The sequence below is a fragment of the Streptomyces sp. NPDC085946 genome (assembly GCF_044540485.1).
Classification (GTDB): Bacteria; Actinomycetota; Actinomycetes; order Streptomycetales; family Streptomycetaceae; genus Streptomyces.
The window spans coordinates 1-228,434 of the sequence record NZ_JBITSF010000008.1 but is presented as its reverse complement, the minus strand read 5'-3'; the positions used below and the strand labels follow the sequence as shown (position 1 = coordinate 228,434).

Annotated in this window: 197 protein-coding genes, 2 pseudogenes and 2 riboswitches; of the genes and pseudogenes, 129 read left to right on the top strand and 70 right to left on the bottom strand. The window is 74.0% G+C overall.

The window, feature by feature from the left end; all coding sequences use genetic code 11:
• Positions 1–82: 82 nt before the first annotated feature.
• The 3 genes from ACIF8T_RS18435 to truA all read left to right on the top strand — a co-directional run bounded on the left by ACIF8T_RS18435 (position 83) and on the right by truA (position 2,786).
• Positions 83–1,105, top strand: a complete 1,023-nt coding sequence (locus ACIF8T_RS18435) for a DNA-directed RNA polymerase subunit alpha (protein ID WP_003966937.1) — start codon at positions 83–85, stop codon at positions 1,103–1,105.
• Between the two features lie 168 nt (positions 1,106–1,273).
• On the top strand, positions 1,274–1,789 hold the full coding sequence (rplQ, locus tag ACIF8T_RS18430) for a 50S ribosomal protein L17 (protein WP_400036226.1): 516 nt from the start codon (positions 1,274–1,276) through the stop codon (positions 1,787–1,789).
• A gap of 139 nt (positions 1,790–1,928) precedes the next feature.
• On the top strand, positions 1,929–2,786 hold the full coding sequence (gene truA / locus ACIF8T_RS18425) for a tRNA pseudouridine(38-40) synthase TruA (RefSeq protein WP_400036224.1): 858 nt from the start codon (positions 1,929–1,931) through the stop codon (positions 2,784–2,786).
• Between the two features lie 21 nt (positions 2,787–2,807).
• Here truA and ACIF8T_RS18420 read toward each other — a convergent pair whose 3' ends face one another.
• Positions 2,808–3,617: a hypothetical protein gene (locus ACIF8T_RS18420; RefSeq protein WP_400036222.1), complete on the bottom strand. Its 810-nt coding sequence runs from the start codon at positions 3,615–3,617 to the stop codon at positions 2,808–2,810.
• A 191-nt stretch (positions 3,618–3,808) separates the two neighbouring features.
• Here ACIF8T_RS18420 and ACIF8T_RS18415 point away from each other — a divergent pair, with 191 nt between their 5' ends.
• From ACIF8T_RS18415 to ACIF8T_RS18395, 5 genes are all read left to right on the top strand, one after another.
• Positions 3,809–4,990, top strand: a complete 1,182-nt coding sequence (locus ACIF8T_RS18415) for a CapA family protein (RefSeq protein WP_400036220.1) — start codon at positions 3,809–3,811, stop codon at positions 4,988–4,990.
• Between the two features lie 203 nt (positions 4,991–5,193).
• Positions 5,194–7,440 (top strand): HAMP domain-containing protein, encoded by a 2,247-nt coding sequence (locus ACIF8T_RS18410; protein ID WP_400036425.1) that lies wholly within the window; start codon positions 5,194–5,196, stop codon positions 7,438–7,440.
• Between the two features lie 6 nt (positions 7,441–7,446).
• Positions 7,447–8,973 carry a poly-gamma-glutamate synthase PgsB gene (pgsB, locus tag ACIF8T_RS18405; RefSeq protein ID WP_400036218.1) on the top strand — a complete coding sequence of 509 codons (1,527 nt, stop codon included), beginning with the start codon at positions 7,447–7,449 and terminating at the stop codon, positions 8,971–8,973.
• A gap of 86 nt (positions 8,974–9,059) precedes the next feature.
• Positions 9,060–9,542: a poly-gamma-glutamate biosynthesis protein PgsC/CapC gene (locus ACIF8T_RS18400; protein ID WP_400036216.1), complete on the top strand. Its 483-nt coding sequence runs from the start codon at positions 9,060–9,062 to the stop codon at positions 9,540–9,542.
• Positions 9,543–9,559: 17 nt separating this feature from the next.
• On the top strand, positions 9,560–10,630 hold the full coding sequence (locus ACIF8T_RS18395; protein ID WP_400036214.1) for an NlpC/P60 family protein: 1,071 nt from the start codon (positions 9,560–9,562) through the stop codon (positions 10,628–10,630).
• A 54-nt stretch (positions 10,631–10,684) separates the two neighbouring features.
• Here the strand turns inward: ACIF8T_RS18395 and ACIF8T_RS18390 are convergent, their stop codons facing one another.
• Positions 10,685–11,560: a hypothetical protein gene (locus tag ACIF8T_RS18390; protein ID WP_400036212.1), complete on the bottom strand. Its 876-nt coding sequence runs from the start codon at positions 11,558–11,560 to the stop codon at positions 10,685–10,687.
• Positions 11,561–11,634: 74 nt separating this feature from the next.
• Between ACIF8T_RS18390 and ACIF8T_RS18385 the strand changes: the two genes are divergently transcribed.
• From ACIF8T_RS18385 to glmM, 4 genes are all read left to right on the top strand, one after another.
• The gene (locus ACIF8T_RS18385; RefSeq protein ID WP_400036210.1) at positions 11,635–12,867 is read left to right on the top strand and encodes a glycosyltransferase 87 family protein; all 1,233 of its coding nucleotides are present in this window, start codon (positions 11,635–11,637) and stop codon (positions 12,865–12,867) included.
• 171 nt (positions 12,868–13,038) lie between these two features.
• Complete coding sequence (rplM, locus tag ACIF8T_RS18380) at positions 13,039–13,482, top strand: 50S ribosomal protein L13 (RefSeq protein ID WP_019754543.1); 444 nt, start codon at positions 13,039–13,041, stop codon at positions 13,480–13,482.
• 42 nt (positions 13,483–13,524) lie between these two features.
• Positions 13,525–14,037 carry a 30S ribosomal protein S9 gene (gene rpsI, locus ACIF8T_RS18375; protein WP_365828312.1) on the top strand — a complete coding sequence of 171 codons (513 nt, stop codon included), beginning with the start codon at positions 13,525–13,527 and terminating at the stop codon, positions 14,035–14,037.
• Between the two features lie 233 nt (positions 14,038–14,270).
• The gene (glmM, locus tag ACIF8T_RS18370; RefSeq protein ID WP_400036208.1) at positions 14,271–15,629 is read left to right on the top strand and encodes a phosphoglucosamine mutase; all 1,359 of its coding nucleotides are present in this window, start codon (positions 14,271–14,273) and stop codon (positions 15,627–15,629) included.
• On the opposite strand, the gene ACIF8T_RS18365 is transcribed toward glmM, so the two are convergent.
• Positions 15,626–16,567 carry a DUF389 domain-containing protein gene (locus ACIF8T_RS18365; protein WP_400036206.1) on the bottom strand — a complete coding sequence of 314 codons (942 nt, stop codon included), beginning with the start codon at positions 16,565–16,567 and terminating at the stop codon, positions 15,626–15,628. The two genes, glmM and ACIF8T_RS18365, sit on opposite strands and share 4 nt — an antisense overlap.
• Positions 16,568–16,601: 34 nt before the next feature.
• A complete protein-coding gene (gene coaA / locus ACIF8T_RS18360; RefSeq protein WP_400036423.1) occupies positions 16,602–17,570 on the bottom strand; it encodes a type I pantothenate kinase in 969 nt (322 codons plus the stop codon).
• Between the two features lie 169 nt (positions 17,571–17,739).
• On the opposite strand from coaA, the gene glmS reads away from it, so the two are divergent.
• The 4 genes from glmS to ACIF8T_RS18340 all read left to right on the top strand — a co-directional run bounded on the left by glmS (position 17,740) and on the right by ACIF8T_RS18340 (position 21,783).
• Positions 17,740–19,587: a glutamine--fructose-6-phosphate transaminase (isomerizing) gene (glmS, locus tag ACIF8T_RS18355; protein ID WP_400036204.1), complete on the top strand. Its 1,848-nt coding sequence runs from the start codon at positions 17,740–17,742 to the stop codon at positions 19,585–19,587.
• Positions 19,588–19,713: 126 nt separating this feature from the next.
• Positions 19,714–19,884 (top strand): hydrophobic protein, encoded by a 171-nt coding sequence (locus ACIF8T_RS18350; protein ID WP_400036202.1) that lies wholly within the window; start codon positions 19,714–19,716, stop codon positions 19,882–19,884.
• Between the two features lie 310 nt (positions 19,885–20,194).
• Positions 20,195–20,566, top strand: a complete 372-nt coding sequence (locus ACIF8T_RS18345; protein WP_400036200.1) for a holo-ACP synthase — start codon at positions 20,195–20,197, stop codon at positions 20,564–20,566.
• Positions 20,567–20,946: 380 nt separating this feature from the next.
• Positions 20,947–21,783: an RNA polymerase sigma factor SigF gene (locus ACIF8T_RS18340; protein ID WP_400036421.1), complete on the top strand. Its 837-nt coding sequence runs from the start codon at positions 20,947–20,949 to the stop codon at positions 21,781–21,783.
• Positions 21,784–21,914: 131 nt separating this feature from the next.
• Here ACIF8T_RS18340 and ACIF8T_RS18335 read toward each other — a convergent pair whose 3' ends face one another.
• The gene (locus ACIF8T_RS18335) at positions 21,915–23,114 is read right to left on the bottom strand and encodes a hypothetical protein (protein WP_400036198.1); all 1,200 of its coding nucleotides are present in this window, start codon (positions 23,112–23,114) and stop codon (positions 21,915–21,917) included.
• Positions 23,115–23,240: 126 nt separating this feature from the next.
• On the opposite strand from ACIF8T_RS18335, the gene ACIF8T_RS18330 reads away from it, so the two are divergent.
• The 5 genes from ACIF8T_RS18330 to ACIF8T_RS18310 all read left to right on the top strand — a co-directional run bounded on the left by ACIF8T_RS18330 (position 23,241) and on the right by ACIF8T_RS18310 (position 28,690).
• Positions 23,241–24,671: an NAD(P)H-hydrate dehydratase gene (locus tag ACIF8T_RS18330; RefSeq protein WP_400036196.1), complete on the top strand. Its 1,431-nt coding sequence runs from the start codon at positions 23,241–23,243 to the stop codon at positions 24,669–24,671.
• Positions 24,672–25,317: 646 nt separating this feature from the next.
• The gene (alr, locus tag ACIF8T_RS18325) at positions 25,318–26,496 is read left to right on the top strand and encodes an alanine racemase (protein ID WP_400036194.1); all 1,179 of its coding nucleotides are present in this window, start codon (positions 25,318–25,320) and stop codon (positions 26,494–26,496) included.
• Positions 26,497–26,646: 150 nt separating this feature from the next.
• Entirely contained in the window at positions 26,647–27,897 is a 1,251-nt protein-coding gene (locus tag ACIF8T_RS18320; protein ID WP_400036192.1) for an alpha/beta fold hydrolase, read from the top strand.
• A complete protein-coding gene (gene tsaE / locus ACIF8T_RS18315) occupies positions 27,863–28,384 on the top strand; it encodes a tRNA (adenosine(37)-N6)-threonylcarbamoyltransferase complex ATPase subunit type 1 TsaE (RefSeq protein WP_400036190.1) in 522 nt (173 codons plus the stop codon). Before ACIF8T_RS18320 ends, tsaE begins: the two co-directional genes overlap by 35 nt.
• Before the next feature lie 138 nt (positions 28,385–28,522).
• Positions 28,523–28,690 (top strand): hypothetical protein, encoded by a 168-nt coding sequence (locus ACIF8T_RS18310; protein WP_400036188.1) that lies wholly within the window; start codon positions 28,523–28,525, stop codon positions 28,688–28,690.
• A 236-nt stretch (positions 28,691–28,926) separates the two neighbouring features.
• Here the strand turns inward: ACIF8T_RS18310 and ACIF8T_RS18305 are convergent, their stop codons facing one another.
• On the bottom strand, positions 28,927–29,481 hold the full coding sequence (locus ACIF8T_RS18305) for a hypothetical protein (protein ID WP_400036186.1): 555 nt from the start codon (positions 29,479–29,481) through the stop codon (positions 28,927–28,929).
• 126 nt (positions 29,482–29,607) lie between these two features.
• Between ACIF8T_RS18305 and tsaB the strand changes: the two genes are divergently transcribed.
• The 4 genes from tsaB to ACIF8T_RS18285 are packed head-to-tail and all read left to right on the top strand — an operon-like array spanning position 29,608 to position 32,114.
• A complete protein-coding gene (tsaB, locus tag ACIF8T_RS18300; RefSeq protein ID WP_400036184.1) occupies positions 29,608–30,261 on the top strand; it encodes a tRNA (adenosine(37)-N6)-threonylcarbamoyltransferase complex dimerization subunit type 1 TsaB in 654 nt (217 codons plus the stop codon).
• Positions 30,258–30,776 (top strand): ribosomal protein S18-alanine N-acetyltransferase, encoded by a 519-nt coding sequence (rimI, locus tag ACIF8T_RS18295; RefSeq protein WP_400036182.1) that lies wholly within the window; start codon positions 30,258–30,260, stop codon positions 30,774–30,776. The genes tsaB and rimI overlap by 4 nt, the downstream gene beginning before the upstream one ends.
• Complete coding sequence (gene tsaD / locus ACIF8T_RS18290; protein ID WP_400036180.1) at positions 30,769–31,860, top strand: tRNA (adenosine(37)-N6)-threonylcarbamoyltransferase complex transferase subunit TsaD; 1,092 nt, start codon at positions 30,769–30,771, stop codon at positions 31,858–31,860. Before rimI ends, tsaD begins: the two co-directional genes overlap by 8 nt.
• Positions 31,857–32,114: a hypothetical protein gene (locus ACIF8T_RS18285; RefSeq protein WP_400036178.1), complete on the top strand. Its 258-nt coding sequence runs from the start codon at positions 31,857–31,859 to the stop codon at positions 32,112–32,114. The genes tsaD and ACIF8T_RS18285 overlap by 4 nt, the downstream gene beginning before the upstream one ends.
• Here ACIF8T_RS18285 and ACIF8T_RS18280 read toward each other — a convergent pair.
• The gene (locus tag ACIF8T_RS18280) at positions 32,065–32,583 is read right to left on the bottom strand and encodes a hypothetical protein (RefSeq protein ID WP_400036175.1); all 519 of its coding nucleotides are present in this window, start codon (positions 32,581–32,583) and stop codon (positions 32,065–32,067) included. The genes ACIF8T_RS18285 and ACIF8T_RS18280 overlap by 50 nt on opposite strands.
• Before the next feature lie 259 nt (positions 32,584–32,842).
• Between ACIF8T_RS18280 and ACIF8T_RS18275 the strand changes: the two genes are divergently transcribed.
• From ACIF8T_RS18275 to ACIF8T_RS18255, 5 genes are all read left to right on the top strand, one after another.
• A complete protein-coding gene (locus ACIF8T_RS18275; protein WP_400036173.1) occupies positions 32,843–33,892 on the top strand; it encodes a LacI family DNA-binding transcriptional regulator in 1,050 nt (349 codons plus the stop codon).
• A gap of 187 nt (positions 33,893–34,079) precedes the next feature.
• Positions 34,080–35,426, top strand: a complete 1,347-nt coding sequence (locus ACIF8T_RS18270) for an endo-1,4-beta-xylanase (RefSeq protein ID WP_400036171.1) — start codon at positions 34,080–34,082, stop codon at positions 35,424–35,426.
• 72 nt (positions 35,427–35,498) lie between these two features.
• Positions 35,499–36,620, top strand: coding sequence for an LCP family protein (locus tag ACIF8T_RS18265; protein WP_400036169.1), 1,122 nt, complete (start codon positions 35,499–35,501; stop codon positions 36,618–36,620).
• Between the two features lie 109 nt (positions 36,621–36,729).
• Positions 36,730–37,086, top strand: a complete 357-nt coding sequence (locus ACIF8T_RS18260) for a YciI family protein (RefSeq protein ID WP_400036167.1) — start codon at positions 36,730–36,732, stop codon at positions 37,084–37,086.
• Positions 37,087–37,136: 50 nt separating this feature from the next.
• The gene (locus tag ACIF8T_RS18255) at positions 37,137–38,396 is read left to right on the top strand and encodes an RNA polymerase sigma factor (RefSeq protein ID WP_400036165.1); all 1,260 of its coding nucleotides are present in this window, start codon (positions 37,137–37,139) and stop codon (positions 38,394–38,396) included.
• 7 nt (positions 38,397–38,403) lie between these two features.
• Here ACIF8T_RS18255 and ACIF8T_RS18250 read toward each other — a convergent pair whose 3' ends face one another.
• Positions 38,404–39,570, bottom strand: coding sequence for a methyltransferase domain-containing protein (locus ACIF8T_RS18250; protein ID WP_400036163.1), 1,167 nt, complete (start codon positions 39,568–39,570; stop codon positions 38,404–38,406).
• 181 nt (positions 39,571–39,751) lie between these two features.
• On the opposite strand from ACIF8T_RS18250, the gene ACIF8T_RS18245 reads away from it, so the two are divergent.
• The 4 genes from ACIF8T_RS18245 to groL all read left to right on the top strand — a co-directional run bounded on the left by ACIF8T_RS18245 (position 39,752) and on the right by groL (position 43,919).
• A complete protein-coding gene (locus ACIF8T_RS18245; protein WP_400036161.1) occupies positions 39,752–40,675 on the top strand; it encodes a polysaccharide deacetylase family protein in 924 nt (307 codons plus the stop codon).
• Positions 40,672–41,400, top strand: coding sequence for a polysaccharide deacetylase family protein (locus tag ACIF8T_RS18240; protein WP_400036159.1), 729 nt, complete (start codon positions 40,672–40,674; stop codon positions 41,398–41,400). Before ACIF8T_RS18245 ends, ACIF8T_RS18240 begins: the two co-directional genes overlap by 4 nt.
• Positions 41,401–41,856: 456 nt before the next feature.
• A complete protein-coding gene (gene groES, locus ACIF8T_RS18235) occupies positions 41,857–42,165 on the top strand; it encodes a co-chaperone GroES (protein ID WP_014178834.1) in 309 nt (102 codons plus the stop codon).
• Between the two features lie 128 nt (positions 42,166–42,293).
• Complete coding sequence (groL, locus tag ACIF8T_RS18230) at positions 42,294–43,919, top strand: chaperonin GroEL (protein WP_400036156.1); 1,626 nt, start codon at positions 42,294–42,296, stop codon at positions 43,917–43,919.
• Between the two features lie 69 nt (positions 43,920–43,988).
• On the opposite strand, the gene ACIF8T_RS18225 is transcribed toward groL, so the two are convergent.
• The 3 genes from ACIF8T_RS18225 to ACIF8T_RS18215 form a co-directional block, all read right to left on the bottom strand.
• Complete coding sequence (locus ACIF8T_RS18225; RefSeq protein WP_400036154.1) at positions 43,989–44,576, bottom strand: ATP-binding protein; 588 nt, start codon at positions 44,574–44,576, stop codon at positions 43,989–43,991.
• A 186-nt stretch (positions 44,577–44,762) separates the two neighbouring features.
• A complete protein-coding gene (locus ACIF8T_RS18220) occupies positions 44,763–45,710 on the bottom strand; it encodes a hypothetical protein (RefSeq protein WP_400036152.1) in 948 nt (315 codons plus the stop codon).
• Between the two features lie 151 nt (positions 45,711–45,861).
• Positions 45,862–46,329, bottom strand: coding sequence for a hypothetical protein (locus ACIF8T_RS18215; protein ID WP_400036150.1), 468 nt, complete (start codon positions 46,327–46,329; stop codon positions 45,862–45,864).
• Between the two features lie 194 nt (positions 46,330–46,523).
• Between ACIF8T_RS18215 and ACIF8T_RS18210 the strand changes: the two genes are divergently transcribed.
• From ACIF8T_RS18210 to ACIF8T_RS18190, 5 genes are all read left to right on the top strand, one after another.
• On the top strand, positions 46,524–47,372 hold the full coding sequence (locus ACIF8T_RS18210; protein ID WP_400036148.1) for a Scr1 family TA system antitoxin-like transcriptional regulator: 849 nt from the start codon (positions 46,524–46,526) through the stop codon (positions 47,370–47,372).
• Positions 47,369–47,575, top strand: a complete 207-nt coding sequence (locus tag ACIF8T_RS18205) for a DUF397 domain-containing protein (RefSeq protein WP_400036146.1) — start codon at positions 47,369–47,371, stop codon at positions 47,573–47,575. The genes ACIF8T_RS18210 and ACIF8T_RS18205 overlap by 4 nt, the downstream gene beginning before the upstream one ends.
• Before the next feature lie 275 nt (positions 47,576–47,850).
• Positions 47,851–48,315, top strand: a complete 465-nt coding sequence (locus ACIF8T_RS18200; protein ID WP_400036145.1) for a hypothetical protein — start codon at positions 47,851–47,853, stop codon at positions 48,313–48,315.
• A 9-nt stretch (positions 48,316–48,324) separates the two neighbouring features.
• Positions 48,325–50,166: an alpha/beta hydrolase gene (locus tag ACIF8T_RS18195; RefSeq protein WP_400036143.1), complete on the top strand. Its 1,842-nt coding sequence runs from the start codon at positions 48,325–48,327 to the stop codon at positions 50,164–50,166.
• A gap of 11 nt (positions 50,167–50,177) precedes the next feature.
• Positions 50,178–50,735 (top strand): hypothetical protein, encoded by a 558-nt coding sequence (locus ACIF8T_RS18190; protein ID WP_400036141.1) that lies wholly within the window; start codon positions 50,178–50,180, stop codon positions 50,733–50,735.
• A gap of 175 nt (positions 50,736–50,910) precedes the next feature.
• Here the strand turns inward: ACIF8T_RS18190 and ACIF8T_RS18185 are convergent.
• The 3 genes and pseudogenes from ACIF8T_RS18185 to ACIF8T_RS18175 form a co-directional block, all read right to left on the bottom strand.
• Positions 50,911–51,204, bottom strand: a pseudogene (locus ACIF8T_RS18185) (ester cyclase); the annotation flags it as partial.
• Positions 51,205–51,347: 143 nt separating this feature from the next.
• Positions 51,348–52,121, bottom strand: a complete 774-nt coding sequence (locus tag ACIF8T_RS18180) for an SDR family NAD(P)-dependent oxidoreductase (protein ID WP_400036139.1) — start codon at positions 52,119–52,121, stop codon at positions 51,348–51,350.
• Positions 52,122–52,260: 139 nt separating this feature from the next.
• Positions 52,261–52,929 (bottom strand): MOSC domain-containing protein, encoded by a 669-nt coding sequence (locus ACIF8T_RS18175; protein ID WP_400036137.1) that lies wholly within the window; start codon positions 52,927–52,929, stop codon positions 52,261–52,263.
• A gap of 80 nt (positions 52,930–53,009) precedes the next feature.
• Between ACIF8T_RS18175 and ACIF8T_RS18170 the strand changes: the two genes are divergently transcribed.
• The gene (locus ACIF8T_RS18170; protein WP_400036135.1) at positions 53,010–53,906 is read left to right on the top strand and encodes a LysR family transcriptional regulator; all 897 of its coding nucleotides are present in this window, start codon (positions 53,010–53,012) and stop codon (positions 53,904–53,906) included.
• 111 nt (positions 53,907–54,017) lie between these two features.
• On the opposite strand, the gene ACIF8T_RS18165 is transcribed toward ACIF8T_RS18170, so the two are convergent.
• A complete protein-coding gene (locus tag ACIF8T_RS18165) occupies positions 54,018–54,347 on the bottom strand; it encodes a WhiB family transcriptional regulator (protein WP_400036133.1) in 330 nt (109 codons plus the stop codon).
• A gap of 381 nt (positions 54,348–54,728) precedes the next feature.
• On the opposite strand from ACIF8T_RS18165, the gene ACIF8T_RS18160 reads away from it, so the two are divergent.
• The 4 genes from ACIF8T_RS18160 to ACIF8T_RS18145 all read left to right on the top strand — a co-directional run bounded on the left by ACIF8T_RS18160 (position 54,729) and on the right by ACIF8T_RS18145 (position 59,348).
• Positions 54,729–55,340 carry a response regulator transcription factor gene (locus ACIF8T_RS18160; RefSeq protein ID WP_003948568.1) on the top strand — a complete coding sequence of 204 codons (612 nt, stop codon included), beginning with the start codon at positions 54,729–54,731 and terminating at the stop codon, positions 55,338–55,340.
• Between the two features lie 489 nt (positions 55,341–55,829).
• A complete protein-coding gene (locus ACIF8T_RS18155; RefSeq protein WP_400036131.1) occupies positions 55,830–56,417 on the top strand; it encodes a sigma-70 family RNA polymerase sigma factor in 588 nt (195 codons plus the stop codon).
• Between the two features lie 152 nt (positions 56,418–56,569).
• Positions 56,570–58,075, top strand: a complete 1,506-nt coding sequence (gene guaB / locus ACIF8T_RS18150) for an IMP dehydrogenase (protein WP_400036129.1) — start codon at positions 56,570–56,572, stop codon at positions 58,073–58,075.
• Positions 58,076–58,223: 148 nt separating this feature from the next.
• A complete protein-coding gene (locus tag ACIF8T_RS18145; protein WP_400036127.1) occupies positions 58,224–59,348 on the top strand; it encodes a GuaB3 family IMP dehydrogenase-related protein in 1,125 nt (374 codons plus the stop codon).
• 210 nt (positions 59,349–59,558) lie between these two features.
• Here ACIF8T_RS18145 and ACIF8T_RS18140 read toward each other — a convergent pair whose 3' ends face one another.
• A complete protein-coding gene (locus tag ACIF8T_RS18140) occupies positions 59,559–59,933 on the bottom strand; it encodes a hypothetical protein (protein ID WP_400036125.1) in 375 nt (124 codons plus the stop codon).
• 245 nt (positions 59,934–60,178) lie between these two features.
• Positions 60,179–61,387: a nucleotide sugar dehydrogenase gene (locus tag ACIF8T_RS18135; protein WP_400036123.1), complete on the bottom strand. Its 1,209-nt coding sequence runs from the start codon at positions 61,385–61,387 to the stop codon at positions 60,179–60,181.
• A 277-nt stretch (positions 61,388–61,664) separates the two neighbouring features.
• Here ACIF8T_RS18135 and ACIF8T_RS18130 point away from each other — a divergent pair, with 277 nt between their 5' ends.
• On the top strand, positions 61,665–63,371 hold the full coding sequence (locus tag ACIF8T_RS18130; protein ID WP_400036121.1) for a glycerol-3-phosphate dehydrogenase/oxidase: 1,707 nt from the start codon (positions 61,665–61,667) through the stop codon (positions 63,369–63,371).
• A gap of 193 nt (positions 63,372–63,564) precedes the next feature.
• Here the strand turns inward: ACIF8T_RS18130 and ACIF8T_RS18125 are convergent, their stop codons facing one another.
• Positions 63,565–64,608 (bottom strand): serine hydrolase domain-containing protein, encoded by a 1,044-nt coding sequence (locus tag ACIF8T_RS18125; RefSeq protein WP_400036119.1) that lies wholly within the window; start codon positions 64,606–64,608, stop codon positions 63,565–63,567.
• Positions 64,609–64,776: 168 nt separating this feature from the next.
• Between ACIF8T_RS18125 and ACIF8T_RS18120 the strand changes: the two genes are divergently transcribed.
• The 7 genes and pseudogenes from ACIF8T_RS18120 (at position 64,777) to ACIF8T_RS18090 (ending at position 79,121) form a co-directional block, all read left to right on the top strand.
• The gene (locus ACIF8T_RS18120; protein WP_400036117.1) at positions 64,777–66,807 is read left to right on the top strand and encodes a serine/threonine-protein kinase; all 2,031 of its coding nucleotides are present in this window, start codon (positions 64,777–64,779) and stop codon (positions 66,805–66,807) included.
• 153 nt (positions 66,808–66,960) lie between these two features.
• Entirely contained in the window at positions 66,961–69,630 is a 2,670-nt protein-coding gene (locus ACIF8T_RS18115) for a protein kinase (RefSeq protein ID WP_400036115.1), read from the top strand.
• A gap of 156 nt (positions 69,631–69,786) precedes the next feature.
• Positions 69,787–71,706 carry a serine/threonine-protein kinase gene (locus tag ACIF8T_RS18110; RefSeq protein ID WP_400036113.1) on the top strand — a complete coding sequence of 640 codons (1,920 nt, stop codon included), beginning with the start codon at positions 69,787–69,789 and terminating at the stop codon, positions 71,704–71,706.
• Positions 71,707–71,820: 114 nt separating this feature from the next.
• A pseudogene (locus ACIF8T_RS18105) lies at positions 71,821–73,167 on the top strand (protein kinase); the annotation flags it as partial.
• Between the two features lie 213 nt (positions 73,168–73,380).
• Positions 73,381–75,120, top strand: a complete 1,740-nt coding sequence (locus ACIF8T_RS18100) for a protein kinase (protein WP_400036111.1) — start codon at positions 73,381–73,383, stop codon at positions 75,118–75,120.
• Positions 75,121–75,640: 520 nt separating this feature from the next.
• A complete protein-coding gene (locus tag ACIF8T_RS18095; protein ID WP_400036109.1) occupies positions 75,641–77,254 on the top strand; it encodes a succinic semialdehyde dehydrogenase in 1,614 nt (537 codons plus the stop codon).
• Between the two features lie 28 nt (positions 77,255–77,282).
• Positions 77,283–79,121, top strand: a complete 1,839-nt coding sequence (locus ACIF8T_RS18090; RefSeq protein WP_400036107.1) for a GMC family oxidoreductase N-terminal domain-containing protein — start codon at positions 77,283–77,285, stop codon at positions 79,119–79,121.
• Between the two features lie 81 nt (positions 79,122–79,202).
• On the opposite strand, the gene ACIF8T_RS18085 is transcribed toward ACIF8T_RS18090, so the two are convergent.
• The 5 genes from ACIF8T_RS18085 to ACIF8T_RS18065 all read right to left on the bottom strand — a co-directional run bounded on the left by ACIF8T_RS18085 (position 79,203) and on the right by ACIF8T_RS18065 (position 84,436).
• The gene (locus ACIF8T_RS18085; protein WP_400036105.1) at positions 79,203–80,225 is read right to left on the bottom strand and encodes an LAETG motif-containing sortase-dependent surface protein; all 1,023 of its coding nucleotides are present in this window, start codon (positions 80,223–80,225) and stop codon (positions 79,203–79,205) included.
• A gap of 201 nt (positions 80,226–80,426) precedes the next feature.
• Positions 80,427–81,458, bottom strand: coding sequence for a hypothetical protein (locus tag ACIF8T_RS18080; RefSeq protein WP_400036104.1), 1,032 nt, complete (start codon positions 81,456–81,458; stop codon positions 80,427–80,429).
• 160 nt (positions 81,459–81,618) lie between these two features.
• Positions 81,619–82,668, bottom strand: coding sequence for a hypothetical protein (locus tag ACIF8T_RS18075; protein ID WP_400036102.1), 1,050 nt, complete (start codon positions 82,666–82,668; stop codon positions 81,619–81,621).
• A gap of 21 nt (positions 82,669–82,689) precedes the next feature.
• Entirely contained in the window at positions 82,690–83,307 is a 618-nt protein-coding gene (locus ACIF8T_RS18070; RefSeq protein ID WP_400036100.1) for a hypothetical protein, read from the bottom strand.
• Between the two features lie 718 nt (positions 83,308–84,025).
• Positions 84,026–84,436 carry a chorismate mutase gene (locus tag ACIF8T_RS18065; RefSeq protein WP_400036098.1) on the bottom strand — a complete coding sequence of 137 codons (411 nt, stop codon included), beginning with the start codon at positions 84,434–84,436 and terminating at the stop codon, positions 84,026–84,028.
• Positions 84,437–84,661: 225 nt separating this feature from the next.
• Here ACIF8T_RS18065 and guaA point away from each other — a divergent pair, with 225 nt between their 5' ends.
• Positions 84,662–86,242, top strand: coding sequence for a glutamine-hydrolyzing GMP synthase (gene guaA / locus ACIF8T_RS18060; RefSeq protein ID WP_400036096.1), 1,581 nt, complete (start codon positions 84,662–84,664; stop codon positions 86,240–86,242).
• Between the two features lie 9 nt (positions 86,243–86,251).
• Here the strand turns inward: guaA and ACIF8T_RS18055 are convergent, their stop codons facing one another.
• Entirely contained in the window at positions 86,252–86,725 is a 474-nt protein-coding gene (locus ACIF8T_RS18055) for a pyridoxamine 5'-phosphate oxidase family protein (protein ID WP_400036094.1), read from the bottom strand.
• A 260-nt stretch (positions 86,726–86,985) separates the two neighbouring features.
• Between ACIF8T_RS18055 and ACIF8T_RS18050 the strand changes: the two genes are divergently transcribed.
• The 3 genes from ACIF8T_RS18050 to ACIF8T_RS18040 all read left to right on the top strand — a co-directional run bounded on the left by ACIF8T_RS18050 (position 86,986) and on the right by ACIF8T_RS18040 (position 90,185).
• On the top strand, positions 86,986–87,780 hold the full coding sequence (locus tag ACIF8T_RS18050) for a class II aldolase/adducin family protein (RefSeq protein ID WP_400036092.1): 795 nt from the start codon (positions 86,986–86,988) through the stop codon (positions 87,778–87,780).
• A gap of 273 nt (positions 87,781–88,053) precedes the next feature.
• Positions 88,054–89,436 carry a hypothetical protein gene (locus tag ACIF8T_RS18045; RefSeq protein ID WP_400036090.1) on the top strand — a complete coding sequence of 461 codons (1,383 nt, stop codon included), beginning with the start codon at positions 88,054–88,056 and terminating at the stop codon, positions 89,434–89,436.
• 218 nt (positions 89,437–89,654) lie between these two features.
• Positions 89,655–90,185, top strand: coding sequence for a DoxX family membrane protein (locus tag ACIF8T_RS18040; protein ID WP_400036088.1), 531 nt, complete (start codon positions 89,655–89,657; stop codon positions 90,183–90,185).
• A gap of 192 nt (positions 90,186–90,377) precedes the next feature.
• Here the strand turns inward: ACIF8T_RS18040 and ACIF8T_RS18035 are convergent, their stop codons facing one another.
• Together ACIF8T_RS18035 and ACIF8T_RS18030 are read right to left on the bottom strand one after the other, a co-directional pair.
• Positions 90,378–90,620, bottom strand: a complete 243-nt coding sequence (locus ACIF8T_RS18035) for a hypothetical protein (RefSeq protein ID WP_400036086.1) — start codon at positions 90,618–90,620, stop codon at positions 90,378–90,380.
• Positions 90,607–92,049, bottom strand: a complete 1,443-nt coding sequence (locus ACIF8T_RS18030) for a PspC domain-containing protein (protein WP_400036084.1) — start codon at positions 92,047–92,049, stop codon at positions 90,607–90,609. The genes ACIF8T_RS18035 and ACIF8T_RS18030 overlap by 14 nt, the downstream gene beginning before the upstream one ends.
• 180 nt (positions 92,050–92,229) lie before the next feature.
• On the opposite strand from ACIF8T_RS18030, the gene ACIF8T_RS18025 reads away from it, so the two are divergent.
• The 3 genes from ACIF8T_RS18025 (at position 92,230) to ACIF8T_RS18015 (ending at position 94,677) form a co-directional block, all read left to right on the top strand.
• A complete protein-coding gene (locus tag ACIF8T_RS18025; RefSeq protein ID WP_400036082.1) occupies positions 92,230–93,522 on the top strand; it encodes a PspC domain-containing protein in 1,293 nt (430 codons plus the stop codon).
• Positions 93,519–94,250 (top strand): LuxR C-terminal-related transcriptional regulator, encoded by a 732-nt coding sequence (locus tag ACIF8T_RS18020; RefSeq protein ID WP_400036080.1) that lies wholly within the window; start codon positions 93,519–93,521, stop codon positions 94,248–94,250. Before ACIF8T_RS18025 ends, ACIF8T_RS18020 begins: the two co-directional genes overlap by 4 nt.
• A 73-nt stretch (positions 94,251–94,323) precedes the next feature.
• The gene (locus ACIF8T_RS18015; protein WP_400036078.1) at positions 94,324–94,677 is read left to right on the top strand and encodes a hypothetical protein; all 354 of its coding nucleotides are present in this window, start codon (positions 94,324–94,326) and stop codon (positions 94,675–94,677) included.
• Between the two features lie 219 nt (positions 94,678–94,896).
• On the opposite strand, the gene ACIF8T_RS18010 is transcribed toward ACIF8T_RS18015, so the two are convergent.
• The gene (locus ACIF8T_RS18010) at positions 94,897–96,036 is read right to left on the bottom strand and encodes an NlpC/P60 family protein (RefSeq protein ID WP_400036420.1); all 1,140 of its coding nucleotides are present in this window, start codon (positions 96,034–96,036) and stop codon (positions 94,897–94,899) included.
• Between the two features lie 59 nt (positions 96,037–96,095).
• Positions 96,096–96,267: riboswitch (cyclic di-AMP (ydaO/yuaA leader) on the bottom strand.
• A 270-nt stretch (positions 96,268–96,537) separates the two neighbouring features.
• Here ACIF8T_RS18010 and pcrA point away from each other — a divergent pair.
• Positions 96,538–99,042 (top strand): DNA helicase PcrA, encoded by a 2,505-nt coding sequence (gene pcrA, locus ACIF8T_RS18005; protein WP_400036076.1) that lies wholly within the window; start codon positions 96,538–96,540, stop codon positions 99,040–99,042.
• 225 nt (positions 99,043–99,267) lie between these two features.
• Here pcrA and ACIF8T_RS18000 read toward each other — a convergent pair whose 3' ends face one another.
• Both ACIF8T_RS18000 and ACIF8T_RS17995 read right to left on the bottom strand, forming a co-directional pair.
• Positions 99,268–100,749 carry a M23 family metallopeptidase gene (locus ACIF8T_RS18000; RefSeq protein WP_400036074.1) on the bottom strand — a complete coding sequence of 494 codons (1,482 nt, stop codon included), beginning with the start codon at positions 100,747–100,749 and terminating at the stop codon, positions 99,268–99,270.
• Between the two features lie 287 nt (positions 100,750–101,036).
• Positions 101,037–101,900, bottom strand: a complete 864-nt coding sequence (locus ACIF8T_RS17995; protein ID WP_400036072.1) for an esterase/lipase family protein — start codon at positions 101,898–101,900, stop codon at positions 101,037–101,039.
• A 500-nt stretch (positions 101,901–102,400) separates the two neighbouring features.
• On the opposite strand from ACIF8T_RS17995, the gene ACIF8T_RS17990 reads away from it, so the two are divergent.
• The gene (locus tag ACIF8T_RS17990; protein WP_400036070.1) at positions 102,401–102,817 is read left to right on the top strand and encodes a cobalamin B12-binding domain-containing protein; all 417 of its coding nucleotides are present in this window, start codon (positions 102,401–102,403) and stop codon (positions 102,815–102,817) included.
• A gap of 89 nt (positions 102,818–102,906) precedes the next feature.
• Here ACIF8T_RS17990 and ACIF8T_RS17985 read toward each other — a convergent pair whose 3' ends face one another.
• A complete protein-coding gene (locus tag ACIF8T_RS17985) occupies positions 102,907–104,526 on the bottom strand; it encodes a DUF5691 domain-containing protein (protein ID WP_400036068.1) in 1,620 nt (539 codons plus the stop codon).
• Between the two features lie 618 nt (positions 104,527–105,144).
• Positions 105,145–106,500, bottom strand: a complete 1,356-nt coding sequence (locus ACIF8T_RS17980) for an SWIM zinc finger family protein (RefSeq protein ID WP_400036066.1) — start codon at positions 106,498–106,500, stop codon at positions 105,145–105,147.
• A gap of 133 nt (positions 106,501–106,633) precedes the next feature.
• Here ACIF8T_RS17980 and ACIF8T_RS17975 point away from each other — a divergent pair, with 133 nt between their 5' ends.
• The 7 genes from ACIF8T_RS17975 to sucD all read left to right on the top strand — a co-directional run bounded on the left by ACIF8T_RS17975 (position 106,634) and on the right by sucD (position 118,343).
• Positions 106,634–107,821, top strand: coding sequence for an AAA family ATPase (locus tag ACIF8T_RS17975; protein WP_400036064.1), 1,188 nt, complete (start codon positions 106,634–106,636; stop codon positions 107,819–107,821).
• Positions 107,822–107,959: 138 nt separating this feature from the next.
• On the top strand, positions 107,960–110,572 hold the full coding sequence (locus ACIF8T_RS17970) for a DUF5682 family protein (protein WP_400036062.1): 2,613 nt from the start codon (positions 107,960–107,962) through the stop codon (positions 110,570–110,572).
• 145 nt (positions 110,573–110,717) lie between these two features.
• A complete protein-coding gene (locus ACIF8T_RS17965) occupies positions 110,718–111,881 on the top strand; it encodes a VWA domain-containing protein (protein ID WP_400036060.1) in 1,164 nt (387 codons plus the stop codon).
• A 162-nt stretch (positions 111,882–112,043) separates the two neighbouring features.
• Complete coding sequence (locus ACIF8T_RS17960) at positions 112,044–113,291, top strand: hypothetical protein (RefSeq protein ID WP_400036058.1); 1,248 nt, start codon at positions 112,044–112,046, stop codon at positions 113,289–113,291.
• 437 nt (positions 113,292–113,728) lie between these two features.
• Positions 113,729–115,651 (top strand): hypothetical protein, encoded by a 1,923-nt coding sequence (locus tag ACIF8T_RS17955; protein ID WP_400036056.1) that lies wholly within the window; start codon positions 113,729–113,731, stop codon positions 115,649–115,651.
• 598 nt (positions 115,652–116,249) lie between these two features.
• Positions 116,250–117,431, top strand: coding sequence for an ADP-forming succinate--CoA ligase subunit beta (sucC, locus tag ACIF8T_RS17950; RefSeq protein WP_400036054.1), 1,182 nt, complete (start codon positions 116,250–116,252; stop codon positions 117,429–117,431).
• A 27-nt stretch (positions 117,432–117,458) separates the two neighbouring features.
• Complete coding sequence (gene sucD, locus ACIF8T_RS17945; protein ID WP_400036052.1) at positions 117,459–118,343, top strand: succinate--CoA ligase subunit alpha; 885 nt, start codon at positions 117,459–117,461, stop codon at positions 118,341–118,343.
• Positions 118,344–118,474: 131 nt separating this feature from the next.
• On the opposite strand, the gene ACIF8T_RS17940 is transcribed toward sucD, so the two are convergent.
• A complete protein-coding gene (locus ACIF8T_RS17940; RefSeq protein WP_400036418.1) occupies positions 118,475–119,635 on the bottom strand; it encodes a helix-turn-helix domain-containing protein in 1,161 nt (386 codons plus the stop codon).
• 99 nt (positions 119,636–119,734) lie between these two features.
• Here ACIF8T_RS17940 and ACIF8T_RS17935 point away from each other — a divergent pair, with 99 nt between their 5' ends.
• The gene (locus ACIF8T_RS17935; protein WP_400036050.1) at positions 119,735–121,408 is read left to right on the top strand and encodes a DUF6350 family protein; all 1,674 of its coding nucleotides are present in this window, start codon (positions 119,735–119,737) and stop codon (positions 121,406–121,408) included.
• 143 nt (positions 121,409–121,551) lie between these two features.
• Here ACIF8T_RS17935 and ACIF8T_RS17930 read toward each other — a convergent pair whose 3' ends face one another.
• Entirely contained in the window at positions 121,552–122,325 is a 774-nt protein-coding gene (locus tag ACIF8T_RS17930; RefSeq protein WP_400036048.1) for a hypothetical protein, read from the bottom strand.
• Between the two features lie 370 nt (positions 122,326–122,695).
• Here ACIF8T_RS17930 and purN point away from each other — a divergent pair, with 370 nt between their 5' ends.
• Both purN and purH read left to right on the top strand, forming a co-directional pair.
• Positions 122,696–123,334 carry a phosphoribosylglycinamide formyltransferase gene (gene purN, locus ACIF8T_RS17925; RefSeq protein WP_400036046.1) on the top strand — a complete coding sequence of 213 codons (639 nt, stop codon included), beginning with the start codon at positions 122,696–122,698 and terminating at the stop codon, positions 123,332–123,334.
• Positions 123,331–124,893: a bifunctional phosphoribosylaminoimidazolecarboxamide formyltransferase/IMP cyclohydrolase gene (gene purH, locus ACIF8T_RS17920; protein WP_400036044.1), complete on the top strand. Its 1,563-nt coding sequence runs from the start codon at positions 123,331–123,333 to the stop codon at positions 124,891–124,893. Before purN ends, purH begins: the two co-directional genes overlap by 4 nt.
• Before the next feature lie 206 nt (positions 124,894–125,099).
• On the opposite strand, the gene ACIF8T_RS17915 is transcribed toward purH, so the two are convergent.
• Positions 125,100–125,687 (bottom strand): hypothetical protein, encoded by a 588-nt coding sequence (locus ACIF8T_RS17915; RefSeq protein WP_400036042.1) that lies wholly within the window; start codon positions 125,685–125,687, stop codon positions 125,100–125,102.
• Positions 125,688–125,982: 295 nt separating this feature from the next.
• On the opposite strand from ACIF8T_RS17915, the gene ACIF8T_RS17910 reads away from it, so the two are divergent.
• From ACIF8T_RS17910 to ACIF8T_RS17855, 12 genes are all read left to right on the top strand, one after another.
• Positions 125,983–126,837: a bifunctional methylenetetrahydrofolate dehydrogenase/methenyltetrahydrofolate cyclohydrolase gene (locus ACIF8T_RS17910; RefSeq protein ID WP_400036040.1), complete on the top strand. Its 855-nt coding sequence runs from the start codon at positions 125,983–125,985 to the stop codon at positions 126,835–126,837.
• A 700-nt stretch (positions 126,838–127,537) separates the two neighbouring features.
• Entirely contained in the window at positions 127,538–128,005 is a 468-nt protein-coding gene (locus ACIF8T_RS17905; protein WP_400036416.1) for a DUF3017 domain-containing protein, read from the top strand.
• Between the two features lie 606 nt (positions 128,006–128,611).
• Positions 128,612–129,805, top strand: a complete 1,194-nt coding sequence (locus ACIF8T_RS17900) for a DUF2690 domain-containing protein (RefSeq protein ID WP_400036038.1) — start codon at positions 128,612–128,614, stop codon at positions 129,803–129,805.
• A 346-nt stretch (positions 129,806–130,151) separates the two neighbouring features.
• Entirely contained in the window at positions 130,152–131,141 is a 990-nt protein-coding gene (locus ACIF8T_RS17895) for a malate dehydrogenase (protein ID WP_400036036.1), read from the top strand.
• A gap of 193 nt (positions 131,142–131,334) precedes the next feature.
• Complete coding sequence (locus tag ACIF8T_RS17890; protein WP_400036034.1) at positions 131,335–133,074, top strand: hypothetical protein; 1,740 nt, start codon at positions 131,335–131,337, stop codon at positions 133,072–133,074.
• Between the two features lie 2 nt (positions 133,075–133,076).
• Positions 133,077–133,430 (top strand): hypothetical protein, encoded by a 354-nt coding sequence (locus ACIF8T_RS17885; protein ID WP_400036033.1) that lies wholly within the window; start codon positions 133,077–133,079, stop codon positions 133,428–133,430.
• A gap of 10 nt (positions 133,431–133,440) precedes the next feature.
• Positions 133,441–134,412: a hypothetical protein gene (locus ACIF8T_RS17880; RefSeq protein ID WP_400036031.1), complete on the top strand. Its 972-nt coding sequence runs from the start codon at positions 133,441–133,443 to the stop codon at positions 134,410–134,412.
• Between the two features lie 481 nt (positions 134,413–134,893).
• Positions 134,894–136,414 (top strand): aldehyde dehydrogenase family protein, encoded by a 1,521-nt coding sequence (locus ACIF8T_RS17875; RefSeq protein ID WP_400036029.1) that lies wholly within the window; start codon positions 134,894–134,896, stop codon positions 136,412–136,414.
• 115 nt (positions 136,415–136,529) lie between these two features.
• Entirely contained in the window at positions 136,530–138,059 is a 1,530-nt protein-coding gene (locus ACIF8T_RS17870; RefSeq protein WP_400036027.1) for a GMC family oxidoreductase, read from the top strand.
• Positions 138,059–139,354, top strand: a complete 1,296-nt coding sequence (locus ACIF8T_RS17865) for a glycine betaine/L-proline ABC transporter ATP-binding protein (protein WP_400036025.1) — start codon at positions 138,059–138,061, stop codon at positions 139,352–139,354. Before ACIF8T_RS17870 ends, ACIF8T_RS17865 begins: the two co-directional genes overlap by 1 nt.
• Complete coding sequence (locus tag ACIF8T_RS17860) at positions 139,354–141,303, top strand: ABC transporter permease (protein ID WP_400036023.1); 1,950 nt, start codon at positions 139,354–139,356, stop codon at positions 141,301–141,303. The genes ACIF8T_RS17865 and ACIF8T_RS17860 overlap by 1 nt, the downstream gene beginning before the upstream one ends.
• Position 141,304: 1 nt before the next feature.
• Positions 141,305–142,255: an ABC transporter substrate-binding protein gene (locus tag ACIF8T_RS17855; protein WP_400036021.1), complete on the top strand. Its 951-nt coding sequence runs from the start codon at positions 141,305–141,307 to the stop codon at positions 142,253–142,255.
• A 712-nt stretch (positions 142,256–142,967) separates the two neighbouring features.
• Here the strand turns inward: ACIF8T_RS17855 and ACIF8T_RS17850 are convergent.
• Both ACIF8T_RS17850 and ACIF8T_RS17845 read right to left on the bottom strand, forming a co-directional pair.
• Positions 142,968–143,414, bottom strand: coding sequence for a carboxymuconolactone decarboxylase family protein (locus tag ACIF8T_RS17850; RefSeq protein ID WP_400036019.1), 447 nt, complete (start codon positions 143,412–143,414; stop codon positions 142,968–142,970).
• A complete protein-coding gene (locus tag ACIF8T_RS17845) occupies positions 143,411–143,920 on the bottom strand; it encodes a carboxymuconolactone decarboxylase family protein (RefSeq protein ID WP_400036017.1) in 510 nt (169 codons plus the stop codon). Before ACIF8T_RS17845 ends, ACIF8T_RS17850 begins: the two co-directional genes overlap by 4 nt.
• 47 nt (positions 143,921–143,967) lie before the next feature.
• Between ACIF8T_RS17845 and ACIF8T_RS17840 the strand changes: the two genes are divergently transcribed.
• The 7 genes from ACIF8T_RS17840 to ACIF8T_RS17810 all read left to right on the top strand — a co-directional run bounded on the left by ACIF8T_RS17840 (position 143,968) and on the right by ACIF8T_RS17810 (position 151,551).
• Positions 143,968–145,353 (top strand): PLP-dependent aminotransferase family protein, encoded by a 1,386-nt coding sequence (locus ACIF8T_RS17840; RefSeq protein ID WP_400036015.1) that lies wholly within the window; start codon positions 143,968–143,970, stop codon positions 145,351–145,353.
• A 152-nt stretch (positions 145,354–145,505) separates the two neighbouring features.
• Complete coding sequence (locus tag ACIF8T_RS17835; RefSeq protein WP_400036013.1) at positions 145,506–145,844, top strand: hypothetical protein; 339 nt, start codon at positions 145,506–145,508, stop codon at positions 145,842–145,844.
• Between the two features lie 39 nt (positions 145,845–145,883).
• A complete protein-coding gene (locus ACIF8T_RS17830) occupies positions 145,884–147,068 on the top strand; it encodes a glutathionylspermidine synthase family protein (RefSeq protein WP_400036011.1) in 1,185 nt (394 codons plus the stop codon).
• Between the two features lie 88 nt (positions 147,069–147,156).
• Complete coding sequence (locus ACIF8T_RS17825) at positions 147,157–148,029, top strand: alpha/beta fold hydrolase (protein WP_400036009.1); 873 nt, start codon at positions 147,157–147,159, stop codon at positions 148,027–148,029.
• A 66-nt stretch (positions 148,030–148,095) separates the two neighbouring features.
• Positions 148,096–148,194, top strand: a riboswitch (ZMP/ZTP riboswitch).
• A 31-nt stretch (positions 148,195–148,225) separates the two neighbouring features.
• Positions 148,226–149,674, top strand: a complete 1,449-nt coding sequence (locus ACIF8T_RS17820) for a glycine hydroxymethyltransferase (RefSeq protein WP_400036007.1) — start codon at positions 148,226–148,228, stop codon at positions 149,672–149,674.
• A gap of 99 nt (positions 149,675–149,773) precedes the next feature.
• Positions 149,774–150,787 (top strand): tryptophan--tRNA ligase, encoded by a 1,014-nt coding sequence (gene trpS / locus ACIF8T_RS17815; protein WP_400036005.1) that lies wholly within the window; start codon positions 149,774–149,776, stop codon positions 150,785–150,787.
• A gap of 182 nt (positions 150,788–150,969) precedes the next feature.
• Positions 150,970–151,551: a 2'-5' RNA ligase family protein gene (locus tag ACIF8T_RS17810; RefSeq protein ID WP_400036003.1), complete on the top strand. Its 582-nt coding sequence runs from the start codon at positions 150,970–150,972 to the stop codon at positions 151,549–151,551.
• Between the two features lie 12 nt (positions 151,552–151,563).
• Here ACIF8T_RS17810 and ACIF8T_RS17805 read toward each other — a convergent pair whose 3' ends face one another.
• Both ACIF8T_RS17805 and ACIF8T_RS17800 read right to left on the bottom strand, forming a co-directional pair.
• The gene (locus tag ACIF8T_RS17805; RefSeq protein ID WP_400036001.1) at positions 151,564–152,319 is read right to left on the bottom strand and encodes a decaprenylphospho-beta-D-erythro-pentofuranosid-2-ulose 2-reductase; all 756 of its coding nucleotides are present in this window, start codon (positions 152,317–152,319) and stop codon (positions 151,564–151,566) included.
• A gap of 19 nt (positions 152,320–152,338) precedes the next feature.
• The gene (locus ACIF8T_RS17800) at positions 152,339–153,688 is read right to left on the bottom strand and encodes an FAD-binding protein (RefSeq protein WP_400035999.1); all 1,350 of its coding nucleotides are present in this window, start codon (positions 153,686–153,688) and stop codon (positions 152,339–152,341) included.
• 151 nt (positions 153,689–153,839) lie between these two features.
• Between ACIF8T_RS17800 and ACIF8T_RS17795 the strand changes: the two genes are divergently transcribed.
• From ACIF8T_RS17795 to ACIF8T_RS17780, 4 genes are read left to right on the top strand one after another with little or no spacing between them, the layout of a single operon-like run.
• Entirely contained in the window at positions 153,840–154,385 is a 546-nt protein-coding gene (locus tag ACIF8T_RS17795) for a phosphatase PAP2 family protein (RefSeq protein ID WP_400036414.1), read from the top strand.
• Positions 154,386–154,399: 14 nt separating this feature from the next.
• Complete coding sequence (locus tag ACIF8T_RS17790) at positions 154,400–155,356, top strand: decaprenyl-phosphate phosphoribosyltransferase (protein WP_400036412.1); 957 nt, start codon at positions 154,400–154,402, stop codon at positions 155,354–155,356.
• Complete coding sequence (locus tag ACIF8T_RS17785) at positions 155,353–155,826, top strand: GtrA family protein (RefSeq protein WP_400035997.1); 474 nt, start codon at positions 155,353–155,355, stop codon at positions 155,824–155,826. The genes ACIF8T_RS17790 and ACIF8T_RS17785 overlap by 4 nt, the downstream gene beginning before the upstream one ends.
• The gene (locus tag ACIF8T_RS17780; RefSeq protein WP_400035995.1) at positions 155,814–156,731 is read left to right on the top strand and encodes a YihY/virulence factor BrkB family protein; all 918 of its coding nucleotides are present in this window, start codon (positions 155,814–155,816) and stop codon (positions 156,729–156,731) included. The genes ACIF8T_RS17785 and ACIF8T_RS17780 overlap by 13 nt, the downstream gene beginning before the upstream one ends.
• Here the strand turns inward: ACIF8T_RS17780 and ACIF8T_RS17775 are convergent.
• Positions 156,679–158,025, bottom strand: coding sequence for a D-alanyl-D-alanine carboxypeptidase family protein (locus ACIF8T_RS17775; protein WP_400035993.1), 1,347 nt, complete (start codon positions 158,023–158,025; stop codon positions 156,679–156,681). The genes ACIF8T_RS17780 and ACIF8T_RS17775 overlap by 53 nt on opposite strands.
• A gap of 91 nt (positions 158,026–158,116) precedes the next feature.
• Between ACIF8T_RS17775 and ACIF8T_RS17770 the strand changes: the two genes are divergently transcribed.
• The gene (locus ACIF8T_RS17770; RefSeq protein WP_400035991.1) at positions 158,117–158,356 is read left to right on the top strand and encodes an SCO4848 family membrane protein; all 240 of its coding nucleotides are present in this window, start codon (positions 158,117–158,119) and stop codon (positions 158,354–158,356) included.
• A 115-nt stretch (positions 158,357–158,471) separates the two neighbouring features.
• Positions 158,472–159,905 carry a metallophosphoesterase gene (locus ACIF8T_RS17765; RefSeq protein WP_400035989.1) on the top strand — a complete coding sequence of 478 codons (1,434 nt, stop codon included), beginning with the start codon at positions 158,472–158,474 and terminating at the stop codon, positions 159,903–159,905.
• Here ACIF8T_RS17765 and ACIF8T_RS17760 read toward each other — a convergent pair.
• Together ACIF8T_RS17760 and ACIF8T_RS17755 are read right to left on the bottom strand one after the other, a co-directional pair.
• Complete coding sequence (locus tag ACIF8T_RS17760; RefSeq protein WP_400035987.1) at positions 159,896–160,642, bottom strand: TetR family transcriptional regulator; 747 nt, start codon at positions 160,640–160,642, stop codon at positions 159,896–159,898. The two genes, ACIF8T_RS17765 and ACIF8T_RS17760, sit on opposite strands and share 10 nt — an antisense overlap.
• Positions 160,643–160,723: 81 nt before the next feature.
• Positions 160,724–161,134 (bottom strand): VOC family protein, encoded by a 411-nt coding sequence (locus ACIF8T_RS17755; RefSeq protein ID WP_400035986.1) that lies wholly within the window; start codon positions 161,132–161,134, stop codon positions 160,724–160,726.
• 220 nt (positions 161,135–161,354) lie between these two features.
• Here ACIF8T_RS17755 and ACIF8T_RS17750 point away from each other — a divergent pair, with 220 nt between their 5' ends.
• Positions 161,355–163,454: a DUF4132 domain-containing protein gene (locus ACIF8T_RS17750; RefSeq protein WP_400035984.1), complete on the top strand. Its 2,100-nt coding sequence runs from the start codon at positions 161,355–161,357 to the stop codon at positions 163,452–163,454.
• A gap of 163 nt (positions 163,455–163,617) precedes the next feature.
• On the opposite strand, the gene ACIF8T_RS17745 is transcribed toward ACIF8T_RS17750, so the two are convergent.
• The 5 genes from ACIF8T_RS17745 to ACIF8T_RS17725 form a co-directional block, all read right to left on the bottom strand.
• Positions 163,618–164,379, bottom strand: a complete 762-nt coding sequence (locus tag ACIF8T_RS17745) for a succinate dehydrogenase iron-sulfur subunit (RefSeq protein ID WP_400035982.1) — start codon at positions 164,377–164,379, stop codon at positions 163,618–163,620.
• Positions 164,379–166,133, bottom strand: coding sequence for a succinate dehydrogenase flavoprotein subunit (gene sdhA / locus ACIF8T_RS17740; protein WP_400035980.1), 1,755 nt, complete (start codon positions 166,131–166,133; stop codon positions 164,379–164,381). The genes ACIF8T_RS17745 and sdhA overlap by 1 nt, the downstream gene beginning before the upstream one ends.
• Before the next feature lie 19 nt (positions 166,134–166,152).
• Positions 166,153–166,635 (bottom strand): succinate dehydrogenase hydrophobic membrane anchor subunit, encoded by a 483-nt coding sequence (locus ACIF8T_RS17735; RefSeq protein ID WP_400035978.1) that lies wholly within the window; start codon positions 166,633–166,635, stop codon positions 166,153–166,155.
• A 5-nt stretch (positions 166,636–166,640) separates the two neighbouring features.
• The gene (gene sdhC / locus ACIF8T_RS17730; protein WP_400035976.1) at positions 166,641–167,021 is read right to left on the bottom strand and encodes a succinate dehydrogenase, cytochrome b556 subunit; all 381 of its coding nucleotides are present in this window, start codon (positions 167,019–167,021) and stop codon (positions 166,641–166,643) included.
• A 221-nt stretch (positions 167,022–167,242) separates the two neighbouring features.
• On the bottom strand, positions 167,243–167,758 hold the full coding sequence (locus ACIF8T_RS17725) for a 2-oxo-4-hydroxy-4-carboxy-5-ureidoimidazoline decarboxylase (protein WP_400035974.1): 516 nt from the start codon (positions 167,756–167,758) through the stop codon (positions 167,243–167,245).
• Positions 167,759–168,008: 250 nt separating this feature from the next.
• Between ACIF8T_RS17725 and ACIF8T_RS17720 the strand changes: the two genes are divergently transcribed.
• From ACIF8T_RS17720 to ACIF8T_RS17705, 4 genes are all read left to right on the top strand, one after another.
• Entirely contained in the window at positions 168,009–169,607 is a 1,599-nt protein-coding gene (locus tag ACIF8T_RS17720; RefSeq protein ID WP_400036410.1) for a glycoside hydrolase family 20 protein, read from the top strand.
• Between the two features lie 111 nt (positions 169,608–169,718).
• On the top strand, positions 169,719–170,231 hold the full coding sequence (locus ACIF8T_RS17715; protein WP_400035972.1) for a hypothetical protein: 513 nt from the start codon (positions 169,719–169,721) through the stop codon (positions 170,229–170,231).
• 96 nt (positions 170,232–170,327) lie between these two features.
• Positions 170,328–170,909 (top strand): hypothetical protein, encoded by a 582-nt coding sequence (locus ACIF8T_RS17710; RefSeq protein WP_400035970.1) that lies wholly within the window; start codon positions 170,328–170,330, stop codon positions 170,907–170,909.
• 241 nt (positions 170,910–171,150) lie between these two features.
• Positions 171,151–171,546, top strand: a complete 396-nt coding sequence (locus ACIF8T_RS17705) for a hypothetical protein (RefSeq protein WP_400035968.1) — start codon at positions 171,151–171,153, stop codon at positions 171,544–171,546.
• 36 nt (positions 171,547–171,582) lie between these two features.
• Here the strand turns inward: ACIF8T_RS17705 and ACIF8T_RS17700 are convergent, their stop codons facing one another.
• Positions 171,583–172,830 carry an N-acetylmuramoyl-L-alanine amidase gene (locus tag ACIF8T_RS17700; protein ID WP_400035966.1) on the bottom strand — a complete coding sequence of 416 codons (1,248 nt, stop codon included), beginning with the start codon at positions 172,828–172,830 and terminating at the stop codon, positions 171,583–171,585.
• Between the two features lie 510 nt (positions 172,831–173,340).
• Here ACIF8T_RS17700 and ACIF8T_RS17695 point away from each other — a divergent pair.
• The 5 genes from ACIF8T_RS17695 (at position 173,341) to ACIF8T_RS17675 (ending at position 178,136) form a co-directional block, all read left to right on the top strand.
• Entirely contained in the window at positions 173,341–173,772 is a 432-nt protein-coding gene (locus ACIF8T_RS17695; RefSeq protein ID WP_400035964.1) for a hypothetical protein, read from the top strand.
• 116 nt (positions 173,773–173,888) lie between these two features.
• Positions 173,889–174,506: an RNA polymerase sigma factor gene (locus tag ACIF8T_RS17690; protein ID WP_400035962.1), complete on the top strand. Its 618-nt coding sequence runs from the start codon at positions 173,889–173,891 to the stop codon at positions 174,504–174,506.
• A 360-nt stretch (positions 174,507–174,866) separates the two neighbouring features.
• The gene (locus tag ACIF8T_RS17685) at positions 174,867–175,739 is read left to right on the top strand and encodes a hypothetical protein (RefSeq protein WP_400035960.1); all 873 of its coding nucleotides are present in this window, start codon (positions 174,867–174,869) and stop codon (positions 175,737–175,739) included.
• A 571-nt stretch (positions 175,740–176,310) separates the two neighbouring features.
• Complete coding sequence (locus ACIF8T_RS17680) at positions 176,311–176,985, top strand: RNA polymerase sigma factor (protein ID WP_400036408.1); 675 nt, start codon at positions 176,311–176,313, stop codon at positions 176,983–176,985.
• Positions 176,985–178,136, top strand: coding sequence for a hypothetical protein (locus tag ACIF8T_RS17675; RefSeq protein ID WP_400035958.1), 1,152 nt, complete (start codon positions 176,985–176,987; stop codon positions 178,134–178,136). Before ACIF8T_RS17680 ends, ACIF8T_RS17675 begins: the two co-directional genes overlap by 1 nt.
• A 206-nt stretch (positions 178,137–178,342) precedes the next feature.
• On the opposite strand, the gene ACIF8T_RS17670 is transcribed toward ACIF8T_RS17675, so the two are convergent.
• Positions 178,343–179,188: a L,D-transpeptidase family protein gene (locus ACIF8T_RS17670; protein WP_400035957.1), complete on the bottom strand. Its 846-nt coding sequence runs from the start codon at positions 179,186–179,188 to the stop codon at positions 178,343–178,345.
• A gap of 282 nt (positions 179,189–179,470) precedes the next feature.
• Between ACIF8T_RS17670 and ACIF8T_RS17665 the strand changes: the two genes are divergently transcribed.
• Both ACIF8T_RS17665 and leuE read left to right on the top strand, forming a co-directional pair.
• Positions 179,471–181,051 (top strand): methylmalonyl-CoA mutase, encoded by a 1,581-nt coding sequence (locus ACIF8T_RS17665; protein WP_400035955.1) that lies wholly within the window; start codon positions 179,471–179,473, stop codon positions 181,049–181,051.
• Between the two features lie 49 nt (positions 181,052–181,100).
• On the top strand, positions 181,101–181,751 hold the full coding sequence (leuE, locus tag ACIF8T_RS17660; RefSeq protein ID WP_400035953.1) for a leucine efflux protein LeuE: 651 nt from the start codon (positions 181,101–181,103) through the stop codon (positions 181,749–181,751).
• Positions 181,752–181,872: 121 nt separating this feature from the next.
• Here leuE and ACIF8T_RS17655 read toward each other — a convergent pair whose 3' ends face one another.
• From ACIF8T_RS17655 to ACIF8T_RS17640, 4 genes are all read right to left on the bottom strand, one after another.
• A complete protein-coding gene (locus ACIF8T_RS17655; RefSeq protein ID WP_400035951.1) occupies positions 181,873–182,781 on the bottom strand; it encodes a class I SAM-dependent methyltransferase in 909 nt (302 codons plus the stop codon).
• An 80-nt stretch (positions 182,782–182,861) separates the two neighbouring features.
• Positions 182,862–184,016, bottom strand: a complete 1,155-nt coding sequence (locus ACIF8T_RS17650) for an acyltransferase family protein (protein WP_400035949.1) — start codon at positions 184,014–184,016, stop codon at positions 182,862–182,864.
• A 127-nt stretch (positions 184,017–184,143) separates the two neighbouring features.
• On the bottom strand, positions 184,144–185,502 hold the full coding sequence (locus ACIF8T_RS17645; RefSeq protein ID WP_400035947.1) for a polysialyltransferase family glycosyltransferase: 1,359 nt from the start codon (positions 185,500–185,502) through the stop codon (positions 184,144–184,146).
• Positions 185,499–186,476, bottom strand: a complete 978-nt coding sequence (locus ACIF8T_RS17640; protein WP_400035945.1) for a glycosyltransferase family 2 protein — start codon at positions 186,474–186,476, stop codon at positions 185,499–185,501. The genes ACIF8T_RS17645 and ACIF8T_RS17640 overlap by 4 nt, the downstream gene beginning before the upstream one ends.
• Positions 186,477–186,674: 198 nt before the next feature.
• On the opposite strand from ACIF8T_RS17640, the gene ACIF8T_RS17635 reads away from it, so the two are divergent.
• The 12 genes from ACIF8T_RS17635 to ACIF8T_RS17580 all read left to right on the top strand — a co-directional run bounded on the left by ACIF8T_RS17635 (position 186,675) and on the right by ACIF8T_RS17580 (position 202,008).
• Positions 186,675–187,997 carry a DUF6716 putative glycosyltransferase gene (locus ACIF8T_RS17635; RefSeq protein ID WP_400035943.1) on the top strand — a complete coding sequence of 441 codons (1,323 nt, stop codon included), beginning with the start codon at positions 186,675–186,677 and terminating at the stop codon, positions 187,995–187,997.
• A 38-nt stretch (positions 187,998–188,035) separates the two neighbouring features.
• A complete protein-coding gene (locus tag ACIF8T_RS17630; RefSeq protein ID WP_400035941.1) occupies positions 188,036–189,310 on the top strand; it encodes a cytidylyltransferase domain-containing protein in 1,275 nt (424 codons plus the stop codon).
• A 14-nt stretch (positions 189,311–189,324) separates the two neighbouring features.
• A complete protein-coding gene (locus ACIF8T_RS17625) occupies positions 189,325–190,263 on the top strand; it encodes an N-acetylneuraminate synthase family protein (RefSeq protein WP_400035939.1) in 939 nt (312 codons plus the stop codon).
• 47 nt (positions 190,264–190,310) lie between these two features.
• Positions 190,311–191,384: a hypothetical protein gene (locus tag ACIF8T_RS17620; RefSeq protein ID WP_400035938.1), complete on the top strand. Its 1,074-nt coding sequence runs from the start codon at positions 190,311–190,313 to the stop codon at positions 191,382–191,384.
• A 487-nt stretch (positions 191,385–191,871) separates the two neighbouring features.
• Entirely contained in the window at positions 191,872–193,104 is a 1,233-nt protein-coding gene (locus ACIF8T_RS17615) for a M20 family metallopeptidase (RefSeq protein WP_400036406.1), read from the top strand.
• 350 nt (positions 193,105–193,454) lie between these two features.
• Positions 193,455–194,507, top strand: a complete 1,053-nt coding sequence (locus tag ACIF8T_RS17610; RefSeq protein WP_400035936.1) for a BMP family protein — start codon at positions 193,455–193,457, stop codon at positions 194,505–194,507.
• 551 nt (positions 194,508–195,058) lie between these two features.
• Positions 195,059–196,108 carry a BMP family protein gene (locus ACIF8T_RS17605; protein WP_400035934.1) on the top strand — a complete coding sequence of 350 codons (1,050 nt, stop codon included), beginning with the start codon at positions 195,059–195,061 and terminating at the stop codon, positions 196,106–196,108.
• Positions 196,109–196,315: 207 nt separating this feature from the next.
• The gene (locus tag ACIF8T_RS17600) at positions 196,316–197,872 is read left to right on the top strand and encodes an ABC transporter ATP-binding protein (RefSeq protein WP_400035932.1); all 1,557 of its coding nucleotides are present in this window, start codon (positions 196,316–196,318) and stop codon (positions 197,870–197,872) included.
• The gene (locus ACIF8T_RS17595) at positions 197,872–198,996 is read left to right on the top strand and encodes an ABC transporter permease (RefSeq protein WP_400035930.1); all 1,125 of its coding nucleotides are present in this window, start codon (positions 197,872–197,874) and stop codon (positions 198,994–198,996) included. Before ACIF8T_RS17600 ends, ACIF8T_RS17595 begins: the two co-directional genes overlap by 1 nt.
• Complete coding sequence (locus ACIF8T_RS17590; RefSeq protein ID WP_400035928.1) at positions 198,993–200,270, top strand: ABC transporter permease; 1,278 nt, start codon at positions 198,993–198,995, stop codon at positions 200,268–200,270. Before ACIF8T_RS17595 ends, ACIF8T_RS17590 begins: the two co-directional genes overlap by 4 nt.
• On the top strand, positions 200,267–200,656 hold the full coding sequence (locus ACIF8T_RS17585; RefSeq protein ID WP_400035927.1) for a cytidine deaminase: 390 nt from the start codon (positions 200,267–200,269) through the stop codon (positions 200,654–200,656). Before ACIF8T_RS17590 ends, ACIF8T_RS17585 begins: the two co-directional genes overlap by 4 nt.
• A 74-nt stretch (positions 200,657–200,730) precedes the next feature.
• Positions 200,731–202,008, top strand: coding sequence for a thymidine phosphorylase (locus ACIF8T_RS17580; protein ID WP_400035925.1), 1,278 nt, complete (start codon positions 200,731–200,733; stop codon positions 202,006–202,008).
• A gap of 101 nt (positions 202,009–202,109) precedes the next feature.
• Here the strand turns inward: ACIF8T_RS17580 and ACIF8T_RS17575 are convergent, their stop codons facing one another.
• Positions 202,110–203,030, bottom strand: a complete 921-nt coding sequence (locus tag ACIF8T_RS17575) for an AEC family transporter (RefSeq protein WP_400035923.1) — start codon at positions 203,028–203,030, stop codon at positions 202,110–202,112.
• A gap of 134 nt (positions 203,031–203,164) precedes the next feature.
• On the opposite strand from ACIF8T_RS17575, the gene ACIF8T_RS17570 reads away from it, so the two are divergent.
• Entirely contained in the window at positions 203,165–203,551 is a 387-nt protein-coding gene (locus ACIF8T_RS17570) for an STAS domain-containing protein (protein ID WP_400036404.1), read from the top strand.
• On the opposite strand, the gene ACIF8T_RS17565 is transcribed toward ACIF8T_RS17570, so the two are convergent.
• On the bottom strand, positions 203,435–204,451 hold the full coding sequence (locus tag ACIF8T_RS17565; protein WP_400035921.1) for a sigma-70 family RNA polymerase sigma factor: 1,017 nt from the start codon (positions 204,449–204,451) through the stop codon (positions 203,435–203,437). The two genes, ACIF8T_RS17570 and ACIF8T_RS17565, sit on opposite strands and share 117 nt — an antisense overlap.
• 153 nt (positions 204,452–204,604) lie before the next feature.
• Positions 204,605–205,909 (bottom strand): MFS transporter, encoded by a 1,305-nt coding sequence (locus ACIF8T_RS17560; RefSeq protein ID WP_400035919.1) that lies wholly within the window; start codon positions 205,907–205,909, stop codon positions 204,605–204,607.
• A 63-nt stretch (positions 205,910–205,972) separates the two neighbouring features.
• Here ACIF8T_RS17560 and ACIF8T_RS17555 point away from each other — a divergent pair, with 63 nt between their 5' ends.
• Positions 205,973–206,935, top strand: a complete 963-nt coding sequence (locus tag ACIF8T_RS17555; RefSeq protein WP_400035918.1) for a LysR family transcriptional regulator — start codon at positions 205,973–205,975, stop codon at positions 206,933–206,935.
• Positions 206,936–207,051: 116 nt separating this feature from the next.
• On the opposite strand, the gene ACIF8T_RS17550 is transcribed toward ACIF8T_RS17555, so the two are convergent.
• On the bottom strand, positions 207,052–207,813 hold the full coding sequence (locus ACIF8T_RS17550) for an alpha/beta hydrolase (RefSeq protein WP_400035916.1): 762 nt from the start codon (positions 207,811–207,813) through the stop codon (positions 207,052–207,054).
• Positions 207,814–207,961: 148 nt separating this feature from the next.
• On the opposite strand from ACIF8T_RS17550, the gene ACIF8T_RS17545 reads away from it, so the two are divergent.
• Positions 207,962–209,119, top strand: a complete 1,158-nt coding sequence (locus tag ACIF8T_RS17545; protein ID WP_400035914.1) for an adenosine deaminase — start codon at positions 207,962–207,964, stop codon at positions 209,117–209,119.
• A 132-nt stretch (positions 209,120–209,251) separates the two neighbouring features.
• Entirely contained in the window at positions 209,252–209,614 is a 363-nt protein-coding gene (locus tag ACIF8T_RS17540; protein ID WP_400035912.1) for an ATP-binding protein, read from the top strand.
• Between the two features lie 85 nt (positions 209,615–209,699).
• Here ACIF8T_RS17540 and ACIF8T_RS17535 read toward each other — a convergent pair whose 3' ends face one another.
• The 5 genes from ACIF8T_RS17535 to afsQ1 all read right to left on the bottom strand — a co-directional run bounded on the left by ACIF8T_RS17535 (position 209,700) and on the right by afsQ1 (position 213,527).
• Positions 209,700–209,900, bottom strand: coding sequence for a PspC domain-containing protein (locus ACIF8T_RS17535; protein ID WP_400035910.1), 201 nt, complete (start codon positions 209,898–209,900; stop codon positions 209,700–209,702).
• A gap of 63 nt (positions 209,901–209,963) precedes the next feature.
• The gene (locus tag ACIF8T_RS17530; RefSeq protein ID WP_400035908.1) at positions 209,964–210,545 is read right to left on the bottom strand and encodes a VanZ family protein; all 582 of its coding nucleotides are present in this window, start codon (positions 210,543–210,545) and stop codon (positions 209,964–209,966) included.
• A 92-nt stretch (positions 210,546–210,637) separates the two neighbouring features.
• Entirely contained in the window at positions 210,638–211,249 is a 612-nt protein-coding gene (locus ACIF8T_RS17525) for a hypothetical protein (protein WP_400035906.1), read from the bottom strand.
• Positions 211,249–212,853 (bottom strand): ATP-binding protein, encoded by a 1,605-nt coding sequence (locus ACIF8T_RS17520; protein ID WP_400035904.1) that lies wholly within the window; start codon positions 212,851–212,853, stop codon positions 211,249–211,251. Before ACIF8T_RS17520 ends, ACIF8T_RS17525 begins: the two co-directional genes overlap by 1 nt.
• A complete protein-coding gene (gene afsQ1, locus ACIF8T_RS17515; protein ID WP_189908514.1) occupies positions 212,850–213,527 on the bottom strand; it encodes a two-component system response regulator AfsQ1 in 678 nt (225 codons plus the stop codon). The genes ACIF8T_RS17520 and afsQ1 overlap by 4 nt, the downstream gene beginning before the upstream one ends.
• Positions 213,528–213,788: 261 nt before the next feature.
• Between afsQ1 and ACIF8T_RS17510 the strand changes: the two genes are divergently transcribed.
• Entirely contained in the window at positions 213,789–214,526 is a 738-nt protein-coding gene (locus ACIF8T_RS17510; RefSeq protein WP_400035902.1) for a SigE family RNA polymerase sigma factor, read from the top strand.
• A 208-nt stretch (positions 214,527–214,734) separates the two neighbouring features.
• Here the strand turns inward: ACIF8T_RS17510 and ACIF8T_RS17505 are convergent, their stop codons facing one another.
• Positions 214,735–215,439: a uridine kinase gene (locus ACIF8T_RS17505; RefSeq protein ID WP_400035900.1), complete on the bottom strand. Its 705-nt coding sequence runs from the start codon at positions 215,437–215,439 to the stop codon at positions 214,735–214,737.
• A 59-nt stretch (positions 215,440–215,498) separates the two neighbouring features.
• On the opposite strand from ACIF8T_RS17505, the gene ACIF8T_RS17500 reads away from it, so the two are divergent.
• Positions 215,499–215,903 carry a hypothetical protein gene (locus tag ACIF8T_RS17500; RefSeq protein WP_400035898.1) on the top strand — a complete coding sequence of 135 codons (405 nt, stop codon included), beginning with the start codon at positions 215,499–215,501 and terminating at the stop codon, positions 215,901–215,903.
• An 80-nt stretch (positions 215,904–215,983) separates the two neighbouring features.
• On the opposite strand, the gene ACIF8T_RS17495 is transcribed toward ACIF8T_RS17500, so the two are convergent.
• From ACIF8T_RS17495 to deoC, 3 genes are read right to left on the bottom strand one after another with little or no spacing between them, the layout of a single operon-like run.
• Positions 215,984–216,871 carry an aldehyde dehydrogenase family protein gene (locus ACIF8T_RS17495; protein ID WP_400035896.1) on the bottom strand — a complete coding sequence of 296 codons (888 nt, stop codon included), beginning with the start codon at positions 216,869–216,871 and terminating at the stop codon, positions 215,984–215,986.
• Positions 216,864–218,300 carry an aldehyde dehydrogenase family protein gene (locus ACIF8T_RS17490; protein ID WP_400035894.1) on the bottom strand — a complete coding sequence of 479 codons (1,437 nt, stop codon included), beginning with the start codon at positions 218,298–218,300 and terminating at the stop codon, positions 216,864–216,866. Before ACIF8T_RS17490 ends, ACIF8T_RS17495 begins: the two co-directional genes overlap by 8 nt.
• A gap of 5 nt (positions 218,301–218,305) precedes the next feature.
• Positions 218,306–219,298: a deoxyribose-phosphate aldolase gene (gene deoC / locus ACIF8T_RS17485; protein WP_400036402.1), complete on the bottom strand. Its 993-nt coding sequence runs from the start codon at positions 219,296–219,298 to the stop codon at positions 218,306–218,308.
• A gap of 113 nt (positions 219,299–219,411) precedes the next feature.
• On the opposite strand from deoC, the gene ACIF8T_RS17480 reads away from it, so the two are divergent.
• Positions 219,412–220,104 carry a PH domain-containing protein gene (locus ACIF8T_RS17480; RefSeq protein WP_400035892.1) on the top strand — a complete coding sequence of 231 codons (693 nt, stop codon included), beginning with the start codon at positions 219,412–219,414 and terminating at the stop codon, positions 220,102–220,104.
• Between the two features lie 686 nt (positions 220,105–220,790).
• On the opposite strand, the gene ACIF8T_RS17475 is transcribed toward ACIF8T_RS17480, so the two are convergent.
• From ACIF8T_RS17475 to ACIF8T_RS17460, 4 genes are all read right to left on the bottom strand, one after another.
• Positions 220,791–222,041 (bottom strand): hypothetical protein, encoded by a 1,251-nt coding sequence (locus ACIF8T_RS17475; RefSeq protein WP_400035890.1) that lies wholly within the window; start codon positions 222,039–222,041, stop codon positions 220,791–220,793.
• Positions 222,042–222,247: 206 nt separating this feature from the next.
• Positions 222,248–223,891 carry a phospho-sugar mutase gene (locus tag ACIF8T_RS17470; RefSeq protein ID WP_400035889.1) on the bottom strand — a complete coding sequence of 548 codons (1,644 nt, stop codon included), beginning with the start codon at positions 223,889–223,891 and terminating at the stop codon, positions 222,248–222,250.
• A 184-nt stretch (positions 223,892–224,075) separates the two neighbouring features.
• On the bottom strand, positions 224,076–224,900 hold the full coding sequence (locus ACIF8T_RS17465) for a purine-nucleoside phosphorylase (protein WP_400035887.1): 825 nt from the start codon (positions 224,898–224,900) through the stop codon (positions 224,076–224,078).
• Between the two features lie 113 nt (positions 224,901–225,013).
• The gene (locus ACIF8T_RS17460) at positions 225,014–225,451 is read right to left on the bottom strand and encodes a gamma-glutamylcyclotransferase (protein ID WP_400035885.1); all 438 of its coding nucleotides are present in this window, start codon (positions 225,449–225,451) and stop codon (positions 225,014–225,016) included.
• A gap of 96 nt (positions 225,452–225,547) precedes the next feature.
• Between ACIF8T_RS17460 and ACIF8T_RS17455 the strand changes: the two genes are divergently transcribed.
• Positions 225,548–226,996 carry an NAD(P)H-quinone dehydrogenase gene (locus tag ACIF8T_RS17455; RefSeq protein ID WP_400035883.1) on the top strand — a complete coding sequence of 483 codons (1,449 nt, stop codon included), beginning with the start codon at positions 225,548–225,550 and terminating at the stop codon, positions 226,994–226,996.
• 173 nt (positions 226,997–227,169) lie between these two features.
• Positions 227,170–228,147, top strand: coding sequence for a DeoR/GlpR family DNA-binding transcription regulator (locus ACIF8T_RS17450; RefSeq protein WP_400035881.1), 978 nt, complete (start codon positions 227,170–227,172; stop codon positions 228,145–228,147).
• Between the two features lie 140 nt (positions 228,148–228,287).
• Here ACIF8T_RS17450 and ACIF8T_RS17445 read toward each other — a convergent pair.
• The coding region (locus ACIF8T_RS17445; protein WP_400036400.1) for an acetyl-CoA carboxylase biotin carboxyl carrier protein subunit at positions 228,288–228,434 on the bottom strand (147 nt) is incomplete at its 5' end.

Genomic DNA, 228,434 nt, shown 5'->3' with positions numbered 1-228,434 from the left:
AGTACCCGTCCCTTCCTTTCGGGGACGGCTTGAGTCGGGCGTCATATAGCGGGCGCCCACGACTGAAGGATCTGATCCACACATGCTGATCGCTCAGCGTCCCTCGTTGACCGAAGAGGTCGTCGACGAATTCCGCTCCCGGTTCGTGATCGAGCCGCTGGAGCCGGGCTTCGGCTACACCCTCGGCAACTCCCTGCGCCGTACCCTCCTCTCCTCGATCCCGGGTGCGGCGGTCACGTCCATCCGCATCGACGGTGTCCTGCACGAGTTCACCACCGTGCCGGGCGTCAAGGAGGACGTCACCGACCTGATCCTCAACATCAAGCAGTTGGTCGTCTCCTCGGAGCACGACGAGCCGGTCGTGATGTACCTGCGCAAGCAGGGCCCGGGTCTGGTCACCGCCGCCGACATCGCGCCCCCGGCCGGTGTCGAGGTGCACAACCCCGACCTCGTCCTCGCCACGCTCAACGGCAAGGGCAAGCTGGAGATGGAGCTGACCGTCGAGCGCGGTCGCGGCTACGTCTCCGCCGTGCAGAACAAGCAGGTGGGCCAGGAGATCGGCCGCATCCCGGTCGACTCCATCTACTCGCCGGTCCTCAAGGTCACCTACAAGGTCGAGGCGACCCGTGTCGAGCAGCGCACCGACTTCGACAAGCTGATCGTCGACGTCGAGACCAAGCAGGCCATGCGTCCGCGTGACGCCATGGCGTCGGCCGGCAAGACCCTGGTCGAGCTGTTCGGTCTGGCCCGCGAGCTCAACATCGACGCCGAGGGCATCGACATGGGCCCGTCCCCGACGGACGCCGCCCTGGCCGCCGACCTGGCGCTGCCGATCGAGGAGCTGGAGCTCACCGTTCGGTCGTACAACTGCCTCAAGCGCGAGGGCATCCACTCCGTGGGTGAGCTCGTCGCCCGCTCCGAGGCGGACCTGCTCGACATCCGCAACTTCGGTGCGAAGTCGATCGACGAGGTCAAGGCGAAGCTGGCCGGCATGGGCCTGGCCCTGAAGGACAGCCCGCCCGGATTCGACCCGACCGCCGCCGCTGACGCGTTCGGTGCCGATGACGACGCTGACGCCGGTTTCGTGGAGACCGAGCAGTACTGATTCGGCTGCCGGTCCGTTGCGGCCGGTCGCGCAGTTCCCCGCGCCCCTGCCGGGGCGCGGACCCTCCGGGGCGTCGCAAGGCGCCCCGGATCTCCGACAGGCGACCGCCTGCTCGGATACTGACTCCGGTACCTGATACGGCCGGGGCAGACACACAGGAGAAGAACCATGCCGAAGCCCACCAAGGGTGCCCGTCTGGGCGGCAGCGCCGCGCACGAGAAGCTGCTCCTCGCGAACCTCGCGAAGTCGCTGTTCGAGCACGGCAAGATCACCACCACCGAGGCGAAGGCCCGCCGTCTGCGGCCGTACGCCGAGCGCCTGATCACCAAGGCGAAGAAGGGCGACCTTCACAACCGCCGCCAGGTGCTCCAGGTCATCACGGACAAGGGCGTCGTCCACACGCTCTTCACCGAGATCGGCCCGCGCTACGAGAACCGTCCGGGTGGCTACACCCGCATCACCAAGATCGGTAACCGCCGTGGCGACAACGCGCCCATGGCCGTCATCGAGCTGGTCGAGGCGCTGACGGTGGCGCAGCAGGCGACCGGTGAGGCCGAGGCCGCCACCAAGCGCGCGGTCAAGGAGGCCGACGAGGCCAAGGCGGAGGAGACCAAGGCCGACGAGGCCCCGGTCGAGGACGCCAAGGCCGACGAGGCTCCCGCCGAGGAGTCCAAGGACGCGTAAGCGTTCCGCCGGGGACCGTGCCTCCGGCCGCGGCCTCGTCGTGGCCGGTCGTGCGGTTCCCCGCGCCCCTTCGGCGCATTCGCGGGCCTGCTCCCTCCCGGGAGCGGGCCCGCTTCCGTGTTCCTGAGAGGATCTGTGCGTGAGTGAAGAAGCGGCCCCCGGTCACGTCCGTATCCGCCTCGACCTGTCCTACGACGGCAGCGCCTTCCACGGCTGGGCCAAGCAGGCGGGCGGGAAGCGGACCGTGCAGGGGGAGATCGAGGACGCCCTGCGGACCGTGACGCGGTCGGGGAGCACGACGTACGAGCTGACCGTGGCGGGGCGGACCGACGCGGGCGTGCACGCGCGGGGGCAGGTGGCGCACGTGGACCTGCCGCGCGAGGTGTGGGCGGAGCAGAGCGGGAAGCTGCTCAAGCGGCTCGCCGGCCGGCTGCCCAAGGACGTGCGGGTCTGGGCGCTGCGGGAGGCGCCGCCCGGCTTCGACGCGCGGTTCTCCGCGATCTGGCGGCGCTACGCCTACCGCGTCACCGACAACCCGGGCGGCGTGGACCCGCTGCTGCGCGGGCACGTGCTGTGGCACGACTGGCCGCTGGACGTCGACGCGATGAACGAGGCCGCGCGCGGGCTGCTCGGGGAGCACGACTTCGCCGCGTACTGCAAGAAGCGCGAGGGGGCGACGACCATCCGGACGCTCCAGGAGCTGAGCCTGGTGCGCGGCGAGGACGGGATCGTCACCGCCACCGTCCGGGCCGACGCCTTCTGCCACAACATGGTGCGCTCGCTCATCGGGGCGCTGCTGTTCGTGGGGGACGGGCACCGTCCGGCGGACTGGCCCGCGAAGGTGCTGGCGGCGGGCGTGCGGGACTCCGCCGTGCACGTGGTGCGGCCGCACGGGCTGACGCTGGAGGAGGTCGGCTACCCGGCGGACGAGCTGCTGGCGGCGCGGAGCCGGGAGGCGCGGAACCGGCGCACGCTGCCGGCGGGCGGCTGCTGCTGACCCGCCCGGAGCGCGCGCCGGTCAGCCGTCCGCCCAGGTCGTGAGGAGACCGGCCAGGGCCGAGGCGGCGGCGTCGCCCTTCGTGCCGTCGCGCCGCGCGGCCGGGGCGAGCTCCACGTGCAGGAACGTGGCGTGCTGCCGCTGTGCCGCCCGGCCCTGGACGTTCGTGGTGCCCTCCAGCGGACACCGCGCCGACCAGCCGCGGCACACCCGCAGGCCGTCCGCCTCCATGCGGTCGGCCAGGGCGGTGGCCCCGTCCGCCGTGTGCTGCGCCGCTCCGGTGGAGAGCACGGCGTCGTAGGAGCGCCGGTCGGTCCGGGCGAAGCCGTGCAGCTGGAGGCCGGGCACGTCGCGCTTGTGCAGTTCGAGGACGATGGCGTGGAAGGCGCTGTCCTCCCGGTGCGCGACGTCCGCCGCGTCGCCCCGGCCGGCGCGGCGGTGCGCGCCGGCCACCACCAGGGCCCCGCCGGGGGTGCCCTCCAGGAGCCGTACGCCGAGCCGTTCGGTGTCCCGGTCCGCCACCGGGTGGGGCACCTGGACGCTCCAGCGGACGCCGGTGTCGGCGGAGACGTAGAGCCGGCCCCAGTGCTCGCCCTCGCCCCGGCGGGTGGCCGCCACCTCGTCGTACCGCCGGCCGGACGCGGTGTCCACGAGCCGGGTCACGCCGAAGCCGGCCCGCGCGAGGACCTGGTCGGCGCCCGCGGTGTCGCCTTCCAGGAGCCGTCCGACGCCCCGGGCCAGCCGCTCCCGGTCCTGGGGGCCGGGCGGGGTGTAGTCGCCGTCGGGCCGCAGGCCGGACGTGTACGTGAGGATGCGGTCGCGCAGGTCCACGAGCTCCCGGGTACCCGGTCCGGGGTCGTCCGCGGCCCGGTGCGACGGCGACTGGCAGCCGAACAGCGCCACTATCAGACCGACATGGGCAGCGATCCGAACGAAATGTGATCGTCTTGTGATGCCGATGTCGGTTTGTGTGCAGCGGGTCATGTGAGCATGACGCGGTGACATTTCGTAAGTCTCTCCGTATGGGGCGTTCGCTGGGGGTTGCGGCGGCCGTGGCGGGGCTGCTCGCCGGGTGCGGCACGCAGTCCTCCGATCCGCGGGCCGGTGCGGGCGGCCGCTCGTTCACCGTGGCGGCCGCGGGCGACGTGCTCATCCACCCCGAGCTGGTCGAACAGGCCGCCAAGGACGCCGAGGCGACCGGCGCGGGAGAGGCCGGCCTGGACTTCGGGCCGCTGCTCGCCGGGGTGAAGCCTGTCATCAGCAGCGCCGATCTGGCCATCTGCCACATGGAGACGCCGGTCGGCGGGCCGGAGGGACCCTTCGAGGGGTACCCCGAGTTCCTGGTCCCGCCCCAGGTGCTGTCGTCCCTGAAGGACGTGGGGTACGACACCTGCTCGACCGCGTCGAACCACACCTACGACCACGGCCTCAAGGCGGTGAAGCGCACGCTCGACGCCATGGACAAGGCGGGGCTCGGGCACACCGGGTCCGCGCGCACGCCCGAGGAGGCGCGGCGGATCAACATCCGCGACGTCAACGGGGTCAAGGTCGCCCACCTGTCGTACTCCTGGGAGTCCTTCCTCAACCCGACGCCCGAGAAGGAGCGCTGGGCGTTCAACCGGGTCAGCGCGGACGAGGTCGGGAAGGCCGAGGCGCGGGCCCGCGAGCAGGGCGCCGAGGTCGTGATCCTCTCGGTGCACTGGGGCCTGGAGCACTACAACGAGCCGAGCGACCCCCAGCTGCGGCTGGCGGAGCGGCTCACCGAGGAGACCGGCATCGACCTGGTCATCGGGCACCACTCCCACGTGGTGCAGCCGATCCAGAAGCTGAACGGCACCTGGGTGGCCTACAGCCTCGGCAACCAGGTGGCCCGCCACTCCTCGCCCACCGGGCTCACCGAGGAGGGGGCCATCGGCTGGTTCGAGTTCCGGGAGACGGCCGACGGCTGGGACGTCGACGCGCGCTACCGCACCACGCTGGTGGACATCCCGCCCGAGGTGGAGCCCGGTCAGAAGCTCCCCCGGGGCGCGGTCACCGATCACCGGGTGGTCGACGTCCGACGGGCGATCGACGCCCCGGGCGAGCTGTCCGAGGACCGCGTCGCCCGTTACCGGCTGGCGGCGGAGCGCACCCGCGGGTTCCTCTTCAACCGGGGGGCTCCGGGCGGTGACGGCCTCGAGGAGCTCGTCCTGGAGCGTGATTAGGGACACAGCATGACAGGGTGCCCCGGGCCACAACCCTGGCGCCCCCGAAGAGTCTGTTAAGTGACGGCGTCTCACGCCCGCGTCAGCGGTGCCTCCCTTCCGGCGCTGTGCATCCGTGGAGGTCGGAGGGAAGACCACCCATGACATCAACCCGAGCCGCACGCGCCCCCCGGGGCAGGCGGCGCAGCCGCCGCAGAGCGGACATGCCGCTGCTGGGCGGCATCCGTCCGCCGATCGCGGTGCTGTGCGTGCTGATCCTGGCACTGGCCGGTCTCACGGCCAGGGTGCTCGGCCCCGCGGGGGAGCCGGCCGTGCCCCGGGCGGTGCTGTCCTCGCAGCAGCACTTCGCCCAGGACGGGGCCATCGCGCTGCGCGCGTCGATCGACGAGCGGGTCACCGACCTCACCCGCACCGCGGCGGCGCTGAACGCGGGGTCCCCGGTGCGGCCGGAGCGCGTCCTGTCGGACCTGGGCCGCACGTACCAGAAGTGGACCGGCACGACCGTGCTGGACCTGGAGAGCGGAGAGGTGCTCGCCGCGCGAGGGGAAACGATTCCCCTCGGCTGGCTGGACGAGGACGTCCTCACCGGTGACCAGGCCCTGACCCCGCGCATGGTGCGGCTGGAGACCGGCGACGTCCGCCTGATGACCATGGCGGTGCTGGACTGGAAGGACCGTCCGCAGCAGCTGCTGATCGCCTCCAACAGCCTGTCCGTGCCCGCCATCAACCTGGGCCCGTTCCGCTCGATGGCGGTGGTCGCGCGCGGCGGCGAGATCCTCGCCACGGCCGGCTTCGAGCAGTCCGAGGCGCTCAACTCGGACGCGGAGCGCAAGGAACTGAGCTTCCTGCGCAAGCAGATGAGCCGGCTGTCCGGCGAGGCCGCCGAGGCGGCCGAGCAGGACCCCATCAGCGCCCGGGAGCCCGGCGCCCGGGGCTACCCCGGTGTCAGCGGGACCCTGGTGGGCGACGGCTACAACGGCCGCGTCGCCACCGCCGGCTACGCCTCCCTCGCCTCCTCGGACCCCGAGGACGAGGAGAGCGTCGGCGCGGGCCTGGGACTGACCGTGGTGGCCATGCTGCCGGTCGTCGAGCACCAGGCGTCCGAAGCGGGCCGGGAGCTGTACGGCCTGGTCGCGGCGGGCGCGCTGGTGGTCCTCGGACTGCTGGCGGCGGCCGTGCTGTGGCTGACCGTGCAGCGCCCCCTGCTGCGGCTCTTCCTGGAGTCGCGCAGGCTCGCCCGGGGCGACCTGACCCGGCCCGTCGCGGTGCCCAGCCGCGGCGAGGCCGCGCGGATCGGGCAGGCCCTGGAGCGGCTGCGCGAGCAGCTGCTCGACGGGCCGGGGACCGGCGGCACCGGCCACGGCCGCGGGACCCGCTTCGGGGTGCGCGGGCCGCTCGCCCTGACGGCCGTGCTGCTGTTGCTGTGGTGCGTGCCGGTCGGCCTGCTGCTGAACCGCACGGACGGCTCGGTGAGCGTGCCGGCCACCCTGGTCAACGACCAGCGCGACCGCGTCGACCTGATCGCCGACCGGGTCCGCAGGGCCCTCAACGAGGCCCAGGCCGACCTCGTCTCCACCGCCCGCCTCATCGACCCCGCCGACACCGGCGCCACGACCGGCCTGCTCCGGGACGCGCTGCGCGAGCACACCCGGTACGCCTCCCTGTACGTCGTCGACGACGGCGGTGACGTCGTCGCCCGGGCCGGGGACGAGCCGCGCGCCGGCTGGGACCCGGACGCGAAGGGCGAGCAGATCCGGGTGTCGGGCAAGGGCGGCAAGAAGCCCGTGATCCAGGCCGGCGCCGTCGTGCCCGAGCACAAGGGGATCACCCTGGTCGGCGAGGTGCGGGTGGAGTTCCTCAACTCGCTGCTGGCCCGGCCCGGCCTCGGCGAGGTGCGGGTGGTGGACTCCGACGCGCTCACGCTCGCCGCCAACCGCGGCTTCCTGGCCTTCGAGAAGCTGCCCGGCGACACCCTGCCCGACCTGGTGCGCGCCGCCAACGTTCAGGTGGGCGCGGGTCCGCAGGAGAACGGGCTGCTCGTCCGCGAGGGCCGGAGCATCACCGTGGCCGCGGCGGCCCCCTTCTCCGGCGGCGGCGTCGCGGCCGAGATCGGCTGGACGGTCGTCGGCTGGCAGGACGCCAGGCACCTGCAGATCGCCGCCTACGAGCGCGAGGACCGCAGCGTGCTCGCCGGCATGCTCGGGCTGGCCGCGATCGTCGTCTGCCTCGGCTGGGTGCACCTGGTCGTGGCCCGTCCGCTGCGGGCCCTGGCGGCCGGCGCCGAGAAGCTGGCCGACGGCGACCTCAAGACCGTGCTGTACCCGCGCTACCAGGACGAGGTGGGTGCCGTGGTGCGCAGCCTCGAACTGATCCGACAGCAGTTGCAGGCCCGCCGGCAGAACCAGGCGCGCCGGCAGGCCGAGCCCCGGCTCGGCGCCCGAGGAAGGTGACCCGCTGTGCTCTATCTCTACTTCGTCCTGCTCACCGGCGGGGTGTTCCTGCTCGTGGCGGGCATCGTGGAGCAGCGCCGGCACTACGCGGCCCTGCACAGCATCCCGGCGCGGGTCCTCGTCAACGGCATCCGCGGCAAGTCGTCGATCACCCGGCTGTGCGCGGGCGCCCTGCGCGGCGGCGACATGGTCACCGTGGCCAAGACCACGGGGACGGCCGCGCGGTTCATCCACCCCGACGCCACCGAGGAGCCGGTCTACCGCAAGTTCGGGATCGCCAACGTGGTGGAGCAGATCGGCATCGTCCGCCGGGCCGCCACCTACCGCCCCGACGCCCTGGTCATCGAGTGCATGGCGGTGATGCCGGCGCTCCAGGAGGTCAACCAGAGCAAGCTGATCCGGTCGACGATCGGGGTGCTGTGCAACGTGCGCGAGGACCACCTCGCCGAGATGGGCCCCACGCTCGACGACGTGGCGCGCTCGCTGTGCCGTTCGATGCCGGAGAACGGCATCTGCGTCACCGCGGAGAAGGAGCGCTTCCACATCCTCCAGGAGGAGGCGGACGCCCGTAACTGCCGGCTGGTCTACGCCGACCCCGAGACCGTGACGGACGAGGAGCTGCGCGGCTTCAGCTGGTTCACCTTCAAGGAGAACGTCGCGATCGCCCTGGTCGTCGCGGAACTCCTCGGGGTGGAGCGCGCGGTCGCCCTGCAGGGCATGTACGACGCCCCGCCGGACCCGGGCGTGCTGTCCGTGGAGCGCTACCTCACCCCGGAGGGCAAGCGCCTCGCCTTCGCCAACGTCTTCGCGGCGAACGACCCCGAGTCCACCCTGATGAACATCAACCAGCTGCTGGACCTGGGGGCCGTCCACCGCCCCCTCAACGTGGTGATCAACTGCCGCCCGGACCGCGTCGAGCGCAACGGCCAGATGGGCGAGATCATCCCCGACCTGAAGCCGGACAACGTGTTCGTCATCGGCCACCCCGCCAGGAGCGCCATCGACGCCATCCCGGCGCAGTGGCGCGACCGCGCGGTCGACCTGGGCGGTGAACGCCGCTCCGCCGACGACTTCATGCCGGCGCTGCTCGACCGCCTGGCCGCCGACTCCTCCCTGGTCGCCATCGGCAACATCCACGGCCAGGGCGAGGAACTCCTGGAGTACCTCGCCGAACTCCCGGTGGACGACGGCGCCCCGGCGGACGACGCGCAGCACCCCGCCGCACCGGTGTCCTCCCCGGCGGCGCGCCTGGACCCGTTCGCCCCGTACCCCATGGCGTACGAGGAGCGCTACCAGGCCACGCGGACCCAGGAGATCCCGGTCGTCAGCATGCCGGTCCAGCGGTCGGCGCCGTACGGCGACGCCGCGCCCGGGCCGTACGCCGGTCCCGGCCGGACGCCGGGGCGCCACCCGGAACCCGCCGGGCCCCCGCAGCCGTACGCCCCCCACCAGGAGGCGTGGCCCCACGACGATCCCCACGGCCGGCCCCGGTATCCGGCGGCCGACGGCGGCGGGCTGCCCCCGCAGCCCTGACGCCCCCAGGCCCCGGCGGAGCCCCCGCCCCGCCGGCCGCCGCCGCCCGTCCCGCCCCCTACCCGCACCCCTGCCCGGAGATCCCGTTGACCACCGTCCCCCTCAGCCCCGAGATGGCCGCCCTGGGCATCGCCATAGGCCTGCTCTTCTCGCTGCTGTGCTACCTCACCACCAACCTCTCGCCCGGCGGGATGATCACCCCGGGCTGGATCGCCCTCACGCTCATCGAGGACCTGCAGCGGGCGGCCATGGTGGTGGGCGTCACCGCCCTGACCTACGCGGGCACCAAGGTCATGCAGCGGCTGGTGATCCTGTACGGCAAGCGGCTGTTCGCCGCGGTGGTGCTGCTGGGCGTGCTGCTCCAGGCCACGGTGATGATCGTGCTCTCGCTGGAGTTCCCCCTGCTGTACGGCAACCAGACCCTGGGCTTCATCGTCCCCGGCCTGATCGCCTACCAGATGGTGCGCCAGCCCAAGGGCGCCACCCTGCTGGCCACGGCCACCGTCTCCCTGATGGCCTACATCGTCGTCGCCGCCGGCCTGCTGCTCGGCGTCATGCCCACCGTCTGAGATCCCAGGAGTCAACGATGGCAGGAAAGAAGAAGTCGCGGCCGGTCCTGTCGGGCCTGGTGGTGCTGGGGCTCGTGGCGACCTCGGGGTACCTCACCGTGGAGCTGCGCAAGGACCAGCAGCCGGGCGTCACCGAGGTGCGCAACGTCGGCGTGCTGCAGGGCTCCGGCAAGGCCTCGCAGGACCGCGGGCAGGAGACCTGGTCCCGCCTGGAGAACCCGGCGCGGTCCGTGCTGCGCGGCGCCAACGGCAAGATCGAGGCCGTCTTCACCGACGGGGCGCGCACGGCGACCCTGACCGGCCCGGCCCGCACCTTCCAGGAGCCCAGCGCGACCAGGTCCAAGGTCTCCACCACGGACTGGGTGCGGCTCATGCCCGAGCCGTGGTCCGAGGGCGCCGAGAAGGAGAAGTGGTTCAAGGAGTGGTACGCCGAGTACGCGGACAGCAAGGAGGACGACATCTTCGCGTTCGCCTCCCAGTACCTGGCGGGCGCACCGGAGAAGAAGGACGAGCAGGGCGTCGTCTACGCCGGGGACGCCAACTTCGGCCCCCTCAACACCGGTGGGGCCGAGGGCGGTGACCTGCGCCTGGAGCAGTCCGACTTCTACGACTACCTGGGCATCGCCTACCCCTTCCGGGACGGCGTCGTCGGGCAGCCGGAGGCCGTGCGGGCCCGGTCGATCGACTGCTCCGGCTACATGCGCATGGTCCTGGGCTACCGCGCCCGCTACCCGCTGATGTCCTCCGACGCGTCCGGCGACGGCCTGCCGCGCACCGCCAACGGCATGGCCCGCTCCAAGGCGGGCGTCGACATCCTGCCGCTGACCGGTGTCGCGGCGGAGGACCGGCCGTCCGCCATCGACCAGCTCCAGCCCGGGGACCTGGTCTTCTTCAAGCTCGACCAGCGGACGGGGCAGCGGCTGGACCACGTGGGCATGGTGCTCGGCTACGACACCGAGGGCCACCTGGTCTTCATCTCCAGCCGCGAGGAGATCAACGGACCGACCATCGGCGACATCGGCGGTGTCTCCCGGCTGGACGGCAACGGCTACTACGCCAAGACGCTGCGCAGCGCCAAGCGCCTGTGACGCACGCGCCCCGGGGCCCCGGGGACGCCCGTCCCCGGGAGACCGGTGCGGCCGCTACCCGGCCGCCGCCGACGCCTGGGCCTCGCCGCGCCGGCGGATCTGGCGGAAGGTGAACTCCGCGAGGTCGTCGCCGGTGGAGAACACCGCCGTGTCCTTCGTCGTGACGTCCTTGCCGCTGGTGAAGCCGGTGATGGTGAAGTAGGCGTAGCGGCCCAGGGAGTTGGTCGTCGTGCGGCAGACCGCGCCGGCGCAGAAGTCCTTCACGCCGCCGCCGGACAGCGACTTGATGATGCTCCTGGTGTCGGCCTGCTGCTTGGCCTTCACCGCCTGCGCCTCGGTGTCGAAGACGGCCACGCCGACCGTCACCGCGATGCCGTCGCGGGTGTAGGTGACGCGCATCAGGCGCGTGCAGTCGTTGGCGTCGAGGACCTTGGGGAGGGTCTGCCGGGCGGCCGAGGCGCAGTTCCTCGTGTCGGCCGTCGGGCCCTTCTCGTAGACCGTCCGACCCATCGTCAACTGGGTGCCGGGGAAGAGGATCTCCGGGCTCAGCGGGGCCTTGTCCTTGGCCGCGCTGGCGATGAAGTCCCGCGGGTCCAGCGGGGGCGGCGCGCTGGTCGGCGCGAAGGACGGCGCCGAGGCGCTGGCGCTCGGGAGGTCGGCGGTGGAGGGCAGCTGGGCGGCCGGGCTGTTCGACGCCTGGCCGCTGCCGTTGGCCGAGACCACCGCCACGGCGACGGCCGCCGCGATCCCGATGGTGGCCAGCGCGCCGCCGCCGACGAACAGCAGCCGGCGCCGCTTGTTGCGGGCCTCGGACGCCTCGGCGAGCGCCGCCCAGTCCGGCGACTGGCCCCCGCCGCTGTTCCAGGGCTGCTGAGAATGCGGTTTCCAGGGATCCCACTGGGACTGCGGATCCCCCTGCCCATAACTCATGGGGCGCATCTTAGACGGGCCAAGGGGCGTGCTGTTCCGCCTCTTTGGGCCGCGCAGCGCCTAGCGTTCCTCCCATGGCGACGGGCAAAAGCGACATCTCCGGGTGGTTGGTGCGGCCGGCGACCTGGCACCTGTGGGCGGGTCTCGCCGCGGTGCTGGGAGCCCTGGCGGCCGGCACCGCACGGGCGGCCCCGGACGGCGGCATGGACAACGCGATCGTCGTCCGGGCCGCCCGCACCTGGCTGGCCGGCGGCTCGCCGTACGACGACCCGCACTTCCTCTACCTGCCCGGCGCGGTCCTGGCCGCGGTGCCGCAGGCGCTGCTGCCGCAGGGCGTGCTGCGGGTGCTGGTGCCCGTCGCGGTGACGGCCTGCCTGGCGCTCGGCTGGGCCTGCGCCCTGCGCCTGTACGGCCTGCCGCTGCGCAGCCGCTTCGCCGCCCTGGGCCTGACCGCCCTCGCGGCGGGCTTCGCGCCGTTCGGGCACCTGGTGCGGCTGGGCAACTGGACGGCGACGGCGGCGCTGGCCCTGCCGCTGTGCCTGCTGCTGGCCGGGCGGGGCCGCTGGGTGGCGGCGGGCGCGGCCGTCGGCGCGGCGGTGGCGCTCAAACCGCTGCTCGCCCCGGTGGCGCTGCTGTTCGTCTTCGCCCGCCGCTGGCGCGCGCTGGGCGTGCTGGTCCTGGTGCCGGCGCTCGCCTCCGGCGCGGCTGCCCTGCTGCTGCCCGACCCCGCGGGCTTCCTCACCCGCACCCTGCCCTTCCTGCTGCACGGCGACGACGGCTTCGTCCGGCTCTACGAGGCCTCCCCGGCGGCGGTGCTGCCGCGGCTCGGGGTGCCCCGCCCGCCCGCCGAGGCGCTCGCGTCGACGGCGGCCGCGGCCGGGGTGCTGTGCGCGTACCGCCGCTGGCGCCGGGCCGACCCCGGCCCGCTCCGGCTCGTCGAGACCTCCGCGGGCCTGATGCTCTCGGCGTTCCTCGTCTCGCGCCCGTCCTACGACCACTACCTGCTGGTCGTCCTGCCGCTGCTGCTCGCCGGGCTGCCGTTCCCGGGCTCTGCGGCCCGGCGGCCCTGGTTCTGGCTCGCCCTGGTCCCGCAGGTGCCCGGCCTGGCCTGGCCGTACCTGGAGTCGCCGCGCCGACGGGCGTTCCGGGACGCGGTGACGCTGTGCGCGCTGGCGGTGACGGTGGCCCGGCAGTCGCGCCGCCCGGCCGGAGCGGCCGTCCCGGACGGGGGGCGGCACCCCGTACACTCGGAGGAGGCAGTGATCCCGCGTTTTGACCCACCTCGGGCGCCCCGGTATCCTGCCTAGTCGTTGTGTATTGGCTTGCTCATTCTCACGGGACGGGCCCTTACACCGGTCCACCGGGCCGATGACCAGCGACCAGCACGCGGTTTGCGTCACCGCTGTGCGGTCAAGGCTGTCGTGATCGTTTCGGTGACCTTGTCTAGGACCATTCACTCGAAGCGAAGGCTACGAACCGTGCGTACGTACAGCCCCAAGCCCGGCGATGTGACGCGCCAGTGGCACGTCATCGACGCTCAGGACGTTGTCCTGGGCCGTCTCGCCAGCACTGCCGCCACCCTTCTGCGGGGCAAGCACAAGCCGATCTACGCGCCGCACGTCGACGCTGGTGACTTCGTCATCATCATCAACGCCGACAAGGTGCACCTGTCCGGCAACAAGCGGACCCAGAAGATGGCCTACCGCCACTCCGGCTACCCGGGCGGTCTGCGCTCGGTCCGCTACGACGAGCTGCTCGACAAGAACCCCGAGAAGGCCATCGAGAAGGCCGTCAAGGGCATGCTCCCCAAGAACACTCTGGGCCGTCAGATGCTCTCGAAGCTGAAGGTCTACAAGGGTGACCAGCACCCGCACGGCGCGCAGCAGCCGCAGCCGTACGAGATCACCCAGGTCGCGCAGTAAGTCCGGCCACCCCCTAAGACTGAAGAGAATCTGAGGAGAATCGTGGCCGAGACCACTGCCGAGCAGCCGCTCGAAGAGCTTGACATCGACAGCTACACCACCGAGTCCGAGGTCCCCGTCGAGGGCGAGTACACCTCGGAGTCCCTGGCCTCCCGCTTCGGCGAGCCCCAGCCGGCCGCCGGCCTGGGCCGCCGCAAGGAGGCCATCGCCCGCGTCCGGATCGTTCCGGGCACCGGCAAGTGGAAGATCAACGGTCGCACCCTCGAGGACTACTTCCCGAACAAGGTGCACCAGCAGGAAGTGAACGAGCCCTTCAAGGTGCTCGAGCTCGAGGGCCGCTACGACGTCGTCGCCCGCATCTCCGGCGGCGGTGTCTCCGGTCAGGCCGGTGCGCTCCGTCTCGGTGTCGCCCGTGCGCTGAACGAGGCGGACGTCGACAACAACCGCGGTCCGCTGAAGAAGGCCGGCTTCCTGCGCCGCGACGACCGCGCGGTCGAGCGGAAGAAGGCCGGTCTGAAGAAGGCCCGCAAGGCTCCGCAGTACAGCAAGCGCTAAGCACGCCTGCCTGCTCGTACTCCGAACGCCCCGGCGGCACGCCACTGTGCCGCCGGGGCGTTCGTTTATCACAGCCAAGGGCGTATAACGGCACAAGGCGCTCAAAGGCTGGTGTGCTGGTGTGATGGGATGGCCGGGCATCGCATGTCATCGCATGCCTGGGATGCGGAAGCAGCGTGCGCGGGCCGCACCGGCGCACCGCTTCCGGAACTGACGCTTCCTCAGGAGGACAAGTGGGACGACTCTTCGGCACGGACGGCGTGCGCGGTGTCGCGAACGCGGACCTGACGGCCGAGATGGCCCTCGGCCTCTCCGTCGCTGCGGCGCACGTGCTGGCCGAGGCGGGCACGTTCGAAGGACACCGGCCGACCGCGGTGGTCGGGCGTGACCCGCGCGCCTCCGGGGAGTTCCTGGAGGCCGCCGTGGTCGCGGGCCTGGCCAGCGCCGGCGTCGACGTGCTGCGGGTCGGCGTGCTGCCGACGCCCGCCGTGGCGTACCTCACCGGCGCGCTCGGCGCCGACCTCGGTGTGATGCTCTCCGCCAGCCACAACGCCATGCCCGACAACGGCGTCAAGTTCTTCGCGCGCGGCGGCCACAAGCTCGCCGACGAGCTGGAGGACCGCATCGAGTCCGTCTACCAGGAGCACCGCCGCGGCGAGCCGTGGGAGCGGCCCACCGGCGCGGGCGTGGGCCGGGTCCGGGAGTACGGGGAGGGCGCCGAGCGGTACGTCTCGCACCTGGTGAGCGTGCTGCCGAACCGGCTCGACGGGCTGAGGATCGTCCTGGACGAGGCGCACGGCGCCGCCGCCCGGGTCTCGCCGGAGGCGTTCCGGCGGGCCGGCGCCGAGGTCGTGACCATCGGCGCCGAGCCGGACGGCCTCAACATCAACGACGGGTGCGGCTCCACCCACCTCGACCAGCTCAAGGCCGCCGTCGTCGCGCACGGCGCCGACCTCGGCATCGCGCACGACGGCGACGCCGACCGCTGCCTGGCCGTGGACCACACCGGCGAGGAGGTGGACGGCGACCAGATCCTCGCCGTGCTCGCCCTCGCCATGCGGGAACGCGGCACGCTGCGGTCCGACACGGTCGTGGCGACCGTCATGTCCAACCTGGGCTTCAAGCTCGCCATGGAGCGCGAGGGCATCCGCCTCGTCCAGACCGCGGTCGGCGACCGCTACGTCCTGGAGGAGATGAAGGAGCACGGCTACGCGCTCGGCGGCGAGCAGTCCGGGCACGTGATCATCCTCGACCACGCGACCACCGGCGACGGCACGCTGACCGGCCTGCTGCTCGCGGCCCGGGTGGCGCACAGCGGCCGTACGCTGCGGGACCTGGCGTCCGTCATGGAGCGGCTGCCGCAGGTGCTGATCAACGTGCCGGACGTCGACAAGGCGCGGGTCCGCACCTCCGGGGAGCTCGCGGCCGCCGTCGGCGACGCCGAGCGGGAGCTCGGCGAGACCGGGCGGGTGCTGCTGCGGCCGTCCGGCACCGAGCCGCTGGTGCGGGTCATGGTCGAGGCCGCGGACATCGAGCAGGCCCGGTCCGTGGCCGGGCGGCTCGCGGACGCGGTGAAGTCGGCGCTCGGCTAGCCGGCCTTGTGCATCCGGCCGCGCTGCCTGGCCCAGAACCACTTCTGGGCCAGCAGCGTGAGGGTGCCGGCCACGATGATGCCGAGCAGGTTCAGCAGGAGCTGCTCCGTCGATCCCCAGGTCTGCTCGGTGTCGCCGTAGCTCAGCGCCACGGCCGCGTTGGCGGCGGCCGGGACGGTCGTCACGGAGATGGCGACGCCGACGAGGGCGCCGGACTTCGCGGAGGTCAGGGACAGGGTGCCGGCGGCGCCGGCCAGGACCGCCACGACGAAGGAGAACCAGTCGGGGGCGTAGACGAAGCCCGTCTGCGGCCGGTCGCCCTCCAGCTGCTCCTCGGTGAACAGCCCCACGGCGTCCATGAACAGGCTGAAGCCCACCGTCACCGCCATCGCCGCGGCGAAGCCCGCCAGGAGGGCGAGCAGCGAGCGCAGCGCGAGCCGCGGCATGCGCTGCACCGCAGCCGTGCAGATGCCGGCGAGCGGCCCGAACTCCGGGCCCACCGCCATCGCGCCCACGATCAGGATCGCGTTGTCGAGCACCACACCGCAGGCCGCGATCATGGTGGCCAGCGTGATGAACGCGAGGTAGGTCACCGACAGGCTCGACTCCTCGTGCGTGGCGTCGGTCAGGTGCTCCCACAGCACCGCGTCCGCGCTCTCGCCCGGGGCGTCCTCCTCCGCGCGGTCGGCGCGCCGGGACAGCGACAGGTCGATGTTCTCCACCGCGATCGACCCCGACCGGTCCAGGCCCAGCCCCTGCAGCTCGCTCAGCAGCTCGTCGCCCGCCTCGCGCGCCACGTCGCACAGCACGACGTCCCCGGCCGGGTTGCGCGCGGCGCCCGGCAGCACCACGAGGTGGGTGGTGCCGACGGTCGTCTCGATCAGACGGACCACGTCGTCGGTCCGTTCGGCCGGCGTGATCAGGCGAAGATGCAGCATGGCGCCCTTTGTAGCAGGCCGGTGCCGGGGCGGTTCACAGCTTGCGCAGGCTCAGGCGCTGGACCGTGTGGTCGGGGCCCTTGCGCAGCACCAGGGTGGCGCGGCCCCGGGTGGGGGCGATGTTCTCGACGAGGTTCGGCTTGTTGATGGTCCGCCACATCGTGCGGGCGTAGTCGAGGGCCTCCTCCTCGGAGACCTGGGTGTACCTGCGGAAGTACGAGGACGGGTCCTGGAAGGCGGTCTCGCGCAGCTTCTTGAAGCGGTTGAGGTACCAGCGCTCGATGTCCTCGGTGCGGGCGTCGACGTAGACGCTGAAGTCGAAGTAGTCGGCGAGGCCGACCCGGGTGCGGCCGTCCTTGCCGGGCAGGGCGGGCTGGAGGACGTTGAGCCCCTCGACGATCAGGATGTCGGGCCGCCGTACGACGAGCTGCTCGCCGGGGACGATGTCGTAGATCAGGTGGGAGTAGACGGGCGCGCTGACCTCGCCCTTGCCGGCCTTGATGTCGGCGACGAACCGGGTGAGGGCGCGGCGGTCGTAGGACTCGGGGAAACCCTTCCGCGACATCAGGCCGCGGGCCTGGAGCTCGGCGGTGGGCAGCAGGAAGCCGTCCGTCGTCACCAGCTCGACGCGCGGGTGCTCGGGCCAGCGGCGCAGCAGCGCCTGGAGGAGGCGGGCGACGGTGGACTTGCCGACGGCGACGGAACCGGCGACCCCTATGACGAAGGGCGTGCCGGCCTGGGAGCCCTGTTCGCCGAGGAAGGTGTTCAGTGCCCCCCGGAGCCCGTCCGTGGCGCCGACGTAGAGGTTGAGCAGCCGCGACAGCGGCAGGTAGATGTCCCGCACCTCGTCGAGGTCGATGACGTCACCGAGGCCGCGCAGCCTCTCGACCTCCTCGGCCGACAGCGGCAAGGGCGTCTTGTCCCGCAGCGCACTCCACTCCGCGCGGGTGAGATCGACGTAGGGAGTCGCCTCCGGCCGCTGCCGGTGGGCGCTCCGGGGCATCGAGGGGACCGGAGAGATCACAGTCCATTGTTAACGGAGTTTGAACGGACCGGTGGGTGGGGTCGGTCACGTCCGGCGGGGGCGGGGGCGCGCGGCCGGCCGTGGGTATTTCCGAATCCGGGCAGGAGCCGCCGGGTGCGCGGGGGGCACGGGTCGTAGGCTGCGGCTCATGTGCGGAATCGTGGGATACGTGGGGCCGCAGTCGGCGCTCGAGGTCGTGATGGCCGGGCTGAAGCGGCTGGAGTACCGGGGATACGACTCGGCGGGTGTGGCCGTCCTCGCGGACGGCGGCCTGGCGACGGCGAAGCGGGCCGGGAAGCTGGTCAACCTGGAGAAGGAGCTGGTCGACCGGCCGCTGCCGACCGGTGCGACCGGCATCGGGCACACCCGGTGGGCCACGCACGGCGGGCCGACCGACGCCAACGCCCACCCGCACATCGACAACGCGGGACGCGTCGCCGTGGTGCACAACGGCATCATCGAGAACTTCGCCGTGCTGCGGGCCGAGCTCGCCGAGCGGGGCCACGAGCTGGCCTCCGAGACCGACACCGAGGTGGTCGCCCACCTGCTCGCCGAGGAGTTCTCCTCCTGCGCGGACCTCGCCGAGGCGATGCGGCTGGTGTGCCGGCGGCTGGAGGGCGCGTTCACGCTGGTCGCGGTGCACGCGGACGAGCCGGACGTGGTGGTCGGCGCGCGGCGGAACTCGCCGCTGGTGGTGGGCGTCGGGGAGGGCGAGGCCTTCCTCGCCTCGGACGTCGCCGCGTTCATCGCGCACACCCGGTCCGCGATCGAGCTGGGCCAGGACCAGGTGGTGGAGCTGCGCCGGGACGGCGTGACGGTCACCGGTTTCGACGGCAGCCCGGCCGAGGTCCGCTCGTACCACGTCGACTGGGACGCCTCGGCCGCCGAGAAGGGCGGCTACGACTACTTCATGCTCAAGGAGATCGCCGAGCAGCCCAAGGCGGTCGCCGACACGCTCCTCGGACGCATCGACGCGTCCGGCTCGCTGAGCCTGGACGAGGTGCGGATCCCCCCGGGGGTGCTGCGGGAGGTCGACAAGGTCGTCATCATCGCGTGCGGGACGGCCTTCCACGCGGGGATGATCGCCAAGTACGCCATCGAGCACTGGACGCGGATCCCCTGCGAGGTGGAGCTGGCCAGCGAGTTCCGCTACCGCGACCCGATCCTCGACCCGCAGACGCTGGTCATCGCCATCTCCCAGTCCGGCGAGACCATGGACACCCTGATGGCGCTGCGGCACGCCCGCGAGCAGGGCTCCCGGGTCCTCGCCATCTGCAACACCAACGGGTCGACGATCCCGCGCGAGTCGGACGCCGTGCTGTACACGCACGCCGGTCCGGAGGTGGCCGTCGCCTCGACCAAGGCGTTCCTGACGCAGCTGGTCGCCTGCTACCTCGTCGCCCTGTACCTCGGGCAGGTGCGCGGCACGAAGTGGGGGGACGAGATCCGGGCCGTGATCCGGGACCTGTCGCAGATCTCCGGGGAGGTCGAGCGGGTGCTGGAGACCATGGAGCCGGTGCGGGAGCTGGCGCGCGGCCTCGCCCACAAGAACACCGTGCTGTTCCTGGGGCGGCACGTCGGCTATCCCGTGGCCCTGGAGGGCGCGCTCAAGCTGAAGGAGCTCGCGTACATGCACGCCGAGGGCTTCGCGGCGGGCGAGCTGAAGCACGGGCCGATCGCCCTGATCGAGGAGGACCTGCCGGTGGTGGTGGTCGTGCCGTCGCCGCGCGGGCGTTCGGTCCTGCACGACAAGATCGTCTCCAACATCCAGGAGATCCGGGCGCGCGGGGCGCGCACGATCGTCATCGCCGAGGAGGGCGACGACGCGGTCGTCCCGTACGCCGACCACCTGATCCGGATCCCGGCCACCCCGACCCTGCTCCAGCCGCTCGTCGCGACGGTGCCGTTGCAGGTGTTCGCCTGTGAACTGGCCACGGCCCGGGGCAACGAGGTGGACCAGCCGCGCAACCTCGCGAAGTCCGTGACGGTGGAGTAGACGGTGGAGCAGCGGCGCCGGGTGCCGAACTCGTGCGGATTCCCCGTGACTTGGTGAAAAAACCGTGAAGTCGGCATGCGTGTTCGGTGATTGAGGGGGAACTCGAAAGACCGGAGGTTGATACGAATGGTTCCCCTTCTTCTGGTTCTGCTGCTGGCCGTGATCCTTTTCGGTGCGGGATTCGCGGTGAAGGCGCTGTGGTGGATCGCGGTGTTCGTGCTCGTCCTGTGGCTGCTGGGCTTCCTCGTCCGCCCGGCGGGGACGGGCGGCCGGCGTGGCCGGTGGTACCGCTGGTAGGGCCTTCGGGCTGACGTCCGAGCGGGGTTCCGGCCTGAGGGCCGGGACCCCGCTCTTTTCATGCGTGCGGTTACGCGCGCGGGGAAAGGATTTCGCTGCTCGAAAAGGTACGTGCGCGCTGATTAATGGAATTGCGCCCTCGCGGGAAACCGGTTTGCCGGTCCTATTGCGTCGTCCGGCCGCAGGTGAGGTGAAGGGCAAGGGCGAAGGCGTCCCGCGCGTTCCCGGGGCGCCCGGCCCGGCCTCCCCGGGGAGGCGCAGGAGCCGCTCTCCGGGGAGGCCGGGCAGCCCTCGCCGTAAGGTGCTCGGCATGAGCATCATCGGGGTCGGGATCGACGTGGCGGAGATCGAGCGGTTCGCCGTGTCGCTGGAGCGGACGCCCGGGCTGGCGCAGCGGCTCTTCCGGGAGAGCGAGTTGCTGCTGCCCAGCGGCGAGCGCCGGGGCGTGGCCTCGCTCGCCGCCCGCTTCGCGGCGAAGGAGGCGGTCGCCAAGGCGCTCGGCGCGCCGGCGGGGCTGCACTGGACGGACGCCGAGGTCTACGTCGAGGACAGCGGGCAGCCCCGGCTGCGGGTGTCGGGGACGGTGGCGGCCCGGGCGGCGCAGCTGGGCGTGCGGACCTGGCACGTGTCGCTGAGCCACGACGCGGGGGTGGCGTCGGCGGTGGTGGTCGCGGAGGGCTGACCTCCGGCCGGCCGGGCGGCACGGCACGGGATCGGTCTCCCGGCCGCGGGTGTCCGGTACGTCGTGACACCGGGGGACGGGTGCCGCCGGGCGGCGCCGCCGCGGCCGGAGGCGAGGGGGCCCGCCGGAGCGGGCCGCCACCTCGTCACGGCCGTGCCGCTCCCGCCTCGCGAGCCGGCGCCCGTTGTGACCCCGCCCACACCGCGACCGCGCCGCGACCCGCAACTCCTTGCCCCGTACGGCAGTTGACCACCGGACGGAAATGGAACGCCGGCCATGGCATGCGCGATGCATGTCCCGCGGATCCCGGGGTAAGCGCGGTTCTGCCAGTTCGAATCGAAGGCGCCGGCCTGACAGGAGGAGACAACGTGACGGCGATCATGCCGCAGACGGACCGCAGGCAAGGTGTGGCCGAGCTCCCGGAGGTCGCCGACCCGGCCGCAGTCGCGCCGCAGGACGCCCGGGAGCTGTCCCGGCTGTTCTTCGAACAGCTGGCGGTCCTGGAGGAGGGCACCCCCGAGCACCAGTACGCGCGCAACACGCTGATCGAGATGAACATGTCCCTCGTCCGCTTCGCGGCCGGCCGGTTCCGCAGCCGGGGCGCGGAGGAGCGCGAGGACATCGTCCAGGTCGGCACGATCGGGCTGATCAAGGCGATCGACCGGTTCGAGCTCTCCCGCGAGGTGGAGTTCACCTCCTTCGCCATCCCGTACATCGTCGGCGAGATCAAGCGCTTCTTCCGCGACACCTCCTGGTCCGTGCACGTGCCGCGCCGCCTCCAGGAGGCCCGCGTCCAGCTCGCCAGGGCCACCGAGGAGCTGTGCAGCCGCCTGGGCCGCACCCCCACGGTCAAGGAGCTCGCGCAGCTGATGAGCCTGACCGAGGAAGAGGTCATCGAGGCCCGTATCGCCGCCAACGGGTACAACTCCGCCTCCCTGGACGCCGCCATCGGCGGCGAGCCGGACGGCGAGTCGGTCCTGGCGGACTTCGTCGGCTCCGAGGACGCCGCGCTCGGGCTGGTGGAGGACTTCCACGCGCTGGCCCCGCTGATCGCCGGGCTCGACGAGCGGGAGCGGCAGATCATCCACTGGCGCTTCGTCGAGGAGCTCACCCAGGCCCGGATCGCCGAGCTGCTCGGCTGCTCGCAGATGCACGTGTCGCGCCTGCTCGCCCGCACCCTGAAGCGGCTGCGGGAAGGGATGCTGACCACCGACTGAACCGACTGAACCGACTGAACCGACTGAACCGGCCGCACCGGCCGATTCACGGCGCCGTACGCATACGGGCCGGGGACCCGAGGGTCCCCGGCCCGCGTCGTGCCGTCACGACGGACGGCGGGCGGGCGGTGTCAGCAGACCGACTGGGTACTGTTGACGAGGGTGTTGTTGCGGAACGTGGTGTTCTCGCCGCAAGGGCTCTCCCGGATCGCCGAGTTCGTCACCGTCAGGTTCTGCACGGTGATGTCCTTGTTGTTCGGGAACTCGGAGCGGGCCGCCAGGCGGATCTCGCCGCCGCCGGTGACGCTGCCGCTCCGGGCGGCGAGGAGCACGTTGGAGCAGTTCTCGATCAGGACGGCGTTGTTGCCGGTGTTCGACAGGGTCAGCCGGTCGATCGTCGCGCCGCCGCTCTCCGAGACGCAGAACACCCCGCGTCCGCCGCCGCGCGCGACCACCTCGCCCACGCGGATGTTGACCGGGTACGAACTCCCGACCCGCCCGTTGCGGTTGGCCATGCGGAAGGCCGCGTAACCGGTGCCCGTGCCCGCGTTCTCGGCGTCCACCTTCGTCACGGTGGCGTTGACGGTCTGGTTGAGCAGCAGGCCCGACTCGCCGACGTTGCGGGCGGTCACCGTGCCGACGGTGAGCCCGTCGACCCCGTACGTCTCCACCGCGTGGCTGGAGGCGCCGGAGACGTAGACGCTGTCGATGCGCACGTTGCGCGTCCACTGGGTGGTGTCGCCCCGGTTGTCGACGCGCACCCCGAGGCCGGACGACAGTCGCATGTCGATCTGGCCGAGCGTCACGTTCTGCACGTTGCGCAGGAAGATGCCGTACAGCGGGGTGCCGGTGACGTTCAGGTGCTGGACCTCGACGTCCCTGGTGCCCCGGGAGTAGACCGGCGCCTGGTCGCCCGTGCCGCTGCCGGTGACGTTGATGGTGCCGCAGACGTCGAGCACGGTGTAGCTGGGCAGGGAGATACGGGAACCGGCGGACATCGCGCCCGAGCCGCGCACCACGACCCGTTCCTTCGCCGTGCGGCCCGCCGTCAGGCTGTTCACCGCCGCCTGGACGGCGGCCCGCAGGTCGGTGCCGGTGTGGACGGTGGTGCCGCCGCGCCGGACGGTCCAGGTGCCGCCGCTGAGCACGGCCTCGGCCTGGTAGGTGCCCTCGCCGCAGGCGGCGGCCGCGCGGGCGGGAGTCGCCGGGGCGGCCGGTGACGCGGGGGCGGGGGCAGTGGCGGCGGCGGTGGCGGGTGCGGTCAGGGTGCCGGCGGCGGTGAGGAGCGCGGTGGCGCCGGCGGCGGCGAGGAGGGCGGCTCTGCGTCCCATGGGGGTCCTCTCGTCGAACCGATTCGACTGAATCGATTCATCGTGTGGGGGCTCGCGAGTTTGACAAAGGCATGGCAAAGCGTCAATGGATGCGACGGAACCGGCCGGTGGGGAACACTCGACCGCATGCGTACTGCGTACAGCGTGGAGAGGGTCAGGACGGCCGAGCGGGAGCTGATGGCGCGGCTGCCGGAGGGGGCGCTGATGCAACGCGCCGCCGCCGGGCTCGCCGCGGCCTGCGCGGAGATGCTGGGGCGGGTGTACGGCAGCCGGGTCGTCCTGCTGGTCGGCAGCGGGGACAACGGCGGCGACGCCCTGTACGCCGGTGCCCGGCTGGCCCGGCGCGGCGCGGGCGTCACGGCGGTGCTGCTCGCGCCGGAGCGGGCCCACGCCGCGGGGCTCGCGGCGCTGCGCCGGGCGGGCGGCGGGGCGGTGGGCGCCGGCGGGGCCGAGGAACTGATCGAGCGGGCCGACCTGGTCGTGGACGGCATCGTCGGGATCGGCGGGCGGGGCGGGCTGCGGCCGGAGGCGGTGCCGCTGGCCGCGGCCGCCGGCCGGTCACGGGCCGCCGTGGTCGCCGTCGACCTGCCGAGCGGCGTCGACGCCGACACCGGCGAGGTGCGCGGTGCGGCGGTACGGGCCGACCTGACGGTGACGTTCGGGGCGCACAAGCCGGGGCTGCTGATCGACCCGGCCCGGGAGCACGCCGGGACCGTGCGGCTCGTCGACATCGGGCTGGACCTGCCCGCCGGGCCCGAGCTGGAGGCGCTGCAGCACGCGGAGGCGGCGCGGCTGCTGCCGGTGCCGGCCGCGGAGAGCGACAAGTACCGGCGCGGTGTGGTCGGGATCGCCGCGGGCTCCGTGCGGTACCCGGGGGCCGCTGTCCTCGCCGTGGCGGGCGCGCTGCGCGGCGGGGCCGGAGCGGTGCGGTACGTCGGACCGGCCGGGGACGCCGTGATCGCCCGCTTCCCCGAGACGCTCGTGTCCGACCGGGGGCCGCGCGGGGCGGGACGGGTGCAGGCCTGGGTCGTCGGGCCGGGCGCGGGGGACGACGCCGGCACGGTCGCCGAGGTGCTGGAGGCGGACGTGCCCGTGCTGATCGACGCGGACGGGCTGCGGCTGGCCGACCCGGAGGCCGTGCGCGGCCGTACGGCGCCCACGCTCATGACCCCGCACGCCGGGGAGGCCGCGGCGCTGCTCGGCGTGGAGCGGGGGGCCGTCGAGGGGGCGCGGCTGCACGCGGTGCGGGAGCTGGCGCGGCGCTACGGGGCGACCGTCCTGCTGAAGGGGTCGACGACCCTGGTGGCCGACGCCGGGGGAGGGGCCGTGCGGGTGAACGCGACGGGAACGTCCTGGCTGGCCACGGCCGGGAGCGGGGACGTGCTGTCGGGGCTGGCGGGCTCGCTGCTGGCGGCGGGGCTCGACGCGCGGGACGCGGGGAGCGTGGCGGCGTACCTGCACGGACTGGCCGGGCGGATCGCGGCGGACGGGGCGCCCGTGGGGGCGCACGATGTGGCGGCGGCGCTTCCGGAGGCCTGGCGGAACGTGATCGGGTAGGCGGGGCGGGGTGGTCGCCGACGTGGTCGGTCCGCCGGGGCGGGGTGGTCACCGACGTGGTCGGTCCGCCGGGGCGGGCGGCCGGTGGCCGGGGCCGGGGGAGACCCGGAGGCCCCGCCCTCTGACCGGTGGTGCCCGGAGGTCGAGTCCTCCTCGGCGGGTGGTGTCCGCGGGCCGAGTCCTCCCCGGCTGGCGGTGCTCGCGGGCCGAGTCCTCTTCGGCGGGTGGTGTCCGGAGGCCGAGTGCTCTTCGGCGGGTGGTGCCCGGAGGTCGAGTCCTCCCCGGCTGGCGGTGCTCGCGGGCCGAGCCCGCTTCGGCAGGTGGTGCCCGGAGGTCGAGTCCTCCCCGGCCGGTGGTGCCCGCGGGCCGAGTCCTCCCCGGCTGGCGGTGCTCGCGGGCCGAGCCCGCTTCGGCAGGTGGTGCCCGGAGGCCGAGTGCTCTTCGGCCGGTGGTGCCCGCGGGCCGAGCCCTCCCCGGCCGACGGTGCCCGCGGGCCGAGCCCTCGGGCGTCCCCGTGCGCGGTGCCGGAGGCACGCCCGGCTCCGCCCCGCGGACCTCCGGCCGGACACGCCGGGGTTCCGCCGGCGGGGCTTCTCCCGGGCCGGTGACGTGGGGCGCCGGGGGGCCTCTGAGAGACTGGGCGGCGATGAACGAGACAGCTGCCCTGCGGAGCGCGCCCCTGCGGGCCCGTGCCGAGATCGACCTGGCCGCCCTGCGGGCCAACGTGCGGACCCTGCGCGCTCACGCGCCGGGCGCGGCCCTCATGGCCGTGGTCAAGTCGGACGCGTACGGCCACGGAGCGGCCCGGTGCGCCCGCGCGGCCGTCGCGGCGGGCGCCACCTGGCTCGGCACCGCCACGCCCGAGGAGGCCCTCGTGCTGCGCGCCGGGGCGGGGCTGCCGGCGGACGTCCGGATCATGTGCTGGCTGTGGACCCCCGGCGGGCCCTGGCGGGAGGCGATCGAGGCCGACCTCGACGTGTCCGTCAGCGCGATGTGGGCGCTGGAGGAGGTCACCCGGGCGGCGCGCTCGGCCGGGCGCCCCGCGCGCGTGCAGCTCAAGGCCGACACCGGGCTCGGCCGCGGCGGCTGCCAGCCGGGGGAGGACTGGGCCGTACTGGTCGCCGCGGCCCTGCGCGCCGAGGCCGGGGGCCTGGTGCGGATCACCGGGCTGTGGTCGCACTTCGCCTGCGCCGACGAGCCCGGCCACCCCTCCATCGCCGCCCAGCTCGCGCGCTTCCGGGAGATGACGGCGTACGCCGAGGCGCAGGGCGTGCGTCCCGAGGTGCGGCACATCGCCAACTCGCCCGCCACCCTCACCGTCCCCGAGAGCCACTTCGACCTCGTCCGGACCGGGATCGCCCTGTACGGCGTCTCGCCCAGCCCCGAGCTGGGCGCCCCGGCGGACTTCGGGCTGCGCCCGGTGATGACGCTGTCGGCCTCCCTGGCCCTGGTCAAGCGGGTCCCGGCCGGGCACGGCGTCAGCTACGGCCACCACTACGTCACCCCCGGCGAGACCACCCTTGGCCTGGTGCCCCTCGGCTACGCGGACGGCGTCCCGCGGCACGCCTCCTCGGCCGGCCCGGTACTGGTCGACGGCAAGTGGCGCACGGTCGCGGGCCGAGTCGCGATGGACCAGTTCGTCGTCGACCTGGGCGGCGACGAGCCCGAGCCGGGCGCGGAGGCGGTCCTCTTCGGGCCGGGCGACCGCGGCGAGCCGACCGCCGAGGACTGGGCGCAGGCCGCGGGCACCATCGCGTACGAGATCGTCACCCGGATCGGAACGCGTGTTCCCCGCGTCTACGTGAATGAGGAACAGGACGGGTAACCCGCAGGGAGACCCGTCCGACGATCACCCGACCCGGCCCCCGACGGAACGACCCGGCGCCCCACGGCCGGCGTCACCGTCCCGGGCCACCCGACCAGCGGCCCCGACGGCAACCCGAGCGCGGACAAGCCCGGTGAAGAGGAGCGGTACGTGAGCGAGAGCAGCGCGGAGGCCGTCGCGGAAGCCGCCACGGCGGCCGTCGCCTCCGCCGCGACGGGCGGCTGGCGCCGGGCGACCGGCATCGCCGGCGTCGCGATAGGCGTGGTCGCCGCCGGGGCGGCCGCCGGTGTCGCCGTCGAACGGCTCACCGTCGGCCGCGGCATGCGGCAGAAGGCGCGGATCGCCCTGGACTCGGCGGGACCGTACGGCTCCCTGCGCGGCACGCCCGGCAAGGCGCACGCCGACGACGGCACCGAGCTGTACTACGAGGTCGACGACGTCGACCCGGACGCCGCCCCGACGCTCACCCCGCGCCGCCGCCGGCTCTTCGGCCGCAAGGCGCCCGCTCCCGTCACCGTCGTCTTCAGCCACGGCTACTGCCTCAGCCAGGACTCCTGGCACTTCCAGCGGGCCGCCCTGCGGGGCGTGGTGCGCACGGTGCACTGGGACCAGCGCAGCCACGGCCGGTCCGCGCGGGGCGTGTCCCAGGTGGAGCGCGGCGAACCGGTCACCATCGAGCAGCTGGGCCGCGACCTGAAGGCCGTCATCGACGCCGCCGTCCCCGACGGGCCGATCGTGCTGGTCGGGCACTCGATGGGTGGCATGACCGTGATGGCGCTGGCCGACCAGTACCCGGAGCTGATCCGCGAGCGGGTGGTCGGCGTCGCCCTGGTCGGCACCTCGTCGGGGCGGCTCGGCGAGTGGAACTTCGGACTGCCCGTCGCCGGGGTGAACGTGGTGCGGCGGGTGCTGCCCGGGGTGCTCAAGGCGCTGGGGCAGCGGGCCGAGCTGGTGGAGAAGGGGCGCCGGGCCACCGCCGACCTGTTCGCCGGGATCATCAAGCGGTACTCGTTCGCCTCCCGGGACGTCGACCCGGCGATCGAGCGGTTCGCCGAGCGGATGATCGAGAGCACGCCGATCGACGTGGTCGCCGAGTACTACCCGGCGTTCGACAACCACGACAAGACCGCGGCCCTCGCCCACTTCGCGGACATACCGGTCCTCGTGCTGGCCGGCGTGCAGGACATGGTCACGCCCAGCGAGCACAGCGAGGCCATCGCCGACCTGCTCCCGGAGGCCGAGCTGGTGCTGGTCCCGGACGCGGGCCACCTGGTGATCCTGGAGCACCCGGAAGTGGTCACCGACCGCCTCGCCGACCTGCTCACCCGCACGGGTGCCGTCCCGGCAGGGGCTACCGTGGGTGGCTATGGAAGCACCAGCGGCACCGCACGACCCGGCTGAGTCCGGCTCCGTACAGATCACCGTCACCTCGCCCGAGCAGATGAGGGAGCTGGGCCGCCGGCTGGCCAAACTGCTGCGCGCCGGCGACCTCGTGATGCTCACCGGGGAGCTCGGCGCGGGCAAGACGACGCTCACCCGCGGCCTCGGCGAAGGGCTCGGCGTGCGCGGCGCGGTCACCTCCCCGACGTTCGTGATCGCCCGTGTGCACCCCTCGCTCGGCGACGGCCCGCCGCTCGTCCACGTGGACGCCTACCGGCTGTCCGGCGGTCTGGACGAGATGGAGGACCTCGACCTCGACGTCTCGCTGCCCGACTCCGTGATCGTCGTGGAGTGGGGCGAGGGCAAGGTCGAGGAGCTGACCGACGACCGGCTCCAGGTCCTGATCCACCGCGCCGTCGGGGACACCGCCGACGAGGTGCGGCACGTGACGCTCACCGGACTGGGCGAACGCTGGACGGGAACCGACCTGAGCGCCCTGTCGGCGTAACGGCGCGGAGGAACGGTCCGACATTCCGACAAGACGTCGGCAAGATGTTGCGCCGGGTGTCCCGGGCGTGGTCACATGGTATCCCGTACGTAGTTAGGTCTACCTAACTACGTCCGCCCCCGGCCTCAGGAGGCGTCCATGTCGGCTACAGAGAGCACGGCGAAGCCGCAGCCGTACGCGGTGCCCGGCGTGTCCATGCGGGAGCTGCTGGCGGCCTGCGCGGCCGCGAAAACGATCTCCACGGCGCCCCGGGAGCCCGACCCGGAGGTGCCCGGGCGGGCCGTGGACCACCGCGAGGCGGCGTAGCGGCACACCGGCGGACACGTACGGCCGCAGGGCGTCGCCGCGGGCTCCGGGCGGGTGCGCCCCTGGGGTCTGTCCGACAGTTCCCGCCTGTCTCGCGACGTCATCACGCATTCTCGCCGCGCCGGGCGCAGAGCCGAGTGCGTCCCGTACGAGGCTCTGCGCCCGGCTCGCCGGGAGCACGCACCTGACGCCGCGAGACCGGCCTCCGGGCGACGACGGGAATGGTCGGACAGCCCCTAGCGGACGACCACGACCCTGCGGCCGATCGTCGCGAAGGACCACATCGCGTCGCCGTCCGGGCGGGTCTCGCGGATGCCGCCGGTGCGCACGCCCGGGTCCGGCCGGGGCGTCGAGCCGTCCACGGCCGCGCTGAAGCCGACGGAGACGCCGTCCACGCTGGTGAAGCGGACGACGTGCTCGACGGGTGTGCCGTCGGAGCCGGTGACGGCCTTGGAGCGGGACGTGACGGTGTAGCGGCCCGGCGCCGGGTCCACCGCGCTCGGGTAGACCACGAACGTGCGCCGGACCCGCTCCCCGGCGCCGACCAGCCACACCCGGTCGTCGCCCAGCGCGTACACCACGCGTGCGCCGCTGCCGGACCCGGCGGGCGGCGTGGCCGGGTCCGCGCGGTGCCGGGGCGCCGGCGGGGCCACGGCCGACGGCGAGGAGCCCGCCCGGGGCTCGCCGGGACCGGCCGGGGCGCTCGCCGCCGCCTGGCAGGCGAGGTGACCGACCGTGCCGAGGGCCGCCGCGGTGAGCGCGGCCACGATCCCCGAACTGCTGCCTGCCACCGGCGCCCACCTCCGCGTCGTACGTGCCGTTCCGTCGTCGTCCCGTGACGGAAGGTGACGGTAGCAGCAGGTGGCCGTCCGACCGGGGCGGCCGTGCCGGGGCCCCGGGAGCCGTAGGCTGTTCGCGTGCTCTTGCTCGCTCTGGATACCGCCACACCCGCCGTCACCGTCGCGCTGCACGACGGCAGGGACGTCATCGCCTCGTCGAGCCAGGTGGACGCGCGCCGCCACGGGGAGCTGCTGCTGCCGGCGGTCGACCGGGTGCTCGCCGAGGCCGGACTGAAGCTGGACGCCGTCACGGGCGTCGTGGTCGGCGTGGGCCCCGGCCCGTACACCGGACTGCGCGTCGGCCTGATGACCGCGGACACCTTCGGCCTGGTGCTCGGCGTGCCCGTGCACGGCGTGTGCACGCTGGACGGCCTCGCCTACGCCGCCGACCTGGAGGGCCCCTTCGTCGTGGCGACCGACGCCCGCCGCAAGGAGGTCTACTGGGCGCGGTACGCCGACTCCCGCACCCGCGTCACCGATCCGGCCGTCGACCGGCCCGCCGACATCGCCGGGCAGGTCGCGGGCCTGCCCGCGGTCGGCGCCGGCGCGCTGCTGTACCCGGACACGTTCCCGCAGGCGCACGAGCCCGAGCACGTGTCCGCCGCCGCCCTCGCCCGGCTGGCCGCCGAGAAGCTCGCCCGGGGCGAGGAGCTCGCCGCGCCCCGGCCGCTGTACCTGCGCCGCCCCGACGCCCAGGTCCCCAAGAACTACAAGGTGGTCACCCCCAAGTGACCGGACCCGTGACTCCCGTGCTGCGCGAGATGCGCTGGTGGGACATCGACCCCGTCCTGGCCCTGGAACGGGAGCTGTTCCCCGAGGACGCCTGGTCGCGGGGCATGTTCTGGTCCGAGCTGGCCCACGCGCGCGGGCCGGGGGCGACCCGCCGGTACGTCGTCGCGGAACTCCCGCAGGACGGCGGCGGCCGGATCGTCGGGTACGCCGGGCTCGCCTCCTCGGGCGAGCAGGCCGACGTCCAGACCATCGCCGTCGCCCATGACCACTGGGGCACCGGCCTCGGCGGACGGCTGCTGACCGAGCTGCTGCGGGCGGCGACCGCCTTCGAGTGCGCCGAGGTCATGCTGGAGTGCCGGGTCGACAACGTCCGGGCCCAGAAGCTGTACGAGCGCTTCGGCTTCGAGCCCGTCGGCGTGCGGCGCGGCTACTACCAGCCCGGGAACGTGGACGCCCTGGTGATGCGCCTGACCGTCCCTGAGAACTCCGTACAAGGAACCGACATCCATGGCTGACGAACCCCTGGTGCTGGGGATTGAGACCTCCTGCGACGAGACCGGCGTGGGTGTCGTGCGCGGCACCACCCTGCTGGCCGACGCCGTCGCCTCCAGCGTCGACGAGCACGCCCGCTTCGGCGGGGTGGTGCCCGAGGTCGCCTCGCGGGCGCACCTGGAGGCGATGGTGCCGACCATCGACCGGGCGCTGAAGGAGGCGGGGGTGAGCGCGCGGGACCTGGACGGCGTCGCGGTGACCGCGGGCCCGGGCCTGGCCGGCGCCCTGCTGGTCGGCGTCTCCGCCGCCAAGGCGTACGCCTACGCCCTCGGCAAGCCGCTGTACGGCGTCAACCACCTGGCCTCCCACATCTGCGTGGACCAGCTGGAGCACGGCGCCCTGCCGGAGCCCACGATGGCGCTGCTGGTGAGCGGCGGCCACTCGTCGCTGCTGCTGTCCTCCGACATCACCTCGGACGTGCGCCCCCTGGGCGCGACCATCGACGACGCGGCCGGCGAGGCCTTCGACAAGATCGCCCGGGTGCTGGACCTCGGCTTCCCCGGCGGCCCGGTCATCGACCGGTACGCGCGCGAGGGCGACCCGCAGGCCATCGCCTTCCCGCGCGGCCTGACCGGCCCGCGCGACCCGGCGTACGACTTCTCCTTCTCCGGGCTGAAGACGGCCGTGGCCCGCTGGATCGAGGCGAAGCGGGCGGCGGGCGAGGAGGTGCCGGTGCGGGACGTGGCGGCCTCCTTCCAGGAGGCGGTCGTCGACGTGCTGACCCGCAAGGCGGTGCGCGCCTGCAAGGACGAGGGCGTCGACCACCTGATGATCGGCGGCGGGGTCGCCGCCAACTCCCGGCTGCGGGCCCTGGCCGAGGAGCGCTGCGAGGCCGCCGGGATCCGGCTGCGCGTGCCGCGCCCCAAGCTGTGCACGGACAACGGGGCGATGGTGGCCGCGCTCGGCGCGGAGATGGTCGCCCGCAACCGGCCGCCGTCCGACTGGGACCTGTCGGCGGACTCCTCCCTGCCGGTGACCGACCCGCACGTCCCGGGCCGGGCGCACGACCACGCGCACGAGACCGGCGGGGAGAACCTGTACCCGTGACGGTCGCGCTGATGTGGGAGGCCCGGGCGGTGCCCGGGCGGGGCGGGGAGCTGCTGGCCTGGGCCCGGGCGCAGGAGCTCCCCGGCGCGCCGCTGCGCCGGGAGACCTTCCGGGCCCCGCAGGACCGGGTCCTGGTCATCACCTGGTGGGACGCGCCCTACGACGCCGACCTGCCGGAACTGCCCGAGCCGGACGGGGAGCTGGTCACCCGGGCGGTGCACCGCTGGCGGTTCGAGCCGGTGGACGGCGGCTGACCGGGGAGGTCGCGTACGACGCGCCGCTCAGGGGGACGTCGCGCCACACCAGGCGGCCGTTGCGGCGCTCCCAGAAGCGGACGACCGACGCGTCCGCCGCCCAGGAGGCGGCCATGGCCAAGGGCAGCAGGGCGAACCGCGGTTCCCAGGCCAGTGCCGGCACCAGCGTGACCAGGACCAGCACGGGCAGCGCGTTCGGACTGACCAGGCGCCGGTGCAGCGGTTCGTCCGGCGGCAGCTCCGTGTCCTCGGCCAGCGGGATGGCCGCCCGGTAGTCCCGGGTCACGAAGACCAGCTCGAAGACCACGGTGAGGGCCATGACGCCGAGCAGCGTCAGGAGACCGCGCCCGGCCTCCTCGACGGAGACCGGCGGCAGTCCGCGCACGGCACTCGTCACCGCCGTGTCGACGGCGGCGGCCGCGAGGGCCGTCCCCGCGGCTTTGACCTCATGGTGCGACTGCCTGTACACGGTGACGCTCCCCCCGGCGCGCACGACCCGGCGGCCCCCGCCGCCCCACGCACCGTCACGGTAGGCCCGGGGCACCGGCCCCGGCCACCCGCCCGCCCGAACGGCCGGTGAACAAGGGAAGGCCGTGCGGAACGGGCGGACGTGCGACGACGCGCGAACACGGCACGCCGAATGTTTCGGCTCTGTTAACGAATGTCCCGGACGTCCGTCGTGGCGCGAGAACTACGTCACGGGCCACCACAGGGATACGATCGCCGCCATGACATCCCCGCAGCCCGCAGAAACCCGGACGCAAGGGCGGTCCGCGCAGACCGCGACGCTTGCCGAGATCGCCCGCGAGGCAGGCGTGTCGGCGCCGACTGTTTCGAAAGTCCTCAACGGCCGCGCCGACGTCGCCCCGGCCACGCGGGCCCGCGTCGAGGACCTGCTGCGTACCCACGGCTACCGGCGCCGCCGGACCGAGGCGACCCGCTCCCCGCTGATCGACCTGGTCTTCCACGAACTGGAGAGCGCCTGGGCGATGGAGGTCATCCGGGGCGTGGAGAACGTGGCCCGCGACGCCGGGCTGAGCGTCGTGCTCTCGGAGAGCGCGGGACGGCTCACCCCCGGGCGGACCTGGGCCGACCAGGTCGCCGCGCGCCGCCCGCACGGCGTGATCCTCGTGCTGTCCGGCCTCGACGACTCCCAGCGGGCCCTGCTCACCAGCCGCTCCATCCCGTTCGTGGTGATGGACCCGGCCGGCGACCCCGGCGCCGACGTGCCGTCGATCGGGGCGACCAACTGGCAGGGCGGCCTCGCGGCCACCCGGCACCTGGTCGACCTCGGGCACCGCCGGATCGGCGCGATCAGCGGGCCGTCGCGGATGATGTGCAGCCGGGCCCGCGTGGACGGCTACCGGGCCGCGCTGGAGACCGCCGGGCTGCCGGTCGACCCGGGCCTGATCATGCCCGGCGACTTCCATCACGAGGCCGGCTACCGGCAGGGCCTCGAACTGCTGCGCCGCCCGGACCGGCCGACCGCCGTCTTCACCGGCAACGACCTCCAGGCGCTCGGGCTGTACGAGGCCGCGCGCGAGCTGGGGCTGCGCGTCCCGGAGGACCTGAGCGTGGTCGGCTTCGACGACCTGCCGGTGGCCCGCTGGGTCGGCCCGCCGCTGACGACCGTACGGCAGCCGCTGACGGAGATGGCCGAGGCGGCGGCCAAGCTGGTCCTGGACCTCGGGCGCGAGGAGGACATGGCGGCGACGCGGGTGGAGCTGGCGACCAGCCTGGTGGTGCGCAGCAGCACGGCGGCGCCCGCGGCGGTCTAGCTCCGTCGCCCGGAGTGCCGCCGGCGCGGCCGGGAGGCGGGCGGCCGACGGGCCGGCCGACGGGCCCGCCCGGCCGGGAACGGCGGGCCGCCGGGACGGGCCGCCGTATTGACGGGTGGTCCCAGCCGCCCCACACTGCACCGAAGTCAATCGGTTGCACGACCGAAACTTTCGGAGGCTCCCCGTCATGAGATCCCGAAGGCCCGGCTTACTCGTCTCGCTGCTGGCCGGTGCCGCCACGGTGGGCGCCCTGCTGACCGCGGCCCCCGCCCACGCGGCCGACCCCCCGCTGCGCGACCTCGCCGACGCCCGGGGCAAGGTCGTCGGCACCGCGGTCACCGGCTCCAAGCTGACCGGCACCTACGGCGAGGTCGCCGGACGCGAGTTCAACTCGCTCACCCCCGGAAACGCCATGAAGTGGGGCTCGGTGGAGCCCGTCCGGGGCCGTCACGACTGGGCCGAGGCGGACCGGATCGTCGCCTTCGCCGAAGCCCACGGCCAGCAGGTGCGCGGCCACACCCTGGTCTGGCACAGCCAGAACCCCGGCTGGCTGACCGACGGCACCTGGACCCGGGACGAGCTGAGCGCCGTCCTGAACGACCACATCGACACCGAGGTCGGCCGCTACAAGGGCCGCCTCGCCGCCTGGGACGTGGTCAACGAGCCCTTCGAGGAGGACGGCACCTACCGCCGCACCCTCTGGTACGACACCCTCGGCCCGGACTACATCGCCCAGGCCCTGACCCGGGCGCGCGCAGCGGACCCGGGCGCCGACCTCTACATCAACGACTACAACGTCGAGGGCGTGAACGCGAAGAGCACCGCCCTGTACGACCTCGTCAAGTCCCTGAAGGAGCGCGGCGTCCCCGTCGACGGGGTGGGCCTCCAGGCGCACCTGATCGTCGGTCAGGTGCCGTCCACCGTGCGGCAGAACATCCAGCGCTTCGCCGACCTGGGCGTCGACGTGGCGATCACCGAGCTGGACATCCGGATGCAACTCCCGGCGACGGAGGCCAAGCTGGCGCAGCAGGCGGCCGACTACCGCAGCGTGGTCTCCGCCTGCGCCGCGGTGGACCGGTGCACCGGCGTCACCGTCTGGGGCTTCACCGACTCCGACTCCTGGATCCCCGACACCTTCCCCGGCGAGGGTGCGGCGACCCCGTACGACGAGAACTACGCGCCCAAACCGGCCTACCACGCCATCGCGCAGGCGCTGGGCGGCGGGGGCGGACAGCCGGCCGACGGCTGCACGGCGACGTACGGCGTCACCGGCCAGTGGAACACGGGCTTCACCGGACAGGTGCGGATCAGCTGCGCCGGTGCCTCGCTGGCGTCGTGGAAGGTGAGCTGGACGTACGGCGAGGGCCAGCGCGTCTCCCAGGCGTGGAACGCGACCTGCGCCCAGTCCGGCGCGGTGGTGACGTGCGGCAACGCCGCGTGGAACGGGACGGTGCCGGACGGGGGTTCGGTGACGTTCGGGTTCAACGCCTCGTGGAGCGGGAGCAACGGGGTGCCGGTGGTGACACTGGGATGAGACCGGGCCCGGAAGTCTGAGAATTCCCGAAGAAAGTCGCCCCGGGGCCCCTGCCCGAAATAATTCGGACTTATGTTCCTGCTCGTGACGGGACACGACGGGAACGCCGGGGGCGGCGGGCACGGGGACGGCGGGCACGGGAGCGGCGGCGCGGCCGGGGACGGGAACGCCGCCGGCGCGCGAGCGGGCCGGCGGCCGGCCGTGCTGAAGGCCGCCGGCCTCACCCTGGCGGCCCTGCTGGTGCTGGGCGCCGCGGGGGCGGGCTGGGCCTACTGGCGCCTCAGCGACAACATCACCGGCGTCGACATCAACAGCGCGCTCGGCGACAACCGCCCCGCGCGGGCGACGACCGCCCCGGACCCCTCGGCGTCCGCCGCCGCGCTGCCCGGCGGCGCCCTGAACATCCTCGTCCTGGGCTCGGACTCGCGCAGCGGCGCGGAGAACCAGGAGCTCGGCGGCGGCGACAGCTCCGGCGCCCGCTCCGACACGGCCATGGTCGTCCACCTCGACGCGGGCCGGACGAGCGCGACGGTGGTGAGCATCCCGCGCGACACCCTGGTCGCCCGCCCGTCCTGCCCGCTGCCGTCCGGCGGGACCGCGCCCGCCGCCTCCGCCGCGATGTTCAACAGCGCGTACGCGGTGGGCGGGCCGGTGTGCGCGGTGAAGACGGTCGAGGCGCTGACGGACGTCCGCATGGACCACTACGTCGAGATCGACTTCGCCGGCTTCCGGAAGCTGGTCGACGCGCTCGGCGGGGTCACCGTCACCACGCGGGAGGACATCGACGACGACCGGAGCCACCTGACCCTGGCGGCGGGCACCCACCACCTGGACGGCACCCGGGCCCTGGCGCTGGCCCGCACCCGGCACGGCGTCGGTGACGGCAGCGACCTGAGCCGCATAGCCCTCCAGCAGACGCTGGTGACGGCGCTGCTGGAGCGGATCGCCGCCACCGACCTGCTCACCGACCCCGCCCGGCTGTACCGGGTCGCCGACGCGGTGACCGGCAGCCTGACCACGGACACCGGCCTGGACTCGCTCGCGGAGCTGACGCGGCTCGGGCAGAGCCTGCGGGGCCTGTCGGCGGACGCGGTGCGGACCGTGACGATGCCGGTGGTGCCGGCGCCGTGGGACGGCAACCGGGTGGTGGCCGACGAACCGGAGGCGGCGGAGCTGTGGGCCTCGCTGCGGTGAGGAAAAAGTCCTGAGGAAATCCCGGCGGGCGTGTCGATCCCCGGCGGTCCCGTTCGACGCAGGGGTGACGGCCGGGAACGACCCGGCCCGCACGACACGAGGAGTCCCCATGCCCCGCTACCTCTCCCTCATCCGGATCGACGAGCGGAACACCCCCGACGGGGGCCCCAGCCAGGAGCTCATGCAGCGGATGGGCGAGCTGATGGAGGAGATGACGAAGGCCGGCGTCCTGCTCGACACCGCCGGGCTCACCCCGGCCGCGCAGGGCACCCGGGTGCACTACGAGGGCGGGCAGCTGTCCGTCACCGACGGCCCCTTCACCGAGTCCAAGGAGGTCATCGGCGGCTACGCCCTCATGCAGGCCAAGGACCGGGCCGAGGCGATCGAGTGGACCAAGCGGTTCCTGAAGGTCCACGAGGAGCACTGGACGGTGACCTGCGAGGTGCGGGAGGTCGCCGAGGGCTGAGCCCCGCGCCCGTTTGGACCGGCCGCCGCACGGGTGTCTGATGGTGGGCTGTGACCCCGCAGCCCGCCGCCGACCCGCGCGGCACCGTCGAGACCGTGTTCCGCATGGAGTCCCCGCGCGTGATCGCCGGCGTCGCCCGGATCGTCCGGGACGTCGGCATCGCCGAGGAACTCGCCCAGGACGCCCTGGTCGCGGCCCTGGAGCAGTGGCCGAGGGACGGCGTGCCCGACAACCCGGGCGCCTGGCTCATGGCGATCGCCCGCCGCCGCGCCGTCGACCTGGTCCGCCGCCGGGAGACCTACGCCCGCAAGCTCGCGGAGATCGGCCGGGACCTGCCGGACGCCGCCCCGCCCGAGGAGCCCGCCGACCCCGACGGCATCGACGACGACCTGCTCCGCCTGGTCTTCACCGCCTGCCACCCGGTGCTGTCGCCGCAGGCCCGCATCGCCCTCACCCTGCGCCTGCTCGGCGGGCTCACCACGCCCGAGATCGCCCGGGCCTTCCTCGTGCCCGAGCCGACGGTCGCGCAGCGGATCGTCCGGGCCAAGCGGACGCTGGCGGCGAAGCAGGTGGACTTCGAGGTGCCGTACGGCCCCGACCGCGAGGCACGGCTCGGCTCGGTCCTCGACGTGATCTACCTGATCTTCAACGAGGGGTACGCCGCCACGGCCGGCGACGACTGGCTGCGCCCCGGCCTGTGCGAGGACGCCCTGCGGCTGGCCCGCGTCCTGACCGGGCTGATGCCCGAGGAGCCCGAGGTGCACGGCCTGACCGCGCTGCTGGAGTTCCAGGCGTCCCGGGCCGCCGCGCGCACGGGCCCGGACGGCGCGCCGGTCCTGCTGAAGGACCAGAACCGGGCGCGCTGGAACCGCCTGCTCATCGCCCGCGGGGCCGCCGCCCTCGCCCGCGCCGACGCGCACGCGACCGGCGCCCCCGGCCCGTACGTCCTCCAGGCCGCCATCGCCGCCTGCCACGCGCTCGCCCCCGCCTACGAGGAGACCGACTGGGCCCGCATCGCCACCCTGTACGGGCTGCTCGCGGCCCGCTCGCCCTCCCCGGTCGTCGAGCTGAACCGGGCGGTGGCCGTGTCGATGGCGCACGGACCGGAACCGGCCCTGGCCCTGGTCGACGCCCTGGCCGCCGAACCCGCCCTGCGCGCCTACCACCTGCTGCCCAGCGTCCGCGGCGACCTGCTGGCCCGGCTGGGGCGCGCGGCGGAGGCCCGGGCGGAGTTCACCCGGGCCGCGTCGCTGACCCGCAACGCACGCGAGCGGGACCTGCTGCTGCGCCGGGCGGCGGAGACCTCCTGACGGTGCCTCAGAGGGCCGGGCGGCCGATCAGCATGGCCGGCGCCCCCGCGACCCGTGTCAGGAACACGGTGGCGGAGTGCGGGCCCTGCGGCCGGACCTTCCTGCGCAGCTCCTCGGGCTCCACGGCCGACCCGCGCTTCTTCACCGTGAGCACCCCCACCTGCCGCTCGCGCAGCAGGGCCTTCAGCTTCTTGACGTTGAAGGGGAGGTGGTCGGTGATCTCGTAGGCGGTGGCGTACGGCGTCGGGCGCAGCTCGTCCGCGGTGACGTACGCGATGGTCGCGTCCAGGAGGCCGCCGTCGAGCTGCTGCGCGACCTCGGCGACCAGGTGGGCGCGGACGACGGCGCCGTCCGGCTCGTACAGGTACCGGCCGGGCGGGCGCACGGCGGGGTCGGGCAGGCCCCGCGAGAGCAGGGTGCGCGGCCCGGGCAGCAGGGTCGCGCGGACCGCCCCCGGCGCGGTGCCGAACCACAGCACCGCCTCCTTCACGTCACCGCCGTCGGAGACCCACTCGGCCTCGGCGTCCGCCGGGACCGCCTCGTGCGGGATGCCGGGCGCGACCTTCAGGGCCGCGGCGCGCGGCGCCCGGCGGGCCGCCCCGACCGCCCACGACAGCGGCGGCGCGTACGCCTCCGGGTCGAAGATCCGGCCGCGCCCGCCGCGCCGGGCCGGGTCGACGAAGACGGCGTCGAAGCCGGCCGTGTCCACCTCGGTGACGTCGGCCTCGCGCACCTCGATCAGGCCGGCCAGCCCCAGCGCGTCGGCGTTCGCCCGGGCCGCCGCCGCCGTGAGCGGGTCCCGGTCCACCGCCAGCACCCGGATCCCGGCCCGGGCCAGCGCGATCGCGTCACCGCCGATCCCGCAGCACAGGTCGGCGACGGAGGTCACGCCGAGCTCCGCCAGCCGGCGGGCCCGGTACGCCGCCACGCTCGCCCGGGTCGACTGCTCGACCCCGTGCGGCGTGAAGAACATCCGCTGCGCGTCCTCGGCGCCGAACTTCGCCACCGCCCGCTGCCGCAGCCGCGCCTGGCCGAGCGCCGCCGACACCAGCTCGGCGGGGTGCGCGCGGCGCAGCCGGGTGGCGACGGCGAGCTCCTGCGCCGGGTCGGTGCCGCGCACCTCGTCGAGGAGGGCGCGGCCTTCGGGCGTGAGGAGGGGGGCGAGGTCGTTCACCGGATCATTGTCGGCCAGCCGGGGACCGGGCGGGCGCGCCGGGGCGGGCGGCGTGCGGCGTGCGGTCCGGCGGGTCGCCCGGCGGCCGGCGGCCCGGTCTGTGGGCCAGTCGGTGGACGGTGCCGCGGCGGCCGCGGTGTCGGGCCGGGTTCGGGGCGGGGCCCTGCGAGGATCCGGCTCCATGCGAGCAGTAGTACAAAATGACAAAAGTCGGGCCCGGGGGCGTGCACGGATCGGCCTCGCCGTGCTCGCCGCCGCGGCCATCGCCTCGGGCTGCGGGCAGGACCCCGACGCGGGCCTGCGCCCGGCCGCCGGCCAGCAGCCCCTGGAGGCGCCTCCGGCCCGCGCGCTGGACTCCTACGCCACGAAGCTGCGCTCGGCCCACGCCGCCCGGGTGGCCGCCGCCCGGCGCTGGGGGCTGCGGGAGGTCCCGCTGCCGACCCCGGCGCCTCCCGCGCGCAAGCCGCGGATCACCACCCGGGAGGGCTTCGAGGTCGACGGCCACCGGGAGCTGGGCCTGCCCCCGGTCTTCACCACCGTCCCGACCGAGGACCGGGTCGTCTTCCTCACCATCGACGACGGCGCCGAGAAGGACCCGGCGTTCCTGCGCATGATGAGCGACCTGCGGATCCCGTACACCGCCTTCCTCAGCGACTACCTGATCAAAGAGGACTACGGCTACTTCCGGCGGATGCGGGACGGGGGAGTGGGCCTGCACAACCACACGCTGCACCACCCCTACCTGCCCGCGCTGTCGTACGCCCGCCAGCGGCAGGAGATCTGCGGCATGCAGGACGTCATCGAGGAGCGCTACGGCACACGCCCCGTCCTGTTCCGCCCGCCCTTCGGCAACTACAACCGGGACACCCTGCGCGCCGCGAAGTCCTGCGGCATCGCGTACGCCCCCCTGTGGAGCGAGGAGGTCTTCGTCGACCGCTGGGAGTACCGCGAGTGGGACCGCGACCTGCACCCCGGGGACATCGTCCTCAGCCACTTCCGCGGCCGGGCCGACTGGGCGGGCACGATGCCCGACATGATCCGCCGCTTCCTCGACAAGGTCACCGCCAAGGGCTACGCGGTGGCGCGGCTGGAGGACTACCTGTGAGGCCGCGCGGCTGGGCCGCCGCGGCGCTGGCCGCCGCCGTCCTGCTCGGCGGCTGCGCCGGCCCGGCGCGGTCGGACGGCCGGGCGCGCGCCGGGCAGCAGGCCGCCGGGACCCCCGGGCGGCAGGCGCGCCCCGGCCTGCCGCCCGTCGTCGACCGCGTCGCGACCCGCGACCGGGTGGTGTTCCTGACGTACGACGACGACGCCGAGCGCGACCCGCGCTTCGTCGACCTGGTGCGGGCCCGGCGGCTGCCGGTCAGCCTGTTCCTCACGGACCGCGTCGTGGGACCCGCCTACGGCCACTTCGCGCGCCTGCGCGCGGTCGGCGCCGGCCTCCAGAACCACACCCTCGACCACCCCGCCCTGCGCGGCCTGCCGTACGCCGGCCAGCGCGCCGAGATCTGCGGCCAGCAGGACAAGCTCCGGGCCCGCTTCGGCGTCCGCCCCCGCCTGCTGCGCCCGCCCCACGGCGTGTACGACACGACGACCCTGCGCGCCGCCGCGGACTGCGGCATCGCGGCGGTCGTGCTGTGGCGGGTGTCGGTGGGCGGGGACGGCGCCCTGCTCTACACCCGGGGCGAGCACCGGCTGGGCCCCGGCGACATCGTGGCCGTCGACCCGGACGCCGGCACGACGGGCCTGCCCCTGGTGGAACGGACCCGGCGCCTGCTGCGCGAGATCGAGGCACGGGGCCTGCGGGTGGGACGCCTGGAGGACCACCTGTAGGACCACCTGTAGGACCACCTGGCGGACGTCATCTGCAGGACCGGCCCTTCCCCGCGCCCGGCGGCCGCCCGGCCGGGCCCCGCCCCGTCCCGCCGCACCGGCCCGTCACCTCGCGCGCGGCCCTTCCGGTCCGTCCCGCGGGGTCCTCAGGAGCCGCCGCGCATGCCGCCGCGACAGCCGGGCATGCATGACCCCGGCGCGCGGACCGGGGCGCCGCGCACCCGCGCCGCCCGTCCCCGCACCCCGCCCGGCCGGGCCCCGGAGGCCGACGCGCCGTCGGTAATTGGCACTCCGCTTGACCGAGTGCTAATCGCGGTCATAGTCTCAGGTCTGGCACTCCCCCCTGGAGAGTGCCAACAACGCGACGGGCAGGTCCGGCACCCGCGACGACGGATCGACCTGGTCGCCACCTCAGACAGTTAACCCCGTGAGATCTCCGAAGGGGGAGGTCGGATCGTGACGACCGCCAGCTCCAAGGTTGCCATCAAGCCGCTCGAGGACCGCATCGTGGTCCAGCCGCTGGACGCCGAGCAGACCACGGCCTCTGGCCTGGTCATCCCGGACACCGCCAAGGAGAAGCCCCAGGAGGGCGTCGTCCTGGCCGTGGGCCCGGGCCGCTTCGAGGACGGCAACCGCCTTCCGCTCGACGTTTCCGTCGGTGACGTCGTGCTCTACAGCAAGTACGGCGGCACCGAGGTGAAGTACAACGGCGAGGAGTACCTCGTCCTCTCGGCCCGCGACGTCCTCGCGATCATCGAGAAGTAGTTCACCCGGCTTCACCCGAGGCACTTTTGCTTCCAGCTGCGCCCCTGGCCCCCCGCGACCCCTAAGAAGCCGGGCGCCCGGGGCGCAGTTTCTTTACCCCCTGACTTTCCGAGAGGGCTCCCGCTGCCATGGCGAAGATCCTGAAGTTCGACGAGGACGCCCGTCGCGCCCTCGAGCGCGGCGTCAACAAGCTTGCCGACACGGTCAAGGTGACGATCGGCCCCAAGGGCCGCAACGTCGTCATCGACAAGAAGTTCGGCGCCCCCACCATCACCAACGACGGTGTCACGATCGCCCGCGAGGTCGAGATCGAGGACCCGTACGAGAACCTCGGCGCGCAGCTGGTCAAGGAGGTGGCGACCAAGACCAACGACATCGCGGGTGACGGTACGACCACCGCGACCGTGCTGGCCCAGGCGCTGGTGCGCGAGGGCCTGAAGAACGTCGCCGCCGGCGCCTCCCCGGCCCTGCTCAAGAAGGGCATCGACGCCGCGGTCAAGGCCGTCTCGGACGACCTGCTCGCCTCGGCCCGCCCGATCGACGAGAAGTCCGACATCGCCGCCGTCGCCGCGCTGTCCGCCCAGGACAGCCAGGTCGGCGAGCTCATCGCCGAGGCGATGGACAAGGTCGGCAAGGACGGTGTCATCACCGTCGAGGAGTCCAACACCTTCGGTCTGGAGCTGGACTTCACCGAGGGCATGGCCTTCGACAAGGGCTACCTGTCCCCGTACTTCGTGACGGACCAGGAGCGCATGGAGGCCGTCCTCGACGAGCCGTACATCCTCATCCACCAGGGCAAGATCTCCGCCATCGCGGACCTCCTGCCGCTGCTGGAGAAGATCATCCAGGCGAACTCCTCCAAGCCGCTGCTGATCATCGCCGAGGACGTCGAGGGCGAGGCCCTCTCCACCCTCGTCGTGAACAAGATCCGCGGCACCTTCAACGCCACCGCCGTGAAGGCCCCCGGCTTCGGCGACCGCCGCAAGGCGATGCTGCAGGACATGGCGGTCCTCACCGGCGCCACGGTCATCTCCGAGGAGGTCGGCCTCAAGCTCGACCAGGTCGGCCTGGACGTGCTCGGCACCGCCCGCCGCGTCACCGTCACCAAGGACGACACCACCATCGTCGACGGCGCCGGCAACTCCGAGGACGTGCAGGGCCGCGTCGCGCAGATCAAGGCCGAGATCGAGAACACCGACTCCGACTGGGACCGCGAGAAGCTCCAGGAGCGCCTCGCGAAGCTGGCCGGCGGCGTGTGCGTGATCAAGGTCGGCGCCGCCACCGAGGTGGAGCTGAAGGAGAAGAAGCACCGTCTGGAGGACGCCATCTCCGCGACCCGCGCCGCGGTCGAGGAGGGCATCGTCTCCGGTGGTGGCTCCGCGCTCGTCCACGCCGTCAAGGTCCTGGAGGGCAACCTCGACAAGACCGGCGACGAGGCCACCGGTGTCTCCGTGGTCCGCAAGGCCGCCGTCGAGCCGCTGCGCTGGATCGCCGAGAACGCCGGCCTGGAGGGCTACGTCATCGTCTCCAAGGTCGCCGAGCTGGAGAAGGGCAACGGCTACAACGCCGCCACCGGCGAGTACGGCGACCTGGTCAAGGCCGGCGTCATCGATCCGGTCAAGGTCACCCGCTCCGCCCTGGAGAACGCCGCCTCCATCGCCTCCCTGCTTCTGACGACCGAGACCCTGGTCGTCGAGAAGAAGGAGGAGGAGGAGCCGGCCGCCGCGGGCCACGGCCACGGCCACGCCCACTGAGCGAACCGCTCCCGCGAAGCCCCGGTCCCCGCAGGGACCGGGGCTTCGCCCTGTCCGGACCGGACAGCGTCACCTGCCCTTGCGCACCGGGGACCGCCCGGCCTCCGCTCCGGCCGGACCGGCGTCGTCGTCGGCGTACGTCCCGCGGGAACCCGCCCTCCGCGCCGGGGCCACTCCGTCGAGGGGCGCGCCGCCCGCCGGGACGCCGACCACGGCCCACACCGTCTTGCCCGGCCCGCCGGCCCGTTCGCCGACTCCCCAGGCGTCGGCGAGCGCGGTCACCAACAGCAGGCCCCGGCCCCCGTCCGCCTCCGGGTCGCCGCTCCCCGCGTGCGGCCCGAGCTCCCCGCGGGTGTCGCTCACCTCCACCCGTACGAGCCTGCCGCCGCGGTCGGCCGTCAGCCGCAGCTCGGCGTCCCGGCCCGGCACCCGCCCGTGGGTCACGGCGTTGTTCGCCAGCTCGGCGGCGATCAGCTCCACGGCGTCGTGCGCGGGAGTGCCGTGGTGCCAGCCCCAGGCGTCCATCTGGCAGGAGGCGAGCCGGCGGGCGAGCCGGGCGCCGCGCGGCGAGGAGGTGAAGCGGAACGAGAACACCGTCTGATCGGCGAGGGGAAGCGGGAGCGAGGCCCGTCGCTCCCGGCGGGGGGAAGTGGTCATGCCCCGAAGATCCCGCGCCGCAACCGCCGTTCACCAGGCACGACACCCCCACGGCGGCGCTCTGTCGGGGTGCCGGACAGGCGGTGTCGGGCCTGTCGGGGCGAGCGCCTGCCGTCCCCTCACCGCGGCGGCGCGGATGCGGTCACGCCGACAGCCGGCGCACCCCGTCGTCGTCCGTCACCCGGATCAGGGACAGAGGGCCGGGTCCCGTACGGGCGCCGGGGAGCCGAGGCAGCGGCGGCACAGCGTCTCGTCGCCGGCCGGCCGGAAGAGGGTCGCCTGGACGTGGTCGCCCTCGCACTCCCGCAGGGCGGCCAGCCGGCCGGGCGGGCGGACAGGGCCGGGCCGGTCGGGAGCGGGCGTGACGGCGGTGCCGTCCGTGCCGGACACGGGCGGGACCTCGCGGAGCAGGTAGCGCAGCAGGCCGCCGGGGCGGTGGACCGGGGTGCCGTCGTCGGGGAGGCCGCGCAGGACGTGGGTGCGGACGGCGGCGGGGGTGTGGCCCGCCGCGAGCCAGCGGGAGACCAGCCGGGCCAGCTCGTCGTGCATGCCTAGGGGGACGCGGCGGAGGTCCGGGGAGAGGCGGGGGAGGGCGGCGACGAGGGCGCGGGCGGCTTCGGTGACCTCGGCTGTCTCCGGGGCGGTGACGGCGGCGTCCGGCTCGGCGGGACGGTGGGAGGTGTTTCCTCCGGGGTCTTTCTCTGGATGACCGTCGGTGGGCGGAGGGGTCGGAGCGCCGACGGCCGGAACGCGGGCACCCGGTGCGAGCTGGGGTGATGCGGGGGTGCCGGGTACGTGCACGGGCATCCGGCCGAGGAGCTTGGCGGCCTCGGCGGCGCTCAACGGGACATTGGAGACGAGCTGTTGGGTGATCCAGTGACCGCCGGGCCCCTGGACCCGCCGCTCGTGTACGAAGCCCTCCTCCTTGAGCTGCCGCTTGGCCCGCGTGAAGGCGCACGCCCCGATGCGGGCGCGCTCGGCGGTGCGCGACAACGATTCGCGCGCCCCCTCCGGGAGGGAGAGCTGCCAGGTCAGCAGCCGCACGGCGTCGGAGGACAACCGGGGATGCCGGATGAGCTCGTGGGAGAACTGCGTGAAGGCGCGCGGGGGCGCGATATGGTGCCGGTAAATCACGGTGGAGTCGCTTTCCACTGGTGGTCCAGGCCCTCGCGGACGGTTGCAGCCGTCGCGGGGGCCGATTTGCTGTGACGGTACCGCACGGAAAGTGCGCGCGCGTGCGCGTTGAGTAAAGAGGCCGGGGCCTGCCTCTCGGTGCGCTCACTCCTTATGTGTGGGCCGGCCAGAACCGGATGAGGTAGCGCTCCACCCCGTGACCGGTGCCCTCGCCCTCCGACAGGGCGGCGGCCTCGGCCCGGCCCGCGCAACCGACCCGGACCCGCCGCGAACCGCCGGATTCTCCCAGCACGATCACGTCGTCCGCCCGGCCCGTGTGCAGGGACCACACGGCGACCTGACCGCTCGTCGACTCGAAGTCGGCCTCGGCCTGCTCGTCCCACTCCGCCGGGTCCTCCTGCGGCGGCGGCCCGTCCCACACCTCGACGGTGACCGTGGCGGTGTGCGTGTGACCGCCGCTGGTGATGTCCAGATGACCGGGATGGGTGCCGAGGAAGGCGCTGTGGTCGAAGTCGTCGGGGAACGGGACCGGCAGGTCCGCGTCGTCGGACTCCTGCAACCCGAACGCGTGATGACCCACGTACGCGTCCACGCGCCGCTGCCGGACAAGCCGTGCCACGAACACCCCTTCGGGATTCCGATGCCGGAGGACGGTCCTTGCCGGAATGGTAGGCCGGTGCGGTGGGTCGGCTGCCGCGAGGCGGTTCACCCGTAAGCCGCAACTTGTCCCGCGGCGGGCATGGTTGACGTCCGCCTGTCCTACGGTGCGAGCGCGGGTGACCGGTGGACGGATGTGCCGAGGGGACGAGTGCGATGGAGTCGGGAGCGGACTCGGGTGCGGGCGTGGACGGCGCGGGGGCGGACTCGAACGGGGAGTTCCTGCGCTGCTTCGGGCGGCAGATGAAGCTGCTGCGGGAAGTCGCGGGGCTGACCCAGGCGCAGTTGGGCGAGCGGGTCGGCTACGGCGAGGCGCAGATCGCGGCGGTGGAGCAGGGGCGGCGGATCCCCCGGCCGGAACTGGTGGACGCGGTGGACCGGGAGGTGGGGGCGCGGGGGGTGCTGGTGGCCATGAAGGGGGAGGTGGCGAAGGCGCGGTATCCGGGGTTCTTCCGGCGGTACGCGCAGTTGGAGCCCGAGGCGGTCGAGCTGCACTCCTACTCCGACCACGTGGTCAAGGGGATCTTGCAGACGGAGGAGTACGCACGCGCGGTCTTCCGCATGTGGCGCCCGCTGCTGGACGAGGAGACGATCGAGCAGGGTGTGGCGGCGCGGATGGAGCGCCGGAAGCTGTTCGCGCGTCGGCCTGCTCCGTTGCTGAGCTTCGTCATCGAGGAACATGTGCTGCGGCGCCCTCTCGGAGGCCCGGAGGTACTGCGGGGCCAACTGGAACAGCTGCTGTCGTACGGGCACGAACGCAATGTGGAGATGCAGGTCATGCCGACGCGGTGCGACGAGCACGCAGGACTGGCCGGACCCTTCACATTGATCCATCTCTCCGATCAGCGCAGGATGGCCTACATGGAGGTGCAGGACACAAGTGCCCTGTACTCGGACCCGAAGAAGGTCGGTCCGCTGGAGGCGACGTACAGAGTCCTCTCGGCACAGGCGTTGACTCCCAGGGAGTCGCTGGCCTTCATCGAGAAGCTGTTGGGAGAGCTATGAAGACAGGCAGCCCCGCGCCTGCCGCTGGCGAACTGCGCTGGTTCAAGAGCAGCTACAGCGCGGGCAACGGCGGAGATTGCGTCGAGGTCGCGGACGCCGGTACGGCCGTACTGGTCCGCGACTCCAAGCGCCCGGACGTGGCGATCCTCAACGTGCCGTCTGCCCAGTGGACGGCGTTCGTGCGGATGGCCGCACGCAGCTGAGACGAACGAGGGGCGGCGGAGGGCCGATCGTGCTCCCCGCCGCCCCTCCCTCATGCCCGGAGGACGGCAGCGGCCCGGGGTCCGGCGTGCCGCCTCACCGGTACTCCGCTTCCGGCCGTCACCGGCATCTGAGTACGGATACTCAGTGATCATGATGACCGAAACGGATGGGGCGGGCGGTGCACCAGCCGTAGCGTGCTTCTCCGTCGGCGTGACGTTGCGGTCGCACGGGCACGACGACTCGGCGGCACGAGCACGGAGAAGGAGAACCACGCGTGGCGTGGGAGGAGTGGGAGCAACTCAAGAGCGCGGCGGTCGAACGGCACCGCGCACGGATGCAGCTCAACCAACTGCCCGCCGGCCAGGGGAGTACCGGCCCGGGCGGCGGCGGAGCTCACGGCAGGCTGAGGTCCGACAAGAAGGCGTGGTCCGCCGCCGGCGAGGGTGTCGCCGGCTTGCGGGACGACATCGGCAAGGCGCTGACGAAGCTGGAGGACGGCCAGACAGGACTCGGCGGGAGTCCCGGCTGTCTGACCGCGGCGGCCCAGAAGAAGGCGTACGACTCCTGGGTGCGCCGCGTGAAGGACATCAGCGGGCTGTGCGACGGACTGGCCGGCGTGCTGGAGAAGGCGGGGAACGACCAGCTGAGAACCGACCAGGCCATCAGGGACGCGATCGCCGGGCTGAGGGTCCACTCCGATCAGGCGTCCGCCGCCGGCGGCTCGGGCAAGGGCCGGTGATCCGGAAGCGTGGACCTCAAGACCCTCAAGAGCATCGACCCGTCCTCATACGCGGAAGCGGCGGACGGGTACCGCGCACTCAGTGGCATGGCCGACGCGGCCAGGGACCGTATCGACAAGCAGATCACCAGGGCCATGGAGAAGGCCAACGAGGGTGAGGCAGCGGATGCGGCGCTCAAGCAACTCCACAAGCTGTCGGAGAACTTCCACTACACCCAGGTGGAATGCGGCCTGATCAGCGGAGCGCTCAACGGTTTCTCGTCCGAGATCACCGCCCCGAGGCGCCGCCTGCTCGAAGCACTGGAGGACGCGAAGGGCCTGTCGTACACCGTGGACGCGGACGGCGGCGTCGGGTACCCCGCCGGTGGCGAGAACGCGCTGACCGGTGACGAGATCCCCGGCGGGACGATCAAGGGCAACACCGGTCTGTACGCTCCCGGCCTCGGCCCGGACACCTCCGGCCTGCACAGCCCCAACCCCCACCGCGCCAAAGCCCAGGACATCGCCGACCGCGTCGCCCACGCCGTGCGGGAGGCCACGGAGATCGACGAGCGGTACAGCAAGGCGCTGGGGGAGCTGAAGGCGGCCCCGGGGCTGACCGTCGACACCAGGACATGGGCGGATGTGGCGTCCGATGCCGGCGCCGTCGGCTCGGCCGCGAGTGCGTACCTACGGGACAACATCCCGCTGGACAAGTCGCCCGCCGACCGCAAGGAATGGTGGGACAGTCTCAGCGACGAGGAGCGTGACGAGTACAAGAGGGCTTTCCCGGAGGTCATCGGTAACCTGGACGGTATTCCGGCCATGGTTAGGGATGAGGTGAACCGTGAAAATCTTCCCCTGCTCATCGCGTCCCTGGAAGGGAAGAGCGACGAGGATTCCCAGACCAAGCTGGGCGGCCTCAAGGCCATCCAGGAGAGGTTGAGCAAGGTCAGTGTCCCGCCGATGTACCTCCTCGGTGTCGGCGACGAGGGAAATGGTCGGGCGATCATCTCCTTCGGTGATCCGGACACGTCCAAGAACGTCTCGGCATATGTGCCCGGTCTTGACACGAAGCTCGACGAGGAATTCGCCGACGGCACTGTGAACCGCGCTTTCTACACCGCCGAGCTGGGCCGGAAGATGGATCCCTCCACGGCCTCGATCGTCTGGCTCGGGTACGACGCGCCGCAGATGAAACCCCTAGAGCTGTTTTCCGGCTCCAGTGTCGCACTGACGAGCAACGCCGAGCACGGGGCCCCGGCCTACAACAGCTTCATGAGCGGTATCGCCGCCACCAATGAGAGCGCCGACCCGCACATTACAGCGATCGGCCATTCGTATGGCTCGCTGACGGTGGGGACCGCCGCGAAACAGGCCGGCGGTATTCCCGGTGTCGACGACATCATCCTGGTCGGCAGTCCAGGTGTCGGTGTGGACAGAGCAAGCGATCTGGGCGTCGGCAAGGATCACGTGTGGGTGGGATCCGCAGAGAACGACGTCGTGACCAAGCTTCCGTCCCCGAAGGAAAATGGCGGCGCACTCCTGGGCGGTGGCGTCGGGGCCATCGCGGGCGGCCCGGCCGGAGCGCTGATCGGCGCTACCGCCGGTGGTAGCGTGAGCGACTCCGACAACAACGACCTGTGGTTCGGCAAGGATCCGGCCAGCGCGGAGTTCGGGGCCAACAGATTCAAAACGATGCCAGGTCCGACGCTCGTTTCTGTGCCGGAAGTCTGGAATTCCGATCTGACGATCGATGCGCATTCGAATTACTTCAACCCGGAACGAGGGAAAGACCAGGTGTCAGCGAGGAATATCGCCGCAATCGTCGCCGGCGAACCCGGTTTCGTGTCGAGGGAGAAGCCGCGATGAGGAACAGGGTGGTGGCGGCCGCCGCGCTGGTCCTGCTGCTCGCCGGATGCGGGCCGGCCGAATCCGAATCTTCCTCCGACCACCAGGGCTCGAAAATGAACATGCAAGAGGCGGCCGATCGCGCGGACGCCATCCTCGACGGAACGTTCGCGGCCATCAAGCCCGCCGTCCAGTGGACACCCGCATACACCACGCCGGCCGAGTGCTACGTGGACCGCGACCGGACGGTCATGACGATCATCTCGGAGCAGCGGCGTGCGGCATTCCTCGGAGTGGTGGAGCGCTACTGGAAGAGCCGGGGATACGAACTGATCGACGTCAGCGCGAACGGGCTGGCGGCCAATTTCAAGACTCAGGACGGGTTCCAGCTGCAAGTGCTCATCGGCGCTCATGGTCAAGCCCACTTCAGTGTGACCACGCCTTGCGTGGAGGAATCCGAAGTGTCCGCCCCGAGCAGTCCGCCCGCTGGTCCCGACTATTCACAGCAGGAGGTTCCCGCACCAAATGTCCATTCGGACTTCTGGTCCTCCGATGATCCCCTCCCTTCTTCCTCGCCGAACGGGACGTGACCAAAGGGCCGCGCGTCGCGTTCCTGCGCTCCACTTGGAGAGGGCCGGCTGAGCCACCGGCCCGGTCGGTCGAACCCGGCCGCCTCAGACCGCCGGCTGCTGCGTCAACGTGCCCGGCAGCCGGGGAGCCGGACCGCCCCGGCCCTCCGGAGGAACGCCGTGGGCCGCCCCCCTACAACCGCTCCTCCCGCACCACATCCAGGTCGATGAACCTGGGCTCCTCCTCGCAGAGGGCCACCATCTCCTGGAAGATCCGGTCGGTCTCCGGCAGCTTGGAGTTCTGCATCGCCTCCTCGTACGAGGGGAACTCCACGATCTCGACGATGTGCGACGCGTCCGAGCGGTCCTTGCCGACCACCGCGTGCGTCGCCGTCCGCTTCCCCTTGGTCTGCTCGACCCAGGTGTCCATCAGGCGGTTCACCTCGTCGAACCGCTCGGTCCTGCACTCGATGAGCTGTACGAAGGTCATGGCACCTGCCTCCGGCCCCTCTGATCCGGTGATCCGGTCGGACAGCACCATTCTCCGCCGGGCCCCCGTCGCGCGCCTCTCCTGCCCGCCGCCCCGCCCCGCCCCGCCACGAACCGCCGGCCGGCTCACGCGCCCCGCGCCCGCTACCGCGGCCCGTACTTCCGCCCCGTCTTCGACGTGATCCCGCCGAGCATCCCGCGCGGCACCAGCTTCGCCGCCCCCATCAGCGCCTTGTAGCGCGGGTCCGGGATCGACAGCGTCTTGCCGCGGGCCAGGTCGCCGAGCGCCGCCGCGACCAGCTTGTCCGCGTCGAGCCACAGCCAGCCCGGGATGTTGTCCGTGCCCATCCCGGCCCGCGCGTGGAACTCCGTACGCACGAACCCGGGGCACAGCGCCATCAGCCGGACGCCGCTGCCGGCCAGGTCCCGCGCCGCGCCCTGCGTGAACTGAACGACCCACGCCTTCGACGCCCCGTACGTGCCCCGGGGCAAGAAGGCCGCCACCGACGCCACGTTGACGACACCCCCGCGGCCCCGCTCCCGCATCGCCTCCGTCGCCGCCGACGTCAGCCGCAGCACCGCCTCGCAGTGCACCTTGAGCATCCTCAGCTCGTCGGCCATGGACACTTCGAGGTAGCGGCCCTTGTTGCCGAACCCGGCGTTGTTGATCAGCAGGTCGACGGGGTTCTTGCGGTCGCCCAGCCGGGCGGCCACCGCCTCGATGCCCCGGTCCTCCGCCAGGTCGGCCGTCAGCACCTCCGCCTCGATGCCGTGCCGGTCGTGCAGCTCGGTCGCCTGTTCGCGCAGCCGCTGGGTGTCGCGGGCCACCAGCACCAGGTCGTGCCCGTCGGCCGCCAGTCGCCGCGCGAACGCGGCCCCGATGCCTGCCGTCGATCCCGTAATCAGAGCCGTTGTCATGGCCCAAGAGTAGTTACCCGTACCGCGCGCGTCCGCTCCCGTCGGGCCCCGTCGCCAACCCCCTTGAGCACCGCGGGGATTGGGGGAGGTGACGCATCGTCACCTCCCCGCCGGGCCGGTTTCCGCCGCGCCGCGCCCCTCAGCCGGCGTACTTCTCCGCGTACGTCCGGGCCGCCTCCAGCACCTCCGGATGCAGCGCCCCGCCCGCCGCGAGCAGCCGCGGCAGCAGGGTCCGTTCGGTGGTGGCGGCCCGGAACTGCAGCGCCACGGTCACGTCGTGGTCCGGCCGGTGCACGATCTCCACCGGGTCGCCCGCCCGGATCTCCCCGGGCTCGATCACCCGCAGGTACGCCCCGGGCGCGCCCCGCTCCGTGAAGCGCCGCACCCACCCCTTCTCGCCCAGGTGGCCCTGGAAGGTGCGGCAGGGGATCCGCCCCGAGGTGACCTCCAGCACCACCCGGGACCCGATGCGCCAGCGTTCGCCGATCAGCGCGCCGGAGACGTCCAGCCCCTGCGTGGTGAGGTTCTCGCCGAACGCGCCGTCGGCCAGCTCACGGCCCAGTTCGCGTTCCCATTCCCGCAGGTCCTCGCGCGCCATGGCGTACACCGCCTGGTCGTCGCCGCCGTGGTGCCGGGTGTGGCACACCGCGTCCCCGGCCAGTCCGCTCGCGCCGACGCCCTTCGGGCCGGGCGCCGCCACCCGGACGGGCCCGTCCACCGGCCGCTTGTCTATGCCGGTCACGCCGTCCGGGTGATCCGTGTAGGGCACGGCCTTCGCCCGGCCCAGATTCACTGACAGAAGCTTCATGGCCGCACGGTAGGAGACGGAACCCCAAAGCGTCGACGCATTATTCGGTTTTACGTCAAAGCCTCGCTTATCCTCGACGTGTGATCGAAGCCCGCCATCTCCGTGTCCTGCGCGCCGTGGCCACCACCGGCTCCTTCTCCGCGGCCGGACGCGAACTCGGCTGCACCCAGCCCGCCGTCAGCCAGCAGATGAAGGCCCTGGAGGCCTCCGTCGGCACCCCGCTGCTGGTCCGCACCGGACGCGAGATGCGCCTGACGCAGGCCGGCGAGGCGCTGGTGCGGCACGCCGCCGGGATCCTCGCCGGGCTCACGGCCGCCGAGGAGGAGGTCGCCGCCATCGCCGGGCTGCGCGCCGGCCGGGTGCGGCTGGTGTCCTTCCCCAGCGGCAGTTCCACGCTCGTCCCGACGGCCCTCGCCGCGCTGCGCGAGGCGCACCCCGGCACCCGGGTCTCCCTGGTGGAGGCCGAGCCGCCCCGCTCCGTGGGCCTCCTGCGCGACGGCGACTGCGACGTGGCCCTCGCCTTCCGGTACGAGGGCGCGGCGGGCGCCGAGGAGTGGGACGACCTCGTCGTGCGGCCGCTGCTGAAGGACCGGCTGGTCGCGCTCGTCCCCGAGACCCACCGGCTCGCGGGCGCGCGGTCCGTCGCCATCGGCGAACTCGCGCACGAGCCGTGGATCGCGGGCTGCCCGCGCTGCCGCGGCCAGCTGGTCGAGGTGTGCGAGAAGGCCGGCTTCACCCCCCGCATCGACTTCGCGACCGACGACTACCCGGCGGTCGTCGGCCTGGTCGGCGCCGGCCTCGGGGTCGCCGTCCTGCCGCAGCTGGCCGTGGAGTCCGTACGGCCCCGGGGGGTGCGGACCGTGACGCTGGAACCGGCGGTGCGGCGGGAGATCGTCGCGCTCACGCTGCCCGACCTCGCACAGGTGCCGGCCGTGGCGGCCACGCTGGACCGGCTCGCCCGGGCGGCGGCGCGCTAGGCCCGCACCGCCCCCGGACCTGCCCGGACCCGCCCGGGCCACCGGGGCGGAAAAAGCTGAGGGCACGCGCACGCGTGCCCTGGGTGCAGAAACGTTCCTTTAAGTGTTCGACTAAGTGTTCGACGTGGCGTGCCCGGTGGTCGTCGAAGCCGACACCAGCCTGTTGCGCGCCCGTCCCATCAGTTCTTCGCGCTCGTCCTCGGTCAGTCCGCCCCACACCCCGTACGGTTCGCGCACCGCCAGTGCGTGGGCGGCGCACTCGGCGCGCACCGGGCACCTCATGCAGACCTCTTTGGCCGAGTTCTCGCGGGCACTTCGAGCCGCACCGCGCTCACCCTCCGGATGGAAGAAGAGCGAGCTGTCCACCCCGCGACAGGCAGCGAGCAGCTGCCAGTCCCACAGGTCCGCGTTCGGTCCGGGAAGGCGGGAGAAATCTGCCATTGCGTGACCCCTTGTAGCCGTTCTGGGCGGATCCGGTGTCCACGACCGTACAACTACGATCTAAGGAGATGAAAATATGACTCATTGCGAATCTAGTCGCAGACACCAGCGAAGGGGAAGAAAAGGGTCTAAATGGGGCATAGGTTGTGATGAAAGGTTGAGGGTCTGTTGCGCATGTCTGCACCGTGTCCGTCCCCTCACGTAGAGTGCCGAAGAGGGCGGACGGCCCCGTAACTCTTTCGAGTGACCGTCGTTGAGAGTGCCGAGGCGGTTGAAAGAACAAGCGCTCGGGCGGGCGTCCGAGACGGTCGACCGCACAGGTGACGATTTCGTACCAGCCTGGAGGCTCTAGGTGACGCGCATCAGCTGCGGAGGGCGGCCATGACTTCCGTCCTCGTCTGCGACGACTCCCCGCTTGCCCGAGAGGCGCTCCGCCGCGCGGTCGCGACCGTGCCCGGCGTCGAGCGCGTGACGACGGCGGCCAACGGCGAGGAAGTCCTCCGCCGCTGGGGCGCCGACCGCTCGGACCTGATTCTGATGGACGTGCGCATGCCCGGTCTGGGCGGCGTGGAGACCGTCCGGCGGCTGCTGTCCGCGGACCCCGGCGCGCGCATCATCATGCTCACGGTCGCCGAGGACCTGGACGGCGTGGCGCTCGCGGTGGCCGCCGGTGCCCGCGGGTACCTGCACAAGGACGCCTCGCGCGCCGAGCTGCGCGCGACGGTGACCCAGGCGCTCGCCGACCCGACCTGGCGGCTCGCCCCGCGCCGGCTGCGCTCGGCCGAGATGGGCGCCGCGCCCACGCTCACCGCGCGTGAGATCCAGGTGCTCGAAGGCATGAGCCACGGCCGCTCCAACGCCGAGATCGGCCGCGAGCTGTTCCTCTCCGAGGACACCGTCAAGACCCACGCCCGGCGCCTCTTCAAGAAGCTCGGCGCGTCGGACCGGGCCCACGCCGTGGCGCTCGGCTTCCGGTGGGGCCTGGTGCGCTAGGGCCTGTCCCTCGGATCGGGCCGGCCTCCACGCGCGGTACCCGGCGGACGCCGGCGGGCGGGGGCACGCGGATGCCCCCGCGCGGGCCGCACGCGCGCGGGACCGCGTCGGCCGCCGCCGACCGCGCCGGTGCGGGCCCGTCCCCGCCCGGACGGGGCCGAGAGCCCGGGAGGACCCCCGCCGGGTCCCGCGCGCCCGGGGCGATCCGCGAGACAGGTCCCGCAGACCACCGCGTACGTCGTGCCGGGGGCACGGGCGTCCCGGACAACCAGCAGGCGGGCAGGGGTGCGCACCGGACCCGTCGGATGCCCGCTGCTCGTTTCGCCGCGGATGCCGCATCCTTGAGGTGTGGAGTCTCTCGGGGACGAGTCGGTCGAGCGGAAGGGGAGGGCGCAGGGGATGAGTTCCGGCGCACCTGCTCATAACGCTTCGGTGCACAACAACGGACGCGGTGCCGCGGACCGTGCGGCCGCAGGGCACCATGGACCGATGCGCGACGAGGAGGCGACGGCTGCCCACGGGGCGATCGGTGAGCTCGTCCACCGCGCCGTCGACGGGGACGCGCAGGCCACGCACGACCTGCTCGCCCACGTCCACCCCCTCGCGCTGCGGTACTGCCGCACCCGCCTGTCGCGGCTCCCGGGCGACGCCCGGCACTTCGTCGAGGACCTCGCCCAGGAGGTCTGCGTGGCGGTGCTCCTCGCGCTGCCCCGCTACAAGGACACCGGCCGGCCCTTCGAGGCGTTCGTCTTCGCCATCGCCGCGCACAAGGTCGCCGACCTCCAGCGCGCCGCGATGCGCCACCCCGGCTCGACGGCCGTGCCCTCGGACGAGATGCCCGAGCGCCCCGACGACTCCCTGGGGCCCGAGGAGCGGGCCCTGCTGAGCAGCGACGCCGAATGGGCCAAGAAGCTCCTGGCCAACCTCCCGGAGAGCCAGCGGGAGCTGCTGCTGCTGCGCATCGCGGTGGGCCTCACGGCCGAGGAGACGGGCCGGATGTTGGGAATGTCACCCGGCGCGGTCCGGGTGGCGCAGCACCGGGCGCTGAGCAGGCTGAGGGCACTGGCCGAGCAGTAAGACCGCGTCCCCGGCTCCTAAATGAACAGGCGGCCCCCCGTTTCCGTACGAACATACGAAGCCCGGGGCCGCTCCGAACCGTGGAATGAGACGGCCATGCTTCCCGTTAGCATGGACATCCGCACCGATCAAGGCCATTTGGGGAAGGTGTCATGACTGCCAACGTCGACGGAGTGCCCGAGAAATTCGCGACACTCGGGCTGACCTACGACGACGTGCTGCTGCTGCCGGGCGCATCCGAGGTGCTCCCCAACGCGGTCGACACCTCGTCCCGCGTCTCCCGCAACGTCCGGGTGAACATCCCGCTGCTCTCCGCGGCGATGGACAAGGTCACCGAGTCCCGCATGGCGATCGCCATGGCCCGTCAGGGCGGCGTCGGCGTGCTGCACCGCAACCTCTCCATCGAGGACCAGGTCAACCAGGTCGACCTGGTGAAGCGCTCCGAGTCCGGCATGGTCACCGACCCCATCACGGTGCACCCCGACGCGACGCTGGGCGAGGCCGACGCCCTGTGCGCCAAGTTCCGCATCAGCGGCGTCCCGGTCACCGACCCGGCCGGCAAGCTGCTCGGCATCGTCACCAACCGCGACATGGCCTTCGAGACCGACCGCTCCCGGCAGGTGCGCGAGGTCATGACCCCGATGCCGCTGGTCACCGGCAGGGTCGGCATCTCCGGCGCCGACGCCATGGAGCTGCTGCGCCGCCACAAGATCGAGAAGCTTCCCCTGGTCGACGAGGCGGGCGTCCTCAAGGGCCTCATCACGGTCAAGGACTTCGTCAAGGCCGAGCAGTACCCCAACGCCGCGAAGGACGCCGAGGGCCGCCTGATCGTCGGTGCCGCCGTGGGCGCCAGCCCCGAGGCGCTGGAGCGGGCCCAGGCGCTGGCCGAGGCCGGTGTGGACTTCCTGGTCGTCGACACCTCGCACGGCCACAACAGCAACGCCCTGAGCTGGATGGCGAAGATCAAGTCGAGCGTCCGCGTCGACGTGATCGGCGGCAACGTCGCCACCCGTGACGGCGCCCAGGCGCTCATCGACGCCGGTGTCGACGGCATCAAGGTGGGCGTGGGCCCCGGCTCGATCTGCACCACCCGCGTGGTCGCCGGCATCGGCGTCCCCCAGGTCACCGCCATCTACGAGGCGTCCCTCGCGGCCCGCCCGGCGGGCGTCCCGCTGATCGGCGACGGCGGTCTGCAGTACTCCGGCGACATCGGCAAGGCGCTCGCCGCCGGCGCCGACACGGTGATGCTCGGCAGCCTCCTCGCCGGCTGCGAGGAGTCGCCCGGCGAGCTCCAGTTCATCAACGGCAAGCAGTTCAAGTCCTACCGCGGGATGGGCTCGCTCGGCGCGATGCAGTCCCGGGGCCAGGGCCGGTCGTACTCCAAGGACCGCTACTTCCAGGCCGAGGTGGCCTCCGACGACAAGCTCGTGCCCGAGGGCATCGAGGGCCAGGTGCCCTACCGCGGCCCGCTGGCCAACGTGCTGCACCAGCTCGTCGGCGGTCTGCGCCAGACCATGGGCTACGTGGGGGCCGCCACCATCGAGGAGATGGAGACCAAGGGCCGCTTCGTCCGCATCACCTCGGCGGGCCTCAAGGAGAGCCACCCGCACGACATCCAGATGACCGTCGAGGCGCCGAACTACAGCGCCAAGCGGTGACACGCGCGCGCGTGGCGCGTGCCCCCGGCGTCCGAAGGGCGGCCCCGGAGCTTCCGGGGCCGCCCTCGCCGTACCTGCGGCGGGCCGCTGCCGTACCCGTCGGCGATACTGGAAGACGCTGAAACGCATCAGGGAAAGGCCACACATCGTGACTGAGATCGAGATCGGGCGCGGCAAGCGCGGCCGCCGGGCGTACGCCTTCGACGACATCGCCGTCGTCCCCAGCCGCCGTACCCGGGACCCGAAGGAGGTCTCGATCGCCTGGCAGATCGACGCCTACCGCTTCGAGCTGCCGTTCCTGGCCGCCCCCATGGACTCGGTCGTCTCCCCGGCCACCGCGATCCGCATCGGCGAGCTCGGCGGCCTGGGCGTGCTGAACCTCGAGGGCCTGTGGACGCGGTACGAGGACCCGCAGCCGCTGCTGGACGAGATCGCGGAGCTGCCCGCCGGGGCGGCCACCCGCCGCCTGCAGGAGATCTACGCGGCTCCCATCAAGGAGGAGCTGATCGGCGCGCGCATCAAGGAGGTGCGCGACGCCGGCGTCGTCACCGCCGCCGCGCTGTCCCCGCAGCGCACGGCCCAGTTCTCCAAGGCCGTGGTGGACGCGGGCGTGGACATCTTCGTCATCCGCGGCACCACGGTGTCGGCGGAGCACGTCTCCCACTCGCACGAGCCGCTGAACCTGAAGCAGTTCATCTACGAGCTCGACGTCCCGGTGATCGTCGGCGGCTGTGCCACCTACACCGCCGCCCTGCACCTCATGCGCACCGGCGCGGCCGGCGTGCTGGTCGGCTTCGGCGGCGGCGCCGCGCACACCACGCGCAACGTGCTGGGCATCCAGGTCCCCATGGCGACCGCGGTCGCCGACGTGGCCGCGGCCCGCCGCGACTACATGGACGAGTCCGGCGGCCGGTACGTGCACGTCATCGCGGACGGCGGCGTCGGCTGGTCCGGCGACCTGCCCAAGGCGATCGCCTGCGGCGCCGACGCGGTCATGATGGGCTCCCCGCTGGCCCGCGCGACCGACGGCCCGGGCAAGGGCAACCACTGGGGCATGGAGGCGGTCAACGAGGAGCTGCCGCGCGGCCAGAAGGTCGACCTCGGCACCGTCGGCACCATCGAGGAGATCCTCACCGGCCCGTCCCACATCCCGGACGGTTCGATGAACTTCTTCGGCGCCCTGCGCCGTGCCATGGCCACCACCGGCTACAGCGAGCTGAAGGAGTTCCAGCGCGTCGAGGTGACGGTGGCGGAGTCGCAGCACCGCCGCTGACCCGTACCGGACGGATCCGTACCGGACGGACCCGTCGCGGAGGGCCGTACGACGCCGGAGGGCCCGCTCACCGTGGGGTGAGCGGGCCCTCCACGTCCGGCCCGCAGGCCCCTCGGAGCGCGGCCTTCCTGGCGCCGGAGAACGCGGCGAACGCGGCGATCGTGAAGAACAGGCAGGTCATCGCGTCGGCGGTCTCCTTCCAGCCCTCGGTCAGCAGGCCGAAGTGCTCGGTGAGGAGGGTGGTCGCCGAGACGCCGAGACGCCGAGTTCGTCGGCGCCGGTCGTCGCGATGCCGACGAGCCGGCCGAGGTGGACCGCGCCCAGGGACAGCACGGCGCTCGCCACGGGCAGCACCGGGTCGGCGCCGCCGGCCTTGCCGACGGCGAAACCGACCAGGAAGCCGACGCCGGCCGCGGCGTAGCCGATCCCGTACTCGGTGGCGCCAGCGACGGCGCCGTGGAGACCGGCCGTGACCAGGGCCGCGACGACGGCGGCCGGCAGGCCGAGCACGAGGTTGCCGCGCGCGGGCGGCACGGCGCCCGGCTGGTGGGCGAACGGGTTGCCGTCGGCGGGCTGCGGCGGCATTGGCTGGGTCGTGACAGGTATCCCCCCACGGGCCAGGCGGCGAAGCGGTGTGGTGTGTGCGCACGAGGGTGCGGCGAGTCGCCGAAGGGCAACAGGCGGGCCGAGCGCCCGCACCGGCGATTTCGCAGCTCTCCGGCGTGGTCGCGCGCTGTCCCCGGCCGGCCGGGCCGCGTCCGCCTCGGAGCGGCTGCGGCGCACCGGATGCCGGGCTCACCGGCATCCGGCGCGTACCGGCCGCCTCGCGGTCAGAGCCGGTGCGCGGCCCCCGTCGGCGCGGCGCCCCGGGTGTCCAGGAGCAGCTGTGCCTTCACCGACAGCCCTTGCAGGTCGTACGTGCGGTGCTGCTGGAGCAGGATCGTCAGGTCCGCGTCGGCCACCGCCTCGTAGAGGGAGTCCACGCGCGGGATGGGGCGGTCGAGGACGCTCCAGGCGGGCACGAGCGGGTCGTGGTAGCTGACCGACGCGCCCAGCTCCATCAGGCGCAGCGCGATCTCCCGGGCGGGTGTGCCCCGCTGGTCGGCGAGGTCGGGCTTGTAGGTGACGCCGAGGAGCAGCACCCGCGCGCCGCGCGCCGACTTGCCGTGCTCGTTGAGGAGGGTGGCGGCGCGCTGGACGACGTACCGGGGCATCCGGCTGTTGACCTCCTGGGCCAGCTCCACCATGCGCAGGGGGCGGCCCGCGCGGGCGGTCAGGTCCTGGGGGACGGCGTGGCCGCCGACGCCCGGGCCGGGGCGGAACGCCTGGAAGCCGAACGGCTTGGTCTCCGCGCAGCGGATGACGTCCCACAGGTCGACGCCCAGGTCGTGGCAGAGGACGGCCATCTCGTTGACGAGGGCGATGTTGACGTGCCGGTAGTTGGTCTCCAGCACCTGCACGGTCTCGGCCTCGCGCGGCCCGCGCGCGCGTACCACCTTGTCGGTGAGCCGTCCGTAGAAGGCGGCGGCCGACTCGGTGCAGGCGGGGGTGAGGCCGCCGATGACCTTGGGGGTGTTGGCGGGGCTGAAGTCGCGGTTGCCGGGGTCCACGCGGCTGGGGGAGTAGGCGAGGTGGAAGTCGCGGCCGGCCCGCAGCCCCGACCCCTTCTCCAGCAGCGGGCGCAGGACGTCCTCCGTGGTGCCCGGGTGCACGGGCGACTCCAGGATCACCGTGGTGTGCGGGCGCATGTGCCCGGCCAGGGTGCGCGCGGCCGCCTCCACCTGGGTGAGGTCCAGCCCGCCGTCCGCGCCCCGCGGGGTCGGCGCGCAGATGACCGCGGTGCGCACCCGCCCGAGCGCGGCCGGGTCGGTGGCCTGCCGGAAGCCCCCCGAGAGCATCCGGCGCAGTTCGGCGGGGCTGAGCGAACCGGCCTCCTGCCCCGTCCGGTACCCGAGGGTGGGGATGCCGGCGGCGACGGCGGCCTGGGCCAGGGGCAGGCCGTACGAGCCGAGTCCGATGACGGCGAGGTCTGCGGGCATGAGCCGTCCTTCCCGGTAGCCGAAGTGGGACAGACGCGCAAGCCCTGTGGACAGGACGAGCGAGCGCAATGTCAGACTAGGAGTAAATATGACCGTTATGCGGGATTGATGGCTTGCGTCGCGCGTCTTTCGGCGGGTGCTTCCGTGGCCGTCGTCCACAGGCTGGGGGCGCGTGGTGGCTGAAGCCGGCCGGCCCGGTCAGAATTTGGGCACGGGGGTACGGATCGGGCTTCGCCCGACGGGTGCGGCCGACGCGACCGATGAGCGGGAGGCAGCAGTGAGGACAGCGACACTGGGGCCGGCGCAGCGTGCCGAGGACCTCGCGGCGATGGCCGAGCGCGAGCTGGACATGCTGGTCGTGGGCGCAGGCGTGGTCGGCGCGGGCACCGCCCTCGACGCCGTCACCCGGGGCCTGTCCACGGGCCTGGTCGAGGCGCGGGACTGGGCGTCGGGCACCTCCAGCCGTTCCAGCAAACTGATCCACGGCGGGCTGCGCTACCTGGAGATGCTGGACTTCGCGCTCGTGCGGGAGGCGCTGAAGGAGCGCGGCCTGCTGCTGGAGCGGCTCGCCCCGCACCTGGTCAAGCCGGTGCCGTTCCTGTACCCGTTGCAGCACAGGGGCTGGGAGCGGCTGTACGCCGGGTCGGGCGTCGCGCTCTACGACGCCATGTCGACGGCCCGCGGGCACGGCCGGGGCCTGCCCGTGCACCGGCACCTGAGCCGCCGCCGCGCCCTGCGGGTGGCCCCGTGCCTGCGCAGGGACGCGCTGGTCGGAGCGTTGCAGTACTACGACGCGCAGATGGACGACGCCCGCTTCGTGACCACGCTCGTGCGCACGGCGGCGGCGTACGGGGCGAAGACCGCCAACCGCGCGCGGGTGACCGGCTTCCTGCGCGAGGGGGAGCGCGTGGTCGGCGCCCGGGTGCAGGACCTGGAGGGCGGCGGGGAGTACGAGGTCCACGCCAGGCAGGTCGTCAACGCGACCGGCGTCTGGACGGACGACACCCAGGCGATGGTGGGGCAGCGCGGCCGGTTCCACGTACGGGCCTCCAAGGGCATCCACCTGGTCGTGCCCAAGGACCGCATCCACTCCACGACCGGACTGATCCTGCGCACCGAGAAGTCCGTGCTGTTCGTCATCCCCTGGGGCCGGCACTGGATCGTCGGCACCACCGACACCGACTGGGACCTGGACAAGGCGCACCCGGCCGCCTCCAGCGCGGACATCGACTACCTGCTGGAGCACGTGAACTCGGTCCTCGCGGTGCCGCTGACCAGGGACGACGTCGAGGGCGTGTACGCGGGCCTGCGGCCGCTGCTGGCCGGCGAGTCCGACGCGACCAGCAAGCTGTCGCGCGAGCACACCGTGGCGCATCCGGTGCCCGGGCTCGTCGTGGTGGCGGGCGGCAAGTACACGACGTACCGGGTCATGGCCAAGGACGCGGTGGACGAGGCGGTGCACGGGCTGGACGTGCGCGTCGCCGACTGCGTCACCGAGGACGTCCCGCTGCTGGGCGCCGAGGGGTACCGGGCGCTGTGGAACGCGCGGGCGCGGACCGCCGCCCGGACCGGTCTGCACGTGGTGCGGGTGGAGCACCTGCTGAACCGGTACGGGTCGCTGGCCGAGGAGGTCCTGGAGCTCATAGCCGCGGACGCCTCGCTGGGGGAGCCCCTGCAGGCCGCCGACGACTATCTGCGCGCCGAGATCGTGTACGCCGCCTCCCACGAGGGGGCACGGCATCTGGACGACGTGCTGACCCGGCGCACCCGCATCTCCATCGAGACCTTCGACCGGGGTACGCGCAGCGCGCGCGAGGCCGCCGAACTGATGGCGCCGGTGCTCGGCTGGGACGCCGAGCGGATCGAACGCGAGGTGCAGCACTACGAGAAGCGGGTGGAGGCCGAGCGGGAGTCGCAGCGGCAGCCGGACGACCTGACGGCGGACGCGGCGCGGCTCGGGGCGCCGGACATCGTGCCGCTGTAGGGGTATTCGGGGTGGGCCGGGCCGGGCCGGCGGGACCGCGGGGATCGGCGGTCACGGGCGCGTGGGCGCGCGGAGGCCCGGAGGCCGGTGGGCGCAGTGAGCGCCGGGCCGCTCACGGACCGCCCCGGCCACGCCCCGACGTTCACTCGAACGAGTGTCGCGAACCGGGATCTTCGTTCGGAACCCGGCCGTTCTACGGGGTGCGAGGGCAGAACTCGGCGGCGAGCAGCGCGGGTTCGAGACCGGGATCTGCGATCGCGTCCGTGTTCACCCGGAAGGTGAGGACCCGTCGGCCGTCGGCCGTGGCCGCGGTGCGCACGTAGCTGCCGGGGATCCGTCCGTTGTGTCCCCACACCGTGGTGCCGCACGGCAGCTTCGAGGGGAACAGGCCCATGCCGTACGCGCCGTGTGCGGCACGGGTGTCGAGCATCTCGCGCAGCCGGCGCGGGGGCAGCAGTTCACCGCCGAGCAGGGCCGTGTAGAAGCGGTTCAGGTCGGCGAGGGTGGTCACCATCTCGCCCGCGGCCCCGGCCACCCGGGGGTCGAGAGCGGTGACGTCGGTTCCGCCGGCGGTGTAGGCGCGACCGTGCGGCAAGGGCAGAGAGGTGCGCGCACCGGGGAAGGAGGTGCCCGTCAGACCCAGTGGAGCGATGATGCGGCGCTCGGCCTCGGCGGCGTACGGCCGACCGGTCACCCGGTCGACGACCAGGCCGAGCAGGACGTAGTTGGTGTTCGAGTAGGAGAAGCGGCCGCGGTCGGCCGGGGGGTGGGTGAGTGCGATGCGCACGGCCTGACGGGGCGTCACGGGGACGGTGCCCCGGGTGTCCGCGGCGAAGTCGTACAGGCCGCTGGTGTGGGTGAGCAGGTGACGCAGGGTCAGCGCGCGGCCGTCGTTGCCCGCGCCCCGCACCAGGCCGGGCAGGTGCTCCTCCACGGTGTCGGACAGCGACAGCCGGTGCTCGGCGGCCAGTTGCAGCACGACCGTCGCGAGGAACGTCTTGGTGATGCTGCCGGCACGGAAGTGGTCGGACCGGGCGATACCCGCGCCGGTACGGGCATAGCGGATGTCGCCCCCCTCCCGGGCCAGGAGGGCGGCGGCGGGCGCGCCGCCCCGGCCGACCAGCAGCGCCAGGGCCGCGTCCGCGGGCGGGACCGACGGCGCCGACGAAGCCGCCGGGGTGAGGGCGAGGAACGCCAGGGACAGGGGCAGGACCATGAGTCCCCGAAACGGCGGCATCCGGCCTCCTCCCTTGTCCCGGCCATCATGCAGGGCGGCGGAACGGGCGGTTCACCCGGTGCCCGTCCGCGGGACCCCCGGGTGCGGCGAGTGCCCCCCTGGGCGTCGGGCACTTGTCGGGTGAGAGACAATGGAGGCTCTGTCAGGGCGGGTTGTATGAGGGGACGCATGTCGGAGGCGGAGCGGGCGGGGACATCCCGTCAGGAGACTCGTCAGGACAACCGTGAGCGTCTCCTCGCGGGGCGGTACCGGCTGGGCGACGTGCTGGGCCGGGGCGGCATGGGCACCGTGTGGCGCGCCCAGGACGAGACCCTGGGCCGGACGGTCGCCGTCAAGGAGCTGCGGTTCCCGTCGAACATCGACGAGGAGGAGAAGCGGCGGCTGATCACGCGGACGCTGCGCGAGGCCAAGGCGATCGCGCGGATCCGCAACAACAGCGCCGTGACGGTCTTCGACGTGGTCCAGGAGGACGACCGGCCCTGGATCGTGATGGAGCTCGTCGAGGGCAAGTCGCTCGCCGAGGTCATCCGGGAGGACGGCCTGCTGGAGCCGAGGCGCGCTGCGGAGGTCGGCCTCGCCGTCCTCGACGTGCTGCGGTCGGCGCACCGCGAGGGCATCCTGCACCGCGACGTGAAGCCGTCCAACGTGCTGATCGCCGAGGACGGCCGGGTCGTGCTCACCGACTTCGGCATCGCCCAGGTCGAGGGCGACCCGTCCATCACCTCGACCGGCATGCTCGTCGGCGCGCCCTCCTACATCTCCCCGGAGCGGGCCCGCGGGCACAAGCCGGGCCCGGCGGCCGACCTGTGGTCGCTCGGCGGTCTGCTGTACGCGGCGGTGGAGGGCGTACCGCCCTATGACAAGGGGTCGGCGATAGCGACGCTGACCGCGGTGATGACCGAGCCGCTGGAGGAGCCGAAGAACGCCGGACCGCTCAGGGACGTCATCTACGGCCTGCTGAACAAGGACCCCGCCCAGCGGCTCGACGACGCCGGTGCGCGGGCGATGCTCAACGCGGTCATCCACGCGCCGGAGCCCGGTCCCGGTCCGGGGGCGATGGACGAGACGAAGGTCGTGCCGCTGCCGGCGCAGCCGGACGGGCGGTCGGGCAAGGGCGGTCCGGCCGGTGCCGGGGAGGCGGCCGAGCGGCTGCGCGGGGCGCTGCGCTCGGTGCGCAAGGCGGCCGTCGGGTCGGCGGCGGCCGGGACCGCGGCCGGCGGCGCGTCCGCCGCGGGCCCGGGCACCGGCGGGGTGGCCGAGACCCGAGTGTCGGGGGCGCCCGCGCCGTCGGCGACGCCGTCGGCCTCCGGCGCCGCGTCGTCGGGCAACGTGTCGTCGAGTAACGCCTCGACGGGCAACGCGTCGTCGGGGGGCCGGAGTTCGGGGTGGCCCGTGATGCCGCCGCCGGATCTGCCGCAGCGGCCGGTGCCGAGGGCGCCGCTGACCGACGTCGTCCCGCGGCGGACGCTCGTCGTCATCGCGGTCGCCGTGGTCCTCGCCGTGATCGGCACGGTGCTCGCGCTCACCCTGGGCGGTGACGACGAGGGCTCGCAGGGCGCCGAGGGCGACGGGGGCAGGACCGTGTCCAGCGCGCCGGCCGACACGGACACCAAGCAGGACGAGAGCGGCGGCGCCACCCCCGACGGTTCGGCGTCGAAGTCCGCGGACTCCACGACGACGCCGGAGGGCACGCCCGGTGCGGCGAGCCCGTCCGGCGGCGCCGGTGCCGGACCGGACGCGTCCGCCGGGGACACAGGGGACGGGACGGCCGCGAAGAACACGTACAAGGGCGGCCAGGGCTACTCGATCGGACTGCCCGAGGGGTGGAAGTACCGGTCGTCGGACGCCGCGGGCGACCGCTTCACCGGCCCCGACGGCCAGAAGCTGCTCGTCGCCTGGACGTCCACGCCGAAGGGCGACCCGGTGGCGGACTGGAAGAACCAGGAGCGCGCCATGGTGCGCTCGCAGTACCGGAGGATACGCATAGAGGCGGTGGAGTACCGGGGCTGGAACACGGCCGACTGGGAGTTCACCTACGTGGACGGCGGGACCAAGTACCGGACCATCGACCGCGGGTTCGTCGTCGGCGACCGGCTCGGGTACGCGCTGATGTACACGGCGCGAGCGGCCGACTGGGACGGTGACCTGCGCAAGTCGACGTGGCGGACGCTGACGAAGACGTTCGAACCGAAGTCCTGAGCATGAGCGGTCCCCGGATTGGGGAGTGAGATCTGGCGTCCCCTCTCTGCGAGTTGCCTCCGGCACGTATCGTGAATGCCTGCGGACCGTATGCAGCCGGAACGGGACGCGGGGCGAACGGAATTGACCGACCGGGCTGCCGGGGGAGGCATCGTGGACGACTATGCGGGACGGGTACTCGCCGACCGCTACCGCCTGCCCCTGCCCCCGTCGGACGAGTACGAACTCACCGAGACCCGGGCCTTCGACACCTACAGCGGCCAGGAAGTCCTGGTCAGACAGGTGCCGTTGCCCGAGGTGGTCGAGGCGGAGGTGCTCGACGCGGAAGGGCTGCCCGACGGTTTCACGGCGCGGGACGGCGGCGCGCGGCGCGGCGGGCGCTCGGGAGGACGCGCGGGCGGGCGCGGCGCCGGCACGCGGCGGCCCACCGACCCGGTCGTCCGGCGGGCCGTCGAGGCCGCGCAGGCCGCGGCCGCGATCCCCGACCACCCGCGGCTGGACCAGGTCTTCGACGTGTTCGCCGAGGGCGGTTCGCTGTGGATCGTCAGTGAGCTGGTCGCCGCCCGGCCGCTGGCCGCGCTGCTCGCCGAGAAGCCGCTGACGCCGTACCGGGCGGCCGAGGTCGCCTCCGACGTCCTCATGGCCCTGCGGGTGCTGCACGCCCACGGCTGGGTGCACCGCAACATCACCGCGCGCACGGTGCTCGTCTGCGACGACGGCCGCGTGATGCTGACCGGCCTGGCGGTCGGGGCGGCGGAGGAGGCGCTGTGCGGGTACGACCCGGTGCCGGCGCCGGAGGACCCGGGGCAGCCCGGAGCGGCGATCGAGGCCGGTGACCCCGCCGGGCACGGCGGTCCTGGCGACCCCGGCGGTTCCGCGTACGGCGGTCCTGGCGGTTCGCGTGGTGGTGAGGGGTTCGGACGGCCGGGCGGAGCCGGCGGGTCGGCCGATCCCGAGGCGGCGCGGCGGGCCGCCATCGAGGCGCGTGCGACCCGGGGCCTGCCCGCGGCGGGCCCGGACACGGCCGGCGGAGCCCCGGCGGCACCGCCCCGCGGGGGCACGGACCCCGGCGACGACATCCGCGCGGCGCGCGCCGGGGCGATCGCCGCCTACCGCGCGGGGGCGCGGGCGGCGGCCCGGGTCCAGGAGGCCCAGCAGAGCGGGCGGGCGGCCCTGCCCGGCGCCCGGTCCGCCCCCGACGGCGGCCCGCACGACGACGGTCCCGGCCGGACCCCGTTCGTCCCCGGCCAGGGCACGGCGCCCGGTGCCGTCCCGCCGGGGCAGATCGCCGACCCGTACGGCGTGGGCGGTGCCGCCTGGCACGGCGCCGGACCCCGCAGAGGACCCGCCGGGCCGGACCGTACGGCGCTGCCGCCCGCCGGCGGGGGCGCGCCCGCGACGCCGCCCGGCGCCACGGGCCCCGCCGGAACGGCGTACGGCCTGCCGGGCCCCGGTCCGGCCGCCCCGCCCGGTGGACCGGCTCCGGGTTCCGGCGGGCCGGCCGCCGAGGGCGCGGTCCCCGCCCGCTGGGACGACCTCGTCGCCCACACCCCCGTCCGGCGCGGTCCGGCCACGGCCCTGGCGGCCGAGCGGGCGCGGCAGGCGCGGATGGCCGTGGTGGGGCCCGTCACCGAGCGGTGGGCCCCGGAGCAGGCCGGCCCCGTGCACGAGAACTGGCAGCTGGCCGCGCCGATCGGGCCCGCGACCGACCTGTGGGCGCTCGGCGCCCTGCTCTTCCGGGCCGTGCAGGGGCACGCGCCCTACCCGGAGGACTCGACGGCCGAGCTGGTGCAGATGGTGTGCGCGGAGCCGCCCGCGTACGCCGAGGAGTGCGGGCCGCTCCGGCCCGTCGTGGAGTCGCTGCTGCGCCAGGACCCCACCGAGCGGCCCGACTTCGAGGAGCTCCGCGGCTGGCTGCGCTCCCTGGTGCGGTCGGCGCCCGAGCCGGAGGCCGGGGTGCACGTCGTCCCGGCGCCGCCCGTCGACGCGACCCGGCTGCCGGTCGTGCGCCGCCGGGGCGAGCTGGTGCGCCGGCGGCGCGCCGGGCTGCCCGCGCACCACGGGCGGCACAAGCGGGCCCGGGAGGAGAACCGTTCGCCGCGCAGCCTGGGACGCACCCTGCTGGTGCTGGTGTTCCTCGCGATGGCCGCGGCGATCGCGTACGCCGTGCTCTTCATGCCGAAGGCCGGGGAGACCGGCGGGGCGGGTGCGGCGGACCGGACGGGCGCGGCCGGCGAGGCGAGCCGGGCGCCCGAGGCGGACGCCAGCAGCGAGCCCCGGACGGACCAGACCTCACCGCGGCCGCAGGACGGCGCGTCCGCCGGGGACGCGACCGGTTCGACCGAGACGCAGACCACCGGGCCGGAGGCCGCCGAGGGCTTCACGCTGCGCGAGGACCCGGCCGGGTTCCAGGTCGCCGTCGCCCAGGGCTGGGACCGCACCCCGCGCAACAGCCTGGGGCAAGTCGTCTACTCCAAGGGCGACTTCGAGCTGATCGTCGTGGCGGGCCGGGACAGCGCGGCGGAGTACGGCAGCGACCCGATGGCGTACCAGCGGGAACGGGAGCGGGAGTTGCAGCCGTACCGGGACTCCAGCTGGGCCACCTCCACCGGGCTGAAGACGATCGAGGTGGGCGGCCGGTCCATGGCCGAGGGGCAGTTCACCTGGACCGGCGACGACGGTGGAGAGCTGTACGTGCGCAACCTCGCGATGCTGGTGGACGGCGCGTACCACGTGGTCCAGGTGCGGGGGCCGGAGGCCGAACGGGACCAGGTGTCACGGCTGTTCGAGCAGGCCGCGGCGACCTACCGGGCGACGGGGTGAGCCGGGCGGGGTGACCCGTTCACCTCGTGGTTCCCTCCGGGCCCCGATCGCGACAACCGTCACAGTGCGGTCTCCTTGGCACCCCGCCGGTTCCCGGGACGCGCACGGGTCCTTACCCTGACCCTGTCAAGACCATTGCGGGGCAACGTGAATCAGATGCAGGGCCTGCTCGTGGCGGGCCGCTACCGGCTCGGCGACGCCATCGGCAGCGGCGGCATGGGCCGTGTGTGGCGTGCGCACGACGAGGTGCTGCACCGGGCCGTCGCGATCAAGGAGCTGACCGCCGCGCTCTACGTGTCCGAGAGCGAGCAGGCCGTCCTGCTGGCCCGCACCCGGGCCGAGGCGCGCGCGGCCGCGCGGATCAACCACTCGGCGGTCGTCACCGTCCACGACGTGCTCGAACACGACGGCCGGCCCTGGATCGTCATGGAGCTGGTCGAGGGCCGCTCGCTGGCGGACCAGGTCAGGGAGCAGGGCCGCGTGGCGCCGCGCGAGGCGGCACGGGTCGGCCTGTGGGTGCTGCGCGCCCTGCGCGCCGCGCACACCGCCGGTGTCCTGCACCGTGACGTCAAGCCCGGCAACGTCCTCCTCGGCCGCGACGGCCGCGTCCTGCTCACCGACTTCGGCATCGCGCAGATCGACGGCGACACCACCATCACGCGCACGGGAGAGGTCGTCGGCTCCGTCGACTACCTGGCCCCCGAGCGGGTCCGCGGCCAGGACCCCGGCCCCGCCTCCGACCTGTGGGCGCTCGGCGCGACGCTGTACACGGCGGTGGAGGGCAGGTCGCCGTTCCGCCGTACCACTCCGCTGGCCACCATGCAGGCGGTGGTCGAGGAGGAGGCCGGACGGCTGGAGCACGCGGGCCCGCTCGGCCCCGTCATCACCGCACTGCTGCGCAAGGATCCGGCCGCCCGGCCGGGCGCGGCCGAGGCGGAGCGGATGCTCGCCGGGGCGGCGGAGGGACGGCGGCCGGACGCGGCGGGGGCGTACGCGCCGACGACGCGGTACGGGAGCGACCACCACCGGGACGCTCCCGGGGGCCCCGCCCGTCCGGGGCCGGGCGCGGGCGCCGCGTACCCGGCGGCGTATGCGGCGGGCGCCTCCGCCAACGACGGGCCCGCTTCCGGCGGTTCGTTCTCCGGCAGTTCGTTCTCCAGTGGTTCGGTCCCCGGCGGTGCGGTCCCCGGCGGTGCGACGTCCGGCCGCCCGACGGCCGGTTCCACGGCGACCGGGCCCGGCGCTTCCCGGTTCACCGCGCCCACGGCGACGGGGCCCGGTGCGACGGGGCATCGCCCGGCGGGACCGTCGGCGACCGGTCCCACCGCCATCGGCCCCACGGCGATGGGACCGGCGGCGATGGGAACGGCGGCGGCGACGGCACCCGCGGCGATGGGCCCGGCCCACCCCGCGGCCGGTGGCGGGTCGGTGCGGCGCCGGCTGCGCACGCTCGCCCTCGTCGTCGTGCTCGCCGCGCTCGTCGGCGGGGGGACCGCCGTGGCGCTGCTGAAGTGGGACGAGGGGCGGCGCCAGGACAGTCACGTCGACGGGTCGTCCGCCCCGACGCCCACCCCCACGGCCTCGCGGAGCCGGGGCGGGGCCGTGCCGGACGGCTGGGTCCGGCACGACGACCCCGTGGGTTTCAGCCTCTCCCTGCCCAAGGGCTGGGAACGCCGGGTCCACGACATCCAGGACGACCTCCGGCAGATCGACTACACCCCCGACGGCGGCGAGCACTTCGTCCGCATCGCCGTCGACACCTCGCCGGACTTCGCCGACCCGTACGCCCACCAGCTCGACCTGGAGCAGCAGCTCCAGCGGCTCGTCGACTACCGGCGGGTGACACTGGAACGGACCGTCTACCGCGACCGCGACAGCGCCCGGTGGGAGTACACCTGGACCGCGCAGGCGAAGGACACCGCCTTCCCCGGTCCGCGCCGGGCCGTCGACGAGACGTACGTCGCCCGCGACGGCACCGAGTACGCGATCTACATGTCCTCGCCCGCGGCCGACTGGCCGACGGCCCGCGAGCAGTTCGCGTCCGTTCTGCGCAGCTGGCAGGAGAAGACGCCCTGACGGACGGCCCCCGGCCCGCGGGGGCACGGGCCTCCCGGCGGGCGGGCCGACGGTTTCGGCCACCCGCCCGCCGGCCGACCGGAGCCGATCCGTCCGGTGGGGCATGATGGCCGCATGGGGACCGAGGGGGACAGCGTCCGTGTGGTGGCGGGCCGTTACCGGCTGGAGGCGAGACTCGGGCGCGGCGGGATGGGCGTGGTGTGGCGGGCGACCGACCAGCTCCTCGGCCGCCGGGTGGCCGTCAAGGAACTCCCCGTCGACGAGACGCTCTCCGCGGCCGACGCCCGGCGGCAGCGGGACCGCACGCTGCGCGAGGCCCGTGCCGTCGCCCAGGTGCGCCATCCGCACATCATCGTCGTCCATGACGTCGTCGTGGACGAGGGGAACGGCGAACGACCGTACATCGTCATGGAGTTGGTCGACGGCGGTTCGCTCGCCGACCGGATCGCCGCCCGCGGTCCGGTGGACGCCGCCGAGGCCGCCCGCATCGGCATCGCGCTGCTCCGCGCGCTGCGCACCGCGCACGCGGCCGGTGTCCTGCACCGCGACCTCAAACCGGCGAACGTGCTGCTGGAGGAGGGGACCGGCCGGGTCGTCCTGACCGACTTCGGCATCGCCCAGGTGCCGGGCGCCACCACGCTCACAGAGACCGGCTCCTTCGTCGGGTCGCCCGAGTACACCGCGCCCGAGCGGATGTCGGGCGCCCGGACCGGCCCCGAGGCCGACCTGTGGTCGCTGGGCGCGCTGCTGTGCGCCGCGCTGAGCGGCGCGTCGCCCTTCCACCGCGACTCGCTGGGCGGGGTGCTGCACGCGGTGGTGTCCGACGAGATCCGGCCGCCGGCGCAGGCCGGTCCGCTGCTGCCCGTCGTACGGGGCCTGCTGGAGCGCGATCCGGACCGGCGGCTGGACGCGGACGCGGCGGAGCGGATGCTGCTGGCCTTCCGCGACACGGGCCGCACGCCGCCGGTGCCGCCGCCCGCGTACGCGCCGACGGGACGGGACGCGTCCCGCCGGTGGCCGGCCGCCCCGCGGGACGCCGACGGGCAGCGGCCCGCGGACGCCGTCCGGTCGCCGGCCGGAGCGGAGGCCGCGGGGCGGCCGGTGCGGGACGCGCCCGGCCCGCGGCAGGAGCTGTCCGTGTGGCGGTCGCCGGGAGGGCCGGACACCGCCGGGGCGCCCGCCCGGCCCTCCCCGCGCGGCGTGCTCGTGGCGGGGCTGCTGGTCGCGGCCATGGCGGGGGCGGGTGTCTCGGCCGCGGCGCTGCTCATGGACCGGGGCGGCGGCGACGGGGGCGGTACGCCGACGACGTCCGCGCCGAGGACGCCCCCGGCCGCGACGGCGACCGTGACCGTCCCGGCCCCCTCCGCTCCCGGTGGCCCGCTCCCCTCCGGGGCCGTCCCCACCGCGTCGGCGTCGAGCCGCCCGGACCCGGGCTCCCCGGTCCCGACCGTCACGGTCACCCGTACGCCGACGCCGCCCCGCACGCCGACCGCGACTCGTACACCGACCGCGACCCGTACGCCGACCGTGCGGCCCGGCAGCGGGACGGCGGGACCGGAGCCCGTGGTCCGCTCGCACCGAAACGGGAGATAAGCCCCGGAGCGCGTCACGGGTCTGTGACCGCGCCGCCGCCGAAGTGGATCCCCGAGCGGCCGGCGCGATATGGATGGAGCCATGAGCAGCGACGGGGGAGCCCGCCACGGGGCCGACGAGCCGACGAGTTTCGTTCTGCAACCGCCGAATCCGCAGTCGGCCGTACCGCGGTCGGCGGCACCGCATCCGGACAACCCCTACGCGGCACCGGACACCCCCCGCACGGCGTCGGACGCCCCCCACGCGGCACCGGACGGCAACCCGTACGCGACGCCCACCCAGGTCGTCCCGCCGCAGGGAACGGCCCGGACGCAGGACGCCGGGGACCCCGGTGCCGGGCGGCTCGTCGCCGGCCGGTACCGGCTGATCGCCAAGCTGGGGCACGGCGGCATGGGCACGGTGTGGCGCGCCCACGACGAGACGGTGGACCGCGAGGTCGCCGTGAAGGAGCCCCGCGTACCGGACCACCTTCCCGAGCGCGAACGCGCCAACGCCTTCGAGCGGATGCGGCGCGAGGCGCGCGCCGCGGCCCGGCTCGACCACCCCTCGGTGGTCGGCGTGCACGACGTCGCCGTCGTGGACGGCCGGCCGTGGATCGTCATGGAGCTGGTGCGGGGACGGTCGCTCGGCGACGTGCTCCAGGAGGGCACGCTCGGCGCGCGCGAGGCGGCCCGCGTCGGCCTGGAGGTGCTCGGAGCGCTGGAGGCGGCGCACGCGGCGGGCGTCCTGCACCGGGACGTGAAGCCGGACAACGTGCTGCTCGGCCGCCACGACCGGGTCGTCCTCACCGACTTCGGCATCGCCCGGATCGAGGGCGAGACGAACCTGACCGACACCGGTCACTTCGTCGGCTCGCCCGAGTACATCGCGCCGGAGCGCGTGCTGGGCCAGCGGCCCGGTCCGGCCAGCGACCTGTGGTCGCTCGGGGTGGTGCTGTACGCGGCGACGGAGGGCGTGTCGCCGTTCCGCCGCTCCCACACGCCCGCCACGCTCCAGGCCGTCCTCAACGCCACCCCCGCCCCGCCCGCGTCCGCCACGGGCCCGCTCGCCGAGGCCATCACCGGTCTGCTGCACAAGGACCCGGCGCGCCGCCCGGACGCCGCCCGGGTCCGCGCCCTGCTGGAGGCGGCCGCCGCCCCGCCCGTCCCGCAGCCCACCCAGGTCGTCCGGGCGCCCGACGGCGGCGGCGGACGCGTCCGGCCGGGCCGCGCGGCCTGGCTCGGCCTCGGCGCGGCGGTGGTCGCGGCGGCGGTGACGGCGTACCTGGTGATCGCCGACCCGTTCGCGGGGCCGCTGCCGGAGGGCTGGGAGAAGCACCGGGAGAAGGACGTCGCCGCCACGGTGGCGGTGCCCGACGGCTATGTGCGGAGCGTGCCCGACCGGAAGACGGACCAGGGGCACTGGGTCACGTACACCGACTGGAGCGGCAGCATCTGGATCGGCCTGCGGCTCGACAGGAAGGGCGAGGACACCACCGGTGCGATCGCCGACTCCGCCGCCGCCGAGATGTACGAGGACGACGCGCAGTTCAAGCGGAGCGGCGACTACGCCCTCGACATGCCCGACGGCCCGGACACCCGGACCCGCCCCGACGACGGGACCACGTACCGGGGCGAGAAGGCCGCCGAGAACACGGTCTCCTACACCACCGACGACACCCAGGACCCGCGCCCGCGCGAACTGCGGCTCTTCTACTACCGCACCCCCGGCGGGGACATGTACAAGCTCACCGTCAGCTACCCGGGCAAGGGCGACTTCACGGCACGCGGACGCGAGGTGGCGAGGACGGCCATCGCGAACCTGGACGTCGACCGGGGCTGAACACCCGCCGCACGGAGGAGAGTTGCCCCGTCCCGCGGCGACAGGGAGCGGGCACCCCGTTCCCCGACGGGCCAGGCCCGGAGGCGCACCGGACCCGGGACGGCCGCCCGGCCGCGCCCACGCGGTACACCCGCACCCGCGTCCAGGGGCACGAGGCCGTCCTCGCCGACACGACGTACGGAACGGCGTGCGGAACGGTGTACGGCACGGGGGGCGGCCCGCGGACCCGGGTCACGGAGCTGGTGGTCCGCACCGGCGACGGCCGCCTGTACGCGCTGCGCGTCGACATGCCCGCCGGTGCTCCGGACGAGCGCGCGGGTGCCGCGGTGTCCGAGGCCGCCCGGGACCGGCTCCGGATCGGCGCCGGCCGACGCGGACTCCGTTCCCCTCGTGCGGCGCCTCGTACAACGCCCTGATCAGGGCGTTCGTTGCCAGCGACCACTGGCGGGATGTGTGCCTTCGGTAAAGCCGTATTACCGACGGGTACCCAAAGGCCCGGCCGCGGCATACCCTGCGCGTCATGACGGACGCGCAGGCCCTGGACAAGACCGGCACGAACCCCCTCGCACCCGCTCCCGCGGGCGCCCGCACCGCCGCCGACGTGGTCACGCCCGAGCTGGTCGCCCAGCTCACCAAGGGCGTGGCCGGCTCCGGGCGCACCGCCAACCACACGCCGTTCACCGGCGAGAAGCTGGCCGACCTCCCCGAGTCGACGCCCGAGGACGTCGCCGGGGCGTTCGAGGCGGCCCGCGCCGCCCAGGCCGTGTGGGCGCGGGTGCCGGTCCGGCGGCGCGCCGCCGTCCTGCTGCGCTTCCACGACCTGCTGCTGGAGCGCCAGGCCGAGGTGCTCGACCTCGTCCAGCTGGAGACCGGCAAGGCCCGCCTGCACGCCCACGAGGAGGTGCAGGCCGTCGCGGTCGCCGCCCGCCACTACGGCCGCAAGGCGCCGTCGTACCTCGGGCCCAAGCGGCACGCCGGCGCCGTGCCGGCCCTCACCAGGGTCACCGAGCTGCGCCACCCCCGCGGGGTCGTCGGCCAGATAGCCCCCTGGAACTACCCGCTGGAACTGTCGGTGGGCGACGCGCTCCCGGCCTTCGCCGCGGGCAACGCCGTCGTGATGAAGCCCGACACGGAGACCTGCCTGACCGCCCTGTGGGCCCGTGACCTGCTGATCGAGGCGGGGCTGCCCGCCGACGTCTTCCAGGTGGTCATCGGCGACGGCCCGGTCGTCGGCCCCGAGGTGGTGCGGCACGCCGACTACGTCTCCTTCACCGGCTCCACCCGCACCGGCCGCGAGGTCGCCCAGGGCGCCGCCGCCCGCCTGGTCGGCGTCTCCCTCGAACTCGGCGGCAAGAACGCCATGCTGGTGCTGGAGGACGCCGACGTGGAGAAGGCCGCCGCGGGCGCCGTCCGCGCCTGCTTCTCCTCCGCCGGGCAGCTGTGCATCTCCATCGAGCGGCTCTTCGTCCACGCGTCGGTCGCGGACGCCTTCCTGGAGCGCTTCGCCGCCCGCACCAGGGCCATGCGGCTCGGCAACTCCCTCGCGTACGGCGCCGACATGGGCTCCCTCGTCGGCGAACGCCAGCTGGAGACCGTCCGCCGGCACGTGGCGGAGGCCGTCGACCGGGGCGCGCGGGTCGTCGCCGGCGGCACCGCCCGCCCGGACATCGGCCCGTACTTCTACGAGCCGACCATCCTCGACGGCGTCGAGCCGTCCATGGCCGTCTGCTCGGAGGAGACCTTCGGCCCGGTCGTCTCGGTGTACCGCTTCACCAGTGAGGACGAGGCGGTCGCGCGCGCCAACGCCACGCCGTACGGGCTGAACGCGTCGGTCTGGACGAAGGACGCCCGCCGCGGCCGCCGGGTCGCCGCCCGGCTGCGCACCGGCACCGTGAACGTCAACGAGGGCTACGCGCCCGCCTACGGCAGCGTCCAGTCGCCCATGGGCGGCATGAAGGACTCCGGTCTCGGCCGCCGCCACGGCTCCGAGGGCATCCTCAAGTACACGGAGGCCCAGACCGTCGCCCACCAGCGGCTGCTGCCGATGGCCCCGTCGCTGGGCATGGACGACGAGCAGTACGCGGCGTTCATGACCCGCAGCCTGCGCCTGATGAAGGCGTTCCGCTTCCGCTAACCGCACCCGTTCTCGACGAGGAGAGCACGTGTCGCAGGAGAAGTCCGTCCAGCCCGGGGACGGGGACGGCCACGACGAGAGCCACGAGGACGGGTACGACTACGACGTGGTCGTGGTCGGCTCCGGCTTCGGCGGCTCGGTCTCGGCGCTCCGCCTGACCGAGAAGGGCTACCGCGTCGGCGTCCTGGAAGCGGGCCGCCGCTTCACGCGCGAGACGCTCCCCAGGAACTCCTGGGACCTGAAGAACTACCTGTGGGCGCCCAGGCTCGGCATGTACGGCATCCAGCGCATCCACCTGCTGGGCAACGTCATGGTCCTGGCGGGCGCCGGCGTCGGCGGCGGCTCCCTCAACTACGCCAACACCCTCTACGTCCCGCCGAAGCCGTTCTTCGAGGACCCGCAGTGGCGGGACATCACGGACTGGCAGGAGGAGCTGAAGCCGTACTACGACCAGGCGCGGCGCATGCTCGGCGTGCGGCTCAACCCGACGATGACCCCCTCCGACGTGCACCTGAAGGCGGCGGCGGAGCGGATGGGCTGCGGGGACACCTTCCACCTGGCGCCGGTCGGCGTGTTCTTCGGCGACGGCAAGGACGCCGACGGGTCGGTGACGGCGAAGCCGGGCCAGGAGGTGCCCGACCCGTACTTCGGCGGGGCGGGCCCGTCCCGGCGGGCCTGCGCCGAGTGCGGCGAGTGCATGACCGGCTGCCGGCACGGCGCGAAGAACACCCTCAACGAGAACTACCTGCACCTCGCCGAGAAGGCGGGCGCGGTCGTCCACCCCATGACGACGGTCGTGTCGGTCACGGAGGACTCCCGGGGCGGCTACGCGGTCGCCACCCTGCCCACCGACGACCGGCGCAAGGGCCGGGGCCGCACCTTCCGGGCCCGCCGGGTCGTCCTGGCCGCCGGCACCTACGGCACCCAGACCCTGCTGCACCGCATGAAGGCGGGCGGGCAGCTGCCGCGCCTGTCGGACCGGCTGGGCGAGCTGACCCGCACCAACTCCGAGGCGCTGGTGGGCGCCCAGACCGACGACCGCCGCTACCGCAAGGCCACCGGCGCGCCGAAGGCGGACTTCACGCGGGGCGTGGCCATCACGTCCTCCATCCACCCCGACGAGTACACCCACATCGAGCCGGTCCGCTACGGCCGGGGCTCCAACTCGATGGGCAGCCTGTCCATCCTCCAGGTGCCGTACGCCGGCAACCGCTCGGGCGCCTCCCGCGTCCTCGGCTTCCTGGCCCACGCGGCGAGGCACCCCGTGCTGGTGGTGCGTTCGCTGTCCAACCGCCGCTGGTCGGAGCGGACCATCATCGGCCTGGTGATGCAGTCGCTGGACAACTCCCTGACGACCTATCTGAAGCCGTCGGGGGTGGGCCGCGGCCTGCTGACGGCACGGCAGGGCCACGGCGCCCCCAACCCCAAGCAGATCAAGGCCGCGACCGAGGGCGCCTGCGCGCTGGCCGCCGAGATCAACGGCTTCGCGGGCTCCAACGTCGGCGAGCTGTCGGGCATGCCGCTCACGGCCCACTTCCTCGGCGGCTGCCCCATCGGCGCCTCCCGCGAGACCGGCGTGATCGACCCATACCACCGGCTGTACGGCCACCCCGGCATCTCGGTCGTCGACGGCGCCGCGGTCTCGGCGAACCTGGGCGTGAACCCGTCCCTGACGATCACCGCCCAGGCCGAGCGGGCGATGTCGTACTGGCCCAACAAGGGCGAGGCCGACCCGCGCCCGGCGCAGGGCACGGCCTACGAGCGCCTCCGGCCGGTCGAGCCGAAGTCCCCGGCGGTCCCGGCGGACGCCTTCGGCGCGCTGCGGCTGCCGTTCCTCGGGATGCCGGCGGTGCCGCCGAAGCGGTAACCGCCGGCCGCGGGCACGAAGAAAGGGACCTGTGCCCCCCTCCGAGCTCAGGTCCCTCTCTTGGCTTGTGCGCCCCGGGTGTTACGCGTCCGCCCCGGCGTTGCGGCGGCGGACGGCGAACACCGCACCGGCACCGGCGACGACGGCGACACCGCCGACGAGGCCGATCACCGGCAGGGCGGAGTTGGAGCCGGTCTCGGCGAGGTTGCCGGTCGGCAGCGCGGAGACGTCACCCTGCGGCTTCTTCACCGAGCCCTTGTCCCCGTCGCTCGGCTGGGCGTCGCCCGGCTTCGGGTTCGAGGAGCCGGCCGGCAGGACCTGGAAGTCGTACCGGGACCAGCCCTCGGCGATGCAGTCCTGGCCGTTGACGTTGTCCAGGTAGGCGCCGGAGCCGAAGGAGTAGGCGTCGCCGGCCGGGGCCTTGGCGTCGATGCTGACGCGCAGGTCGACCGTCTCGCTCTTCTCGGCCTTCAGCTCCTCCGCGTAGAAGAAGTAGTCACCGGCGTAGCCGGACTCGTCCCGGATGTCCTCCCAGGCGCCGGTGCCCGGGTTCTTGAACTCCAGGTCGACGTACGGGCTGAGGTACTTGGACTCCTCGAGCTCGTAGTTCTCCACCTCGGCGTAGAACGCGACGCCCTCGACGTCGGTGCCCGACTCGTTGGTGACGACCAGCTGGAAGCCGTGGTAGCCGCTGCCCGCGACGATCTTGCCGGGCAGGCCCTTGATGTCCGCGGACACCTTGGCGTCGGCGAACTCCTCGTCGACCTCCTCGCAGAACGGCACCTCGGGGTCGGTCGGCTCCTCGCTCGGCTCGGCCGAGTCGGTGGGCTCCGGCTCGCTGGTCGGGCTCTGCGACGGCGTGCCGGACGGCGAGGAGCTCGTCGGCGTGTCGGTCGGCAGGCCGGTCGCGGTCGGCGTGGCGGTGGAGGTGGCCGTGTCGGTCGGCGTCGCCGAGGCGGTCTCGGTGGCCGTCTCGCTCGGTGTGGAGGTGACCGTCTCCGTCGGGGTCCCCGACGGCGTCTCCGTCGACTCCGTCGCGAACGCGGCGGGCGCGGACAGCAGCGCGATCGGGGCTATGACCGCGGTCGCGGCCGCAGCTGCCATGGCACGGCGAAGCTTCATGAAGACCTCAGGAAGTCCGGAGTACTGCGGCGGTCGCAGTACCAGGTGTGGGAAGGCCGCCGCTTCTGGGGTGCGGGAGTGGCCCCTGGTTCTGCATGTTTGATCCGCGACGGCCGCGAAGGGTTGTCCCCGCGATTACATAATTCTTATGTGGCCTGCGTCACGCCCTTCGTTCGCCGCCGGTCACTTCTCAGGGTCCGCGTCGTTCGGAAGCAGCTCTCCCACTTCGATTCCGCACGCTTGCTCGATCTTGGTGATCGACGCCTTGCGAGCGGTGTCATCGGCCGCGGTGCCGTCATCCGCCCGCAGTGAAGCCGCGTAGGCCCGTAGGGACGGCGCGCCCTCGTCCGTCATTCCTGCCAGGTCCGTCAGCACGTCGGCGAGCTCGTCCGGGGTGTACCGACTCGCTTCGGGCACCGCGAGCGGCGACGCGACAGAACAAAACGTGTCCGCAGGCGGCTCGTCGGCGCCCGTCACTTTCTCGTACCGCGCGATCGCGTCGAGGTCGAAGTGCTGTGCCGCCTTGGCCTCGGGAGGAGTGCTCTGCAGGAGGCTCCTGAGGTCGACGGCCGTTTTTCCGGCAGTCCGGAAGGCCAGTGGTTCCTCGACTCCTGGGACCAGCCGCCGCTCCAGTGCCGAGCGGTAGGCGTCGACGGTGACGGTCTTCCCCTCGAACTCTCCTTGACCGATCCGGCCCTGGTCGTAGGGCAGGATGCCCCCTGATCCGAGCGGCGCCCAGACGGAGTCGGGGTAGCGAGCGAACGTGATCACGTAGTCGTGGCCCACTTCGAGCCGCGGGGCAGTCCGAGGCACCACGGGAAGCCGCGTGTCCTGCTTGGCCTCCCAGCCGTCGGCCGTGATCGAGACGGCGTCGGGCAGAGTCGGCGCGCCGGACCGGGTCCACACGCGCTCCTTGACGCGCAGGTCGACTGCTCGCGACAGATATCCCTCGCCCGCTTCGGCCTCCTCCTCGCTGACGCCGGACTCCTCGCGCTCGGCCGCCACCCGGACGACGGCGACGTGATCGCCGTAGGACACCCAGTCGGTTGCCGTGAAGGAGGGCAGTGCTTCTTTCTCATCGGAGACCACGGCGTCCTGGCGGCGGGCGTCGCTGCGTCGGTCCTCTTCCGCGAGCACGGGGACGAGTGCGATGGAGCCGGCCACTGCCGTGCCCACCACGGCACCGATGATTTTCATGCGCGTGGTCAAGGCCATGAGACACCCCCTGTTTCGGTACAGCACCTGGTGCTTCGGTCGATCTCGCGTCACTGTGACGTGGCAGGGAACCGGAACGTTCATGGGACGCCTGAGCCGTGGCACGAAGTTTCGTGCCACGGCTCGCAGCATCCCGGGCAGGCCCGGGCCGGGTGTCGTATTACTCCGTGTCGCCCGTGTCGTTGGGCAGCAGGTCTCCCACGTCAATGTTGCACGCGCGCTCGACCCGGGTCGCCGTGCTCCTGCGGACCGCGAGGCTGGTCCAGGCGCTGGTGTCCCCGCCCGAGCGGAGCTCGGCCGCGTAGGCGCGCAGCATGGTGCCCAGACCGGCCTCGTCCGTCATGCCGGCGAGGTCCGTGAGGATGTCGCCGAGCTCGTCCGGTGTGTACGTGCTGCCCGCCGTGGTCGCGAGCGGTGCCGCCACCCGGCAGAAGGTGTCGGCGGCCGCTGCGGCCGCCGCCGCGGACTTGGCCACGATGCGGGCCCGGGCGACCGCGTTGAGGTGGAAGTTCTGCGCCGCGGTGGCGTCGGGGGTCGCGCCTGCCAATATGGTCCGGACGCCGGCCGCGTCCTTGCCTGCGGCCCGGTAGGCGAGGGGCTCCTCGTCGCCGGAGATCAGTCGAGCCTGCATTGCCGAGCGGTAGGCCGTGGCGGTGACCGTCGTGCCCTGGAACTCGCCCTGTCCGACCTGGCTGTCGTCGTACGGAAGGATGCCGCTGGTCCCCAACGGCGACCACTCGCCGTCGGAGAAGTGGGCGAGCGCGACGACGTAGTCGTGCCCGACCTCCAGCCGCGGAGCCTCGTGCGACCCTACGCGGGTCTTGGTGTCCCCCTTGAACGACCAGCCGTCCGCGATGACGGACAGGTTGTCCGGCAGGGCCGGCGTGCCGGCCCGCGACCACACGCGATCCTTGACCTGGAGTGTGACCGTCCGCGAGAGGTAACCCTCGCCGGCCGCGAGCTCCTCACTGTCCGCGGCGATCTCGTTCTCGGCCGCCACGTGAACGACGGCGACCTGATCGCCGTACGACACCCAGTCGGTCGCGGTTATGGAGGGTATGGCGTCCTTCGAGTCGGCGAGGATGACGTCCGTGCGCTGGCCCGCCCGGTTGTCCTGTGTGGTGTCGGAGAGCGGGACGAGCGCGGCTGCGGCCGCCAGAGCGGCACCCAGGACGGCACCCGCAATTTTCGTTCTTGTGGTCAGTGCCACGAAATTCCCCCTGATCAGGCCTCAGTAAGTCGCGTTGATGTTCTCTTTGTTGTTCGCGCCGAGGCCGTAGACGTCGTTGTAGGACATGCAGCCGAGGCGGTCGTCGTAGAGGCCTTTGGCGGGGCTGGCTTCAGGGCCGTGGGTCAGTCCGACCGCATGCCCGGTTTCGTGACAAGCGTCTGACTTGTTGATGGGGCCGATACCGTCGTTGTTCTTGTTGAAGGCGATGTGGTGCTGGTCGCACTTCCGTGAGGAAACGGCGTCGTCACACCAGGCGATTCCTATCTTGCCCCTCGCCAGGGTCTTCGCTTTGTAAATGATGTCCGTCTCGGAACCGCCCGCGTACACACCCCGGGACTCGATCTTCACGGCGAGGTCGGTCGGACCGTAGTAGTCCTTGACCGCTCGGGAGATGGCACTCTTCTCGGCCGAGGTCAGGCTGCCTTCCCGGTAGACCGTCAGGGTCTTGTTGTCCGTCTGGCAGAAGGTGTCGCCCTGACCGCCGTCCCGGCAGGTCGGGCTGTAATTGTTGGTCGGGTACATGTTGTCGGTGTACGCCGCCTGCACGACGGCGGTGCCCGCAACCAATGCGGTCCCCGCGACGCCTACGACGAAAGCAGTCCTCCGTTTGATCGCCACTCGCAATTACCCCCTCTGTCCACCCCTGTGGAATTCGTCGGGGCTTCCGATGAACTTGGGGCGGATGTGACGATCTAAGTCGTTGAACCGAAGATCAGGAGGGGGCTGGCGGCGATTTGGCCAGAAGTGATCAAGAAGAGGCTAGATGTGGACGCCTTGTGAAGGCGCTGATAAATCAGTGTCTTCCTCGAGGTCTTTGGTGTATTGGGCCTCAACGCGCGGGCGCGCGAAGGGCCCCGCGGGGCGGAGGCCGCGGGGCCCTTCGTTCGTCGGCACCGACGTCGGGACGGCGTCGGTGCCCGCCGGCGGCGCCGGGAGGTCGCGCCGCCGGTCCCGGCCTCGGACGGCCGGGTCGTACGGATGGGCACGGGGGACGGGGAGCCGCCGCGCGGGGTGCCGGGTGGTCACGGCGCCGGCGGCCGTGCGATCCGGTCCTGTGCGCTTCGGCGGTTCCGCCGGCCGGCCCCGGGCGTCCCCGGAGCCGGCCGTTCTCTGGGGTGACCGGGCTGCTGTCCCCTGCCGCCCGGTCACTTCCCTGGAGCGAGGTCCCACGACGCACGGCACGATCCGTACGCCTCATCGCTCCAGCGAGCCACGCGTGGTTCCTTCGGGCCCGCCCCTGGCTGGCACGGACACCGGGACCAACGAGGCGCCGCCGGACGCGGTCACGCGCCGTACGGGTGAGAAGAAGGCGTACGTCTGTGCGGGGGGCGGCGGCTCAGATCTTGCCGCGGCACAGCTCCAGCAGGGTCATGGCGAGGGTCGTGCCCGGCCTGCCCAGGGCCTCCCGGTAGTGGGCCAGGACCTCCATCTCGCGGGAGAGGTTCACGCGGCGGCCGCCGGACGAGATCCGGGCCTCCTGGATGACGGCGGAGACGGCCGCGCGCTCCTGGATCAGGCCGATGATCCGGTCGTCGAGCGCGTCGATGCGCTCCCGGGCGCCGGCGATCACGTCGGCGGCCTGCGGGGTGCGCGCGCCGGTCTTCTCCGCTGCGGTGGCGGTCATGTCGGGTCTCCTCGGTGGACGGTGCCCCGGGGCGACAGGACCCGGAAACGGCAGGCGCCCCGGGCCTTGTCGGCCCGGGGCGCCTGGGAAGTCGCTTGTCAGTTGCTCAAGCAGCACGACCATGGCAGCCGGCGGGCCGGGTGCCATAGGTAAAGACGGAGGTCTGGTGCGTGAGCATGCGGCCAGTATGCCGCGCCGTCCGGTGCCGTCCAAAGCGGTTCGCATGGTGAGACGCACCCGCGGGGGCCGCTTTGGCGGCCCCGGCACCGGCGGCGCGACGCCACCGGTGCCCACCTCGGTAGAATCGGTGGGCACAAGGACCCCCGCCCCACCGCCGGAAGGCACCCCGTGTCATCAGCGACTCCCGCTGCCGCCGCCCCCGACACCGTCCTGGTCGTCGACTTCGGCGCGCAGTACGCCCAGCTCATCGCCCGTCGCGTCCGCGAGGCGCGGGTCTACAGCGAGATCGTGCCGAGCACCACGCCGGTCGAGGAGATGCTCGCCAAGAACCCCGCGGCGATCATCCTCTCCGGTGGCCCCTCCTCGGTGTACGAGGAGGGCGCCCCCACCGTCGACCGCGCCCTGTTCGAGGCCGGCGTCCCCGTCTTCGGCATGTGCTACGGCTTCCAGCTCATGGCCCAGAGCCTGGGCGGCACGGTGGACAACACCGGAGCCCGCGAGTACGGCCGCACGGACCTGCACGTCTCCAAGGTGTCCTCCACCCTCTTCGAGGGCACCCCGGCCGAGCAGGCCGTGTGGATGTCGCACGGCGACGCCTGCTCCGCCGCCCCCGACGGCTTCGCCGTCACGGCCTCCACGGACGTCGTCCCGGTCGCCGCGTTCGAGAACGACACCAAGAAGCTGTACGGCGTCCAGTACCACCCCGAGGTGATGCACTCCACCTACGGGCAGCAGGTGCTGGAGCACTTCCTGTACCGGGGTGCGGGCCTGTCCCCCTCCTGGACCACCGGGAACGTGATCGAGGAGCAGGTCGCCGCGATCCGCGAGCAGGTCGGCGACAAGCGCGCCATCTGCGGCCTGTCCGGCGGCGTGGACTCCGCGGTCGCCGCCGCGCTCGTGGCCAAGGCCATCGGCGACCAGCTGACCTGCGTCTACGTCGACCACGGCCTCATGCGCAAGGGCGAGAGCGAGCAGGTCGAGAAGGACTTCGTGGCGTCGACCGGCGTCAAGCTGAAGGTCGTCGACGCCGAGGAGCGGTTCCTCAAGGCGCTCGCCGGGGTCACCGACCCCGAGGAGAAGCGGAAGATCATCGGCCGCGAGTTCATCCGGGTCTTCGAGCAGGCCCAGGCCGAGATCGTCGCGGACGAGGGCCCGGCGGTGGAGTTCCTCGTCCAGGGCACGCTCTACCCGGACGTGGTCGAGTCCGGCGGCGGCACCGGCACCGCCAACATCAAGTCCCACCACAACGTGGGCGGCCTGCCCGAGGACCTCGAGTTCAAGCTGATCGAGCCGCTGCGCAAGCTGTTCAAGGACGAGGTCCGGATGGTCGGCCAGGAGCTCGGCCTGCCGCAGGAGATCGTCCAGCGCCAGCCGTTCCCCGGCCCGGGCCTCGGCATCCGGATCGTCGGCGAGGTCACCAAGGAGCGCCTGGACCTGCTGCGCGAGGCCGACGCCATCGCCCGCGAGGAGCTGACGGCGGCCGGCCTCGACCAGGACATCTGGCAGTGCCCGGTGGTCCTGCTCGCGGACGTCCGCAGCGTCGGCGTCCAGGGCGACGGCCGCACCTACGGCCACCCGATCGTCCTGCGCCCGGTCTCGTCCGAGGACGCCATGACGGCCGACTGGTCGCGCCTGCCGTACGACGTCCTCGCCCGGATCTCCACCCGGATCACCAACGAGGTCAAGGACGTCAACCGGGTCGTGCTGGACGTGACGTCCAAGCCGCCGGGCACCATCGAGTGGGAGTAGTCCCCCCGGTCAGGTCCGTCTGAGCGTGCGCACCGGCGCTCCGGGCTTCCAGACCTGGACGACGAGATAGGTGTCGTCCTCGACCGAGGTCCGCACGACCTCCGTCAGTTCGGTGCGGAAGAGGTGGAACGGCTCCGGCGGTTCCACCTCTTTCACGTACGCGGCCTTCGCCGCCGTGTCCTCCACCTCGATCGCCCGGCCGCTGATCCGTACGTCGCCGCCGCCCATGCCGGTGCCCTCGCCGGGGTTCGCCTGGAGCGCGAAACGGGGGTCGCGGCGCAGGTCGAGGGCCTTGAGCGAGTCCGGCATCATGCCGAGCCACAGCTCCCCGTCCACGAAGCGGACCTCCAGGCCGGTGGTGCGGGGGGAGCCGTCCCTGCGCAGGGTGGCGAGGACGTGGTGGGTGAACGCGCCGAAGCGCTCCTCGACGGTCTTCGCCAGATCTGGTTCGGCGGTCGTGAAAGCCGCCCAGTTCACTGTCATGCCGAGAGTCTGGCGGCGATACCCGACATCTGATGTCGGCTATTCGGGTGGGTCACCCTCCGTTCGGCCCCGGCCGGGCGTGTCGCTCCCGCGCCCGCTCGCCCCGCACCGGCGTGCGGCCCGCCGCGGTCGGGGTGTCGTACCGGACGAGCGCCGTGAGCGGGCCGCCCCTCGCGCCCCGTCTTTACCGAACAGATCTGTCCTCCACGGCGGACCGGCGGTAACTTCCGCCCCGTACCGCACCCAGCGCTGGAGGACCTATGCACGGGCCCACCCCGCCCTCGCCGCTGCCCACCGACCGGCTGCAGTTCGCGATGCCGCCGATGCACGAGTCGGTCGAGGACGAGCGCCGGCACCGCAAGGAGCGGCTCGCGGGCGCGCTGCGCATCTTCGGACGGCTCGGCTTCGAGGACGGGGTCTCCGGGCACATCACCGCGCGCGACCCCGAGTACACCGACTGCTTCTGGGTCAACCCGTTCGGCATCCCGTTCCGGCACGTCACCGTGAGCGACCTGGTGCTGGCCAACGCCGACGGGCAGGTGGTCGACGGCCGCTACCACGTGAACCAGGCCGCCTTCACCGTCCACTCCCAGGTGCACGCCGCCCGCCCGGACGTCGTCGCCGTCGCCCACTGCCACTCGGTGCACGGGCGCGCCCTGTCCGCGCTCGGCGAGCTGCTCGACCCGATCACCCAGGAGAGCTGCGCCTTCTACGAGGACCACACGCTGTACGACTCCTACACCGGCGTCGCCGTCGACGCCGAGGAGGGGCGGCGCGTCGCGGCCGCGCTCGGCTCCCGCAAGGCGCTGGTGCTGCGCAACCACGGGCTGCTGACGGTCGGCGACTCGGTGGACGCGGCGGCCTGGTGGTTCGTGTCGATGGAGCGGTCCTGCCAGGTGCAGCTGACGGCGAAGGCGGCGGGGCGGCCGGTCCTGATCGACCACCGGCCGGCGGTGGCCACGCGGGAGCAGCTGGGCGGGGACCTGATGGCGTGGATCAACTACCAGCCGATGTGGCGGGACGTCAGCCGCAGCGAGCCGGACCTGCTCGACTGAGGGAGCGGCCCGGCGCGGTCCGGAGCGCGCCGCCGTCGAGGACCCCGGTCCCGTCACGCCGGATGATCCGGGCCATAGGGGAACGCTCGCCGCCGGGTCAACACGCCGGGCCGAACTTCACCCGCACCGGCCGCCCGGCGGACGCGCACCGGGTGATGTAGGGCACAATTCGCTGTCGTCACAGGGGTGTTGTCGTAGGTGTCGGTGGGTGGCGGCCCCGGTCGGCCCGAGGGCTGCCGGTGGTTCGGTTCGCGGGGAAGGCGGGCGTCGGACGTGGCGGTGCAGGAGGCCGGGCAGGGCGGGGCGGACGCGGGCGGGCACGGTGCCGGGCGCGGGAGCGCACCGGCGGGTTCCCACGGCGGCGCGCAGGGGAGCCCGTACCGGGCCGCGCGCGGCGGCGGACCCGCGTACGGCGGCGGGCACCGGGGCGGCTGCACCTGCGGGGGCTGCCCGCACGGCGCGCGCGAGGGGCACCGGCAGGCCGTCGCCGCGTTCCTGCACCTGCGCGAGACGTTCGCGGCCGGGCAGGGGCTGCCGGCCGCGGTCGCCCACTCCGCCCCGGCCTCCCGCCAGTACGTCTCCGAGGAGCTGACGCAGTCCGCCGCGCTCGTCGCCGAACGCGGACGGGCCGAGGGCGAGGCCTGGCTGGCCGGGCTGTGGCGCCGCACGGCCGTCACGGTGTGGGCGCTGGTCGTGCTCCTGCTGCTGGTGCAGGCGCTCACCGCGATCGGGGCGGGCTGGACGGCGGCCCGCACCGCCGGTCTGGTCGCGGCACTGCTGGCCGCCCTCGCGCTCACGGCCGCGTCCTGGTTCCACCGGGCGCGCGGCGGGGTGCTCGCGCCGGTCATCGGCGAGGACAACCGCCTGTCCACGTCCCGGGCCGTCGCGGCGGCGTGGGTGCTGTTCCTGGCGTACGCGGTGCTGGTGCTCGTGGTGCGGCTGGCGGTGGCGTCCCGGCCCGGCGAACGGGACGCGCTGATCGCGGGCCTGGAGCTCGCCCGGGGCGCGGGCGTGGTGACCGTGCTCGCGGTGGTGTGCGGGATCGCCGTCCTCGTGCGGCGGGTCGTCGGGCTGCGGGTGCTCGCGCAGCGGCTGCAGAAGGTCCGGGCGGACCGGCCGAGGGCGGCGGACCTGCTGACCGACGACGCGGGCCGGGGGTCCTTCGCCGACCTCCAGTACGCGGTGATCGGCGCGGTCGCGCTGCTCTTCGCCGGTGTGCGGCTGGCCCGGCGGCCGGACCAGCTGCCGGACCTGCCGTGGGGGCTGGCGGTGGTGGTGCTGGTCTCGGCGGCGACCTACCTTGCCGGCAAGTACGCGGAGGGCGGCCGGCCGGTGATCCTCTCCGTCGTACGGGTCCGGGAGGCCGGTGACCTGGACGCGCCGATCCGCACCGGCGACGACATCGAGATCCGGGGCGCCGGCTTCGTCCCGCCGGGCGCGCAGGGACCCGACCGGCTGTCCCGGACGGTCGTCCGCATCGGCGCCGTCCACACCCACGTCCCCCTGGTCCCGGTGACCGGCGGCTTCAGCAACCCGACGGACACGCTGCTCACGGTGCCGGTGCCGGCGGACGTGGAGCCGGGACGGGTGGAGGTGCAGGTGGTGACGGCGGCGGGAGCGGAGACCAACCGGTACGTGATCGACGTGACGGACTGAGGGACCCCTCCGGAGGGCGGGGTCCCTCCGGGGCGGCCGGGGCCCTTCCGAGGTCGCCGGGGCCCTTCCGAGGTCGCCGGGGCCCTTCCGGGACGGCCGGGGCTCTTCCGGACGGGAGGCGGAAAACCTGCCGGCGGGGGGTTGAGCCGGGCCTGCTCGCCGTACGTATGGTCTGTCGAGAGGTCTCGGCACCGGCGGGCGGGAGGCGGCCAGCAGCGATGATGCACAGCACGCGGACGGACCCGCACCCACCCCCGCCGGACGGCGGCCGTGACCGGCGCGGCACCGCCGCCCGCCACGCCCTCCTCCCCCTGCGCATCTTCCTGGGCGTCACCTTCGTCTACGCCGGCCTGGACAAACTCACCGACAGCGCCTTCCTCCAGGAGACCGGGCCCGGGTCGATCGGCGACACCATGCGGGCCGTCCGGGACTCCTCGGCCGTCCCGGCCCTCGTCAACCTCGCCCTGGAGAACCCCGTCGGCTTCGGGTCCGCCCTCGCCGCCGGGGAGGTCGCCGTCGGCGTCGGCACCCTGCTCGGCCTGTTCGCCCGGGCGGCCGCGCTGGGCGGCGCGCTGATCTCGCTGAGCCTCTGGCTCACCGTGAGCTGGGCCTCCGACCCCTACTACTACGGCAACGACCTCGTCTATCTCATGGCCTGGATCCCCCTCGTCCTCGCCGGCGCGCCCGCGCCCTCCGCGGACGCCGCCCTGCGCGCGCGGCGACGGCAGCGGGCGCGGGACCACCGCTAGGGTCCGTCCGACCATTCCCGCCGGTCTCGCGATGCCGTGCACGCACTCTCGCCGCGCCGGGCGCAGAACCGAGTACGTCCCGTACGAGGCTCTGTGCCCGGCACGCCGAGAGCACGCACCTGACGCCGCGGGACTGCCCTCCGGGCGACGACGGGAATGGTCGGACAGCCCCAGCACCGGCCGGGCGCGCCGTCAGCGCGCCGGTCGCGCCCCGGCCCCGCCGGTGCCCGGGCGGCCCGCGCCGCGGCGCCGGCGCACGCGTCCGGCCAGGAACCCCGCCGCGCCCGCCAGGCAGAGCCCGCCCACCACGAGGGGGATCACCGCGAACCACGGCGTGTCCCAGAGACCGCCCGCGTCACCGGCGTAGACGACGCCCGCGGCGGTGAGGACGAGGCCGGCGACCAGCTTCCCGGGCTGGAACTCATGACGCAGCACGGCTCACCTCCGCCTGCCCCACGCCCACGTGGAGGTCCAGGACGAGCGTCCCGGCCCGCCCGGCGTCCGGGGCCGGCCGCAGGGTCACCTCCCGGTGCCTGCCCGGTGCCACGTCCACGTCCTTGCGGTCGTCCCCCGGCAACCGGATGTCACCCACCCCCACCTCCACGGTCAGCCGCACGGTCACGTCCTCGGGCACGATCACGCGTATCCCCCCGACGCCCGCGTCGGCCCGGGTCGTGACGGTCCGCCTCTCGGCCACGTCGATCCGGGACAGGTCGAGCGTGCCGACGCCCGTGCCGATGTCGTACTGCTGCCGCACCTGCGCCGCCGTGGCGGGGCGCCAGGTCGTGCGCACCCACTCCGTGCCGACGTCCTCGGGCAGGGCCGCCGAGCCGGCGAGCAGGCCCGCCGTCACGACCGCGAGGAGGACCGAGCCGGCCCCCGTCCGCCCGAGGAACGCGCTGAGCGCGATGCCGAGGCCGAAGACGGCGAGCGCGCAGGCCAGGCCGGACTGCAGGCTGGTGCCCAGGGCGTGGCCCTCCCAGGTCAGGCCGGTGCCGAGGCCGCCCGCGAGCAGGGCGAGCAGGAAGACCCAGCCGCCGATCCAGCGGGGTCCGCGCGGCTTCGGGGGCCGGGCGCGCCCGACGCGCGGGTCCTCGGGGCCGCCCGGGACGCCGAGACCGAGGGCGACGGCCGCGGCGACGTCCCGGTCACGGGAGTCCTGCGGGCCCCACAGGTAGCCGGTGCCGCCGATGTGGGTGCCGTCCTTGACGATGGGGTCGCGCCACCAGGAGGGGAAGGCGGCGGGGACGGGCGGCGCCTGCGCCTCCGGCGGGGCGTCGGCCACGGTCTGCGCGGTCAGGGGGTCGGGGCCGGGGGCGCCGCGCTGCCGCGACCAGTACCCCGCGCCGGCCAGCAGGAGGGAGAGGACGACGGCGAACGTCAGGACCCCGCCGTTCTTCAGCAGCGTCAGGAACACCCCGCAGCCGACCAGCGCGAACAGCACGGCCGTGAGCGCCTGGCCGTCGACCCGGCCGGTCAGCAGCTTGCGGACCTCGTTCTCGTCCTCGTCCTCGTAGGGGACGAGGAGCCAGGCGAAGCCGTAGAAGATCAGGCCGATGCCGCCGGTCGCGGAGAGCACGGCGAGGGTGATGCGGAAGATCACCGGGTCCATGTCGCACTGCCGCCCGAGCCCGGCGCACACCCCGGCCAGCATCTTGTACCGCCGGTCCCGCCGGAACCTCGGGGGAGGCTCCGCGGCGCCGGGCCCGTCGGCGGGGCCGTCCGCCGCCGGCGCCCGCGCGGCCCGTGCTCCCGCGTCCGTGGGCCGCGCTCCCTCCCGCGCCCGCGCGCCCGCGGGCCCGCCGCCCGGGGCCGGGCCGGGGCCGGGTCCCGGACCCGTCGCGGCGCGCTCGTGATCTGTCATGGGTCCATGGTGACGGGCGGGACGCCGCGGCGGCAGCCGGTACGACCCTGGCCAAACCCTGATATCGGCCCCGAGACGGCGGCGGGGGAGCGTCCGGCCGGCACGCCGCGCGAAGATCAGGGGCGTCTCCGGGACCGACCCTGATGCTCCGTGCCGCGCCGCCGTGTGACCATCGGTGGCATGTCGGAAGCCGCAGCAGCGCCCCTCGCCGAACCGCGGCCGCCGCGCAAGCTCTACCGCAGCAGCGACGGACGCTGGCTCGGCGGGGTGGCACGGGGGCTCGCCGGGCACCTCGGGCTGCCCGTCGTCTGGGTCCGGCTCGTGTTCGTCGGGCTGTTCATGGCCGACGGCCTCGGCGCGCTGCTGTACGCCGCGTTCTGGTTCTTCGTCCCGCTCGGCGTCGGCGGCGTCGACGCGCAGCGGCCGCCCTCGCCGATCACCACGGAGACCGCGTCGGACGGCCGCCGCCGGCTCATCGCCCGCAAACCGGACAAGGGCCAGATCGTCGCCCTGCTCCTCATGGTCGTCGTGGCCATGGTGTTCGTGGGCAGCGTGGACCTCAGCAGCGGAGCCCGCGCCTACCTGTGGCCCCTCGTCCTGGTCGGCGCCGGTGTCGCCCTGGTGTGGCGCCAGGCGGACAACGCCCGCCGGGCCCGCTGGATGGAGGTCGGCCGCCGCCGGCGCACGGTCACGCTGCTGCGCTCCGTGGCGGGCGTCCTGCTGGTGGCGGCCGGTGTCTCCGGCGCCGTCGTCCTGCAGGGCTCCGCCACCCACCTCGGCTCCGTCCTGCAGGCGGCCCTCGCGGTCCTCGTCGGCATCACGCTCCTGGCCGGCCCCTACCTGGTGCGCATGACCCAGGACCTCTCCGAGGAGCGCCTGATGCGCATCCGCGCCCAGGAACGCGCGGAGGTCGCCGCGCACGTCCACGACTCGGTGCTGCACACCCTGACCCTGATCCAGCGCAACGCGGAGAACGCCGGGGAGGTGCGCCGCCTGGCCCGGGCCCAGGAACGCGACCTGCGCACCTGGCTGTACAACCCCGAGGGCAACGGCAAGGACGAGGCCGAGGAGCCCACCACCCTCGCCGAGGCCGTGCGGCGCAACGCCGCCGAGGTCGAGGACAAGCACGGCGTCCCCATCGAGGTCGTCGTCGTGGGCGACTGCCCGCTCGACGAGCGGACCGGGGCGCAGATGCAGGCCGCGCGCGAGGCCATGGTGAACGCGGCCAAGTACGGTGGCGAAGGCGGCGCCGTCCAGGTCTTCGCCGAAGTCGAGGGCAGGACGGTGTTCGTGTCCGTCCGGGACCGCGGCCCCGGCTTCGACCTCGATGCGATACCCGCCGACCGCATGGGTGTCAGAGAATCGATCATCGGCCGCATGGAGCGCAACGGCGGTACGGCGCGGCTGCGCGCGGTGCCGGACGGCGGCACGGAGGTCGAGCTGGAGATGGAGAGGGCGGAGAAGACGTCATGAGCGACCCGACCGAGACGGACGGCACGGCAGGACCGGCGGAGGCGGACCGGTCCGCGGAGCCGGGCGGGCGGCACGTGCGCGTGGTCCTCGTCGACGACCACCGCATGTTCCGCACGGGCGTCCAGGCCGAGATCGGCCGGACCGAGCAGACCGGCGTCGAGGTCGTCGGGGAGGCCGCGGACGTCGACCAGGCGGTCACGGTCATCACCGCGACCCGGCCCGAGGTCGTCCTCCTCGACGTGCACCTCCCGGGCGGCGGCGGTGTCGAAGTGCTGCGCCGCTGCGCCCCGTTGATGGCCGACGCCGAGCGGCCCGTCCGCTTCCTGGCCCTGTCCGTCTCGGACGCCGCGGAGGACGTCATCGGCGTGATCCGGGGCGGCGCGCGCGGGTACGTCACCAAGACGATCACCGGTACGGACCTGATCGACTCGGTCTTCCGGGTCCAGGAGGGCGACGCGGTGTTCTCCCCGCGCCTGGCCGGGTTCGTCCTGGACGCCTTCGCGTCGACGGACGCCCCTCCGGTCGACGAGGACCTCGACCGCCTCACCCAGCGGGAGCGCGAGGTGCTGCGGCTGATCGCCCGCGGGTACGCCTACAAGGAGATCGCCAAGCAGCTGTTCATCTCCGTGAAGACGGTCGAGTCGCACGTCTCGGCGGTGCTCCGCAAGCTCCAGCTGTCCAACCGGCACGAGCTGACGCGGTGGGCGACGGCCCGGCGCCTGGTGTGACCGCGCGGGGCCGCGGCCGGGCACGCCGGGCCGGTGTCCGGCGTGCCCGGGGCCCTCACTAGGCTCCGGCCCCATGGACGTACTCATCCACCTCTTCGTCGGTCTGCACATCGTCGGCATCGCCGCGCTCCTCGGCGGCTTCCTCACCCAGATGAAGGCGATGGGGGAGGGCACCGCCCGGTTCGGCCCCGCGATGCTGCACGGCGCGCTGACGATGCTGGTCACCGGGGCCGTCCTGGTCGGCCTCAACCAGGCCGACGACCAGCCCGTCGACAACGTCAAGATCGGCGTGAAGCTGGCCCTGCTGATCGTGATCCTCGGGCTCGTCTACGTGAAGCGGGACGACGAGAAGGTGGACAAGGGCCTGTTCGGCCTGGTCGGTCTGCTGACCACGGCGAACGTCTTCATCGCCGTGCTGTGGACCTGAACGGCTCCGGCCCGTGCGGACGGGCGGCCCTGCTGCGCACCTTCGCCGGGCCCGCCGTCGGGACCACCCTCACCCACCCGCGGGAAACCGCTCCCGAGCGGATCGGCCGGCCCGGCCCCCGCACGCGCCGGGCCGGCCACCGAACCCGGAGCGGCCCGGTCCACGGTGACGCGCTTCCGCGAAGGCGTGCGAGGGCTCGACCCGCTGGTGCTGTGAGGCTCACGCCGGCCGCACCACGCTGTGGATCGACGACTCGCCGTCGTAGAAGATCGACTCCTCGCGGACGTACGTACCGGGCTTGGGGGCGTGGATCATCATGCCGTTGCCGATGTACAGGCCGACGTGGGTGACGTCGTCGTAGAAGAAGACCAGGTCACCGGGTCGGGCCTGGGACACCGGGACCGTCGTGCCGGCATTGACCTGGTCGTAGGTGGTGCGCGGGAGGTCGACGCCCGCGGCCTTCCAGGCGGCCTGGGTCAGGCCGGAGCAGTCGTAGGAGCCGGGGCCGGTGGCGCCCCACACGTACGGCTTGCCGATCTGGGCGCGGGCGAAGGCGAGGGCCTTCTCGGCCTTGGTGGCGTACGAGGAGTCGGCCGGCGCGGTGGCCGACGGGGAGTCCGACGGCGACTCGGAGGCGGCCGGGCCGGAGCTCTCCTGCTGGGCGGCCTCCTGCTGCCGGGCGGCCTCCTGCGCCTGCTGCTCCGCCTGCTGCCGGGCGAGTTCGGCGGCCTCGCGGGCGGCCTCCTCCTGCCGGCGCTTCTCGATCGCCGCGAGCCGCGCCTTCTCCTCGGCGGTCAGCCGTGACAGCAGGTCGCGCGCGTCGGCGAGCTTCTTCTGGACGGTGGCCTTGGCCGTCTTCAGGTCGCTCTGCGTCTCGGTGAGCGTCCGGAGGCCCTCGGTGGCCTCCTGGCGCCTCTCCATCGTCTCGGACTGCTGGGCGACGTAGTCGTCGACCGCTTCCTTCTGGCGGCCGGTGAGCCGGCTCATCAGCTGGGTCTGGTCGAAGTAGTCCTGCGGCGAGTCCGCGAGCAGCAGCGTCGCGGTGGAGGGGGCGGCCGCGCCGGTCCGGTACTGGGCGGCGGCGAAGGAGCCGAGCTCCTCGCGCGCCTCGTTGAGCCGCTGGGTGCGCTCCGCCACGTCGTCGAGGAGGGTGTCGACGCGCTTGCGCTGCTTGGTGGTCTTCTCCTTGGCCGCGTTGTACTTCTCGGTCGCCGACTCGGCCTGGCGGTACAGGTCGTCGACCTTCTTCTCGACCTCCTCCAGGCTCGGCCTGTCGTCGGGGGAGGGGGCGGCGTTGGCCGTCTGGGAGAGCAGGGCCACCGAGGTGAGGGCGGCGGTGGCGAGGGCGGGGGTGCGCATGCCTGCTACGCGCGTACCCGCCGGGCGCGGCTTGCGGTGCTGCGACGCCAAGGGAGGCGACTCCTTCCATGTTCCGCCTACCGGGTTAGCTGTCGGGTTCGGGCGGACGGTTCGGAAGGGTTGCCCTACGGCCGCGCCCCGGAGGGCTGTGGGCCGATTCACCCCAAGGTCTCGGTTGGGTCCCCGGCTCCGGCTGCCGTGGCGGCACGCAGGACTCGGCGGAGGCCGCGCGGCCCGGCGGGGTTCGCCGGTGGGGGTCGTACGGCCCGTCCGCACGGTAGCCAACTCGTGTGGCCCCTGTGAAGGTTGATGGGTGATATGCCCGATACATTTTCGTGACCTCGCGCGCGGGTCGCTGCGCGTGACGCCGCGACGCCGGAGGGTAGGAGGACGCCGGGTGCCGGACGGAGGGGCCCGTGGACGCCCACGGGCCCCTTCCCGCCGGGGATGTTCCCGGGACGGCGGCGGGTTGTCGGTGGGGCACCCTAGACTCGGAGAGCGATGAGCAGCCTCTTTGACGACAGCTTCCTGGCGGACCTCCAGGCCCAGCAGGGCCCCGTGGACGAGCCCCCGCCGCCGCCCGAGGACGATCACGTACCGGAGCCGCTCCCGGACGATCTGTTCGGCGGGAAGTTCGACGTGCCGCCGGACCGGGACGCGTACTACCGGGACGGCGCCCCGCGCCCCGTGGTGGACGCCGCCGCCCTCCTGGAGGGGCTGAACGACAACCAGCGCGCCGCCGTCGTGCACTCCGGCACCCCGCTGCTCATCGTCGCCGGTGCCGGCTCCGGCAAGACCCGGGTGCTCACCCACCGCATCGCCCACCTGCTGGCGGAGCGGGGCGTCCACCCGGGCCAGATCCTCGCGATCACCTTCACCAACAAGGCCGCCGGCGAGATGAAGGAGCGCGTCGAGCAGCTCGTCGGCCCGCGCGCCAACGCCATGTGGGTCATGACCTTCCACAGCGCGTGCGTGCGCATCCTGCGCCGCGAGTCCAAGAAGCTCGGCTTCACGTCGTCCTTCTCGATCTACGACGCCGCCGACTCCAAGCGCCTGATGGCCCTGGTCTGCCGCGACCTGGACCTCGACCCCAAGCGGTTCCCGCCGAAGTCCTTCAGCGCCAAGATCAGCAACCTGAAGAACGAGCTGATCGACGAGGAGGACTTCGCCGCCCGGGCCGCCGACGGCTTCGAGAAGACCCTCGCCCAGGCCTACGCCCTGTACCAGTCGCGGCTGCGCGAGGCGAACGCCCTCGACTTCGACGACCTGATCATGACGACGGTCAACCTGCTGCGCGCCTTCCCGGACGTCGCCGAGCACTACCGCCGCCGCTTCCGCCACGTCCTGGTCGACGAGTACCAGGACACCAACCACGCCCAGTACGCCCTCGTCCGCGAGCTCGTCGGCACCGGCGCGCACGGCGAGGGCGTCCCGCCGGGCGAGGCCGCCCTGCCGCCCGCCGAGCTGTGCGTGGTCGGTGACGCCGACCAGTCGATCTACGCCTTCCGCGGCGCGACCATCCGCAACATCCTCCAGTTCGAGGAGGACTACCCGGACGCGACCACGATCCTGCTGGAGCAGAACTACCGCTCCACCCAGACGATCCTCTCCGCGGCCAACGCGGTCATCGAGCGCAACGAGTCCCGCCGGCCCAAGAACCTGTGGACCAACGCGGGCGCGGGCTCCCGGATCACCGGGTACGTCGCCGACACCGAGCACGACGAGGCGCAGTTCGTCGCCGACGAGATAGACCGCCTGGTCGACGCGGGGGAGGCGAAGGCCGGGGACGTCGCCGTCTTCTACCGCACCAACGCCCAGTCCCGTGTCTTCGAAGAGGTCTTCATCCGCGTCGGCCTGCCCTACAAGGTCGTCGGCGGCGTCCGCTTCTACGAGCGCAAGGAGGTCCGGGACGTCCTGGCCTACCTGCGGGTGCTCGCCAACCCGGAGGACTCGGTGCCGCTGCGCCGCATCCTCAACGTCCCCAAGCGGGGCATCGGCGACCGCGCGGAGGCCATGATCGACGCCCTCGCCCAGCGCGAGAAGATCAGCTTCCCGCAGGCGCTCAAGCGCGTCGACGAGGCGTACGGCATGGCCGCGCGCTCCACGAACGCCGTCAAGCGCTTCAACACGCTGATGGAGGACCTCCGGACGATCGTCGAGTCCGGCGCCGGACCGGCGACCGTGCTGGAGGCGGTGCTGGAACGCACCGGCTACCTCGCGGAGTTGCAGGCCTCCACCGACCCGCAGGACGAGACCCGGATCGAGAACCTCCAGGAACTCGCCGCCGTGGCCCTGGAGTTCGAGCAGGAGCGCGGCGAGGCCGCCGCGGCGCCGGGGGGCGCCGCCCCGGGCGGGACGCTCGCCGACTTCCTGGAGCAGGTCGCCCTGGTCGCCGACTCCGACCAGATCCCCGACGAGGAGGACGGCGACGGTGTCATCACGCTGATGACGCTGCACACCGCCAAGGGCCTGGAGTTCCCGGTCGTGTTCCTGACCGGCATGGAGGACGGCGTCTTCCCGCACATGCGCGCCCTCGGCCAGACCAAGGAGCTGGAGGAGGAGCGGCGCCTGGCGTACGTCGGCATCACGCGCGCGCGGGAGCGGCTCTACCTGACGCGCTCCACCCTGCGCAGCGCCTGGGGACAGCCCTCGTACAACCCGCCCTCCCGCTTCCTGGAGGAGATCCCGGCCGCCCACCTGACGTGGAAGCGGACGGGGGCGAGCGCGTCCCCGCCCGCCGGGCCGGTCTCCGGGGTGGCGGCCTCGCTGTCGTCGTCCCGGTCGCGGTCGTCGGCGTCGGGCGCGTCCGGCTTCGCCACGCGCCGCGCCTCGGAGAAGCCGGGGGTGGCGCTGGCGGTCGGGGACCGGGTGACGCACGACCAGTTCGGGCTCGGCACCGTCGTCGCGGTCAAGGGCACGGGCGCGAACGCCGAGGCGACCATCGACTTCGGCGACGGCAAACCGAAGCGGCTGCTGCTGCGCTACGCGCCGGTGGACAAGCTGTAGCGGTGCGCGGTGCGGGCCCTGCCGAGCGGCGGGGCCCGCCGGGAGCGGCCGGGGGAGCGGGACGGGGGCCGGCCGGGAACGCCCGGGCAGCGCGACGCGCCGGGGCCGTCCGCTCGGTCGGGAGTCCTGCGCCGGGTACGCGCGCGAAGACGGCGGCCCACCGCGATCGCGACGTCACGTCCACCGCGACGTCACGCCCGCCGGGGCGTCACGCCCGCCGGGACGTCACGCCGGGTCCAGGCCGTGGCTGCGCAGCCAGGCGAGCGGGTCGATCGCCGCGCCGCCGGCCGGGCGCACCTCGAAGTGCAGGTGGGGGCCGGTCGAGTTGCCGGAGTTGCCGGAGTTGGCGATCGGCTGGCCGGCCTTCACGGTCGTGCCGGAGGCGACGATGTACGTGGAGAGGTGGCAGTACCACGTCTCCGTGCCGTCCTTGGCGGTCACGATCATCATGTTGCCGTACGCGGTGTTGTACTGCGTGCGCACGACGCCGTCGGTCGCGGCCATCACGGTCGCGCCGTAGGAGACGGGGAAGTCGATGCCGGTGTGGGCGGACATCCAGTTGATGCCGGCCTGGCCGTAGTAGGCGCTCAGCCCGTGCTGCGCCACCGGAAGCGCGAACTTCGGGCGCAGCCGCTCCTTGCGGGCCGCCTCCTCCGCCGCCCGCTTCTTCTCGGCCTCCTGCTGGGCCTTGAGGTCGATGCGCTCCTGCGTGCGGCTGACCCGGTCGCCGAAGTCGTCGGCCCCGGCGGCGAGGCTCTGCAGCTGGGTGTCCAGCTTGTTGTTGGCGACGGACGGTTTCACCGGCTGCACGTCGGCCGCGGCGGCCGACGCCTCCTTGTCCTCGCCGGTCAGCGTGCCCACCGAGGCGGCGGCGATCCCGGCCACGCCCATCACGCACGCCGACGGCACCGCCACGGTCAGCAGCGCCGAGCGCTTGGGGGGCGTACGGCGGCGGGAACGGTTCGCGCTGCGGGAACCGGAGCGGGACGGGGCCGGAGTGGCCTCTTCCTGGCCGTCGAGGAGCGGAGCGACCACGGGCAGCTCGCCGGTGGCGCCGGCCTCGTCGTCGTCCTGGTCGGGTTCCTCGTGCGAGACCTGCTCGAAGGTCGCGGTCGGCTGCTGGTCGAAGGGGACGGCGTGCGGCTCGTACGGGTCGTCGGCCGGTGCGGCGCCGTCGGCGGCGCCGTCGGAGTTCCACCGGGTGGCGTCGTAGGCGCCGGTGTCGAAGGCCTGCGTGCCCCATTCCCACTGCTGGGTCCGGTCGGCCGGGCCGCCGGACTGGTCGGGCTGGTGCCAGGCCCCCGTGTCCCACTGCCCGGTGCCGTCGGCGGGCGGGGCCTGCGCCGGGACGGCCGCCCCCTGCTCGTGGCCCGTCCAGGCCGTCGCGTCGTAGGCACCGGTGTCGTAGGAGGCGTGCTGCTGCGCCGCGTACGTGGTGTGGTGCGCGATGTGGTGGGTACCGGTGGACCACTGGGTGGTGTCGTACGCGCCGGTGCCGTCGCCCGGCATGCTCCCGAAGAGGGGGTCCGCGGCGAAGGTCGTCGTGGCGTGGGCGCCGGCGTCGAAACCTGCGGCGCCGTAGTCGCCGTGCGGGGTGAAGTCGCCGTACTGGGCTTCCTGCGTGCCGTACGACGCGTAGTGCGCCGGGTCGGCGTCGGAAGCCGGAGCCGGGGTGGTCATGGTCCCCGACGGGTGACGGTCGTTCACCAACTTCTCTTTCGCCTCGACAACAGGGGCTGCCAGAGCAGTGCGGCGACTGTACCCGGCGGTACGCGGGCACGACAATCTTCGGCAGGTTTCCCGCGCGCAGGAAACGGGCATTCGGCCGTGTTTCGGGGGTTGGCGGACGCGGGCTTGGCCCTGTGTTCGAAGCTTGTTCGAGGCGAATGGGGTTCGTGGGCCGTAATTCAGTTGTGGTCGATGGCTGTTGGACGTGTGGTCGTTCTGTGCGGTCGGGGGCGTGGGGAGGGTGGGCGCTCCCCGTCGGGCCGCGGTCAGGCGACCGTCAGGCCGTCGGCGCGCTCGGCCGGCTCGCCCGGACGGGCCGTGTCCAGGACCTGGCGTATGCCCGTGGCGACGGCGGGGTGCACCGGCAGGGCGAGATGGCCGATCCCCGTCACCCGTACGTTCTCCGCCTTCAGGTCCGGGTGGTCGATGCAGGCCGTCTCCAGCGGGTCCATGACGTGGTCCAGGTCGCTCCAGAAGCTCACGAAGTAGGTGCGGCAGCCGGGAGCGGGCCGGGCCAGCTCCTCGATCACCGGGGAGTCGGGCCGCATCTGCCGCACGATCGGGTGGGCGTTGGCCAGCGGCGCCACCCGCGTGCCCGCGTGCGGGGTGCCGAGCGTCACGAGCGTGCGGACCCGCCTGTCACCGCCGAGCCGCTGCACGTAGTACCGCGCGATCAGCCCGCCGAGGCTGTGCCCCACGACGTCCACCCGCTCGCTGCCCGTGCGGACGCAGATCTCCTCGATGTGCCGCCCGAACAGCTCGGCCGCCACACGGATGTCGCAGGTCAGCGGCGAGTAGTTCAGGGACTCGATGCGGTGCCTGCCGTGCTGGGCGAGGCTGCGGCGCAGCAGGACGAAGACCGAGCGGTTGTCGATGAAGCCGTGCAGCAGCACCACCGGGGGCCTGGCCCGCGCCGGCAGCCGGGCCGCGCCGTCCGGGGAGGCGAGCGGGGACGGGACCACCCGGCGCTCCTGCGCGATGCCGGAGGGATACAGGAGGAGGTGCCCGGCGAGGATCGCGACCTCCAGGGCGGTCGCCTTCAGCAGGGCCAGGGAGAGGCCGGCCAGCCGGCCGGGAACGAGACGCTGGCAGAACGGGATAAAGGGCAGAGCCACCCCGGTGACCTTCATGGCCGACCTCCTGTCGGCACGCGTGAGGACGGCGCTGTCCCCCGTGTGCCCTCGTGGAAAGCCGCGCCGACGGCAGCCGACGGTGCGGGCGGACGACGCGTGGACCGGCCGCGGCCGGTGGCGTGCGTGACGCCGCCGCCCTGTCGTGGCCTGCCCGGTGCGTCGGCCCGCTGCGGTCCGTGTGCCGCTGGTGCGTGCGGCGCCTGAGCCGCGCGGAGCCGGAACGGTGCGCGGCGAACGTGTCCCACCGTGTGATTTCCCCCTCCCTGTGCAGCGCGAAACTGCCGGTTGCGGGATGCTGGCGATAACGTTCGTTCACTTCCCGGGCCGCCGCGGCGCGGGACGTCCGTGCCGTGGCGGCGCACCCGGGGCAGTGGGCGGCGGAATGCGCGGTACACGCCAGGCGCGCGCACGGTGTGCGACGCGCGACGTGTACGGCATGAGCGATGTGTGCGGTACTTGTCGGTACGGATGGATGTAGTCGCTTCATGGAGGCAGTGATGGGTGTGGCAGCCGGTCCGATCCGCGTCGTGGTGGCCAAGCCGGGGCTCGACGGCCACGATCGCGGGGCCAAGGTGATCGCGCGTGCGCTGCGCGACGCCGGTATGGAGGTCATCTACACCGGGCTCCACCAGACTCCCGAGCAGATCGTCGACACCGCGATCCAGGAGGACGCCGACGCGATCGGGCTGTCCATCCTCTCCGGCGCGCACAACACGCTCTTCGCGGCGGTGATCGACCTGCTCGAGGAGCGCGACGCGGAGGACATCCTGGTCTTCGGCGGCGGCATCATCCCCGAGGCGGACATCGCCCCGCTGAAGGAGAAGGGCGTCGCGGAGATCTTCACCCCCGGCGCGACCACCGCGTCCATCGTGGACTGGGTACGGGCGAACGTGCGCCAGCCCGCTGAGGCGTAGGTCTTCTCCGGGGACACGGCCGGTGCGGACCGGCGGTCGCGTCGCGGCGCGCGGGCGGGGAGCCGCGTCCGGCCCGGTGCGGGGCGGCCCTACGCCGCGCCCAGCTCCTCGGTCATGGCCGCGCGCAGGCGCAGCGTGGTGACCAGGCGCTGGAACGCCTCCGCCCAGTAGCCGCCGGCTCCCGGGGAGGCGTTCTCCGGTTCGTCGGGCACGGCCAGCAGGGCGTCGAGCCGGTTCGCCTCGGAAGGGTCGAGGCAGCGCTCGGCCAGGCCCATGACTCCGCTGAAACTCCATGGATAACTCCCCGCGTCCCGCGCGATGTTGAGCGCGTCGACCACCGCCCGGCCGAGCGGCGCGGCCCACGGGACCGCGCACACGCCGAGCAGCTGGAAGGCCTCGGACAGGCCGTGCGTGGCGATGAACCCGGCGACCCACTCGGCCCGTTCGGCGGCGTCCAGCGTGCCGAGCAGCTTGGCGCGCTCGGCCAGCGACACCGCTCCCGGGCCCCCGGCCTCCGGTGCCGAGGGCTCGCCGAGCAGCGCCCGCGACCACGCGGCGTCGCCCTGCCGCACCGCCGCCCGGCACCACGCCGCGTGCAGCTCGCCCTGCCAGTCGTCCGTCACCGGCAGCGCCACGATCTCCTCGGGCGTACGGCCGCCGAGCCGCCGCGACCAGGTCCCGAGCGGTGCGGCCTCCACCAACTGGCCGAACCACCACGACCGTTCGCCGCGCCCCGCCGGGGCCTTGGCCACGACGCCGTCGCGCTCCATGCCCGCGTCGCACTCGTGCGGGGCCTCGACGACGAGGGCCGGTGCGTCACCGGTGTGGTCGACGGCCACGCACGCCTCGGCCCGCACGGCCATCCGCGCGGCGAGCGCCGAGCCGGGCAGCGCCGACAGCAGTTCCGCGGCCGTCGCCCGGACGTTGCGGCTGCGGTCGGCCAGGGCCTGCTCCAGGAACGGCTCGTCGTCCGGGCCGAGGCCCGTGCGCAGCGAGTCGAGGAACATCAGACGGTCCTCGGCCCGCTCCGTCGCCCAGGTGGTGGCGAGCAGGTCCCGTGCGGCGGCGGGGTCACGGGAGCGCAGGGCGGCGAGGAGGGCGACCCGCTCCGCGAAGAGCCCCTCCTGCCAGAGCGTGCGGACGGTGTCCCCGTCCTCCAGGTGGGGCGGGGCGGCGCCTCCGCCGGGGGCCGAGCGCAGGGCGAACCGCCAGTCCGGGTTCAGCCGCGCCAGCCACAGGGCCCGCGGACCCGCGAACTCCAGGGCCGCCGGACGCAGGTCCGTACGCCCGCGGGCCGCGTCCAGCAGCGCCGGCAGCGCCTCCGGGGGCGGTGCGTAGCCGCGCGCGTTCGCGAGCGCCAGCCACTGGGGCAGCAGCTCCATCAGGTCCGGGGTGGTGCCCCGGCGTCCGCCGGCCGTGCCGGGCCGGTCGGCCAGCAGCAACGAGAGTCTGCGGGCGGCGGCGGACGGCAGGGGCGGGCGCGGGTCCTCGGGGGCCGGCCGCGGACGCTCCGCCGCCCGGGCCGGCCGCAGTCCGGCCCGGCGCCGTACGGTCTCCACCGCCGCCGCGTCCAGCAGGGCCACCGGCGCCTGCGGGCCCGGCCGGGAGCCCGGGGGTGTGCGCCGGTCCGTCCCGAGCAGCGCCGTGGTCACGAGCCCTTCCCAGGCGTCCGTGACGGCCGGGCGCACAGGAGCGGAGGTCCTGTTCATGAGCTTCCTTTCCGCCGGACGTCTCGGAGTGGGTGGAGACTCACCCGCACCGGGTGTCCAGTGATGTCCGAAAAATTCATGGATGGCGGGAGAACCACCGGGTCGGAGGAACCGGGCGTGCGGCCTGCCGCTGTGCGGGGTTCGGGGTGCCGGGGCCCTGCGGCGCACGGTGGGCACCGCGGTGCCGGGCCGGACGGGACGGCTGGTCGTGGTGCGGAGTCCGGTCGCCCGTGCCGTCCGTTCCGACCTGCGGTTCCGGCCGGCCGACGGTGCGTGGTCGGGCCTTGGCAGCCCTGGCCGTCACGGGTGGTCGGGTGTTGGTGCTTACGGGTGGCCGGCGGTGTGTGGCTGGTTGGTGGTGTCCGGTGGTGCGGGGTCGGGTGTCGGCGGTTACGGGCGGTCGGCGGTGTGTGGCTGGTCGGTGGTGTCCGGTGGTGCGTGGCCGTGCCCTGGCCGTTGCGGGCGGCTGACGGTGTCCGGCTGGTCGGTGGTGTCCGGTGGTGCGGGGGCGGGTGTCGGCCGTTGCGGGCGGCCGACGGTGTCCGGCCGGTCCGGGACGTCCGGTGGACGCGGGGACGCCGGCTGCGGACGGCCGGCGGCGCGCCGTCCGCGGTCCGCTCAGCACAGCGCCACCGCGTCGCCCGGCCCCTGCGGCCAGGCCGCCAGCGGGGTGAAGCCCTGGTGGCCGCACTCGCCGAACACCTTGACGGGGGCACCGCCCGAGAGGGCGACCAGCCGCCACAGGCCCGGCCGGGACCGGGCGGCCGGGGTCAGCGGCAGCGCGGCGTCCCCGTCGGCGTCGGCCAGCTGCCAGGAGTCGCCGTCCGGGGTCGGCACGACCCGGTCCAGCGTCACCGGGACGGCGTCCAGCCAGGGGTCGTCGCGCAGGGCGTCGCCGTACCGGGCGGCTGCCCGGGAGGCCGTGACGCCCGGTGGGCGTGTCGCCGTCCGGGCCGGTGGCGCGAACTGCGTGCCGAGTGCCGACCGCAGCTGCCCCGCGCCCGGGTACGCCGACACCTCCGCCTCCAGGGCCAGGCCCACCGGCAGCGCCAGCTCCGGGGCGCGGCCCGCGGCGCCGTAGGACAGCAGCAGCGCGGTGCGGTGCGAACCGGTGCCGTACAGCCAGATACGGCGGGTGGTCAGGCGGGTGTCCGCCGTGTCGTACTGGGCCAGGACCAGCCACCGGTCACGGACCGGCGGGCCGTCCGCCGAGGCCGGCAGGCCGACGCGGGAGCGGACCGTCGCGGCCAGCCCGTCCGGCAGCCCTTCACGGCGCAGCCAGCCCTGGTCCAGGAGGTGCAGCAGCGCGCACTCCTCCAGCAGCCGCACCGGCCAGCCCGGTCCGGTGGACGGGATCGCCCCCAGCTCCCGCACCCGGGCGGCCAGGCCCGGCGCCTGGGCGTCGACCATCCGGGCCGCCGTCTCCTCCCACAGCGCGTACCCCGCCTGCTCGGCCGAGGCCAGGCCGCCGCGGAGCAGGTCCGCCAGGCGCTGCTCCAGCTCCGTCACGCCCGCGGTGATCCGCTCCGCGCGGCGCTCCGCCCTGCGCCGGGCCGCCTCGGGATCGGCCGACGCGGACGCGGGGCCCGCGGTGCCCGAGTCCTGCTTCTGCCCGGCGCGCCCGCGTCTGCCCGCGATCCACCCCGCGGCCCAGTCCGGGACCTGCCCCGCGGGCACCGCCGCGTCGTCGCCCGCCCACAGCAGCAGCAGTCCGAGCGCGTGCTTGCACGGGAACTTCCGGCTGGGACACGTGCACTTGTACGCGGGCCCGGAGACGTCCGCGATGTCGACCACCGTCTGGTACGGCTTGCTGCCGCTGCCCTTGCACAGCCCCCACACCGTCCCCTCGTCGGAACACCCCGCCCCGGACCACGGCCCCGCCGCGGCGAGTTTGCTTCCCGCTTTGCGTGACGCGGTGTCAGGCGCCAGTGCCAGCACCTGGTCCGCGGTCCAGCGCACCCCCTGCTGAGTCATGTCTCCGACGGTAGGTCCCACCACTGACAATCGGTCCAGCGGAGGCGTTTGCGCAGGTCAGAGCGGATTGTCAGTGGCGTGGTGCACGGTGGACGCCAGAACCGAACCGGCCGAGCTGGAGGGGGACTCAGCCATGCCTGTGTCCGTTGAACCGACGTCCGCCGACCCGAGCCAGAACGAGTCCGCGCCCGCGAACGAGGGCGCGGGCACCCCTGCTTCCGCGGGTGCGGCCGCGCCCGCCGCCGAGGCGCTGCGGCCGCACGCCGAGGACGCCTTCGCCGGCGAACTCGCCGCACTCGCCGCCGCCGACGACCGCCCGCGCCCCGCCCGCTGGAAGCTGTCGCCCTGGGCCGTGGCGACGTACCTGCTCGGCGGCACCCTGCCGGACGGCACGGTGATCACCCCGAAGTACGTCGGCCCGCGCCGCATCGTCGAGGTCGCCGTCACCACCCTCGCCACCGACCGCGCGCTGCTCCTGCTCGGCGTGCCCGGCACCGCGAAGACCTGGGTGTCCGAGCACCTGGCCGCGGCCGTCAGCGGCGACTCCACGCTGCTGGTGCAGGGCACCGCCGGCACGCCGGAGGAGGCCATCCGCTACGGCTGGAACTACGCGCAGCTGCTCGCCCACGGCCCGAGCCGTGCCGCCCTCGTGCCCAGCCCCGTCATGCGCGCCATGGCGGAGGGCATGACGGCCCGCGTGGAGGAGCTGACCCGCATCCCGGCCGACGTGCAGGACACGCTGATCACGATCCTGTCGGAGAAGACGCTGCCGATACCGGAGCTGGGCTCGGAGGTGCAGGCGGTCCGCGGGTTCAACCTGATCGCCACGGCCAACGACCGCGACCGCGGGGTCAACGAGCTGTCCAGCGCCCTGCGCCGCCGTTTCAACACGGTGGTGCTGCCGCTGCCGGAGAGTCCCGAGGCCGAGGTCGACATCGTCTCGCGGCGCGTCGAGCAGATCGGCCGCTCCCTGGACCTGCCGGCCGTGCCCGACGGCGTCGACGAGATCCGCCGTGTCGTCACCGTCTTCCGCGAGCTGCGCGACGGCGTCACGACCGACGGCCGTACGAAGCTGAAGACGCCGAGCGGCACCCTGTCGACGGCCGAGGCGATCTCGGTCGTCACCAACGGCCTCGCGCTCGCCGCCCACTTCGGTGACGGCGTGCTCCGCGCCGGCGACGTCGCCGCGGGCATCCTCGGCGCGGTGGTCCGCGACCCGGCGGCGGACCGCGTCATCTGGCAGGAGTACCTGGAGACGGTCGTCCGCGAGCGGGACGGCTGGACGGACTTCTACCGGGCGTGCCGGGAGGTGAGCGCGTGAACACCTCCATGTGGGGCGGCAAGCGCAGGACGGCCCCGGCCTCCGGCGCGGCGGACCGGGCGGGCGTCGCGCCCCGGACCGCCCGGCGGTCGGACCAGGACGGTCAGGGGGGCCGGACCCGGCGGCGAGGGGGAGCACGTGACGGACGTTGACGGGGCCGGGGGCGACGCGTTCCGCACGGGGCCGCTGCTGCTCGGCGTACGGCACCACGGGCCGGGGTCGGCGCGGGCCGTGCGGGCCGCGCTGGAGGCGGCCCGGCCGCGGGTCCTCCTGATCGAGGGCCCGCCCGAGGCCGACGCCCTGGTCCCGCTGGCCGCCGACGCGGACATGCGGCCGCCGGTCGCCCTCCTCGCGCACGCCGTGGACGAGCCCGGCCGTTCGGCGTTCTGGCCGCTGGCCGAGTTCTCCCCGGAGTGGGTCGCCCTGCGCTGGGCCCTGGAGCACGACGTCCCGGCCCGCTTCATCGACCTGCCGGCCACGCACACGCTGGCGTGGGAGGACCGGCCGGTGGACGCGCCGCGGGCCGGGGAGGGCGGCGGCCCGGAAGCATCCGCGCCCCGGGCCGGGCAGGACGAGCCCGGGGGGACGGACGCCGAGGCGGCGGCCGGGACCGCGGGGGACGGGACGGGAGCCGGTTCCGGCACGCCGCGGGGGTGCGCGCCGGGCCACGACGTGCCCGACGCGGCGCGGGGGCGGGGGCCGTCGACCGGGCCGTGGCAGGGGCGTGCGCCGGACGCCGGCGTGCCCGGCCCGGCGGCCCCAGAGGACGCCGCTCCGGGGACCGGCGCACACGACCCGGCCGCCGGCGTCCGGATCGACCCGCTCGGCGTCCTCGCCGAGGCCGCCGGGTACGACGACCCCGAGCGGTGGTGGGAGGACGTCGTCGAGCACCGGGGCGTGGGGCGGGGCGACGCGCTCGCGCCGTTCACCGTGCTGGAGGAGGCCATGACCGCGCTGCGGGAGGCCCACGGCAGCGGCGGGCACGACCGGGACCTGGTCCGCGAGGCGTACATGCGGCTCCAGGTGCGCGCGGCGCAGCGCGAGTTCGAGGGCGCGGTCGCCGTGGTGTGCGGGGCCTGGCACGTGCCCGCGCTGCGGCGGAGGACCACCGTCGCCGCCGACCGGGCGCTGCTCAAGGGCCTGCCCAAGGTCAAGACCGACATGACCTGGGTGCCCTGGACCCACCGCCGCCTCTCCCGCGTCAGCGGATACGGGGCGGGCATCGACTCGCCGGGCTGGTACGGGCATCTGTTCGGCGCCCCGGACCGGCCGGTCGAGCGGTGGATGACCAAGGTGGCGGGCCTGCTGCGCGCCGAGGACCGGATCGTGTCCTCCGCGCACGTCATCGAGGCGGTCCGGCTGGCGGAGACGCTCGCCGCGCTGCGCGGCCGTCCGCTGCCCGGCCTGGGCGAGACGACCGACGCCGTGCGGGCGGTGATGTGCGAGGGCTCGGACGTGCCCCTGGCGCTGGTCCACGACCGGCTGGTCGTCGGGGACGTGCTCGGCGAGGTGCCGTCGGCGGCCCCGGCGGTGCCGTTGCAGCGGGACCTGGCCCGGGTGCAGCGCCGGCTGCGCCTCAAGCCGGAGGCGCAGGAGCGCGAGCTGGAGCTCGACCTGCGCAAGGAGACCGACGCCGGGCGCAGCAGGCTGCTGCACCGGCTGCGGCTGCTGGGCGTCGCGTGGGGCGAGCCGGCGGCCTCGCGCGGCAGCACGGGGACGTTCCGGGAGACCTGGCGGCTGCGCTGGGAGCCGGAGCTGTCGGTCCGGGTGGCGGAGGCCGGCGTGTGGGGGACGACCGTGCTCGGCGCCGCCACCGCCAGGGCCGAGGCGGACGCCGTCGCCGCACCCGGCCTCGCCGAGGTCACCGCCCTCGCCGAGCGCTGCCTGCTGGCCGGACTGCCGGACGCCCTGCCCACGGTGATGCGGGTCCTCGCCGACCGCGCCGCCCTGGACACGGACGTCGGCCACCTCGCCCGGGCGCTGCCCGCCCTGGTGCGTTCCCTGCGCTACGGCGACGTGCGCGGCACCGACACCGGGGCGCTGGCGGAGGTCGCCGCGGGCCTGGCCGAGCGGGTCTTCGTCGGCCTGCCCCCGGCCTGTGCCGCGCTGGACGCCGACGCGGCCGAGGAGATGCGGCGCCACGTGGACGCGGTGCACGCGGCGGTGGGCCTCCTCGGGGACGCGCCCGCACCGGCCCACGGCGACCTGCGGGAACGCTGGCGGTCGGTGCTGCGGGTGCTGTCCGCGCGGGACACCGTGTCCGGTGTCATCCGGGGGCGCGCCGTGCGGCTCCTGCTGGACGACGGGGAGCTGGCACCGGACGAGGCGGCGCGGCTCATGGGACTCGTGCTGTCACCGGGCACACCGCCGGCCGACGCGGCCGCGTGGATCGAGGGCTTCGTCGGCGGCGGCTCCGGCGGCGGCATGCTGCTCGTCCACGACGAACGGCTGCTCGGGCTCGTCGACGCCTGGCTGACCGGCGTCCCGGCCGACGCCTTCACGGACGTCCTGCCGCTGCTGCGCCGCACCTTCTCGGCGTACGAGCCGGGGGTGCGCCGCACGCTCGGCGAACTGGTCCGGCGCGGACCCGGGAGCAGGGGCGGCGCGGCGGCCGGCTCCGGCACACCCGGTTTCGGGCCCGGCCTGGACACCGGGCGGGCCGACGCGGTCGTGCCGGTGGTGCGGCTGCTGCTGGGCCTGGACGACACGGGCAGGAACACCGACGACGACCTCGCGGGGGTGGCGGGATGACGAACGACCGGACGAGCGGACGCGGCAACGGGACCGGGGCGGTGCACGCCGCGCGGAGCGGACCGGGACCGCGCGCGGACGCCGGACCGACGACGACCGTGCCGGTGATCCCGCTCTGGGACCGGCCCCGGACGGGGGTGCGCGGATGACGGGCGGCCCGACGGACCCGGCGCGGGAGCGGCTGCGGCGCTGGCGGCTCGTGCTCGGCGGCGACGCGGCCGACGGCACCGGGTGCGCGCTGTCCGGGACGGACGCGGCGATGGACGGAGCGCTGAGCGCGCTCTACGGCAAGGGGGACAAGCCGCAGGCGGGCCGGGACCGGTCCGCCGGACTCGGGGCGTCGGCGCCGTCGGTGGCGCGCTGGCTCGGGGACATCCGGACGTACTTCCCCTCCTCCGTCGTACAGGTCATGCAGCGCGACGCCATCGACCGGCTCGGCCTGGCCACGCTCCTGCTGGAGCCCGAGATGCTGGAGGCGGTGGAGGCCGACGTGCACCTCGTCGGCACGCTGCTGTCACTGAACAAGGCGATGCCGGAGACCACGAAGGAGACGGCCCGGGCCGTCGTGCGCAAGGTCGTCGAGGACCTGGAGAAGCGGCTCGCCACCCGCACCCGGGCCACCCTCACCGGCGCCCTCGACCGCAGCGCCCGCGTCAGCCGGCCGCGCCACCACGACATCGACTGGAACCGCACGATCGCGGCCAACCTCAAGCACTACCTCCCCGAGTACGGGACCGTCGTGCCCGAGCGGCTCGTCGGGTACGGGCGGGCGTCCCGGTCCGTGCAGAAGGAGGTCGTGCTCTGCATCGACCAGTCCGGTTCGATGGCGGCGTCCGTCGTGTACGCCTCGGTGTTCGGGGCGGTGCTCGCGTCCATGCGGTCGATCAGCACGCGGCTCGTCGTCTTCGACACGGCGGTCGTGGACCTCACCGACCAGCTCGACGACCCGGTCGACGTGCTCTTCGGCACGCAGCTGGGCGGCGGCACGGACATCAACCGGGCGCTGGCGTACTGCCAGTCGCAGATCATCCGGCCCGCCGAGACGGTGGTCGTGCTGATCAGCGACCTCTACGAAGGAGGCATCCGCGACGAGATGCTCAAGCGGGTGGCGGCGATGAAGGCGTCGGGGGTGCAGTTCGTGACGCTGCTCGCGCTGTCGGACGAGGGGGCGCCCGCGTACGACCGGGAGCACGCGGCGGCACTCGCGGCGCTGGGCGCGCCGGCGTTCGCCTGCACCCCCGACCTGTTCCCGGAGGTGATGGCGGCGGCGATCGAGAAGCGGCCGCTTCCGATACCGGACACGGCGTGACCGTGCGAAAACGGTGACGCGGCGGCTGACACCAGCAAAAAGGACATGTGTACCCATCGGTAACAGAGGGCTTGCGCGATCTCGGACCTCCCGGCGAGGATCGACGCTCGTTCATCGGTCCCAACGCGTCAAGTCCCGCCGCACGGGAGGAACCGTCCCCTCTTGACCTGGTCAGCCGCCCTGCCCGGTGCCGCTCTGCGCATGCTGCGCACGGCGGCCGGGCGGCGTGCGCTGCACCTGGCGCTGCTGGTCGGCGGGGTCCTCGCGCTCGGGGTCCTCTCCGGGGAGCGGGCGCAGGCGGCGGAAGGCGCTCCGGTCGTGTCCGGGGCGCCCGCGGACCGGGCCCCGGCGGTGTCCCTGTCCGCCCGGGACACGGTCACGGAGACGGCCGCCACCCTGCATCAGGCCATGCGGTCCACGCAGGCCGTGCAGCCCACGCAGGCCGTCCAGTCCACGCAGGTCGTCCAGTCCGCACAGGCCGTGCAGTCCGCACAGGCCGTGCAGACCTGGCGGTCCGCGCAGTCCGGGCAGTCCGGGCAGCCTGCGCAGGCCACCCGGTCCGTGTGGTCGGCGCAGTCCGCTCAGCCCGCTCGGCCCGCTCGCGCCACTCAGCCCGCTCACCCCGCCCGGCCCGCTCACCCCGCCGTACCCGGCGTTGCGGCTTCCGTCGCGGGGACCGGCGAGTCGGCGGAGCCGTTCGCGCCCGAGGCCGGTGCGGCCGTCGGGGATCGTGCCGGCGACCGTGTCGTGCGGCCGGTGGGCGATCTCGTGGGCGTGGTCGTCGACGGGCTCGGCCGGGTGCGGGAGCACGTGCCGCCGCTGGACGCGCTGCCTGCGCTGCCCGCCCTGCCGTCGCCCGACCCGCTGCCGGGCCGGCCCGGTCTGCCGGAAGTACCAGGCCTGCCCGGCCTGCCCGGTGATCCGGTGGATCCCGGTCTGCCCGGTGCCCCGGGACTCCCCGGGACCCCCGGTGTTCCGGACCTCCCGGCGCTGCCCGCCGTGCCGGGACACACGCTGCCCGCGCCCGTCGCCGAGGCCCCGCAGGGCCCGGCGGCCGTACCGCCGGCCGGTTCCTCCGCCTCCGGCGGGCGGGGCGGTGACGCGGTGGACGGCGTGCACGGGCCGAGGTTCACCGGCGCCGGGACGATCGGCGCGCCGCACGGAGAGGGGCGCCTGATCGCCCCTGCCGAGCAGGCCCCCGCCGACCCGGTGCCCGCGCCCGCGGGCGGCCCGGACGGCGTCCTGGGTCACGGTTCGGCGGCCGACAGCGGCGGCTTCCGGCAGGGCGACCCGCACGCCGTCGCCCTGGACCACCGGGCGCCCCTGTCGCTCGTGCCCGGCGCCCTCGCCCGCACCGACGCGGCCGAGACCCGGGACCGCCACCGGGACGTTCCCGTATCCCCCGCCTGAGGCAGGCCCTTCCCGCGCCGTAGACCTGCCGCGCGGGGGCGGAACAGGTCTGCCCGCCCGTCCGGACACCCCGCGTCTCCGGACGGAAGCAGCCGGGGCGGTATCCGCAGCGACACCGCATGCGCAGCGACACCGCATCCGTACCGGCACCACATCCGTTTCGGCACCGCGTCCGCGTCCGCGTCCGCGTCCGCGTCCGTACCCGGGTCCGTCCGCGTCCCACCGCACCGCCTCCCCGTCCGCCGCGACGCGGACCACGGCGGCACGGCGGACCACGACGGCGCCTCCCGGACGACGACGGACACCCCGGACACCACGGACCGCGCACCACGACGGACAGGCACCGGCCCCGGCTCGGAATTGTCCCCAAGCCCTCCTCGAGTACCGGGCCTCCCACGAGCTCCGGACCTCCCGAGATCCAAGGATCCGACGCACGCATGAACAAGAACATCCGCCGCTCCATCGTCATAGCCGCCGGTGTCACGGGCGCCTGGGCGCTCGGCTCCACGGTGGCGAGCGCCGACGAGCTGCCCGCCGTCGCCCTCACCGCACCGGACACCGCCGCCGACGCCGACGGCGTCCTCGGCACGGTCACCGACACGGCCGACGGGGTCGTCTCCGAGGTGCGGGACACCGTCGCCGGTGCGACCGGCGGCGCGACCGACACGGTCGAGGACACCGCGGACCGCGCGGCCGACGAGGTCACCGGCCGGCTCACCGACCCGGCCGCGGCCGCGTCCGAGGTGGCGGGCGCTCCCGCCGACGCCGCCGAGCAGGCCCGCCGGTACGTCGAGGCCGACGTCGCCGTCCCGAAGGTCCGGGGCGCGCAGGCCGTCCAGGGCGCCCAGGCCGCCCGCGCCGTGCAGGCCGGAGCCGGGACCGTCGCCGACCGGGCGGCCGCCACGGCGTCGGCCACGGTCTCCGACGCGGTCGACACGGTCGGCGCGGCCGACGCCCCCACCCCCCGGGATGCCATCGACTACCTCTTCGGCCCCCTCTCCGCCTTCGCCCCCGAACTGGAGCAGGCACTCGCCGCCGCCCGGACCCGGCTGCAGACCGGCCAGTCCGCCGCCCGCACCAAGGCGCAGGGCGTCGACGGCGCCGTCCGGACGAAGGCGGCACAGACGGTCGCGGGCGCGGGCCGTACCGCGTCCGCCGCGGACGGCGCCGCGCGCAGCGCCCTGACCGGCGCCGAGGGCCGCGCCACCGCCGCCGGGGCCACCGCGCGGGGCGAGGCGCACGAGGCGACGGCGGCCGCCGAGGCCTCCGTCTCCGCCGTGCCGGGCCACGTCACCGGCACGGCCGGCGGGGTCGGGCAGCGGGTCGTCGGCACGGTGGCCACCGTCCCGGGCACCGTCACGCCGGTCGTGCGGGAGACCGCGGAGGCCGTCCTCCCGCCGGTGGCGGACCGGGCCGTCGAGGGCCTCCTGCCGGTCGCGGACACCGCCGTGCGCGGCGTGGTGCCGGTCGCCGAGGACGCCGTGGCCGGGGCCGTGCCCGTCGTCGGGCAGGCGGTGCAGGGTGTGCGGCCGGTGGTGGGCGGTGCGGTGACCGGGGTCGTGCGGACCGCCGGTGACGCCGTCGACGCCGCGGCCGCGCTGGCGTACGGCGTGGCCGCCGACGGCCGGTACGTGGTCACCGGGACGGCGTACGGCGTCCAGCCGGTGGCCGGCCGGGCCGCCGGGGGAGTCCACCGCGTCGCCGGCGGTGCCGTGTCCGACGCGCGGCCGGTCGTCGACGGCGTCGTCGCCGACGTCCCGCCGTACGCCACCGGCCTGGCCGGCCAGATCGCCGACGACACCGCGGACGCCGTGCTGCCGCCGGTCGCGAACACCGCCGTGCACGGCGTGGTCCCCGTCGCCGGGCAGGCCGTCGCGGACGCGGGCGCACTGGCGTACGGCGTCGTCGGCGACGTCCGGTCCTTCGCCGGCGGTGTCGTCGGCGACGTGCCGCCGCTCGCGCACGGCGTGGCCGGGCAGGCCGGTCCGTTCGCGGAGGGGATCGCGGGCGAGGTGCCGGCGTTCGCGCACGGGGTCGCCCGGGCCGCCCGGCCCGTGGTGGACCTCGTCCAGCCGGTCGCGGCGGGCGTCGGCGGCAGTGCCACGGCGCTCGCGTACGGCGCCGCGGGGCACGCCGCGCCCTTCGCGGGCGGGGTGGCGGGCGAGGCCGGCCCGTTCGTCCACGGGGCCGCCGGGCAGGCCGCGCCCTTCGCGCGGGACCTGGCCGGAACGGTCCGGGACGCCGCCGGCCCGCTCGCCGGGAACGCCGTCTCCGGCGCCGAGGGCGTCGCCGACTCGGTCACCCCGGACTACGCGCAGGACCTGCGGCCGACGCAGTACGGCACCGCGTACGGCATCTGACCGCCCGGCCGGCCACACCGGGTGACGGTCCACCGGCGGACCCGGACCGTCACCACGGGCACCGGCACCGGCACCGGTACCGGCCCACGACCGGGCCGCCCCGCAGCACCCCCGCCACACCCCCGGCACGGGCCCCGGCACGGCCCCGCCGGCACCAGCCCCGCGAGGGTTTCACCCGGACGGCCGAAACCCGTCGGCCCGTCCGGGAGGTCCGGGTCGGCCGGACGACGAGACCCCGCGGCCCCGGCCCGGGCGGTCCTCATCGGGGTGAGGACCGCCCGGCCGCACCCCGCAGACGGGCCCTTCGCGGCCCACGGGGTGTTCCACGGGCCTCACCGGGTCGACCCCAGCCCGGTGAGGCCCCTCACCCTCGGCACGCGGTGCCAGGGAGGGCGGCATCATGTGACAGGTATCACCGCTCACGTGTGACCCCTGATTTAGAGACCCTCCGCCAGCGGCGATAACCTGCGAGACGGACATGCCGCGCGCTCGGACACCGTGTGCGCCTCCCTTGTGACACATGCGGTCGTCACGTTGCCCTTCGCGGCACGCCCACGCATCCAACGAACCGCTAGATCACTGATAGGGACGGAAGCGCGTGGACCTGTTCGAGTACCAGGCGAGGGACCTCTTCGCCAAGCACGGTGTACCGGTGCTGGCCGGTGAAGTCATCGACACGCCTGAGGCGGCGCGCGAGATCACCGAGCGGCTGGGCGGCAAGTCGGTCGTCAAGGCCCAGGTGAAGGTCGGTGGTCGCGGCAAGGCCGGCGGCGTCAAGCTGGCCGGCACCCCGGACGAGGCCGTCGCCCGCGCGACGGACATCCTCGGCATGGACATCAAGGGCCACACGGTCCACAAGGTGATGATCGCCGAGACGGCTCCGGAGATCCTCGAGGAGTACTACGTCTCCTTCCTCCTCGACCGTGCCAACCGCACCTTCCTCTCCATCGCCTCCGTCGAGGGCGGCATGGACATCGAGGAGGTGGCGGCCACCCGTCCGGAGGCCGTCGCGAAGGTCGCGATCGACGCCATCGACGGCGTGGACCAGGCCAAGGCCCAGGAGATCGTGGCCGCCGCCAAGTTCCCGGCCGAGGTCGCCGACAAGGTCGCGGACGTGCTGGTCAAGCTGTGGGACGTCTTCATCAAGGAGGACGCCCTCCTGGTCGAGGTGAACCCGCTGGCCAAGGTCGCCTCCGGCGAGGTCATCGCCCTCGACGGCAAGGTGTCGCTCGACGACAACGCCGAGTTCCGTCACCCCGACTTCGAGGAGCTCCACGACAAGGCCGCGGCCAACCCGCTCGAGGCCGCCGCCAAGGAGAAGAACCTCAACTACGTCAAGCTCGACGGCGAGGTCGGCATCATCGGCAACGGCGCCGGTCTGGTCATGTCGACCCTGGACGTCGTCGCGTACGCCGGTGAGAAGCACGGCAACGTCAAGCCGGCCAACTTCCTGGACATCGGCGGTGGCGCCTCCGCCCAGGTCATGGCCAACGGTCTGGAGATCATCCTCGGCGACCCGGACGTCAAGTCCGTCTTCGTCAACGTGTTCGGTGGCATCACCGCCTGTGACGAGGTCGCCAACGGCATCGTCCAGGCCCTGAAGCTCCTCGAGGACCGCGGCGAGGAAGTCACCAAGCCGCTGGTCGTCCGCCTCGACGGCAACAACGCCGAGCTGGGCCGCCAGATCCTCACCGACGCCGACCACCCGCTGGTCCAGCGCGTCGACACCATGGACGGCGCGGCCGACAAGGCCGCCGAGCTGGCCCACGCCGCCAAGTAAGCACTCAGGACGAGGACACCAAACACCATGGCTATCTGGCTCAACAAGGACAGCAAGGTCATCGTCCAGGGCATGACCGGCGCCACCGGCATGAAGCACACCAAGCTCATGCTCGGCGACGGCACCAACGTCGTGGGCGGCGTGAACCCGCGCAAGGCGGGTCAGTCCGTGGACTTCGACGGCACCGAGGTACCGGTCTTCGGCACCGTCAAGGAGGCCATCGAGAAGACCGGCGCCAACGTCTCCGTCATCTTCGTGCCGGAGAAGTTCACCAAGGACGCGGTCGTCGAGGCCATCGACGCCGAGATCCCGCTGGCCGTCGTGATCACCGAGGGCATTGCCGTGCACGACTCGGCGTCGTTCTGGGCGTACGCGGGCAAGAAGGGCAACAAGACCCGGATCATCGGCCCGAACTGCCCCGGCATCATCACGCCGGGCCAGTCCAACGTCGGCATCATCCCGGGCGACATCACCAAGCCGGGCCGCATCGGCCTGGTCTCGAAGTCCGGCACGCTGACGTACCAGATGATGTACGAGCTGCGTGACATCGGCTTCTCGACCGCCGTCGGCATCGGTGGCGACCCGATCATCGGCACCACGCACATCGACGCGCTCGCCGCGTTCGAGGCCGACCCCGAGACCGACCTGATCGTCATGATCGGCGAGATCGGCGGCGACGCCGAGGAGCGGGCCGCGGACTTCATCAAGGAGAACGTGACCAAGCCGGTCGTCGGCTACGTCGCGGGCTTCACCGCGCCCGAGGGCAAGACCATGGGCCACGCCGGCGCCATCGTCTCCGGTTCCTCCGGCACCGCCCAGGCCAAGAAGGAGGCCCTGGAGGCCGCCGGCGTCAAGGTCGGCAAGACGCCGACCGAGACGGCCAAGCTCGCCCGCGAGATCCTCGCCGGCTGAGCGGCCCGACCGCGCGAACGGGCCCGTCCCCTGGTGGGGCGGGCCCGTCGTCGTGTCACCCCGGATCCGCGTCACCCCGGATCCGTGTCACCCGGGATCCGCGTCACCCCGGATCCGCGTCCGGACGCGTGTCACCCCGGGTACGGCACGAGCCGGTCCGGCCCCGACTGCCACTCCTGGCGCAGCTTGGACCGCAGCTCCCGCTCCTCCTCCGACAGCGGACCCGGTGCCACCGGCGGCGGCACCCCCTGCACCGTCTCCCCGGGCGGCACGGGCGGCTCGTACCGCGTCGGGGCCGTGCGCAGGGTGAGGGCCGTGGCGCCGATCAGGGCGACCGTGAAGGCGATGGCGGCCCGGGTCCAGAACCGGGCCCGGCGTTCGCCGCCCAGCCGGACCGCCTGCGGCGCGGCGGCCCGCAGCCGTTCGGCGGAGGCCAGTTCGGCGAGCCTGCGGTGCAGCACGGCCGGGTCGGCGAGGTCGGGCAGCCGGGCGGCGACCGCCCGGTGCGCGTGCAGCAGCCGGTTCGCGGCCGCCGGGGTGCTCGCCTCGGTCTCCGCCGCCGTCTCCGGCAGGTCCAGGCCGACGCCGTCGTACAGCACGAGCGCGCGGCGGTGGTGCCGGGGCAGTCCCAGCAGGGCGTCCAGCAGGGCGCGGTCGCGGGCGTCGGCGGGCGGCGGCTCGGGGCGCCGGCAGCGGGGGCGGAAGCAGTGCCAGGGCGACAGGGCGTAGTCGTACGCCGCCGCGCGCACCCAGCCCGCCGGGTCGCGGTCGCGGGCGACCTCGGGCCAGCGGTGCCAGGCCGTCTCGAAGGCCCGCTCCACCGACTCGCGCGCCAGTTCGCGGCGTCCGGTCAGCAGGTAGGTCTGCCGGACCAGGGCCGGGGCGCAGTACTCGTACAGGGAGTCGAACGCCTGAGCGGGTGTCAGAGTGGATGCGGGTCGCGAGGGCTCCTCGTCCGGTGACCGCGGCTCTCCGGCGCGTGCGGCGGCGGGGGTGTCGTCGGTCGCGGGCGCGGTGTCGGCCTGAGCCGCGGTCACCTCGGCGTCCCGCGGCGGCTCCTGGCCGTCCCGCTCCGCGAGCGAGGCCAGCAGCTTCGCGTACGCCACCCGGCTCCGGCCCTGCGGCGTGGCGCGGCCGGTCTCCCACGCCCGCACCTTCTCGCGCGACACCCCCGTCCTCCGGGCGACCTGAGTCCGTGTCAGCGAAGCGGCCTCGCGCAGGCGCCGGCGTTCCTCCGGCGGGGGAAGCGGATGTGCGGCAGCCTCCGTCGTGGAGCGCCCCTCCGTCTGCATCACCGTGCGCCCCTCCGTGCGAAAAAGTACATAAACGTATATTGAGCGACACAGCGGGCCTTCGCCTGTTACGACGGAAAAGCGCGTGTCGTTGGCAGCATGGCGGGCGTGATGCAGATGACCGTTGCCCGACCGTCGCTGTCGCCGCTGCTCACCCGGCTGCGGGACCGCTCGCCCGGGCTGGCCGCCGGGCTGCTGGGCGGGGTGGTGGCCGCGGGGCTGGGCCTCGCCGTGTTCGCCATGCTGGTGATCGTGCTGTGGATCAGCACGCCGTACCCCGACAGCGGGCCGGGCGGCGCGCTGCACGTGGCGGCGGCGCTGTGGCTGCTCGCGCACGGCGCCGAACTGGTCCGCGCCGACACCCTCTCCGGTGTGCCCGCGCCGGTGGGCGTCCGGCCGCTGCTGCTGCTCGTGATCCCGGCGTGGCTGGTGCACCGCGCGGCCCGGGACGTCACGGAGGGCCGCATGCCCGAGGGGGGCGCCGGGACGGGGTGGCACGGGGTCCCGCCCGTCTCCGGCCGGGCGGCCTGGGCGGGCGTCGTGCTCGGCTACCTCGCCGTCGGCGTGTCCGCCGCCCTGTACGCCGCGGGCGGCGCGCTGCGCCCGGCGTGGCTGTGGACGGCGGCGTGCCTGCCGCTGGTCGCCGCGGTCGCGGCGGCGGCCGGCGTGTGGACGGCGTACGGCCGCCCGTGCGGGCCCGTGGAACGGGCGCTGGGGCGGGTGGTGTCCAGGAGTGTGCGGCGTCTGCTCGTCGAACCGGACGCGGGCCCGGGAGCCGCCACGCGCGCCGCGTGCGCCGGTGTGGCGGTGCTCGTCGGGGGCGGGGCCGTGCTGCTGACGGTGTCGCTGGCGTGGCACGGCGGGGCGGCCCGGGACGCGTTCCTCCAGCTCACGGAGGGGTGGTCGGGGCGGTGCGCGGTGCTGCTGCTGTGCGCGGTGCTGCTGCCGAACGCGGCCGTCTGGGCGGCGGCCTACGCCCTCGGGCCCGGCTTCGTCCTCGGCACCGGGCACCTCGTGACGCCGCTCGTCTCGGCCCCGGCGCCGCTGCTGCCGCCGTTCCCGCTGCTGGCGGCCGTGCCCGGGGCGGGCGCGGGGACCCCGCTGAACTGGGCGGCGGGGGTGGTGCCCGTGCTGGCCGGAGCGGTGGTCGGGCGGCTGGTCGGGAAGGGCGCCCGGGGCGAGGCGGCCGGGTGGGAGGCCGGGGCGGGCGCCGTGTGGTCGAAGCGGCGGACCGCCGGTGCCGCCGCCCTGGCGGTGCTGCTGTGCGCGGGGATGCTGGCGGGGCTCGCGGTGCTGGCGGGCGGACCGCTCGGTGCGGGGGTGCTCGCGGGGTTCGGGCCGGTGGGGTGGCAGGTGGGGGGTGCCGCGCTGGGATGGGTCGGGGTGGTGGCCGTGCCGGTGGCGCTGTGGATGCGGGCCTGGCGGGGGCGGGCGCCCGGGGAGCGGAGGGCGGGGGTCGGCCGGCCGCGGGGGGAGGCGGGCGGCTGCGCGGGACCGGAGGCGTCCGTACCGGGGGCGGAGCCGGACCGGGCCGCCGTGCCGCACGGGCCGGAGGTGCTGTACGACCAGGACGAGGGTCCGGAGCCGCTGGACGCCGGCGCGCCGGACGAACCGGACCGGCCGCTCGACGAGGACGAGGAGCCGTACGACTTCCTGCCCGCCGAGCCGGTGCCGCGCCCGGCCGCCCCGGCGCCCCGGAAGTCCGGCGGACCGGACGCGGGGGACGGGCCGGAGGGGCCGGAAGGGGCGGACGTGCCGGACGCCGGGGCGTGAGCCGCCCGGTGCGTGCCGTCATGCCGGCTGAGGGATGCGCCCCCTCCGCCCCTGCCCGCCCCCCGGGGGAGCCGTGCCCCGGCCCGGACGGCCTCGTCCCCGAACGCGGGGCGGACCGGTGGACGGGCCGGCGGGCGGGTGTCTCAGCCGTTCGTGCCCAGCAGACCCCGCAGCTCCTTCGGCAGGAGCTCCGTGCAGGACTGTTCCGCCTCGTTGGTGAGGGCGTCCTGGGTGCAGGTGTAGTAGTCGCGGTAGACCAGCTGGGCGGTGAAGGACGCGGCGACCAGGGAGATGGCCAGGGACGCCGTGACCAGGCCGCTCACCGCCGCGGTGGTCTGGGGGCGGCCGGTCTGCTCCGGGGCCGGGCTGTCCGGGGCGGGGGTGCGGGGCTTGGCGCGCAGCGAGCTGATGCCCCAGTAGAGGGCGAGCGCGCCCAGCAGCAGGGCGGCGTACGCCCAGCTGAAGATGGCGAAGAAGAAGGCCCACATGCCGCACAGCAGGGCGTACCGCGCCCGGCGCTGGGCCGGGTCCGCGGGGTCCCAGCGCGGACCGGAGGGCTGGCCGGTGCCGCCCGGGCCGCCGCCCTCGGGGGCGCCGGGGCGCTCGCCGAAGCCGCCGGGGGAGCGGCCCGGCTGGCGGTCGCTCCACTGCCCGCCCCACGGGGAGCGGCCGCCGTCCCGCGGGGCGTCCTCGTCGCCGGACGGGCGGCGCGGCTGCCAGGGCCGGTCCGGGGTGCCCTCCGGCGGCGGCGCGAAGGGGTTGTCGTCCTGGGACCCCCGGCCCCGCCGGTCGCCGTCGCCGCCCGAGGGCGCGTCGGGCGGTGAGGCGGGGCGCTCCCGCAGCAGCACGGCGCCGCGCTCCCCTCGCGGCGCGGGCTGCTGGGGGAACGTGAGGAGTCGCAGGCTGCGGTCCGGCATCAAGTGAGCGTCTTCCCCTTGGTGAATCACGACGTGTCGACGGCGGCTGGGCCGGAGCGTCCCCGACGGCCGCCGGCCCGGTCCCGTCGTCCTGTGAACGTACGGCCCGCGGACGGCGTTCCCGGGCATGGCCGGGACGCGGTCGCCGGGTGGTGCGGAGCGTTCCCGGCCCAGTCCCTCCCAGACGCTACCTTCCGGCCAAGCCCCCGTCCCGTGGGGGCCGCCCGGTGTGCCGGTATCGTTGCTGACGGCCGGCCGCTTCGTAGGCTTCCCCGTATCCGGGGACCCGAAGCATTCGTGCGAACGTACAAAGCGGAGCTTCAGCTGCCGGCCGCCGTGCACAGACGCCTCCCCGAGAAAGGCCCCCACCGTGGCCGCCAAGCCCGTGGCCCAGCGCGCCAAGCGCCTCGTCGTGCTGGTCTCCGGATCCGGCACCAACCTCCAGGCCCTCCTCGACGAGATCGCCGCCACCGGTCCCGAGGCCTACGGAGCCGAGGTCGTCGCCGTCGGCGCCGACCGCGAGGGCATCGAAGGGCTCGCGCGCGCCGAACGCGCCGGGCTGCCGACCTTCGTGTGCAGGGTCAAGGACCATCCGACCCGCGAGGAGTGGGACGCGGCCCTCGCCGGGGCCGTCGCCGCCCACGAGCCGGACCTCGTCGTGTCCGCCGGGTTCATGAAGATCGTGGGGAAGGAGTTCCTCGCGCGCTTCGGCGGGCGGTTCGTCAACACCCACCCCGCCCTGCTGCCCAGTTTCCCCGGGGCCCACGGCGTGCGGGACGCGCTCGCGTACGGCGCCAAGGTCACCGGCTGCACCGTCCACTTCGTCGACGACGGCGTCGACACCGGCCCGATCATCGCGCAGGGCGTGGTGGAGGTCCGGGACGAGGACGACGAGAGCGCTCTGCACGAGCGCATCAAGGAAGTCGAGCGAAGGCTGCTCGTCGAGGTCGTGGGGCGGCTCGCCCGCCACGGCTATCGCATTGAGGGACGAAAGGTAGTAATCCAGTGACCGCCGAGAGCAACAAGCGGCCCCTTCGCCGGGCGCTCGTCAGCGTCTACGACAAGACCGGGCTCGAGGAGCTCGCGCGCGGGCTGCACGAGGCCGGTGTCGAGCTGGTCTCCACCGGCTCCACCGCCGCGAGGATCGCCGCCGCGGGCGTCCCCGTCACCAAGGTCGAGGACCTCACCGGGTTCCCCGAGTGCCTGGACGGCCGGGTCAAGACCCTGCACCCGAAGGTGCACGCCGGCATCCTCGCCGACCTGCGCCTGGAGAACCACCAGCGGCAGCTGGCCGAGCTCGGCGTCGAGCCGTTCGACCTGGTCGTGGTCAACCTCTACCCGTTCCGCGAGACGGTCGCCTCGGGCGCCTCTCCCGACGAGTGCGTCGAGCAGATCGACATCGGCGGGCCGTCCATGGTCCGGGCCGCCGCCAAGAACCACCCGTCGGTCGCGGTCGTCACCAGCCCCGCGCGCTACGCCGACGTCCTCTCCGCCGTGCGCGACGGCGGCTTCGACCTCGCCACCCGCAAGCGCCTGGCCGCCGAGGCCTTCCAGCACACGGCCGCCTACGACGTCGCCGTGGCCTCCTGGTTCGCGTCCTCCTACGCGCCCGTCGACGACTCGGGGTTCCCCGACTTCCTCGGCGCCACCTGGGAGCGCGCGCACACCCTGCGCTACGGCGAGAACCCGCACCAGCCCGCCGCCCTCTACGTCTCCGGCACGGGCGGCCTCGCCGAGGCCGAGCAGCTGCACGGCAAGGAGATGTCGTACAACAACTACACGGACACGGACGCCGCCCGCCGTGCCGCGTACGACCACGACGAGCCGTGCGTCGCGATCATCAAGCACGCCAACCCGTGCGGCATCGCGGTCGGCGCCGACGTCGCCGAGGCGCACCGCAAGGCGCACGCCTGCGACCCGCTGTCCGCGTTCGGCGGGGTCATCGCCGTGAACCGGCCGGTCTCCAAGGAGATGGCCGAGCAGGTCGCGGAGATCTTCACCGAGGTCATCGTCGCCCCGGACTACGAGGAGGGCGCGCTGGAGGCCCTCACCAAGAAGAAGAACATCCGCGTGCTGCGCTGCCCCGACGGCCCGTCGAACCCCGTCGAGGTCAAGCCCGTCGACGGCGGCGCGCTGCTCCAGGTCACCGACCGGCTCCAGGCCGACGGCGACGACCCGGCGAACTGGACGCTGGCCACCGGCGAGGCGCTGGGCGAGGCCGAGCTCGCGGACCTCGCGTTCGCCTGGAAGGCGTGCCGGGCGGTGAAGTCCAACGCGATCCTCCTCGCCAAGGACGGCGCCTCGGTCGGCGTCGGCATGGGCCAGGTCAACCGCGTCGACTCCTGCAAGCTGGCGGTGGAGCGGGCCGGCGCCGAGCGCGCCCGGGGGTCGTTCGCCGCGTCGGACGCGTTCTTCCCCTTCCCGGACAACATCGACGTGCTGAGCGCCGCGGGCGTCAAGGCGATCGTGCAGCCGGGCGGTTCGGTCCGTGACGAGCAGGTCGTCGAGGCCGCCGAGAAGGCCGGCATCACGATGTACTTCACCGGCACGCGCCACTTCTTCCACTAGGAGCGCGCGAGGCGGCCTCCGGCCCTCCGCCCGGCGGCCGCCTCGCCGTGCCGGGCCGACGCGTCAGAGTCGACGCACCAGGGCCGACGCACCAGGGCCGTGTCCCCCCTCGAACGGGTGGGACACGGCCCTCGGGCGTGCGGGGCGCGAACGCGTCGGTCTCCGCCGCGCGTTCGGCCGCCGCGGCAGCGGGTGCCGCCGCGGGGTCAGTACTGCGGCCGGTTGAACCAGGCGCTGCCGTTCTTGTTGGCGCAGAACACGATGATCAGGATGCCGAGGACAAGGCTGATCAGAGCGAAGACGTTGGCCCCGAGCAGGCTGATGACGCTGAACAGCGTGACCACCGAGGCGTAGATGATCGCGGAGACGCGCACGCCGCCGCGACCCTTGGAGAACTTCGCACCGGTGAGGATGGCCCACAGGGCGAAGCCCAGGACGATGACACCGAGGACGATCATGACGCCCGCGCCGAAGTTGGCGATGGTGTCGGCGTCCTCGGAGGAGACGCTGCCGTCGGACTGCACGGCGTCCTCGAACTGGTCGGCGAACCAGGCGCTGGCCGCCATCATCAGGACGGCGGCCAGTGCCTGGAGGCCGCCCAGCACGAACAGCATGACGCGCGCTGCCTTCACGCTGCCCGGCATCACCGCGGGACCGCCCGGGTAGCCGTAGGGCTGACCGCCGACCGGCGGCGCCGCGGGGTAGCCGTAGCCCGGCTGCTGGGGGTACCCGTAGCCGGGGCCGGGCTGCTGGGGCGGCTGCCCGTAGGGGTTGTTCGGGTCGCCGAAACTCATGGCGGTTCTTCCTCCGATGTCGCTTCCGGTGCGGGGACGACGCGGGGCACGCTCGGAGGAAGTTCTACAGATGCGGTTCGTCCCCCCGGTCCAGCCCGCGGCACTGTGCTGCTCATCGTTCTGGACGGGTTCCGCCTTGTCCAGCCGCATTCCGCAGGTGTTGTGCAAGTGCAACATCGCTGATCATGGGCGGGAGCGGGAGGCGGGCACCGGCCGTGCGGACGCGGGCCCCGGCCGGTGCCCGGAGGGGGCCCGGATTGGAACCGGGGGCCGGTCATCCGCGAGGATGGGACCCATGACCGCCCAGATTCTCGATGGCAAGGCCACCGCAGCCGCGATCAAGTCCGATCTGACCGCCCGCGTGGCGGCGCTGAAGGAGAGGGGTGTCACGCCCGGCCTCGGCACGATCCTCGTCGGGGAGGACCCCGGCAGCCAGAAGTACGTCGCCGGCAAGCACCGCGACTGCGCGCAGGTCGGCATCGCCTCCATCCAGCGCGAACTGCCGGCCACGGCGACGCAGGAGGAGATCGAGGCGGTCGTCCGCGAGCTGAACGAAGACCCGGCCTGCACCGGTTACATCGTCCAACTGCCGCTGCCCAAGGGCATCGACGAGAACCGCATCCTCGAACTGATGGACCCGGACAAGGACGCCGACGGCCTGCACCCGATGAACCTCGGGCGCCTCGTCCTCAACGAGCCCGCCCCGCTGCCCTGCACCCCCAACGGCATCCTCACCCTGCTGCGCCGCTACGGCGTGGAGCTCAAGGGCGCCGAGGTCGTGGTCGTGGGACGCGGCGTGACCATCGGCCGCCCGATGCCGCTGCTGCTGACCCGCCGCAGCGAGAACGCCACGGTGACCCAGTGCCACACCGGCACCCGCGACCTGTCGGCGCACCTGAGGCGGGCCGACATCATCATCGCCGCGGCCGGCTCCGGCCACCTGGTCCGGCCCGAGGACGTCAAGCCGGGCGCGGCCGTCCTCGACGTCGGCGTCTCCCGCAGCGCCGAGGGCAAGATCGTGGGCGACGTCCACCCGGACGTCGCCGAGGTCGCCGGCTTCCTCTCCCCGAACCCCGGCGGGGTCGGTCCGATGACCCGTGCGCAGCTGCTCGTCAACGTGGTCGAGGCGGCGGAGCGCAGTGCCGGCTGAGGAAAGCACGGAGCCGGCACCGGAGCGGGCCGCCTCGACCGGCGGGGCCGACGGGTCCGCGGCGGCCGGGGAGGCTGCCGCGGCCGGCGGGACCGCCGCGGTCGACAGGCCCGGAGCCGCCCGCGAGGCCGATGCCACCGACGGGGCCGGCGGGACCGGTCCCGGTGCCGACGCGACGCCCGGGACGGGGCGGACGGCCGGCGGGGCGGGGGCGGCAGACGGCACCGGGAACGGGTCCGCCGGGGCCGGTCCCGGAACCGACGGAACCGGGAACGCGCCGGGCGAGGCCGGACAGCGGGCCGGCGGCACCGGACCCGCCACCGGCGAGGCCGGCTCCCCGGCCGGCGGCGCCGAAGCGACCGGCGGCACCGGACCCGCCACCGGCGAGGCCGGCTCCCCGGCCGGCGACGCCGAAGCGACCGGCGGCACCGGACCCGCCACCGGCGGTGCCGACGCCGCCGGCGGGACCGGCGAGGCCGGATCCCCTGGGGCGGCCGGACGGAGTTCCGGCGGCACCGGATCCGCCACCGGCGAGGCCGGCTCCCCGGCTGGCGACACCGAAGCGACCGGCGGTGCCGAAGCCGCAAGCGGGACCGGCGGTGCCGGACCCGCGATCGGCGGTGCCGAAGCCGCAGGCGGGACCGGCGAGGCCGGACCCGTGACCGGCGGCGCCGAAGCGACCGGCGGCCGGCACGACGACGTGTTCGAGACCGACGAGACCGGTGAGATCACGGTCCGGGACCCCATCAGCGTGCCCGACGCCGAGGGGCGGCCGCGGCGGGCCACCCGGCGTTTCCCGCTGTTCACCCGGGACACCGCGCGGCCCGAGGGCGGCGGCCGGGCGGCACCCGGCGACGCCCCGGCGCCCGCCCGGCAGTGGCCCGCCCTGGCGGTGCTCGCCCTCGTCGGACTCGGCCTGCTGCTGACCGCGCTGGACCTGTTCCGGCTCGGCACCCTGCTGATCGGGGTGGCGCTGCTGGGCGGTGCCGCGCTGCGCTGGCTCGTGCCGGACGTCGGCCTGCTCGCCGTCCGCTCCCGCTTCACGGACATCGTCACCTGCGGGACGCTGGGGACGGCGATCGTCCTGCTGGCGCTGATGGCGCAGCCGAAGCCGTTGCTGGAGATCCCGTTCCTGAAGGACACGCTGCACTTCACGGTCAGCGGCTAGCGGCCAGCGGCTCGCGGCCGGCGGCCCGCGTCCCGGCCCGGAACGCCGTACGACGGCCCGTCCCCTCCCCCGAGGGAGGACGGGCCGTCGCGGAATCCACCCTCCTGTACGGCGAACCGGCCGTTCAACGGCTGTCCGGGCGCTGTGGCACGGAAGTGACCGTTCCGCTACGGTCCCCGCAACGGCCGGCCGGTCCGCGGCGGGGCGTGCGGGACCGCTCGGGACCGCCGGGGTCTTTGGGTATGTTCATGTGGTTTCTGTGTGTCGATGTATTGACAAGTTCGCGGATATGACACGAAGTGGTTCGACGGTGGGGCTAGCGTGGGCAATCAGGACGGCCCGGGGCGTCCCGCCGCTCGAACGGAGGTCCGGTCCGGCGCAGGGGGCGACCGGTGGGACACTGGTCCGGGCACGGCGAGGCGCGCGACGGTGCGCGCCCGCGGCCCCGACGCTCCCGTGCGCCCCCACCCCGGGAACTGAGATCCTGGCTGTGCGCATCTCCGTGGGTAGCCACAACGGGGACTCGGCCAAGGGCATCATGCGCGGGGGACACACCAGCACGAACCGGGGGGAAGAGGGGGGATAGCAATGCCTCGTTGGAGGGCCTTGCCGGATGAACTCGATCCGCAGATCAGGGAGTTCACCAGCCAACTGCGGCGGCTCGTGGACCGCAGCGGCCTGAGCATCGCGTCGGTGGCCGACCGCACGGGCTACAGCAAGACGTCCTGGGAGCGCTACCTGAACGGCCGGCTCCTCGCGCCCAAGGGCGCGATCGTGGCGCTGGCCGAGGTCACCGGGACCAATCCGGTGCACCTGACGACCATGTGGGAGCTCGCCGAGAGAGCCTGGAGCCGCTCGGAGATGCGGCACGACATGACCATGGAGGCGATCCGGATCTCGCAGGCGCGCGCGGCGCTGAGCGAGTTCGGCGTGCCCCAGGCCGACGCCGCGGGCGGCAGGACGGCCCGCAAGGGGCGCAGCGCCACGGTCACGCCGGGCATCGCCGGCCCCGCGGGCGTGGTGCCGAGCGTGCCGTCGCAGCCGACGGCGCCGGAGGTCCAGGACTCGGTGGGCGGCGTGCGGGACGTCCGTGACGCGCAGGAGCGCGCCGGGCGGGACGGCGGCTCCCCGGCCAACTCCTGGGGCATGGCCGGGTACGCGGGCCCGTCCCGGGCGACCGGCCGTCCGGGCGGTCCCGCCGGCGGCCCGCCCTCGGGCGCGGGGCCCGCTGCCGGACCGCCGGCGCCGGGCGGCCGCGGCGCACCGCCGCGGAACGCCACCCGGTCCCGGTCCGCCGCCGGCTCCGGCGGCAAGGGCCGGACACCCCTGTTCCTCGCCGGGGTCGTGGGGGTGCTGGTGGTCGTCGCCGGCGCGTTCTTCCTCCTCGGCGGCGGCGGTGACAAGGAGAACGAGGCCGGGAAGCGGCCGCCCTCGCCGTCCGTCAGCGCGGACCGGAACCTGCCGGCCGGGGTGAAGTGCAGCGGGGACACCTGCACCGGCAAGGACGCGGAGAGCATGGGGTGCAGCGGTGACCTGGTCACCACCGCCAAGACCGCGACCGTCGGCACGACCGTCGTGGAGGTCCGCTACAGCGAGACCTGCGGCGCCGCGTGGGGGCGCATCACCCAGGCGGCCCAGGGCGACGAGGTCCGGGTGACCGCGGGCAAGGCCGAGCAGAGCGGCACGATCACCGAGGCCGGCGACGCGATCGCCTACACGCCGATGGTGGCCGTGAAGGACGCGGACCAGGCGACGGCCTGCGTGACGATGGCCTCGGGACAGAAGGGGTGCACCGAGTAAGGGGCCTCGCGCCGCCCGGCCCGTGCCGGGCCGCCCCGGTCGGTCCCGTCAAAAAGGCGGGGTGACCCAGGCATGGCCCGGCGGAGGCGGGGCAGGCGGAAGGTACCCCCACGGGAGTCCGGCACGGTCGGTACCCCCCTCAGGCGGCCGCCCACGTCCCCCTCTCCCGGACGGGCGGCCGCCCTTCGTTCGTACCGGGCACTCTGTGGGGTGGGCCACACGCACCCGGCCGTCCGGGATGACGGATGCGCGATAGCCTGACCGCTGGAAATCTCTTGACGCCAAGAGATCGATCAAACGCCCGGGGCAGGGACGCCCCACCGCCAGCTGTCATACGGAGAACGCCATGACCCGCACTCCCGTGAACGTCACCGTCACCGGCGCGGCCGGCCAGATCGGTTACGCCCTGCTCTTCCGCATCGCCTCCGGCCAGCTGCTCGGCGCGGACGTGCCGGTCCGGCTGCGCCTCCTGGAGATCACGCCCGCCCTGAAGGCGGCCGAGGGCACGGCCATGGAGCTGGACGACTGCGCGTTCCCGCTGCTCCAGGGCATCGACATCACCGACGACCCGAACGTCGCCTTCGACGGCGCCAACGTCGCCCTCCTCGTCGGCGCCCGCCCCCGCACCAAGGGCATGGAGCGCGGCGACCTCCTGGAGGCCAACGGCGGCATCTTCAAGCCGCAGGGCCAGGCCATCAACGCCCACGCCGCGGACGACATCCGCGTCCTCGTCGTCGGCAACCCGGCCAACACCAACGCGCTCATCGCGCAGGCCGCCGCCCCGGACGTACCGGCCGAGCGGTTCACCGCGATGACCCGCCTGGACCACAACCGCGCCCTGACCCAGCTGGCGAAGAAGACGGGCTCCACGGTCGCCGACATCAAGCGCCTGACCATCTGGGGCAACCACTCCGCCACCCAGTACCCGGACATCTTCCACGCCACCATCGCCGGCAAGAACGCCGCCGAGGTCGTCAACGACGAGAAGTGGCTGGCCGACGACTTCATCCCGACCGTCGCCAAGCGCGGCGCCGCCATCATCGAGGCCCGCGGCGCCTCCTCGGCCGCCTCCGCCGCCAACGCCGCCATCGACCACGTCTACTCGTGGGTCAACGGCACCGACGAGGGCGACTGGGTCTCCATGGGCATCCCGTCGGACGGCTCCTACGGCGTCCCGGAGGGCCTGATCTCCTCCTTCCCGGTCACCTGCAAGGACGGCAAGTACGAGATCGTCCAGGGCCTGGAGATCAACGAGTTCTCCCGCGCCCGCATCGACGCCTCCGTCAAGGAGCTCGAGGAGGAGCGCGAGGCGGTCCGCGGCCTCGGCCTCATCTGAGCCCACCCGGCCCCCGCGGGGCCCCGCACCGGTTCGGCCGGCGCGGGGCCCCGCGCTCGTCCGCCCGCACGTGACCGCGGCCGGCACGTGACCGCGGCCGGCAATCCGGTTCGGTCCGAACGCCCCGTCCCCTATGCTGATCCCCCGCCAACTCGGCTGTCAGCCGCGTCGATTCGCGCATCGGGGGACTCGCGTGAACACCGCACACGTGCCGCAGCAACCACAGCAGCCGGGCGCGGCGTCGCCCTCCGCCCCGCCGCCCGTGCCACCGCACGCCAGCGAGGCCTGCCGCCTGCTGTGCGCGGGCGTCTACCTGGACCCCGGCTACCGCGACCGCGTCATCGAGCAGCTGTACCTCGACGAGCAGCGCGTCGTGGCGCCCTCGCTCGGCTTCGACGCCGCCCGTGTCCTCGCGCACGCGCTGCGCGCCCGGCGCCAGGAGCTGCTGTGGGCGGCGGCCGTCACCGGCCTGTGGGTGGTGGGCGTACCGCTCAGCGGCGGCCTGCTCGCCCTCTTCCTGTGGTCCGGCCTGCTGCTCGCCGTCGCGCCCCTGCTCCGCGGGCGGGCCGCGCAGCCGCCCTGGTACCGCTGGCTCGCCGCCTCCCTGGCGCGCTGGGCCGGCCGGCTCCTCACCGGGTTCGCCCTGCTGGTGCTGGGCTCCGCCGCCTTCGGCGGCGGCCGGGACGACGACTCCGGCTACGGGTCCTCGTACGACTACGGCTACGGCTCCGGCTCCGACGGGAGCGGTCTGCTGGAGTCGGTCGTCGACGAGTTCGCGGCCGTGGCCGAGCCGTGGCAGGCCTGGCTCGGGATCGGCGTGCTCGTCGTCATCGGCCTGTGCGTGGCGGCCCAGCGCAACCAGTTCGCCCGCGCCCTCGCCGCCGAACTGTCCCCGCAGCGCTTCCCGGACGCCGCCGGCGACCCCGCCGAGCAGGCCGGCGGGCAGCGTTTCCGGCGGCTGGCGCACCGCATCCGGCTGGAGCAGCACGCGCCGCTGGTCATGTACCACGAGGCGCGCCCGTTCTGCGGGGCGGGCGCGGCGTACGACACCTGGGTGCTCGCCGTCGAACTGCGGCCGGACGAGGAGAAGGAGCAGCAGCCGCTCGGCAACCGCGCGATCCTCGACCGGATCCGGCCCCTGCTGGAGCAGCTCCGCGTGCCCGCCGAGTACGCGGGCCCCGGCGTACGGGACCGGCTGCGCCGGCTGGAGATCGACGAGTGCGTGTTCCTGCCCGTCGACGGGCTCCTCGCCCGTGACCAGGCGCCGTACGGCCCCGCGGAGTTCGAGCGGCACCGGACGCGGGCCGTCGAGGAGGGCGGCGAGAAGCGCCGGCACTTCCTGCGCATCCGGGTCGGCGGCTGGGAGGAGGAGCTGGTCGTCACGGTCTTCGTGCGCGTCCACACGCAGGGCCGGATGCTCATGCTGGAGATCGCCCCGCACGTGCTGACGCCGGTCCGCGCCGACTTCAAGGACGCCGACCGCACCTCGCACCGGTTCCGCCACGACAACCCGCTCGGCAGGATCGCCGGCGCCGGCGTCCTGGTGCCCGGCTCCGTGGGCCGCTCGCTGGTGACGCTCGGCCGGGGCGCGGTGTACGCGTGGCGGCTGCTGACCGGCGGCCACGCGCACGCGCTGCCCGACGGGCCGGCCCTCTCGGTGCGGGAGCTGGCCTCGGTGCCCACCGGGTCCACCTTCCAGGAGATGGACGTCGCCCGGTACCTCCGGAGCGTCCAGGACCGCATCGGGCGCGGCGTGCGGCTGGCCCTGGCCGAGGCGGGCTACGAGACCGGCGAGTTCGTGCAGAAGATCGTCAACATCAGCAACGGCGCGGTGCACATCGGGCGTGCCGACAACTCCTCGTTCGCCTTCGGCGACCACGCGCGCGCCGCGACCACGACCGGCGGCCCCCGGCCGCAGAAGGGAACCGACTAGCGATGGCACCCGACCAGCCGAACGTCAGCATCAACCGCGCCGACAACTCCTCCTTCGCCTTCGGCGACCACGCCCGTGCCGAGACCCGCAACGCCGCTCCGGCGGTGCGGGACGAGTCCGCCGAGCAGCTGCTGGCGGCCGTGCGGGAGCTCCGCGCCGACCTGGCCCGGCTGCGGGAGAACGAGCAGGCCGCGCGGCTGGACGAGACCCTCGCGCAGACCGAGGAGGAGATCACCCGGACCGGAACGGCCGGTGAGGGCCGCCTCCGGCGGCTGCGGGAGGTGCTCACGGACGCCCAGAACATCCTGACGCTGTTCGCGTCGGCGGGGGCCGTCGCCGGGCTGCTGGGAATGTGAGAGGGACGCGATGAGCGGGGGACAGCGGTACTGGAACGAGGACGCCCAGCGCTGGGAGGACGGCGGCGACGGCGCCGTACCGGTGACTCCGCCGCCCCCGCCGCGCCCGGAGTTCCTGCCGCGCCCGGAGGCCCCGCCGCCGGACGCGCCCGCCGGCGGTGCGCCGGCGCCCGGCGCGGGCCACGGTGCCTGGTCGGACCCCGAGCTGCCGCACGGCGGTGCCCGGCCGCCCGCCGGCCGGGGCCCCGGCCGGCGGCTCCTGTGGGGCGTGCTGGGCGGGGCCGCCGCGGCCGGGGTCGCCGTGGCGCTGGTGCTGACGCTGGCCGTCGGGGACGACGGCGGACCCGGGTCCCGGGAGGACGGCGCGACCGCCGCCGGCCCGTCGCCGACCGGCGACGCGACGCCCGGCCCGACGGCGCCGGGCGCGGACGGCACCGGACCCACCGGCAGTGCGTCCGGCTCCCCGTCCGGCTCCCCGTCCGGCCGGGAGACCCGGCTGCCCGACGGCTACGAGCTCCACACGGATGCCGAGGGCTTCACCATCGCCCGTCCCCTGGACTGGACCCGCGAGGCGGTGGCCTCCCAGCACGGCATGGACGTCGTCAACTACCGCAGCGCCGACGGCTACCGCCGCCTCCAGGTGTACGAGGTCGCGGAGTCCTCGCCCGAGGCGTCCTTCGACCTGTTCCTGTCCGACCGGACGCCGAAGCCCGACGGCTTCGAGAAGGTCGCCCTGGAACCGGTCGACGAGGGCGGCGTCTCCGGGCTGCGGCTGGAGTACCGCGCCGACGCCCTGCGCGGCGAGCCGGACGTCGGCAGCTGGCACGTCCAGGACCTGCGCTTCCGCGCGCCGGGCGACGGCAAGCTGTACGCGGTCGCCGCCTACGGCCCGCCCACCGACGGCGTCGACCCCGAACTGGAGCTGGTGCTGACCGCCGTCGCGCACTTCTGCCCGCCGGACACGGCCTGCGGGCAGGACTGACCCGCGGCCGCCGGGGACGCGCCCGGCCCGTCCCGGCCGCTTCCCGAACCGGTGCGCCCCGCGGACGCGGCCGCCGCGGGGCCGGGACGCCCCGGCGGACCGGGGAGCGGTGCACGGCCCGCGCCCCGGCCGGCACGGCCCGCGCCCCGGCCGGCACGGCCCGCGCCCCGGCCGGCACGGCACGCGTGCCGCGCCGTGCGCCGCCGCCGCGCGACGCCCGGTCGCACCGTCTCCACCGCACGCGGCCGGCCGTCCCGCGCCCCGGACGCCGACCGCCCCGGCCGCACGACCGGGGCGGTCGGCGTCCGGGCCGGCGTCCGCGTGCTTTCGTTCCTTCCTGTCCGCATCTTCCGTGACGCAGCGCACTTTCGGCCACGGATCGCGCATGCACCCGAAGGGCTTCGGGCAGGTGCACGCGGTCCCCTGAGTGACACAGGTGTCACTCAGGGGCACCGAACAGGAACGGAAGGCATCACCGATCATGGCGGAACGTACGGAACTGCAGGCGCGCACCACCATCCACGCGGGAGGGGAGTGGCGGGCGGCCGTGTCCGGCGCCACGCGCGCGATCCTCGACCCCGCGGACGCCCTGCCGTTCGCCGTGGTCGCGGAGGGCGACGAGAAGGACACCGACCTCGCGGTCGCCGCCGCCCGGCGCGCCTTCGACGAGGGCCCGTGGCCGCGCACGCCGGTCGCCGAGCGCGCCGCGCTGCTGCGCCGCGTCGCCGACCTGCTGGTGCGGGACCGGGAGGAGCTCGGCCTGCTGGAGAGCCGGGACGCGGGCAAGACCGTGGAGGAGGGCCGGGTCGACGTCGACTGCGTCGCCGACGCCTTCCGCTACTTCGCCGACCTCGTGGCCGGCGAGGCCCCGGGCCGGGTGGTCGACGCGGGCTCGCCCGACGTCCACAGCGTGGTCGTGCATGAGCCGGTCGGCGTCTGCGCGATGATCACGCCCTGGAACTACCCGATGCTCCAGGCCAGTTGGAAGATCGCGCCCGCCCTGGCCGCCGGCAACACCTTCGTCGTCAAGCCGAGCGAGATCACCCCGCTGTCCACCGTCGCGCTGATCGGGCTGCTGGTGGAGGCGGGTCTGCCGGCCGGGGTCGCCAACATCGTCACCGGCCCCGGGCACACCGTCGGCGCCCGGCTCGCCGAGCACCCCGACGTCGACCTGGTCTCCTTCACCGGAGGCCTGGCCAGCGGCGTCAAGGTCGCCCAGGCCGCCGCCCCGACCGTCAAGAAGGTCGCCCTCGAACTCGGCGGCAAGAACCCCAACGTCGTTTTCGCCGACGCCTGCGCCACCGACGAGGGCTTCGACACCGCCGTCGACCAGGCCCTCAACGCGGCCTTCATCCACAGCGGCCAGGTCTGCTCGGCGGGCGCCCGGCTCATCGTCGAGGAGTCGGTCCGCGACCGGTTCGTCGCCGAACTCGCCCGCCGCGCGGCCCGGATCCGCCTCGGCCGCGGCACCGAGGAGGGCGTCGAGTGCGGCCCGCTCGTCTCCGAGCAGCACCGCGCGAAGGTCGAGGCGTACGTCGCCTCCGCCCTGGCGGAGGGCGCCGTGCTGCGCTGCGGCGGCAAGCGCCCCGCACCCTCCCCGCAGCGGCCGGAGAACGGCTACTACTACGAGCCGACCGTCCTCGACCACTGCCACCGCGAGATGCGCGTCGTGCGCGAGGAGGTCTTCGGCCCGGTCCTCACCGTGGAGACCTTCCGCACCGAGGACGAGGCCGTCGCCCTCGCCAACGACACCGAGTACGGGCTCGCCGGCGCCGTCTGGACCGCCGACGCGGGCCGGGCGCGCAGGGTCGCGGGCCGTCTGCGGCACGGCACGGTCTGGATCAACGACTTCCACCCCTACCTCCCGCAGGCGGAGTGGGGCGGCTTCGGCAGGAGCGGCACGGGGCGCGAGCTCGGCCCGGCCGGCCTCGCCGAGTACCGCGAGACCAAGCACGTCTACCAGAACCTCGCCCCGCGGCCGGTGCGCTGGTTCGCGGGCTGACCCCCACCGCGCCGGCCGTGCGCCGCCGACCGGCGGAGCACGCCCGGCCGGCGCGCACGCCCGTCGAGGAGCAGTCCACCCACCTGTCCCGAATCCCCCCTGGAGTACCACTCCCATGCCCGACCACACCCATGTGTTCGACTACGTCGTCATAGGCGGCGGAACCGCCGGTTCCGTCATCGCCTCCCGGCTCACCGAGAACCCGGACGTCACCGTCGCCGTCATCGAGGGCGGCCCCAGCGACGTCGGCCGCGACGACGTGCTGACCCTGCGCCGCTGGATGGGCCTGCTCGGCGGCGAGCTGGACTACGACTACCCGACCACCGAGCAGCCGCGCGGCAACTCGCACATCCGGCACAGCCGCGCCCGCGTCCTCGGCGGCTGCTCGTCGCACAACACCCTCATCGCCTTCAAGCCGCTGCCGTCCGACTGGGACGAGTGGGAGGAGGCCGGCGCCAAGGGCTGGGGCGCGGTGCAGATGGAGGCGTACTACGCCCGGCTGCTCAACAACATCGTCCCGGTCGACGAGAAGGACCGCAACGCCATCGCCCGCGACTTCGTCGACGCCGCCCGAGCCGCGCTCGGCGTGCCGCGCGTGGAGGGCTTCAACGCCGAGCCGTTCACCGAGGGCGTCGGCTTCTTCGACCTCGCCTACCACCCCGAGACCAACAAGCGCTCCTCGGCGTCGGTGGCGTACCTGCACCCGGTGATGGACGAGCGGCCCAACCTCACGATCCTCCTGGAGACCTGGGCGTACCGGCTGGAGCTGAACGGCACCCGCGCCGAGGGCGTCCACGTCCGCACCGCGGACGGCGAGGAGAAGCTGGTCCGGGCGCGCCGCGAGGTCGTCCTGTGCGCGGGCGCGATCGACTCGCCGCGCCTGCTGCTGCACTCCGGCGTCGGCCCGAAGGCGGACCTGGAGGCCCTCGGCATCCCCGTCGCCCACGACCTGCCCGGCGTCGGCGAGAACCTGCTCGACCACCCCGAGTCGGTCATCGTCTGGGAGACCCACGGCCCCCTCCCGGAGAACTCCGCGATGGACTCCGACGCCGGCCTGTTCGTGCGCCGCGACCCCGCGCACGCGGGACCCGACCTGATGTTCCACTTCTACCAGATCCCGTTCACGGACCATCCGGAGCGACTGGGCTACGAGCGGCCGGAGTTCGGCGTGTCGATGACCCCGAACATCCCCAAGCCGAAGAGCCGCGGCCGGCTCAGCCTGACCAGCGCCGACCCGTCGGTCAAACCCGCCCTGGACTTCCGCTACTTCACCGACGAGGACGACTACGACGGCCGCACCCTCGTCGACGGCATCCGCATCGCCCGCGAGATCGCGAGGACCGAGCCGCTGGCCGGCTGGCTCAAGCGCGAGGTGTGCCCCGGCCCGGACGTCACGGGCGACGAGGAGCTGGGCGAGTACGCCCGCAAGGTCGCGCACACCGTCTACCACCCGGCGGGCACCTGCCGGATGGGCGACGCCGCCGACGAGCTGGCCGTCGTCGACCCCGAGCTGCGGATCCGCGGCCTGGAGGGCATCCGGATCGCCGATGCCTCGGTCTTCCCGACGATGACCGCCGTGAACCCGATGGTCGGTGTGCTCATGGTCGGTGAGCGGGCCGCCGACCTGATCGGGGGTGGTGCGTGATGGGTACCGCCGTGCTGAGGCCGCCCGTCGACACCGGCGCCCCCGTCTTCCGCGTGGACGGCCTGTGGAAGGTCTTCGGCCCGAAGGCCGGCCGGATCCCCGGCGACCCGGAGCTGGCCGCCCTCGCCCCCGCCGAGCTGCGCGAGCGCACCGGCTGCACGGCCGCCGTGCGGGACGTCTCCTTCGACGTGCGCAAGGGCGAGGTCTTCGTCGTCATGGGCCTGTCCGGCTCCGGCAAGTCCACGCTGGTGCGCTGCCTGACCCGGCTGATCGAGCCGACCGCGGGCACCATCGCCATCGACGGCGAGGACGTCCGCGCCATGGACAGGACCCGGCTGCGCGAACTGCGCCGCCACCGCGCCGCGATGGTCTTCCAGCACTTCGGCCTGCTGCCGCACCGCACCGTCCTGGACAACGTGGCGTACGGCCTGGAGATCCAGGGCGTCGGCCGGGCCGAGCGGCGCGAGCGGGCCGCCGAGGTCGTCGCCAAGGTCGGCCTGGCGGGCATGGAGCAGCGCCGCCCCGGCCAGCTCTCCGGCGGTCAGCGCCAGCGCGTCGGCCTGGCCCGCGCGCTCGCCGTCGACCCCGAAGTGCTGCTGTTCGACGAGCCGTTCAGCGCGCTCGACCCGCTCATCCGGCGCGACATGCAGGAGGAGGTCGTACGGCTGCACCGCGAGGAGGGCCGCACGATGGTCTTCATCACCCACGACCTGAGCGAGGCCCTGAAGCTCGGCGACCGCATCGCCCTGATGCGCGACGGCCGCGTGGTCCAGCTCGGCACGCCGGAGGAGATCGTGGGCTCGCCCGCCGACGACTACGTCCGGGAGTTCGTCCGGGACGTCCCGCGCGAGCAGGTCATCACCGTCCGGACGGCCATGCGCGGCGCGACGGCGGCCGAGGCGGGCAGCGGCCCGGCGGTCCGGCCCGACGCGACGGTCTCCGAGGCGATCGAGGCCGTCGCCCGGGCCGGCGCCCCGGCCCGGGTGGTGGACCGGGGCCGCTGCCTGGGCGTGGTCGACTCGGACGCCCTGCTGGAGGTCGTCGCGGGCACGGGCACCGGCCCTGACGGGACCCCGGGCGCCGGCCCTGACGGGATCCCGAGCGCCGACCCCGGCGAGATCCCGGGCGGCCCCGGCGGGACCCCGGGCGACGGCACCGCCGTGCCCCCGGCCCGCGGCACCGGCCCGGCTCCGGGCGGCCGGGCGGACGGTGCGGGCCGGGCGGACGGTGCGGCGCCCGTCCGGCGCGGCGCCGCTCACCGGCCCGGCCGGGGCGCCGACGAGGAGCTGGTCTGATGGCGACCGTCACCGCACCCGCCGCGCGCCTGGGCGCCCCGGGCGTGCTGAAGCACCGGGCGGTCCGCAAGCTGCTCCTGCTCGCCGCGGTCGCCGTCGTCCTGGTCCCGCCCGCGACCGCCCGCTGGGGCGGCGCGAGCTGGCCGGGCGCCCTCACCGTCGACCTGTCCGGCCCGCTCGGCACCGCCAGCGACTGGATCATCGACAACCGGGACGGCCACCCGCTGTTCCTGTACTTCCTCGGCCACGTCAGCAACGCCGTCACCCTCGCCGTCCGGGCCGTCTACCTCGCCCTCCTCGCCGCCGGCTGGGCGGGCGTCACCGCGCTGGGCGCCCTCGTGGCCTGGCGGGTCGCGGGCGTGCGGCTCGCCCTAGGCACGGGCGTCGCCTTCCTCGCCTGCGGGGTGCTCGGCATGTGGGTGCCGACCATGCAGACGCTCGCGCTGATGGCGGTCGCCGTCGTCGCGTCGGTGGCCGTGGGCGCCCTGCTGGGCCTCGCCGCCGGGCTGTCCGACCGGATGGACCGCGCGCTGCGCCCGGTCCTCGACACCATGCAGGTGCTGCCCGCCTTCGCCTACCTCCTGCCGGTCGTGCTGGTCTTCGGCATCGGCGTCCCGGCCGCCGTCCTGGCGACCGTCGTGTACGCCGCCCCGCCGATGGCCCGGCTCACCGCGCTCGGCCTGCGCGGCGCCGACCCGGAGGTGCTGGAGGCGGTCGAGTCCCTCGGCGCCACGGCCCGGCAGCGGCTGCTGACCGCGCGGATCCCGCTGGCCCGCAAGGAACTCCTGCTCGGCGTCAACCAGACGATCATGATGGCGCTGTCCATGGCGGTCATCGCGTCGGTCATCGGCGCGGGCGGCCTCGGCGACCGCGTCTACCAGGCCCTCGCCTCGGTCGACGTGGGCGCGGCGCTCGCCGCCGGCATCCCGATCGTGCTGCTGGCCGTCGTCCTGGACCGGGTGACGGCCGCGGCCGGCGCCCGCCTCGGCGAGGCGCCGCGGGACCACGGCCGGGCACGCCCGGCGTACGCCCTGGGCGCCGCCGCGGCCGTCGCGGTCGCCGGACGGCTGCTGGGCCGGCCGGAGTGGCCCGACGCGTGGACCGTGGCCGTCGCCGAGCCGGTCAACCGGGCCGTCGACTGGATGACCGCCCACCTGTACTCGGGCGTCCCCGTGGTCGGCGGCACCGCCGACTGGGCGGCCCGCTTCACCACCTGGGTGCTCGACCCCGTCCGGGACGGCCTGCAGTGGCTGCCCTGGTGGGCGGTGCTGCTGCTCGTCGCCGCCCTGGCCTGGCCGATCGGCACCTGGCGCACCGCGCTGACCGCCGTCCTCGCGATGGCCGCGATCGGTGTGCTCGGCGTCTGGGAGCCGTCCCTGGACACGCTCTCGCAGGTCCTCGCCGCCGTCGCCGTCACCCTCGTCGCCGGCTTCGCGACCGGCATCGCGGCGGCCCGCAGCGACCGCTTCGAGCGGCTGCTGCGGCCCGTGCTGGACGTCTTCCAGACGATGCCGCAGTTCGTGTACCTGATCCCGGTCGTCGCGCTGTTCGGCGTGGGCCGCGCGCCCGCCGTCGCCGCGGCCGTCGTCTACGCCCTGCCGGCCGTCGTCCGCATCACCGCCCAGGGCCTGCGCCAGGTCGACCCGGCCGCCCTGGAGTCGGCGCACTCGCTGGGCGCGACCGGCTGGCAGCAGCTGCGGCAGGTCCAGCTCCCGCTGGCCCGCCGGGCCCTGCTGCTCGCGGTCAACCAGGGCGTGGTGCTCGTCCTCGCCGTCGTCATCATCGGCGGCCTGGTCGGCGGCGGCGCGCTCGGCTACGACGTCGTCCTCGGCCTCGCCCAGGGCGACCTGGCGACCGGTCTGGTGGCCGGCGCGGCGATCGTCTGCCTGGGCCTGATGCTCGACCGGGTGACCCAGCCGACACGGCGCCGTACGGAGAAGGGAGCCTGACATGCGCCGCACGACGCTCACGGCCGCCGTCGCCGTCCTCGCGCTGACCACCGGCTGCGGGGCCGCCGACATGACCCGGCAGGCCTCGCCGTTCGCCAACGCCCGGGGCGCGAAGACGGTGACCCTGTCCGTGCAGTCCTGGGTGGGCGCGCAGGCCAACGTGGCCGTCGCCCGGTACCTGCTGGAGCACGAGCTCGGCTACCGCGTCGACACCGTCCAGATCGACGAGGTGCCCGCCTGGGACGCCCTCAGCCAGGGCCGCGTCGACGCCCTCCTGGAGGACTGGGGCCACCCCGAGCAGGAGGAGCGGTACGTCGACGACAAGAAGACGATCACGCGCGGCGGCGACCTCGGGGTCACCGGGCACATCGGCTGGTACGTCCCGACGTACCTGGCGAAGCGGCACCCGGACATCACCGACTGGCGGAACCTGAACAAGTACGCCCACCTGTTCCGCACCGCCGAGAGCGGCGACAAGGGCCAGCTGATGGACGGCTCGCCGTCCTACGTCACCAACGACAAGGCGCTGGTGAAGAACCTGGAGCTGGACTACCAGGTGGTGTTCGCCGGTTCCGAGGCCGCGCAGATCACCCAGATCAAGCAGTTCGCCAAGGAGAAGAAGCCCTTCCTCACCTACTGGTACGAGCCGCAGTGGCTGTTCGAGAAGGTCCCGATGACCGAGGTGAAGCTGCCGCCCCACGAGGAGGGCTGCGACGCCGACCCGAAGGAGGTGGCCTGCGCCTACCCGCACACGCCGCTGCAGAAGTACCTCAACGCGGACTTCGCGCGGGACGGCGGCAGGGCGGCCGCCTTCCTGAAGAGGTTCCGGTGGACGGCCGAGGACCAGAACGAGGTCTCCCTGATGATCGCCGAGCAGAAGCTGTCGCCGGAGGAGGCGGCGGAGAAGTGGGTGGACGGCCACGCGTCCACGTGGAAGCGGTGGCTGCCCTGACCCTCGTCCCGCGGGACCGGCCGCGCCCTCCCGCGGCGCCGCGGCCGCCCGGCGCCGCAGCCCCGGCCCGAAGCTGATCCGGGTGGCCCCGGGCCCGCCCGGTCCGGCGGGCGAGGGGCCCTCGCCGACCGCCGACCGCCGACCGCCGCGCGGCCGTCGGCCGGCCCCCGGATCCCGGCCCGCGGCAGCGGCAGCGCGCCGGGCGGGGCGCCGACCGGGCACACGCGTACGGCGCGGGCCGCCACGTACGGCGCGGCCCGCTCCACCGCCCGCTCCGGGCCGGCGACCCCGCGGACGAAGGTGTCGCCGCGCACGTCGACGAAGAGCTCCCCGCCCGCCTCGGCCCGCAACCCCGGCCGGCCGGTCGGCGTGCCGGTGCGGGTCCCGGAGGACCCCGTGCTCGGAGACCTCCGGGCCGCGGCCCGGGGCCCCCGCCCCCGGCAGCCGCTCCGCGAGCTCCCCGGGGGCGGGTCCGCGGCCCGCCCCGACGTCCGCCGACACCGGCACCTCCACGGCCCGGACGATCCGGGCGCAGGCCGCGGACATCCCGCCGGCGGGCGCGTGCCCGTCCCCGTGGCCGAGCGAGGCGATGGTCCCGGCGCCGGGAACCCGGCCTCCTCGCCCACCGGGCGCCGGCCGCGTCAGGGGCCGGGCGGCACCGGGGGGCCGCCGGGCGGCCGGTGGCGCGGGGCCCAGGAGAGGTCCGCCTCGCTCACCACCGCGTGCTCCCCGGGGGGATCCGCCGGGCGACCATCAGGCGGTTCCAGCTGTTGATGACGGTGATCAGTGTGATCAGCCGGGCCAGTTCGGCCTCCTCGAAGTGCTCGGCGGCCCGCTCGTACACCGCGTCCGGCACGAAGCCGTCCGTCAGGACCGTCACCGCCTCGGTCAGCGCGAGCGCGGCCCGCTCGCGTGCGTCGAAGACGTCGCCGGCCTCCTCCCAGCAGGCCAGCAGGTCCACCTGCCGTTCCGGCACCCCGTGTCCGCGGGCGATGCCGAGGTGCAGGTCGAGGCAGAAGGCGCAGTGGTTGAGCTGCGAGGCGCGGATCTGCACCAGCTCGGCGAGGGCGGGGTCGCCCAGGCCCCGCTTGGCGGCGGCGCCCAGCTCCCGCAGGGCGGAGCGGACCCCGTCGTCGAGCCGTGTGGTCCGAGCGGTCACACGTGCTGCCCGGGCCGGTAGTTCCCCGGCGTGGCGCGGCAGGTCACCCCGAACCGGTTCCACGCGTTGATGACCGTGATCGCGGCGATCAGCCGGGCCAGTTCGGCCTCCTCGAAGTGCTCGGCGGCCCGCTCGTACACCGCGTCCGGCACGAAGCCGTCCGTCAGGACCGTCACGGCCTCCGTCAGCTCCAGCGCCGCGAGCTCCTTGACGGTGTAGAAGTGCCGGGACTCCTCCCACGCGGCGAGCTGCACGATCCGCTCCACGCTCTCGCCGGCCGCGAGCGCGTCCTTGGTGTGCATGTCGATGCAGAAGGCGCAGCGGTTGATCTGCGAGGCGCGGATCTTCACCAGCTCGTACAGCGTCGGGTCCAGGCCCTGCCGGGCCGCCGTGTCGAGCCGGACCATCGCCTTGTACACGTCCGGGACCAGCTCGGCCCACTCCAGACGCGGGGTGGACGCGGAGGCGTACGCCTCGGTCGTCGTCTGCTGGGTGTTCGTCGTCATGCCCTCGACCCTAGGAGCGAAGCAGCCCAGGGGTATGGTCCATTTCCATGGCGGAACCGTGGGCCACTCTGGGCATCGACCTGCACCTGGAACCGAGCGGCCCGGGCCTGCGCCGGGGCCTGACCGACGCGCTGCGCGAGGCGGTCCGCTCCGGCCGCCTGGCACCCGGCACCCGGCTGCCGTCCTCCCGCGCGCTCGCCGCCGACCTGGGCATCGCCCGCAACACGGTCGCCGACGCGTACGCCGACCTCGTCGCCGAGGGCCGGCTGACCGCCCGGCAGGGCTCGGGCACCCGGGTCGCCGACCACGCGCCGGCCCGGCCGCCCGCCCGGCGGCCCCCGGCCCGGCGCACGCCCGGCCGGCTCCCGTACGACCTGATCCCGGGCACCCCCGACCTCGCCTCCTTCCCGCGCACCGCGTGGCTCAAGGCCGCCCGCCGCGCCCTGGCCGCCGCCCCGAACGACGCCCTCGGCTACGGCGACCCGCGCGGCCGCGCCGAACTGCGCACCGCGCTCGCGGACTACCTGGCCCGGGTGCGGGGCGTGCGCGCCGACCCCGAACGCGTCGTCGTCTGCTCGGGGTTCGCGCACGGCCTGCAGCTGCTCGGCGACCTGCTGCACGCCCGCGGCGCCCGCACCCTGGCCGTGGAGCCGTACGGCCTCGACGTGCACTGGGACCTGCTGGAGCGCAGCGGCCTGCGGACCGTGCCGCTGCCGTTCGACGCGCAGGGGCCGCGCACCGAGGAGCTGGGCGACGTGCCGGCGGTCCTGCTCAACCCGGCGCACCAGTTCCCGATGGGCGGCGCCCTGCTCCCCGGGCGCCGCGCCGCCGCCGTCGACTGGGCGCGCCGCACCGGCGGGCTGATCCTGGAGGACGACTACGACGGCGAGTTCCGCTACGACCGCCAGCCCGTGGGCGCGCTGCAGGACCTCGACCCCGACCACGTCGTCTACCTGGGCACCGCCAGCAAGTCCCTCGCGCCGGGGCTCCGCCTGGGCTGGATGGTCCTGCCGCCGTCCCTCGTCCCGGAGGTCACCCGGCTCGCCGGTGGCCGGTCACCGGGCGTCCTGGACCAGCTGACCCTCGCCGAGTTCATCACCTCCGGCGCCTACGACCGGCACGTCCGCGCCGCCCGGCTGCGCTACCGGCGCCGCCGCGACGCCCTCGTCGCGGCCCTCGCGGCCCGGGCCCCGCAGGTGCGCGTCGGCGGGATCGCGGCCGGTCTGCACGCCGTGCTGCACCTCCCGCCCGGCACCGAGGAGCCGGTGGTCCGGGCGGCGGCCTGGCAGGGCCTGGCGGTGCACGGCCTGGCCCGCCACCGCCACCCCGCTGCGGCCCTCGCCCCCCTGGACGCCCTGGTGGTCGGCTACGGCACCCCGCCGGACCACGCCTGGGCGGCCACCCTGGAGACGCTGTGCCGGGCACTGCCCTGAGCACACCGGGGCAAAGCGTGCGAAGCGGCGGCACCGGGCGGCGCGCGCCGGGGGGCCCGTGTACGCGGCGGCCCCCCGCTCTCTAGGCTGGCCGTCCGCGGACCGGTGACGGCACCCCGCGCGGCGGGCAACACATCCTGGGGGACACGGACATGGCAGAGAAACGGCGGAAGCTGCGCTCCAGCACGGTGGTGCTCGGCGGCATGGGCGTCCTGGCGGCGGCCCTGTCGGCGTGCGGTTCGGAACCGGACCGCCGCTGCGTGGACCGCGACAGCTACACCTACGACGGCTACAAGATCGTCTCGGACAAGAACTGCAAGTCCGCCACCCCCGGCAAGAAGCGCAGGTCCGGCTCGTCGGCCCGGGACGCCGCCTGGTACTACGACGCCGACGTCAGCCGCGGCCGCGCCGACCACGGCACCTTCGACCGTGACGAGGCCGTCGACCGGGGCGGCTTCGGCTGCTCGGGCTCCGGCAGCGGCGGCGGCTGACCGGCCGCCCGGACGCACCCGCCGGACCGAAGGCACACCATGGAACGCCGCACCACCGAACCCCGCCCCGGCTGGCAGCAGACCGTCGAGGAGCAGGGGCTGATCTACCCCCTGACCCGCTACCCCGACGGCTCCCTGCGCCCCTACTGGGACGAGAGCGCGTACTACGTCTTCTCGCTGCCCGAGGTGGAGGCGCTGGAGGAGGTCGTCGAGGAGCTGCACCGCATGTGCCTGGCGGCCGCCGGGCACATCGTCGCCGAGGACCGCTTCGCCGACCTCGGCATCACCGACCCGCGCCTGGCCGAGGCGGTCGCCGAGGCCTGGCACCGCCGCGCCGAACTCCCCACCCTCTACGGCCGGTTCGACCTGCGCTACGACGGCACCGGCCCGGCGAAACTGCTGGAGTACAACGCCGACACGCCCACGTCCCTCGTCGAGGCCGCGTCGCCGCAGTGGTTCTGGATGGAGGACCGCTTCCCCGGCGCCGACCAGTGGAACTCCCTCCACGAACGGCTGATCGACGCCTGGCGCAGGCAGGCGAAGCTCCTCCCGCCGGGCGGCCCGCTGTACTTCGCGCACTCCTCGGCCGACGAACTGGGCGAGGACCTCATGACGGTCGCCTACCTGAAGGAGACCGCCGAGCAGGCGGGCCTGGCCACCGACTGGATCTCCATGGAGGAGATCGGCTGGGACCGGCTCTCCGGCCGCTTCGTGGACACGGGACTGCGCTTCATCCGCAGCATCTTCAAGCTCTACCCCTGGGAGTGGCTCACCACCGACCGCTTCGCCGGCCACGTCCTGGACACCCTCGACAACGGCGGCGGCACCGGCACCACCCTGTGGATCGAGCCGGCCTGGAAGATGCTGCTCAGCAACAAGGCCCTGCTGGCGATCCTCTGGGAGCTCTACCCGGACCACCCCAACCTGCTCCCCGCCTACCTCGACGGCCCCCGCGAACTGGCCACGACCCACGGGTACGTCGCCAAGCCCCTGCTGGGCCGCGAGGGCGCCGGGGTGACGATCCACCCGCCGGGCACCGCCCCGGCCGTCCGCGACGAGCCCTGCTGCTACCAGCAGCTGGCCCCCCTGCCGTCCTTCGACGGCAACCACGTCGTGCTGGGCGCCTGGGTCGTGGCGGACGAGTCGGCCGGCCTCGGCATCCGCGAGTCCGCGGGCCTGGTCACCGACGAGTACGCGCGTTTCCTGCCGCACGTGATCCTCTGACGCCGGCCGCCCCCGGCAATCCGCGTGACCCCGCGCCCCCACAGCGATACGATACGTCTCGTCTCGCAGTCGACCGGAACGGGGCACCATGGAACACACCGTCGAAGCGGCACCCGGCATCCGGCTGTGGGCCGAGGAGCGCGGCGACCCCGGCGCGCCGCCCCTCCTGCTGGTCATGGGCGCCCAGGCGTCCGGCCTGGGCTGGCCCGACGCCCTGGTCGACCTGCTCGCCGCCCACCACCGCGTCATCCGCTACGACCACCGCGACACCGGCCGCTCCACCTGGGCCTTCGACGAGCGGCCCTACCCCCTCACCGCGCTCGCGGACGACGCCCTCGCCGTCCTCGACGCCCTCGGCGCCGCCCGCGCCCACGTGGTCGGCATGTCCCTGGGCGGCATGCTCGCCCAGCTCCTCCTCGCCGACCACCCCGCCCGGCTGCGCAGCGCCACCCTCTTCGGCACCGCCGCCCTCAGCGGCACCCCCTACCGCCGCCCGGACGGCACCCGGACCCCGCCGGAGGACCTCCCCGGCATCGACCCCCGCCTGCTGGAGCTGTGGTCCCGCCCCGTACCGGACCTGGACGCCGGGGCCGAGGCGGAGCGGCGGGTCGCGCACTGGCGGATCCTGGCCGGCGACCGGCTGCCCTTCGACGCCGCCCACCACCGCGCCGAGGAACGCCGGATCATCGCGCACACCGGGCACCCCCGCGTGAGCACCGCGCACGCCCGCGCGAGCACCTCGGGCATGGACCGCACCGAGCAGCTCGCCCGGACCGCCGTCCCCACCCTCGTGATCTGCGCCCCGGCGGACCCCGTCTTCCCGCCGCCGCACGCCGGCCACCTCGCCCAGGTGATCCGCGGCGCCCGCCTCACCACCGTCCCCGGCATGGGCCACGCGCTGCCGCCGCGGGTGCACGCACCGCTGGCCGCCGCGATCCTGGCGCACACCACCGCGCACTGACCTCCCCCGCGCCCCGGTCACATGGTGGACGCGGCGCCCCGCCCCCGCGGGGCGCCCGGTAGGCTGATCGCGGGCCGTGACTGGCGTGCTTGGGATGGGACCGACCATCGGGGAGCGGCCCCCGGGCATGACCCGGAACGAGTGCCGTGCGCCTGGGCCGTACCGTGAACGCTGAACGCAACGTCCGGAGGTCCCGATGTCAGCCGAGCCCCTCTCCACCGCTTCCACCGCCTACCGCGCCGCCCTCGACGTGATCCGCGCCGTCGAGCCGCGCGTCGCCGACGCCATCGGCCAGGAGGTCGCCGACCAGCGCGAGATGCTGAAGCTGATCGCCTCCGAGAACTACGCCTCCCCGGCCACCCTCCTGGCGATGGGCAACTGGTTCAGCGACAAGTACGCCGAGGGCACCGTCGGCCGCCGCTTCTACGCCGGCTGCCGCAACGTCGACACGGTGGAGTCCCTCGCGGCGGAGCACGCCCGCGAGCTGTTCGGCGCCCGCCACGCCTACGTCCAGCCGCACTCCGGCATCGACGCCAACCTCGTCGCCTTCTGGGCCGTCCTCGCCGACCGGGTCGAGGCCCCGTTCCTGCAGAAGACCGGCGTCCGCCAGATCAACGAGCTCACCGACGAGGACTGGGCCGAGCTGCGCCGCGCCTTCGGCAACCAGCGCATGCTCGGCATGTCCCTGGACGCCGGCGGCCACCTCACCCACGGCTTCCGCCCGAACATCTCCGGCAAGATGTTCGACCAGCGCTCCTACGGCACCGACCCGGCCACCGGCCTGATCGACTACGAGGCCCTGCGCGCCCAGGCCCGCGCGTTCAAGCCGCTGATCATCGTCGCCGGCTACTCCGCCTACCCCCGCCTGGTGAACTTCCGGATCATGCGCGAGATCGCCGACGAGGTCGGCGCCACGCTCATGGTCGACATGGCCCACTTCGCCGGCCTCGTCGCCGGCAAGGTCCTCACCGGCGACTTCGACCCGGTCCCGCACGCGCAGATCGTCACCACCACCACCCACAAGTCGCTGCGCGGCCCGCGCGGCGGCATGGTGCTGTGCGACGACTCCCTCAAGGACCAGGTCGACCGCGGCTGCCCGATGGTGCTCGGCGGCCCGCTCCCGCACGTCATGGCCGCCAAGGCCGTCGCCCTCGCCGAGGCCCGGCAGCCCTCCTTCCAGGACTACGCCCGGCGCATCGTCGACAACTCCCGCGCCCTCGCCGAGGGCCTGGCGCGCCGCGGCGCCACCCTCGTCACCGGCGGCACCGACAACCACCTCAACCTGATCGACGTCGCCTCCTCCTACGGCCTCACCGGCCGCCAGGCCGAGGCCGCCCTGCTGGAGTCGGGCATCGTCACCAACCGCAACGCCATCCCGGCCGACCCCAACGGCGCCTGGTACACCTCCGGCATCCGCGTCGGCACCCCCGCCCTGACCACCCGGGGCCTGGGCACCGCCGAGATGGACGAGATCGCGGCGCTCATCGACCGCGTCCTCACCAGCACCGAGCCGGGCACCACCAAGTCGGGCGCCCCCTCCAAGGCCGCCCACGTCCTGGACGAGAAGGTCGCGGACGAGATCTCCCGCAGGGCGACGGACCTGGTGGCGGGCTTCCCGCTGTACCCGGAGATCGACCTCGGCTGAGCCGCCCCGCACGCGGCAGGGGGAACCGCGCGACCGGCCACCGCGGTCCGTGGTTCCCCTCGAACCGAACCCCCCGAGCTCTCTGAGACAATACGAAGCATGGCCCTTGACCGACCCCGCGTGCTCTCCGGCATCCAGCCCACCGCCGGCTCGTTCCACCTCGGCAACTACCTCGGCGCCGTCCGCCAGTGGGTGGCCCTGCAGGAGTCGCACGACGCGTTCTACATGGTCGTCGACCTGCACGCGATCACGGTTCCCCAGGACCCGAAGGACCTGCGCGCCAACACCCGTCTGGCCGTCGCCCAGCTGCTGGCCGCCGGGCTCGACCCCGAGCGCTGCACGCTCTTCGTCCAGAGCCACGTCCCCGAGCACGCCCAGCTCGCCTGGATCATGAACTGCCTCACCGGCTTCGGCGAGGCGAGCCGCATGACCCAGTTCAAGGACAAGTCCGCCAAGCAGGGCGCCGACCGCGCCTCCGTCGGCCTCTTCACGTACCCGGTCCTCCAGGTCGCGGACATCCTCCTGTACCAGGCGAACGAGGTGCCGGTCGGCGAGGACCAGCGCCAGCACATCGAGCTCACCCGGGACCTCGCCGAGCGCTTCAACGGCCGCTTCGGCGAGACCTTCACCGTCCCCGAGCCGTACATCCTCAAGGAGACGGCGAAGATCTACGACCTCCAGGACCCCACGATCAAGATGAGCAAGTCGGCGTCCACGCCGAAGGGCCTCATCAACCTCCTGGACGAGCCGAAGACCACCGCCAAGAAGGTCAAGAGCGCGGTCACCGACACCGACACGGTCATCCGCTACGACGTCGTGAACAAGCCCGGCGTGAGCAACCTCCTCACCATCTACGCGACCCTCACCGGCACGGGTGTCGCCGAACTGGAGGAGAAGTACGCCGGCAAGGGCTACGGTGCGCTCAAGACGGACCTCGCCGAGGTCATGGTCGAGTTCGTGACGCCGTTCAAGGAGCGCACCCAGAGCTATCTGGACGACCCCGAGACGCTCGACTCGATCCTGGCCAAGGGCGCGGAGAAGGCGCGCGCCGTCGCCGCGGAGACCCTCTCCCAGGCGTACGACAGGGTGGGTTTCCTGCCCGCCAAGCACTGAGACCGCCCCGGGCGGGGCGCCGCACCACCGCACAGCGCCGTACATCACTCCGTCTGCGCCTGCCCCCGGCACCGCCGTGGCCGTACAGTCGATAGCCGGGTGACGTTCCGGCGGCCCCGCCCGCTCATCCGTACGGCGAACTTCACAGGACGAGCTGCACCGACGAGACGACAGGAGACGACGTGGGGACCGTAACGATCGGCGTGTCGATCGCGGTTCCGGAGCCTCACGGCAGCCAGCTCCAGCAGCTGCGCGCGGGCTTCGGCGACGCCGCGGCTCACGGTATCCCCACGCACGTCACCCTGCTGCCGCCGACGGAGATCGACGGCGCCGACCTGCCGGCCGTCGAGGCGCACCTGACGGAGGTCGCCGCGGCCGGCCGGCCGTTCCCGATGCGGCTGTCCGGCACGGGCACCTTCCGCCCCCTGTCGCCCGTGGTCTACGTCCGGATCGTCGAGGGCGCCGAGGCGTGCACCTGGCTGCAGAAGCAGGTCCGCGACGCCTCCGGCCCCGTCGCCCGGGACCTGCAGTTCCCGTACCACCCGCACGTCACCGTGGCCCACGGCATCGACGAGGCCGCCATGGACCGGGCGTACGAGGAGCTCGCCGACTACGAGGCCGCCTGGCCCTGCACCGGCTTCGCCCTCTACGAGCAGGGCCCCGACGGCGTCTGGCGCAAGCTCCGCGAGTTCCCCTTCGGCTCGGCCGTGGTCCCGCCCCAGGCGTCGTCCTCCAGGGACCGGGGTTCGCTGCCGGCGCGGTAGGACGGGCCGCCCTCAGACCGGCAGCCGCCGGAACACCCCCCGCGGCAGGTGCCGCAGGACCGCCATCACCACGCGCAGCGCGCCCGGCACCCACACCGTCTCCGAGCGCCGCCGCAGGCCGAGTTCGACCGCCGACGCGACCGCCTCCGGGGTCGTGGCGAGCGGGGCCTCCTCCAGTCCGGCGGTCATCCGGGAGCGGACGAAGCCGGGGCGCACGACCATGACGTGCACGCCCGTGCCGTGCAGCGCGTCACCGAGGCCCTGCGCGAAGGCGTCCAGGCCGGCCTTGCTGGAGCCGTAGATGAAGTTGGCGCGGCGGGCCCGTTCGCCCGCCACGGAGGACAGCACGACCAGCGAGCCGTGGCCCTGGGACTGCAGCGCGCGGGCGCACACCAGGCCGGCCGAGACCGCGCCGGTGTAGTTGGTCTGCGCGACCCGCACGGCGGCCTCCGGCTCCCGCTCGTCGCGGGCCTGGTCGCCGAGGAGGCCGAAGGCGAGCAGCACCATGTCGACGTCGCCCTCGGCGAAGACCTTGCCGAGCACGGTCTCGTGGGAGGCCGGGTCCAGCGCGTCGAAGGCGACGGTGTGCACGTCGGCCCCGAGGCGGCGCAGCTGCTCCGCGGACTCCTCCAGGGCGGGCGAGGGGCGGCCCGCCAGCCAGACCGTACGGGTCCGACGGGCGATCAGACGGCGTGCGGTGGCCAGCCCGATCCCGGACGTGCCGCCGAGGACGAGCAGGGACTGGGGGAGGCCGAAGGCGTCCTTCACGACAGCTCCTAGAGGTTGCCTAGAGATTGAGGCGGCGGGCCAGGTCGGACACGAACACCCCGCGCGGGTCCAGCTCCGCCCGCAGCGCGCGGAAGTCGTCCAGCCGCGGGTACATGGCGGCCAGCAGCTCCGGCCGCAGCCGGGAGTCCTTGGCGAGGTACACGCGCCCGCCGGCCGCGGCGACCTCCTCGTCGAGCTCGTCGAGGAAGGCGCCGAGGCCCGGCAGGTTCGCCGGGACGTCCAGGGCCAGCGTCCAGCCGGGCACGGGGAAGGACAGCCAGCCCGGATCGGCCTCCCCGAAGCGCTTGAGGACCGCCAGGAACGACGGGCAGCGGTGCTCGGAGATGCGCCGCACGATCCGCCGCAGGGCGTCCTCCCGGCCGTGCCCGACGACGAACTGGTACTGCACGAAGCCGCCGCGGCCGTAGATCCGGTTCCAGTGCGGCACGCCGTCCAGCGGGTGGAAGAACGTGGAGATCCGCTGGAGTTCGCCGGCCCGCGCACGCGGCGCCCTGCGGTACCACAGCTCGTTGAACAGGCCCACCGTGGTGCGGGTGAGCAGGCCCTCCGGGACGAAGGCGGGGGCGGCCGGGAAGCGGGAGGTGCGGAAGGCCAGCGGGTCGCGCCGCGCGCGCCGCGGCAGCGCCCGGAGCGGCGCGTGGTCGCCGCGGGTGAGGACCGCGCGGCCGGTCGCGGCGCCGCGCGCCAGCAGGTCGATCCAGGCGACCGAGTAGCGGTAGCGGTGGTCGGTGGCGGTCAGGCGCGCCATCAGGTCGTCCAGGTCCGTGGCGCGCTCGGTGTCGACCGTCATCAGGGAGGTCTCGACGGGCTGGAGACGGACCGTCGCGGTCAGGATCACCCCGGTCAGGCCCATGCCGCCCGCGGTGGCGTCGAACAGCGCCGTGCCGGGGCGCACGCTGCGGATCGCGCCGTCGGCGGTCAGCAGCTCCAGCGACAGCACGTGCCGGGAGAACGAGCCCGACACGTGGTGGTTCTTGCCGTGGATGTCGGCGCCGATCGCCCCGCCGACGGTGACGTACCGGGTGCCGGGCGTCACCGGCACGAACCAGCCGAGCGGCAGCAGGACCTGCATCAGCCGGTGCAGGGAGACGCCCGCGTCGCACAGCACCGTGCCGCCCTCGACGTCGATCGCGTGGATCCGGTCCAGGGCGGTCATGTCCAGCACGGCCCCGCCGGCGTTCTGCGCCGCGTCCCCGTACGCCCGTCCCAGGCCTCTCGGGATGCCGCCGCGGGTCCCGCAGTCCCGCAGGGCGGCCACGGCCTCCTCGTACGACCGGGGGCGGATCAGGCGGGCCGCGGTGGGGGCGGTGCGGCCCCAGCCCGTGACGGAGACGGTGTCGGCAGACATGTCGGTGACCGTAGCGTCCGCATGTGAGCGATCGGTCAGGGAACATGGCTACTCTCCCCGAAATGGGTGATTAATGGGATGTCGCCCAATATTGCCGGAGTTCCGGGCGGGCCGGCGTGAACAGTGGGTCCCCATGGACGACTTGGACCGCATGGACGACCTGGACCGCCTGTACGGCCCCGACCTGGACCACCGCATCGTGACGGTGCTCCGCGGCCTCGGCGGCGACCCGCGGATCGCCGCCGCCGCGCGCGCCCTGTCGTGGGCCGGCGAACACGGGGCACTGTGGCTCGCGGCCGGTCTCGCCGGAGCCGCCGCGGACGGCGCGCGGCGCGGCGCCTGGCTGCGCGGCACCGCGCTCACGGCGGGCGCGCACCTGGCCAGCATGGGCGTGAAGCGGATCGTGCGCCGCCCGCGTCCCGCCCACGTCGAGCCCCTGGTGCGCACCGCCGGACGGCACTCCTTCCCGAGCTCCCACGCGACCTCCGCCGCGGCCGCCGCGGTCGCCTTCGGCACCCTCGGCGCGTACGCCGTGCCGCCGCTGGCCGCCGCGGTGTGCCTGTCCCGGCTGGTGGCCGGCGTCCACTACCCCTCGGACGTGGCGGCGGGCGCGGCCCTCGGCGCGCTCACCGCGCGCGTCGGCGCGCGCTGGATGCGCGGCGGAGCGCCCCACCGGACGGCGGGGGGCGGCGCATGACCGGGACCGCGCCGATGACCGGCACCACGCGCACCCCGGCCCTCCTGGAGCAGCGCGGCCCCGGCCGCCCGGCCGCCCCGCCCCGCCGGGGCTCCCTCCTGGGCGGCCTGCTGCGCACCGCGCGCCCCCGGCAGTGGGTCAAGAACGTCCTGGTGATCGCCGCCCCGGCGGCCGCCGGGGAGCTGTTCACCCGCCACGCCCTCGCCCGGCTCCCGCTCGTCTTCCTCCTGTTCACGGCCTGCGCGGCCGCCGTCTACCTCGTCAACGACGCCCGCGACGCCGACGCCGACCGCGCCCACCCCGTCAAGCGGCGCCGGCCCGTCGCCGCCGGACAGGTCCCGGTGCCCGTGGCGTACGCCGCCGGGGCCGCCCTCGGCGTGCTCGCGCCCGCCGCCGCGGCCTGGCTGTGCTCCCCGGCCGTCGCCGTGCTGCTGACCGCCTACCTCGCCATGCAACTGGCGTACTGCGTCAGCCTCAAGCACGTCCTCGTCGTCGACCTCGTCGTCGTCACGACCGGCTTCCTGATGCGGGCGATGGTCGGCGGGCTCGCCCTGGGCATCCCGCTGTCGCGCTGGTTCCTGATCACCACCGGGTTCGGCGCGCTGTTCATGGTGTCGGCCAAGCGCTACTCCGAAGCCGTGCAGATGGCCGGGAAGGGCGGTGCCACGCGCGCGTTGCTCACCGAGTACACCACCGGCTACCTGCGCTTCGTCTGGCAGCTCGCGGCCGGGGTGGCCGTCCTCGGCTACTGCCTGTGGGCCCTGGAGGAGGGCGGCGTGCCGCACACCAGCGTGCTGCCCTGGCGGCAGCTGTCCATGGTGGCGTTCATCGTCGCGATCCTCAGGTACGCCGTCTTCGCCGACCGCGGCACGGCCGGCGAACCCGAGGACGTCGTCCTGCGCGACCGCGCGCTCGCCCTCATCGGCCTGGTGTGGCTCGGCATGTACGGCCTGGCGGTGGTGAACTGGTGAGCACGCGCGCGCGGGCGGAGCGGCAGCGGGCCGGGGGCACGCCCGCACGGGCGGACCGCCGCGAAGTGCTCGGCTTCGCCTCCGCCGGCCTGCTCGCCTACGCCGTCGACCTGGCCCTCTTCACCGCCCTGCGCGGCCCCGCCGGCCTCGGCCCGCTCACCGCCAAGGCCCTCTCCTTCGTGGCGGCCTGCACGGTGGCGTACGCCGGCAACGCGCTCGGCACCTACCGGCACACCCGGCCCCGCGGCCTGCGCCCGTACGCCGTCTTCTTCCTGGTGAACGCCGCCGGCGCCGCCGTCCAGCTGCTCTGCCTGGCCGTCAGCCACTACGGACTGGACCTGACCTCGCAGCGCGCGGACACCGTCTCCGGCGCGGTCGTCGGCATGGTCCTGGCCACCGTCCTGCGTTTCTGGGGTACCCGCACATGGGTGTTCCGCCAGGAGGGCAGAGTCGGATCATGGACTGGCTGAAAAGGCTCCCCGTCGTCGGGCCGTGGGCGGCGCGGCTGATGATCACGCACGCGTGGCGGTCGTACGAGCGGCTGGACCGCGTGAAGTGGACGCGCCTGGCCGCCGCGATGACCTTCACCAGCTTCGTCGCGCTCTTCCCGCTGCTGACGGTGTCCGCCGCGATCGCCGCCGCCACGCTCAGCACCGACCAGCAGAACACCCTGGAGGACAAGCTCGCCGAGCAGGTCCCCGGCATCTCCGACCAGCTGGACGTCGACAGCCTGGTGCAGAACGCCGGCACCGTCGGCCTCATCGCGGGCGCCCTGCTGCTGTTCACCGGCATCGGCTGGGCCGGGTCGATGCGCGAGTGCCTGCGCGCGGTGTGGGAGCTTCCCGACGAGGAGGAGAACCCGGTGCTGCGCAAGGGCAAGGACGCGGGCATCCTGGTCGGGCTCGGCGGCGCGCTCCTCGTCACCATCGCCGCCTCCACCGTGGCCTCCGCGATGGTCGGCTGGATCATCCGGCGCCTCGGCGTCGAGGAGGGCGGTTGGGGCGGCGTCCTGCTCCACGCCGCCGCCCTGGCGATCGCCGTCCTCGCCGACTTCCTGCTCCTGCTCTACGTCCTGACCCTGCTGCCCGGCGTCGAACCGACGCGCCACCGCCTGGTCGTGGCCGCGCTGACCGGCGCGGCCGGCTTCGAACTGCTCAAGCTGCTGCTCAGCGGCTACCTCCAGGGCGTCGCCGCGAAGAGCATGTACGGCGCGTTCGGCGTGCCCGTCGCATTGCTGCTGTGGATCAACTTCACGTCGAAACTGGTGCTGTTCTGCGCCGCCTGGACGGCGACGCGGAGCAAGGAGGTGGAACTCGCGGACGTCACGGACGCGTCCGGCGCCGCACCAGGTCCGGCAGCGGCCAGCGCCGGTTGACCAGGAACGCGCCGCCCGCGAGCAGCACCAGCGCCCCGCCGGTGACCGCCAGCGCCACCCCCATGCCGGTGGAGCCGTCCCGGGCCGGGGCGCTCGCCACCGGCTGCGCGCCCGTCACCGCCGGGCCGTCCCCGGCGCCGCCCGCCTCACCGGAGCCGTCGCCGTCCGGCTCGGCACCGGCCTGCGCGGCGCCCCTCGGCGGCACCAGCTCGCCCACCGGCTGCACCTTGCCGGCCGCCTTGAAGCCCCAGTCGAACAGGCGGGCGGTCTCCTTGTAGACCTCGTTGTGCCCGTCCTTCTCCGGGTTCATCACGGTGACGAGCAGCACCCTGCCGTCCCGCTCGGCGACGCCGGTGAAGGTGGCGCCCGCGTTGGTGGTGTTGCCGTTCTTCACGCCCGCGATGCCCTGGTACTGGGACATGTCGTAGTCGCCGGTCAGCAGCCGGTTGGTGTTCTGGATCTCGAAGGTCCCGCGGACCGTCTTGCCCTTCTTGTTCTTCTTCGTCTCGCCCGGGAACTTGGCGGAGACGGTCGCGCAGTACTCCCGGAAGTCCTTCTTCTGCAGCCCGGACCGGGCGATCAGCGTCAGGTCGTACGCGGAGGAGACCTGCCCCTCGGCGTCGTAGCCGTCGGGGCTGACGACGTGCGTGTCGAGGGCCTGGAGCTCCTCGGCGTGCGCGTTCATCTCCTCGACCGTGGGCTCGACGCCGCCGTTCATCGCGGACAGCACGTGCACGGCGTCGTTGCCGGAGCGCAGGAAGACACCGAGCCACAGGTCGTGGACGGTGTACTCCTCGTCCTCCTTTATCCCGACCAGGCTGGAACCGGAGCCGATGCCCGCCAGGTCGGAGGGGACGACCTTGTGCTTCGTCGTCCGGGGGAACTTCGGCAGCAGGGTGTCCGCGAAGAGCATCTTCAGCGTGCTGGCCGGGGCCAGCCGCCAGTGCGCGTTGTGCGCGGCGAGCACCTCGCCCGACTCGGCGTCGGCGACGATCCAGGACCGCGCCGTCACGTCCTTGGGCAGCACCGGCACGCCGCCGGCGAGGTTGACCTGCGTCCCGGGCCGGCCGAGCCGGGTGCCGCCCACGCTCGACATCGTCGCCGGGGGAGTGGCCGACGGGCTCCCGGACGGGCTCGCCGAAGGGCTCCCGGACGGGCTTCCCGACGGGCTCGCGGAGGGGCTGCCCGACGGGCCCGGGGCCGCGAGGGCGGCGGGCGCGGTCAGCGCGGCGGACAGCAGGACGGCGGAGGCGACCAGCAGGGATCGCCTGACGGTCTTCTGGGGTGCGGGCACGACCGAGAAAGTACCTGGCGTGTGCGGGGAAGTCCCGCCCCCGGTCCCACCCCGGGCACGGAACCGGACACCCGGCGGCGATACTGAGGTCATGAAGCTCAGCCGCCCCGTCTCCTGGTTCCTGCTCGCCTTCGGGGTGTGGAGCTGGGTCATCTGGATCACTTTCGTCAACAACCTGGTCAAGGACAGCAGCGGGCTCGCGTTCGACGACGGGGAGCCGACGGCGTACTTCTGGGTGCATCTGCTGCTCGCCGTCGTTTCCTTCGTATGGGGGACGGCCATCGGGGTCCTCGGGTTGCGCGGTCTGCGCGCACTGCGCCGGACGTCATAGCGGCCCCGCGCCCGGGACCGCGTCGTACGTCACAGCGGGCGGCGCGCGGTCCCGGAACCGGGCGGGCGTCCCGGACGTTCAGTCGGCACACAGCAACCGGAAGGAACCCCTGGGCGTGGCCATCGTCTTCGTGCTCGTCGCACTGCTGGTCCTGGCCGTCCTCGTGACGGCCAACTGGTACGTGTGGCGCCGCCTGTTCCGCGACACCACCCGCGGACCGGGCCCGGTGCGCCGCGCGGGCGCGGTGCTGGTCGCCGGGGGCTGGGCGCTGACGGTCGCCGCCCTCGTCGCCGAGCGGGGCGGCGCGCCCTTCCGGCTCCAGCAGGTGCTGGCCTGGCCGGGCTTCCTGTGGATGGCCCTGTCGCTGTACCTGCTCCTCGCCGTGCTCGCGGGCGAGGCCGTACGACCGCTGCTGCGCCGCTTCCTCGAACGGCGGGCGCGCGGGAGGGCCGTGGAGGCGGGGGAGCGGGAGCCGGAGCGGACGGCGGACCACGCGACGGTCGCGGCGGGAGCGCCGGGCCGGCCGGGCACGACGGGCGCGTCGGAGGCAGCGGGTATACCGGGCGCGTCGGGCACCTCGGCGGAGGAGGCCCGGCGGCCCGTCGCGGCCCGCGCCGCCCGGGACACCTCCGCACCGGCGACGGGCACCCCGGCACCCGGCACCACCGTCCCCGACGGTCCGTCCGGTCCCGACGGCCCGTCCGCCCCCGTGGATCCGGCCGGTCCCTCCCGCCGCCTCTTCGTCTCCCGGGTCGTGGCCGGCGCCGCCGCCGCGGCCGCCGTCGGGACCGTCGGCTACGGCACCCACGGCGTGCTGAGCGGCCCGAAGGTGAAGCGGGTGACGGTCCCGCTGGCCAAGCTGCCGCGCGGGGCGCACGGATTCCGCATCGCGGTGGTCAGCGACATTCACCTCGGCCCGGTCCTGGGCCGGGGCTTCGCGCAGCGGGTCGTCGACACGATCAACGCGACCCAGCCCGACCTCATCGCGGTCGTCGGCGACCTGGTGGACGGCAGCGTGAAGGACCTGGGTCCGGCGGCGGCCCCGCTGGCCCGGCTGACGGCCCGCCACGGCGCCTACTTCGTCACCGGCAACCACGAGTACTTCTCCGGCGCCGAGCAGTGGGTCGAGGAGGTGCGCCGGCTGGGCCTGCGCCCCCTGGAGAACGCCCGCACGGAGCTGCCGTACTTCGACCTGGCCGGGGTCAACGACGTGGCCGGCGAGGAGGAGGGCCAGGGCCCCGACTACGTCCGCGCCCTCGGCGACCGCGACCCGGCACGCGCGTGCGTGCTCCTCGCCCACCAGCCGGTCCAGATCCACGAGGCCGTCGAGCACGGCGTCGACCTCCAGCTGTCCGGCCACACCCACGGCGGCCAGCTCTTCCCCGGCAACCTCATCGCCTCCGCCGCGAACCCGACCCTCGCGGGTCTGGAGCGCTACGGCGACACCCAGCTGTACGTGAGCCGGGGCGCGGGCGCCTGGGGCCCGCCCACGCGCGTCGGAGCGCCCTCCGACATCACGGTCGTGGAGCTGGCGTCCCGTCAGGCCTGACCCGGCACCGGCTTCCCGCCGGGACCGGGCGGCGCCTTGGTCATCCCCGGCAGGAAGTCCGTGAACAGCTCGTGCACCTCGCGCACGAGGGGCCGCAGCACCCGGAACCGGGACAGCGCCAGGCCCCGCGCGGTGAGCCGGGCACCCCGCTCGGCGAGCCGGTAGCTCCGCTCGCGCCCCTCGGTCCGGTCGAAGATCCAGTACAGGACGAGCCCCATCTGGGACAGCCACATCAGCTCGGGAAGGACGTCCCGCAGGTCGTCGGGCACCTTGGTCCGCGCGCCGGCCAGCACCTGCCGGTGGACGCCGACGGCCTCCGCGCGCGCGTGCTCCGACTCCTCGGAGAACGGGCTGAGCGGGCTGTCCGGGTCGGCGGCGTTCTTGAAGAACTGCACCGCGAACTCGTGGTACGGCGTGGCGATGTCCAGCCACGCCTTCAGCACGCCCGCCAGCCGCGCCTCCAGGTCGCTCTCCCGGGCCAGGACCTCCCGGACCGCCACCTGGTGCTCCGCGGCGATCCGGTCGTAGAAGCCCTGGATCAGGTGCTCCTTGCCCTCGAAGTAGTAGTAGGCGTTGCCGACGGAGACCCCGGCCTCCTGGGCGATCGCCCGCATGGTCGTCCTGTCGTAGCCGCGCTCCCGGAACAGCCGCATGGCCGTCTCCAGGATCCGGGCGCGGGTCTGCTCGGACTTGGAGGTCGCGGGGCCCTCGTGCGGGGTGTCGTGGGTGGCGGGCACACGAAAGAGCCTAGCCAGTGCCGCAGCCGCAGCCGCGGCCGCGGCCGTCCCGGCCGGCACCCGGGCCCGTCCGGGCGCCGGTCACGGCCGCCGGCCGAGCTCCGGGCGCTTGGAGTAGTCCGTGAAGCCGATGACGTTGCCCCAGGGGTCGGCGATCTCGACGAGCCAGCCGGTGGCGACGGCGGACGGTTCGTCGAGGAGGGTGACGCCCGCCTCGTGCAGGGCCCGCGCCGCCGCCCGGGCGTCCGGGACCTCCAGCCACACCCGCGGGGAGGTCCACGGCGGCGGCCGGTGCCCCAGCGTCTCCTCCTGGCGCAGCAGGATCCCGGGCGTCTCGGCCCCGGCCTTCAGCAGCGCGATCCCGGCCTCGTCGAGCCGGAAACCCAGCGGGAACCCGGCCCGCTCGTAGAAGGCCACGGCCTCGCCGAGGTCCCCGACGGGCAGCAGCACGTTGTCGAACCCGAGCAGTTCGTACGACTCGTCATCTGACATACCGTCAATGTAGGGCGGCCACCGGCTGGAACCCGTGATTGTCAGTGGTGCCGCGTACGGTCGGCGGCATGGCAGGGACGAGGGCCGTCCGCGGGACGGCGAGGGGGGACCGGGGCGCCGCGCGGGCACCGGAGGCGCTGTGGGGGTTCGCGCGGCGGAGCGCGGTGGGGTCCGGCACGGAGGCCGCCCTCCGCGAGCCCGTCCCGCCGGCGGGCGACCGATGACCGGCTTCCGGCCGGCCGCGTCCCCGCTGGGCCGGATGCGCGACCGCATCGCCGGCGGCGACCCGGACCGGACCGTCGACGAGGCGCTGCGGGCGCTGCCGCCCCTGTGGGCCGTCACGCCCGGGCGCGACGGCTGGGACGACGTGGCCGCCCTGCTGCGCGGACTGCCCGCCCCCCGGCGCCGCGACCTGGTGCGCACCCTCGCCGACCGCTTCGCGCGCCCGGGCGACGGCCCCGAGGACCGCTGCGGCCACCTCGCCCTGAGCGCCCTGCTCTCCGACGGCCTCGACGAGGACCCCCTGGCCGCCGAGCGCGCGAAGCTCCTGGACGACCTGGGCCGGGGACGCGTGGACTGGTACCAGGACCGCTTCGACGCCCTGGTCCGCGCCGAACTGGCCGCCGGCCGCCCGCTCGCCCCGCCCGTCGTCGCGGTGGTGCGCCGCGCCGCCCTGGAGACCTACCGCCCGGACGACCTCGTCGACCTGGCCGGACGGCTCACCGACCCGGTCCTCAACGTGGGCGAGGCGTGGTCCGACCAGGCCCTGCGCGACGCCACCGGCGCCGACTGGCAGGCCCTGCTGCGCCACGCCCTCACCGCCACCGCCTCCAGGCCCACCGCCGCCTGGGACGAGCGGGCCCGCGCCCTCGTCGCCGCCCTCGGCACCGAGCGGGTCCGCGGGACCGTCCTGTCCTGGCTCGCCCTGGTCGGCCGCCCCCGCACGCTCCCGATGGAGGGCCGGGACCCCGAGCCGGCCACCGGCGGCGCCTACGACCCCTGCAACGCCACCGCCCTGCGGGGTCTGGCCTGGCTGCTGTCCCTGCTGCCGCCGCACCCCGGGACCGTCCGCGCGCTCGGCGCCCTGGTCGAGACGTCCCTGAGGAAACTGCCGGGCATCGGCCCGCGCAGCCCCAAGGTCGCCAACGCCGGTGTCGTCGCGCTCGCCCGCGTCGACGGCGAGGCCGCCCTCGCCGAACTCGCCCGCCTGGCCGCCCGGGTGACGTCCGGGGCCACGGCGAAGCTGCTGGACACCGCCCTGCGGAGCCGGGCCGCCGCACGCGGTCTCGGCCGCGAGGAGATCGAGGAACTGGCCGTGCCCGCCCACGGGCTGACCGGGGCCGGCCGCGCCGAGCACCGCCTCGGGGACACCACGGCCGTGCTGGAGATCCGCGGCTCCCGGGCGGCGCTCACCTGGCGCACCGCGTCCGGCAAGACGGTCAAGGGCGCGCCCGCGGCCGTGCGGCAGTACCACGCCGGTGAGCTGAAGGAGCTGAGGGCCGCGGTCAAGGACATCGACAGGACCCTCTCCGCGCAGAGCGAGCGCCTGGACCGCCAGTTCCTCGCCCGCCGCACCTGGGCGTACGCCGCCTGGCGGGAACGCCTGCTCGACCACCCCCTGCTGGGCACGCTCGCCCGCCGCCTGCTGTGGACGGTCGACGGCACCACGGTCGGCCACGCCGACGGCGCCCTGCGCACCCTCGCCGGCGAGCCGGTCGCCCCGGGCGCCGAGGTCGGCCTCTGGCACCCCGTGGACCACGAGCCCGGCGAGATCGCCGCCTGGCGCGACCGGCTGGAGCGGCACGGCATCACGCAGCCGTTCAAGCAGGTCCACCGCGAGGTGTACCGGCTGACCGACGCCGAGCGCGCCGCGCGCACGTACTCCGACCGCTTCGCGGGCCGCGTCCTGCGCCAGCACCGGTTCCACTCCCTGGCGGCGCTCCGGGGCTGGCGCAACCAGCTGCGGCTGGCGGTCGACGACGAGGTGCCGCCGGCCACCCGCGAGCTGCCCGCCTGGGGACTGCGCGCCGAGTTCCGGATCACGAGCGACGTCGACGGCGACGCGGGCCCGGACATCACCGGTCCGGGCACGTTCACCCGTGTGCGCACCGGCCAGGTCCGCTTCTACCCGATCGACGCGCCCCGCGCCTCGGCCCACTCCCACGGCGACGAGTACCGCGTGCTCCCGCGCGCCGGAGCGGTCCCCGACGAGCCGCTGCCGCTCGAGGACGTCCCGCCCCTGGTCCTGTCCGAGGTGCTGCGCGACGTCGACCTGTTCGTGCGGGTGGCGGACGCGGACGACGCCCCGGCGGCACCCTGACGTCACGCACCCTGACGTCACGCACCCTGACGTCACGCACCCTGACGTCACGCGGCCGGACGTCCGCGGCTGTCGCGCCGCGAGGACCCCGGCCGCGCCGGGCGCACGCCGAAGGGCCCCGTTCCCAGAGGGGAACGGGGCCCTCGCCGGCAAGCCGTCGGGCTCAGTAGCGGCGCGTGATGAGCGCTCGCTTGACCTCGGCGATCGCCTTCGTGACCTCGATGCCGCGCGGGCAGGCGTCCGTGCAGTTGAAGGTCGTGCGGCAGCGCCACACGCCGTCGCGGTCGTTGAGGATCTCCAGGCGCTGCTCGGCGGCCTCGTCACGCGAGTCGAAGATGAAGCGGTGCGCGTTGACGATGGCGGCCGGGCCGAAGTACTGGCCGTCGTTCCAGAAGACCGGGCACGAGGACGTGCAGGCCGCGCACAGGATGCACTTCGTGGTGTCGTCGAAGCGCTCGCGGTCCTCGGCGGACTGCAGCCGCTCGCGCGTGGGCTCGTTCGTGTCCTTCGTGATGAGGAAGGGCATGACGTCCCGGTACGCCTGGAAGAACGGCTCCATGTCGACGACCAGGTCCTTCAGGACCGTCAGGCCCTTGATGGGCTCGACCGTGATCGGCTTCTCGGGGTTGATGTCCTTGATCAGCGTCTTGCACGCCAGGCGGTTCTTGCCGTTGATCCGCATGGCGTCGGAGCCGCAGATGCCGTGGGCGCAGGAGCGGCGGAAGGTCAGCGTGCCGTCGAGGTCCCACTTGATCTTGTGCAGACCGTCGAGGACGCGCTCCTTGGGGTCGATCTCCAGCTGGAAGTCTTCCCAGGTCGCCTCGGCCGAGACCTCCGGGTTGAACCGGCGGACCCGGAAGGTGACCGTGATGTACGGCGAGGCCGTGGACGCCGCTTCCGCCTTGTCCAGAACGGGGGTTGCCATCAGTACTTACGCTCCATCGGCTGGTAGCGGGTCTGGACGACCGGCTTGTAGTCCAGACGGACGGTTTCGGAGCCGTCGGCGCCGACCTCGCGGTACGCCATGGTGTGGCGCATGAAGTTGACGTCGTCGCGGTTGGGGTAGTCCTCGCGGTAGTGACCGCCGCGGGACTCCTTGCGGGCCAGCGCGGAGACCGCCATGACCTCGGCCAGGTCCAGCAGGTTGCCCAGCTCGATGGCCTCCAGCAGGTCGGTGTTGTACCGCTTGCCCTTGTCCTGGATCGCCACGTTCTTGTAGCGCTCCCGGAGCTCGGCGATCTTCTCCACCGCCGTCTTGATCGTCTGCTCGGTGCGGAACACCATGACGTTGGCGTCCATGGTCTCCTGCAGTTCCCGGCGCAGGGTGGACACCCGCTCGTTGCCGGTGGAGTTGCGCAGCCGCTCGATCTGCTCGACGACGAAGGACTCCGGGGCCTCGGGCAGCTCGACGAAGTCCGCCTTCTGCGAGTACTCCGCCGCCGCGATGCCCGCCCGCTTGCCGAAGACGTTGATGTCCAGCAGCGAGTTGGTGCCGAGGCGGTTGGCGCCGTGCACGGACACGCAGGCGACCTCGCCGGCCGCGTACAGGCCGGGGACGACGGTGGTGTTGTCCGCCAGGACCTCGCCCTCGACGTTGGTCGGGATGCCGCCCATCGCGTAGTGCGCGGTGGGCTGGATCGGGATCGGGTCCGTGTACGGCTCGATGCCCAGGTACGTCCGCGCGAACTCGGTGATGTCCGGCAGCTTGGCGTCCAGCTGTTCCGGCGGCAGGTGGGTGAGGTCCAGGAAGACGTGGTCGCCCTCGGGACCGCAGCCCCGGCCCTCGCGGATCTCCGTGTAGATGGAGCGCGAGACGACGTCGCGGGAGGCGAGGTCCTTCATGACCGGCGCGTACTTCTCCATGAAGCGCTCGCCGTTCTTGTTGCGCAGGATGCCGCCCTCGCCGCGGGCGCCCTCGGTGAGCAGGATGCCCATGCGCCAGATGCCGGTCGGGTGGAACTGGAAGAACTCCATGTCCTCCAGCGGGATGCCCCGCCGGTACACCGCGGCCTGGCCGTCGCCGGTCAGGGTGTGCGCGTTGGAGGTCACCTTGAAGAACTTGCCGCAGCCGCCGGAGGCGTAGATCACGGCCTTCGCCTGGAAGACGTGGATCTCGCCGGTGGCCAGCTCGTACGCCACCACACCGGCCGACTTCTTGACGCCGTCGACCTCGGTGATGAGCTGGTCCAGGACGTAGAACTCGTTGAAGAACTCCACGCCCTCCTTGACGCAGTTCTGGTACAGCGTCTGGAGGATCATGTGGCCGGTGCGGTCGGCCGCGTAGCAGGAGCGGCGGACCGGGGCCTCGCCGTGGTTGCGGGAGTGGCCGCCGAAGCGGCGCTGGTCGATGGTGCCGTCCGGGGTCCGGTTGAACGGCAGGCCCATCTTCTCCAGGTCGAGGACGGAGTCGATGGCCTCCTTCGCCAGGATCTCGGCGGCGTCCTGGTCGACCAGGTAGTCACCGCCCTTGACCGTGTCGAAGGTGTGCCACTCCCAGTTGTCCTCCTCCACGTTCGCGAGCGCGGCGGCCATGCCGCCCTGCGCGGCGCCCGTGTGGGAGCGGGTCGGGTAGAGCTTGGTGAGCACGGCGGTGCGGCTGCGCTTCGTCGACTCGATGGCGGCGCGCATACCGGCGCCACCGGCGCCGACGATGACGGTGTCGTACTTGTGGATCTTCATGATTCTCGCAGCCCCGTGCCTAGCGGATGTTCGGGTCGAAGGTGAAGATCACCAGCGTGCCCAGCAGGATGGTGAACACCGTGGCGGTGTAGAGCAGGCCCTTGAGCCACAGCCGGGTGTTCGCGCGCTCCGCGTAGTCGTTGATGACCGTGCGCAGGCCGTTGGCGCCGTGCAGCATGGCGAGCCACAGCATCAGCAGGTCCCAGACCTGCCAGAACGGCGAGGCCCAGCGGCCCGCGACGAAGGCGAAGCCGATCTTGGAGACGCCGCCGTCCAGGACGAGCTGGATGAGCAGGTGGCCGATGACCAGCACGACCAGCACCACGCCCGACAGGCGCATGAACAGCCAGGCGGCCATCTCGAAGTTGCCCCGGGTGGACCGGGGGGTCTTCTTGGTGCGCTTGCGCGGGGCCTCGATGAAGGGCGCGGGGTTGTCGACGGTGTAGACGGAACCGCCTTCGACGGGGCTGATGCCCGAAGCGGTCTTCTCAGTCGTGGACATGGGCGTCAGCTCCCGAACAGTTCACGAGCGGCGTGGCCGAGGACGGGGTAGATCGCCCCGATCATCAGCACGAGCCAGAGCACGACGACGGACCAGAGCATCTGCTTCTGGTAGCGCGCGCCCTTGTACCAGAAGTCGACGGCGATGACGCGCAGACCGTTGAGCGCGTGGAAGAGGATGGCGGCGACGAGGCCGTACTCCAGCAGCGCGACGATGGGCGTCTTGTACGTGGCCACGACCTTGTCGTAGGCCTCGGGGGACACACGGACGAGTGCGGTGTCCAGCACGTGAACGAACAGGAAGAAGAAAATGAGGACGCCGGTGACTCGGTGAGCCACCCAGGACCACATTCCTTCCCGGCCGCGGTACAGCGTTCCAGCCGGCACGGAAGTTTCCTCCGGGAGCGGGGATTAGGGCCGCGCCGGCTTCAGTGTCGGTCGGGCCCGGCCGGGTACGGTCCACCGGCCCCCAGCATCGTAGCGATGCGGCGCCGCCGGGCTGAGCGCGGGTCCGGCGGTGTGATCAAACTGGCACTCAAAGAGGTACGGGTGGACTACCGGGGCTCCTGGGGCGGGTGATGTGCGCCGGTTTGCCGGGTTCGGGGTCGTCAGCGGCCGGTCGCGCGGATCCCCGTGCTCCTGAGCGCGTTCACCAGCCGTTGCCGGGCCAGGCGCCGCAGTTCCTCCGCCGTCACGGTCCGCTCCTCGTCCGGATCGTTGGCCAACCGTGACCGGATGGTCGCCAGAACGTGATCCAGACGCTCCTGGGGCGCCACCTCGTCCAGGCAGACGACGAACACGTGCCCGAAGCGGGCCTCGTACGCCGCGTGCGCCGCGCTCAGGGCCGTGTGGGCGGCGGAATAGGTGTCCGCCGGGAGCACCGGCAGGGACTCGGCGGCCAGGGCCTCCGCCAGGTCCGCCCAGGCCAGGTCGTACGCCGCCTCGTCCGCCGCGGCCAGCAGGGCGTCCACGTCCGGGTACGGCCGGTGGTCGGCGAGGCGCGCGGCCCAGCGGGGGCTGCCGAGGCAGGCCAGCAGGGTGCGGCGGACCTCCTCGGCGGGGGCGGTGTTGAAAGGCTCCACCGGTATGCGGGTGCGGCCGGGGAGATCGGGAAGGCGGTGCACAGCCAGCGTGGATCCTCGTGGGCGTCACGTGTGTGTCGGCACGTGTGTGTCGGCGGGACACGGAGTGAGAGAGGTGTGGCGCCACGTTATCGAGAGTGGACGTGATGTGTCCGACGGATGCCCGAATTTCACTCGCAGGGGAGAGCTTCATGACGTGTGGTGGACGGTGTTCACCCGTACCGGGCCGTAGGTTGGCGCCGTGAGCCAGCACAGGCGCCGCGTGCCGGCGCAGAAGGTGAGACGGCGGAGGGTGCTGACCGCGGCGATCACCGCGGCCCTGGTCGTGGTGTCCGCCGGGGTGGCCCTCGGCCTGTGGGCGTCGTCCCCGGACGGCGACGGCGCGCCGGCGGCGCGCACCTCCGAGGCCCGGTCCGCGGCCACGCCCCCCGGGCGGCAGCCGAGCCCGAGCCCCACGCGCTCCTACCCGCTGTCCCAGACGCCCCGCACCATCCCCGCCGTGCGGTCCCACACCCCCGAGCGCGGCCCGGGCTGGAAGCCCGCGAGCGGCGCCCGCGTGGTCGTGAACGACGCCGGCCTCGCCGACGAGGGGCGGCTGATCGCCGGCGAGCTGAAGCTGTCGTACGCGGGGGAGCGGGACGACGCGCGCGCCGGGGACGTGCGGCTGGCGCTCAGCGGCGACCGGGGCGCGGGCCCGGAGTCGTACACCATGACCGTGCGCGGCGGGCGGGTGGACATCAGCGGGCCCGCCGACGCGGGCGTCTTCTACGGCACCCGCACCCTCAAGCAGATGGTGCACGGCGGCGGCACGGCCCCGGAGGGCGTCGTGCGCGACGCGCCGGCCAAGGAGCGCCGCGGGCTGATGCTGGACATCGCGCGCAAGCACTTCACCGCCGGCTGGATCGAGGACCGGGTCCGCGAGCTCGGGGACCTGAAGTTCAACGAGCTCGGCCTGCACTTCTCCGACGACCAGGGGTTCCGGATCGAGTCCGGCACGCACCCCGAGGTCGTGTCCGCGCAGCACCTGACCAAGGCGCAGGTGAGGCGGATCGTGAAGCTCGCCGCCGAGCGGCACGTCACCGTCGTCCCGGAGATCGACTCGCCCGGCCACCTCGGCGCCGTCATCGCCGCCCACCCCGACCTCCAGCTGCGCACCGCGCGGGGCACGGCGGTGCGCGGGGCGATCGACATCTCCCGCCCCGAGTCCGCCGAGATCGTCGACGACCTGCTGGACGAGTACGCCGGACTCTTCCCCGGCAGCCAGTGGCACCTGGGCGGCGACGAGTACCAGGCGCTGACCTACTCCGACCCGCAGGCCTCCTTCCCGCGGCTGGCCGCCGCCGCCCGGGAGGCGTACGGACCCGGCGCCACCGTCGCCGACCTCGCGACCGGCTGGCTCAACGACCGCGCCGAGACCGTCCGCGCCCGCGACCGCACCCCGCGCGCCTGGAACGACGGCTTCTTCCGCGGCACGGCCGTCCGGCCGGCCGAGGACATCCAGGTCGCCTACTGGACCGGCAAGGAGATCGGCGCCCGCCGGCCCTCCGAGTACCTGAGCGCGGGCCGCACGGTGCTCAACTACAACGACGAGTTCCTCTACTACGTGCTCGGCCAGCCGCAGACCTTCGTCTATCCCACGGGGCAGCGGATCTACGAGCAGTGGACCCCGCGCGTCCTGCGCGGCACCGCCGCCGTGTCCGAGGAGTACGACGACCAGATCGCCGGCGGCTCCTTCGCGGTCTGGTGCGACCTCGCCGACGCCCAGACGCAGGACCGGGTCGCCGACGGGATCCGGCTGCCGCTGCGGGCGACCGTGCAGAAGCTGTGGGACCCGGACCCGCCGGAGCTGTCCTGGGCGCGGTTCCGGGCGCTGGCGGACCGGCTGCGCTGAGCCCGGCGCCCGCGCAGCCGGGCGGAATGCCGGATACCGCTGCGGACCCCCGTACGGCTGTGGTGGTCTTCTGGCGGGAGCCGAACCGAAGGACCGGGGGGACGCCGCACCATGGGCTACTGGGGCTATTTCGTCGTGGGGCGCGACGCGCGGCCGCTCGCCGGGCTGGACGCGCTGGCGGGCGCGGACGGGATGACGCTGCGCACGTCGGCGCCCGGCGGCTGGCAGGTCTGGGAGTACCCGAGCCGCGACGGCGACGTGGGCGGCATGAACGCCCTCGCCCGCGAGACCGGGGCGCCCGCGCTCTTCGGGTACGTCATGGACGGCGACTGCGTGGTGGTCGAGGCGGCCGCGCCGCGGAGCGGGACGTGGACCACGTGCCTGGCCCGCACCGCGATGGCCGGGCACCTCGGCGCCGGCCGGGAGGGGCCCGCGCTGGAGGACTACTTCCTGGAGCCCGGGGACGCCGCCGAGCGCGCGGTCGGCTGGGCCGCCGAGGCCGGGCTCACGGCGGACGCCGACGCCCTGGCCGAGGTGCTGGCCGCCGACCCCGATCCCGCGCACCCGATGGCCGAAAACCTCTTCTTCCGTCTCCTCGCCCGGCTCGGCGTGGTGCCCGAGTGACACTCCCGGGCCGTCGCACGCAGTAAGGGGAAATGCGGGCTCCGTGAAGGCAGGCGCCCGGTAGAGGCCCTGTGGAGGCCTGCTGAGGAGGCGTGGATGAGCCTGGTGGAACTGATCGCACAGGCCGACGAGCGCGGGCTCGCCGTGAGCGGGTTGGCTTGTTTGGATCGGTGCCTGCCCCTGCTGGGCGGCGACGACGAGCTGCTGCGGCCGCTGTGGGCCAGCCTGACGGAGGCCGCCGGAGCCGGCGACTGGGGCATCGGGCTGGAGCAGGCGCGCGCCGGGCTGGAGGACCGCGCCCCGGACGACGAGGCCGCGCTGCTCGCCCGCCGGATGCTGGCCGCCGCCCCGGCCGAGCCGGCCGCCGACCCCGTACGGGTGTGGGCCGACGCCTGCTCGGTCGCCTCGCTCCAGATCCACCGGCTCCTCGACCCCGCCGAGGACGAGGCGTCCGCGGACGGCGCCCTGGACTCCGTCCGGGCGGGGCGCACCCCCGCCGAGGGCCGCGCGCCGGGCGTGCCGCCGCTCGTCGCCGCCGAGCTGCGCCGCCAGATCACCGTCCTGGAACTCCTCGCCGGACACGGACCGGCCGGGCTGCGCCGGGCGCTGGAGGTGTCGACGGAGGGACGGCGGGTGCTGCGCGCGGTGGTGTCGCGCCGCACCCGGAACCAGGGCTGAGGGACGGGCGCCGGGCGGGCGGAGCCGGGCCGGCCCGCTCCCGGCGCGCCGCCGCGGCCGGGCGCCGCGCCGGAAGGCGGCCCACGCGCGGGCGAACCCCGGCCGTGGGCAAACCCCGGCCGTGGGGGAGTCCTGTGACCGTTGTGGGGCGGCGTCGGGCGGTCCTGCGCCGGTCCTGGGGAGTCCCCCCGGTTCCGGTGACGAATCACCGCCGCGCCGCGCTCTTCCCACTGTGACGACTGTGACGAGCCAGCAGGAGACCAGGCCCCCGGCCGCGGCGAAGCCGGTGCGGTGGGCGGCGGACACGGTGGCGATGCTGCGCGAGGGAGCGCGGCTGCGCCTCGACTACTCGGCGCGGAGCCTGTGGAGCGTCGACCGCCTGATCGAGGGCATCCGGCGCGAGGCCCCGCCGCGGGACGCCGTGGAGCACGTGCTGCGCGGACTGGGCGCGTACGCCGGCGAGGTGATGGTCCGGGAGTCCGGCGCCGAGTGGTGGGCGGCGGGCGGCGACCACTGGATCCGCACCCCCGACGGCCGGCTGTGGGACCCCGTGGACGAGGCCCGGCTCTGCTACGAGGGGCGCGGATCGCTGCGGCTGCTGTGCCGGGACGCGGCGACCGGGGTGCCGCAGCGGTAAGGACGCGCGGGGTGACGGCGCCCCGGCGCGCCTCTCCTAACGGGTGCGCCGCTCCGCCCCGCGCCGGCCCGGGCCCGGTTCGGGGGCGGTCGTGCCGGCCCCGGCCCCGGCGGCGGCAGCGGGGACGCGGATCGCGGGCAGTTCGGCGTAGAGGTGCCCGCCCGGGCACTCGGTCGGGTAGCCGTCGCGGTGACCGGAGATCCGGTGCAGGGTGACCTTCTGGCCGGCCGTGTACTTGCCGTTGTCGGCGCCCGCGGTCAGCACCACGGTCCCGGCCGGGTCGCCGCCGTACAGGCCGAGCTTCCAGGCGGCGACCCTGGCGACCGCGTCGCGGGCGACGGCGGCCGGGGCGGCGGTGGTGTAGTCGCCGAGGACCGAGACGCTGCTGGTGTCGGTGTTGAAGCCGTAGGTGTGGGCGCCGAGGACGGGCCGGTCGATGCCGCCCGCGCGGCCCTCGAAGACGGTGCCGCACTTGTCGACGAGGAAGTGGTAGCCGATGTCGTTCCAGCCGTTGCCCTGCACGTGGTAGAGGAAGATCCCGCGGACGATCGACGCGGACTGGGCGCACGTGTAGTCGTTGGTGCCCGCGGTGTGGTGCACGAACACGGCCTTGGTGTCGGTCGTGTAGGTCGGCGGGTTCACGACGAGCGACTCGTCGGCGCCCCAGTCGGAACGCGGTGTGACCGCGGGGCGGTCCGCGGCCGGCCCGGCCGTCCGGGTCCGTGCCGCGCGGGGCGCGGTGGCGGGGCCGCCGTCCGGATCGACCAGTTCGACGCGCAGCCCCGCGGGCAGGTCCCGGCCCGCCACCCGGACCTGGACGCCGTCGGACAGGCCGGTCCACAGGGGCTGCGTGCCGCCGCGCACCCCGGCGCGCCCCCGGTCGGGGCCCGTCTCCGGGGTGTGCGCGTCGGCGTCCAGCTCCTGCCAGGGGCGCCACTCGCCGGTCTCGGCGGAGTGGGTGCGGACCTCGGCGGTGCCGCCCAGGTGGGCGTCCGGGTCGTCCCAGGTGACGCCGACCATGCTGAACAGTTCGGTGGCGCGCCGGGCCAGCGACCGCCGCAGCGGATCGGTGCCCGGTACGGGGATGCTGTGCACCGTGCCGGCGGGGTCGGCCTGGGCGGGGGTGTCCCGGGCGAGGGTGTCCCGGGCGGGACCCGCCTGCGCGGGCGCGGCCTGGCCGAGGGCGCCGAGCGCGAGGGCGGTGGTGACGGCGGCGGCGAGGGCGGTGCGGAGGAGACGGCGCGTCGGCCGGAGCGGTCCGGCCGGTACCTGGATGGCTGACATGGCCCTGACTGGTCCTCGCTGTGTCGTCGGGCGGGGGCGCGGGGCCGGACGCACGGGGAGCCGGACCCTCGCGGGGCCGGACCCGTGCCGGACCCGTGGGGCCGGGCTCCTGTGGAGCCGGTCGCGCACCCATGCCTTCCGCGGTGCGCGGGAGCGGAGCCGGACAGCGGCGCAGGAGCACCCGGATGCCACGCGAGGTCGGGCCGTCCGGCCCAGTGCCCTGCCGCCGCCGGTACGGCGAGGGCCCCTCGGGCCTGTCCGACCATTCCCGCCTGTCTCGCGACGCCGTGCACGCACTCTCGGCCCGGAGACGACCGGGACGGTGGCATTCGTCCCCGCCGCACGGGCCCCGCCGACCCGCGAGGGGGCGCGAAGGTTGTACGCCGGCTGTGCGGCGGGTGTGTGGTCATCGACACAGGCGAGACCTGTGATGCGCCCGGTCGCGCATCCGCTGGGTCAGCCGGGGGAGCCGTCGGGAGGACTCGCCCGACGGAGAAGGGGTGGGGACCCATGAGCAGGGTGCAGCGGCGCGTGCCGCACGCGGCGGAGATGCGGTCGCACGCGGCGGCCTTCGTCGCCCGGGTCACCGCCCGCAACCGGCTGCCGCTCGACTACTCCGTGGCCAGCCTGCGGGTCGTCGACTTCCTGATCGACGGGCTGCGCAAGGGCGGCGCCGACCCCGGCCGGTCGCACGGCACGCTGTTCGCGCTCGGCGCGTACGTCGGTGAGGTGCTGGTGCGCCGGGCGGGCGCGGAGTGGGTGGACTTCGACGCCGACCAGCGCGCGTACTTCGGCCAGCCGGTCGGCGTCCGGATGCCCGACGGACGCGTCTGGAACCCCCTCGGCAAGGTCCGCAACCGCTTCGAGGCCGGCGGCCCCGAGGAGTCCCTGCAGACCTTCTACCTGACCCTGCACGGACGGGCGCGGCGGGCGGTCGCCTGAGGGGCGCTGTGACACTTCCGCGAGGCCCGACGCTGAGGACCGTGGAGACGTGGGCACGGCCGACCGTGCCGCACGACGCGCATCCGCCACTCACTCGGTACGGACGAGGACAGTTCTTGGGCCACGGAGGGGAACCCCGCCGCGCACACGCGCACGACGGGGAATTGGGCGCGGCCGTCGCGCGGGCCCAGGAGGGTGACGAGGCCGCCTTCGCGGCCGCCTACCGGCTCGTGCAGCCCGGACTGCTCGGCTACCTGCGCGGGCTCGTCGGGGAGGACGCGGAGGACGTGGCGTCCGACGCCTGGCTGGAGATCGCCCGGGACCTGGGCCGGTTCAAGGGCGACGGGGCCGGTTTCCGCGGCTGGACCGCGACCATCGCCCGGCACCGGGCGCTGGACCACCTGCGCCGTCAGCGGGTCCGGCCCCGGGCGGCGACGCTCGAACAGGACGTCCTGGAGCTGCCCGGCCCGCAGAGCACCCACGAGCAGGCGCTGGAGGCGATGTCCACCGAGCGCGCCCTGGACCTGGTGCGCGGGCTGCCCCGCGACCAGGCGGAGGCGGTGCTGCTGCGGGTCGTCGTCGGCCTCGACGGGCCCGCCGCCGCGCGGGTCCTCGGCAAGCGGCCGGGCGCGGTGCGGACGGCCGCCTACCGGGGGCTGAAGCGGCTGGCCAAGCAGTTGGGCGTCGACGGTGTGACGGATGAGGCGTCCCGGACGCTGGGTGAGTCGACATGACCGCCACCGGTGAGCGACCGGCGGACCGGCCGGGCGGAGCGGCCGGGCCGGGCGGGTCGCCGGCACCGGTGGTGGTGAACACGACGGACGGCTCGGCCGTACCGGCGGGCAGCGGGGCGCGTCGCGCGGACGGGACGGGCCGGTACGGGCGGGGCGAGCCGGCCGGCCGGTCCGCCCGGGGCGGCCGGCCCGGACGGAAGCGGCGGGACCGCCGGTACGGCCGGCCGGACCGGTGCGACCGGCAGCAGCGGTGCGAGCGGAACGGCCGGGTCGGCCCGGCGGTCCGCGCGCACCGACAGGAACTCCACGGCCCCCACGGGGCCGGCGGGCGGCACAGAGCGAGCAGGGACGGAAACGGACATGGGTGAACGGCAGAGCGACGGCGGGCTTCCCGGCCGCCGGCGTGTGCACCCTGGCGGCCCCGCGGCACTCGACGGTGCCGCGCTGGAGGCGCTGCTCGCCGACGCCCTGCGCGGGGACGGCGTCGACGCCGAGGCCGAGCAGCGGGCGGTGGCGGCGTTCCGGGCCGCCCGGGAGGCCGGCGCGCACGGGGCGGCCGCCCGTACCCGCCGCCGGGACGACTGGCGGCCCCGGGCCCGGCGGCGTGCCGGGTTCTCGCTGAAGGGCGCCCTGTCCGTGGCGCTCGCCGGCCTCGCCCTGGGCGGGGTGGCGGTCGCCGCGACCGTCGCGTCCGGTTCCGGCGGCGACGGCGCCGGTGACGACCGGTCGGGCCCCCGCCCCTCGGCGAGCGCCCCCGGCCGGCTTGACGCCGGGTCCTCCGCCGCGGCGCCCGGCGCCGGTCCCGCCCGGCCGGACCACCCCGGCACCGCCCGGGACACCGAGGCCCACTGCCGCGCCTACGAGCAGGTCGGGGCGCGCGGCAGCGCCCTGGACGCGACGGCCTGGCAGCGCCTCGTCGCGGCCGCGGGCGGCGAGGGCAGGGTCGCCGCGTACTGCTCCGAGCGGCTGGCCGGGGCGACGGCGGGGGCGAAGCCCGACCGGACCGGCGGGCCGCGGAACGGCACCGGGAACGGCGAGGACGCCGCAAGCGCCGCGAACGGCGGCCCGGCCGGCGAGAACGGCACGGCGGGCAACGGCTCCGGCACCGCGGAGGGCGGCTCGGGCGCCGGCACGGGTGCGGAGAACGCCGCGGGCGGCGCGGACTCCTCCGGCAACGGCGCGGACAACGGCCAGGGCGGCTCCGCCGGCTCCAACGGCCGCGACGACGAGTAGCGGCTCCTCGCCGACCGGAACGAGTAGCGGCTTCCCGCCGACCGGAACAGAAGCGGAATCCCGCCCGTCGAGGCGTCCGCGGGCGGGGCACCGGAGCACCAGGGGCCCGGATCGGTCCCGCGCCTGCCCGGACAGGCCCGGAAAACGGAGCCCGGGAGCCCGGATCGGTCCCACGCCTGCCCGGACAGGCCCCGGAAAACGGAGCACCAGGGCCCGGATCGGTCCCACGCCTGCCCGGACGGGCCCGGAAAACACCGACGGGCCCCCGCCCGTGCCGCGCCATGGCAACGGCCGGGGCCGCCACCCCCCACAGGAGAGGCCCCGGCCGTCGCGCGGCACGGGCCGCGCGGCGGCCCGTACTCCCTACAGCGTCGGGCGTGCGGTTTGTGTCACACCCACCGCGTCACGAGTTGGTTGCGTCTTGTACCAACATGGACGGGGACCGGTTTCGCGTCGTAACGTGCCTTTCGCGCCAGGCCGCGGAGGACGACAGATTGCCGGCTGACCACAGCAACCACCCGCGGCCCCGAGACGGCGCACCATCGATGACCATCGCAAAATGGGGTGCGCGGTGCTGGGGGACGACGCGGAACTGACCGCCGCGGTGCGGGCGGCTCAGGACGGGGACGAGACCGCGTTCCGCACGGTGTACCGGGCCGTGCACCCGCGGCTGCTGGGGTACGTACGGACCCTGGTCGGCGACCCCGACGCCGAGGACGTGACGTCCGAGGCCTGGCTGCAGATCGCGCGGGACCTGGAGCGGTTCGACGGCGACGCCGACCGGTTCCGCGGCTGGGCCGCCCGCATCGCCCGCAACCGCGCGCTGGACCACATACGGATGCGCGGCCGCCGCCCCGCGATCGGCGGCGACGAGACCGAGCTGACCGGCCGGGCCGCCGCGTGCGACACCGCGGGCGAGGCCCTGGAGGCGCTCACCACCGACAGCACGTTCTCCCTCATCGCCCGGCTGCCGCAGGACCAGGCCGAGGCCGTCGTGCTGCGCGTGGTCGTGGGTCTCGACGCCAAGACCGCGGCCGAGACGCTGGGCAAGCGGCCGGGTGCCGTGCGCACGGCGGCGCACCGCGGTCTGAGGCGGCTGGCCGAACTGCTCGGCGGCGATCCGGAGGCGGATCCGGAATCCGCGGGCGTGCTCGACGCCGTACCGCCCCAGAGAGAACCGCGACGCCGCGCGGTGACGTCCGCGACTGTGACGCGTCCGCGCGCGCGGACGCAGAAGGACATGTGATGGCCGACGAGCAGTACAGGTGGCTGAACCGCGAGACGGCCGAGCGCTTGCTGCGCGGGGAGTCCCCCGGCACTGCCGACCCCGCCGCCCGTGAGCAGGCCGCACGGCTCGCCGCGGCGCTCGACGCACTCTCCGCCCCGTCCCCGTCGGCCGGCGGCGAACTCCCGGGCGAGGCCGCCGCGCTGGCCGCCTTCCGCCAGGCCCGCGCCGACCGCGCGGAACGCGCCGGAAGCGACGGGCACGCCGCGCCCCCCGCGTCGACGGACACCGCGCCGGCCTCCTCCGCCCACCCCGCGCTCGTCCGGATCGGCCGGTCCGCCGGTGCCCCGCGGCGTTCCCGCCCCGTGCGCTGGGGGCTGGCCGCGGCGCTGGCCGCCGGCATGGCCGGCGGTGTCGCGGCCGCCGCCGGAACCGGTGTGCTGCCGACCCCGTTCGACGGGGCCGGCCGGGACCCCGGCTCCTCCGTCTCGTCCGCCGCGACGCCTCCGGAGCGTCCGCCGGCGTCGTCCTCGCCGCGCGGGTCCGTGCAGGGCGGCGCGACGCCCGGCGGCCCGTCGGACAACGTTTCCGCGGGGATCGCCGGCGGCGGTGACCCGGGCACGCCGAGCGGGGGCGCCACGACGGGGTCGGGCGCCGACGACCCCGCCGACGCCTCCCGCGACCGGTGGCGGGGCGCCGCGTCCGCCTGCCGCGACCTGCGCGACGGCAAGGCGCTCGACGCCGGCCGCAAGCGTGCCCTGGAGGGCGCCGCGGGCGGCTCCCACCGGGTGCCGGCGTACTGCGAGGGCGTGCTGTCCGTGCCCGGCAGCGGCTCCCCGGACCGCGCGGGCGAGGACCGCGGCGGGGACAGGAGCACCGGTCAGGGCAACGGCAAGGCCGGCGACAAGAGCAACAGCGACAAGAGCAACAGCGACAAGAGCAACAGCGACAAGAGCAACAGCGGCAACGGCAACAGCGGCAGCGGCAACAGCGGCGACGGCGACGGTGGCGGCAACGGCAACGGCACGTCCGGGGGCGACGCCGGCAAGGGCCGGAGCGGCGGCCACCGCGACGGCGCCCTCGCCCCGCGGGCCCCGCGGGACCCCCAGGACGCCAAGGCCAGGACACTCTCCTCCGAGCCCTCGCCCGAACCCACCTACAGCGCGCTCTGACCTGCGCTTTTGTCAGTGGCGAAAAATTCTTCGCCGAGGGTGTGACGTTTTCGGCCGCCGAAGCGCAGTAATGAGTGAGCCGACTGGTCATCGGCCGTCGCACAGAGCCGGGGTTCCCCCCGTACCTGCGGCTCGTGCACCTGGCGCGGGCGGGACACGTTCCCCCGGTCCCGCCCGCGCCCCGAACTCCCCTCCCGCTCCGGCGCTCACCAGTGGACGACGACCTTGTCGCCGTTCCTCACCTGCGCGTACAGCCGGGCGATCGCCGCCTCGTCCCCGACGTTGACGCACCCGTGCGAGCTGCCGGCGTAGCCGCGGGCGGCGAAGTCGGCACTGAAGTGCACCGCCTGGCCGCCGCTGAAGAACATCGCGTACGGCATGGACGAGTCGTACAGCGTCGACCAGTGGTGCCGGGACTTCCAGTAGACGTGGAACACGCCCTCCCGGGTCGGGGTGTACGCCGAGCCGAAGCGGACCGCCGTCGTCGACACCGTCCGCCCGTCCACCATCCAGCGCAGGGTCCGGCTCTCCTTGCTGATGCACAGCACCCGGCCGGTCAGGCAGCGCGGATCCGGCGCGTCGGCCGGCTGGCCGCCCATCAGGTACAGCTCCCACCGGCCCGGTTCGTGCGTCATCGCCCGCAGCCGCTGCCAGGTGACGGTGTCGGTCCGCCCGGTGCGCGGCAGCCCGCGCTTGCCCTGGAAGCCCCGTACGGCCTCCTCGGTCAGGTCGTCGTAGATGCCGGTCGGGCCGTGCAGCAGCCAGGCGACCTGGCGCAGCCGGGACTGGAGTTCGCGGACGTCGCGGCCGGTGTCGCCGCGCGACCACAGCACCGGGGCGGGCGCGGCCGGTGCCTTCGGGGGCGGTGCGCCGTCCGGTGCGCCGCCGCCGTCCCCGCCGGAGGTGCGCGGCGCCGCCGGCGTACCGCCCGGCACCTCGATGCGCACCGGTGACCGGTGCCCGCCGCCGTCCGCGGGCTGCACCGTGCAGCCGCCCACCGCGGCCAGCGCCACCAGGGCGACCGCCGCCCGTCCCCTGCCCGTGCTCCGCATACAGCCCCCACCCGTCCCACCGGTGCGCCGAAACGACACAGGACATGTTCCCCGGCCCGGGCCCGCCGCGAACGCGGCGGCATTGCGGTGGACGGCGCCGCGGTGGAGGCTGTGAGCGAGGTCCCACCGAGGCTGTGAGCAAGGTCCCAGCGTGCCCCTGTCCCACGGGTGCGCGCCCGCCGCTACAGTCCGTCGGAGGGTCGGTCTGTACTGGCGGGTAACGGCGGGTCGCGAGAACCCGGCGGGTCACTCGAGCAACTGCTCAGCGGGAGGCATCACACCATGGCGCGCGAGTCGGAGTCCGGTCTGCCCATCGAGCCGGTCTACGGACCGGAGGCTCTGGAGGGCTGGGACCCGGCCGAGAAGCTGGGGGAGCCCGGCACGTACCCCTTCACCCGCGGCGTGTACCCGTCCATGTACACCGGCCGCCCCTGGACGATGCGCCAGTACGCCGGTTTCGGCACCGCGGTGGAGTCCAACGCCCGCTACAAGCAGCTGATCGCGAACGGCACGATGGGCCTGTCGGTCGCCTTCGACCTGCCCACCCAGATGGGCCACGACTCCGACGCCCCGATCGCGCACGGCGAGGTCGGCAAGGTGGGCGTCGCCATCGACTCGGTCGACGACATGCGGGTGCTGTTCGACGGCATCCCGCTGGACAAGGTGTCGACGTCGATGACGATCAACGCCCCGGCCGCGCTGCTGCTGCTCCTGTACCAACTGGTCGCCGAGGAGCAGGGCGTCGCCGCGGACAAGCTGACCGGCACGATCCAGAACGACGTGCTGAAGGAGTACATCGCCCGCGGCACGTACATCTTCCCGCCGAAGCCGTCGCTGCGCCTGATCGCGGACATCTTCAAGTACTGCAAGGCCGAGATCCCGAAGTGGAACACGATCTCGATCTCCGGCTACCACATGGCCGAGGCCGGCGCCTCCCCGGCGCAGGAGATCGCGTTCACCCTCGCCGACGGCATCGAGTACGTGCGCACGGCCGTCGCCGCCGGCATGGACGTCGACGACTTCGCGCCCCGGCTGTCCTTCTTCTTCGTCGCCCGCACCACGATCCTGGAGGAGGTCGCCAAGTTCCGCGCCGCGCGCCGGATCTGGGCGCGGGTGATGCGCGAGGAGTTCGGCGCGAAGAACCCCAAGTCGCTGATGCTGCGCTTCCACACGCAGACCGCCGGTGTGCAGCTGACGGCCCAGCAGCCGGAGGTCAACCTGGTCCGCGTGGCCGTCCAGGGCCTGGCCGCGGTCCTCGGCGGCACCCAGTCGCTGCACACCAACTCCTTCGACGAGGCCATCGCCCTGCCGACCGACAAGTCCGCCCGCCTGGCCCTGCGCACCCAGCAGGTCCTGGCCTACGAGACGGACGTGACGGCGACCGTCGACCCCTTCGCCGGGTCGTACGTCATCGAGAGGATGACCGACGACGTGGAGGCCGCGGCGCTCCGGCTGATGGAGAAGGTCGAGGACCTCGGCGGCGCGGTGTCGGCGATCGAGCGCGGCTTCCAGAAGCAGGAGATCGAGCACAGCGCCTACCGCATCGCCCAGGAGACCGACTCCGGCGAGCGGGTCGTCGTCGGCGTCAACCGCTTCCAGCTCGACGAGGAGGAGCCCTACGAGCCGCTCCGCGTCGACCCGGCGATCGAGGCCCAGCAGGCCGAGCGCCTGGCCAGGCTGCGCGCGGAGCGCGACCAGGCCGCCGTGGACACGGCCCTGGCCGCCCTGAAGAAGGCCGCCGAGGGGGAGGACAACGTCCTGTACCCGATGAAGGACGCGCTCAAGGCCCGGGCGACGGTGGGCGAGGTGTGCAACGCGCTGCGCGAGGTGTGGGGCACGTACGTGCCCTCGGACGCCTTCTGACCGGAAACGGCGCGCGGGAGCGCCGTGCGCGCGTGCGACACTCCTTGCCATGTTCGGCGTCATCGACCTCCCCACCTACCTGGCCGGCCTCGTCCTGATCGTCCTGCTGCCCGGCCCCAACTCCCTGTACGTGCTCTCCGTCGCCGCCCGGCGCGGCGTGCGCGCCGGGTACCGGGCCGCGGCCGGGGTGTGGTGCGGGGACACCGTGCTGATGACACTGTCGGCCGCCGGGGTCGCCTCCCTGCTGCAGACCGACGCGCTGCTGTTCGGGATCGTCAAGTACGCCGGGGCCGGGTACCTGACCTGGCTGGCGGTCGGCATGCTGCGGGCCGCGTGGGGGATGTGGCGGACCCGGCGGGAGCGCGGCACGCAGGACGCCCCGGCCGCCGGCGCCCCCGCCGAGCGGCCCTTCCGCCGGGCGTTCGTCATCAGCCTGTTCAACCCGAAGGCGATCCTGTTCTTCGTCGCCTTCTTCGTGCAGTTCGTCGACCCCGGCTACGCCTACCCCGCCCTCTCCTTCGCGGTCCTCGGCACCTTCGCCCAGCTGGCCAGCTTCCTCTACCTCAGCGCGCTGATCCTCGGCGGCACCCGGCTGGCCGCCGCCTTCCGCCGCCGCAGGCGCCTGTCCGCGGCGGCGACCTCGGCGGCGGGCGCGCTGTTCCTCGGGTTCGCGGCGAAGCTGTCACTGACGAGCGCGTGACCGCGTGACCGCGTGACCCCGGGCCGCCGGGACGCCGGTCAGGACGGCCCGGTGCCCGCGAGGCGGTCCGCGAGCCCGGCCGCCGCCGTGCGTCCCGTGCGTCCCGTGGGCGGGGCCGCGGCTACGCCGATGCCCGCGCCCGCCGGATCGCCCGTGCGACCACCGGCGGCAGCAGGTCCGCCGCCAGGCGGCGGGCCCGCGAGGGGGACGGGCGGGCGGCCGCGCGGGCGGTCGCGCAGGAGGCCGGGGCCGGGGCCGGTACCGGGGCGGTGCGGTGGCGGGACGGCGGGAAGGGGGGCGGCTGGGTGCGCCGGGCGTGGGCGCGGAGCAGGCGGTGGCCGGCGGCCCACTGCTCGCTCAGGTCGCAGTCGTCGCGCTCCCCGAGCATGCGGGACAGGGCCTCCTGCAGCGGCTCCGGGTCGCCCCAGGTGCCGTAGAGCTTCTGCGTGCTGAGGCAGACGGGGCGCAGCCCGCGGCTGAGCACCGCCTCCCAGGCGGCGACGGAGACGCCCGGGGTGTGCTCGGAGCGGAAGTCGTCGAGGACGACCACGCCGTCGGGGAGCAGGGCCGTGCGGGCCGCGCCGATGTCGCCGTACACGTGCTCGTACAGGTGCGAGGCGTCGATGTGGACGAAGCGGCAGGAGCCGGGGGCGACGTGCGAGGAGATCACGGACGTGGGGCCCTGGACCACGGTGGGCAGCGCGTCGTGGAAGGAGAGGTAGTTCCGTTCGAACGCCTGCCGGGTGAGCGAGCCGTACGACCTGGTCGTCTCGGCCCGGTTCGCCCGGTCGGGGGCCTCGCTCCCGAACAGGTCGCAGACCGTGAACGTCTCCCCGTCACCCAGGTGACGGCCCATCAGGATGGCGCTCTTGCCCAGGTAGACGCCCAGTTCCAGCAGGTCGCCGCGGACCCCGTGCGCCTGCTGCTGTTCGAGGAACCAGGTGAACAGCACCTGGTCCAGCGGGGGGAACCAGCCGGGGACGTCGGCGAGGACGCCCGGGTACGTGTCGGTGGGGTGTGCGTTGGCCATGGCACGAGCCTGCGCCGAGAAACCCGGACAAACCACCATCGGACCCCACGTGTCGTGAAGACGGCCGGCGCACTCGGGTGTCAGCGCGTCCGGGACAGCGCCGCCCGCAGCCGCGGCGTCAGCGGCTTCTCGACGTACCGGTGCAGCAGCCAGGCCAGGACCAGCATGACCGCGATGGTCAGGAGGAAGGTCGGGGCGGAGGCGATGCCCAGTCCGACGTGCAGGGTGTGGATCACCACCCAGCCCAGGTGCTCGTGCACCAGGTAGAACGGGTACGTCAGCGCGCCCGCCACCGTCAGCCAGCGCCAGTTCACCTGGTTCAGCCAGCCCAGCGCGATCGCCGCGACCGCCAGGAATCCGACCGTCACGACGAGCACGATCCCGAACGAGGTGCGGTGGGAGAAACCGCCCGCGTCCGGGGCGTGCCACAGCCCCCGCACCGCGTGGTGCTGCCCGATCAGCCAGCTCACGCCCACGATGCCCCACGCGTAGGCGTCCCGCCGGTCGCGGTGGACGAGGTACAGGCCGATGCCGCCGATGAAGAACGGCGCGTACTCGGGCATCAGCACCAGGTCGAGCAGCGGCTCGTCCGCCGCCCGGGCGATCGCCGCGCCCAGCGTCCAGCAGGCGCAGAACAGGATCACGCGCTGCCGGCTCGCCCCGGGCAGCACCACGCACAGCGCGAACAGCGCGTAGAAGCGGATCTCCGCCCACAGCGTCCAGCACACGCCCAGCACCCGGTCCACGCCCAGCGGCATCTGGAGCATCGTCAGGTTCACCAGCGCGTCGCTCGGCGAGACCGCCCGGTAGGCGACCGCCGGCAGGGCGAACACCGCCGTCACCAGGACGACCGCCACCCAGTAGGCGGGCAGCAGCCGTGAGGCGCGGGAGGCGAAGAACGACCGCAGCGGGCGGCCCCAGCCGCTCATGCAGATCACGAACCCGCTGATGACGAAGAAGATCTGCACGCCCAGGCAGCCGTAGGCGAAGAACGAGGACAGCGACGGGAACTGGTCGCGCGGGGAGGAACCCCAGGCCTTGCCGACCTCGCCGTCCCGGCCGCCGTAGTGGTACGCCGCCACCATCAGCGCGGCCACCAGCCGCAGCCCGTCCAGGGCCCGCAGCCGGGGCTCCCGGCGCCCGGCCCGCGGGCGGGGCGCCTCGGTGGGGGGCGGGACGGGGCGGACCACGGCGCCCGTGGGATCCACCCGGGTGTCCGCGGGCGTGTCGATCACAGGGATCCCCTCGTCGGAACAGGGACAACGCACAGCACGTTAATCCGATGAACAGTGTTTTCCCGTCCGTGGGAGCGACGGTTCCCCGACCCGTCCGGAGGCGTTCACCTCCCCGTCGCCGGAGGTTTCAGCGGCTCACCGCCCGCTTCAGCGAGCGCGCCCGCCGCGCCACCCGGCGGACGGTCGCGTTGCGGGGGATGAACGCCAGCTGGGCGGGTACCCCGCCGGGCAGGCCCAGGGAGGTCAGCCGGCGGCGCTTGAAGTAGCGCCAGGTGCGCTGGTCCAGCCGGGTCGTCAGGTACCGCTCGGCGGCCGGGCGCAGGCCCGGGTAGATCTTGGACTGCATGGCGTAGCCGACGGCCCGGACCAGCTCCGTCAGCTCCTCCACGGTGGCGCCCCGGCGCTGCTCGCGGACGGCGTCCGGGTCGTCGAGGCCGGGCAGCAGCGCGTCCACGACGGTGACCGGGATCCGGTTGCTGTTCTCGTACGGCGTCAGCCGGTCCAGCAGGGTGTCCGTGCCCAGCCGCGCCACCGGCAGGCCGTACAGCGCCGAGGCGGTCAGCAGCGCGGTGGAGAAGCAGCCGACGACCAGGGCCGGCCGCATCCGCTGGTACAGCACCTCGGCGAGGACCGGGACGTCGAGCACGGTCAGGTCGGCGCCCAGGCGCTCCGCCTCCCGCTCCAGCTTCCGCGACCACTGGGCCGGCGCCGAGGGGTGCGGCTTGAACACCACGCGCCGGTGGCCCAGCCCGACCACGCCGCGCAGCATCCGCACGTGGAGGTCCTCCTCCTCCTCGGCGGTGAGGATGTCCAGCGCGGCCAGGTACTGGCCGAGCAGCAGCGGCGCCCCCTCCGGGACGGGCAGCTCGGGCGCGCCGGCGCCGAGCCGGTCGAGCACCTTCAGGAAGGCGTCCGTCGGCACGATCTCCGGCTCGACGCCGAACTCGGTGAGCAGCAGCGGCCGCAGCCCCGGCACCAGGTCCAGGTGCAGCACGCGGCGCACCCGGGTGCCGACCAGCGGGTCGATCTTGAAGCGGGTGGGGCCGTAGCTCATCAGGCCGTCCGCGTACACGTCGACCGGGACCCCGCCGAAGATCTGGCAGACGGCCAGGGCCGGGTTGACCTGGATGGACTCGACCGCCAGCTCCACCCGGTCGTCGCCGAGGTCCCACAGCATCCGCAGGTACCGCTCCCACAGCACCTGGTCGTCGGGGCGCGGCGCCCAGCCGCCCGGGTGGAAGGGCGCGATGGCGTCGTTCCAGGACAGCACGCCGTCGAACCGGTCGCACAGCTGCTCGAAGGCCGGGGTGGTGTCGAAGGCCGGGCTCAGCTCCGGCGTCGCGCCGTTGTTGCTGACCAGCAGCAGCCGCCGGTCGGCCGGGCCGAAGCAGTCGGAGTCGATCGCGGCGGCCAGCGTGGCGGCGCCGTACAGCGTGGAGGCGCAGAAGATCTGCGTGGTGCGGGGGGCGGGAGGCGTGGTGGTCATGCCGCGGCCTCCGCGGCCGGGGCGGGCCTGCGGCGCAGTCGGCGCAGTTGGGTGGCGCGGTCGAGGTCCATGGAGTCCAGGGTTTCGTTGAGCAGGTTCTGCGGCATCCGGCGCAGGGCCGCGGCGCTCGACGAGCGCAGCTTGCGGGCCACGTGCGGCTCGAACTTGTCGATGGTCGCCAGGTGGTGGGTGATGATGGCGCAGTAGGTGCGCACCGCCTTGGGCAGGAACCGCTCGGCGTCGGGGTCCTCGGCGGTCTCCGCCAGGACGCGGTCGAAGGAGCGGATGAAGTCCAGCTGGCGGGTGTCGCCGATCTGCGTCAGCGAGGAGGCGACGCCCCGGCGGTAGAAGATGCCCGTCACGTCCGGGACGGCGAAGGACCGCGCCTTGCGGTGCAGCCGCCATATCCACGGCCGGTCCTCCGCGGTGCGCAGGTCCTCCGGGAAGTGCAGCAGCCCCTCGTCGACCAGCCGGCGGTGGTAGGCGCCGGCCCACGAGTACGGGTAGTCGACCGGGGTGGAGCGGTCCGCCGGCAGGATCACGTCACGGGGCCGGACCACGGTGTTCCGGGGCCCGAAGGGCACGCGGTAGAGGCTGCGCTGACTGCCCGTGAAACGGACGTGGTCGGTGCGCACGAAGTCGCAGCCGAGGTGCTCGATGCTGTCCACCAGCCGGGCGAAGTAGCCCGGGGCGGCCCAGTCGTCACCGTCCATGAAGGTCAGGTACTCGCCGCGTGCCGCGTCGATTCCGGTGTTGCGCGCGGCGGACACCCCTTTCTCGGAACGTCTGATGAGCACGGCGCCCGGCAGTTCGCGTTCGGCGCGTTCGAGGATTTCCTTGGTGCCGTCCGTCGAACAGTCGTCGACGAGGATGAACTCGAAGTCCTCGCGCGCGTTTGCGCGCAGGGACCGCACGGCGTCCGGGGCGTATTGCTGCACGTTGTAGAACGGCACGATGACGGAGAGCTTGACCACGTCGACGACGGTAGGTCGCGGCCCGGCTCGCGTCTTTACCCCCAACTGGATGGGGGATGAACGACGCGTGGCGAAGCGGTGAATCCAGTTTTCCCACGGGCGATTCCCGGGCCGATTCGCCGTTCGGCGGCGTGCTGTTAACCGTCTGTTGCTTTCGGGTTGGGCAGAACCTAGGAATGCCTTCCTAGCGTCGTCGACGTGCCAGCAAGTGCAACGAAGTTCCCGCGGGTCGCCGTTCTCGCGGATTCCGACACCCGGTGGAAGTGGGGCGCGCTGACCGCGCAGCGGATCGCGTCCCGGGACACCGGCGGTGACGGCATCCGGCTCGACGGCTATCTGCTGCGGGGCCGCGCCACCCCCACCGCCCGCCAGTTGGACGAGGTCGGCGTCCGCGCGGACTCCCTCCGCGAGGTCACCGCCGTCGAGTTCCTGCGCGCGCTGCGCGACGAGCCGTACGACGTGCTCGTGCTCGCGCTCGTCGGCGGCGGGGTGCAGGCGATGCTGCACGGCCTCAAGCGGGTCTGGGAGGACCGCACCGACCGGCCCGTCGTCGTCACCGGCTACGTCGGCGTCGTCTACGAGAAGCTCGCCGACGGCCTGCTGCTGCGGCACGGCGCCGACCTGGTGCTCGCCAACTCCCGCCAGGACGCGGAGCGGTTCCGCGCCGTGTACGAAGGGGTCGGCGCCGACGCCTCGGCGGTGACCGAGGTGGCGCTGCCGTTCCTCGGCGGCACGCCCTACACCGGTGAACACGACCCGTACACCGTGGTGTTCGCCGCGCAGCCCTCCGTCCCGGAGAGCCGCAGGGACCGTGCCTACCTGCTGGAGCGGCTCGTCCGGCACGCCCGGCTGCACCCCGAGCGCGAGGTGCTGCTCAAACTGCGCTCCAAGCCGGGCGAGCACACCACGCACCTGGAGGAGGTGCCGTACCAGAAGCTCGCGCAGCGGGCCGACCCGCCGGCCAACTTCCGCCTGGTGTACGGGCACATGGGCGAGGTGCTGGACCGCACCGACCTGCTGGTGACGGTCAGCTCCACGGCCGCGCTGGAGGCGCTGCACCGCCGCATCCCCACCGTGGTCCTCACCGACCTCGGCATCCGCGAGGCCCTCGGCAACCACCACTTCGTCGGCTCCGGCTGCCTCGCCTCCTGGGACCGGCTCGACGCCGGGCACCGGCCGGTGCCCGACGAGGAGTGGGTGGCGCGCCAGGGGGTCGCCGCCGACGGGTCGTACGCCACCGCCTTCGACGCGGCCCGCGAGCGGATCGCGAAGCTGCTCCGGCGGCCCGGCGGCCTGCCCCCGCTGACCCCGTACTACACACCCGGCACCGCGCCCGGCTACCTGCCCGGCATCCTCGCCCGCCACCACCTCGGCCCGGACGGCGCCCCGCTGCCCGGCGCGCCCGCCGCGGACAAGGAGCCCGGCCCGGTCCGGCAGATCGTGCGCCGGGCGGCGCGCGGCGCCTACCGGCACGGCGTGCAGCGCGTGGCGCCGGTGATCCGGCGGATGGGCGAGCTGTGACCGCCGCCGTCCCCCGACCTGCCCAAGGAGTAGATCCCATGTCCCACCCGGAAGCGGGCCCCGGCGCCGCGGTGCGCCGCGTGCTCGCGGTGATCCCCGCGCGCGGCGGCTCCAAGGGCGTGCCCGCGAAGAACCTCGCGCCCGTCGGCGGGGTGCCGCTGGTGGCGCGCGCGGTGCGCGAGTGCCGGGCCGCGCGGCTGGTGACCGACGTCGTGGTCTCCACCGACGACCAGGCCATCGCGGCCGCCGCCCGGCAGGCCGGCGCCGAGGTCGTGCTGCGGCCCGCCGCCATCGCCGGCGACACCGCCACCTCCGAGGCGGCCGTGCTGCACGCCATGGAGGCCCACGAGGCCCTGCACGGCGCGCCGGTGGACGTGGTGCTGCTCGTGCAGTGCACCAGCCCCTTCCTGGTCCGGGAGGACGTCGACGGCGTCGCGGCGGCCGTCGTGCGCGACGGCGCGGACACCGCGGTGACCGTGGCGCCGTTCCACGGCTTCCTCTGGCGCGACGCCGGCGAGGAGGCACGGGCGGCCGACGAGGCCGGGCCCGGCGCCCGCCCGGAGGGCGGCTACGGCGTCAACCACGACAAGTCCTACCGCCCGCGCCGCCAGGACCGCCCCCAGGACCTGCTGGAGACCGGCGCCGCCTACGCCATGGACGCGGCCGGCTTCCGCGAGCACCGGCACCGCTTCTTCGGCCGCACGGAGCTCGTCCGCACCGACCCCGCGCGGGTGCTGGAGATCGACGACCCGCACGACCTGGCGCGGGCCCGGGCGCTGGCGCCCCTCTTCGACGCCGACCGCCCCGGCGCGCTGCCGACCGCCGACGACATCGACGCGGTCGTACTGGACTTCGACGGCACCCAGACCGACGACCGGGTGCTGATCGACGCCGACGGACGGGAGTTCGTCTCCGTGCACCGCGGGGACGGCCTCGGCATCGCCGCCCTGCGCAGGAGCGGGCTGCGGATGCTGGTCCTGTCCACGGAGCAGAACCCGGTCGTCGCCGCCCGGGCCCGGAAGCTCAAGCTCCCGGTGCTGCACGGCGTCGACCGGAAGGACCTCGCGCTGAAGCAGTGGTGCGAGGAGCAGGGCATCGCGCCGGAGCGCGTGCTCTACGTCGGCAACGACGTCAACGACCTGCCGTGCTTCGCCCTCGTCGGCTGGCCCGTGGCGGTCGCGAGCGCCCACGACGTCGTACGCGGCGCCGCACGCGCGGTCACCGCCGTCCCCGGCGGCGACGGCGCGATCCGGGAGATCGCCGGCTGGATCCTCGGACCCTCGCTCGACTCTCTCGACCCCCTCACCAAGTAAGGACACCCCCTGTCATGAGCACCAACTCCCGCATCCGCCAGCTCGGTTCGCGCGAGGTCGGCCCCGGCCGCCCCGTCTACGTCACCGGCGAGATCGGCATCAACCACAACGGCGACATCGAGAACGCCTTCAAGCTGATCGACGCCGCCGCCGAGGCCGGCTGCGACGCGGTCAAGTTCCAGAAGCGCACGCCGGAGATCTGCACCCCGCGCGACCAGTGGGACATCGAGCGCGACACCCCCTGGGGCCGGATGACCTACATCGACTACCGCCACCGCGTGGAGTTCGGCGAGGACGAGTACCGCCAGATCGACGAGTACTGCAAGTCCAAGAACATCGACTGGTTCGCCTCCCCGTGGGACACCGAGGCCGTCGCCTTCCTGGAGAAGTTCGACGTCCCCGCCCACAAGGTCGCCTCCGCCTCGCTGACCGACGACGAGCTGCTGCGCGCCCTGCGCGCCACCGGCCGCACGATCATCCTGTCGACCGGCATGTCCACCCCGAAGCAGATCCGGCACGCCGTCGAGGTCCTCGGCAGCGACAACATCCTGCTCTGCCACGCCACCTCGACCTACCCGGCCAAGGCCGACGAGCTGAACCTCCGCGTGATCAACACGCTGGAGAAGGAGTACCCGAACGTCCCGATCGGCTACTCCGGCCACGAGACCGGCCTGCAGACCACCCTCGCGGCCGTCGCCCTCGGCGCCGTCTTCGTCGAGCGCCACATCACCCTGGACCGCGCCATGTGGGGCTCCGACCAGGCCGCCTCCGTCGAGCCGCAGGGCCTGACCCGCCTGGTCCGCGACATCCGCACCATCGAGGCCTCCCTCGGCGACGGCGTGAAGAAGGTCTACGAGTCCGAGCTCGGCCCGATGAAGAAGCTGCGCCGCGTCACCGGCGTGGTCGCCGAGGCGGAGATCGCCGCGGCGGCGGGCGAGCCGGTCACCGTCTGAGCAGCCCGCACCCCGAACAGGTCTGACGACGGGACGGTCGTACGCCGATGAGCCCCCGCGCCGGGAACACCGGCCCCCACACTCTCGCCTTCGTCGAGAGCCCGGTACAGCTGCTGAACGTGCTGGAGTGGGCGCACACCCGTGCGCCCGGCGGGGGGCTCACCCTGGTGGTGCTGTCCCCGATCGACCCGATGACCCGCGGCCAGCTGCGGCGCATGTCCGAGCTGGCCCGCGAGGAGGGGCACGAGGTCCGCTGGGAGGAGGCGCGGGGCGGTGCGGCGGCGCCGTTCCAGACCGTCGGCGGACTCACCGGCATGCTGCGCCGCGCGCGCCGGGTGGTCCTGGGGGACCCCTTCTCGCGCTACGTGCAGCTGCTGCTGACCATCACGCGGGCCCGCGACCTCGTCGTCGTCGACGACGGTACGGCGACGATGGAGTTCGTCGGCCAGCTGGCCCGGGGCGAGCGCCTGGTGCGCTGGCACCGCAAGGGCGGCCGTCCGGGCCCGCGTGACCTGATCTTCGCGCCGGTGTCCTCCGCGGCCCGGCGCCGCCTCACCCCGAGCACCCGGCGGCAGGTGGAGATCTTCTCCTCCATGCCGATGACGGACGCGCCCGACGGCGTCACCGTCCGCGCCAACGCCTTCGCCTGGACCCGGGAGCGGTTCGGCCCGCCGCGCCTGACCAAGGGCGCCGACCTCGTGGGCACCTCCCTGGTCGAGACGGGCGTGGTGGACGGCGACCGCTACCTGGCGGCCGTCCGCGCCCTGGCCGGGACGCACGGCGCGACCCGCTACTTCGCCCACCGCCGCGAGAGCACCGAGAAGCTGCACCGCCTCGCCGTGGAGACCGGGCTGGAGATCGTCCGTCCCGAACTGCCCCTGGAGCTGATAGCCCGCCGCGGCCCGATCGGCCGCACGATCGTCAGCTTCCCCTCCACGGTCGTCCACACCCTGCCGCTCGCGCTGGCCGGCACCGAGGTGCGCGTCGCGGTGTGCGACATCGACCCCGCCTGGCTGACCGACCACGCCTCGCCCCGCGCCGAGGGCTTCCTGTCCGGGGTGACCGGCGCGGCGAAGGGCGTGCACCGGCTGTCGGCGGTGGCCGCGCCGGGCGCGGCCTGACCGCACGCGCCGTGCCTGAGGGCGCGCCCGGCTCGCGAGGGGCGCATCCCGGCGCCCGGGCGGCCTCGTCCCGCCCCGCTCCGGAGGCCTGTCGTCCCGGATGCCGGGAAACCGTTCGGTACAGACCCGTGCAGGGGCGCCGTACGAGGCCCGGGTCACCCGCAGGAGTCCGGGTACGCGGCCGTGCGGACGGCTCGCTGCGGGGCGGCCGTCCCCGTCCGCCTGGCGAACAGGTCGGCCTACCCTGGGCGGGGCGTGGTATGCGTGGAAGGAGGGACGGGTGCCGGTGGCACCGTTCGGTGTGGTTGATCTCACGCGACGTGGGCGCGGCCGTCCGCTCGGCCGTGAGGACCGGCGAGTTTACCCATCCCCGTTGACAGGTATGCGTGGGGCGATCAGATTTTCTTCCCCTAACGGGCTGAAATTTTGTTGATCGCCGGTCGGCCGACCGGCCCGGCCCCCTACCCTTCAAAGGGTGAAGCAATTGATGTCACCGGAGTCCGAGGTCGAACTGCCCCAGGAAGCCGTGCTCCCCGGCGCGCTGCCCGAGACGCTGCGCGCCGAGCTCGTCGCGTTCCGCCGCGACCTGCACATGCACCCGGAGCTCGGCAACCAGGAGTTCCGCACGACCGCCGCGATCAAGGAACGGCTGGAGCAGGCCGGGCTCCGGCCACGCGTGCTCGACGCCGGGACCGGACTCGTCTGTGACATCGGCGCGGAGGGCGGCCCGGCGGAGGGGCGGCCCGCCGTGCTCGCGATGCGCGCGGACATCGACGCCCTGCCCATCCCGGACATGAAGGCCGACTGCCCGTACCGGTCGACCGTGCCCGACCGCGCCCACGCCTGCGGCCACGACGTCCACACGACCGTGGTGCTCGGCGCCGGGCTGGTCCTCGCCGACCTGCACCGGCGGGGTCTGCTGCCCCGGCCGGTCCGGCTGATCTTCCAGCCCGCCGAGGAGGTGCTGCCCGGCGGCGCCGCCGACGCCATCAAGAGCGGGGCGCTCGACGGGGTCGGCGCGATCATCGCCGTGCACTGCGACCCCCGGGTCGACGCGGGACGCATCGGCCTGCGCGAGGGCCCCATCACCTCCGCCTGCGACCGGCTGGAGATCACCCTCGACGGCCCCGGCGGGCACACCGCCCGGCCCCACCTGACCACCGACCTGGTCACCGCCGCCGCGCGGGTCGTCACCGACGTCCCCGCCGTCGTCAACCGGCGCTTCGACAGCCGCAGCGGGCTGGCCGTGACCTGGGGCCGCATCGAGTCGGGGCACGCCCCGAACGTCATCCCGCAGCACGCGGAGCTCTCCGGCACCGTGCGCTGCCTCGACATCGACGCGTGGCGGCAGGCGCCCGACGTCGTGGTCGCCGCGATCGACGAGGTCGCCAACCTGCACCGGGCCAAGTCGGAGATCACCTACGTGCGCGGCGTCCCGCCCGTGGTCAACGAGCCCGGCGTCACCGAGCTGCTGCGCGACGCCATGATCGCCCGGCGCGGGGCCGAGTCCGTCGTCGGCACGGAGCAGAGCCTGGGCGGCGAGGACTTCTCCTGGTACCTGGAGCACGTGCCCGGCGCCATGGCCCGGCTCGGCGTGCGCACCCCCGGCGAGCGGATCGTGCGCGACCTGCACCAGGGCGACTTCGACGTCGACGAGTCGGCCATCGCCGTCGGCGTGGAGCTCTTCACCGCCGCCGCGCTCATCCACGGGCTGCGCTAGGGGCTGTCGTTCGGACCGCGCCGCGGACGCGGGGCCGACGAGGGACAGCCGATTCCCCGCGGCCTGATCCGAACGGCGGCCCCCAGGGCCGGCCCGGCCCCCTCGCCCCGTTCCGGTTGCGGCCGGGCCGGGGTGGGTGCAGCCTGGGTCCCGGGCCGCACGGGCATGCGCGCGGCGTTCCGAGTGCGCCTTTCGGGCACCTTCGATCCGGTGGTTCACAAGGACGTAACCGGCCATCGGCACGAATGGATAACGGCCCCGCGGTACCCCGTTCCCAGGAGTGTCTACGCGCGTTAATGTGCGCCGAACCGAGCACCCGCTGCGGGGCTTTGGAGAATGGGGAGCTTCAGATGCGTCGGATATCCAAACTGACCCGCGCCGCGGTGGGGGTCGCGTCGCTCGCACTCGCCGCCACGGCCTGCGGCGGTACCAGCAACGAAGGCAGCGGTGGCGACGGCGGCACCGAGGGCGGCAAGGGCCTCGCCATCGCCTACGACATCGGCGGCAAGGGCGACCAGTCCTTCAACGACGCCGCCTTCGCGGGGCTCACCAAGGCCAAGGACGAGTTCGGTTACGAGACCCGTGACATCGAGCCCACCGAGGGCGAGACCGACGCGGACAAGGAGCAGCGCCTGGCCTCGCTGGCCAAGCAGGGCTACGACCCCGTCATCGGCGTGGGCTTCGCCTACGGCCCGGCGATGGAGGCCGTGGCCGCTAAGTACCCGGACACCACCTTCGGCATCGTCGACTCCGTGGTCGAGGGCAAGAACGTCGCCTCCCTGGTCTTCGCCGAGGAGCAGGCGTCGTACCTCGCCGGTGTCGCCGCCGCCAAGGCCACCAAGACCGGCACGGTCGGCTTCGTGGGCGGTGTCGACATCCCCCTGATCCACAAGTTCGAGGCCGGCTTCAAGCAGGGCGTGCAGGACACCGACTCCAAGGTGAAGGTGATCCCGCAGTACCTGACGCAGACGGCGGAGGAGGGCGGCTTCTCCAGCCCCGACAAGGGCAAGGCCGCCGCCGAGGGCCAGATCGAGAAGAAGGCCGACGTCGTCTACCAGGCGGCCGGTCTGTCCGGTCAGGGCGTGATCGAGGCCGCCGCCAAGGCGAAGGTCTGGGCGATCGGCGTCGACTCCGACCAGTACAAGCAGGCGGCCCTCGCCCAGTACAAGGACTACATCCTCACCTCCGCCCTGAAGGACGTCGGCGGCGCGGTGTACGCGCTGGCGAAGTCGGTCGAGGACGGCAAGCCGCTGACCGGCACCCAGACCTTCGACCTGAAGGTCAACGGCGTCGGCCTCTCCGAGAGCAACCCCAAGTTCGCCGAGGTCGAGGGCCTCACGGACGCGGTGGCCAAGGCCAAGGAGGGCATCATCGACGGCTCCATCAAGGTCAAGACGGAGTAACCACCCGGGGCCGGCCTCCGACGGCCGCCCCACACGCCACGCGCCAGCGGGCGGGCACCCGGCCAGGGTCCCGCCCGCTGTGCCGTTCCCCCGGGAGCGGGCGCGGGCGGCGGCCCCGCGGCCGGCCCGCCCGCGCGGTCCGCCGAGGCCTCCCGGAACACCCCGGCGGAAAAGAAGGACGGAGGGCCGGCAGGGCCCCGCACGTCACCCACCGCCACCCCCCGTTCGCGGTCGGCAAGGTCCCGCCCCCGGTGCGGGAGACGTTGGCCACGGGCGCATAACAAGGTGGACAGAAGGGGTTTTCAGGCAGGTCTACGCGCGTTAATCTGCGGCGAAGCCAGCGTCGATGCTGAACCGTCCGGCGCTGTGCGACCCCGAGGATGTACGGGCACGCCCCCCGCGCCGCCCCGCACGTACTCTCGCCACACCGGCCCGAAGCCCCGCAGCCCCCGCTGTGAGGCCCGCGTCCGGCACCCCGAGAGCACGCCCCGAACGACGTGGGACCGCACCCCTACCCCGCGGACCCGCCAGTACGACTAGGAGCACCACACATGCGCCGGATTTCCCGGATCACGGTCGCAGGCGCAGCGACCGCCTCCCTGGCCCTCGCCCTCGCCGCCTGCGGCTCCACCTCGACCTCCGGCAGCGGCTCGGACGAGAAGGGCGACAAGGGTCTCGCCATCGCGTACGACGTCGGCGGCAAGGGCGACCAGTCCTTCAACGACGCCGCGTACGCCGGCCTGGAGAAGGCGCAGAAGGAGTTCGGCTACGAGACCCGCGACATCGAGCCCACCGAGGGCGAGACCGACGCGGACAAGGAGCAGCGCCTGGCCTCGCTGGCCAAGCAGGGCTACAACCCCGTCATCGGCGTGGGCTACGCGTACGCCGCGGCCGTCAAGGGCGCCGCGGAGAAGTACCCCGACACCACCTTCGGCATCGTCGACGACTCCACGATCACCGCCGAGAACGTCGCCGACCTGGTCTTCTCCGAGGAGCAGGCGTCGTACCTGGCCGGTGTCGCCGCCGCCAAGAGCACCAAGAGCAACGTCGTCGGCTTCATCGGCGGCGTGGACATCCCGCTGATCCACAAGTTCCAGGCGGGCTTCGAGCAGGGCGTCAAGGACACCAACCCCAAGGCGAAGGTCCTCTCCCAGTACCTGACGCAGACGGCGGAGGAGGGCGGCTTCTCCAGCCCCGACAAGGGCAAGACCGCCGCCGAGGGCCAGATCGAGAAGAAGGCCGACGTCGTCTACGCGGCCGCCGGCCTGTCCGGTCAGGGCGTCATCGAGGCCGCCGCCGCCAACAAGGTGTGGGCCATCGGCGTCGACTCCGACCAGTACAAGCAGGAAGCCCTCGCCAAGTACAAGGACGCGATCCTCACCTCGGCGACCAAGGACGTCGCCAAGGCGGTCTACAACCTCGCGAAGTCGGTCGAGGACGGCAAGCCCGAGACCGGTATCGTCAGGGGCGATCTGAAGACCGGCGAGGTCGGCCTCGCGGACTCCAACCCCAAGTTCAAGGCCGACGCCGAGCTCCAGGAAGCCATCGAGACGGCCAAGGAGAAGATCATCAGCGGCGAGATCAAGGTCAAGAGCAGCTGACACGGCTCCACCGCGGAGCAGCGTGTAACCGCGGGGTTACGTCCGCTCAACGGGGTACGGGGAGGCTTTCTCCTCGTACCCCGTTGTCCCGGCGCGTCACCCCCTTCGATGCCGTAGGGGCGCTACGCGCGTAGACGACCCCCGTCCCCAGGAGAGTGCGCCATCAACGCGTCCAGCAGCCCTCCGGCCGGAGCGGCGGGCGGTCAGGTGACCGCCGTCGAACTCGCCGGGATCACCAAGCGTTTCCCGGGCGTCGTGGCCAACCACGACATCCACCTCACCGTCCGCAAGGGCACCGTCCACGCCCTCGTCGGCGAGAACGGCGCCGGCAAGTCGACGCTGATGAAGATCCTCTACGGCATGCAGAAGCCGGACGAGGGCACCATCGCGATCGACGGCGAGCAGGTCGCCCTGTCGTCGCCGGCGGACGCCATCGCCCGCGGCATCGGCATGGTGCACCAGCACTTCATGCTCGCCGACAACCTCACGGTCCTGGAGAACGTGGTGCTCGGCAGCGAGAAGCTGTACGGCATCGGCGCCCGGGCCCGCCGCAAGATCCAGGAGATCTCCGACCGCTACGGTCTCGACGTGCGCCCCGACCTCCTGGTCGAGGAGCTCGGCGTGGCCGCCCGCCAGCGCGTGGAGATCCTCAAGGTCCTCTACCGCGGCGCCCGCACCCTCATCCTGGACGAGCCGACCGCCGTGCTCGTGCCGCAGGAGGTGGACGCGCTCTTCGCCAACCTGCGGGAGCTGAAGTCCGAGGGCCTGTCGGTCATCTTCATCTCGCACAAGCTGGGCGAGGTCCTCTCCGTCGCCGACGACATCACCGTCATCCGCCGCGGCACCACGGTCGGCACCGCCGTCCCCTCCGAGACCACCCCGCGCCAGCTGGCCGAGATGATGGTCGGCAGCGAGCTGCCCACGCCCGAGACGGCCGAGTCGACGGTCACCGACCGCCCGGTCCTCACCGTGGACAAGCTCCGCCTGACGGCCCCCGGCGGCAAGGCGCTGCTGGACGACATCAGCTTCACCATCCACGCGGGCGAGGTCCTGGGCATCGCCGGCGTCGAGGGCAACGGCCAGACCGAGCTGGTCGACGCCCTGATCGGCCTGCGGCACGCCGACTCCGGCACCATCGCCCTGGAGGGCGAGGAGATCACCGCCTGGGCCACCCGCCGGCGCCGCGAGCAGGGCATCGGCTACATCCCCGAGGACCGCCACCGCCACGGCCTGCTCCTGGAGTCCCCGCTCTGGGAGAACCGCATCCTCGGCCACGTCACGGAGCGGCCCAACGCCAAGGGCGTCTGGCTGGACCCGAAGGCGGCCCAGGAGGACACCCGCCGGATCGTGACGGAGTACGACGTCCGCACCCCCGGCATCGACGTCACCGCGGCCTCCCTGTCGGGCGGCAACCAGCAGAAGCTGATCGTCGGCCGCGAGATGAGCCACAAGCCGCGCTTCCTGATCGCCGCGCACCCCACCCGGGGCGTGGACGTCGGCGCGCAGGCCGCCATCTGGGACCACATCCGCGAGGCGCGCCGCGAGGGACTGGCCGTGCTGCTGATCTCCGCCGACCTGGACGAGCTGATCGGCCTGTCCGACACGCTCCGGGTGATCTACAACGGCAGGCTGGTCGCCGACGCCGACCCGGCCGCCATCACCCCCGAGGAGCTCGGCTCGGCCATGACCGGTGCCGCCACCGGGCACCTCGCACACGAAGAACCGCCGGCCGGCGGCGAGCACGCGGAAGACGAGGCCCGCTGATGAAGAAGTTCGACAAGGAGCGCGTGCTCCTCGCGGTGGCCGGACCGGTCATCGCGCTCGCCGTGGCCTTCGTGCTCAGCGCGATCGTGCTGATCGCCTCGGGCCAGAGCCCGGTCGAGCCGTTCGCCCTGATGTTCGAGCAGGCGTCGTTCTCCGACATCCAGGTGCTGATCATCAACCAGGCGTCGATGTACTACATCGCGGCCCTGGCGGTGGCCATCGGCTTCCGGATGAACCTGTTCAACATCGGCGTCGACGGCCAGTACCAGCTCGGCGCCATGCTCGCCGCCGTCGTCGGCGCCCACCTGAACCTGCCGGCCGTGATCCAGATCCCGCTGCTGCTCCTGACCGCCGTGTTCACCGGCGCCTTCTGGGCCGGCGTCGCCGGTGTCCTGAAGGTCACCCGCGGCGTCAGCGAGGTCGTCGCGACGATCATGCTCAACGCGATCGCGACCTCGGTCATCGCCTACCTGTGGCTGCCGGACGTCTTCGGCGTCAAGGTCGGCAACAACAACACCACCGGCGAGATGCACGAGTCGGGCTGGATCCCCGGCATCGACATGGGCGCGGCCGGCGAGATCTACGGCCTGGTGCTGCTCGCCGTCCTGCTCGGCATCGGCTACTGGGTGGTCCTCAACCGCACCCGCTTCGGCTTCGACCTGCGCGCCTCGGGCTCCTCGGAGACCGCGGCGGCGGCCAGCGGCGTCGACCCCAAGCGCATGGTCCTCACCGCCATGCTGATCTCCGGCGGCATCGCGGGCCTGGCGGGCCTGCCGATCCTGCTCGGCGACACCCACACCTACAGCCTGAACTTCCCCACCGGAATCGGCTTCCTCGGCATCGGCATCGCCCTGCTCGGCCGCAACAGCCCGGTCGGCATCGCCTTCGCCGCCCTGCTGTGGGCCTGGCTCGACAAGGCCTCGCCCGAACTGGACTTCCACGGCTACGACAAGGAGATCGCGGTCATCATGCAGGGCCTGATCGTCCTCTCGGTCGTCGTCTCCTACGAGGCCGTCCGCGAGTGGGGCCTGCGCCGCCAGCAGCGCCGGGTCGGCGCGGAGCTCGCCGCCGGTCACGTCCTGGGCGCCGACAACAACACCACGAAGGAGGTGGCTGGCCGATGACCACCTCGCAGACCTCGGCGACCGACGTCAACCAGCCCACGCTGCAGCCCGCGGCGCCGACCGGCCGCCGCCTGTCGCTGCCCGTCCTGCTGCTGGTCATCGCCGGCGCGCTGGCGCTGACCTCGATCGTCCGCATCATCACCGGCGCCGACGGCATCACCAACGTCAGCCAGATGTCCACCGCGCTCCAACTCGCCGTCCCGATCGGCCTGGCCGGCCTGGGCGGCCTGTGGGCCGAGCGCGCGGGCGTCGTCAACATCGGCCTCGAAGGCATGATGATCCTCGGCACCTGGTTCGGTGCCTGGGCCGGCTTCCAGTGGGGCCCGTGGACCGGTGTCCTCGTCGGCATCGCCGGCGGCGCGATCGGCGGCCTGCTGCACGCCCTCGTCACCGTCACCTTCAACGTCAACCACATCGTCTCCGGTGTGGCCATCAACATCCTCGCCCTCGGCGCCACCCGCTACCTCGCGCCGCTGGCCTTCGAGGGCCACCCGGGCGGCTCCGCCAAGCAGTCCCCGGCGGTCGAGTCCCTCGGCCACTTCACGATCCCGGGGCTGTCCGACGCCCTGCGCGACCTGAACGCCAAGGGCTGGTTCTTCGTCTCCGACATCGCCGGCCTGCTCGGCGGCCTGGTCACCAACGTGTCCTGGCTGACCCTGGTCGCGGTGGCGCTGATCCCCGGCACCTGGTGGGTCCTGTGGCGCACCGCCTTCGGCCTGCGCCTGCGCTCCTGCGGCGAGAACCCGGTCGCGGCCGAGTCCCTCGGCGTGAACGTCTACAAGTACAAGTACATCGCGGTGGTCGTCTCCGGCGGCCTGGCGGGCCTCGGCGGCGTCTTCCTGTCCATCGTGGCCAACCCCTTCTACCTGGAGGGCCAGGTCAGCGGCCGCGGCTACATCGGCCTCGCCGCGATGATCTTCGGCAACTGGATGCCGGGCGGCCTCGCCATCGGCGCCGGCCTGTTCGGCTACACCGACAGCCTCAACCTGCGCGGCGGCTCCGCCAACGTGCACGCGCTGCTGCTGCTCGGCGCCCTGCTGCTGATCATCGGCGCCCTCTACCTGGCGTTCCGCAAGAAGTACGCGGCCGCCGGCATCACGGTCGTCGTCGGCCTGCTGGTCTTCACCTGGTACGCCATGACCAACGAGGTCCCCAACCAGGTCGTCTCCGCCACGCCGTACGTCGTCACCCTGGTCGTGCTCGCCCTGTCGGCCCAGCGCCTGCGCATGCCGAAGGCGGACGGCCTGCCGTACCGGAAGGGGCAGGGCAAGTGACCGTCGACTGGGACGCCCTGCGGGCGGTGGCGCGGGAGGCCATGTCCCACGCGTACGTCCCCTATTCGAACTACCCGGTCGGCGTCGCCGCCCTGGTCGACGACGGCCGCACGGTCTCCGGCTGCAACGTGGAGAACGCCTCCTACGGGCTCGGCCTGTGCGCCGAGTGCGGTCTGGTCTCCGAGCTCCAGCGCACCGGCGGCGGCCGGCTGACGCACTTCACGTGCGTCGACGGCAACGGCGACGTCCTCGTCCCGTGCGGCCGCTGCCGGCAGCTCCTCCACGAGTTCGGCGGCCCGGAGCTCCTCCTGGAGACACCCGCGGGCATCCTCCCGCTCTCGGAGATGCTGCCCCAGGCCTTCGGCCCGGACCATCTCAGCAAGTAACTCCCGTGCGGCCCCTCTGAACCCGGTCAGAGGGGCCGCGCACTTCCCGTACCTTCGGAAGGAAAGCCAAGGCCATGGACGTCATCTCCGTCATCCGCACCAAGCGGGACCGCGGTGAGCTCAGCGACGAGCAGATCGACTGGGTCATCGACGCGTACACCCGCGGGGAGGTCGCCGACGAGCAGATGTCCGCGCTCGCGATGGCCATCCTGCTCAACGGCATGAACCGCCGGGAGATCGCCCGCTGGACCGCGGCGATGATCGCCTCCGGCGAGCGCATGGACTTCTCGTCCCTGTCCCGCCCGACCGCCGACAAGCACTCCACCGGCGGCGTCGGCGACAAGATCACCCTGCCGCTGGCCCCGCTGGTCGCCGCCTGCGGCGCGGCCGTCCCCCAGCTCTCGGGTCGCGGCCTCGGCCACACCGGCGGCACGCTCGACAAGCTAGAGTCGGTCCCCGGCTGGCGCGCCCTGCTCTCCAACGAGGAGATGCTGCACGTCCTGGACACCACCGGCGCGGTGATCTGCGCGGCGGGCGACGGCCTGGCTCCCGCCGACAAGAAGCTGTACGCGCTGCGCGACGTCACCGGCACGGTCGAGGCGATCCCGCTGATCGCCTCCTCGATCATGTCGAAGAAGATCGCCGAGGGCACGGGCTCCCTGGTGCTGGACGTGAAGGTCGGCACCGGCGCCTTCATGAAGACGATCGAGGACGCCCGCGAGCTGGCCTCCACGATGGTCGGCCTCGGCACCGACCACGGCGTGAGGACGGTCGCGCTGCTCACCGACATGTCGACCCCGCTGGGTCTGACCGCGGGCAACGCCCTGGAGGTCCGCGAGTCGGTGGAGGTCCTGGCGGGCGGCGGCCCGGCGGACGTGGTGGAGCTGACGATCGCCCTGGCCCGCGAGATGCTCGACGCGGCCGGGGTGAAGGACGCCGACCCGGCGAAGGCCCTGGCCGACGGCTCCGCCATGGACGTCTGGCGCCGCATGATCGCGGCCCAGGGCGGCGACCCGGACGCCGCGCTGCCCACCTCCCGCGAACAGCACGTCGTCAAGGCCCCGAGCTCCGGCGTCCTGACCCGCCTCGACGCCTACGACGTCGGCATCGCCGCCTGGCGCCTGGGCGCGGGCCGGGCCCGCAAGGAGGACCCGGTGCAGGCCGCCGCGGGCGTGGAGATGCACGCCAAGCCGGGCGACCCGGTCACCGAGGGCCAGCCCCTCCTGACCCTCCACACGGACACCCCCGACCGCTTCGCCTACGCCCTGGAGGCGGTCGAGGGCTCCTTCGACATCGCGGCCCCCGGCACGGCCTTCACCCCGTCGCCGGTGGTGCTGGAGCGCATCGCCTGACCTGCGGCTCTCCCCTTCGTGAACGGGATCGGCGGACCCCCGCCGATCCCGTTCGGCGTGCCGGGGGCACCGCGGCGTGCCCGGCGGCGCCCCGTCCCGGCTCAGCCGAGCAGCGCCGCCACCACCACCAGCACCGGTACCGACACCACCGTCGACAGCAGGATCGCCTCCCGGGCCAGCACCTCGCCGACCCGGTAGCGGCTCGCGTAGGTGAACAGGTTCTGCGCCGCCGGCAGGGACGACGTCACCACCACGTCCAGCAGCGCCGCGCCCCGCAGACCGAAGACGCCCGCCGCCAGCGCCCAGGCGGCCAGCGGCTGGGCGAACGACTTGAGCGCCACGGCCAGCAGCACCGGGGCCCGTTCGGCGCCGCGCAGCGGGAGGGTGCTGCCGCGCAGGGAGATGCCGAAGGCCAGCAGCACCGCGGGCACCGACATGTTGCCGATGAGGGTGAGCGGGTCCATCAGCGGCCCCGGCAGGCCGACACCCGCCGCCGACACGGCCACCCCCGCCAGCGACCCCACCGCCACCGGGTTGCGCAGCGGGGTCAGCAGCCGCTGCCACAGCGGACGCTGCTCCCCACCGCTCGCGAGATCGAGGATCGTCAGCGCCACCGGCGTCACCCCGACCAGCTGGAACAGCAGCACCGGCGCCACCAGCGAGGCGTCGCCCAGCACGTACACGGCGATCGGGATGCCGAGGTTGCCGGAGTTGACGTAGCTGGAGCACAGCGCCCCGACCGTCGTCCGGCCCACACCCCAGCGGCGTGCGGCACCCACGGCCACGAAGACGCCCGCCGCGGCCGCCGTGCTCAGCGCCGTCACCAGCAGCCGGCTGGAGAAGACCACCGACAGGTCGGCCCGCGCCAGCGTCGTGAACAGCAGCGCCGGCGAGGCCACGTGGAAGGCGAGCTTGGTCAGGACGTCCCGGCCCTGGTCGCCGAGGTGCCCGCCGCGCCCGATCGCGTAGCCCACCGCGATGACGACGGCGATGACCGCGAACCCGCTCAGCACCCCCTGCACGGCCGCTCCTCCTCGCCCACGAGGGCACCGGGCAGCGCGGGAGGAGCAGATGGGTGGGCCATACAGGCAACCCTCCGCGGGACGGCCGCCCCGGTCAATGTGATCTTCGCGGCACGGCCTCCCGCCCGGCCGCGATGAGTTGTGCGGGCCCGCCCGGTCTACCGGTCGTGGACGCCATGACACCCCCCGTGCTCGTGCTGCCCGGCCCCGTCACGCGGGACGAGGCGGGCGCGCTGAGCGACCAGGTGCAGGCACTGCTGCGGGCCGGCGGTGCCGGGGTCGTGGTGTGCGACGTCGCGGGGCTGGGACCGCCGGGGCTCGCCGCCGTCGACCTGCTGGCCCGGCTCCAGCTCGCCGCCCGGCGGGCCGGCGGCCGGATCCGGCTGCGCGACCCGGCCCCCTCCCTACGCGCCCTGCTGGACCTGGTCGGGCTCTCCTTCGAGGTGGAGGGGCAGCCCGAACAGCGGGAACCAGCGCTGGGTGTCGAGGAAGCAGTGGAACCCGGTGATCCGGCCGTCTGAGATCTCCAGCACCTGCACCGCCCACGGCGTGAAGCCGCCCGTCTCCGGGTCCGGCTTGTACTGGGCGAAGCCCGGCAGCCCGTTGACCTGCACCGGCACCAGCCGTGAGCCGGCGCAGGGGGCGCCGAGCGTCGTCATGAAGCCCGTGATGTCGTCGGTGCCGGTCAGCCACAGGTCGAACGGCGGCATCGTCATGACGGCGTCCTCGTGCAGCAGCGCGGTCAGTGCCGTCATGTCGTAGCCCTCGAAGGCGGCGACGTACCGCTCCAGCAGCTTCTGCTGCTCCTCGTCCAGCGGGTCGGAGACGGCCGCCTCGGCGCCCGGCTCCCGCTGCTCGGCCAGGGTCGCCCGGGCCCGCTGGAGCGCGCTGTTGACCGACGCGACGGAGGTGCCGAGCAGCTCGGCGACCTCGCTCGCCCTCCAGGCCAGCACCTCGCGCAGGATCAGCACCGCCCGCTGCTTGGGCGGCAGCTTCTGCAGGGCGGCCATGAAGGCGAGCCGCACGGACTCCTTGGCGACCGCCGCCTCCGCCGGGTCCTGCGTCGTGGGCAGCACGCGCGCGTCGGGCACGGGCTCCAGCCAGGTGTGGTCCGGGCGGGGGGACAGGGCGGCCCGGGCGAGCGGGCTCGGCTCGGTGAGGTCCATGGGCCTGGCGCGTTTGTTGCCGGCGGTCAGCATGTCCAGGCAGACGTTGGTCGCGATGCGGTAGAGCCAGGAGCGGAGGCTGGAGCGGCCCTCGAACCTGTCGTAGCTGCGCCAGGCGCGGACCATCGTGTCCTGCACCGCGTCCTCGGCCTCGAAGGACGAGCCGAGCATGCGGTAGCAGTACCCGGTCAGTTCGACCCGGTGCGCCTCCAGCCTGGCATCGAGATCGGTCGGAGTCGCCGTGCCGTTCGTCATCGTCCACCCACCCCTGCGGCGTTCCTGTCGCGCGCCTTCGCGCCCAGCACTTCGGAAGCTACCGCAGGCCACTGACAACGGCCTGGGGAGCGGGAGAAGGGGCCGGCCGGGAGCGGGGCTCCCGATCCGCGCCCCCGGCCCGGACGCCCCGGCTCAGCCGCCCGCGGCCAGCCGCGCGGCCCGTGTCCCGAGCAGCGTGATGGTCACGACCCCGGCCACCGCCAGCAGCCCGACCCCGACCGTCCCGGCCCAGCCGCCCGCGTGGAAGGCGACCGCCCCGACCGTGCTGCCCGCGCTGGAGCCGACGTAGTACGCGGACTGGTACAGCGCCGACGCCTGGGCCCGGCCGTGCGTCGCCGTCCTGCTGACCGCCGAGGACGCGACCGCGTGCCCCGCGAAGAAGCCCGCCGTGATGAGGACCAGTCCCAGCAGCACCGGCGGCAGCGATCCGGCCAGGGACAGCAGCAGTCCGGCCGCCGTCGTGCCGCCGGAGGCGTACAGCGCGCCGCGCCGCCCCAGCCGGCCGACCAGCCGGCCCGCCGTCGACGCCGACACCGTCCCGACGAGGTACACGAGGAAGACCGAGCCGATGATCCCCTGCGGCAGGGAGAACGGCGCCTCGACGAGCCGGTAGCCGATGACCGTGTAGACACCGCCGAACACCGTCATGAACAGGGCGCCGATCGCGTACAGGCGGCGCAGCAGGGGGTCGGCGAGGTGACCGCGGACCGTCCGCGCCAGCACCCGCGGCCGCAGGGAGCCCGGCCGGAAGTGCCGCGGCGCCGGCAGCAGCAGCCGGAAGGCCACCGCGCAGGCCACCGCGACGACCCCGATCGTGCCGACGGCGACCCGCCAGCCCCACTCCTGCGCGACCCACCCGGTGACGACCCGGCCGCTCATGCCGCCGACGCTGTTGCCCGCGACGAACAGTCCGATCGCGGTGACCAGCGCCTTCGGGGTGACCTCCTCGGCGAGGTACGCGGTCGCCGAGGCCGGCAGCCCGGCCAGGGCCGCGCCCTGCAGCGCCCGCAGCGCGATCAGGGCGCCCAGCGACGGGGCGAAGGGGACCAGCAGCCCGAGGGTCACCGCGACGGCCAGCGACGCCGTCATGACCGCACGCCGCCCGTACCGCTCCGACAGCGCGCTCATCGGCAGCACGAACAACGCCAGGCCGCCCGTCGCGGCGGCCACCGTCCAGCTCGCGTCGCCCGCCGTCACCCCGAACCCGCCGGAGATCAGCGGCAGCAGGGCCTGCGTGGAGTAGAGCAGCGCGAAGGTGGCGACCCCCGCGAGGAACAGGGCGAGGCTCATCCGGCGGTACCCGGGCCCGCCCGGGGCCACCCGGGAGTCGGCCGCCCGGGAGTCGGCATCGGTGACGTGGGCCGCGGTGACCTGGGCTGCGGGGACGGTGGCATCGGCGCCCACGGTGGTGGACGCCCCGGTACTGACGGGAGACATGCCTCGAACCTACGGACGCCCCCGCTCATCCGTCCAATGCACGAACTCGCCATAATCGTTCCCATGGCGCATCAACACAGCTCACGGCCCCGCCTGTCACCGTCCAGTGACACAGAAGACAGGGCGGAGATGACGATGCTGCTCGCGCCGCGCCTGGCGTACTTCGCCGGCGTCGCCCGCACCGAGCACGTCACCCGCGCCGCGCAGGAGATGAACGTCCCGCAGTCCACGCTCTCCCGGGCGATGGTCCGCCTCGAACAGGACCTGGGCGTCGACCTGTTCGCCCGGCACGGCCGCACGGTCTCCCTCACCCCCGCCGGCCGCACCTTCCTCGCCTCGGTCGAACGCGCCCTCGCCGAGATCGGGCGCGCCGCCGACGAGGTGCGCGCCGACGCCGACCCGGCCACCGGCAAGGTCGCCTTCGGCTTCCTGCACACCATGGGCGCCGAGACCGTGCCCGGCCTGCTCCACGAGTTCCGCGCCGACCATCCCCGGGTGCGCTTCAGCCTCGTCCAGAACTACGGCGAGGCGATGCTGGAGCGCCTGCGCGCCGGCGAGCTGGACCTGTGCCTGACCTCGCCGGTCCCGGACGCCCCCGACCTGGTCGCCCGCCGCCTGGACGAGCAGAAGCTGCGGCTCGTCGTCCCCGCCGACCACCGCCTGGCCGCCCGCCGCCGCGTCCGCCTCGCGGAGGCCGCCGAGGAGGCCTTCGTGACCCTGGAGCCCGGCTACGGCCTGCGCCGCATCACCGACGACCTCTGCCAGGAGGCCGGCTTCCGCCCCCGGGTCGCCTTCGAGGGCGAGGAGGCGGAGACCCTGCGCGGCCTGGTCGCGGCCGGCCTGGGCGTCGCCCTCCTGCCCCCGCCGGCCGTCCCCCGCCCCGGCGTGGTGGAACTGACGGTCACCGCTCCCCGCGCGGTCCGCGAGATCGGCGTGGCCTGGCTGGCCGGCCGCCCGGACACCCCACCGGTCACCGCTTTCAAGAAGTTCCTGCTCTCCAAGCGGGGCAGCCTGCTCCCCGCCTGAGCCCGCGGAGAGCGGCGCACCGGCCACCCGCCTCCAGGGGCGCGGGGAACCGCGCGGCAGGCCCGCCGCGAACCGCGGCCCCCCCACGAGCGACCCCCGCCGCCCCCGCACACCCCCTACCGCTTCCAGGACCCCCCGAACCCCGCCGCCAGCGGCATCCGCAGCCCCAGCGGCGGCGGCGCGGCGAACGCGTCCTGCACCGGCCGCGAGAACGCCCTCCCGAACAACGCTCCCATCACGAAGTCCTCGGCGAGCGCGACGACTTCGTCGCGGTACTGCCGCAACCCGTGCCCGTCGGTGTGCACTTCGAACCGGCACACCTCCCGGTTCGCCTTCTTCGCCCGCGCCGCCAGCCGGAACGACAGCTCGGGATCGGTCCGCTCGTCGTTCGTCCCGTGCACGATCAGCACCTGCCGCCCGGCGAGCTGTTTCACCGGTTCGGGTGGCGCCGCCACGTCGTCCTCCGGCAGGCAGGGGGCCAGCGCCAGCACGGAGTTGACGGCGTCGTGCCCGGCGGCGCGCAGCGCGGCCCGGCCGCCCATGCCGACGCCGGCGAGGCAGACCGGCACGTCCCCGTAGCGCCGCACGGCCTCGCCCGCGGCCCAGGACGCGTCACGCGCCAGGTGCGCCTCGCTGCCGTTCCAGCCGCGGCAGCGGTAGTGCACGACGTGGACGGCGAGCCCGTCCGCGCGGCCCGCGCGGGCGAGCCGGCGCCCGAGCGTGCGGACGGACGCGGTGGCCCGCAGGGGGAGCGGTCTGCGGCTGGAGACCTCGTCGCCACCGGGGAGCAGCAACACCACTCCGCTGACCGCCGCCGGCTCCGGGCCGAGCGTCCTCCCCAGCCGGGCCGTGCGAGCCGGCGTCGCTTGCTGTGCCATGACAGAACAGTCTCAGAAGCCCGGGTGTACTCGACCCGTCCAGGGGGTCACCGTTGCGTATCGACGTCACGGGCCGGCGGGAACGCCGGGACGAGGGGGGCACGGACGACAAGGCGCGCTCTACGCGCGTAGGAGTTAGAGTGCGGAGATGACGAGCCGGATCCATGCGAACACCCCGACGCCGGACCAGATCCGCCGGGCGCCCAAGGTTCTGCTGCACGACCACCTCGACGGCGGTCTGCGCCCCGCCACGATCGTGGAACTCGCCCGCGAGACGGGCTACACCCAGCTCCCCGAGACCGACCCCGAGCGGCTCGGCGCCTGGTTCCGGGAGTCCGCCGACTCCGGCTCCCTGGAGCGGTACCTGGAGACCTTCCGCCACACCGTCGGCGTCCTGCAGACCCGCGACGCCCTGGCGCGGGTCGCCGCCGAGTGCGCCGAGGACCTCGCCGCGGACGGCGTCGTCTACGCCGAGGTGCGGTACGCCCCCGAGCAGCACCTCGACGGCGGGCTGAGCCTCGAAGAGGTCGTCGAGGCCGTCAACGAGGGCTTCCGGGAGGGCGAGCGCCGGGCGCGGGCCGCGGGGCACCGCATCCGGGTCGGCGCCCTGCTCACCGCGATGCGGCACGCCGCCCGCGCGCTGGAGATCGCCGAACTCGCCAACCGCCACCGGGACCTGGGCGTGGTCGGCTTCGACATCGCGGGCGCCGAGGCCGGCTACCCGCCCACCCGGCACCTGGACGCCTTCGAGTACCTGAAGCGGGAGAACAACCACTTCACCATCCACGCCGGCGAGGCGTTCGGCCTGCCGTCCATCTGGCAGGCCCTCCAGTGGTGCGGCGCCGACCGGCTCGGGCACGGGGTGCGCATCATCGACGACATCCAGGTCAAGCAGGACGGCACGGTCGAGCTGGGCCGGCTGGCGTCGTACGTGCGGGACAAGCGGATCCCGCTGGAGCTGTGCCCCAGCTCCAACCTGCAGACCGGCGCGGCCGCCTCGTACGCGGAGCACCCCATCGGCCTGCTGCGCCGGCTGCACTTCCGCGCCACGGTGAACACCGACAACCGCCTCATGTCCCACACCAGCATGAGCCGGGAATTCGAGCACCTTGTCGAGGCCTTCGGTTACACGCTCGACGACATGCAGTGGTTCTCCGTCAATGCGATGAAATCAGCGTTCATTCCTTTCGATGAACGACTCGCGATGATCAATGACGTGATCAAGCCGGGATATGCCGAACTGAAATCCGAGTGGCTGTTCCGCGAAACCGCCTCCACCAGCGCTTCCGTCGAGCAGAAGGACTGAGAAGGACCTCGGGGGAGGAAACGGCGTTCACAACCCGTCCGCATTTCGATGTTTGCGGCGGGCGGCCCGGCGTGTCTACGGTCACTGGACCGCTCACATCCCTGACATCCACCTTTTCGAGGACGCGTTTCCATGAAGCAGTCTGCTGCCAAGACCCTCGGTGTCGCCGCTCTCGGCGCCGCTTTCGCCGCCGCCGGTGCGGGCGCCGCGAACGCGGCCCCGGCCCTGCCGGACGCCGGCCAGGCCCTCGACACCGTGAACCGGACCCTCCCGGCGGAGACCGTCTCCCAGGTGGTGCCCGGCGCCGCGGCGCTGGACCACGGGCAGCGTGCCGCCGGCAAGGGTCTGGAGGCCGCGCAGCCGATCGTCCGGCAGCTCGTCGAGCAGCAGCTCTCCCAGGGCCCGACCGAGCCGGTCGCCGGTCTCCTCGGCGGCCTGCCGGTCCAGGGGCTGCCCACGCACGGCACGCCGGTCAACGGCATCCCGCTGGGCTGACGCCTCCGCGCAGGCGGGCACACGGGCCGATGGGGCGCACCCCCGGACACGGGGTGCGCCCCATCGGCGTACGCGGCGTCGGCCGTCACCAGGCGGTGCGGGCCTTGTCCTCGGAGGGAAGGAAGATCCACAGGGCGATGTAGAGCAGGAACTGCGGGCCGGGCAGCAGGCACGAGAGCAGGAAGATCACCCGCATCGTGGTGGCGGAGGTGCCGAAGCGCCGTGCGAGCGCGGCACAGACTCCGCCGATCATGCGGCCGTCGGCGGGGCGGGCGAGGCGGGACATGTGCGGCTCCTTCGTGAGCGTCGGTGCGAGGCGTTTCCTCTGGCTGCCTCGTCTGCTTCCACGCTACGGAGACGAAGGGGGCAAAGCGTCGCTCCACGGGGCGATCCCGACCCTGGGAATCGTCGGGGTCCGACCCTGAAACGACTCCTCCCGGGGAACGGCCGCAGGGGCCCGGTGCTCGTTCCTGCGACGCAGCCAGGACCGCCCCGCGGGCACCACGGCGAGGTGCGCGAGGGCCACGCCCAGCGGGTTGAGCAGCAGCGAGTCGACGTCCACGACCTGACCGGGCACCCCGGTCTGCAGCAGTTCGATGCCCAGCGACAGCAGCGTGCCCGCGGCGACGGTCCGCGCCAGCGAGCCCAGCCGCGAGACCCCCAGACGGCCGCCCACCAGGGGCAGCAGCACCCCCAGCGGCGCCAGCAGGGCGAGCCTCTCACCGATCCGGCGCGCCGCCTCGGGCCGGCCCAGCGCCAGGTCGGCGCGGATCCCGTCGAAGGGCCGCAGGTTGGCGGGCATCACCCAGGGGACGTCCAGGGGCCGCAGCGTCAGCCAGGCGACGAACGCGAGGTGCGCGACGAGGAGGACACCTCCCGTCACACGGATGCGGATCGCGGCGCTGCCGCCGATGGAGCCTTGACGCTGCACGCCCCCCTAGACGCGGCCTCCGGCACGAACGGTTCCGGACCGCCGCCCGGGACCCCGGTGAGGCGTGCGCCACAGCACGGTGGCCGGGCCGGTCAGCCGCCGGCGGCCCGCGTCGACGGCGGTTCCTTGCTCCCGGGCCGGGCGCGCACCTCGTCCGTGCACTGGTAGCGGCGCGCCGCCTCGCCGCCGGGTCCGCCGAGGACCACGGAGCCGTCGCCCTCGGCGGCCGCCGAGTCGGAGAACGTGCAGACGATCTGGGCGAGGGCGTACGAGGTGAGGTTGCCGGGCGCGGTGCCCAGCCGCAGCGCGTCCTCCGGGTCGCCGGGCCGCGGCCCGGCCACCGTCATGCCGCCGTGCACGTCCGTGCTGTACCCGGCCTCCTTCTCGGCGGCCGACGGCTGCGCCGCGAGCTCGTCCAGCAGCCCCCGGGCCACCAGCACCCGCCGCTCGGAGTCGGCCGCGCCCTCCGGGACCCGCACGGTCCGGTCGACGGTGACCAGCGAGGAGCCGCACAGCAGGAACACCTGCACCGGCACCCCCCGCGCGGCCCGCGCCGCCCCGTCCGGCCCGGTCAGGGAGCAGCGCACCCGCGAGGGCGCCGGCCCGAAGTCCGTCGGCACCTCCGTGGCCCGGATCCCGCACCCGGCGAGCAGGACGGCGAGCACGGGAAGGGCCAGCAGACCCGGCAGACGTCGTACGTTCATCAGGTGTCCCCCCTCGCGTCCTCGCCCGTGCCGTCGCCGGTGGTCTCCCGGGCCTTCCCGGCGTCCTCACCGGCCTGCTCCGTCAGCGCCGACGCGTCCCGCGGCAGCCGCAGCGTGAACACCGCCCCGCCCTCGGGGCAGTTGGCGGCGGTGATCTCGCCGCCGTGGATGTGCGCGTTCTCCAGGGCGATGGACAGGCCCAGGCCGCTGCCCTCGGAGCGCGGCCGGGACGCGCTGGCCTTGTAGAACCGGTCGAAGACGTGCGGCAGCACGTCCTGCGGGATGCCCGGCCCGTGGTCCCGCACCTGGATGACGAGCTCGCTGTCCTCCGCGCGCACCGACACCCGCACCGGGGAGCCGCCGTGCTTGAGCGCGTTGCCGATGAGGTTGGCCAGGATCACGTCCAGGCGGCGCGGGTCCAGACGCGCGTGGATGCCCCGCTCGGCGTCCAGCTCGACCGCGTCGAGCCAGGCCCGGGCGTCGATGCAGGCGGTGATCTGGTCGGCGATGTCGACGTCGTCCGCGACGAGCCGGGCGGTGCCGGCGTCGAAGCGGGTGACCTCCATCAGGTTCTCGACCAGGTCGTTCAGCCGCCGCGTCTCGCTGACGACGAGCCGTACGGCGGGCTCGATCATCGGGTCGATGCCGCCGCTCTCGGAGTCCAGCTCCTCCTCCAGCACCTCGGTCACCGCGGTGATGGCGGTCAGCGGGGTCCGCAGCTCGTGGCTCATGTCGGCCACGAAGCGGCGGGACGCCTCGTCGCGCGCGGCCATGTCGGCGACCCGCTTCTCCAGCGCCTCGGCCGCGTTGTTGAACGTCCGTGACAGATCGGCCAGTTCGTCCGTCCCGGACACCCGCAGCCGGGTGTCCAGCTTGCCCTCGCCGAGCCGCCGGGCGGCCACCCCGAGCCGGTGCACCGGCTTCAGCACGGTCGTCGCGGCGGCCTGCGCGAGCAGCGCCGAGCCGATCAGCGCGAGCCCGGTGGCGATCCCCAGCGACCAGGCCAGCGAGTTGAGGTCCTTGGCCTCCGGCTCCAGCGACTTGAGCATGTAGCCGGTGGGACCGCCGCCGATCACCCGCGTCCCCGCCACCAGGTACGGGGTGTCGTCCTCGACGATCCGCTGCCAGTACAGGTGGAAGGCGGACCTGTTGGCGGACGTGACCTTCTGGCGCTTGTTCACCGCCTCGCGCAGCGAGGCCGGCACGTCCTGCAGCGCGAAGCCGTTCAGCCCGCCGGAGCTGCCGTACACGGTCCTGCCCTCGGCGTCCTCGGCGACCAGCAGCACGCTGAAGCGCTGGCTGCTGGTGGCCATCTGGCCGGCGGTGTGCTGCAGCTCGTCCTGCGTGGGACGCTCCGGCAGCGCGCCCGCCCGGTTCTGCATCTCCTGCTCGAAGTCGCGCAGGACGGCGTCCTGGGTACGGGTGAGCACGGCCTCGCGGTTGAGCCAGTACGCGATGCCGGACGCGGAGACGGCGGCGGTCAGCGCGACCAGCCCGAAGACGAGGACCAGCCGCAGGCGCAGGCTGGTGAAGCGCCACCGTGACAGAACCTTCTTGCGCGCCGCGGCCCAGCCGCGGCTCCCCCCTGGGTGGTGCTGTGTCACTGAGGCGGATCCAGCCGGTAGCCGACACCGCGCACGGTACGGATCAGCGTCGGGGACGACGGCACGTCCTCGACCTTGGCGCGCAGCCGCTGGACGCAGGCGTCGACGAGCCGGGAGTCACCGAGGTAGTCGTGCTCCCACACCAGCCGCAGCAGCTGCTGCCGCGACAGCGCCTGGCCCGGCCGCCGGCTCAGCTCCAGCAGCAGCCGCAGCTCGGTCGGCGTGAGCTGGAGGTCCTCGCCGTTCTTGGTGACCGTCATCGCCGCCCGGTCGATGACCAGGCTGCCGAAGGTCGCCGAGTCGCTGGACTCCCGCTCGCCGCGCCGCAGCACCGCCCGGATCCGGGCGTCGAGCACCCGTCCCTGGACCGGTTTGACGACGTAGTCGTCGGCACCGGACTCCAGACCGACGACGACGTCGATGTCGTCGTTGCGCGCGGTGAGCAGGATGATCGGCAGCTGGTCGGTGCGCCGGATGCGCCGGCACACCTCGAATCCGTCGATGCCGGGCAGCATCACGTCCAGCACGATCAGATCCGGCCGCTGCTCGCGCAGCAGCTTCAGACCGTCCTCACCGCTGGCAGCGGTCGCCACCCGGTGTCCCTGGCGCGTCAGAGAGAGCTCCAGGGCCGTCCGGATGGCGTCGTCGTCCTCGATCAGCAACAGGGAAGGCACGGGCTCATTCTGGCCCATGAGGGCCGCGCTGTTCGACCCGCGGACGCAGATGCTCCCCGGGACGGGCCCGGGAGCCCGCAGCGGGCCCCTACCGGCATCGGCTGTGGGCGGTCCGTGCCCGAGGCGTGTCCGACCCCTGTGACAGGTCTGTGACAGTCGGCGGACACGGCCATGAAGTCGCCCCGGCAGGCTTTTCGGCACAGGCAACACCGCACGAACAGCACGGCCGAAGAACCGGAAGTCCACGACGGGGGGCGCGAGATGAACACGCTGCACGGCACCAGCTCCAGCGCAGTGATCACGCGTCTGCACGACGTGCACCGGGGGAACGAGAAGTCCGGTGCCGTGAGCGGGCGGGGGTGCGCTCGCGGCACCGGGCGTCAGCACACCGCCTACATGGCGGTGGTTGACGCGAACACGGGGGAAACACACGGGGGAACCGCGTACGGGGAGGGCTCGGGGGAGCGCCGCTCGCTGTCGGAGGCGGAGTTCACCGCCTACGTCCAGGAGCGCCGCGCCTCCCTGTACGCAACCGCCTACCACCTGACCGGCGACCGCTTCGAGGCCGAGGACCTGCTGCAGAGCGCGCTGTTCTCGACGTACCGGGCGTGGGACCGGATCAGCGACAAGGCGGCGGTCGGCGGCTACCTGCGCCGCACCATGACCAACCTGCACATCAGCGCCTGGCGGCGCCGCAAGCTCAACGAGTACCCGACCGAGGAACTGCCGGAGACGCCCGGCGACACGGACGCGATGCGCGGCACCGAGCTGCGCGCGGTCCTGTGGCAGGCGCTGGCCCGGCTGCCCGAGCTCCAGCGCACCATGCTGGTCCTGCGCTACTACGAGGGCCGCACGGACCCGGAGATCGCGGAGATCCTCGACATCAGTGTCGGCACGGTGAAGTCCAGCATCTGGCGGTCGCTCCGCCGGCTGCGCGAGGACGAGGTCCTCAGCTTCGGCCGTGACGAGGTGGACGCCTTCGGCGAGTTGGTCGCCTGAGGTCAAGGGGGGCGGACCCGGGTGTGTCGGGGGAGTGACACCGGGGTCCTCCTCGCGGGACCCGGTCGCCGGGTCCCGGGGGAACGACGGGGGAAGCACCACGGGGGACGGGGGACACGGGGGAACACCACGGGGGAAGCACCACGGGGAGCGGGACTGGGAGGACCGGGGGGTCCGTCCGGTCCCGCCTTTCGTGTGCCCGGACGGGTCAGACGGCCGTGCCCGCCGTCGCGCAGCGGCCCGTCGCCGCGGCCGCCAGGCGGCCCAGTGCCTCGTCCCGGTCGCAGGCGTACGCGCCGAGCGCCGTCTGGCGGGCGATGATCGAGCGCTCCTGCCGCATCAGCCGCCAGCCCCGCCGCACCAGGAACGGCACCGACTTGCGGCCCTCCTTCAGGTCCCGCAGGAAGCGCCGGCGGAAGGTCGTCACCGGGCCGCGGCTCAGGCACAGCGCGTCGGCCAGGACGCCCAGCTCCCGGCAGCGCGTGACGATCTCGGCGGCGAAGATGCCCTCCGCGATGAACAGCGGGGTCCGGCCGATGTCGACCGTCTCGGCGCCGGTCCGGGCGCTGAGCGAGAGGTCGTAGACGGGGATGTCCGTACGGCCCGTGCCGCACAGCTCGACGATGGCGGCCACGGCCGCGTCCGCGTCCCAGGAATCCGGGTGGTCCCAGTCGATGTCGGAGCTCCCCGCGACCAGGGGCAGGGTCGGGTCGTCGCCCTCCTTGTAGAAGTCGTCGAGCCGCAGCACCGGGAGGCCGGAGCGGGCCGCGAGGAGGGACTTGCCGGAGCCGGAGGGGCCGCAGAGCAGCACGACTCGCGTGGGTATGGGCAGAGGGGAACTCACGGGACACCAGTGTGAGGCATCGACCGGGGGCCGTACGACCCTGCGGGTCGGCTTTGATGCGCGCGTCACACCTCAACTACGCTGCGGACCGACCCGATCACCCTCCGCATCAGAAGGCGGCAGCAGCCATGGCCCGACACGCGTCCCTCCCGCAGCCCACCTCCCGGCGCGCCCTGGTCGTCCTCGCGACGGCGGGGACGGTGCTCGCGGCCGGCGCGGGGACGGCCTGCGCGGACCCCGAGACGGTCGCCGGTGTGGTGCACACCCGGCCCACCTCGCTCGGCAGGATCGACCCGCAGGCCGGCCTCCAGGCGCTCACCGGCACGGTCGGGTACGTCACCGGCCCGGTCGCGGGCCTCAAGCCCAACCCGCTCGCCGGCACCGGCGTGGACCCGCTCGACAACGGCGTGGGCACCCAGCTCGCCGACTTCCGGCCGGTGACCTCCACGGCGGTGACCCGGCCGATCGCCCAGGCGTCGTCGGTCGGGGCCGTGCCGGTGATCGGCCAGGCCGCCGGCCTGCTCTCCCGGTAGGCGCGGCCCGCCCGGCGGACGGAAGCCCCGGCCCTCCGGGACGGAGGAGGGCCGGGGCTTCCGGGCTGCGGGGCCCGCGGCTAGTAGGACGAGCCGGAGGCGCCCAGGGAGCCGGTCGGGTGCCAGACCGTCTTGGTCTCCAGGAACGCCGTCAGGCGGTCGGTGCCGGGCGTGCGCGCCCAGTCGTCCACAGGCTGTGGACGGAGGACGCGCTTGAGGTTGTCGGCCGCCGCGATCTCCAGCTCCTTCGCCAGCGCCTCGTCGGCGCCCGCGAGGTCGATCGCGTTGACGTCCTGGTGCGCGGCGAGGGGGGCGGCGATCTCCGCCGTACGGCCGGACAGGACGTTGACCACGCCGCCGGGGAGGTCGGAGGTGGCCAGGACCTCGCCCAGGGACAGCGCCGGGAGCGGGGCGCGCTCGCTCGCCACCACGACCGCCGTGTTGCCGGTCGCGATCACCGGGGCGACCACCGAGGCCAGGCCCAGGAACGAGGACTCCTGCGGCGCGACGACCGCGACCACGCCCATCGGCTCGGGGGTGGAGAGGTTGAAGTACGGGCCCGCCACCGGGTTGCCGCCGCCCACCACCTGGGCGATCTTGTCGGTCCAGCCCGCGTACCAGACCCAGCGGTCGACGGCCGCCTCGACCTGCTCGGCGGCCTTGGACTTCGACAGGCCCTCGGCGTCGGCGACCTCGTGGACGAACTGGCTCTTGCGCCCCTCCAGCATCTCCGCCACGCGGTAGAGGACCTGGCCGCGGTTGTACGCCGTCGCGCCCGACCAGGCACCGAACGCCTTGCGGGCGGCGACGACCGCGTCACGGGCGTCCTTGCGGGAGGAGAGCGGCGCGTTCGCCCGCCACTTGCCCTTGGAGTCCGTCACCTCGTACACCCGGCCGCTCTCGGAACGCGGGAACTTCCCGCCGACGTACAGCTTGTAGGTCTTCAGCACGGAAAGTCGGTCAGACATCGAGGTAAGCCTCCAGGCCGTGACGGCCGCCCTCGCGGCCGAAGCCCGACTCCTTGTAGCCGCCGAACGGCGACGTCGGGTCGAACTTGTTGAACGTGTTGGACCAGACGACGCCCGCGCGGAGCTTGTTCGCCACGGCCAGGATCCGGGAGCCCTTCTCCGTCCAGACGCCCGCCGACAGGCCGTACGGCGTGTTGTTGGCCTTGGCGACGGCCTCGTCGGGCGTGCGGAAGGTCAACACCGACAGCACCGGGCCGAAGATCTCGTCGCGGGCGATGGTGTGCGCCTGGGTGACGCCGGTGAAGAGCGTCGGCGCGAACCAGTAGCCGGAGGAGGGCAGTTCGCAGGCCGGCGACCAGCGCTCGGCGCCCTCGGCCTCGCCCTGGTCGGCGAGCGCGGTGATGCGGGCCAGCTGCTCGGCGGAGTTGATCGCGCCGATGTCCGTGTTCTTGTCGAGCGGGTCGCCCAGGCGGAGGGTGGCGAGCCTGCGCTTGAGGGAGTCCAGCAGCTCGTCGTGGATCGACTCCTGGACCAGCAGCCGCGAGCCCGCGCAGCAGACCTGGCCCTGGTTGAAGAAGATGCCGCTGACGATGCCCTCGACGGCCTGGTCGATCGGGGCGTCGTCGAAGACGATGTTGGCGCCCTTGCCGCCCAGCTCCAGGGTGAGCTTCTTGCGGGTCCCCGCCACCGTGCGGGCGATCTCCTTGCCGACGGCCGTGGAGCCGGTGAAGGCCACCTTGTTCACGTCCGGGTGGGCGACCAGCGCGGCGCCCGTGTCGCCGTAGCCGGGGAGGATGTTGACGACGCCCTTGGGCAGGCCCGCCTGGCGGCAGATGTCCGCGAAGAACAGCGCGGACAGGGGGGTCGTCTCGGCGGGCTTGAGGACGACCGTGTTGCCGGTCGCCAGCGCCGGGGCGATCTTCCACGCCAGCATCAGCAGCGGGAAGTTCCAGGGGATGACCTGCCCGGCCACGCCCAGCGGCCCGGGCCGCGGGCCGAAGCCGGCGTGCTCCAGCTTGTCGGCCCAGCCCGCGTAGTAGAAGAAGTGCGCGGCGACCAGCGGGAGGTCGGCGTCGCGGGTCTCCCTGATGGGCTTGCCGTTGTCCAGGGTCTCCAGGACCGCGAGCTCGCGGGAGCGCTCCTGGATGATCCGGGCGATGCGGAACAGGTACTTCGCCCGCTCGGAGCCGGGCAGCGCCGACCACTTCTCGAACGCCTTGCGGGCGGCCTGCACCGCGCGGTCGACGTCGGCCTCGCCGGCCCGGGCGACCTCGGACAGCACCTCCTCGGTGCTGGGCGAGACGGTCTTGAAGACCTTGCCGTCGGCGGCCTCGGTGAACTCGCCGTCCACGAACAGGCCGTAGGACGGGGCGATGTCGACCACCGAGCGGGACTCGGGGGCCGGTGCGTACTCGAATGCGGAAGCCATGGTGATCAGTCCACCGTCACGTAGTCGGGGCCGGAGTAGCGGCCGGTGGCCAGCTTCTGCCGCTGCATCAGCAGGTCGTTCAGGAGCGAGGAGGCGCCGAAGCGGAACCAGTGGTTGTCCAGCCAGTCCGCGCCGGCGGTCTCGTTGACCAGGACCAGGAACTTGACGGCGTCCTTGCTGGTGCGGATGCCGCCGGCCGGCTTCACGCCCACCTGGACGCCGGTCTGCGCGCGGAAGTCGCGCACGGCCTCCAGCATGAGGAGGGTGTTGGCGGGGGTCGCGTTGACGGCGACCTTGCCGGTCGAGGTCTTGATGAAGTCGGCCCCGGCCAGCATGCCGAGCCAGCTCGCGCGGCGGATGTTGTCGTACGTCGACAGCTCGCCCGTCTCGAAGATGACCTTCAGGCGGGCGCCGGTCCCGCAGGCCTCCTTCACCGCGGTGATCTCGTCGTACACCTTCAGGTAGTTCCCCGCGAGGAAGGCCCCGCGGTCGATGACCATGTCGATCTCGTCGGCGCCCGCGGCCACGGCCTCCCGGACGTCGGCCAGCTTCACGGCGATCGGGGCGCGGCCCGCCGGGAAGGCGGTGGCCACCGAGGCGACCTTCACGCCGGAGCCGGCGACGGCCTCCTTGGCGACGGCCACCATGTCGGGGTAGACGCAGACCGCGGCCGTGGCGGGGGCGGTGCGGTCGGTCGGGTCGGGGCGGACCGCCTTCGCGCCGAGCGCCCGGACCTTGCCCGGGGTGTCCGCGCCTTCCAGCGTCGTCAGGTCGACCATCGAGATGGCGAGGTCGATGGCGTACGCCTTCGCGGTCGTCTTGATCGAACGGGTGCCGAGGGAGGCGGCGCGCGCCTCCAGGCCGACCGCGTCGACGCCGGGCAGCCCGTGGAGGAAGCGGCGCAGCGTGCTGTCGGACGCGGTGACATCCGTGAGTGCGTGAGCGCTGGGGGTACCTCCCGCGCGCTCGGCGGCGGGGGAGGGTGCAGTACGGGGCATGGTCACCAGACGAGCATATCTACGCGCGTAGCGGGTGTACAGCCCCCGGAGTCCGTCCCGTGCGGCCCCCACCGCGTGAGAGCCCGCCGCGGGCCTCGGGCAGAATCGGGACCATGACGTCCCCCGAGCACCAGTCACCAGCGCCCCGGCCCTCGGAGCCCGAGTACCACGAACGGGTCCACCGGTCGGTAGCGGGCATCGTCGGAGGCGTCCTGCTGCTCGGCGTCGCGGGCTGGATCGGCGTCGACGCGGTCGTCACCGGCGAGGGCCGCGCCCCGTGGCTGGTGCTCGCCGCCCTGCTGCTCGCCGTACCGCTGGTGGTCGCCTTCACCCTGCGCCCCGCGGTGTACGTCGGCGCGGACCGGCTGCGGGTGCGCAATCCGTTCCGCACCGTCGTCCTGCCCTGGGGCCAGGTCGCCGGACTGCGCTCGGGCTACTCCAACGAGGTGGTGTCCGCCGCCGGCGCCAAGTACCAGCTGTGGGCCCTGCCCGTGTCGCTGCGCGCCCGCAAGAGGGCGGCCCGTCAGGGGATGCGCGCCACCGCCGACCGGGCGGCCGGGCCGCGGCCGGGCGGCTTCGCGCGCGGCGGCCCCGGTGGCGGCTTCGGGCCGGGCGGGGGCGCCGTGCCGGAGGGGCCGGTGCGGGCGGCGACCGACCAGATCATGGACGACCTGCGGCAGCTGCACGCCGACCGGCAGGAGGCCAAGACGGCCCAGGGCGAGGTCCGCGTGCGCTGGGCGTACGAGATCGCCGGGCCGGCGGTGGCCGGGGCGGTGCTGCTGGCCGTGCTGCTGGCGGTGGGGTGACGGGGCGCCGCCGCCGATGTGCCGCGGGCTTCGCGGGGCCGGGGCCGGCGGGCGGGGTGTTCCGGCGGGCGCCGGGGCGTACCGGGAGCTGACGCACCGGGCCTTCGACGGGCCACGGGGAGCCGGCGCGCGAGGTCCCCGGGGCACCGCGCCCACGGGGACGACGACCGCGGGACGACCGTCCGCAACCCCGGGCGCCGTACGCGCGTCCGGTCGGCGACGGATGCGCACACACGGCCCCTGCCGCTGCCCGCCGCCGCCCTGCCCGACGGCTGCCCCGCCCGGGACACCGGGCAGGCGCGGCGCCGGACCCGGGCGCTGCCGCCGCGCCGGGTGCCGGTGCGGCCGCGGACGCCGTACGCCGAGGCCCTGGCGGTGGGCCTGGTGGCCGTCACCGTGGCGTCGGCCCGTGCGGGACTGCCCGCGTACCTGGCGCCGCTGCCGCCGCTGCTCGTCCTGTGGGTGCTGGTGCGCCCCGAGGCGGTGCGGGCCGCCGCCCCCGCCCTGGTCGCCGACCTCACCGCCCTCCGCCTCGACCCCGCCCTGCGCCCCACCGGCGAGAGCGCCCCACGGGAGCGCGGGGCCCGCTGTGGCCGTCGGCGCTGCTGCCGGCCGTGGCGTGGCCGGCGCTGGTCGGGTGCGTGCGGTGGTGGCGGTAGGGCCCGCCGCGCCCCGGCCCCCCCGGATCAGGGCGCGCTCGGCCAGACGAGGAGCATGTACGCCCCGAAGTACGCCGAACCGGTGACCGCCGTGGCCAGGGCGAGGGCGCGGCAGCGGCGCGACACCCGTGACAGGTGCACGGCCAGCGGGAGCAGCAGGGGGAAGGCGGGCAGCAGGAAGCGGGCGCGCGGGAAGTAGACGCCGCCGCTGGTCAGGACGATCGCCAGCAGGGTGCCGGTGAAGAGCAGCACCGGCAGCGGCTGGCGGTCCGCCACCGACAGGGCGAACAGGACCGTCGAGGCGATCAGGGTCACGGTCACCAGGACCATGAACAGGTCGGGCGTGTGGTCCTGGACCAGGTGCTCCCGCATCCGACGCAGGGTCTTCGCGCCGCCGTCCATCTCGTTGTGCCACAGGCGCTGCACGGCGAAGTAGCCGTCCCAGCGGCCCAGCCGTAGCCCCACCCAGCCGACGTACCCGCACCAGCCGAGCGGGGCGAGGGCGGCGGCCGCGAGGGCGCACGCGCGCGCGTGGGGGCGGCGCGCTCCGCCGGACGTCCGCAGGGAGAGCAGGGCCGCGACCGAGACCGCCGCCGCCAGGGCGATGCCGGTCGGGCGGGTCAGGCCCGCCAGGGCCGCGCAGGCGGCGGCCGTGAGCAGGCGGCCGGTGAGCACCGCGTACAGCGACCAGGCCACGAAGGCGGTGAACAGCGACTCCGTGTAGCCCATCCACTGCACCAGGGCGACCGGGTGCGCGGCCCACAGGGTGGTCAGCAGGATGCCGACGCGGCGGTCGTGCAGGCGGTCGCCGACCGCGAAGACGCCCCAGGCGGCCACGAGGGAGGCCACCACGGCGACGCACAGGCCGACGGTGGCGCGGCTGCCCGGGGTCACGCCCGCGACGGCCTTGACCAGGACCGGGTAGAGCGGGAAGAAGGCCAGGTCGTTCTTGTTGTACGCGGTGCCGAGCTCGCGTGTGTAGCCGTGGTCGGCGATGGCGAGGTACCAGTCGGCGTCCCACTGGCTCGCCAGCAGCGGATGGATCTCCAGGTGCCGGCGGTGCGCCCAGGCGGCCAGGACGAGCAGGCCCGTGGTGCGGACGGCGACGTAGGCGGCCAGGGCCGGGGCGGCGCGGCGCAGCGCGCGGCCCAGCACGGCCGGAAGGCGCGGGGCCCGGGGGCCGGGGCCCGTGCCGGGCCGGCGGGGCTGCGGGGCGCGGTGCCGCCGGAGATCCGGGGCGGGGCCGCTGCGGGGGATGTCGGTGGCGGTCGTGGACACTGCGGCGGCCTCCTGGGACTCGGGGGCGGTGGGGCGCGGTACGGCGGTGCGTACCGGTTCCACCGTTGCCCGGGGAGGGCGGCCACAGGGGGCGTGGACGTCGGCTGCGCTGCGGAATCACCCGTCGGGGTGCCCGCCGACGGGGTGTCCGTCCGTCGCCGGGGTGGTCCTGGGGACCACCCCGGCGACCGGTCGGCCGGGTGCGGTCAGATGCCGGCCGCGGCCGACAGGTCGCGCTTGACGGCCGCCAGCAGGTCCGCCGCCTTCGCGCGGGCCGCGGGCAGGTCGGCGTGCGCGGCCACCGGCACCACGACCTCCAGGTAGCACTTCAGCTTGGGCTCCGTGCCGCTCGGGCGGACGATCACGCGCGCGCCGTCGAGGGTGTAGCGCAGGCCGTCGGTGGGCGGCAGGGTCTCGGTGCCGCGGGTGAGGTCCTCGGAGCGGGTGACCGGCAGTCCGCCGAGGCGGGCCGGGGGCCGCTCCCGCAGGCGGCGCATCGCGGCCGCGATGAGGGAGAGGTCCTGGACGCGGACCGAGAGCTGGTCGGTGGCGTGCAGGCCGTGCTCCACGGCCAGGTCGTCCAGCAGGTCCAGGAGGGTGCGGCCCTCGGCCTTCAGTTCGGAGGCGAGCTCGGTGACGAGGAGGGCCGCGGTGATGCCGTCCTTGTCGCGGACGCCGTCGGGGTCGACGCAGTAGCCGAGGGCCTCCTCGTAGCCGTAGCGCAGGCCCTCGGCGCGGGCGATCCACTTGAAGCCGGTGAGGGTCTCGACGTGCCGCACGCCCGCCGCGCCGGCGATCCGGCCGAGCAGCGAGGAGGAGACGATCGACTCGGCGAACGTGCCGGTGGCGCCGCGCCGGACGAGGTGCGCGGCGAGCAGGGAGCCGACCTCGTCGCCCCGGAGCATCCGCCAGCCGGTGTCCGGCGCCTGCGGGTCCCGCACGGCCACGGCGCAGCGGTCGGCGTCCGGGTCGTTGGCGATGACCAGGTCGGGCCCGGCCTCGCGGGCCGTGGCGAACGCCAGGTCCATCGCGCCGGGCTCCTCCGGGTTGGGGAACGCGACGGTCGGGAAGTCCGGGTCGGGATCGGCCTGCTCGGCGACGAGGACCGGCTCGGGGAAGCCGGCGCGGGCGAAGGCGGCCAGCAGGACGTCCTTGCCGACGCCGTGCATCGCCGTGTAGACGGTCCGGGCGGTGCGGGGCGAGCCGGGGGCCAGGACGGCGTCCGTACGGGCGAGGTAGGCGTCCAGGACGGTGTCGTCGAGGGTCTCCCAGCCCTCGGTGGGGCGGGGGACGACCGTGAGGGACGGGACGGCCGCGATCTCGGCGGCGATCTCCGCGTCGGCGGGCGGCACGATCTGGGAACCGTCACCGAGGTAGACCTTGTAGCCGTTGTCCCGGGGCGGGTTGTGGCTGGCGGTGACCTCCACGCCGGCGACCGCGCCGAGGTGCCTGATCGCGAAGGCCAGCACGGGCGTGGGCAGCGGGCGGGGCAGCACGGCCGCGCGCAGGCCGGCGCCGGTCATGACGGAGGCGGTGTCGCGGGCGAAGTCGGCCGACTTGTGGCGGGCGTCGTAGCCGATGACGACCAGGCCGCCCTCGTGGCCGTTCTTCCGCAGGTACGCGGCGAGGCCGGCGGCGGCGCGGATGACGACCGAGCGGTTCATGCGCATCGGGCCGGCGCCGAGTTCGCCGCGCAGGCCGGCGGTGCCGAACTGGAGGGTGCCGCCGAAGCGTGCGGCGAGCTCGGCGTGGTCCCCGGCGTCGATGAGCCGGGCGAGTTCCGCACGCGTCTCCGCGTCGGGGTCCTCGGCCAGCCACGCCTGGGCCTGTGCGATGAGGTCGTCTTGCACGGTCGGTCGCCTCTCGTTGTGGTGGTGGTTCCGGTACGGGGAGCCGGCGCGGGCCGGCGGGAGCGGGGTACGGGGGCGGCTCGGCCGCGGGCGGCACCCCGCGGCGCCGGGCCGTGCGGTGCGGCACCCCGCGCACCCGCGCCGGGTACCCGTCGGCGCGGCCGGGCCCGGCCGCGCCGGAGGTCTACAGCCGCTCCAGCACCTGCGCGAGCAGCGACCCCATGCGCGTCGCCGAGTCGCGGCCCGCCTGGAGGACCTCCTCGTGGTTCAGCGGCTCGCCGGTCATGCCCGCGGCCAGGTTGGTCACCAGGGAGATGCCGAGGATCTCCGCGCCCGCCTCGCGCGCGGCGATGGCCTCCAGGACCGTCGACATGCCCACCAGGTCCGCGCCGATGACCCGGGCCATGCGGATCTCGGCCGGCGTCTCGTAGTGGGGGCCGGGGAACTGCGCGTAGACGCCCTCCTCCAGCGTGGGGTCGACCTCCTTGCACAGGGCGCGCAGGCGCGGCGAGTACAGGTCGGTGAGGTCGACGAAGTTCGCGCCGACGATCGGGGACGTCGCCGTGAGGTTGATGTGGTCGCTGATCAGGACCGGCTGGCCGGGGCGCATGCCCTCGCGCAGGCCGCCGCAGCCGTTGGTCAGGACGATCGTCTTGCAGCCCGCCGACACGGCGGTGCGGACGCCGTGGGCGACGGCGGCGACGCCGCGGCCCTCGTAGTAGTGGGTGCGGCCCAGGAAGACCAGCGCGCGCTTGTCGCCGATCCGGTACGAGCGGATCTTGCCTCCGTGGCCCTCGACCGCCGGCGGCGGGAAGCCGGGCAGCTCGGTGACCTGGAACTCGGCGTCGGGAGCGCCGAGGGCGTCCACGGCCGGCGCCCAGCCGGAGCCCATCACGAGGGCGACGTCGTGGATCTCGGCGCCCGTGAGCTCGCGCAGGCGAGCGGCGGCGGCGTCGGCGGCGGCGTACGGGTCGCCCTGGATGTCGTCCGGAAGAAGAGAAGCGTTCACGCCGATGAGGGTAGCCGGTCTCGGCCTACGCGCGTAGATGACAGAGCTGACGAGAGGACGATCGTTGTCTTGTCGTTTCCGACGGGACGGTGCGCGGGAGGGGGCGCGGCGCGTCAGCAGGGGCGCTTGCGGAGCTCCATGACGTAGTCGTGCGGGGCGCCGGCCGACTCGGCCGCGTCCGCGACCTCGCCCAGGTAGCGGGCGGAGGGCAGGCCGCCCTCGTAGGAGTTCAGGACGTACGTCCACGCCCGCTCCTCGCCCTCCAGGGTGTGCACCCGGATGCGCGTCCGGCGGTATATGTCCATCCCGACGCCCTCCCAGCGGTCCAGCGACTCCTCGTCCATCGGGGCGAGGTCGTAGAGCGCCACGAAGACCTGGGACAGCGGGTCCTCGACGATCGTCGCCAGCGCGCCGTCCCAGCCCATGTGCTCGCCGCCGAAGGTCAGCCGCCAGCCGTTCAGCCAGCCGGTGGCGCGCAGCGGCGAGTGCGGGGCGCGGCGCGTCATCAGCCGCGCGTCGAGATTGCCGGCGTACGCGGCGTAGAGCGACATGGGGAGAGCGTACGGCAGGCGGCACCGGCGTCACTCCGGTAACGGAGGGGGCACGGCCGGGCCCCCGGGCGGTCGCACGTTGAAGGGTGCGGGACAATGGAGTACGTGACTCGGATCGTGATCATCGGTGGCGGACCCGGCGGATACGAAGCGGCGCTGGTCGCCGCGCAACTCGGTGCGGAGGTGACCGTCGTCGACCGCGACGGTCTGGGCGGAGCGTCGGTCCTGACCGACTGCGTGCCGTCGAAGACCCTCATCGCCACGGCCGAGGTGATGACCACCTTCGACTCCTCGTACGAGGAGCTGGGCATCATCGTCGCCGACGACACCCCGCCCCTGGAGCAGGCCGCCCGGATCATCGGCGTGGACCTCGGCAAGGTCAACCGGCGCGTGAAGCGGCTGGCGCTCGCGCAGTCGCACGACATCGCCGCCTCCGTCACCCGCGCGGGCGCCCGGGTGCTGCGCGGGCGCGGCCGGCTGGAGGGCATGCAGGCCCTCGACGGGTCGCGCAAGGTCGTGGTGACCGCCGCGGACGGCTCCGAGGAGACGCTCACCGCCGACGCCGTGCTCATCGCCACCGGCGGGCACCCGCGCGAGCTGCCCGACGCCCGCCCCGACGGCGAGCGGATCCTGAACTGGACCCAGGTCTACGACCTCACCGAGCTCCCCGAGGAGCTCATCGTGGTCGGGTCCGGCGTCACGGGCGCCGAGTTCGCCGGCGCCTACCAGGCCCTGGGCTCCAAGGTGACGCTCGTGTCGTCCCGCGACCGCGTGCTGCCCGGCGAGGACCCCGACGCCGCCGCCGTGCTGGAGGACGTCTTCCGGCGGCGCGGCATGAACGTCATGGCCCGCTCCCGCGCCCAGTCCGCCAAGCGGGTCGGCGACCGGGTCGAGGTCACCCTGGCCGACGGGCGTGTCATCACCGGCTCGCACTGCCTGATGGCCGTCGGCGCCGTCCCCAACAGCGCGGGCATGGGCCTGGAGGAGGCCGGGGTCAAGCTGCGCGACTCCGGGCACATCTGGACCGACAAGGTCTCCCGCACGACCGCTCCGGGCGTCTACGCGGCCGGTGACGTGACCGGCGTGTTCGCCCTCGCGTCCGTCGCCGCCATGCAGGGGCGCATCGCCATGTACCACTTCCTCGGCGACGCGGTGGCCCCGCTCAACCTGAAGACCGTCTCGTCGAACGTCTTCACCGACCCGGAGATCGCGACCGTCGGCTACACCCAGGCCGACGTCGACGGGGGGAAGATCGACGCCCGGGCCGTGAAGCTGCCGCTGCTGCGCAACCCGCGCGCGAAGATGCAGGGCATCCGCGACGGCTTCGTCAAGATCTTCTGCCGGCCGGGCACCGGGATCGTGGTCGGCGGTGTCGTCGTGGCGCCCCGGGCCTCGGAACTGATCCACCCCATCTCGATCGCGGTCGACAACAATCTGACGGTCGAGCAGATCGCGAACGCCTTCACCGTGTACCCCTCCCTGTCGGGGTCGATCGCGGAGGTCGCCCGCCAGCTGCACACCCGCAAGACGTCCGGCGACGTCTGACGCGCCCCGGCCCGCACGACTCCCCGCTGGTCACGGGGAGTCGTCGGCCGCGCGGGCGGCACGGGCGGGCGGTCTGGGCCCCTATACCACTTCATGCCCCGCTGTGCGAACAACTTCTGCTATTCGGCGCATACTGCTGAAAGCAGACGGTCGTTGGGGTTACTGTCAGTTTCGTGTTCGCTGCAGAACGTCGCCAATTGATCCTCGAAATGGTGCGTGCGAACGGGGCCGTGTCGCTCCGTGAGCTCGCCCGCGTCGTCCAGACCTCCGAAGTGACCGTACGGCGGGACGTGCGCGCGCTGGAGGCAGAAGGACTCCTCGACCGCCGGCACGGCGGTGCGGTCCTGCCGGGCGGATTCACACGGGAGTCCGGCTTCCCGCAGAAGTCCCATCTCGCGACCGCCGAGAAGACCGCCATCGCCGACCTCGCCGCCAACTTCGTGGAGGAGGGCGAGGCCATCGTGGTCGGGGCGGGCACCACCACGCAGGAGCTGGCGCGCCGGCTGGCCCGGGTGCCCGGGCTGACGGTCGTCACCAACTCCCTGCTGGTGGCCCAGGCGCTGGCCCACGCCAACCGGGTCGAGGTCGTGATGACCGGCGGCACGCTGCGCGGTTCGAACTACGCCCTGGTCGGCAGCGGGGCCGAGCAGTCCCTGCAGGGCCTGCGGGTGTCGCGCGCCTTCCTCTCCGGCAGCGGGCTGACCGCCGAGCGGGGGCTGTCCACGTCCAACATGCTGTCGGCGTCCGTCGACCGGGCGCTGGTGCAGGCCGCCGCGGAGGTCGTCGTCCTCGCCGACCACACCAAGCTCGGCACCGACACGATGTTCCAGACCGTGCCGACCGACCTCATCACCCGGCTCGTGACGGACGAGCCGCCCGCCCACGACGACCGGTCGGCCACCGAGTTGCAGGCGCTGGCCGACCAGGGGGTGCAGATCGCCGTGGCCGGGGTGCCCGGTGCGTCCGCGGGGCACGCCGGCTCCACGGGCCCGGGGGGTGATCCGGCCCCGGCGCGTCAGCAGCGCCGGGACGTGTCGCTGCCCGGACCGCGCCGTCAGGTGCCCGGCGCGGGAGCGGGGCTGCGCGGCGCCGCCGTGCACGGTGAGCAGGGGGCGGAGCGGGCGAGGGTGGCGGATCTGCGGAGGCGGTGAAGCGGGCCGGCCCACGGCCGGCCCGGCCCCTGCCCGCGCGGGGGACCCCCGCCCCGGCGGCACGCGTGCCCCGCGGCCGAGCGTCCCCGGACGTCCGGCCGGCGGCGGGCGCCACAGCCGCCCGCCGCCGGAGTGGGCCGTCAGTCCTTGATCTCGCAGATGGGGGCGCCGGAGGTGAGGGCGGCGCCGACCTCGGCGGTCAGGCCCTTGATGGTGCCGGCCTTGTGGGCGTTGAGGGGCTGTTCCATCTTCATGGCCTCCAGGACGACGATGAGGTCGCCCTCCTC

Bases quoted from the DNA above. Each gene is read 5' to 3' on its own strand.
- ACIF8T_RS18435 (WP_003966937.1), top strand. From the start codon at position 83: ATGCTGATCGCTCAGCGTCCCTCGTTGACCGAAGAGGTCGTCGACGAA.
- rplQ (WP_400036226.1), top strand. From the start codon at position 1,274: ATGCCGAAGCCCACCAAGGGTGCCCGTCTGGGCGGCAGCGCCGCGCAC.
- ACIF8T_RS18415 (WP_400036220.1), top strand. From the start codon at position 3,809: ATGGGGCGTTCGCTGGGGGTTGCGGCGGCCGTGGCGGGGCTGCTCGCC.
- ACIF8T_RS18410 (WP_400036425.1), top strand. From the start codon at position 5,194: ATGCCGCTGCTGGGCGGCATCCGTCCGCCGATCGCGGTGCTGTGCGTG.
- ACIF8T_RS18395 (WP_400036214.1), top strand. From the start codon at position 9,560: ATGGCAGGAAAGAAGAAGTCGCGGCCGGTCCTGTCGGGCCTGGTGGTG.
- ACIF8T_RS18390 (WP_400036212.1), bottom strand. From the start codon at position 11,560: ATGAGTTATGGGCAGGGGGATCCGCAGTCCCAGTGGGATCCCTGGAAA.
- ACIF8T_RS18385 (WP_400036210.1), top strand. From the start codon at position 11,635: ATGGCGACGGGCAAAAGCGACATCTCCGGGTGGTTGGTGCGGCCGGCG.
- ACIF8T_RS18365 (WP_400036206.1), bottom strand. From the start codon at position 16,567: ATGCTGCATCTTCGCCTGATCACGCCGGCCGAACGGACCGACGACGTG.
- coaA (WP_400036423.1), bottom strand. From the start codon at position 17,570: ATGCCCCGGAGCGCCCACCGGCAGCGGCCGGAGGCGACTCCCTACGTC.
- glmS (WP_400036204.1), top strand. From the start codon at position 17,740: ATGTGCGGAATCGTGGGATACGTGGGGCCGCAGTCGGCGCTCGAGGTC.
- ACIF8T_RS18350 (WP_400036202.1), top strand. From the start codon at position 19,714: ATGGTTCCCCTTCTTCTGGTTCTGCTGCTGGCCGTGATCCTTTTCGGT.
- ACIF8T_RS18345 (WP_400036200.1), top strand. From the start codon at position 20,195: ATGAGCATCATCGGGGTCGGGATCGACGTGGCGGAGATCGAGCGGTTC.
- ACIF8T_RS18340 (WP_400036421.1), top strand. From the start codon at position 20,947: ATGCCGCAGACGGACCGCAGGCAAGGTGTGGCCGAGCTCCCGGAGGTC.
- ACIF8T_RS18335 (WP_400036198.1), bottom strand. From the start codon at position 23,114: ATGGGACGCAGAGCCGCCCTCCTCGCCGCCGCCGGCGCCACCGCGCTC.
- ACIF8T_RS18330 (WP_400036196.1), top strand. From the start codon at position 23,241: ATGCGTACTGCGTACAGCGTGGAGAGGGTCAGGACGGCCGAGCGGGAG.
- alr (WP_400036194.1), top strand. From the start codon at position 25,318: ATGAACGAGACAGCTGCCCTGCGGAGCGCGCCCCTGCGGGCCCGTGCC.
- tsaE (WP_400036190.1), top strand. From the start codon at position 27,863: ATGGAAGCACCAGCGGCACCGCACGACCCGGCTGAGTCCGGCTCCGTA.
- ACIF8T_RS18310 (WP_400036188.1), top strand. From the start codon at position 28,523: ATGTCGGCTACAGAGAGCACGGCGAAGCCGCAGCCGTACGCGGTGCCC.
- tsaD (WP_400036180.1), top strand. From the start codon at position 30,769: ATGGCTGACGAACCCCTGGTGCTGGGGATTGAGACCTCCTGCGACGAG.
- ACIF8T_RS18275 (WP_400036173.1), top strand. From the start codon at position 32,843: ATGACATCCCCGCAGCCCGCAGAAACCCGGACGCAAGGGCGGTCCGCG.
- ACIF8T_RS18270 (WP_400036171.1), top strand. From the start codon at position 34,080: ATGAGATCCCGAAGGCCCGGCTTACTCGTCTCGCTGCTGGCCGGTGCC.
- ACIF8T_RS18265 (WP_400036169.1), top strand. From the start codon at position 35,499: ATGTTCCTGCTCGTGACGGGACACGACGGGAACGCCGGGGGCGGCGGG.
- ACIF8T_RS18260 (WP_400036167.1), top strand. From the start codon at position 36,730: ATGCCCCGCTACCTCTCCCTCATCCGGATCGACGAGCGGAACACCCCC.
- ACIF8T_RS18245 (WP_400036161.1), top strand. From the start codon at position 39,752: ATGCGAGCAGTAGTACAAAATGACAAAAGTCGGGCCCGGGGGCGTGCA.
- groL (WP_400036156.1), top strand. From the start codon at position 42,294: ATGGCGAAGATCCTGAAGTTCGACGAGGACGCCCGTCGCGCCCTCGAG.
- ACIF8T_RS18225 (WP_400036154.1), bottom strand. From the start codon at position 44,576: ATGACCACTTCCCCCCGCCGGGAGCGACGGGCCTCGCTCCCGCTTCCC.
- ACIF8T_RS18210 (WP_400036148.1), top strand. From the start codon at position 46,524: ATGGAGTCGGGAGCGGACTCGGGTGCGGGCGTGGACGGCGCGGGGGCG.
- ACIF8T_RS18205 (WP_400036146.1), top strand. From the start codon at position 47,369: ATGAAGACAGGCAGCCCCGCGCCTGCCGCTGGCGAACTGCGCTGGTTC.
- ACIF8T_RS18180 (WP_400036139.1), bottom strand. From the start codon at position 52,121: ATGACAACGGCTCTGATTACGGGATCGACGGCAGGCATCGGGGCCGCG.
- ACIF8T_RS18175 (WP_400036137.1), bottom strand. From the start codon at position 52,929: ATGAAGCTTCTGTCAGTGAATCTGGGCCGGGCGAAGGCCGTGCCCTAC.
- ACIF8T_RS18165 (WP_400036133.1), bottom strand. From the start codon at position 54,347: ATGGCAGATTTCTCCCGCCTTCCCGGACCGAACGCGGACCTGTGGGAC.
- ACIF8T_RS18160 (WP_003948568.1), top strand. From the start codon at position 54,729: ATGACTTCCGTCCTCGTCTGCGACGACTCCCCGCTTGCCCGAGAGGCG.
- ACIF8T_RS18155 (WP_400036131.1), top strand. From the start codon at position 55,830: ATGCGCGACGAGGAGGCGACGGCTGCCCACGGGGCGATCGGTGAGCTC.
- guaB (WP_400036129.1), top strand. From the start codon at position 56,570: ATGACTGCCAACGTCGACGGAGTGCCCGAGAAATTCGCGACACTCGGG.
- ACIF8T_RS18140 (WP_400036125.1), bottom strand. From the start codon at position 59,933: ATGCCGCCGCAGCCCGCCGACGGCAACCCGTTCGCCCACCAGCCGGGC.
- ACIF8T_RS18135 (WP_400036123.1), bottom strand. From the start codon at position 61,387: ATGCCCGCAGACCTCGCCGTCATCGGACTCGGCTCGTACGGCCTGCCC.
- ACIF8T_RS18125 (WP_400036119.1), bottom strand. From the start codon at position 64,608: ATGCCGCCGTTTCGGGGACTCATGGTCCTGCCCCTGTCCCTGGCGTTC.
- ACIF8T_RS18120 (WP_400036117.1), top strand. From the start codon at position 64,777: ATGTCGGAGGCGGAGCGGGCGGGGACATCCCGTCAGGAGACTCGTCAG.
- ACIF8T_RS18110 (WP_400036113.1), top strand. From the start codon at position 69,787: ATGCAGGGCCTGCTCGTGGCGGGCCGCTACCGGCTCGGCGACGCCATC.
- ACIF8T_RS18100 (WP_400036111.1), top strand. From the start codon at position 73,381: ATGAGCAGCGACGGGGGAGCCCGCCACGGGGCCGACGAGCCGACGAGT.
- ACIF8T_RS18095 (WP_400036109.1), top strand. From the start codon at position 75,641: ATGACGGACGCGCAGGCCCTGGACAAGACCGGCACGAACCCCCTCGCA.
- ACIF8T_RS18085 (WP_400036105.1), bottom strand. From the start codon at position 80,225: ATGGCAGCTGCGGCCGCGACCGCGGTCATAGCCCCGATCGCGCTGCTG.
- ACIF8T_RS18080 (WP_400036104.1), bottom strand. From the start codon at position 81,458: ATGGCCTTGACCACGCGCATGAAAATCATCGGTGCCGTGGTGGGCACG.
- ACIF8T_RS18065 (WP_400036098.1), bottom strand. From the start codon at position 84,436: ATGGTCGTGCTGCTTGAGCAACTGACAAGCGACTTCCCAGGCGCCCCG.
- ACIF8T_RS18055 (WP_400036094.1), bottom strand. From the start codon at position 86,725: ATGACAGTGAACTGGGCGGCTTTCACGACCGCCGAACCAGATCTGGCG.
- ACIF8T_RS18050 (WP_400036092.1), top strand. From the start codon at position 86,986: ATGCACGGGCCCACCCCGCCCTCGCCGCTGCCCACCGACCGGCTGCAG.
- ACIF8T_RS18040 (WP_400036088.1), top strand. From the start codon at position 89,655: ATGATGCACAGCACGCGGACGGACCCGCACCCACCCCCGCCGGACGGC.
- ACIF8T_RS18030 (WP_400036084.1), bottom strand. From the start codon at position 92,049: ATGACAGATCACGAGCGCGCCGCGACGGGTCCGGGACCCGGCCCCGGC.
- ACIF8T_RS18025 (WP_400036082.1), top strand. From the start codon at position 92,230: ATGTCGGAAGCCGCAGCAGCGCCCCTCGCCGAACCGCGGCCGCCGCGC.
- ACIF8T_RS18020 (WP_400036080.1), top strand. From the start codon at position 93,519: ATGAGCGACCCGACCGAGACGGACGGCACGGCAGGACCGGCGGAGGCG.
- ACIF8T_RS18015 (WP_400036078.1), top strand. From the start codon at position 94,324: ATGGACGTACTCATCCACCTCTTCGTCGGTCTGCACATCGTCGGCATC.
- ACIF8T_RS18010 (WP_400036420.1), bottom strand. From the start codon at position 96,036: ATGCGCACCCCCGCCCTCGCCACCGCCGCCCTCACCTCGGTGGCCCTG.
- pcrA (WP_400036076.1), top strand. From the start codon at position 96,538: ATGAGCAGCCTCTTTGACGACAGCTTCCTGGCGGACCTCCAGGCCCAG.
- ACIF8T_RS17995 (WP_400036072.1), bottom strand. From the start codon at position 101,900: ATGAAGGTCACCGGGGTGGCTCTGCCCTTTATCCCGTTCTGCCAGCGT.
- ACIF8T_RS17990 (WP_400036070.1), top strand. From the start codon at position 102,401: ATGGGTGTGGCAGCCGGTCCGATCCGCGTCGTGGTGGCCAAGCCGGGG.
- ACIF8T_RS17985 (WP_400036068.1), bottom strand. From the start codon at position 104,526: ATGAACAGGACCTCCGCTCCTGTGCGCCCGGCCGTCACGGACGCCTGG.
- ACIF8T_RS17980 (WP_400036066.1), bottom strand. From the start codon at position 106,500: ATGACTCAGCAGGGGGTGCGCTGGACCGCGGACCAGGTGCTGGCACTG.
- ACIF8T_RS17975 (WP_400036064.1), top strand. From the start codon at position 106,634: ATGCCTGTGTCCGTTGAACCGACGTCCGCCGACCCGAGCCAGAACGAG.
- ACIF8T_RS17965 (WP_400036060.1), top strand. From the start codon at position 110,718: ATGACGGGCGGCCCGACGGACCCGGCGCGGGAGCGGCTGCGGCGCTGG.
- ACIF8T_RS17955 (WP_400036056.1), top strand. From the start codon at position 113,729: ATGAACAAGAACATCCGCCGCTCCATCGTCATAGCCGCCGGTGTCACG.
- sucD (WP_400036052.1), top strand. From the start codon at position 117,459: ATGGCTATCTGGCTCAACAAGGACAGCAAGGTCATCGTCCAGGGCATG.
- ACIF8T_RS17940 (WP_400036418.1), bottom strand. From the start codon at position 119,635: ATGCAGACGGAGGGGCGCTCCACGACGGAGGCTGCCGCACATCCGCTT.
- ACIF8T_RS17935 (WP_400036050.1), top strand. From the start codon at position 119,735: ATGGCGGGCGTGATGCAGATGACCGTTGCCCGACCGTCGCTGTCGCCG.
- ACIF8T_RS17930 (WP_400036048.1), bottom strand. From the start codon at position 122,325: ATGCCGGACCGCAGCCTGCGACTCCTCACGTTCCCCCAGCAGCCCGCG.
- ACIF8T_RS17915 (WP_400036042.1), bottom strand. From the start codon at position 125,687: ATGAGTTTCGGCGACCCGAACAACCCCTACGGGCAGCCGCCCCAGCAG.
- ACIF8T_RS17910 (WP_400036040.1), top strand. From the start codon at position 125,983: ATGACCGCCCAGATTCTCGATGGCAAGGCCACCGCAGCCGCGATCAAG.
- ACIF8T_RS17895 (WP_400036036.1), top strand. From the start codon at position 130,152: ATGACCCGCACTCCCGTGAACGTCACCGTCACCGGCGCGGCCGGCCAG.
- ACIF8T_RS17885 (WP_400036033.1), top strand. From the start codon at position 133,077: ATGGCACCCGACCAGCCGAACGTCAGCATCAACCGCGCCGACAACTCC.
- ACIF8T_RS17880 (WP_400036031.1), top strand. From the start codon at position 133,441: ATGAGCGGGGGACAGCGGTACTGGAACGAGGACGCCCAGCGCTGGGAG.
- ACIF8T_RS17875 (WP_400036029.1), top strand. From the start codon at position 134,894: ATGGCGGAACGTACGGAACTGCAGGCGCGCACCACCATCCACGCGGGA.
- ACIF8T_RS17870 (WP_400036027.1), top strand. From the start codon at position 136,530: ATGCCCGACCACACCCATGTGTTCGACTACGTCGTCATAGGCGGCGGA.
- ACIF8T_RS17865 (WP_400036025.1), top strand. From the start codon at position 138,059: ATGGGTACCGCCGTGCTGAGGCCGCCCGTCGACACCGGCGCCCCCGTC.
- ACIF8T_RS17860 (WP_400036023.1), top strand. From the start codon at position 139,354: ATGGCGACCGTCACCGCACCCGCCGCGCGCCTGGGCGCCCCGGGCGTG.
- ACIF8T_RS17855 (WP_400036021.1), top strand. From the start codon at position 141,305: ATGCGCCGCACGACGCTCACGGCCGCCGTCGCCGTCCTCGCGCTGACC.
- ACIF8T_RS17845 (WP_400036017.1), bottom strand. From the start codon at position 143,920: ATGACGACGAACACCCAGCAGACGACGACCGAGGCGTACGCCTCCGCG.
- ACIF8T_RS17840 (WP_400036015.1), top strand. From the start codon at position 143,968: ATGGCGGAACCGTGGGCCACTCTGGGCATCGACCTGCACCTGGAACCG.
- ACIF8T_RS17835 (WP_400036013.1), top strand. From the start codon at position 145,506: ATGGCAGAGAAACGGCGGAAGCTGCGCTCCAGCACGGTGGTGCTCGGC.
- ACIF8T_RS17830 (WP_400036011.1), top strand. From the start codon at position 145,884: ATGGAACGCCGCACCACCGAACCCCGCCCCGGCTGGCAGCAGACCGTC.
- ACIF8T_RS17825 (WP_400036009.1), top strand. From the start codon at position 147,157: ATGGAACACACCGTCGAAGCGGCACCCGGCATCCGGCTGTGGGCCGAG.
- ACIF8T_RS17820 (WP_400036007.1), top strand. From the start codon at position 148,226: ATGTCAGCCGAGCCCCTCTCCACCGCTTCCACCGCCTACCGCGCCGCC.
- trpS (WP_400036005.1), top strand. From the start codon at position 149,774: ATGGCCCTTGACCGACCCCGCGTGCTCTCCGGCATCCAGCCCACCGCC.
- ACIF8T_RS17800 (WP_400035999.1), bottom strand. From the start codon at position 153,688: ATGTCTGCCGACACCGTCTCCGTCACGGGCTGGGGCCGCACCGCCCCC.
- ACIF8T_RS17795 (WP_400036414.1), top strand. From the start codon at position 153,840: ATGGACGACCTGGACCGCCTGTACGGCCCCGACCTGGACCACCGCATC.
- ACIF8T_RS17790 (WP_400036412.1), top strand. From the start codon at position 154,400: ATGACCGGCACCACGCGCACCCCGGCCCTCCTGGAGCAGCGCGGCCCC.
- ACIF8T_RS17780 (WP_400035995.1), top strand. From the start codon at position 155,814: ATGGACTGGCTGAAAAGGCTCCCCGTCGTCGGGCCGTGGGCGGCGCGG.
- ACIF8T_RS17770 (WP_400035991.1), top strand. From the start codon at position 158,117: ATGAAGCTCAGCCGCCCCGTCTCCTGGTTCCTGCTCGCCTTCGGGGTG.
- ACIF8T_RS17755 (WP_400035986.1), bottom strand. From the start codon at position 161,134: ATGTCAGATGACGAGTCGTACGAACTGCTCGGGTTCGACAACGTGCTG.
- ACIF8T_RS17750 (WP_400035984.1), top strand. From the start codon at position 161,355: ATGACCGGCTTCCGGCCGGCCGCGTCCCCGCTGGGCCGGATGCGCGAC.
- ACIF8T_RS17745 (WP_400035982.1), bottom strand. From the start codon at position 164,379: ATGGCAACCCCCGTTCTGGACAAGGCGGAAGCGGCGTCCACGGCCTCG.
- sdhA (WP_400035980.1), bottom strand. From the start codon at position 166,133: ATGAAGATCCACAAGTACGACACCGTCATCGTCGGCGCCGGTGGCGCC.
- ACIF8T_RS17735 (WP_400035978.1), bottom strand. From the start codon at position 166,635: ATGTCCACGACTGAGAAGACCGCTTCGGGCATCAGCCCCGTCGAAGGC.
- ACIF8T_RS17715 (WP_400035972.1), top strand. From the start codon at position 169,719: ATGGGCTACTGGGGCTATTTCGTCGTGGGGCGCGACGCGCGGCCGCTC.
- ACIF8T_RS17710 (WP_400035970.1), top strand. From the start codon at position 170,328: ATGAGCCTGGTGGAACTGATCGCACAGGCCGACGAGCGCGGGCTCGCC.
- ACIF8T_RS17700 (WP_400035966.1), bottom strand. From the start codon at position 172,830: ATGTCAGCCATCCAGGTACCGGCCGGACCGCTCCGGCCGACGCGCCGT.
- ACIF8T_RS17695 (WP_400035964.1), top strand. From the start codon at position 173,341: ATGAGCAGGGTGCAGCGGCGCGTGCCGCACGCGGCGGAGATGCGGTCG.
- ACIF8T_RS17685 (WP_400035960.1), top strand. From the start codon at position 174,867: ATGGGTGAACGGCAGAGCGACGGCGGGCTTCCCGGCCGCCGGCGTGTG.
- ACIF8T_RS17675 (WP_400035958.1), top strand. From the start codon at position 176,985: ATGGCCGACGAGCAGTACAGGTGGCTGAACCGCGAGACGGCCGAGCGC.
- ACIF8T_RS17670 (WP_400035957.1), bottom strand. From the start codon at position 179,188: ATGCGGAGCACGGGCAGGGGACGGGCGGCGGTCGCCCTGGTGGCGCTG.
- ACIF8T_RS17665 (WP_400035955.1), top strand. From the start codon at position 179,471: ATGGCGCGCGAGTCGGAGTCCGGTCTGCCCATCGAGCCGGTCTACGGA.
- leuE (WP_400035953.1), top strand. From the start codon at position 181,101: ATGTTCGGCGTCATCGACCTCCCCACCTACCTGGCCGGCCTCGTCCTG.
- ACIF8T_RS17655 (WP_400035951.1), bottom strand. From the start codon at position 182,781: ATGGCCAACGCACACCCCACCGACACGTACCCGGGCGTCCTCGCCGAC.
- ACIF8T_RS17645 (WP_400035947.1), bottom strand. From the start codon at position 185,502: ATGACCACCACGCCTCCCGCCCCCCGCACCACGCAGATCTTCTGCGCC.
- ACIF8T_RS17630 (WP_400035941.1), top strand. From the start codon at position 188,036: ATGTCCCACCCGGAAGCGGGCCCCGGCGCCGCGGTGCGCCGCGTGCTC.
- ACIF8T_RS17625 (WP_400035939.1), top strand. From the start codon at position 189,325: ATGAGCACCAACTCCCGCATCCGCCAGCTCGGTTCGCGCGAGGTCGGC.
- ACIF8T_RS17620 (WP_400035938.1), top strand. From the start codon at position 190,311: ATGAGCCCCCGCGCCGGGAACACCGGCCCCCACACTCTCGCCTTCGTC.
- ACIF8T_RS17615 (WP_400036406.1), top strand. From the start codon at position 191,872: ATGTCACCGGAGTCCGAGGTCGAACTGCCCCAGGAAGCCGTGCTCCCC.
- ACIF8T_RS17610 (WP_400035936.1), top strand. From the start codon at position 193,455: ATGCGTCGGATATCCAAACTGACCCGCGCCGCGGTGGGGGTCGCGTCG.
- ACIF8T_RS17605 (WP_400035934.1), top strand. From the start codon at position 195,059: ATGCGCCGGATTTCCCGGATCACGGTCGCAGGCGCAGCGACCGCCTCC.
- ACIF8T_RS17595 (WP_400035930.1), top strand. From the start codon at position 197,872: ATGAAGAAGTTCGACAAGGAGCGCGTGCTCCTCGCGGTGGCCGGACCG.
- ACIF8T_RS17590 (WP_400035928.1), top strand. From the start codon at position 198,993: ATGACCACCTCGCAGACCTCGGCGACCGACGTCAACCAGCCCACGCTG.
- ACIF8T_RS17580 (WP_400035925.1), top strand. From the start codon at position 200,731: ATGGACGTCATCTCCGTCATCCGCACCAAGCGGGACCGCGGTGAGCTC.
- ACIF8T_RS17570 (WP_400036404.1), top strand. From the start codon at position 203,165: ATGAGTTGTGCGGGCCCGCCCGGTCTACCGGTCGTGGACGCCATGACA.
- ACIF8T_RS17565 (WP_400035921.1), bottom strand. From the start codon at position 204,451: ATGACGAACGGCACGGCGACTCCGACCGATCTCGATGCCAGGCTGGAG.
- ACIF8T_RS17560 (WP_400035919.1), bottom strand. From the start codon at position 205,909: ATGTCTCCCGTCAGTACCGGGGCGTCCACCACCGTGGGCGCCGATGCC.
- ACIF8T_RS17555 (WP_400035918.1), top strand. From the start codon at position 205,973: ATGGCGCATCAACACAGCTCACGGCCCCGCCTGTCACCGTCCAGTGAC.
- ACIF8T_RS17550 (WP_400035916.1), bottom strand. From the start codon at position 207,813: ATGGCACAGCAAGCGACGCCGGCTCGCACGGCCCGGCTGGGGAGGACG.
- ACIF8T_RS17545 (WP_400035914.1), top strand. From the start codon at position 207,962: ATGACGAGCCGGATCCATGCGAACACCCCGACGCCGGACCAGATCCGC.
- ACIF8T_RS17540 (WP_400035912.1), top strand. From the start codon at position 209,252: ATGAAGCAGTCTGCTGCCAAGACCCTCGGTGTCGCCGCTCTCGGCGCC.
- ACIF8T_RS17535 (WP_400035910.1), bottom strand. From the start codon at position 209,900: ATGTCCCGCCTCGCCCGCCCCGCCGACGGCCGCATGATCGGCGGAGTC.
- ACIF8T_RS17525 (WP_400035906.1), bottom strand. From the start codon at position 211,249: ATGAACGTACGACGTCTGCCGGGTCTGCTGGCCCTTCCCGTGCTCGCC.
- ACIF8T_RS17510 (WP_400035902.1), top strand. From the start codon at position 213,789: ATGAACACGCTGCACGGCACCAGCTCCAGCGCAGTGATCACGCGTCTG.
- ACIF8T_RS17500 (WP_400035898.1), top strand. From the start codon at position 215,499: ATGGCCCGACACGCGTCCCTCCCGCAGCCCACCTCCCGGCGCGCCCTG.
- ACIF8T_RS17495 (WP_400035896.1), bottom strand. From the start codon at position 216,871: ATGTCTGACCGACTTTCCGTGCTGAAGACCTACAAGCTGTACGTCGGC.
- ACIF8T_RS17490 (WP_400035894.1), bottom strand. From the start codon at position 218,300: ATGGCTTCCGCATTCGAGTACGCACCGGCCCCCGAGTCCCGCTCGGTG.
- deoC (WP_400036402.1), bottom strand. From the start codon at position 219,298: ATGCCCCGTACTGCACCCTCCCCCGCCGCCGAGCGCGCGGGAGGTACC.
- ACIF8T_RS17480 (WP_400035892.1), top strand. From the start codon at position 219,412: ATGACGTCCCCCGAGCACCAGTCACCAGCGCCCCGGCCCTCGGAGCCC.
- ACIF8T_RS17460 (WP_400035885.1), bottom strand. From the start codon at position 225,451: ATGTCGCTCTACGCCGCGTACGCCGGCAATCTCGACGCGCGGCTGATG.
- ACIF8T_RS17455 (WP_400035883.1), top strand. From the start codon at position 225,548: ATGGAGTACGTGACTCGGATCGTGATCATCGGTGGCGGACCCGGCGGA.